The organism is Micromonospora sp. NBRC 110009 (assembly GCF_030518795.1).
Taxonomy (GTDB): domain Bacteria; phylum Actinomycetota; class Actinomycetes; order Mycobacteriales; family Micromonosporaceae; genus Micromonospora.
Genome location: NZ_CP130427.1, coordinates 6777464 through 7006903 on the forward strand (window position 1 = coordinate 6777464; position 229440 = coordinate 7006903).

Below are 229440 nucleotides of genomic sequence, written 5' to 3' on the forward strand. Positions count from 1 at the left end.
GTTGATCGCGGCGCTCGCCGACCTGTTCGCCTGGTCGGAGGAGCTGCCTATGGTTGCGCTGGTCATAGCGATGGTGGTTGCGAGCGTACTTGTCTGGAACAGCGTGTGGAGCGAGGCTTCGCTCGCCGTGAAGGCGGTCGCGATGGCCGCATTCGTCGCCTCCTTCTTCTGGGTGCTCACGATGATGGAGGCCCCTCGGCTCACTGTGCTCGCCCTGCATGGGGAGCCGGTGGTCGCGACAGTCGTGGACCACGACGTCGCCCATTACTCCACCCGCTCAGGCGGATTCGACGTGCACTGCTACAGCCTGCGGCTCAGCGACGGCACACCCTTGTTCGGGGACATCTGCCGGCACTGGGACGATGAGTTCGCCGTAGGTGAGACGCTCACCGTGCTGGTCGATCCGAGCGGCCTGATCGCACCTGAAACCCCGGATGAAGTTGCCGACGCCCGCATCTGGCAGATCCTCGGGCTCGTGGGCCTCGTGGCGACCCTCGCCTTGTGCTGGGTCAGTGGTGGGCCCCCACCGCGGGTGGGTAGCGGCCGCCTCCCTCCGCGACGGCTGCCTCGTCCACCACGTTCCAAACGTCGCAGCAAGTACGAACCCTGATTAACCACTGCTTGCCTAGATCATCTGTCAGGCATGTCCTGGGACGGATTCGTCAAGCATGTGGTGGGGCTAGACATTGGTCCAGCCGACTGTCCGGTCTCAGGACCTGCGTGACAGATCGGTATCAGGACCTGGGTAACACTCCGCCACCTGTAGCAATGGCCGGCCTCTACCGTCGCCCGCCACAGGCGAGGGCATTCGACCCCAGGCTGCGCCGGCACATCCACATCCACCAGCGCTGCCGGGTGGTACGACTGTTTCAGAGGCTGACAGAAGCGGCAGAAACGGGGCGAACCGATGACGGGTGGCGCAGCCCGGCTGCTGCGGGAACGGGAGGAGCATGGGGCGACGTTCCTGGACCTGTTCCTCGACCTGGTATTCGTCTTCGCGCTCTTCCGGCTCTCGCAAGGGCTGCTGGCGCATCTGAACTGGAGCGGCGCCATCCAGACGGTGCTGCTGCTGCTCGCTGTGTGGCGGGTGTGGTCCGGGACGTCGGAGGTAAGCGACAGGTTCGACCCCCGACGGCCGGCGATACATCTGCTGATCATCGGGTGCATGTTCGGCAGCATGGTGCTGGCGGCCGCGGCACCTGAGGCATTCGGCGCACATGGCCCGCTCTTCGCCGGCACGTACGTCGCCGTCCAGGTAGGCCGCGCCCTCGTTCTCGTGATCATTACGCGGGGCGACGAGCGGCAGCCTACCGAGATGCGGCTGCTGTTCTGGTACGGCGTGTCGGCCGTGCCCTGGCTCGCAGGTGCCTTCGTGCAGGGATGGCCGCGGGGGGTGCTGTGGTCGCTGGCGCTGGCCGTTGACTGGACGGTGCCCAGACTCGGCTGGCCCACGCCGAGGATGGGCCGCGCGAGCGCGGCGGAGTTTGCGATCTCGGGCGAGTTCCTGGCGGAGCGGCAGCGGCAGTTCTTCATCATCGCGCTCGGCGAGCTGATCCTGGTCACGGGGCTGGCGTTCACCAGCGACGGCTTCGAGGCGAACCGCAGCGCGGCGGCCGTGGTGGCGTTCGCGACCACGGCGCTGCTCTGGCGGATCTACATCTACCGTGCCGGGGAGGTGCTGGGCGCCGCCGTCGCCGTCGCCCCCGATCCGCTTCGGGTTGCCGTGTCGGCGATATCCGCCCACCCGGTCATGGTCGCCGGCATCGTCGCGATCGCCGTCGGCGACGAGCTCGTCATCGATCACCCGTTCGGGCACACCCCACCGGCGTGGGCCGCCGTCATCCTCGGCGGACCCGCACTGTTCCTCGCCGGACGGGCCATCTTCGAGCACACGGTGTTCGGCCGGGTGTCCAGAGACCGCGTGGCCGGGATCCTCGTGCTCGCCGCCATCTCCCCGGCAACGATCTTCCTGCCGCCAGTGCTGGTCGCCGCCGCCGCTGCCATCGTCCTGGCTGGGATCGCCGTAACCGACGCAGCCCGCGCCCGGGGGCGCCCACCCGAGCCGCCCTCACGACCCGGCTAGTTACTAGCCGGAACGTGTCCCCCGTTCTGTCACGGAGGTCGGTGAACCGGGCTCGGGCGGCGGCTTCGGTCGGCGCGGTGTAGACCGGCCGCAGGGCTTTGGCGACGGCGTCCCAGTGCTGCCGGCCGGCATACCAGAACGAGGCCCGCAGCAGGTGGATCTCACAGGTTTGCACGACCGCTTCCGGCCACACGTCGGCGATCGGATCCGGCAAGCCTTTGAGCCCGTCGCAGACCACCATGCACGCATCCGCGACGCCCCGGTTCTTGAGCTCGGTGAGGACCTGCAGCCAGAACTTGGCGCCTTCGCCACCGTCGCCGGCCCACAGGCCGAGGATGTCCCGGGTGCAGTCCACGGTGACGGCCAAGGCCAGGTAGATAGGCCGGTTGGCGACCTTCCCATCGCGGCCGATCTTCAGAAGATCACCGGATAGACCGGGTCCAGGGCGGACGGTCCGGGGGCTACCCTGCCCTCCGGACGGCAACCGGCCGACCCGTCCGATTTCGGCTCGCACGAGCTGACGCTCAGGCGTCCTCGTCGCCGGTCAGCACGGAAAGCCGTCCCCGCCCCTCCAGCACGGCGAGCCGTACGGCGCGCGGATCGCTCACCCCGTGCTGGCGGAGCAGCGCGTCGAGGTCGCCTCGAGTCATCCCCATGCGGCGCAGCTCGTCGTGCCGGACCTGCCCGCGTGCGATCACCACCACTGGCCCCTGCTCGAGCATCCGCCGCCCGATACGGGTCAGCCGGAGCCGGGTGATCAGCGCGTGGGTGGCCAGGATGACGAGCAAGGTCACCGCGCCGGCGAGGTAGCTGGCGTCGGGTGCGGTCGGCAGCCGCCCGACGATGGCGCCCACGGCGATGGCGGCCACGAAGTCGTACGGGGACAACTCGGCGAGGGTGCGCCGACCGGCGGCGCGCATCCCTACCACGGCAGTGACGTAGAGCAGGAACGCCTTGGCCGCGATCCAGCCCAGTCGGCCCGGCTCGCCGATCAGCTCCGCGAACATGCTCATCGCTCGTCCGCCGGCGGCACCCGGCCGCCGCGGAGATCACCCGGCTGCTGGCGTCGCGGCCGGTGGCCCGGTCGGTCAGGCACGTCGCCGGGACCGGGCCAGGGCGTAGCCGAGCAGCAGGCCCAGGCCTACGGTGGTCACGACCCGGATGGACAGGACGGAACAAACCTTGCCGAAACCCTCCCGGGGATCCACCACAGTGCCGGCGAGGTCGCCGGCCGTACCAACCAGCACGTCACCGAGCCGACTGAGATTTATGACGTTCCCCTTCCCTCTGCCGCCATCTGCCACCAGGCCGGTACCCGCGCTCTGTGCGACGAAACGGCATCACCGCGCCGGGCGCCCGAACACCTCGTCAGCGGTCCGCTCACCCTCGGCCACCAGCACCTCGTCACCGGCGCAGCACGGTCTCCCGGCCGAGCCGGAGCTGTTCGCCGTCGCGGGCCACCGGGCTGACCCACACACCTTCGTCGCGGCTCAGCTCGAAAAGTGGGCGGCGGTCGGGCCCGGGCGCCCTTTCGATCGTGTAGTGCCGCAAGCCCGCCGGTTCGCCCTACACCCGGATGCCGACCGCCCATGGTTCCAGCGGGATGGTGCGCATCGGCACACCAGCGGGCGACCAGCGGGACGAGTCCGCCCTGCACCACGATCGAGAAGGCGACCACGGCGAAGATGATGTCGAAAAGCCGCAGATCCTGCTCCAGGTCGGCGGTAAGGATGAAGGTGCCGAGCAGGATGGGCACCGCCCCTTTAAGCCCGACCAGAATGTTTTCAGGCGGAGCCGACAATACGCAGGTCGCGAGCGTCGGCCGGGCGGCCGAGGGCTGTGGCGGTGCCGTGGGTTGCTGCCTCTTTGCTGAAAGGCGGCCGGGCGGTGACGGGCCCACAGCCGTTGTCTTGCATCGGCGCAGGCGCTTTCATTCGTCCTACGCTTCCAGCGCTCCGAGTGCCTTACGGCGGACTATCGGTGGCGGGCGGCGCGCAGCGACTCGGCAGCTGTCAGGAGAGCGGCACCGAGGAGCACTGTGTCCTTCAACAGGAATTGCCCCAGCTGGGAAAGGCTGAAAATCCCCTGCCCTTTCTGCCGAGCCTCGGGCGTCGTGGCCAGGAAACTGAGCGTGGTGAGGAACATCCCCACCGCCCCGAAACTACCGATCGCCGACGCTCTAGGCGCAAGCGGCTTCGCGGCGATCAGAGAGCCCACGGTGATCTCCGTGACCCCGATGAGTCGGTTGAGCTTTTGGGCGCCCAGCTTCTCGCGGAATCGCGAGAACAGCGGACTCGAGGTGACCAGGGGCTCGTCATTTTCGACCTCGTACTGCTGGAACTTGAGCGCACCGATCCACAAGATGTTCGTGGCCAGTGCGCAGCGCAGGACTGAGAAGCTTACGGAAGCGAGGTCATCGGCCGAGGCGCGTCGTGTGCCCATCGCTCGCTCCTAGTCGCTGTGTCGACGGTCGGCGTGCTGGCGGACCCTTACCCGCTGGCGCCAGCCACACACGCCGCTGCGCGTATGCGGATCACGCTGACCGAGATGCCTCACCGGCCGATGTGCTCTCATGTTTGAGACGGCATCTTGGTCGCCTTCCTCACCTGGTGGCGGAGTTCATCAGATCCGCCGCCACCGGCATTGCATCGGGTGCCCTGGAGTGAACGGAGATGATTGTGCAACCGACGTGGCTCGTGATGCTTTCGTGGGCTGTGCTCTTTGTGGTGTTGGCCAGCACCGCCGTTGTCGTTGTTGACCAATTTGTTTTTGGATATCGCCAGCCGGTCAAGGTCATGGAGATAGTCTGGCCGGCGACCGCCCTCTACCTTGGCCCAGCAGCCGTCCTGGCCTACAGAAAGTGGGGTAGACCCCAGTCTCCCCGGTGGCTGGACCGGCACGGCAACCCGCCCAGGAGGTCGCGACATGCTCCTACGATAATCCAAACTTATCATTGTGCGACGCACTGCACTCTGGGTGTCATCATTGCTACGCCTATCACCTACGGCGTTGGCCTCGAAATATTCGGCAGCGCAGTGTGGCCGGAAGTCGTCGGCGACTATGTAGGCGCAGTGGCCATAGGCGTTGCATTTCGCTACTCTGCTGAGGCTCACACGGGTGGTCGAAGAGCGTGGGCCGCAATGCGGAAATTTTTCAGGGCGGACCTGCTGACCGTGTCCGTCTTCGAGCTCGCCCTATTAGGTTGGCTGGCGCTAATGCATTTTCTTGTTTTCCACGAGACCCTGCGACCTAGTAGTCCGGTGTTTTGGCTCATTATCCAGGTCGGGTTAATCATCGGTTTCTTCGCCGCTTGGCCGCCAACCTCGTTGCTGATCCGCCGCGGCGTCAAAACGGAATTGCTGGGCGCGCCGCAGTAGGTGGTGATGCGCCGGCACCCTGGGGCGGAGTGGTGCACGTTGAGCTTGGTGTCAACGCAGAACGTCGAATGCCAGGCGGGGCGGCCCAGGCAGCAACCACCAGGACAGAGCGATGTCTTTCGCGCTTACGCATGCCGCCAGGACATCCACCCACAAGATCCGAACTACCCAGCAGTGCGCGTCGCATCCCTCCAAAAGGCACCCAACGGCGACCTCCTTTACTCTTTTACGCTGGCACCCGCGAGAAGGCCACTGACGTAGCCCCATATATGAGCCGCCTGTCGGTGGGGTCGAAAACATGGACAGAGCCACGTGTCATCTTCGACGAGCCCGATCAGCCGGACGGCAACGCCGTGCTTTGGGCGGACGATAATGCTACGTACCTGTTCTTTTCCACGATTCGGGGGATGAGTGGACTGAAGTCGACCTACGGCTGATCCGCTCGTACGACAACGGCGCTACCTGGTCGGCGCCCGAACAGATCCGCCTGGAGTGGGGCTGGCTCTTCGGCACACCGCCGTTTCGGATGTCCAACGGCGAGGTAATCGTGCCCATTTACAGCGAAGCGCGCTGGGCGGCCGGGTGGCACATCCCCAGCGACAACTACTCCACCTGGGTGCCTACCCCGTCCGGCAACGACGCAGACTGGCCCCGCTCGCCTAACGGGCGATCCAGCCGGCCACGGTCGAGCTCGACCCTGGACATCTGCTGGCCTATCTGCGTACCCGGGACGGGGCCATCTACCAGACCGAATCGTTCGATTACGGCCGTCATTGGACGCCCGCGGAACCGACGCAGTTGCCGAACAACAACGCGCGCGTTGCGTTGCTCAAGCTCGACAACGGTGACCTCGTCCTGGCCTACAACCCATCACCACTGGTAGGAACATCCTTCGCCTCTCCCTCTCGACCGACCAGGGCAAGACGTGGACGAACCACGTCGACGTCGAATCCGAACCCGGCGCAGATTTCTCCTACCCCTACTTGCGGCAGACAGGCGACGGCATGATCCACCTCGCCTACACCCGCCCGCAATGCGGCTATGGGCGTACGCAGGCACGGTTCGCGCTGCCGGCATGCGACGTGCGGAACTCGCGGTTGTTCCTCACCAGTGGAGGCGTAGTCCTGCGATGAGGAGTCCGACCATCCGGCGCGCGTCGTAGCGCGGGTCGCGGCCCGCGCCGATGCAGAGATTGCCGACGCCGCGCATCAGTTCGTAGGCCTCCACGTCGGGGCGAATCTCGCCCGCCGTGGCGGCGGCGTCGAGCAACCGGGTGCACACGGGGACGAGGCGGTTGAGGAAGTAGGCGTGGAGGGTCTCGAAGGTGGCATCGTCGGACTGCAGCGCCTCGGCGAGGCCGTGCTTGGTGACCAGGAAGTCGACGAAGAGGTCGATCCATCGGGCCAGGGCGGTGTGCGGGGTGCCGCTGGTCCTCAGCAGGGCCGGACCGGCCTCGGCGCAGGCCTCGACCTGATGCCGGTAGACGGCGACGATGAGATCAGCTCGCGTCGGGAAGTGGCGGTAGATCGTGCCGACGCCGACGCCGGCTCTGGCGGCAATGTCGCGTACCGGCACATTGACGCCGGATGCGAGGAAAGCTGCGCCGGCCGCGTCGAGCAGGCTCTGCTCGTTGCGCCGGGCGTCGGCCCGTTTCCGTGATGCTGACGCCCCTGATCCGCTGTCGGTGTCGGGCACTGCGTCGTTACCTCCGTCACATCCCTTGGTAAACGGAACAGTGCTCCGTATCGTCTTAATGGAACACGGTTCCGCTTGTTCATGATGTCACGGCAGGCGACCCATCTCCAAACCGCGCAACACCAACTCGGTTCACCCCTCAAGGAGAAACACCCATGCCCCACCTCGATGAAGGCGCCGGCGGCCCCACCCCGGTCGTCTCGGTCAGTCCAGTGGTGCTGCCCGCTCCAGGCCGTGGCGAGGACCTGCAGGTGCGAGTGTCCGCCCCCACGACCGGGCACGAACTACCCATCATCGTCTTCTCGCACGGCTTCGGCTGGTCGATGAACGGCTACGCCCCGCTGGTCGACTTCTGGGCAGCCCGCGGGTTCGTGGTGGTTCAGCCCACACACCTCGACTCCAGGACGCTGAACATCACGCCTGACGATCCTCGTTACCCCGAGATCTGGCGTTTCCGCGTCGCGGACCTCAGGCGCATACTCGACCAGCTCGACCTCATCGACGCCGCCGTACCCGGGCTCAGCGGCCGCCTCGATCGAAGCCGCATCGCCGCGGCCGGCCACTCCTGGGGCGGCCAGACGGCGAGTATGCTGCTGGGCGCGCGAGTCCTCGATGCCGACGGCGTCCCCGGCGAGGACATGTCCGACTCGCGGGTCAAGGTGGCTGTACTGCTGTCCACGACCGGCACGGGCGGAGCCGACCTGAGCCCGTTCGCCGCCGAGCACTTCCCCTTCATGAGCCCGAGCTTCGCCGACATGACCACGCCAGCCCTCGTGATCGCGGGCGACAAGGACCAGTCCCCCCTGACGGTCCGGGGGCCGGACTGGTTCACCGACTCGTACCACTTGAGCCCCGGTCCCAAGAGCCTGCTCACCCTGTTCGAGGCAGAACACTCCCTTGGCGGAATCCCCGGCTACACCGTCACGGAAACGACCGACGAGAACCCCGAACGCGTCGCCTGGATCCAGCGGCTCACATGGGCCTACCTGCGCAGCGCGCTCTACCCCGGAGACGTCAGTTGGGCCGCGGCGAGCGCCGAGTTGACCAACAGCACCGGTCCACTGGGCCGAATCGAATCCAAGTAAAGCTCTCAGAAGCGCACTGTGCGCGTCCTTCACCGGCTCGACGCCGGTGAGGGGGCGCGCAGTCGATTTCTGACGGGTCTGCTCACCCCGCCGGGCGTCGGCTCGCTTCGGCGGGGCAAGCTCGCCCCGCTCGTTCATCGATCGTGGCGATGCCCCGGGCCTACGCCGTCGAGGAGACCCGCGGCCTGATGAAGTTCGTGATCGACGCCCAAACAGACGAGATTCTCGGCGCCGCCCTGCTGAGCGTCGACGCGCAGGAACTGATCAACACGGTCGCACTCGCCATGCGGCACGGGATCAAGGCAGCCGAACTCCGCGACGCCGTCTACACCCACCCGAGCTCGACCGAAGCGTTCAACGACGTACTCGCCACCATCGTGCGAGTCGACGAACCGTAGGACACACCTGTCGGCTCAGTCTCCAGGTGTTTGAACAACGAGGAGCGGCCTGCACTGCAGCCGCCCCAGTAGGGCTCAGACGGCGACGCGTGGGCCGTCAACGGGCAGGATCGCGCCGGGTATGAGGCTTGCCCGGTGGGTGGCTAGGGAAATGATCAGAGGAGCGGATCAAGGAGGCGGCCGGGTCCGCCGAACTGTCGTACGACGGATCCGTGCCTACCGTGCTCCTAGATAGGGCACACTCCGCGAGTAGCACTCTCGGCGGCGTGGTGCGGTCAGGCGGAGTAGCCGCGGGTGGCGACCCAGTTGGCCATGTCGATCGTGCTCATCCAGTAGGTGTTGGAGCCGTACATGCCGGAGGCGTCGGCGACCTTCACGGCAGGCCCGTCGTCGCTGTAGCCGACGAGGGTGACGTAGTGGCCACCCAAGAAGTCGTGCCGGACGCCGCTGGCGTCGGTCGCGCCGCCGATGATGTTGGCCACCACGGCACGGCCGCTGCTGATCGCATACACGACGTCAGCCTGCAGTTGGTCCATCTGAGCGGGTGTGGCTTCCTGACCCGTGATTTCCGTCGTCTGGTACACGTCGGCGCCGATCGCGCCGTTGAGCATGCGGGTCGTGTCGAAGGCGGAATCCGTGCCGTGGACCGTGGTGCCCAGCCCGCTGGCGGGTTTCTCCTGGCTGACGTCGATGCCGGCGGCAGTCAGGGCGTTGTGCACCGCGGCCGGGCCGCAGTAGTAGAAGTTGATCTGATACTCGAACGAGGTGTCCAGGATCTTCTCGGATGGGGCCGCCGGAGCCGCAGGTGGAGCGGTGGCCGTGTCCGGGTCGGGCGCGGCCGTGGCTGTGGCGGGCGCACTGAGCGGCCCCACTGACGTCGTCGGCGTCGGGTCGGGTGCCGATCTCGTCAGTGGGGCGTCAGCATGACTGCGCTGTTGGCCTATTCCAGGGCGCTCAGGGGCGGACGCGAATGACGGTCTTGCCCTTGCGCCGCTCGGTCGGGTTGAGCGCGGGGATGGCGTCGTCGAGAGTCGCGACTGTTCCGATGTGCGTGCGAAGGCGCCCGTCTCGCACCCGGTCGACGATCTCCACCAGCTGACTCGGAACGGACTCGACGACGAAGTCGACCGCCAAGGCGTCGACAGGGCGAGCCTCAACAGGTCCGACCACCGACACCAGCGTCCCGCCAGGCCGGATGATGCTCGCCGAACGCCTTTGGATATCACCGCCGATGACATCGAAGACCAGGTCGACCCCGCCGATGTCGTCGAGATCCTCGTGGTCGAGGTCGAGGAACTCGTTCGCGCCGAAATCGAGCGCTGCCTGGCGGTCCGCCGCCCGACCGGTACCGATGACGTAGGCGCCGAACTCCCGGGCGAGCTGCGTCACCACTGATCCGACGGCGCCGGCGGCGCCGTGTGCGAGGACGCTCTGCCCCGCCTGAAGACGACCGTGCTGGAACAGGCCCTGCCACGCGGTCAGGCCGGAGATCGGCAGACTCGCACCCACCGTGAAGTCGACGTTCCCCGGCAGCGGCGCAAGGTTGCGTGCCTCCACGGCCGCGTACTCAGCCAGCGTTCCATCGCGGTGCCAGTCCGTGATCCCGAACACCCGCTGTCCCAGCGAGAGTCCCGTGGTGCCGTAGCCGAGGGAGGAGACCACTCCGGCGAACTCGTGGCCGATGATCGCCTGGGCGCGATCGTGACCGGAGCGATCGACCCACGTCGAGGGCCACTCCCACTCCGCGGGGACGAAGCCCGACGCGTGGACTTCAACGACGACGTCGTTGATCGCCGGCGTCGGCTCAGGCCGCTCCGCGAGTGTGATCCCGGCTGCTTCCGCGGCCTGATCCATCGCGACGATTGCCTTCATGGGTGCCTCCGTATGTCTCGTGCTCGTCGGCTCTGTGCGCCGCTTTTTGGGCCTGCTAGCCCTGCAGGTGCCGACAATGATGTCCGCCCTGGTCACGGCCGGTTTGACCACGACGACAAAGATCTTGCCCTCATCAACGTGCCCAGGCAGGCCACGCGGGAAGCCCTGCGGAAGCTCGGCGAGAGCCTCGATCAATCCTGCCAGCGGTAGAGGTCGCGCAGCAGGGAAATCTCGGCGCCGTGATGGATCAGCTCCCTGTTGACGTGCAGGACGATGCCCTCCATGGGAAACCGCTCGGGACCCACCGTGGGCGGATTCTCCAGGTCAGCGTCCGATAGCTCGCGGACCCCCGCGTTCCATCTCCCATACATCTCATCGAGCTGTTTTAGCGCCTCGTCAGGTGTCCCCGCGTAGGCGAATGTCTGGGAGTCGACGTCCTGGCCGCCGAAGTGCCATCCGACCCGATTGCCAGGCAGGAGACGATGATGTGCGCCAGCCGCCAGGCAATCGTGGTCACCGGCGCCGGCACCGGGTCAGGGGACGCGGAGTCCATCGTCCATTCCCCCGAACCTGCCGACATCGGTGCGGCCGACGTGCCACGTGGGCGGATGTTCCAGCAGCCGCGTCGAGGACGTGTGCCTCGATGAGGACGCCGACGGTGAGGTCCTCGTCGTTGCGGCCCGGCCACGCAGGGGCGCCATGCGCCGGTGCGGGCGCTGCTCGGATGAGGGGCAACAGCGCTCTGTGCGCGGTCGGCGTCAGCGTGATCAGTCGGCGGAGGGCGGGACGCGGAACGAAGCGGGATCGACGGGACGGCTCTGCTTCGGCAGGCCGGCGACGACGAGGAGGTACGACTCGGTCACGAGATTGTCGACAAGCGCGGGCTCGACGTCCGCACCCGCCCGCACCGTGATCCAGTGCTTCTTGTTCATGTGGTAGCCGGGCGAGATGCTCGCGTGAGCTGCGCGGAGCGCCTCCGCGTCGGATGGATCCGCTTTCAGGATCACGACGGGCTCGCCGGGCATGGACGTCTGCAGCATGAACACCTTGCCGCCGACTTTCCATACCTCCCAGTCGCCGGTGAACTGGTGTGTGTGCTCGGAGCCGGGAAGCTCGGCGGCGCGGGCCGCGGCTCGATCCTGCACTGCCTTATCAATCTGCATCTTGACCTCCTCGAAGTCCTTAGGGTCGCTTGCCTTGCGTCCGTCGAGGAGGTGCGGACGCCCGGCAACCGAGTCGAAGTGAACGGGGCCGGCACCGCGGTCCGATGGCCGCCCCGTCCGTCACATGTGCGTGAAGATCTTCTCCGCGTCGAACCGCGAGACCGGCTGGCGGGAGACCCGAGCCTCGTCGGGGTAGCCGAGCACCAGAAGCAGCGTGGTCGTGTAGTCGGTGTCGGTCAGGTCGAAGGCCGCGTCCACGGTCGTGCGGTCGAAGCCCTCGAGCGGCGTCGCGTCCACCCCGAGGGATGCCGCGGCCATCATCGTGGCGCCGACGACGAGGTAGGTGTTCTTCTCAAGCCAGTGGAGCACGTCCCCGCCATAGTTCTCCGTCTGGATCTCCACGAAGTTGGAGGCGCCCGCCTCCCATCCCTTCTGGATCTCCGGGTCGGCGAAGCGCCCGTCGGCGCGCTCCTTCTCGAAGATCTCCTGCAGGTGCGTGTCGGGGATGTCCTTGCGCGTTGTGAAGACGATGGCGTGCGACGCGTTGCGCACCTTCTCCGCGTTGTCCGCGAAGCGGCCGACCAGTGCGTCCGCGAGCTTGTCCTTGCCATCCTGCGTCTCCAGCACGTGGAAACGGTTCGGCTGGATGTTGATCGTCGTCGGCGAGGTGCGCAGGTAACGCAGCAGCTGCTGGAACGTCTCCTCCGGGATCCTCTTGCTCGGGTCGAAGTAGCGGGTGAGGTGCTTCGTGATCAGCTTGTCGAGATTCAACGTCGTGCTTTCTTTCGTTTGAACGGCGGGTGGAGAGGAAAGTCAGGCCGACTGGTGGTCGGCGCCGGGGACGTCGACGACGGTGTCGCTGACGTTGTTGAGGTAGTTCGTGAGCAGGGTGACGACCACGATCGTGACGATCGCCTGGATCTCCGGGTCGATATACCCGACCTCGCGGATCGCTGCGAGGTCCTCGTCGCTGACCTGGCCACGCGTCTCGATCACGTGCTGCGCGAACTTCGCGACGGCGGCGCGCTTCGGGTCGCTGGACGTGCCCGTGCGGGCGAGCTCAATCTCCTCCGCCGACATACCGCCGAGGTTCGACGAGATGAAACCGTGGAGTGCCTGGCAGTAGCGGCAGCCGTTCGACTGAGAGACCGCGAGGGCGATCGTGTGGCGCGTCTTCGCGTCCAGGAGCTTCGCGATGCTGCCCTGCAGGCCCATCACGATCTCGAGCACGGTCGGGTTCGCGGCGAGCGTGGTGAACATGCTGGGCGCGAAGCCGAACTGCTTCGCGATGGCGTCGAGGGCGCCCTGCGTCTTCGCGTCGATGTCGGCGGGCGTGGGAGCGGTCAGGCGAGACATGGTGATGAACCTCCGCGTGACGTTACTGGACTATTTCGTCCACTCGCTTGAGTGAACACCATCAAAAATGGGTTGTCAAGCCCAGTTCGTGTTATGTCGATGACATGCAGGTGAGCAGCGGGGGTGTCGGCGGGCGCGGGAGCGGTCAGGCGAGACACGATGATCAACCTCCGCGTGCCGCCGCCGGACTGTGTGGTCCACTCGCTTGAGTGAACACCATCGAAAATGGGTTGCCAAGCCCATTTTGTGTTAGGTTGACTACATGCAGGCGAACAACGGGGCGGATGCAGCCCAGAAGCTCACTCCCAAGGGCCAGGCCACGCGCGAGCGAATACTGGAGCACGCGGCCGCGTTGATCTACGCCAAAGGGGTCCACGCAACCAACAACGAGCTCGTCCGCCGCGCTGCAGGCGTGAGTGGATCGCAGCTGAGTCACTACTTCCCCACCAAGGAGAGCCTCGTCCTGGCGGTCATCGACTGGCATGCCGACAGCGTCCTCGGCTTCCATCGCAGCGAACGGTTTGCCAACTTCGACACCGTCGAGGCGTTCCAGGACTGGACGGACTTCTACGTCCTCTCGGGGCGCCCGTTCGAGGACGGCTGCAGCCTCGGCTCGCTCGCGAGCGAGATCGTCAAGACCGATCTCGACGTGCACGACCGGCTCGCGGAGGTGTTCGCGCAGTGGCGCGAGATCTTCCGCGTCGGGCTCGATCGCATGCGGCAACTCGGCCGCATCGACGCGTCCGCCGACCCCGCGCGGCTCGCCGACATGTTCCTCGCGGCGTATCAAGGCGGCATGCTCCTCGCTCAGGTCGCCCGGGACATCGGCCCCCTACAGGACGCGCTCTCTGCGGCGGTTGACCATCTGCGGACGTTCGTGACGTCTGACGACCAGCACATGGGCTGACGCGGCGCATCCGAGCCTCGGGTGTCGGAGCGCGGAAGAAGGTCTGGCGAGCTGGTAAGACGACCACGTCGGGCGACGCGAAAGGGCGTCCGGGTCAGCACCGTCCTGCCGTCGACCACCAGGGTCGAGGCGCCCCTCGTCGCCCTGCGGGTTCTGCAGGAAGATGTCGGTCAGCACAAAGACCCGACGGGAAGGCACGGTGTACCGGTCGGTGCCGATGGCGCCGGCCCCGGCGGTGACCGACAGCCGCCGGCTGGACGACTGCCCACCGTCGGGGATGGCCGGCACGCCCGGACGGACGGTGGGGGTCGGCGACGGGCTGGCCCCGGGCGCGACCGCGTCGACCGCCTGCTGGGCCTTGTCGTCCGCCTGCTGGGCTCGGGTGTCGGCGGCGCTGGCCTGCCGGGCCACCGGGGCGACCTGCTCCTGGGCAGCCTCCTCGGCCAGGGACTTCACGGTGGGACGCAGCAGCGCGTACCAGAGTCCGACGCCCACCAGCGCCAGCACCAGCAAGACCGAGGAGGCCGACGCTTCCCTGCCGCTGCCGGCCATCTGCGTCACCGCGCTGCGGCGCCGCTACCGCCAACAGGAAGCGGCCAGAGAGAAGGCCCGCGATGCGTGGCACGACACCGGCATGGCCTTCACGACCCGCTACGGGGCTACCGGTCGAGCCGCGGAACTTCAACCGCTCCTACGACAGCCGCATCGCCAGCGCCGGCGCCCCTAAGATCACCGTCCACGACGCCCGACGCATCTGCGGTTCCCTGCTGGTCGACCTGGACGTGCATCCGCGGATCGCGATGGCGATCCTGAGACACGCCGACTTCTCGATCACCATGGAGATCTACAGCCAGGTCTCGTCCAAGGCCACCCGAGAAGCCCCTGCGAGAGCCTCGACCAATGAGCCGTTGCTGTACTTCACTGCTGTACAAGATCAGAAACGGCCATCCGGAAGATCCCGAATGGCCTCTGACCTGCGTCGGGACGGCCGGATTCGAACCGACACCTTGACCCCCAGTAGTCCGGTGGCCCAGCGGCATGCTCACGCACGTTTGCCCAGGTCGCCTGAAGCATAAACCGGCCGAGTAAAGGAGTCGTCGCACCACTCCCCCGCCACCAGCGACTCCCCTGCCCTCAGCAGGCAGACGAGCAGCGCGTGACTTCCGCTGTCGCGGGAGTTCATGTCGGAGGGGCGATGGCGACCCGGTATCCATGACTCGGGGCGGTACCGGCCGACGATCCTGCTACGTGCGGAAAAGAGGTCGAGGCAGCCGGCCTCAGCCCAGCGTGATTGTCGCGGTCGCAGCTCGCGACCCGGAGGCTCGCCTGCTCGCCCTCAACTGGTGGACAGCACAGGGGCAGCATCAGGCTGACGGCTGTCAGGCGCGACCTTCAGTGCGGTGAGCATTGTCGTCTACCTCGCAGCCTCGGTTGGATTGCCATGATCCTGCGGTTGCGGTTGTAGCCGCAGCGTGCTGATAGGCGGCAGCGGTCAGCCAGGCCACCGCCAGGACGGTGGAGTCCTTCTGGTTCAAACGGCCGAACGCGTCGCGGCGACGCCGGTGGCCCGCGCGCCGTAGCTCCCGCAGCACGGACGCGGCTGTCGGCAGCTGGGCGTCCAGCAGCGCCCGCGCGTCCCGATCGACGTCCGGCATCAGGGCACTGCGGCCGGCGGCAACAACTCGTTGTAGGTGGTGGGCGAGGAGATGCAGCGGCGGTTGAGGTTGGTCGGCGCCCGGAGGCTCCGTGGTTGCGGTGCCGGGTAGGTCGGCGCGCTGCAGCTGGTCGATGCCAAGGTCAACATGTCCGCCGAAACGGTCCGGCAGCCAGGTCCCGGCAACGGCGAGACCGTGGACCTGGCGGGGTCCGTGGAAGCGTCCGATCATCCGTACCGGCATCCCGGTGGCGTGGGCGGCGAGCAGGCGCAGGTTCGCGACGTACGGAAGCACCGGATCATCGTGTGGGGCGAGAACGATGACTGGCCCCGGCAGTTGCGCCGTCTGCAGGAGTAGCCCTCGGCGGTCGGCGGTGAGGACACCGTCGAGGAAGGCGAGGTCGTGGCCGGCGGGCCGCTCGTGTTGGGCGAGGTCGAGAGCGTTCAGCCAGCGGGCGGCCTGTTCGGGGACCGGCTGCCGCCAGAGGGCGTCGGCTGGTTCCTCGTGCCAGCTGCGGCCTGTGGTTCGTACGGCCTGCACTGTCCTGCCGTGGCTGAGGTGCCGGTCGACGGACGCATGGGCGTTGACGGCGATGATCCCGGCGCGGCCCAACTCGCGGTGGCTGAGCGTCACGTCGCCGAGGTTGACGCTTGCGTGAGCGGCCTTGCGGGCTGTTTCGCCATCGCCGGGGCGTGCCTGCGCCAGGCTCCAGATGGTCGCATCGCCGTCGGTCAGGTAGCTGATCGCGCCGACGTGGCCGGTGGTGGTGCGCAGCGGCTCGGTGCACAGCCCGTACAGGTGCAGATCGCCGACCGGGCCGTAGCCGCGCCGGCTGGTGCCCCGGGCGGCTCGCTGGTCACCGATGCCTTCGCTCAGGAGGTGACAGACGGTCAGTGCCTCGCGCAGATCCTCGGTGAGGTCGGCCAGCCGGAATTCGGGGGTGCTCCGGCGGGCTGCGCGGAGTTGTTCAACCACTCTGGTCGCGGCTGTCGCCAGTCGGGGCAGTCCGATGGCGCGGGCCTGGTGGATGGCGCGGAGCAGGTCCGCCTGGGTCACCGCGCCGGCGCCTGCCACCCCGTGTTCGAGGATCTGCGCAGCGACGTCGCGTACCTGGGTGGCGGCGGCCTTCTCGTCGGCGGTGGTGGACGGGGCGGTGGGATCGGGCGGGTCGGCTTCGGTGGTCACGACGGCTTCGGTGGTGGCCACGTCCGGTCCGGCTGCGGCCGCGTGGTGTGGGTGCGTGGTCAGGACGGGTGCGGCGCTGAGCACCGCGGCCCGGTGCAGGCAGCGTGGTGCGAGCAGGCAGTTGCAGGCGGCTCGGTCCGCGGTGTCGACCGGCGTGGTGAGGGTGACGGTGACGTGGTCGTCGATGGCGATCGTCGCGCCGGAGTCGGACGTGGTGATTGTCCAGCTCGGCTGCTTCTCGAGAGCCTGGTCGAGCTTGGACCGCAGCCGGGTGGGGAGAGCGGCGACGGCGTCGGCGGTGACGTGTGGTGCGACGGCGGGCAGGCTCATCGGACCTGGTCTCCGATCCAGCGGGCGAGTTCGGTGGGACTCAGCGCGGCGATGGGCATCCCGGCGGCCACGAGTTGCCCGGCGACGGCGGTGCTGTAGCGGGGTTGGCCCCGGTCGTCGAGGCTGGCGCAGCCGAGCAGGGTGACGCCGTCGTCGGCGAGTGCCCGGACGGCGGCGAGTAGTCCGCCGATGGGATGTCCCTCTTCGAAGTCGCTGACGAGCACGACGAGGCTGCGGCTGGGGGTGGTGACGATCTGCCGGGCGTAGCGCAGGGCGGCGGCGATGTGGGTGCCGCCGCCGACGCTGATCTCCATCAGCAGGCTGAGCGGGTCGACGACCCGGTCGGTCAGGTCGACGACCTCGGTGGAGAAGGTGACGAAGTGGGTTCGCAGGGTCGTCACGCCGGCGAGGACGGACGCGGTCAGCGCCGCCCAGATCGTGGACGGTTCCATCGACCCGGATACATCGACGAGGAGGATGACCTGCCAGTCGACGCTGCGTCGACCGCGGCTGCGGAAGACGAACCGTTCGGGGCGGATCTGAGCCGCGCCGCGGGAGTCGATGTGTGCGGTGTGCAGGTTGGCATGGACGGTGGCCCCGAGGTCGAGGCGCCCGGCGGGTCGGCGGCTGCGTCGTGGTGTGGCAAGCCCGCTAAGTGCCGGTCTGATCTGTCTGGCCAACTGCTCGGTCAGCTCGGCGACGAGCCGGGCGACGAGTGGGCGCAGTCGGTGCAGCCGCGCCTCGGGCAGACCGCCGGCCAGGGCCAGGACGGTGTGCAGCAGTTCCACCGAGGGTCGGACGTTTTCGGGCGCGATGGTGAGGAGGGCGTCAGCGCGGCCGCGTTCGGCGGCGCGGGCGAGCACCTCGTCGCGTACTGCCGCGCCGAACAGCGCTTCGAGGTCGTCGGCCCAGTCACGCACTTGGGGATATGCGGGTTGCCGTCCGCCGCCAGGTCGGGCGGTGTGGGAGCCTTCTCCCCTGCCGCTGCCGTACAGCTCATCGAGGGCGGTAGCGAGCCGGCGGGCGTCCGGTGGCAGGTCGTCGGGGCGGCGGCCGAGCAGCAGCCGCCAGCGCTGCGCGGCGGGCAGCGTCTGCGGTCGGGAAGCCGGGCGGGGTTCTGCCGGGGACGGTGGTGGAGCCGACCACTCGGCGGTGTTGTCGCCTCTGCCCGCAGGCAGTCCGAGGGCGGTCAGGGCCTGCCGGCCGGACTGGTCGACGGCGAGCCAGTCGGCGAGCAGGCCCGGTGAGACGCTCACCGTCGTGTCGACGTCACCGATGCGGTGACGGACGGTGTCCAGAAGACGGTCCCGATCGGCGGGGCTCAACGCGTCGAAGCCGCCGCGCAGCGCGGGCAGCCGGCGGATGAAGTGGTCGTCGTCCCAGCCGTCTATGGTGTCCAGCAGCGGGGCCAGTGTGTCCCCGCCGGCCTCGAGCAGGGCGCCGGCGACGCTGAGCGCTCCGCGGAGTCGGTCGGTGCACTCGGCGGCGGACATCTCGGTCCAGGACGCCAGGGCCGCACCGAAGGCGTGGGGGTCGGCGAGGCCGAGTAGCACCTGGACGGCGTGGCCCGCTCCCCGCATCAGCGGTGATCCGTCGCGGGCGAGGCGGCTGACGGCGTCGCCGAGCCGCAGCAGGTGGCCGCTGTCGTCGGCGTGCCGGACGAGGTCGAGCAGGGCGCGGGCGTCCCCCGGGTCGGTGGATCCGGCGAGCCCGTCGACGGCGCGGACTGCTGCGGCGTGCAGGTGGGTCAGGTGCTCGTCGAGGCCGGCCGGTGGTGACGGGGTGGCGGGGATGTGCCCGCGTTGCAGCCGCTGGAGCAGTTGGCTGGCGGTGGCGAGTTCGGCGAGGGTGGCGGTGCCGGTCACGGCGGTGTGCAGGTCGGCGAGGCGGACGTTGACGGCGTCGGGCAGGCCGCAGGCGGCGGCGCGCGCGAGCCCGGTGACAGCTTGTGCGGCGGTGGGGCCGCCGTCGGCCACCTCTCGGCGGCGCCGGGTGTTCAGCATGCCGGCGGCGGCTTGGGCGAGGGTGACGCCGTGTGGGCTGGCGGCGGCGAGGGCGGCCTCGGTGCCGGGCTGCCAGTGCAGCCGCCAGCGGGTGGTGAGGGTGTCGGCCGTGGTGGTCTCGGCGGGCTCGGCGTAGGGCACCTGGCAGGCCCGCAGTCGCTGCAGGGTGGTCTCTCGTCGCCGGCCGAGCGGGGTACGCAGTGGATCAAGGCGAACGGTGCGGGGCGGGTCACCGGGGCCGGGCAGGCGCAACTGCTGCAGCAGAGCCGTGGTCGCGGGCGTCAGCCCGCAGACGGGTGTGTCCGGGCAGGGTTGACCGCGGTTCTGTCCGATCAGGGTGTGCTGCATGGCGGCGGCGACCGCTCGGCCGCGGCCGACCGGCTCGCCTTGGGCGAGGACGGTCTGCAACGCTTCGATGAGTTCACCGCGTCCGGCGGTGGGCAGGTTCCGCAGCCGGGCTAGATCGTGGGCGAGCCGGGTGATTTCGGCGGCCTCCGCCGGTCCCGTGGGGTGTCCCTGGTCCCGCAGGTGCCGGGTGATCTCGACGGTAAAGCCGCGCAGGCGGGCGGCCAGCGCGGTGGGGTCGGCGTGAGCCTCGTGGACAGCCTGCTGCCAGCGAGGATCGCGGATCCCGGCGGGATAGCCCGACCGCGCGTCGAGCAGGTCGAACGAGTAGGGCACCAGCGAGATGACCGGGGCTCGCCGTGGCGGCTCGGCATCGGGTGTCGGTGGTGTGGTGGGCGATGGCTGACCGGGTGTGGTCAGGGCGGGGGCGTGGAAGGCGCCGACGACGACGGCGAGGCGGCCGGGGGTTTCCGTGATGCGCTGTCGCATCCATGCCTCGCGCCGCTGGTCAAGGGCGCCGATTCCGCCGGCGGCGGCATCGGTACGCAGCGCCCAGCCGACCGCCAGCGCCGATCGGCGTACCGCCTCGGGCGGTGAGCCGGGGGCCGCGGCCTCGACCCAGCGGTCCCACAGGTCGTCTCCCGTCCGGCCGGTGAGGGCGGCCCGCACGGTGTCGGCGTAGCCGCTCGCCCGGGGGCCGACGGCCGGGCGTTCCTGCCAGGCCGGGTCGGTCAGCGGCAGGTCGCAGCAGTGGGCCGGCACGCCTCGGTGTTGCGCCCAGCGCAGCGCGGCCAACTCGGGGGAGAAGTCGGCGAACGGGTAGAACGCCAGCGGTCCGCCCTCGTCGCCGTCGGCGGCGGCGAGCGCGACCGGGGCCTGGGTGTCGGGGTGCGCCAGCCAGGTCAGCCACGGCTGCATGTCGGCGGGCAACTCGACCAGCACCGCCTCCGGGGCGGCCGCGTCCAACAGTGCGGGGATTGCGGCGGCGAGCACTGGCGAGTGGTGCCGCACTCCGATCAGGGTGATGCGGCCGGTGTCGGTGAGACGTGTGACGGCGGCGCGCGGGTCGTCAGCCTTGATGTCGTCAGTCACGGAGGACATCGCGCTGTTCCCACAGCTGCCGCCACATCCGGCCGCCGGCCTCGGCGCGGCGGCGCAGGGCGCCGTCCCAGTACGCCAACAGCCGCGCGTGGTCGGCCGGGTCGTCCTTGCGCACGACGCCCACCAGGTGCCCGGGGAGCCGGGACAGCGGGTCCGGGCCGGGCAGATACGCGGTGGACAGGCCGATCGACGCGGCGACGGCGACCGCCTCGGCGGTGCTCATGATCGAGGACGGGCGCTCCACCTCCCAGCCCTCGACGGTGCTGCCGGTGCGCAGGTCACGGAAGGCGGTCACCAGTGTTTCCAGCACCGCCTCGTCCACCGTGTACGCGGCGCCGACCCGTTGGACGGTGGCGCGGGCCTGTCGGGTGACGAGGGCGACCTCGGCGTCGAAGTCGGCGATCGGCGGGACCACCTCGAAGTTGAACCGCCGTTTCAACGCCGCGGACATCTCGGACACGCCGCGGTCCCGCAGGTTCGCCGTGGCGATGACGCAGAAGCCGGGAGCGGCGTAGGCGACGGGGTCGTCGGCGAGTTCGGGCAGGACCAACCGACGGTCGGACAGGATCGACACCAGCGCGTCCTGCACCTCGGGCAGGCAGCGGGTGATCTCCTCGACCCGGGCGACGGCGCCGGTGGTCATGGCGGTGAGCACCGGTGAGGGCACCAGCGCCTCCCGGGATGGCCCCTTGGCCAGCAGGAGGGCGTAGTTCCAGCCGTAGCGCAGCTGTTCCTCGGTGGTGCCGGCCGTACCCTGCACGGCCAAGGCACTTGTGCCGCAGATCGCCGCGGCGAGCAGCTCGGACAGCATCGACTTGGCAGTGCCCGGTTCACCGACGAGCAGCAGGCCCCGCTCACCGGCCAGGGTCACCACACACCGCTCGATTAGGGCCCGCTCCCCCACGAACTTCGGCGCGATGGTGACCTGACGGCCGTCGGGGCCCGGCACGGGGCGGCCGGCGGAGCCGGCGATGAACGTGACCACGGCATGAGGGGTCAGCCGCCAGCCGGGCGGGCGGGAACCACGGTCGGCGGCAGCCAGGAACGCCAGCTCGTCGGCGTACAGGTGCTCCGGCGGGTCGATCTGTCGGGTGTTCACGCCTTCTCCTGCAGGTCGAGGTAGCGGGGGTTGTCGCCGGCGGTCACGCGATCCCAGGCTGCCCGGAAGAGCTCCGGCGTGGTGCGGGTGACGAGGGTCAGTCCGTTGAGGAACAGGTACAGCGGCTGCTTCCAGGTCTCCATGGGCGGGTTGGGGGTCTTCGCCGCGAGCCAGCCGCCGGGCAGGAAGACGCCACGGCCGGCCCGTTCCCGCTTGCCCGCCAGCACCAGGCCGGAGTCGAGAAGAGCCGCCTGGGCCTGCTTGAGGGTGGCGGGCTTCCAGGCGTTCCAGGTCCGCACGTTGACGTCGGTGGGGTTGGGCAGGGCCAGCAGCTGCAGGTAGTAGCTGGCCGAGTCACGGTCGAGGCCGGTGTGAACTGCGACGGCGTCGACCAGCTCGGGTGTGCTGACCCGCGGGTCGCGGTGTTCGCCGCCGGCGCCGTCGGGGGTGGACAGCGCGGCGGTGATGTCCGGTGAGAGCACCAGCCGCAGCGTGTCCGCGACCGGTCCGGAGATGAAGCTGACCGCCGGGTCGTGCGGTCCGCTGAGGCGGGCCGGGGCGAGATGGTGCACGATCGTGTCCCGGAAGGCGTGCCCGGGCACCAGCGCCGGCCCCACCTGGGGTGGCTCGTCCACCTCGTGTCGCCCGGCGCCGATCAGCAGCCGTGGGTTGCGCAACCGTTCCCGCAGCAGCTCCAGAGCCCGAGGCAGAGTGTCGCGCATCGGGACACCCCACGGCAGCTCGTAGGCCAGCCACAGCAGCGCCACCATGCACCCGTAGAGGTGGTTGCCGTCGAACGGCGTTCCGCTGCTGGCGGTGGTCTCCAATCGGCCCCAGTCGCCGGGGTGGCTCTCCCCGTCGGTGGTCAACCAGCTTCCGGGTGCCGGATCGGCGATCGTCTGCAGGATGTCGGCCGCTTGGGTCGTGGGCAGGATGCGGGTGGCGGCGGCGAGCAGTTGCTCGCTGATGACGACGCGGGCGCCGCGCAGTGCCAGCCAGGCGGTCGCGAGGCTGTCGACGTCCAGGCCCCGCCGCCACAGATCGGCCGGGTCACGCGGCATCGCCGCGTCCACCAGCGCGATCCGCTGCCCGTACGACAGGGACTTCAATGCGTCGCGGGCCGCGCGCGCCTGCGTGGTGTTCACCCCGAGGACGCGCCGCTGTTCGGCGGTGAGGAATTTCGCCTGCCACTCGTCTATGCCGGGAAGACCGGCCAGCAGCAGGGCGGCCTCCGCCCGCGTCATGCCGGTGCGCTGCACCAGGTCGTCGACGCGTTCCGCCCGCCAGGGGACCGGGCCGTGCTCGGCGAGCAGCCGGCAGAACGCCGCGATGCGATCTGCGCCGCGCCAGCCCGCCGCGACGGTCTCCGCCTCGACGGTGGCGCCGGAGGGCGGCGCGAACCGCCCGTCCGGGGACAACTGCACGGCCGTACGCCGCCACTGCTTGCCCTGCCAGGCGTACCAGGTGGGGCCGCGCTCCGGCAGCAGCACCGTGACCTGGCCACCGTCGCGCTGGACGGTCCTCTGACCCTCCGGAGGTGCCTCGTCCCAGCTCGCGGTGAGCACCCGCACGGCCTGCGCCGGGTCGGACAGGACGGTACCGGCCAGGGTGGACAGCAACTGCGTCAGAGCGGCCCGCTCCTGCTCGTCGGTGACCGGTGCGGCGGCGCGGACGGCCAGGGCGCCAAGGCCGCCGAGGGCGTCCACCCACGTCGGGCTGGCTTCCGGTACGTCGTCGACCGTCCCGGCCGTGAGAAGGTCGGCGACCGCGGTGACCTGCCGGAGAACATCGCGCCGTGTCTGGGCGTTGCCCGAGTAGTAGGTGAACCTTTCCGCCGGCAGCAGCCCCGACCAGGCGGTGCGCAGCAGGTCATCGGCGACGGTCTCGACCGTGGTCTCCTCGACTCGGTCGGTCGCCAACAGCTGTGGCAGCCCCTCCAGCCGCCGGCGCAGGCGTACCGCGCGAACCACCTTCTCCGCCACGACGGTACGCAGGACCGGGTCGCTCACCTCCGTCAGCACCTCGGTGACGATGGCCAGCGCGACCGCGTTGATCTCGGTGGACTTCGTGACGGAGTCGTCGATCGCCATCAGCCGGGCCGCGTCGGCGGCGTCGAAACGCCGCAGGCGGGCCGAGCCCCGCCCGTCGCGCGGACCCAGCGCGTGCCACCAGGCCAGCGGCGGCAGGTACCGGGATGTCCTGCAACGGTCCACCGGCTCGCGGCCGTCGGCGCTCCACACCGTCAGCTCCAACTCGGCCCGGTGATGAGGCCGCCCGGTCACCGGAAGCACCACGTCGGTGCCCGGCAGCTGGAGCCCCGCCACGAGGGCGTCACCGTGGAACGGGTTGCGGCTGGCCCGGACCGCGGTCGGATGCCAGGACACCCGCCGCCCGTCAACCCCCTCCCCCACCTGCGTGCCGTCCGACAGCCGGGCCACCCGCCACCCGACCAGCCCGTCGCGCCAGCCGAGCGGCGACGAGGCGAACTCTGCCGGTGCCGGCCGCAACTCACACAGGTCAGCGAGGAGGGTAGCGTCGGGGGGCAGGTCGGCGGCGAAGAACGCGGGCAGGCTGTAGCGGCCGCCCTCGCCCGTCGCCGGGTCGTACTCCCGCCAGCGCCGCTCACCGGCCGTCGAGTCGGTGGGCCGTTCGCAGCGCCAGAACGAGACGCCGTCACTCGCGACCGGATACGTCGCGGCCGGGCCGCGGGTGTCCCCGGCGTGCCAGGGCCGACCGCCCGTGGTCATCGCGCCGTCGGGCAGCGGCAACGGCAGGGACCGCCGGCCCCACAGGGCGTGGTCCGTCGGTTGGTCGTGCTCAACCAGCACGTCCGGGTCGGCGGACCAGTAGCCGACAAGCCGGCCACTGGTGCTGTACCAGGTGACCCGGAGCTGCCCGTCGACCAGCCGACAGGTGGTGTCGGCGTAGGAGTTGCGCGCGTGCGGGCTGTCCGAAGGCGGATAACGGAAGAGGTGTTCGCTGGTCGGAGCGTTGACGTCGACGACGTGCGCCGTCCGGTTGTCCTGCACCACCAGCTGCGGCCAACCGTCGCCGAAGCGTCGGCCGAGCTTGTCCTCGGCCACCTGCTCGTAGGCCGGCCAGGACAGCTCCGCGACCAGGCCGGCGCGCAACGACCGGGCGAGCACCGCAGGCACGTCGACCGTCGCCAAGGCCGCGAACGCCTCCGGTGCCAACGCCACACCGGCGGGCGACCACACGGCCGCGAGCTGGGACAGTGCCTCGTCCAAGCCGATCAGGGTACCCTCCGGCACCCGGGCAGCCCGTTCGACGAGCAGCTCGGACAGCACCTCGCGCAGGCCGGCCGCTCCCAGCGTCTCGGTGACCAGCTGCGCCGGCAGTGGCCCCGATCCGTGCCTGCTGTGCAGCCCCGACAGCGCGTCGGCCGCCCCACGCGCCAGCAGCACCCGACATCCGGGGTCGGTGGCCACGGCCCGCAGGTCTCGCCGGCCGGGACCGTCGTCCTGCACCCAGGCGGACACGTTGAACGCACTGCTGTCTGTCTCCACCGCCACCGGCACCCCGCCGGCCAGGCAGACGTCGAGAACGTCCAGGTCGGCCCGGTGGGCGAAGTCGCTCCACAACCTCACCGGCCGGCCCTCCGCCCGCAGCCGCGGCACCAGGTCCGCCATCACACGGATGAGCCGCTCACAACGGCGTCGGCTGCGCCGTTCCCGCAGCGCCATCAGCCGCTCCAGCCATCGCGCCGCGGACACCGTGGCCGCCTCGTCCCGCAGCAGATCGAGCGTGCCGGTCGCCGTCAGTAGCTCCAGCCAGAAGTCGGTGACATCCGCCGACCAGCCCGGCGGCTCGGGGAACATCTCCACCAACCGGGTACGCACCGCCGGGTCCCGCCTGGCCAGCCGCATCAGGGGTTTGCGGTACGCCTTCCACACCGGCTCGCTCGAGCGAGCCATCGCGGGGAACGCCAGCAGCTGCCGGATCACCGCTTCGGCCTGCTCCTCGACGTCCACGCCGGCCGCCTTCGCCAGCCGCCGCAGGTCCTCGGCCATTCCCGCGTACGGCGGCAACCCACCAGCGACGCGACGAATGGCAAGGGTCCGCACCAGCTCGTACGCCTCAAGCGCCGGCCGCCGTGCCGCAACCGCGCGGGAGTACTCGGTCAGCATCTTCGCCGTCAGCGCGCCGGCGAAGGCGAACTCCAGATGCACCTCCCGCAGCCGCTCCTCGTCAACTGCGAGCCCGTGCATCTGTTCGGCCCGCCGGGCCTCGGCGAAGCAGCCGCCGGCCATCCGCGGGTTGTCGGCGGCGAGGAACGCGCGCCCGGCCTGCTCCCAGAACGTCGGCAGGAAATGCGGCGCCGCCGCGCCCAGCCGAGTGGCCAGTTGCTGGTAGCCCTCGCGGGCGTTGCCCGGCTTGGAGACGGCGGTGCGGGCCAGCCGCGCCATGTCCTTCACCATCGCCAACGCGTGCCGGCCGTTCCCCGGATCGTTGATCAACGCCCATGCAGGGAACCCGAGCGACTGCCGCCGGGCGGTGCCCACCCCAGTGGGTTCGGCGGTACGGCTGAAGCCGAGGAACTCCATCGACAGGTCCTCGGCCTCGCCCAGCGTCGCCCCGGCCAGGCGGACCACGGTCCGACCGGTGAGCGCCGGATGGCTGTAGCGGCGGGCGGTCACCACGTCACGTCCGGCCTGCGCCTCACCGCCAGGCAGGATCGCCCCCGCCTCCACCAGTGCCTCACTCACGCTTGCTCACCGTCCTCGTCGACAACCCGGCCGGCGTACAGAGCTGCCGCCATCCGCATTCCTTCCGACCACGCCACCGGCCCCACAGCCGCCAATGCCACCGCCTCCCCCGACGCGTCGGTGAAATAGAGTGGGCCGGTCTCGGTCTCGTACAGCGGATCGCCCTCACCGATCCACACCGACGCGACCATCGGAACGCCGTCCTCCCACATCCGCACCGACGCGGCGCCACCCTGCACGCGGTAGCCCGCCGACGTCGCCCGCGCCTGCACGTGGCGCAACTCCTTGTAGCGACCGCCGGCGTACCGGGACAGCTCCCGTCGCCGTTCGTCGTCTGATTCCGGCCGCGCCCACACCTCCCGGAACAGCTGCAACGTCTCCTGCCGCACCCCGAGGTCCGCGGCGAACTCCCGCAGATCCGCCAAGTCGGGCAGGCGAACCGGGTGCGGCAGCACCACCTGCGCGGCGGTGAGCCGGCCACTTTCGCCGTCCAGGTCCACCACACCCAGGCCCTTCTCCGGGTCCGGGTCACGCAGCAACCCCGCGCGGTCGGTGTCCCATCGCCCCGCGTCGTCGATCGGCACGACGACCACGTCACGCAGCGGTGTCCGCCACGCCTCGTCGGCCCACACCTCGCAGATCACTGTGGTCGGCACGGGCAGGCACCGCACCATCCACTGCTCAACCTCCCGCCTGCAGGAGATGTCGTGCCGCTTCAACCACTCCGAGAGCTGCCGCAAGCCGACCACCACGTCGGCATCACGCAACGCCTTCGGTAGGCTTTTGAGCTGCCTGCCCTGACGGTTACGCGCGATGACCTTCCCGCGGTCCAGGCTCACCTCGTAGTCGGCATCGGCCGCCAGCCAGCCCATGTTGATCTCCTCCCGCCGGGCAGTGAGCGGGATTCTGCCATCCGCGACCGACACTCGAGATCGCCGTCCGCCGGGGTGCGCAGCCGCGATTCGCGTGCGCGCAGGTCACCGTCTCCGATGGCGGTGACGCCACCTTCTACGGATACATGCCTGCAGAGCATCTCGACAGTCTGACGACCAGCCGCTTCTCCCTGGCCGGGTGCTCGATTACGCCCGACGCACTGGCGCGGTGGTGATCTATCGGACTGCCCCACCATGATGACCAAGACGGCGCCGAGGACCCACCGCCCCGCTCCCCGCCCCGACGGCGCGGGCAGGGCGCCGGGGTAGGGCGGGGGTGTGGGCGGAGGCTCACGCCTGCATCGTGTCGCCCCTGTCAAGAGCCGCCGTCAGGCCACCGAATCGATCGGGACGCTCGCCCGGGCACGGAGTTCGCGGAACCCGGCTCGCCCTGAAAGGCGGCATCGACGCCTACTGGCGGCGGATGAAGCCGACCGTGGCCACCGGCGGTGCCGGGCGAAGCAGCTGATGCTCCGCAGCCGGCTCGGGCCGGGCGCGGAGACCGCCCGCCGGGTGGCCCTCGCCTGGGCGACCCTGTCCGCCGCCGCGCACCACCACTGCTACGAGCTAGCCCCGACGGTGGCGGAGCTGCGTCGCCTGCACACCGAGGTGAGCGCACTGCTCACCCGCCTCAACGGAAGAACGGAACCCGGACGATGACCTACCCGCAGCCTGGCCACGACCCCTACCGTCCGCAGCCGCCGGTCTCTGGCGTCCCGGGACCGTACCCCGCCGGCGGCAGGCCTTTCCCGCCCGTACCCGCCGGTCCTACCAGCCCACCGGCTACCCGCAGGCGGCGCAGCAGGTGGTCGGGGCGGCCGCCGCTCACCTCCGGCATGGCGACGGCGTCGATGGTGCTCGGGATCCTCGGCGTGCTCGGCGGTTGGTGCCTGTTCGGGCTGCCGTGCATCCTCGCCGTCGTTCTCGGCCATCTCGCCCTCGCGGAGACTCGGGACGGCAGGAGGTCCGACCACGGCATGGCGGTCGCCGGACTGGTCGTGGGCTACGTGTTCGTCGGCCCGATGATCGCCTTCACGATCATGGTGTTCTTCGGCGGCGCCGTCGGCGCGGCAACCCCGACAACCATGCCCTGATGTCCGCACCGGCTGGGATCACATCAAGGTGGTCGAGTTGTTGAGGCGATACTCCATCCACGCCACCGAGACTTCCACGCCGCCCGGTAGCGCGTATCGGCCCAGTTCCACGCGCCAGGCATCCTCCAGGTTGGTGGATATCCGGGGGCCGATGACGTCGGGTCTGGTGTCCGCGAATTGACGGAGGATACGGCGGGAAAGAGTGATCTTCCCTCGCCCGCGCAGCGTCGACTCGCCGACATCCCGGCACACCAGGTAGTCGAGATTCGGCTGGTCCCCGATCTCCTTCGCTCCCCCGCCGGCGGGAGCTAGGCCCGTCACCGCGAGTGCGTCCATGAAGGCGATCAGGGGTGCGGCAAGACCGTCGTCGGTGCCGGCGGCCCGCCAAGAGAACCAGAGTGGAATGCGGTCATTCCCCTCGTGTCGAACGAGCATGGTCGGCCCGGTGAGGGCCTGATAGTCTCCTGCGCGGTCAGTCAGGCCGGTGAGCTTGTCAAGGCCGGGCTTGCCATTGCCGTTTCCCGTCACCAGCGGCAGGATCTCGGGAAGCAAATCCTGGGGAGCACTGGTCCGGCCCTCCATGTCGTCCCCGCCCGCCGATCGGACACGACGGCGCAGGTCGCTCTCGAACTCCTGGGTTCCTCCGGGTGGGAGCCGGTTGACGGCGAGTTGCAGGTGGATGAAGGCGAGGTCGTCCAGCGAGATGATCGAGCAGGCCAGCACGCCCAGTTCGGGGAACTCGCGAAGGTAGGACATGATTGCGCTGGTCGATCCGACGCGGGCGGGTCCGACGAAGGTGATGGGCAGGGAACACCGCGGTTCCGCGTCGTCCCATCGGGCCCGGGCCGCGTACTGCTCGGCCCTCGACCGGTCGTGCGGGCGGACCAGATACCAGTTGCCTTGCCGGTGGCCCGGCCGGATGTCGGCCCGCCAGAACCCGTAACCGCGTTTGCCGGCGAACTCCGCGAACGCCTCGGAGAGCTTGAGGCGCCGTTCGGCGCCGGCACGTCGGAGCGCCATGGCGAAACGCACCGCGACGACGGACGGTACCGGCCATTCCGCGTCGTCGGGCCGAGCGGGCAGCTGAACCGGGCCCTGCACGGACAGCAGAGGTGCCTTGTGCTCGGCGGCGATCCTCGATACCTCCGCGATCAACTCGGCGATCGCCCGGCTCTGGAAGCTCGACCACCGGGTGGTCTTCTCCTGGATCAGGATGAGGCCCTCGAACTTCTGCCCCGACTCGTAGATGAAGGTCGGGTTGGGCCATGCGGTGCCCTGGAAGACCCACGAGTCGGACGACCGGTCATCGACTCTGAGTGCCACCGGAAGATCGCTGCCCCGGCGCCGACGCTGCATGCCCTGCGGAAGTGCGCCGACGTACGTCCCGATGACCAGCCCGACCCCGTGCGCGGCGGCGGAGAGGGTCTCGCGCGGAGTCTGGCCCGGTGGTGGCGGCGCTTCGCGGCTGCCGTTCGCCACGCCATGGTCGGGTTGCGGTAGCCGAGACCGGCCGGCAGCAACCCGGTCGTCGAACAGGTCACGGAGGTAGCCGCCCCGGTCCAGGACGTGGTGCACCTCGAAGTTCACCTGCATTAGGGACTGCCTCGCCATCAGAAATCCGGCTCGGGCGAGATCGGCCAGCGCGGCGGGGGAGGCTTCTTCTTCGTCACTCATGATGCCATCCAGTCGATTGGAAAACGGCGTCCGTCGGCACTGGCTTGGCGGCCGGCGTAAGAAGCCATCTCGGAGCGGACAGGCGGGCGGGTGCGAGGTCGCGGTGCTTGGCAAGGCGCCGGTGCAGGATTGCCGCCGCCAGAAGCGGAAGCGCCGTCGTCAGGGCGAGCATCCCGCCCAGCGCGGAGCCGTGGACGTCGGTGGCGATGACGGCGGAGGCTCCCACGGCCGACGCGATGGACAGGTGCGCCAAGCGCCGGGACTGTCGCCGAAGGTGCCCGAGAATCGTGTGTCGCATCGGGAGGTCGAGCCTCGTGTAGAGGAATCCGGGCACCAGCAGCAGTACCGCGACCACCGCGTCCGCGTTCGAGGAACCGTTGGCAGAACGGCCGTAGGGCCACGGACTTCCCGCGAGCAGAGCGCCGACCAGGTAGATCGTGGTGGCCACGGCGAGCGCGAAGGCGATGACGCTGCCTGGGCGCACCCCGGTCGCGTCTCGCAGGGTCAGCGTGCAGGTCACGGAGGTGTGTTCGCCGTCGGACGATCGGGGTGAGGTGCGCCGCCAGTAGGCGTGCGCCCGGCTGCTCGCCTGGTCGTTCTCCACCGAGAAGTCGGAACCGAGCTGCTGTGCTTCGATCTCGTCGGCCGCCTGATCGAGATTGTCGGCGGTCAGGGTGGGGTTGGTCAGCAGAGGCGCCTCGATCCTGTCCTGCTCGTTGACCAGCGACTCAGCCGACAGGTAGAGGTCCGCCAACCGGCTGCTGCCCCGAAGCGCACCGTCCGTCATCTCCAGCCCGGCCTGGCTGGCGTCCCATCGCCGGGATCGGAGAAGTTCGGAGAGGCGACCCAGCGCTGACTGCAGTTCGAGTTCCAGCAGGCGGGCCTCGGTCTGCCGCCGCGGCTTGTGCCTGCGTTGCCGGTCGGCGAGGGCGCGCAGATCCGCGGTCAGCTCCGTCGCGTTCGCCTCGTCCACGTCGGTCACGAGAGACATCGCCTCGATATGGACGCCGGGCTCGGTTTCGGCGACCACGTGGTAAGAGCGCAGGCTCGCGGGGATCCGCGCCAGGTACTGGATGCGGTAACGGGCCGAAGTCGAGCGAAACCAGACGCTGGCGCGGTCGGCGGCGCGGCCCTGCTCTCTCAGATGTACCGGCGCGTCGTAGCTCAGCAGGTGGTCGTCCTTGGCCAGGTCGAGGGCGGTGACCAGGAGGTAGTTGTTGAGGGCCACGTCGAGCAGGTCCGCGTACGACTCGAGCTGCGGCCCGTACTGGCGCAGCACGGACACGACGAGTTCTCGGCAGTCGTGGGCTTCGGAGGCGCTGGCTGCCGGGGGCCGAAGGATGCGGTGCTCGTCCTGCTCGACGTCACCCAACGGCCTGCTGCGATCGGTCAAGAGCGCGAGCAGGGCGGCCTGGAGCAGCCATCGGGCCTGTTCCTCGCGGAGCAGCCGGCTCACGTTGGACGGTTGGCGCGACTCCGGCCGGCTGGACAGGATGCCCTTCAACAGTCGGTACAGACCCGACGCGAGCAGTCGGGACGTCTCGTACTGGGTCAGGCGGGGAAGTTTGTTCCCGGCCGCGTCAACGACGTCGATCGGCGAGACGCTCAACCTCGAGATGCGCGTCACCGGTACCCAGATGGTGGGCGTGGCGGATTGCTCCTGTTCCGGGTCCCGGGCGCTGCGGCTGCTGAGGCGCTGGAACAGGTGGCTGGCCTCCCGCTGGCTCGGGTCCAGCAGGCTCAACCGGACGTCCACCTCGGTGGTCCTGCTCGCCACGCCGTGCTCGACGAAGGAAAGCCGTTCGGTGAGCCGGCGAATGTGGTTCTGCCGCAACGCCATGTCGAGGAAGGCGAGACCTACGGCGGCCCCCTCGCGGGACAACGGGGGCGGCGCCCCCGGCACCGGCACGGTCCGGATCGCCTGCTCGAGTGACGGCATACGCGGTGACTGGACCGCCTCGGGACCCACGCCCTCGGTGTCGCCGCGCTGCGCTGGGATACGGGACATCGACCCGGCCGTTGCGACCAGCTCCGATATCTTCCTGGTGCGAATGATCTCCATCCGTCCTCCCTGCTGACGTCCGGGCCACCCCGTGCCAACCAACACCGAATCCATGGCGAAATGACCCCGACTCGACCTGGAGCTTTCACTCGGATATTGGCGGTCCTGGTTGGGCGGCCAGCCAAAGGTACGTTCAGTGTCAGTTCGTGGCCGCGCTGTTACACTCCGCTGAACGGCGTGCAATAAATGCGCTGTGGGTAGCGGGAGTCGACTCACTGGGCGTCGAGGTCGACCGCCCCGCTCACCGCGCCAGACACCCGTCCGACCCGGCTGGCCACCGCACCAGGACCGGGCCGCATGGCTGCTCCGCGTCAACCGGCTGCATGGGCAAGAAGGAGACTGGGCGGCAGCCACCGGGTTCGCGGACGCATTCCAGGGCGGTTGCTGGCAGGAACGCACCAGCGTCTACCGTATTTCCCGCTGGGAAACGGCGGCGGTACGTGTTCCGTTCCTGGCCGTAGGGCGCTACGAGCAGTTGCTCGACCTTCCTGACGGCAGTCTCGTTGCACTTCTTGACACCATTTACCGGCACTTCGCACCGGATGTCAGCGCTTCTCCCCTGCTAGCCAGAGGTGCAAATTCGCACGCCGCCGAAAAGCTGGCGCGCATTGAGCAACTGCTGGAGCTCATCCTCTCCGACAGCATCGTGACCGGGTCGGAATGGGACGAGCTGACCGCACAGCTGGCCGCGGCCCCACGCCAGGTCATCACGCCACATTCGGCCTGGCGCGAGATGGCGCAGCGACTGCTGTCAGAGATGATCATCGCCGACGGGCTGGCATGGATGCAGCGTCACGAAGCGTTCGATCGGCTCCTGGCTCACCCCGTCGGCCAACAGGCCGCCATCGCCGCCTGCGCCGACCTCGCGGCCGACCGGACGGGTCAGGTCTTCGTCGAGACGGTGAGCATCCTCGACGGCAGCTCCCATCCGGACGCGAGCCGGCACCTGCTCGCGCAACTCGCCAACCCCACCAACGACCGGGCTCAGTACGGAGCCCTGCTCGGCTGTGTCCGGAAGCTGCGGTACGGACACTTCACCAGACCGCAGCTACAGCGGCTCCTACCGGTCGTCCAAGACCTGGTGCTCGACCCTGCCACCTACGAGAGGGGCGCAGCCGCTCGCCGCCGAGCTGCTATGGCGGCTGCCAACGGACTCCGCACGGTTCACGACGCAACTCTGCCGGGCGCGGACCCTCGGCCCGGCCCAGCCGGCGCTGGAGGCCGGGCGCCCTGCCGACGAGGACGCAGCCCGGGTACTGGTCACCCGGCTCGTGGGCGCGACGTTGGCTCGGACACCGTTCGCGGTGCCCAATTTCCACGACCGACTGCTCCCGGCGTTGTTGGACGAGATGCTGTTCAGCCCGGTCTTCGACGTCCGGATGTACGCCGCGATGCTGCTCTCCGGCACGCCGTATCGTCAGCCTCTCGCCGCGGCGCTCGCCTCCGAGCTGGCCATCAGCGCCGCCAGCGGCCCGACGGAAGAGGCGCTGACCGTCATCGAGGCGCTCCGGATCGTCGGTACGTCGGAGCAGCGCCCCATGATCGAACGATTGACCACAGCAACCGGGCTCCCTTCGGTCATCGCCCTCGCCGCCACTCAGACGATCGGGCACATCGGTGGCCGCAGCAGCGATCACTACTGGAGACAGGCGATAGAGCACCACACCTACCGGTGGCGACAGAGCCGGAGCAACACCCACGCGACCTGTGCGGCTCGAATATTCGGTTCGGTCGTCTGAAGTGCGGTTCTGTGCGAGCTCAAGTCTGGCGCAGCCGGCATGTTCGTCGGCATGAGCGCGTCGTTGCCGTACCTGCTGCTTCGCCTGATCCTGCAGATGTTGTCCCAGATCGCCTCCGACGGTGAGGCGAAGGATGTGGAGATCCTGGTGCTCCGCCATCAGGTGGCGGTGCTGCGCCGACAGGTGACCCGCCCCGATCTGCAACCGGCCGACCGGGTGGTGCTGGCGGCGCTGTCGCGGCTGCTGCCCCGCCCGCGCTGGTCGGCCTTCTTCGTCACCCCGGCCACGCTGCTGCGGTGGCATCGTGAACTCGTCACCCGGCGGTGGACGTACCCGCATGCCCGGCCGGGCCGGCCGCCGGTCGACAAACAGGTCCGTGACCTGGTGCTGCGGCTTGCGGCGGAGAACCCGACCTGGGGGCACCGCCGGATCCAGGGTGAACTGACCGGCCTGGGCTACCGGGTCGCGGCCAGCACGGTGTGGAAGATCCTGCACAACGCCGGCGTCAACCCGGCACCCCGGCGATCCGGACCCACCTGGGAGCAGTTCCTGACCGCCCAGGCCCACACGATCCTGGCATGTGACTTCTTCACCGTCGACACCGTGGCGCTCAAGCGGATCTACGTGCTGTTCTTCGTCGAGATCGCCACCCGCCAAGTCCACGTGGTTGGGGTGACCGCCCATCCAACTGGTGATTGGGTGGCCCAGCAGGCACGGAATCTACTGATGGACCTCGACCAGCGCGCAGGGGGGCTGCGGTTCCTGCTCCGCGATCGAGACACGAAGTTCACGGCCGTCTTCGACGCGGTGTTCACCGCGGACGGCATCGAGGTGATCAAGACCCCGCCGCAGGCACCCCGCGCAAACGCCTTCGCCGAGCGGTGGGTGGGCACCGTACGCCGGGAGTGCACCGATCGAATGCTCATCGTCAGCGAGCGCCACCTCACTGCCGTGCTCGCTGAGTACACCCGCCACTACAACGGCCATCGACCACACCAAATCGCTGGATCAGCGGCCACCGAAACCTGCGCCGCATGCCGTTGACCTCAACGCCGCTCGGGTCCACCGGCGACCAATCCTCGGCGGGCTGATCAACGAGTATTCGCAGGCAGCGTAGCCGAACCGACTTTACGAGCCCCACAAGTTCCCGGCCCGCAGCGACCGGTCCCAGTCCCGAATGAACCCGGCCCAGGTCCGGGACAGTCCGACGGTGAGCTTCTGAAGATCGAGGAGTGGCATGACAACCTGCCCGAGTCAAGGAGTCCAACAGCGGCGTGCTAGACCGGGCATCCATGCCAAGCAATGAGAAGAGGGTTCCCGCAAGTCGCTGACCTGCGGAAACCCTCTCGCTGTCGGGACGGCCGGATTTGAACCGACGACCCCTTGACCCCCAGGCAACCAACACAGCTCGCCGACCTGCGCTGTCATGGGCATCTACCTGCGGCAACCGTCCACGATCGTCCGTGGGCGTCCGCCGTCGCTCGTACCCGTCGTCACCCAGATAGTCACTCAGGCGTTGCCGGGACTGGAAATCCCTCATTCCTCAAAGGGCGCCGCGACGTCATTGAGGACCCTGACGGCAAGCTCCGGCGCGGGCCGGCAGGCGGCGTCCAGCTCGACGCCCCGGACCCCAATGGCACCATCATCAATCGTCAGGCGTCGGGACCACGACGGACGTATGGATCGTGCTCGCGCCTCGCGGTCTGTTGGTCGTGAGCCTTGTCGTGAGATGCTTAACAGGCGAAGGGGGCGGCAGGTGGATCGACAGAAGTTGCGCCGGGTCGCCGATGGGCTTCCGTTGGTCGGTGTGTCGCTTGGGTTGGGTCGGTACCTCATCGACGAGAGGCTTCTCGGTCATGATGGCGGTGGCCTGGCCGCTGTCGGTGTCGAGTTCGTCGGGTTGCTGGTCATCAGTTGGGTGCTGCGCAAGGTGTCCGGGATGACGTGGCGCGAGGCACTGTGGCTGCGGCGAGAGCCTCCGCCGTGGAGCCGGTTGCCACCGAGTATGGCGTTGGTCAACGAGTTGGCCCAGGCGGGGAAGAAAATCCAGGCCATCAAGATGTACCGCGAGCTGACCGGCGCGAGTCTGGTGGCGGGCAAGGAAGCCGTGGAGGCCATGATCGTCCGCCACAGCCTTCCGTGAGCCGGCACCGCGAATCGAACATGCTCCGCTGATCGCGCTCGTCCACGCCGTTGGCCGTTCGGCGGTAGGCCTCCCCAGTAGGGCAGGGTCCTAGGCGCCCGCGCTCATGATCCGCATCGTGTCAGCTACTGAACGGGCTCCAGAGGGAGCCCTAGCGGGATCACGCTAGCGACACACGGTTTAGGAAGGCAGTAGCGCTTGAGCTGACGCACCCGACCTGACCTGGGGCGGGCCTAGATCGAGGCAGTGTCCGCTGCTTGATCATTCCGTGCATAGTCCGGATCTTGGGAACTGCAGAACCGGAAGGCGTCGCTTGCCCTATACGGGCGTTTCGCCCGCGCACCTGACCGTAATGCGGCAGTCTGGGGCAACGTGCAGGTAGGCAACGCCGAGGTGAAGTAGTTGGGCCGCCGGGTCAATGGATGGTCGGCTGTGGCGTCGGGCGTGGGGGTCTTCGCGCTGGGGGATGCTGCTGACTGGTTCTTTCACGGCATCGGTCGCAGTTCCTCATCACCGACAACGCCAAGCCGATCTTTGGCCCGGCGAACCGGCCGCTGCCGCAGCTGCCGATCGAGGTGGACGCGGAGGGCTTCTTCGTGGCGAAGTCGGACTACATCGAAACCGTCGGCCCCGACTTCTGGGAGCGGCCATGAAGCGCCGAAAGTTTGACATGGCAGCGGTGCCGGGCAAGACCGCCGGGGCGCTGGACGACCGGTTCCAGGCGGCCACGCCGCTGCGCGCGCTGCTGAACAAGGTCTTCCCGGACCACTGGTCCTTCCTGCTGGGCGAGATCGCGCTCTTCTCGTTCATCGTCCTGGTGCTGACCGGTGTCTTCCTGACCTTCTTCTTCGAGCCGGCGATGACCGAGGTGGTCTACGACGGCAGCTACGCCCCGCTGCGGGGCACCCCGATGTCGGCCGCGTACGCCTCCAGCCTGGACCTGTCGTTCGACGTCCGGGGCGGGCTGATCATGCGGCAGATGCACCACTGGGCGGCCCTGCTGTTCATGGCCTCGATTGTGGTGCACATGCTGCGGGTCTTCTTCACCGGCGCGTTCCGCAAGCCGCGGGAGACCAACTGGATCATCGGCTCGCTGCTGTTCTGGGTCGGCTTCCTCGCCGGCTTCACCGGCTACTCCCTGCCGGACGACGGCCTCTCCGGCACCGGTCTGCGGATCGCCTCCGGCATCATCCTGTCGATCCCGGTGATCGGCTCCTGGGTCAGCTCGTCGATCTTCGGTGGCGAGTTCCCGGGCACCATCATCATCAGCCGGTTCTTCATCGTCCACGTGCTGCTGATCCCGGCGCTGCTGGTGGCGCTGATCAGCGTCCACCTGGGCCTGCTCTTCAAGCAGAAGCACACCCAGTGGCCCGGCCCCGGCCGGACCAACGAGAACGTGGTCGGCGAGCGGTTCTTCCCGCGCTACGCGCTCAAGCAGGGCGGCTTCTTCATGGTCGTCTTCGGCGTGATCGCGCTCTTCGGCGGTCTGTTCCAGATCAACCCGATCTGGTTGTTCGGCCCGTACGAGGCGTGGGTGGTCTCGTTCGCCAGCCAACCCGACTGGTACGTCATGTTCCTCGACGGCTCGACAAGACTCATGCCGGCCTGGGAGATCAGCATTCCGATCGGCAACGGGTACGTCATCCCGCCGATCTTCTGGCCGACGGTCGTTCTGCCGGGCATCCTGATCGCGATCTCGCTGTTCTACCCGTTTTTGGAGGCGCGGCACCTCAAGGACTACCGGCACCACAACCTGCTCCAACGGCCCCGGGACGTTCCCGCCCGGACCGCCGCGGGCTCGATGGCCGTGGCGTTCTTCCTCGTGCTGACCCTCTCGGGCGCCAACGACGTCATCGCCGACAAGTTCCACGTCAGCCTGAACGCGATGACCTGGGCGGGCCGGGTCGGTCTGCTGATCGTCCCGCCGCTGGCCTACTACGTCGCGTACCGGATCTGCCTGGGCCTGCAGCAGCACGACCGGGAGGTGCTGGCCCACGGCGTGGAGACCGGCATCATCAAGCGGCTGCCGGACGGCCGGTTCGTGGAGGTTCACCAGCCGCTCACCGCGGCCCACGACGGGCACGGCGAGCTGGACTACGTCGGCTGGGTCGTGCCCAAGAAGATGAACCGGCTCGGTGCCCTCGGCCCGGCCATCCGGGGCTTCTTCTACCCGATCGAGAAGCCGGCCGAGGCACCGGTCTCGCCGGGGCACCCGCCGGTCGAACCCCGCCCAGAGCGGAAGGAGGTCACCAGCGGCGAGAGCCGCCGCTGACCCGCCCGACACATCTGACCGTGGCGCCGTGGTGGCCCGACGGCGCAGCTCCATGCCCGCGGACGTCTTCGTGCCCGCCGGTCCCGCTCCGGCGTCCCGCCGCCCCCCTGACACGGACGCTCCGGCCCGGCGCAGGACCTCGCTCTCGGCGTCGGCCCGCTCGCCGCCGGCATGGGCCGCGGCATCGCCAGCCTCGTCGGCCTCGCCGGACTTGCTGCCGTCCTCGACGACCTACCTCTACTGAGTCCCCGGCCCTCGGCGACCGATGAGGACATCGCGTTGAGTTGAAGCGGAACTTAGGCTGCCTCTCCCCTGACCTGCGGCAACCTGGTCGGCGCACTGGTGATGCCCGCTCCTGGGCTCGCGTCGTTGATGGCTGGTCGCCGACGTTTCACAGTGTCTTGCGCCCCGTTTGTGCCCCGGCACTCAACGGCCCAGCGGCGGCCCGGACGGCCCGTTGGCGGCCTAGTTGATCCCTCGCTTGCAAGGCGGTTCCAGCAGAAGTCGCATCGTCCGCTGACGTCCACTGGGTCCGGACCGGAGGCGAGATCCGTACGAGCATGTCCGGCCACGGCCGTCACCGTTGATGTCAGCCACGGATGTCAAGTCGCTGCTCAAGTCCTCAGCCTGATGGCCCCTTCTGTCCTTTTGCCGACAGCGGGCAGTAGCCTCGAACAGCCGAACGGGTAATGGGCGTCCATTCCTGCGGCCAGTCACACTCGTGCCCGTGAAGCACCGAGCTCCCCCGCCGCCCGGCCTCCTCTCGAAAGCCAAACGCCACCCGGCGAAGGTCATCGCGGCCACCTTCGCGGTGCTGCTGGGACTCTACTTCTGCGGGAACCTCCTCGGCGACGACCAGCGGAAAACCACCCCGTCGGTGAGCGCAAGCGCCGGCCACATCGCCGCCATTCCCTTCAGCTCCGCCCCGACCTCGGCCGGTCCGTCGTCGACGCCGAACACTACGGCGAAGCCCACCCCGAGGCCGACGCGCAGCAGCCCTCAGTCGACGATGAAGCACACCACGCGCCCGTCCAGCCGCAACGGTGTGCACCCGGGGGCATCCTGCAAGGCGGCCGGCGCGATGGGACGCACCAGCACAGGGAAGCTGATGATGTGCAAGCGCTCGGCCGGGGACAATCGGCTGCGGTGGCGGCCTGCCTGACCGCCGGGCCCGGCTCCGGCTGCGGCATCCCAGAAACGTGTCGGTCTCCTCGCCGAGCAGCAGAGGCCCGTCGTACACCGGCAGGCCCAGCCGCGGCCGCACCAACCCTACCAAGGTTTCGACCTGCTCCTTACGAGTCGGTCCCGCAGCGCTGGGCTGAGGCCGTCAGCAGGTTCGCCACGAGCCCTTGGCGGGTGCCGGCCTACCTGGGCACGTCGCCGCCTACCGGCGCCCGCAACCGGAGAGCCAGCCGCCGTCAGTCCTACGTCAACGACCTCGGCGACTCCCGCCCCCCTGATCGCCGTCACCTACAACGTCAGCCATCGCGTGCCGCGGTCCTAAGCCCGGCGGTGACCGACGCATTACGAGTCGGTGGCCGGACGCTGGTCCGCCGGCTGGTCCTCCTACTCGACCTGATACCCCGGTCCGTGATTGTCCGCTGCTGTTCGCCGGTTTGGCTGCTCGCTTGGCTGCTCGGCAAGCCCCGGAGGCTTCCCGGTGACGTGAGTCGGAAAGACCGCGAGCCAGTCGGATCAAACGGTGTGCACCAGCCGGAAACGCTCGGCCAGCACCAGGGTGTCGTCGTTGACGGTGAAGCCGGGATCGCCCAGCTCCGCGCGCACTTCCTCGCTCTGCCAGAACGCCTCGTGCCCGGCCCGCCACTGCGCCACAGACTCATCTCCCTCGCCCTCATCGAGGGCGTGTTGCAGATCGACATCGGCGAGCCGGACCACACGCACCTCGGTCAGCTCGATCACCCCGACGCGCCGGCCCTCCGAGTCCACCACCGCCGATCGCTGGCCGACCTGAGGCAGCGGCTCGTTCGCGCACTCGTATCCGAGCACAAGGCTGGAGGTCGAGGACTTCGCGCCGGACAGGATGGCGGCCACCAGCTTGTCTCGCAGCGGCCCGGGGTACGCGAACTCCGCCAGGGGAAGATCATCGAGATTCATGCGGGGAGGGTAAGTGGACCGGCGAGCCGCCACTGACTGATATCTCGCTTACAAGGCGTCTTCGGCAAGAGTCGTAGGCGTCCGCTGACGTCCACTGGGTTCGGGCCGGAGGGGAGAGCCGTACGCAAGCGTCCGGCCTCGGCCGTCACCGTTGATGTCAAGGACTGATGTCACGTTGCCCCGCGGCCATCGCTCGGCCGACCGAGGGCCGGCCACGGTAGCTCTCACGCCTGGTGATCGGCAGGCCGTAGCCTTCGACCATGCCGCCGTGCCTTGACGTGTATGTATGGGTCCCCGGCTGCGAGCCGGATGTGTTCAGGGCCTTTGTCGACCGGTACGTCGACGTCGATGACCCCGGCGATGAGCGGCTGCATTCGTTCATGCGGACCTACATCACGGGATCGCCCCACAGCGGGGATGCAGAAGCACTCCAGGACCTCGACCGAAGCGCAGACGCTGGTAGCGGCTTCTCGCTGTACATCCGAGCTCGCAACCACTACCAGGCCATCATCACGGTCACCAGGGACGGCGCCAGCGTCTTGGGTCTAAGCCTCGACGACCCCGACAACTCCGCACAGACGCTTGAGCAGGCGACCGATCTCCTCGGCCGTCTCCGGCAGGAGTTCTCGTCCCCTGCCGGTGTCGCGGGCGTCGAACTGCCACCAGCGCAATCCAGAGAGGAGTGGAACGACGACGCCCTGGTGCAGCTGCGCGTCGGGGAGCTGCCCGAGGACATGCGGTAGACCGTGCGACGACCCCCGTAGAGGGGAGCCGGGTACATGTTGTCGACGAATGAGGTTCCGCGCCGAACAGTGGCAGCGAACAGCTCCGGACCGCCGCCTGTTGACGGACCTCGACAGTCGTCGTCGTGGCTTTCGCTGCCTCCTGGCTGCCTCAGCGCCGGTTGCTGGCGGCGCGGGTGAATCATGAACGGGTGGTCAAGGGAACCAGGAAGCGGTCGCGGCCGTCGCGTGCCAGGCGCGGACTGACGCCGGGACCGTCCGGGCTGCCCCTACCGCCGGCAGAGCCCGTGTGGCGGCTCCAGCTAGCGATGTACGGCTGGCTCGCGTTCACGGTGCTCGCCGGGATCGGCTTCTGCATTGGTGCGGGCATCGTCGTCCGCGACGAGGTCGCGCTCGATCTCGATCACCGCCATACGGTCGGACGCGTGATCGACGTGCACACCTCTATCCGAGGGCCAGGCTCGGTGCGGGTCAGCTATCTGGCCGACGGGCGGCAGGTTGAGGCGACAGTCGAGCAGCCCTGGATCGGCCGCGACGCCGACATCGACGATGAGGTGCGCATCGAATACCTGGCGTCGGACCCCATGGTCGCCCGCCGCGCCGGCGCACATGACCTCGTGGGGGTCGTCGTGGCATTTGGCGTCCCGGCTCTCTTTGCAATCGCGTCCACGCTGCTGCGCCGCCGTTATGCGGCCTAGCGCCCGCCTCAACGGATCGCCGACGTCTCGCTTACAAGGCGCTATCGGCAAAGCCGCAACGTCCGCTGACGTCCAATGGGTTCGGCTCAGAGCCGATAGCCGTCCACCCTCGTCCGGCTTCAGCCGCCACCGTCGATGTCAGCCACGGATGTCAAGCCCAGCCCCTCAGGTCCCCAAAAACGGTCCCGGGCACCCCGGTTGGTTGCCGGCCCAACCGATGCCCCCGGGCGGCTGCTTCCACTCGGTGGCACGCCTCTTCGACAGGCCAGGCCATCGCTTACGCGCGGCCTGCCGACTGGCGCCTACCGCCGCGCCAAGCTCGGGATAGCCGGCACCGTGCTGCACCGCTTCCTCAGCACTGGCGGACACGAGGTCAGCGAGAAGGCGACGCATCTGCTCACCTGCCGCCATCCGCGCAAGGTGAGTCCGCATCGTCTCCGCGGAGCTTGGCTCCTGGGCAGCGCCGGCCCGGGCATCCACATCGGAGTTGTGCAGCCGCTGCGCCCAGTCAGCGGCAACCGCACCCAGTTCCCGCCGAAGTTCCCGTCGCTCGTCCGACGTCAGCTCCCGCATGATCGGCTCCCTTGTCAGTGGCCTCCGACTTCAGAGTCCGCTCGACAACCAGGGTTGTCAACCGTCGTAGGCGTGTCAGAATCCGGCGCGCGGTGGCGAGGGGTCGGGACGGTGTCGCCGCTGCGTCCTGTGCCGCTCTCACCTCGACAGTGACCCACGCATTACGAGTCGGTCCCGGACTCCTGTTCCGGCAGTTGCTCCTGCTGATCGGCTGGACGTCTGCGTTCGTAATCGTCCGCTAATGCTCGCTGGCTGGCTGCTCCGTTGGCTGCTCGGCCGACGCCTCGCTCGCAGCCCGTGGGCCCCGTCCGGTGGAAGTCGCCCGGCTGCCGGGCTGTCATGCTGCACTCCTGCCCTGCCACGATCACAGCGTGAGCCAACAGGACTGGGACAACCTAAGCCACGTCGAACAGTGCTTCTTCATCAACGCAATGGAGATGGACATCCTGCCAGGCGTCCACGGCGACCTCGACGAAGCTGCGCAACGGCTGCCACTCGACGAACTCGCCAGGATCCTGCTGTCGCTAGTCGATCGCGGATGGATCGAAGTCCGGCGGTACGAGCGATGGATCTCGGACGAGGGGCTCGCAGGACTCACCCCCGGCGAAGTCGTCCCCCGACCAGAACTCCCGCACGTGCTCGCAGACCCAGCCAACTGGGAGTACCCCGACGACACCAGCTGGATCGGCGCGCTGACACTCGTTCGTACCGACGCCGGCCTGGCAGTCAGCCGCCTCTCCCCGGAAGAGGCTGCGGAACGAGACAAGGCTTGAGCTTTCGCCCAGTGATGGAACAGCTGACATCAGCCGAGTCAGGGCCGGCGTGAGCAGTCCCCGGCACGCTTTCCAAGTCTGCTCGGCCCAATACGCGCTTGATCGGGTGGGTCCGCCACCTGGGCCAACTTGACCGACCGGTCGTTCGCGGTCGCCCCCGCACGCATGCGAACGAGACGACAAGTGAGACGAAGGCAGGACGACGCCCGATCATCCTGATCTAAAGGCGGCCTCCGACGGCCAGCCGTAAATTCACGGCGGGCCGACGCCGGCCAAGGGCACTAACTCGTAGACGCCGGCATGTTGGCATCGGGTAAGTCGCCACCGAACTCCACCCACAGCCAGCTCTGGTCGGAGGCGTCGTAACTACGATCCACTCATGGCCGAGTCTTCCAGATTGCCGGAACTTCCCAACACGCCTGCAGGGACGGCGGCGCTGTCCGTGGCCACCCGTTACTGCTCGCCTGCGCTGCTCAACCACTCCATCCGGTCCTACCTGTGGGGGGTGATGTACGCCCGTGCACATGGAATTGGCTTCGACGACGAGCTGTACTACGTCTCGGCCCTCCTGCACGATGCCGGGCTCACCGAGCCGTTCGACAGTCATTCGCTTCCGTTCGAGGAGGCCGGCGGGGACCTCGCGTGGGTATTCGGAGTCGCCGCCGGCTGGCCCGAGGCCCGCGCGGCCCGCGTGGAACACATCATCGTCACCCACATGCGCGCCGACGTGTCCGCCGCCGAGGACGTCGAGTCCCACCTGCTGCAGGTCGCGACGGCCTGGGACGTGGCAGGACGACGTCCTGAGGAATTCTCCGAGGCCAGCAGGAAAAGCGTGCTCGACCGGTACCCCCGACTCGACTTCGCCACGGAGTTCCTGGCCTCGTTTGAGGACCAGGCGAAACGCAAGCCGTCCGGTGCGGCAGCACAGGCAATCGAAACCGGCGGACGCCTCCGGATCCTCGCGCACCCGCTCGACGCCTGGTCGTCCCGGCTCTGAACGACTATGAGTGCAGCACGCCGGCCTCTGCGGCCACTCCGGCACGATCGTCACCGAGAGCGTCTACCGGCACCAACTGCGGCCGGTGCTCCTGTCCGGCGCGGTGGCCATGGATCGGATCTTCGGCGCTGAGGCGTAGTCACTCAGTTAGACACCCAGCTACGAGAAGAGGGCATATCCATTGATGAGATATGCCCTCTGAACAGTGTCGGGACGGCCGGATTCGAACCGACGACCCCTTGACCCCCAGTCAAGTGCGCTACCAAACTGCGCCACGTCCCGATGCCCCCGCGCGGTCTTCCCCGCGGCAGCCGGTACAGCTTAGCGCAGGATCTTCGCACCGTGCGCACGGGGCTCCTCCCGTTCCGCGCGCGTCCCACGCCACTCCCCCTACAGCGGCCTAGGAGGCTGGGGTGAGGGGGAACGGCGGCGCCGGGTGGGCCGTCCAGGGACGGCGCCACCCGGCGTCGGGCGTACGGGAGGGAAGGTCAGCCGTGGGCCTTGCCGCGGCCGCCGGGGCCGAGCTTCTTGCGGGCGCGTACCGAGATGTCGATCGGGGTGCCCTCGAAGCCGAACTCCTCGCGGAGCTTGCGCTCGACGAAGCGCTGGTAGCCGGCGTCCAGCGGCCCGGTGGTGAACAGCACGAAGCGCGGCGGGGCCACCCCGGCCTGGGTGGCGAACAGGATGCGCGGCGCCCGGCCACCGCGCACCGGGTGCGGGGTGGCCTGGACCAGGGCGGTGAGCCACTGGTTGAGCTGCGCGGTGGGGATGCGGGTCTCCCAGCTCGCTAGGGCCTTGCGCAGCGCCGGGGCGAGCTTGTCGACCGCACGGCCGGTCATCGCGGACAGGTTCAGCCGGATCGCCCAGGGGATGCGGCGCAGCTCCCGGTCGATCTCCTTGTCCAGGTAGTACCGGCGCTCGCTGTCCATCAGGTCCCACTTGTTGAAGGCGATGACCAAGGCCCGGCCCGCCTCCACGACCATGGAGAGGATCCGCTGGTCCTGCTCGCTGATCACCTCGCTGGCGTCGAGCAGCACCACCGCCACCTCGGCCGCCTCGATCGCGGAGGCGGTGCGCAGGCTGGCGTAGTACTCGGTGCCGCTGGCCTTGCCGACCCGCTTGCGCAGGCCGGCGGTGTCGACCAGCTGCCAGGTCTCCCCGCCGATCTCCACCAGGCTGTCCACCGGGTCGACGGTGGTGCCGGCGACCGCGTCGACCACCGCCCGCTCCTCGCCTGAGAAGCGGTTGAGCAGGCTGGACTTGCCGACGTTGGGGCGACCGACCAGGGCGACGCGGCGCGGGCCGCGCGGGCGGTTCTCCACGATCTTCGGCGCCTCGGGCAGCGCCTCCATGATGGCGTCGAGCAGGTCGCCGGAGCCGCGGCCGTGCAGCGCGGAGACCGGGAACGGCTCACCGAGGCCGAGCGACCAGAGCGCGGTCGCCTCCATCTCGATGGTTGCGTTGTCGGCCTTGTTCGCCACCAGGATCACCGGCTTGGCGCTGCGCCGCAGCATCTTCACCGCGGCCTCGTCCACATCGGTCGAGCCGACCATGGCGTCGACCACGAAGAGCACCACGTCGGCGGTGACGACGGCCGCCTCGGCCTGGGCGGCGATGGCCGCGGCCCGGTCCTTGGCGTCCGGCTCCCAGCCGCCGGTGTCCACCACGGTGAACGCCCGGCCGTTCCACTGCGCGTCGTACGGTACCCGGTCCCGGGTCACCCCGGGGATGTCCTCGACGACCGCCTGCCGGCGGCCGATGATCCGGTTGACCAGCGTGGACTTGCCCACGTTGGGACGGCCGACCACGGCCACCACCGGCTGCGGGCCGGTCGGCTCACCGGTCTCGAGCTCCGGCTCGCGCAGCTCGACCCAGCCTCCGAAGTCCTCGCTCATGCCACACCCTGCTCGGTGAGCAGCGCACGCAGCCGGGCGACGACCTCGTCGATGCCCAGCTCGGTGGTGTCCAGCACGACCGCGTCGGCGGCCTGCTGGAGCGGGTTGACCTTGCGGGTCGAGTCGAGCTTGTCCCGGCGGGCCAGGTCGGCGGCGGTCGCCGCGACGTCGGCGGCGTCCTCGGCGCTGCGCCGCTGGGCGCGGGCCGCCTCGGAGGCGGTCAGGTAGACCTTCAGGTCCGCGTCGGGCGCCACCACCGAGCCGATGTCGCGGCCCTCGACCACGATCCGGCCGGCCTCGGCGATCACCTGCCGCTGGCGGGCTACCAGCAGCTCGCGGACGGCGCCCACAGCGGCCACCGCGGAGACCGCGCCGGTCACCTCGGGACCGCGGATCGCCTTGGCCACGTCGACGCCGTCGGCGGTCACGCCGTACCCCTGGGGGTCGGTGCCGATGCGCAGGTCGACCTCGCCGGCGACCTTGGCCACCGACTCGGTGTCGGTCAGGTCGACGCCGGAGCGCAGCACCGCCCAGGTGAGCGCCCGGTACATGGCGCCTGTGTCGAGGTAGTGGGCGCCAAGGCTGACCGCGAGCCGCCGCGACACGGTGGACTTACCCGAACCGGACGGCCCGTCCACAGCGACCACGCAGCGCCCGGCCGGTACGTTTTCCTCCACCGTTGTCCTCCTCAGCCCGTACCTCGCGGGTCGCCGGTGTCCCCGGCGCCGTTGAGCGGTTGTTCCTATCGTCAATCATCCCGCGCCGCGCGGGTCGGCCGCGCGGTACGCCGCCAGGGGGCGACGCACGCCACCCGCCGGCCCGCGGGCCGCGTCGAAGCCTACCGGGAGCGGTACCCCGATCGTCGGGGTCAGTCACCGACCGCCTTGAACAGGGCGGCGACTTCCGCGTTGGTCAGCCGGCGCAGCCGCCCGGTGCGCAGGTCGCCGAGCTTGATCGGACCGATCGAGGTACGGATCAGCCGGGACACCGGGTGTCCCACCTCGGCCATCAGGCGCCGGACGATGTGCTTGCGCCCCTCGTGCAGGGTCAGCTCCACCTGGGCGGTTTTGCCCAGGGTGCCCACCACTTTGAAGGAGTCGACCTTTACCGGCCCGTCCTCCAGCTCGACGCCGGCCGTCAGCCGCTTGCCCAGGTTGCGCGGGATCGGCCCGGCCACCTCGGCGAGGTAGGTCTTGAGCACCTCGTACGACGGGTGCATGAGCTTGTGGGCGAGGGTGCCGTCATTGGTGAGCAGGAGCAGGCCCTCGCTGTCGGCGTCCAGCCGCCCGACGTGGTAGACCCGCTGCTCCAGCCGCGCGCCGATGAAGTCGGCGAGCTCGGTGCGGCCCTTCTCGTCGGCCATGGTGGTGACCACCCCGCGCGGCTTGTTCATCGCCACGTAGACCAGGCGGACGTCGGCCTGGAGCCGCTCGCCGTCGACGTGGATGACGTCGCGCGCCGGGTCCGCCTTGTCGCCGAGCTGGGCCACGCGGCCGTTGACGGTGACCCGGCGCCGGAAGATCAGGTCCTCGCAGGCGCGCCGCGAACCCACCCCGGCGGCGGCGAGCACCTTCTGCAGGCGCTCGGCGCCCTCGTACACGGGGGCGTCGGGCTTCGGGGCACGGTCATCGCGTCGCATCGGCAAGCTCTTCTACGTCGTCGGGGAGGAAGGGGGCCAGGGGCGGCAGGTCGTCCACCGAGTTCAGCCCCAGCTTCTCCAGGAACATCGTGGTGGTCCGGTAGAGGAACGCCCCGCTGTCCGCTTCGGTGCCGCACTCCTCGACCAGCCCCCGGGAGACCAGGGTACGGATCACGCCGTCGCAGTTGACACCCCGGATGGCGGAGATCCGCGACCGGGTCACCGGCTGCTTGTAGGCGATCACCGCGAGGGTCTCCAGCGCGGCCTGGGTCAGTCGGACCGTCTGGCCCTCCAGCACGAACCGCTCGACGTAGGTCGCGTATTCCGGGCGGGTGTAGAGACGCCAGCCACCCGCGGCCCGGCGCAGCTCGAAGCCGTGCCCGGCGGCGGTGTAGCCGGCCGCGATCTCATCGAGCATCGGCCCGATCCGCTCCGGGGACTGCTCCAGCACTTGGGCCAGGGTCAGCTCGCTGACCGGCTGGTCCACCACCAGCAGGATGGCCTCCAGGGCGCCGCGCAGCTCGGCGTCGTCGAGCAGCGGCGCGGGCTCCGGCGCCGGCGCCGCCCGCCGCCCCCGCTTCCCGGGTACGCCACTCGCGCCGCCCGGCGTCGCAGAGCCGACCGGCTCATCGGCACCAGAAGCGTCGGCGCCAACCAACTCGCCGCCGCCCAGAGCCTCAGCGCCAATCGGCTCGCCGGCGCCCGAAGCGTCAGGGCCGACCGGCTCGTCGACGGCCGGGGCGGTCTCGGCCGGCTCCCCCACTCCGCCGGTCACGCTCGGCTCGACGACCGGCGTCTCCGTCGACTCCCCCGGCGCCGCAGCGCCCTCCGCCATCGGATCTTGGACAGTTTCCGTTCCTGGCGAACGGTAGGTGTCCACGATCTCCGGCTCCGCACGCTCGGCGGGCGTCGGCTCGGCGGTGGTGGTGGCCGGCGCTGGCGGCTGCTCCGGGCTCGCGGGTGCCTGCGCGGCCGGCTCGGCCGGCTGCTCGTCGGCGCCCTCGGGCTTGGCTGGGGTGGGGCGTTCCCACGGGGGGATCCAGGCGGCGGCCTGGTCGGCCAGCGAGTCGCGGCGCTCCTCGTCGCTCATCGGGTCACTCCTGCGTCGTGGCCGGTTCGCCGGCGGGCGGGGTGGCCGGCTCCGGGGAGCCGGCGTACTCGTCGATGGTGAGTTCGGTGCCGCCGTCGGCGGAGCCGGTCCAGCGCACGGTCAGCTCCTCCAGCGCCTGCTCCTGGACGAAGGCGACCAGCCCCTGCCGGTAGAGCTCCAGCAGCGCCAGGAAGCGGGCCACCACCTCCAGGGTGATCTCGCAGTCGGCGCAGAGCAGCGAGAAGCTGGCGGTGCCGGCGCGGCGCAGCCGCTCGGAGATGATCTCGGCGTGCTCGCGGACGCTGACCCGGACCATGTGCACGTGCGCGATGGACACCTCGGGAACCGGCTTCGGGGTCATCGCCCTGAGCGCGAGCTTGAGCAGCCGCTCCGGGCCGATGCCGAGCACCAGGTCGGGCAGCGCCTCGGCGTACCGGGGTTCGAGGGTGACCGCCCGGGGATAGCGCCGGCCGCCGACCGACTCCAGCTCGGCGAGGTGCGCCGCCGCCTCCTTGTACGCCTTGTACTGCAACAGTCGGGCGAAGAGCAGGTCCCGGGCCTCCAGGAGGGCCAGGTCCTCCTCGTCCTCCACCTCGGCGGCGGGCAGCAGCCGGGCCGCCTTGAGGTCGAGCAGGGTGGCGGCGACCAGCAGGAACTCGCTGGTCTCGTCCAGGTCCCACTGGTCGCCCATGGCCCGCAGGTACGCGATGAACTCGTCGGTGACCTTGTGCAGGGCCACCTCGGTGACGTCCAGCTTGTGCTTGCTGATGAGCTGGAGCAGCAGGTCGAACGGGCCGGTGAAGTTGTCCAGCCGGACGGTGAAGCCGCTGGTCTCCTCGACGGTGGCCGGGGCGGCCGGCACCACGCCGTCGACCTCGGCGGCCAGCCCGGCGGCGGCCACGGCGTCACCGGCGCCGTGCGGCGCGAGGGGGTCGAGGGGCGGTGCGGTCACCGGAAAACCGTAGTCCACGGCCCGGACACCCGGCGTTCGGCCTACCGCTCCGCCTGGGCCGCGATCACCTCACGGGCGAGCTGCCGGTAGTTGCGCGCGCCGGAGGAGGCCGGGTCGAGGGTGGTGATCGGGGCGCCGGCCACGGTCGACTCGGGGAACTTCACGGTCTTGGTGATCACGGTCTGGTAGACCTTGTCGCCGAACGCCTCCACCACCCGCTGGAGCACCTGGCGGCAGTGGGTGGTGCGGCTGTCGTACATGGTGGCGAGGATGCCCTCGAGCTCGAGGTCGAAGTTGAGCCGCTCGCGCACCTTGTCGATGGTGTCCAGCAGCAGCGCGACCCCGCGCAGGCTGAAGAACTCGCACTCCAGCGGGATGAGCACGCCGTGCGCCACGGTCAGCGCGTTGATCGCCAGCAGCCCCAGCGAGGGCTGGCAGTCGATCAGGATGAAGTCGTACTCCTTGCGGACCGTGCGGAGCACCCGGGCCAGGGCCATCTCCCGGGCCACCTCGTTGACCAACTGGATCTCGGCGGCGGAGAGGTCGATGTTGGCGGGGAGCAGGTGCAGCCCCGCGACGTCGGTCTTGATCAGGACGTCCTCGGCGGTGACGTCGTCCTGCATGAGCAGGTTGTAGACCGACAGGTCGAGGTTGTGCGGGTTGACGCCCAGGCCGACCGAGAGTGCCCCCTGCGGGTCGAAGTCGACCAGCAGCACCTTGCGGCCGTACTCGGCGAGCGCGGCGCCCAGGTTGATGGTGGTCGTGGTCTTGCCGACGCCACCCTTCTGGTTGGCCATCGCGATGATCCGGGCCGGGCCGTGCCGGTCGGTCGGCATCGGCTCCGGGATCGGCTTGCGCATGGTGTAGGCGGCCGGGTCGGCCGGACCGAGGTCGGCGCCGAGCGTCGCCTGCTGCTCACGGAGCTCCGACGTCCAGGTCTCGGCACGGTCCTCGTTGCCTGCCATGTCCTCGTTGCCCCCTCCCGACGACCACCTGGCGTCGGAGCCGTCCGACGTCCCTCGCGGCGCCGCTGCGCACCCCCGGTTCGTCGCCCCTGAGGTCCGCGCCGATGCCGACTGTACGCCACGTGCCAGCAGCGCGTTCGGTACCGGGTCGGCGTGTCGGCCGGCCCGCGGTGGCCGGACGGTCCGAAGAGGTCAGCCGCGGGCCCGCGGGTGGGCGGTCGCGTAGACCTCACGCAGCCGTTCCACGGTGACCAACGTGTACACCTGGGTGGTGGTCACCGACGCGTGGCCGAGCAGTTCCTGCACCACCCGGACGTCGGCACCGCCGTCGAGCAGGTGGGTGGCGAAGGAGTGCCGCAGCGTGTGCGGGGAGACGGCGTCGGGTCCGTCCACCGGCAGGCCGGCCCGGGCGGCCGCGCCGCGCAGGATCGCCCAGGCGCCCTGCCGGCTCAGCGCGCCGCCCCGGGCGTTGACGAAGACCGCCGGGGTGCCCCGGCCGGCGGCGAGCAGGGCCGGGCGGCCCCGGACCAGCCAGGCGCGCACCGCCTCGACGGCGTACCCGCCCATCGGGACCAGCCGGGTGCGGCCGCCCTTGCCGCGCAGCAGCACGGCCCCGTCGGCCAGGTCCAGGTCGTCCACGGCGGCGCCGACCGCCTCGGAGATGCGCGCGCCGGTGCCGTACAGGAACTCCAGCAGCGCCCGGTCGCGCAGTGTGCGGGGCGCCGCGTCGCCGGTGGCGGTGACCGGGCCGGCGGCCTCCAGCAGCCGGATCACGGCATCGACCGGCAGCGCCCGGGGCAGCCGGCGCGCCGGGGTGGGCGGCCGGACGTCGCGGGCGGGATCGGCCCCGGCCATCCCCTCGCGCAGCGCGAAGCGGTGCAGGCCGCGGACGGCGCTGGCGGCGCGGGCGGCGGAGGAGACGGCGAGCGGCGGGTGCGCGGCGTCGCCGGCGCGCAGCCGGGCCAGGTGGCCCTCGACCTCGGCGGCCCCGACGGCGGCCAGGTCGCTCACCCCGGCGGCGGCCAGGGTGGCCAGGTAGCGGTCCAGGTCCCGGCGGTACGAGGCGAGGGTGTTGGCGGAGAGCCCACGTTCGACGGTGAGGTGGTCCAGGTAGCCCCGGACCGCACGGCGCAGGGCCGGCGCGGGTTCCGCGCCGGCCCCTGCCGTGTCGGTGGTCAGGCGGTCGCCCCTCAGGCCAGCACGTCGGCCAGCGGCAGCATGCCCATGCCGTGCGCCTCGGCGACCGGGCCGTAGACGACCTGGCCGGCGTGGGTGTTCAGGCCCAGCGCCAAAGCCGGGTCGCGGCGCAGCGCCTCCTGCCAGCCGCGGTTGGCCAGCTCGAGGGCGTACGGCAGGGTGACGTTGGTCAGCGCGTGGGTGCTGGTGTTCGGCACCGCGCCGGGCATGTTCGCCACGCAGTAGAAGATCGACTCGTGCACCTTGTAGACCGGGTCGGCGTGCGTGGTCGGGCGCGAGTCCTCGAAGCAGCCGCCCTGGTCGATGGCGATGTCGACGAGCACGCTGCCCGGCTTCATCCGGGAGACCAGCTCGTTGGAGATGAGCTTCGGCGCCTTCGCGCCGGGCACCAGCACCGCGCCGATGACCAGGTCCGCGTCCAGCACGGCCCGCTCGATCTCGTACGCGTTGGAGGCGACGGTCTGCAGGTGACCGCGGTAGATGGCGTCGGCCTGGCGCAGCCGGGCGACGTTCTTGTCCAGCAGCAGCACCTCGGACTGCAGGCCGAGCGCGATGGCGGCGGCGTTCATGCCGGAGACGCCGGCGCCGATGACCACGGTCTTGGCGGCGTACACGCCGGAGACGCCGCCGGGCAGCACGCCCCGTCCCCCGCCGGTGCGCATCATGTAGAAGGCGCCGACCTGCGGGGCGAGCCGACCGGCCACCTCGGACATCGGGGCGAGCAGCGGCAGCGAGCGGTCGGGCAGCTCGACGGTCTCGTACGCGATGCCGGTGACCTTGCGGTCGAGCAGCGCGTCGGTGCACTCCTTGGAGGCCGCCAGGTGCAGGTAGGTGAAGAGCACCTGCCCCTCGCGCATCCGGTGGTACTCCTCGGCGATGGGCTCCTTCACCTTGAGCACCAGCTCGGCGGCGTCCCAGACCTCGTCGGCGGTGCCCAGGATCTTCGCGCCGGCGGCGGCGAACTCGTCGTCGGTGATGCTGGAGCCCACGCCCGCGCCGGACTCGACGAAGACCTCATGGCCGTGGCGGGTGAACTCGTTGACGCCCGCGGGCGTGATCGCCACGCGGTACTCGTGGTTCTTGACCTCGCGTGGGATTCCGACCTTCACGATGCAGACACCTTCCTTCGGGGCAGCGCACCCCCGACTGCTCGGCGCCGCGGCGGCCCCATTGCCGACGCGGTCCACCGGTCCCGCCGGCGGCAGTCTAGGCCCGTGCGAACGCGCCGGAGGGCAGCACAGTGACATCCGGTGCCCGGTCGTCCTGACGATGTGTCAGGCATGAACCGGACTGGGCGGTGGAGACCGCCTCAGCCGTCAGGACACTATTGGGTAAACATCGTCCCACCATTGGGTCTGCGGTGCGGACAGGACGCCAGTGGATCACTAAGGTGTCCGCTCATGACCACTCCTCCGTACCAGCAGTACCCGCAGGGCGTTTCGGACAAGAGCAAGACCATCGCGGGTATCCTCGGCATCCTGCTCGGCAGCTTCGGCGCCGGGCGTTTCTACATGGGCGACACCAAGACCGGCGTGCTCCAGCTCGTGGTGAGCATCGTGACCTGCGGTCTCGGCGGCATCTGGGGCCTCATCGACGGCATCCTGATCCTGGTCAACGGCGGCGTCGACGGCCAGGGCCGCCCGCTGCGCGACTGAGCGTCCGACACACGAAGGGGCCGCGCGTGCTGAGCACCGCGCGGCCCCTTCGTCGTGTCCGGTCCCGCTCAGCGGGGCAGCGGCGCCTCCGGGCGGCGCAGCTCCGTGAAGCCGGTCTCCCGGGCCCGGGCGGCGGCGAGCAGCCCGGCCACGCAGGAGGCGTTGGTGATCTCCCCGGCCAGGACCATCCGCACCGCCTCGTCGAGGTCGACCCGGACCACCTGCAGGTCGGCCTCCTCGTCGCGCCGGTCGTGCCGCTGGTCGGGCGGCACATCGGCGAGGTCGCGGGCCAGGAAGACCCGGACCACCTCGTTGGTGAACCCCGGCGAGCTGTGCAGGTCGACCAGGACGTCGACGGTGCCGGCGGTGAGGTCGGCCTCCTCCGCCAGCTCCCGAACGGCGGCGGCGGCCAGGTCCTCGCCGCGGACGTCCATCAGCCCGGCCGGCAGCTCCCAGAGGTGCCGGCCCACCGGGTGCCGGTACTGCCGGATCAGCACCACCTGACCGGCGTCGTCCAGCGCCACCACCGCCACCGCGCCGACGTGCGTGACGTAGTCCCGGGCGGCGGTGCCACCACCGGGCATGGTGACGTCGTCGCTGACCACCGAGAAGATCCGGCCGGACCAGATCTCCCGGTGGCCGGTCACCTCGTACCGGTGCTCGACGGCGCTCACGACGCGGACGCCGCCTTCGCGGCGGCGGCGCCGTTGCGGCTCGCCTTCGCGGCCGCGGCCTCCGGCGGGGCAGTCTCCAGGTCGACCGGGAGCTGGTCCGCCTGGGAGTACGCGACGGCGGCCTTGACGAACGCGGCGAACAGCGGGTGCGGCCGGGTCGGCCGGCTCTTCAGCTCCGGGTGCGCCTGGGTGGCCACGAAGAACGGGTGCAGCTCCCGGTCCAGCTCGATGAACTCGACCAGCCGGCCGTCCGGCGAGGTGCCGGAGAACCGCAGGCCGGCCTTGCTGAGCTGGTCGCGGTAGGCGTTGTTCACCTCGTACCGGTGCCGGTGCCGCTCGCTGACCTCGGTGCTGCCGTACGCCTCGGCGACCAGCGAACCCTCGGTCAGCTTCGCCGGGTACGCCCCGAGCCGCATGGTGCCGCCCAGGTCGCCCTTGCCGGCGACGATGTCCTCCTGGTCGGCCATGGTCGCGATGACCGGGTGCTTGGCCTCCTCGTCGAACTCCAGCGAGTTCGCCCCGTCCAGGCCGGCCAGGTGGCGGGCCACCTCGATCGTCATGCACTGCAGGCCGAGGCAGAGGCCGAGCAGCGGGATGCCGTTCTCCCGGGCGTACCGGGCGGTGCCGATCTTGCCCTCGATGCCCCGGACGCCGAAGCCCCCCGGGATGACGATGCCGTCCACGCCGGCCAGGGCGGCGGCCGCGCCGGCCGGGGTGACGCAGTCGTCGCTGGGCACCCAGCGCAGCTGCACCCGGGCCCGGTGGCCGAAGCCGGCGGCCCGGATCGCCTCGCTCACCGACAGGTACGCGTCGGGCAGGTCGACGTACTTGCCGACCAGCGCCACGGTCACCGTGTGGCGCGGCTGGTGCACCCGCTCCAGCAGGTCGTCCCAGCGGGTCCAGTCGACGTCCCGGAAGGAGAGGCCCAGCCGGCGCACCACGTACGCGTCGAGGCCCTCCCGGTGCAGCACCTTCGGGATGTCGTAGATGCTCGGCGCGTCCGGCGCGGCCGTGACCGCCTCCCGGTCCACGTCGCAGTAGAGGGAGAGCTTCTCCTTGACCTTGTCCGGGATGTCCCGGTCGCAGCGCAGCACCAGGGCGTCCGGCTGGATACCGATGCTGCGCAGCTGCGCCACCGAGTGCTGGGTCGGCTTGGTCTTCAGCTCGCCCGACGGGGCCAGGTAGGGCACCAGCGAGACGTGCAGGTAGAAGCAGTTGTCCCGGCCGAGGTCGTGGCGGACCTGGCGGATCGCCTCCAGGAACGGCAGCGACTCGATGTCGCCGACCGTGCCGCCGACCTCGGTGATCACCACGTCGGGGAGGTGGCCCTCGGCGTCCGGCTCCCCCATGCCGAGGATCCGCGACTTGATCTCGTTGGTGATGTGCGGGATGACCTGGACCGTGTCGCCCAGGTACTCGCCGCGCCGCTCCTTGGCGATCACGTCCGAGTAGATCTGGCCGGTGGTGACGTTCGCCTTGCCGGACAGGTCCCGGTCGAGAAAGCGCTCGTAATGGCCGACGTCGAGGTCGGTCTCCGCGCCGTCCTCGGTGACGAAGACCTCACCGTGCTGGAACGGGTTCATCGTCCCGGGGTCGACGTTGAGGTACGGGTCGAGCTTCTGCATCACCACGCGCAGCCCGCGCGCGGTGAGCAGATTGCCGAGGCTGGAGGCGGTGAGGCCCTTACCCAGCGAGGAGGCGACGCCCCCGGTGACGAAAATGTGCCTGGTCGTCCGTGCTGAAGGGGCCAAGGCCTGCTCCCGTGTCGTCCGTAGCGGTCGTGCGAACCGCCGAGCCGATCAGCCAAGTGATCACGCGATCCACGGGACTCCACGGTAACACCTCTCCGGGCCCGGACCGGCGTCGCACCCGCCGTACGGGCACGTGAAACCGGGTCGGACTCAGGCGGAGGGCACCTCGGTCGATGCCGGGCGGCCCTGGGCCGGCACCCGCGCCGGCTGGTCCACGCCCGCCGTGGGGGTGCCGTCGCCGGCCCCGCCCGGGGCACCGCCCGGACCGCCGTCGGCGTCGGACCGGGCCGGACCGCCCGGCTCGACACCGGCTGAGTCGCCGCCGCCCGGGCGGTCGCCGTCGGTGGGGCCGCCACTGGCCGGGCCACCGGGGCCCTCGTCCCCCGGCCGGCCGGTGCCGGGCTGGGTGCGGTCGGTGGCGTGGTCGAGCACCCGCAGCGCGGCCAGCGCCGCCATCGGCACCACCAGGGCGGCCGCCGCGCCGGCCACGTCCAGCGCCGAGCCGCCGAGCAGCCCGCCGATGCCGGCGGCCACGCCGGTGCCGGCCATGGCGGCCCGGATCGCCGGGTAGATGCCGAACAGCCGCATCAAGCCGCCCCAGGGCTGGAGCAGGGCGAGCCAGACCAGCGCCGCGCCGGCCACGGCCAGCACGGTGAGCGGGCTGTTGAACAGGGCCTCCAGGTTGGCGGTGCTGGCGCGGTGCACGGTCAGCCCGCCGGTGCCGTCGCCGAGGGCGGCGAGGAACCGCCCGACGGTGCCCCGCTCGGCCTCCGGCCGGCGCAGGTCGACGACGGCGAAGCCGATGGTCAGCGCCAGCCCGGCCATGGTGGCCCAGGCCAGCCGGCTCACGGTCAGCCAGCCGCCGGTGCAGATCGCGGCGGCGACGCTCAGCCCGGCGGTGAGTGCGATCGCGCCGATCGAGTCCGCCCCCAGGTAGGGACTGCCGACGACCACCACGGCGATGCCGCCGACGGCCACCATCACCATCGGCCGCCAGGGCCGGCGGACCCGCTGGGCGAGCCAGCCGCCGCAGAGCAGCGACCCGGCGATGAACACGCCCAGGCCGACGGTGCCGAGACCGGCGAACCGGCCGCCCTCCAGCGCGGAGTAGCCGATGACGCCGTTGAGCTGCAACCGGGAGCCGGTGACCACGTCCACCCCGACCACCAGGGTGGCCAGGCCGGCGACCGCGCCGAGCGGGCCGAGGGTGCTCCCGTGCCCGGGGAGGAACCGGACCGCCGCGGTGCCGCCGACGATCAGCAGCGCGGTCACCGTGCCGAACCACCAGCCGGCGTGGTCGCCCCGCCACCAGGGGGCGGCGTCGGCGAGCAGCGCGGCCGGCACGGCCAGCGCGGCGGCGATCAGCAGCAGCTCGACCACCGCCACCACCTGCCGGGACACCGGTTCGGGCCCGTGCGGGCCGGCGTGCCGGCGGGCCCGGCGCAGCAGCGGCAGCACCGCCACCGCGAGGGCCACCTGGGCCGCGGCGAGCAGGACGAAGAACCAGCCGGCCACCCGGCGCTGCGCGGCCGCCTCGCGGTCCGCGTCGGCCGGCTGGTCGATGGCGGTCCGCAGGTCGGCCGGCCGGTCGCCGACGGAGACCGCGGGACGGCCGAGGAAGAGCCGCTCGGGCATCGGGCGGCCCAGCGCGGCGAGGGCGGTGGGCGCCAGGTCGACCAGTTGCAGGTAGCCCTCCCGGGCGGTGGTCGGCGAGGTCAGCCAGCCCCCGTCCCAGCCCGGACCGTCGGCGACCGCCACGTGCAGCCGGGACGGCTCGTCGGTGTCGGAGATCCCGGCGACCATGACCATCGAGCGGGGTGGCCGGGCGGCGAGCACCCGGGCGAGCTGGGCGTCGGCCTGCCGGGCCTGGGCGGTCCGGACCGTCGGGTCGTCGGCGTCGACGGTGCCCAGGTCGACGATGCTGAGCACGCACGAGCCGAGTAGCTTCGCCGGGTCGGCGGGGAGGACCGGCGCGTACCGGTCGACCCGGCCGAACGGTCGGGCGGCGGCCACCGCGGCGCCCGGCCCGACCGCCACCGAGCACCGGACGGACTCGGACAGTGCTCCCGGGGTGGTGCCCCAGGAGAGCTTGTCCTGGTTGTAGGCGACGACGCTCTCCTGGTCGGGCAGGTTGGCGCCGATCCCGTCGGGCTGCTCGATGCTCACCCCGGCGACCGGGCAGCCACCGACCCGGCGGGTGCCGTTCCAGGCGGCGAAGTTGCCCGCGCCGAGGGTGAGCCAGCCGTCGACCGGACAGGTGGGCCGGTGCGCGGAGCGCGCCGACAGAGAGCCGATCGAGCCCTCCTCGGCCATCCGCCACAGCGTCGGCGTGGTCTGCGGGTCGACGTCGTCCCAGCGCAGCCCGGCCACCCCGGCCAGCACGACGAAGTCGGCGCTGCGGCCGGGGCTGCCGTGGTCCGGCCGGGCGGCCAGCGCGGTGATGCCCAGCGCCACCACGAGGAGGGTCAGCAGGACCGGGGTGAGTCTGCGCAGCATCACCGGGCCTCCGTCGACGGCACCGGCGCCAGGTCGGCGTAGAGGGTGGCCAGCGCGGCCACCGTGTCCGCCTCGGTCGGCCAGGTCGCGGCCCGGGCGGCGCCCCGGCGGGCCAGCTCGCCCCGGCGGGTCTCGTCGTCCAGCAGGTCGCGGACCGCCGCGTCGACCGCGTCGACGTCGTCGGCGGGGATCAGCACCGCGGCGTCGCCGACCAGCTCCGGCAGCCCGCCCACGGCGGTCGCCACCAGGGGCACGCCGGCGCGCAGCGCCTCCTGGGCGAAGAGCTGCCGGGCCTCCCAGTCGCTGGTGACCACGGCCAGGTCCGCGCCGGCGAGCAGGTCGGCCACGTCGGTGCGGTGCCCGAGCAGGGTCACCGGGGCCCGGGCCGCCGAGATCCGGGCGGCGAGTTGCAGGTACGCGGGCCCGCTGCCGGCGATCACCACCACCGGCGCGGGCTTGCGGCTGCGCCACCGGGCGGCGGCGTCGACCAGGACGTCGTACCGCTTCTGCGGGTGCAGCCGGCCCACCGAGAGGATCAGCGGACGGTCGGGGGCGACCCCGAACTCGGCGCGGACGGCGCCCCGGCGGCGGCGCGGCGCGGGCAGCGTCGGCGCGGCGACCGGGGCGAGGCGGGCGTCGGCGGCGCCCAGCGCGGCGGCCCGCTCGACCAGGTCTGCGGAGGCGCCCAGGGCGACCCGGACGTTCCGGGCGACGACCCGCTCGACGAGCCGGGACACCTGGCCCCGCAGCCCGCCGGCGAGGACGGCGTTGTGCCAGGTCACCACCAGCGGGGCGGCCGGCCGGGCGAGGACGGCGACGAGGCCGGCCCGCAGCCCGTGCGCGTGGACCACGTCCACCGGGGTGTCGGTGAGCGCCCGGCGCAGCGCGGCGACGGCCCGCGCGTCGGCGGGGGTGGGGCTGGCCGGGATCTCCACCGGTGTGAACCGGGCACCCACCCCGGTGAAGTCGAACTGGTCCTGGGTGGCGGCCGGGCCGCAGACCAGCACGGACGCGCCGGCGGCGGCCAGTCCCCGGGCCACCGAGCGGACGTGCTGCCCCACGCCGCCAGTGCTGGAGGCCAGCACCAGGGCCACCGAGCCGGACCACCGCGGCGCCGACGAGGCGTCCGTCATGAGGAAATGCTCTCCTTCCCGTCACCCCGTCCCGAGGGGTGCTGGTCCTCCCGCGAGCCGTCGGACCCGCCGGGTGGGCGTCGCCGGCCGAGCCGGCGGGCCACGGCGGTGAGCAGCGGGCGCACGTCCCGTTCGTCGGTCAGCCAGGCTACGGCGAGGAACAGCGCGCCGACCACGGCCCCGGACAGCATGCCCTGTACCAGCGCCTCCCCCGTCGTCGGGGTCCCGCCGGCCAGGCCGGCGAGCCACCGGGAGGTGAGCGCTCCGCCGGACCCGGCGACCACCGCGGCCAGCAGGCCGGCGGCCCCGGCCCGGCCGACACCGGCGAGGGCGTCCCGACCGGCGGAACGCACCACGGCGGCGACCAGCAGACCACCGAGCACCAGCATGCCCCCGGAAGTGGCCAGCGTCACGGCTGACACCCGGTCGGCGAGCGGCAACGCATGCCCGAGCAGGATCGCCAGGGCCGGCACGGTCAGCCAGCCCACCGCGGTGGCGACCGTCGCGGCCCGGGTCGCGCCCCGGGCGTAGAGGGCCCGGGTGAGGACGGCGAAGAGGCCGTAGCCGAGCAGCCCGGGGGCGAAACCGGCGATCGCCGCCGCGGCGGTGCGCGCCGGCTCGGGCGCGAAGAAGAAGTGCCCGATCGGCACCGCCGTGCCGACCAGCGCGGCGGCACCGAGCAGGCTGAACAGCACCACGCCGCGCACCGCCGGGGCGAGCGTCTCCCGGTAGGTCCGTTCGTCGCCGGCCGCCCGCGCCGACACCAGGGTCGGGTACGCGGCCACGGCGAGCGGCACCGCGAGCACCGACCAGGGCAGGAAGTAGATCGTCTGGGCGATGTTGTAGATGCCGGGGTTGGCCTGGGCCCCGTAGGAGACCTGGTTGAGCGCCACCATCAGGGCGACCTGCTGGGCCGCGACGGTGACCACCCCGGCGACGGCCAGCCCACCGACCCGGGCGCGGGCGTCGGCGGGGAACCGGTAGCCCGGGCGCAGCGGCAGCCGCAGCCGGCGCAGCGGGATGAGCAGGGAGAGCGAGAGCACGACCACGCCGAGCGTGGTGCCACCGGCGAGGAGCAGCTCGCCGCCCGCGCTGACCCGCCCGACCGTGGCCGATCGCCCCTCGGCGGCGGTGAACCCGAGGTAGACGGCGATGACGGTGATGCTGGACAGCAGCGGGGCGATCACCGGCCAGGCGAACCGCCGGTGCGCCTGGAGCACCCCGGTCAACACGATGCCGACGCCGTAGAGCGGCAGCTGGGGGGCGAACAGCCGCAGCATCCGCGCCCCGGCCTCGCGCTGGACCTCGCTGAGACCGGACCCCTGCAGCGCGACCAGCGGGTCCGCGAGCAGCGCCACCAGCACGGCGAGGGGCACCAGCAGGGCGAGCACCCAGGTGAGCAGGGCACCGGTGGTGGCGGCCACCGCCCGCCGGTCGCCCCGCTCCGCGGCCGCCGCCAGCAGCGGCACGACGAGGCTGGCCAGCGCCCCGCCGGCGACGATCTCGAAGATGAAGTTCGGCAGGTTGTTCGCCACCACGTACGCGCCGCCCAGGTCGGTGGGGGCGAGCGTCCAGGTGAAGACGGCGGTGCGGCCGAAGCCGGCGAGCCGGCTGACCACGGTGAGGACGGCGATGAGGGCGGCCGCTCCGGCCAGGCGGCCGGCGCCGGCGCGGGGTGCCGGTTTCTTCACGTCAGTCGGCGAGCCGGCCCAGCTCGTCGAGTTCCCGCAGCCCCGGGGTCTGCTGGATCACCTGGGTGAAGCTGACCTTCTCGCTGGCGGCGGTGAGCGCGGCGAGCACGGCGAGCACGCCGGCCCGGCCGAGCGGCCCGGTACGCGCGGCCAGGCTCACCCCGAGCAGGGCGCCGAGCGCGTTGGCGCCGCTGTCGCCGAGCATCACCCGCTCGTCGAGGTCCTCCCGGACCAGCCCGGCGGCGGCGCCGACCGCGCCGGCGGCGATGCCGCCGTAGGGACCGCGGGTGAGCGGCGCGCCGAGCAGCATGCCGGACTTGAGCGCCCGGCCGGGCCGCAGGTCGAGCAGGTTGAGCAGGTTGGCGGTGCCGGCCACCACGCCGGCGCCGAGGAGCACGTCCAGGCCACGGCCGAGGGCGCCGGCACGCTGCCGGCGGGGGTGCGCGGCGACCCGCTTGTCGGCGGCGAGCAGCGCGGCCGCGCCGAGGCCCGCCGCGCCCACCCCGGCGATCTTGACCAGGCCGGCGGTGACCCGCCCCTCGCGGAGCGCGGCCAGGTGCCCGGCGAAGCCCTTGGCGGCCTTCTGCTCCGGGCGCGCCCCGACGACGTCGTCGTACAGGCCGACCGTGCCGGCGCCCACCCCGGCGAGCAGCGCGGCGGCGCCGGCCGGGGCGCCGCCCGCACCGACAGCGGCCGCGGTGGCCGCCCCGACGGCCAGGGCGGGACCGGCGGCCAGGGTGACGGTGCGACCGCGGAAGTTGGTGCGCTCCAGCGCCGGCGCGCCCGGCGAGGTGCGCACCTCCCGCAGCACGTAGCGGGCGGCGACCGCCCCCACGCCGACGGCCAGCAGCCGACCCAGTCTCACGCGACTCCTCCGATCCGGTTTCCCAGCGCGACGCGGTGCAGACCGGACAGCCGGCCGCTCACTGGGGCAGTTTAGGCAGTAGCGCCGCGGCGTTGTCACCGACGCCGTACTGGCCGGCCTTCTTCTCGGTCAACTGCTGCACCAGGGCGAGCGTGGTGACGAGCTGACCCTGCACGGTGTTGGCGTTGTCGATGGTCGAGATGGTCTGGGAGAGCACCGGGTCGCCCCGGACCACGGCGACCACGTTGCCGCCGGCCGAGCCCATGCCGCCGACCACGATCGCCCCGGTCCGGTCGAACTGCTCGGCGACCTTCACCACCGACTCGTCCTTCTTCGCCGAGTCCTTGTCCACGTACGGCTGGCCGCTGACCAGCACGACCGCCTCGGCGGCGCCGGAGACCTTGTCCTCCGGGGTGAGGTACCCGGCGGTCGCGTAGGCCTGGAGCACCGCCCGGCGGTCGGCCTCGGTGACGGCCGGGCTGCCCTGCGGCCGGTCCAGCAGCACGCTGGCGAGCAGCGCGCTGGAGGTCTCCACGCCGTGCCCGTTGCCCGGCAGGCCCGAGGTGGGGACGCTGTTCGGGCGGGCGGCCGTGACGGCGAGCTCGAGCAGGTTGTTGTTGCTGTCCGGGTTGATGAACTTGTCCTGGACGTCGATGCGGCCGGTGACGTTGGCCCCGGCGAGCTGGAGCATCTTCACCACGCCCTCGGTGTGGTCCCGCCCGCTGGGCAGGCTGAGCACCAGCACCCGGCGGCCGGTCAGCTTGCCGGGGAGGACGACCTGCGCCATCTCGGCGGCGAAGTCCTCCTCCATGTCCAGTTCCTTCTGGAGGCTGTTGACCGACTGGCGCATTTGCGAGTTGTCCTTGCGCAGCGCGTTGACGTTCTCCTTGAGCGAGTCGGCGACCGGCCCGTTCAGGGCGGCCGTGCCGACCACCAGGCCGATCGCCAACGCCAGGAAGACCGCGGTCAGGGACACCACGTGGTAGCGGAAGTTGATCACGCTGAGAGCCTCTTGATCGTCGGGGAGCTAGAAGAGCTGGCCGAGCTGGAACACGAAATTGTCCCACCATTCGGAGACCACGCCCAAATACGCCTTCCCGACGGTGGAGACGGCCACGGCGGAGGCCATCGCGGCCAGCGCCGCCAGGACGAGCAGCAGCAGCGACGAGCCGGAGATGCTCTGCCGGTAGAGCCGGCTCACGCCCTTGGCGTCGACCAGCTTGCCGCCCACCTTCAACCGGGTCAGGAACGTCGAGGCCATGCCGCCCCGGCCCTTGTCCAGGAACTCCACCAGGGTGGCGTGGGTGCCGACGGCCACCAGCAGCGAGGCGCCCTTCTCGTCGGCCAGCAGCATGGCCAGGTCCTCGCTGGTCGCCGCGGCCGGGAACGTGATCGCCGGCACCCCCAGGCCGTCGACCCGGGCCAGGCCGGGCGCCCGGCCGTCCGGGTAGGCATGCACGATCACCTCCGCGCCGCAGCGCAGCACGTCGTCGGTGACCGAGTCCATGTCGCCGATGATCATGTCGGGCGTATAGCCGGCCTCGACCAGGGCGTCCGCGCCCCCGTCCACGCCGATCAGCACCGGCTTGAACTCCCGGATGTACGGGCGCAGCACATCCAGGTCGGCCTTGTAGTCGTAGCCCCGGACCACGATCAGGCAGTGCCGGCCCTGGATCTGGGTCTCGATCTCCGGCACGCCGACGCCGTCGAGCAGCAGGTCGCGTTCCTGCTTGAGGTAGTCCATGGTGTTGGCGGCGAACGCCTCCAACTGCACCGACAGACCCTCGCGGGCGTCGGCCATCGACTTGGCCACCGTCTCCGCGTCCTGCAGCGCGCCGTGCGCGACCGGCTCCTCCCCGACGAAGACCGTGTTGCCCTCGATCCGGACGACGTCACCCTCGCGGACCTGCTCGAAGATGCCCTCCCCCAGGTCGTCCAGGAGCGGGATGCCGGCGGAGATCAACACCTCGGGGCCGAGGTTCGGGTACCGCCCGGAGACCGACGGCTTGGCGTTGAGCACGGCGGCGACACCGACAGCGACCAGCGAGTCAGCGGCCACCCGGTCCAGGTCGACGTGGTCGATGACCGCGATGTCGCCGGGCCGGAGCCGGCCGACCAGCCGTTTCGTCCGGCGGTCGAGGCGCGCGGTGCCGAGGACAGAGCCCGGTTCCGTGCTCCGGTTCCGGCGCAACGTGGGTAGACGCATCGTGACCATCCTGGCATGTGAGGCAGGGTTTGCTGTCGCGACATGCCTGAGCAGGGCCGCCTACCCAGGGAAGCACACCAGAGCGCACGCCGGTGTGCTTGCGCTCACAAACCCGGGATCACGGACGCCTTTCCTTGGCCGCCACGGCCAGGAGTTCCTCGGCATGCGCGATACCCAGATCGGAATCCGGCAAACCTGCCAGCATCCGGGCGAGCTCCCGGGCCCGCTCCGTGTCCTCCACCACCCGCACCCCGCTGGTGGTCACCGCTCCCCCGGTGTCCTTCGCCACCACCAGGTGCCGATCGGCGAACGCGGCCACCTGCGGCAGGTGGGTGACGACGAGCACCTGGTGGCTGCGGGCCAGTCGGGCCAGCCGCCGGCCGATCTCCACCGCGGCCTGCCCGCCGACGCCCGCGTCGACCTCGTCGAAGACCAGGGTCGGCGGGCCGCCGGACCCGGCGAAGACCACCTCGATGGCGAGCATCACCCGGGACAGCTCACCGCCGGAGGCGCCCCGCTGCAACGGCAGCGCGGGCGCGCCCGGGTGGGCCAGCAGCCGCAGCTCCACCTCGTCGGCGCCGTCCGGGCCGACGCCCGCCTCCACGCCGTTGACCGGCAGGCTCGGCTCGGCCCGGCCCACCGGCCGGGGCAGCACCGCCACCTCGATCCGGGCGTGCGGCATGGCCAGCCCGGCCAGCTCGACGGTGACCTGCTCGGCGAAGCGGACCGCCGCCTCCCGGCGGGAGGTGGAGACCCGCCCGGCCAGCTCGGCCACCTCCCCGGCCAGCCGGGACGACTCCTTCTCCAGCTCGTCCAGCAGCTCGTCCGAGGTGTCCAGGTCGGACAGCCGGGTGCGCGCCCGCTCGGCCCAGGCGATCACCCCGTCCACGTCGTCGGCGTACTTGCGGGTCAGCCCGCGCAGCGCGGCCCGGCGCTCGTAGACGGCCTGCAGCCGGGCCGGGTCGGCGTCCAGCGCGGCGAGGTACGCCGACAGCTCCGCGGAGACGTCGGTGACCAGGGTGGCCGCCTCCTCCAGCCGCAGCGCCAGCTCGCCGAGGGCCGGGTCGGTGCCGGCCTGCGCCTCCAGGGTGCGCCGGGCGGTGCCGAGCAGGGTGCCGGCGTCCGGGGTGTCGTCGGCCGCCTCCACGCCGCCGGCCACGCACTGCTGGGCGAGCTGGGCGGCGGTGCGCAGCCCCTCGGCGTGCTCCAGGCGCTGCGCCTCCGCCTTCAACTCGTCGTCCTCGCCGGGCTGCGGGTCGACCCGGGTGATCTCGTCGAGGCCGAGCCGGAGCAGGTCCGCCTCCTGGTTGCGTTCGCGGGCGTTACGGCGCCGGTCGGCCAGGTCGTCGACCACCGCCCGCCACCGCGTGTACGCCTCACGCAAGGCGTCGAGCAGCTTCTCGTGCTCCGGGCCGGCGAACCGGTCGAGCGACGCCCGCTGCTCGGCCGGGCGCAGCAGCCGCAGCTGGTCGGACTGGCCGTGCACGGCCACCACCTGCTCGCCGACCTCGCCCAGCATCGACACCGGCATGCTGCGGCCGCCCAGATGCGCCCGGGACCGACCCTCCACGGTGACCGTGCGGCTCAGCAGCACCGACCCGTCCTCGTCGGGCTCGCCGCCGGCGTCGGTGATCCGGGCGTGCACCGTCCCGGCCACCCGGCCGTCCAGCCGCAGCCGCCCCTCCACCACCGCGCGGCCCGGTTGCGCCCGCACCCGCCCGGCGTCGGCCCGGCCGCCGAAGAGCAGGCCGAGGCCGGTCACCACCATGGTCTTGCCGGCACCGGTCTCGCCGGTGATCACGTTCATCCCGCCGGTCAGCGGGAGCGTGGTGTCCTCGATGACGCCCAGTCCGGTGATGCGCAACTCCTCCAGCACAGCCCCCGACAGTAGACGCGCCCTGCGACAGTTGACCAGCCGGCGCGGGCGCCGCGCCGGCCGTCCGTACGATGACCGCTCGTGGAGCTGCGGATACTCGGTCTGGACGAGGACGAGGAACTGGTCTACCGGACGCTGCTGGGACTCGCCACCGCCGGCCGTGAGCAGCTGGCCCGGCAGGCGGGACTCGCCGGGGAGCGCGTCGACCGCGCGCTGACCGCGCTGCGGAAGCGGGGGCTGGTCGCCCCGGCCGGCGGCGAGGCGGACGCCCCGCTGCGGCCGCTCCCCCCGGACGTGGCGCTCGGCGACGACCTGCTCCGCCGACAGCGGTCCCTGGACGCCGCCCGCAGCCGGGTCGCCCAGCTCACCGAGGAGTACCGGGCCGGCGTCCGCCGGCACGACGCCGACCACCTGGTGGAGATCGTCACCGGCGCGGACGCGCTGCGCGGCCGGCTGCGCCGGATGCAGGACGACGCGCGGACGGAGGTGCTCTGGTTCTGCCGGGCGAACCCGCTGGCCATGCCCGGGCCGGAGAACGTCGAGGAGTTCGCCGCGCTGACCCGCGGGGTCAGCTACCGGGCGATCTACGAACGCGACCTGCTCGCCGAGCCGGGAGCCCTGGCCGACGTGGAGAAGGCGGTCCGCTGCGGCGAACATGCCCGGGTGACCGACCAGCTCCCGGTGCGGCTGGCCATCGCCGACCGGACCACCGCGATCTGCCCGCTGGTGCCCGACCGGACCGACGGCGAGCCGAGCGCCGCCGTGATCGGCCGCAGCCAGCTGCTCGACGCGCTGCTGGCCCTCTTCGACAGCCACTGGCACGCGGCCACCCCGCTGCTGCCCGGCGCGGGCCCGCGCACCGCGGGCGGTCCCGGGGACGAGGAACAACTGCTGCTGTCGCTGTTCGTGGCCGGGGTGCCGGACAAGTCGATCGCCTCCCAGCTCGGCGTGAGCCGCCGCACCGTCCAGCGGCGCCTCGCCGACCTGATGACCCTGGCCGGAGTCGACACCCGGCCGGGCCTGGCCTACCAGGCCGCCCGCCGCGGCTGGCTCTGACCCGCCCCACACCCCGGCCACCGGCCGCGCCGCCGACGGCCCCGCCACCCGAAGGCGGTGCCGGCGGCGGCCCCGACCGCGGCGCCGTCCGGGCACCCGCCACCCCCTGACGGGCACGACGAACCGATGGGAGGCGTCCGCGCGGGTCGGGGGGGTGCCCCGCGCGGACGCCGGCTCATCCCAGCCCGTACGCGTCGAGCACGGTCTGGTCGACGGTGTTGCCGGCGCGGTCGCCCGCGTGCACCCGCAGCGACACCGTGCCGTCACCGGCCGGCACCGTCGCGGTGAACCGGGCGCCGGACCCGCGCACCGGCACCGACCGCCAGCTCTGCCCGCCGTCGAACGACACCTCGACGCGCACCCCGACGCCGGTCGGTGCCGGCACGCCGGCCGGCTGGCGCAGGGTCAGCCCGAGCTGGTGCGGCCGACCGCCGGGCACGTCGCCTCGCAGGTCCGCCGGGACCTGGTAGTCGACCTGGAGCAGCGGCAGCGGCTGGGTGGCGTCCCCGGCCGGGCGGGCCGAGGTGAACTGCCACGCCGTTTCGGTGCTGGTGGCCCGGCGCCACTCGTCCGAGGACCGCTTCGTGGTCAGGTCCAGCCGGTAGCGGGCCGCACCCGGGGTGGTCGGCACGGGTGCCCAGCCACCGGAGAGGTCGGCGATCTGCTGCCCGTCCCGGCTCACCCGGCGCTCGACGGTGTCCTGCTCCTCGCCCCAGCCGGCCGGGGCGTAGTGGCCCTCGGCGTCGACGAACTCGGCCACCCGCAGGTTCAGGGTGTCGCCGGTACGCGTGGGCGCCGGCGACCCGCCGCCCGCCGGCACGGCCGGACGGACCACCGGGGCGTGCCAGGTCTCGGTGACCCGGTCGTCGGCCGCGTACCGCCGGGGCTGCTCGGTGAGCCCGCCGAGCAGCGGCCCCCAGGACCAGGTGAGTCGGTGCAGCACCCGCTGCTGCCACCAGGAGTCCCCGGCGCTGACGAACTCCTGCCGCGTGGTGCCGGTACGCACCATCCGCTGGTCGTCGTTCCAGGAGTACTCCTGCCACGGGCGCCAGCCGAACCGCTGCTCGCTGGCCCAGTCCAACCCGCCGGTGTCGGCGTAGCGGGCGGTCACCTCGGCGGTGTTGTCCGCGGTCACCGTGTGCACGATCTGGTCCGGGACGCGGCCCTTCGACACCTGCCACACGTCGTACAGGTAGGGGCTGTCCACGGTCAGCGTCAGGTCCAGGGTCGCCCGGCCGCTCTTCGCCGCCCCGATCATCGGCTGCCCGTCGTCGTACGCGACCACCAGCGACGGGATCGGCAGGCGGTCCCCGTCCGGACGCCAGACCGTCCACGCGCTCCGATCCGCCGGGCGGACGATGAGCACCATGGCGGCGCCGGCCGCCGTGGCGTCGGCGATCTGGTCCTCCTCGGCGCGTTCGTAGCTGCCGGCGACCAGCGCGGCCGCACCGCGGACCCCGGCCCGGGCCAGCTCGGCGGCGGTGCCGTCGCCCGCCCAGACCAGCGGCAGCTTCCGCCGGCCGGCCGGCGCCGGCGACTGGCCCAGCAGGTTGATGTCCAGCGGACCGGAGACGTTGCTGACCTTGGCGTCCACCATGGGCGCGACCAGCTGCCAGCGCGAGGCGAACTCGAACTCACCCTGGCGCACCGGCCGGGTCGGCGTGACGTTCACCTGCTGGGTGGTGCTGAAGTTCATCACGCCGTGGTCGACCTGCCGGCCGTTGCCGAAGATCCGGTGCTCGTAGAAGCTGATCGCGGCCCGCTGCTCGGTGGGCTTCGGCGTCTCGATCCGCACCGGGGTGCCCTTGCGCGGGTCGAGCACCACGGTGAGGTCCCGGTCGACCATCAGCTCGGGGTCGGTGACGAGGGTGATCTGCTCGTCCAGTGGGGCGCCGTGCTCGATCAGGCCCTCCAGCAGGTACGGACCCTCCTCGACCTGCACCTGCCACCCGGTGGGGGGAAGCCAGAGCAGCTGGTCCGACTCGGGGTGCTCACCGAAGAGGGTGACCACCGGCGAGAGGCCGGGCTGCCCGGCCATGTCCAGGGCGCGCAGGGTGACGGTGTGGATCGGGCCGCTGAGGGTGAGCCCGACCGCGGTACGCACCGCGACGCCGTCCGCGCCGGTGGCCACCAGCCACCCGCCGTGCGGTCCCCGGTCCAGCTTCGCCGGGTCGGCGCGCAGCGGGACGGCCACACTGCCGCCGGCGGGCACGGTCACCTCGGTGAGGCCGGCCGACACCCCGTCGGTCTCCGCCGCGCCGGTGTCCAGGTTGCGCAGCTCCAGCGCCAGGTGCAGGGTCTGCGCCGCCGCGGTGCCGTTGGTGTACGTCACGGTCCGCGCCTCGGCCGCGCCACCGGTCGCCAGCCGGCCGAAGTCGGCGGTGGCCGAGCCGTACACCCGCTGGCCGAGCGCCCGGGCAACGTCGACCCGGCCGCCACCCTGCTCGAAGACCGTCAGCGCCGGGTTGTTCTTCGCGGTGCTGACCAGGGCGTCCTTGAGCTTCCCGGCGGTCCAGTCGGGGTGTTCCTGGGCGAGGATCGCGGCCGCGCCGGCCACGTGGGGAGTCGCCATCGAGGTGCCGGACGCCCGCGTGTACGCGTCGTCCACGGGCGTACCCATGCTGGTGCCGGCGGCCCGGGCGGCGACGATGCCGACGCCGGGCGCGGTGATCTCCGGCTTCAGGCCGTTGTCGCCCAGCCGCGGGCCGCGGCTGGAGAAATCGGCCAGGTTGTCGCCGCGGTCCACCGCGCCGACGGTGAGCGCCGCGCTGGCCGCGCCCGGCGTCCCGACGGTACGCGCCGCGCCCTCGTTGCCGGCGGCGATCACGAAGAGCGCGCCGGTCTCGGCGGTCAGGTCGTTGACCGCCTGGCTCATCGGGTCGGTGCCGTCGGTCGGGGGGCCGCCCAGGCTCATGCTGATCACCTTCGCGCCGGAGTGGGCGGCCCACTCCATGCCCGCGATGATGGAGGAGTCGTAGCCGGAGCCGTCGTCGCCCAGCACCTTTCCGATCAGCAGCTGCGCGCCGGGCGCGACGCCCTTGCGCAGCCCGTCGGAGGCGGCGCCGCTGCCGGCGATGGTGGCCGCCACGTGGGTGCCGTGGCCGTGGCCGTCCCGGGCGCTGCCGCTGCCGGAGAAGTCCTGCGCCTCGGCGATCCGCCCGGCCAGGTCGGGGTGGGTGGCGTCGACGCCGGTGTCGAGGACCGCGACCCGGACGCCGCTGCCGTCCCGGCCGGCCGCCCAGGCCGCCGGGGCGCCGATCTGCGGCACGCTGTGCTCCAGCGCCGGGTGGACCTGCCCGTCCAGCCAGACGCGGGCGATGCCGGCGCCGAGCCGGGGCGCGCCGGCGGTGGTCCGGGCCTCCGGCGTGCCGCGCAGCGTGGTCCACAGGCCGCGGAGGTCGGCCTTGCCGACCCGCAGCGCCGCGCCGTTGATGCTCTCCAGCGGCCGGGCGGCGGTGGCGCCGGCCAGCGGTCGGACCCGGCCGGCGGCCGGCTGCTGGTAGCGGACGATCAGCGGCAGCGCGCCCTGCGCGGCGTCGCCGTAGCCCTGGGCGACCAGCTCCTGCACGTCGAACAGGTTCGGGTCGAGGACCCCGGCCGAGACGTACGGGACGACGTCGCTGGGCAGCACGCGCAGCCCGCCGTCGGCCTGCACGGTCTGGAAGGTGATCCGCTCCCGGCCGGCGCCGGGGTGGACGGTGGCGGCGACCCGGCCGGGCGCGGCCTGGGCGAGCTCGATCTGGTCGCCGGTGATCAGAGTGACGCGGGCTGGTGCGACGCCCGGGGTGGACGCGCCCCGGCTCGGCTCGGCGGGTCGGGCGGGTGGGTCGGCGGCCGCCGGGACGGCGAGCCCGACCACCAGCGCGCCGACCGCGCCGGCGGCGAGCCAGCGTGGGGACCGGTGCATGCGATGCGCTCCTCTACTCCGATGCCGGCCCTTAAGGAGGTCGGCCGACCGGAGTCTGCGACGGAGATCATCGGTTGGTCACTAGGTAGCGCCCGCCGCACCGGCGACTTGTCGCCAGGTGGACAGCGCGGGACCGCGGGATGTCCGGCTTGTTGCCGCCGGATGCCGGCCGTCGGGTCGGGCCGACGGCCGGGGGTCGATGTCGGGGTGCCGGACGAGTCGCTCGCCGCTCGGCCCGGGAGCCGCCGCTTCCTCCGGCGGCAGCTCGCCGGCCTGACCGACCTGACCGGGGTCGAATCCCGGCCGGGTCCGGCGCACCGGTCCGCCCGCCGCGGCCGGCCGCGACTCCTCCGGCACCCCGACCGTCGTGGTCCCGACCACCCCCTGGCCAGGGCCACGACCGCCGGACCGCGCGTCCGGGCGACACGGGCCTCACCGCTCGCCCGGACTCCACCTCAGCGCAGTCCGTACGCTCCGCTCGCCGTCCGATGACGGCGCTGCCGGCCTCGGCGGCGACCAGCCGGCGGCGGGCGGGGCCCGGCGTCCGGGGACGCGGCGCCGGCACGTCGTCGTCGAGGGAGGCCCCTACCGTAACCCCACGGGGCCGCCGCCCGGGTACCCCGAACCGCCGAGCGGGACCGGCCCGCCGGCCCACGCTGAGCGGTGGCTCAGCGGCGGCTGCCACGCCAGCCCTGCACCGGCAGGTCGAACTTGGCGACCAGCCGGTCGGTGAACGGGCGCGCCTTGAGCCGGACGATGCGCACCGGCAGCGCTCCCCGCCGCACCGTGACCCGCGCGCCCGGCGGCAGGTCGTAGACCCGGCGCCCGTCGCAGCAGAGCACCGCCAGGGTGGTGAACGGGTCCACGGTGATCGAGAAGGTCGAGGTCGGGGCGGTCACCAGCGGCCGGCTGAACAGCGCGTGCGCGCTGATCGGCACCAGCAGCAGCGCCTCCACCTCCGGCCAGACCACCGGCCCGCCGCCTGAGAAGGCGTACGCGGTGGAGCCGGTCGGGGTGGCGCAGACCACCCCGTCGCAGCCGTACCGGGACAGCGGCCGGCCGTCCACGTCGACGAGCAGCTCCAGCATCTGGGCCCGCTCGCCCTTCTCCACGCTGATCTCGTTGAGCGCCCACGACTCGATGGTCGGGCCGCCGTCGAACTCGGCGGTCACGTCGAGGGTGAGCCGTTCGTCCACGGTGTAGTTGCGGCCGACCACGTCGCGTACCGCGCTGTCCAGGTCGTCGATCTCCGCCTCGGCGAGGAAGCCCACCTTGCCGAGATTGATGCCGAGCAGCGGCGCCTTCGCCGGGCGGGCCAGCTCGGCGGCGCGCAGGAAGGTGCCGTCTCCGCCCAGCGCGAAGACGATCTCGGCACCCTCGGCGGCCTCCGGCCCGGTCACCGGCACCACGCCGGGCAGGTCCAGGTCGTCGGCCTCCTCGGCGACCACCCGCACCTCGAAGCCGGCCGCGATGAGGTCGGCCGCCACCGCCCGGGCGTGCTCGGTGCTGCGTCGACGGCCGGTGTGCGTCACCAGCAGAGCGGTCCGGCTCACCCGGACACCTCCTCGTCCGTGGGCTCCGACGGGAACCCCTGCGGCCCGGCGGCCACCACCGCGCGGACCCGGTCGGGGTCCGCGGCGGGCGCGTCCCGGCGTAACCATACGAAGAACTCGACGTTGCCGCTCGGCCCCGGCAGCGGGCTGGCGGCCACGTCGGCCAGCCCCAGGCCGAGCTGGGCCGCGGCGGCGGCCACGTCGAGCACCGCCTCCGCGCGCAGCGCCGGGTCGCGGACCACCCCGCCGGCGCCGACCCGCTCCCTGCCCACCTCGAACTGCGGCTTGACCATCAGCGCGAGGTCGCCGTCGGGCTTCGTGCAGCCGGCCAGGGCCGGCAGCACCAGCCGCAGCGAGATGAACGACAGGTCGGCCACCGTGAGGTCCACCTCGCCGCCGATCGCCTCCGGGGTGAGGGTACGGACGTTGGTGCGCTCGAAGACGCGCACCCGCTCGTCGGTCCGCAGCGACCAGGCGAGCTGGCCGTAGCCGACGTCGACGGCCACCACCTCGGCGGCGTCGGCGCGCAGCAGCACGTCGGTGAAGCCGCCGGTGGAGGCGCCCGCGTCCAGGCAGCGCCGCCCGGCGACGGTCAACCCACCGGGGGCGAACGCGTTGAGCGCGCCGGCCAGCTTGTGCCCGCCCCGGGAGACGTACTCCGAGCCGGGGTCGGCGCCGGTGACCAGCAGCGGGTCGGCGGGGTCGACCATCGCGGCGGGCTTGCGCGCCGGCACCCCGCGCAGCTGGACGCGGCCGGCCTCCACCAGCGCGGCGGCCTGCTCGCGGGAGCGGGCCAGGCCGCGGCGGACGAGTTCGGCATCCAGCCGGGTACGACGTGCCATGGGTGGTTCTTCTCCGCCTCGGTCAGGCCTGGTCGATGCTGGCCAGGGTCTCGCGCAGCGTCTCGTACGCCGCCTCGTACTGGGCGATCTGGTCGGCCGGGGAGAGCGCCTCGGCGTTGACCATGGCGTGCACGGCGGCGTCCACCGCGGGGTGTCGGGCGTCCCCGACGTCCTCGACCGGCGCCGGCCGGACGCCCGGGGGCGGGCCGGGACGGGGGCCGCCGGGCGGTGGGCCGGGACGGTACGGCGCGGTCACGACTCGGCACCGCCGCTCTGCTTGGGGCCGGGCGCCTTCTTCGCCGGGGTGCGGGACACGGTCGCCGGCGGCTTCTTCGCGATCGCCTTCTTGGCCACGGCCTTCTTCGCCACGGCCTTGCTCGGCGCTCCCGCCTCCGCCGCGGGCGCGCCGGAGGTCGGGGCGGGGCCGGTCGGGGCGGCGGAGGGTGCCGCGGCCGGGGCCGCCTTCGCCTCGCGCAGCTGCCGCTCCAGCTCGCGCACCCGGCGGGTCAGCTCGGCGACCTCGTCGGCGGTGGCCAGCCCGACCGCGCCCAACGCCCGGTCGACCTCGAAGCGGACCAGCTTGGTCAGCGCCTCCCGGTTCGCCAGGCCGGTGGAGACCAGCTCCTCGGCGAGGGTCTGGAGCTGGGCGGCGGTCGCGCCGCCCTGGCCGACGACGCGCCGCACCGCGTCCTGGGCCTTCTTCCGGGGCGCCTCCGTCAGGCCCATGGCCAGCTCGAGGTAGGCGCGCCACGCGTCCTGCATGCCTGAGTCCTTCCGCGGTGCGGGGGGTGTGCAGGTGTCACGCTACCGGGCGCCCGGGACGCCCCATTGCGGTACGGTGCCGGGGAACGGCGTGGCGCGTGATGAGGAGACGATGTGGCCAGCGTGGACGAGTGCCGGCAGGCGTTGCAGGAGCTGGCCGCCCGGCTGGACCGTCACGCCGAGGTGCAGGGGCGGATCGACCTGGACCGCACCCTGGCCTGCCGGATCACCGACCTGGACACCGCGTTCCACGGCCGCATCGAGGGCGGGCGGCTGGTCGACCTCACCGACGGCGACGACCCGAAGGCCAAGATCGCGCTCAGCACCAGCAGCGACGACCTGGTCGCCCTGGTGCACGGCAAGCTCGACATCACCCAGGCGGTCACCTCGCGCCGGGTGTCCGTCAAGGCCAACCCGTTCGACCTGTTGAAGCTCCGCAAGCTGCTCTGAACGGCCGGGCCGTCAGGCCACCAGGCCGAGCGCGGCGAGGGCCTCCTCCGCCGCCGGGGAGGCCGCCCGCACCCGCGCGGCGGCGCCCGTCGACCAGGCCGCCGCGCAGAGCGCGGCCAGGGCGTCGAGCGGGCGTCCCGCACCGTCGAGGAGCAGGCCACCGTCGGTCGCCGTCGCCGACCAGCCGCCGCCGTCCGGGGCGCCCGGCAGCGGGACCACCGCCGCCGGGTCGAAGAGTCCCGTCAGGTCGACGGAGACGTACGTGGGCCGGCGCGCGACGGGGGCGGCCAGCAACTCGGGTACGTCGCTGACGCCGGTGAGCACCAGCAGGCTGTCCAGCCCGGCCCGGCCGGCGCCCTCGATGTCGGTGTCCAGGCGGTCTCCGACCACGAGGGTCCGTCCCTGGCCGGCCCGGCGGGCGGCGGTGGCGAACAACGCCGGCTCCGGCTTGCCCACCACCACGTCCGGGTCGCGGCCGAGGGCGGTGCGCAGCACCGCCACCAGCGACCCGTTACCGGGCAGCGGGCCGCGCGGGCTGGGCAGCGTGCGGTCGGTGTTCGTCGCGTACCAGGGGGCGCCGGCCCGGACCGCCAGCGACGCCTCGGCCAGGTCGACCCAGCCGACCTGCGGCCCGTAGCCCTGGGCGACCGCCGCCGGGTTCTCGTCGACCGTCGACACCGGGCGCAGGCCGACCGCCCGCAGCTCGGCGCGGAGCGCCTCCGCCCCGACCACCAGCACCGGCGCGCCGGCGGGCAGCCGGTCCCGGAGCAGTTCGGCGGTGGCGGCGGCGGAGGTGAGCACCTCCTCCGGCCGGGCCGGGACGCCCATCCCGGTCAGCAGGTCGGCCACCTCGCTGGAGCGCCGCGAGGCGTTGTTCGTCGCGTACGCGACCGCCCGGCCCTCGGCGTGCAGCCGGCCGACCGCCTCGACCGCGCCGGGGATCGGCCGGTCGATCAGGTAGATCACCCCGTCCAGGTCGAACACGACCAGGGTGTACCCGTCGACCAGCCGTCCCCCGGCGCTCCCGGTCACCGGCGGTCCGCCTCCGCGTCCCGCCCCGGCTCGTCACCCTGGGCCGCGTCGCGGCTGTCGTCGGCGATCGACCGCGCCTGCGCGTCGGTCAGCTCGTCGTCGCCGAGGTCCGCGGCGTCCCGGTCCCGGTATCCCGCCGCCTCGCCGCGCCGGCCCACGCCGTCGGCGTCCCGGTCGTCGCGCAGGCGCGCGTCGCCGTCCCGGTCGTCGTCGAGGTCGTCGTCCTCGAAGTCCGCGTCCTCGTCGTCCTCGTCGTCCTCGTCGTCCTCGTCGAGGTCGTCGTCCTCGTCGTCGGCCTCGTCCGCGTCGCCGTCCAGGTCGTCGTCCGCGTCGAGGTCGTCGGAGTCGGCGCCGCCGGTCAGGTCGGCATCCGGACGGGCCGGCACGGCCCCGGGCGCACCCGGTCCGGCCGTGAACTCCTCGTCCTCGTCCTCGTCGCCCTCGATGACCACACCGTCGAGCTCCAGCAGCCGCTCGGCCGCGTCGGTCTCGCCCTCGGCGTCCAGGTCGGCCGCCCGGGAGAACCACTCCCGCGCCTCCTCGCGCCGGCCCACGGCCAGCAGCGCGTCCGCGTAGGCGTAGCGCAGCCGCGCCGCCCACGGCTCGGACGAGTCGGCGGTCAGCTCGGGCACCTGGAGCATGGCCACGGCCGCGTCCTTCTGCCCGAGGTCGCCGCGCGCCCCGGCGGCCACGATGAGCAGCTCGATCGCGACAGCCTGGTCGAGCTTGTCCCGGTCCGCGCCGCGGAACAGGTCGATGGCCCGCTCCGGGCGGCCCAGCGCCCGCTCGCAGTCCGCCAGTACCGCCAGGTGGCTCTGCAGCCCCGTCATCCGGTGGTACGTCCGCAGCTCGGCGATGGCCGTCTGCCACTCCCCGGCGTGGTACGCCGCCAGGCCGACGGCCTCCCGCACCGCCGCGATCCGCGAGGCGAGCCGGCGGGCCGCCATGGCGTGCGCCAGCGCCTCCGCCGGGTCGTCGTCGATCAGCAGGCCGGTCGCGACCAGGTGCCGGGCCACGCTCTCCGCCACCGGCTTGGCCAGCGACAGCAGCTCGGCCCGGACGCTCGAGTCGAGGTCACTGGCGACCACCTCATCCGGCAGCGCCGGCGCGGCCGCCCGCTCGCCCTCGCGCCCCTCGCCGCGCTCGCGCCGGTCGTCCCGCCGCTCCCGCTCCGGACCGTAACCGGTCGGCCGGCGGTCGCCGAAGGTCCGGCGCTCCCCGTCCCGCTCGGTACGCGCCGGACCGCCCCGGAAACCACCCTCGCGGTCCTCCCGGCGGAAGCCACCCTCACGGCGCTCGCCGCCGAAACCGCCCTCACGACGCTCGCCGCGGAAGCCGCCTTCACGACGCTCGCCGCCGCGGAAGCCGCCCTCACGACGCTCGCCGCCGCGGAAGCCGCCCTCACGACGCTCGCCGCCGCGGAAGCCGCCCTCACGACGCTCACCGCCGCGGAAGCCGCCCTCACGACGCTCGCCGCCGCGGAAGCCACCCTCGCGACGCTCACCGCCGCGGAAGCCACCCTCACGGTCGCCACCGCGGAAACCGCCTTCGCGCCGGTCGCCGCCGCGGAAGCCGCCCTCGCGACGCTCACCGCCGCGGAAGCCACCCTCACGATCGCCACCACGGAAGCCACCCTCGCGACGCTCACCGCCGCGGAAGCCACCCTCACGATCGCCACCGCGGAAACCGCCCTCACGGCGCTCACCGCCGCGGAAGCCACCCTCACGATCGCCACCACGGAAGCCACCCTCGCGACGCTCACCGCCGCGGAAGCCACCCTCACGGTCACCGCCACGGAAACCGCCTTCGCGCCGGTCACCGCCCCGGAAGCCACCTTCGCGACGCTCACCGCCGCGGAAGCCACCCTCACGATCGCCACCGCGGAAACCGCCCTCACGACGCTCACCGCCCCGGAAGCCACCCTCACGGTCACCGCCACGGAAGCCACCCTCGCGACGCTCACCGCCCCGGAAGCCACCCTCACGGTCACCGCCACGGAAGCCACCCTCACGGTCACCGCCACGGAAGCCACCCTCGCGCCGGTCACCGCCCCGGAAGCCACCTTCGCGACGCTCACCGCCGCGGAAGCCGCCCTCACGGTCGCCACCGCGGAAACCGCCCTCACGGCGGTCGCCACCGCGGAAGCCACCTTCGCGACGCTCGCCGCCCCGGAAGCCGCCCTCACGGTCGCCGCCGCGGAAGCCACCTTCGCGACGCTCGCCGCCCCGGAAGCCACCTTCGCGGTCGCCACCGCGGAAACCGCCCTCGCGACGCTCGCCGCCCCGGAAGCCGCCCTCACGGTCGCCACCGCGGAAACCGCCCTCACGGTCGCCACCGCGGAAACCGCCCTCACGGCGGTCGCCACCGCGGAAGCCGCCCTCACGGTCGCCACCGCGGAAGCCACCTTCGCGCGGGCCGGAGCGGAAGCCCGCGTCACGGTCCCCGCCGCGGAAACCGCCCTCGCGGCGGTCACCGCCGGAGCCACCCCGTGGGCCGCCCGAGCGGTCGTCGCGGCTGCCCCGGTACGACGGACGGTCGTCGCGGCGGGCGTCGTCGCGCCCCGGCCGGCGCTCGGCGCGGTCCTCGTAACGACGGGGGCGATCTTCGCCCTGCGGTCCTGAACTCACAGGTACATCCTTCCTGATTGCGTCTCCAGAGACGCTAACGCAGTCGAGGGCCGACCCTGCTGGGGCGGCCCTCGACTGGAAAGATTGTCCGGCGGTGTCCTACTCTCCCACACCCTCACGAGTGCAGTACCATCGGCGCTGGAGGGCTTAGCTTCCGGGTTCGGAATGTTACCGGGCGTTTCCCCTCCGCCATGACCGCCGTAACTCTATGAACATGTCAAAACAACCAATCGATGGTTGTTCGCTCGTTCAGAGTTGCACAGTGGACGCGTAGCAGCTTGGTAGTCAAGTCCTCGGCCTATTAGTACCGGTCAACTGAACCCGTTACCGGGCTTACATTTCCGGCCTATCAACCCAGTCGTCTAGCTGGGGGCCTTACCCACCCGAAGGTGGTGGGATACCTCATCTTGAAGCGAGCTTCCCGCTTAGATGCTTTCAGCGGTTATCCCTTCCGAACGTAGCTAACCAGCCGTGCCCCTGGCGGGACAACTGGCACACCAGAGGTTCGTCCGTCCCGGTCCTCTCGTACTAGGGACAGCCCTTCTCAAGTATCCTACGCGCACGGCGGATAGGGACCGAACTGTCTCACGACGTTCTAAACCCAGCTCGCGTACCGCTTTAATGGGCGAACAGCCCAACCCTTGGGACCTGCTACAGCCCCAGGATGCGACGAGCCGACATCGAGGTGCCAAACCATCCCGTCGATATGGACTCTTGGGGAAGATCAGCCTGTTATCCCCGGGGTACCTTTTATCCGTTGAGCGACACCGCTTCCACATGCCAGTGCCGGATCACTAGTCCCGACTTTCGTCCCTGCTCGACCTGTCAGTCTCACAGTCAAGCTCCCTTGTGCACTTGCACTCAACACCTGATTGCCAACCAGGCTGAGGGAACCTTTGGGCGCCTCCGTTACCCTTTAGGAGGCAACCGCCCCAGTTAAACTACCCACCAGACACTGTCCCTGAACCGGATAACGGTCCGAAGTTAGATACCCAAATCAACCAGAGTGGTATTTCAAGATTGCCTCCACCCGCACTGGCGTGCGAGCTTCACCGGCTCCCACCTATCCTACACAAGCTAACTCAAGTACCAATGTCAAGCTATAGTAAAGGTCCCGGGGTCTTTCCGTCCTGCCGCGCGTAACGAGCATCTTTACTCGTAATGCAATTTCGCCGGGCCTGTGGTTGAGACAGTGGGGAAGTCGTTACGCCATTCGTGCAGGTCGGAACTTACCCGACAAGGAATTTCGCTACCTTAGGATGGTTATAGTTACCACCGCCGTTTACTGGCGCTTAAGTTCTCCGCTTCGCCCCGAAGAGCTAACAGGTCCCCTTAACGTTCCAGCACCGGGCAGGCGTCAGTCCATATACATCGAATTACTTCTTCGCATGGACCTGTGTTTTTAGTAAACAGTCGCTTCCCCCTGCTCTCTGCGGCCATACAACGCTCCACCCGCGCGGGGCTTCACGTCTCCGGCCCCCCTTCTCCCTAAGTTACGGGGGCAATTTGCCGAGTTCCTTAACCACAGTTCGCCCGATCGCCTCGGTATTCTCTACCTGACCACCTGTGTCGGTTTGGGGTACGGGCCGCTAAGAACTCGCTAGAGGCTTTTCTCGGCAGCATAGGATCACTGACTTCACCTGAATCGGCTCGGCATCACGTCTCAGCCTATGTGTGCTGCGGATTTGCCTACAGCACGGCCTACACGCTTACCCCGGCACAACCACCGGCCGGGATCAGCTACCTTCCTGCGTCACCCCATCGCTTGACTACTACCCGTCAGGTTCCCACGCTCGCCGCTTCAGACCCGAAGGTCATCCACGGTTCGGGTGGTTAGCACAACGAGGTTCGTCAGGGTCGCTCTTTCGCGGGTACGGGAATATCAACCCGTTGTCCATCGACTACGCCTCTCGGCCTCGCCTTAGGTCCCGACTCACCCAGGGCGGATTAGCCTGGCCCTGGAACCCTTGGTCATCCGGCGGAAGGGTTTCTCACCCTTCTTTCGCTACTCATGCCTGCATTCTCACTCGTGCCGCGTCCACAACTAGGTCACCCCGTTGCTTCACCCCCGGCACGACGCTCCCCTACCCATCCACACACCTGCACAAGGAATCAAGTCCAAGCGAGGTTGAAATGTGAATGCCACAGCTTCGGCGGTGTGCTTGAGCCCCGCTACATTGTCGGCGCGGAACCACTTGACCAGTGAGCTATTACGCACTCTTTAAAGGGTGGCTGCTTCTAAGCCAACCTCCTGGTTGTCTATGCGACCCCACATCCTTTTCCACTTAGCACACGCTTAGGGGCCTTAGCTGGTGATCTGGGCTGTTTCCCTCTCGACTACGAAGCTTATCCCCCGCAGTCTCACTGCCGCGCTCTCACTTACCGGCATTCGGAGTTTGGCTGATTTCGGTAAGCTTGTGGGCCCCCTAGACCATCCAGTGCTCTACCTCCGGCAAGAAACACGCGACGCTGCACCTAAATGCATTTCGGGGAGAACCAGCTATCACGGAGTTTGATTGGCCTTTCACCCCTAACCACAGGTCATCCCCCAACTTTTCAACGTTGGTGGGTTCGGCCCTCCACGCGGTCTTACCCGCGCTTCAGCCTGCCCATGGCTAGATCACTCCGCTTCGGGTCTAGAGCATGCGACTGAATACGCCCTATTCAGACTCGCTTTCGCTACGGCTCCCCCACACGGGTTAACCTCGCCACATGCCACTAACTCGCAGGCTCATTCTTCAAAAGGCACGCCGTCACCCCGCAAGGCTCCGACGGATTGTAGGCGAACGGTTTCAGGTACTATTTCACTCCCCTCCCGGGGTACTTTTCACCATTCCCTCACGGTACTCGTCCGCTATCGGTCACCAGGAAGTATTTAGGCTTACCAGGTGGTCCTGGCAGATTCACGGCAGATTTCAGGGGTCCGCCGCTACTCGGGAACACCCACAGGAGACCAGCCACTTTCACCTACCGGACTATCACCGCCTACGGTTGGCTTTTCCACACCATTCGGCTAGCAGCTGGCTTTGTAACTCCTCAAACAAGTGTCAGCTTGTTTCGCAGGGTCCCACAACCCCGACCACGCAACCCCTGACAGGTATCACACGCAGCCGGTTTAGCCTCAATCCGCTTTCGCTCGCCACTACTCACGGAATCACTATTTGTTTTCTCTTCCTACGGGTACTGAGATGTTTCACTTCCCCGCGTTCCCCCCACACACCCTATGTGTTCAGGTGCGGGTGACACCACATGACTGGTGCCGGGTTTCCCCATTCGGACACCCTGGGATCACAGCTTGGTTGACAGCTCCCCCAGGCCTATCGCGGCCTCCCACGTCCTTCATCGGCTCCTGGTGCCAAGGCATCCACCGTTCGCCCTTGACAACTTGACCACAAAGATGCTCGCGTCCACTGTGCAATTCTCAACAAACGACCAACCCACAACCCGAACCGCGTGACACCAAACCCGACAACCGCCGGCGGTATGCCACACCAGGTCATGCCTGGCGCCCGACGAGCTGACCGCTCGTCACAAGGCTCTGAAAGACAACCGATGGTTGTTCCTTCAGGACCCAACAGGGTGCTCTACATCCTCCCCAGCCGCACCAGGACTTCGTTCCACACCACACGAGGTGGCCGTACTAGAAGGAACCCGGCCGTTGCCAGGGAAAGACTCGCCAGTGTCTCCGCCATCGAGCACCCCACCACCACATTCGGGCGGTGCGGGCTCCTGCACCCTTTCGGGTGAAGGTGCTCCTTAGAAAGGAGGTGATCCAGCCGCACCTTCCGGTACGGCTACCTTGTTACGACTTCGTCCCAATCGCCAGCCCCACCTTCGACGGCTCCCTCCCTTACGGGTTGGGCCACCGGCTTCGGGTGTTGCCGACTTTCGTGACGTGACGGGCGGTGTGTACAAGGCCCGGGAACGTATTCACCGCAGCGTTGCTGATCTGCGATTACTAGCGACTCCGACTTCACGGGGTCGAGTTGCAGACCCCGATCCGAACTGAGACCGGCTTTTTGGGATTCGCTCCACCTCACGGTATCGCAGCCCATTGTACCGGCCATTGTAGCATGCGTGAAGCCCTGGACATAAGGGGCATGATGACTTGACGTCATCCCCACCTTCCTCCGAGTTGACCCCGGCAGTCTTCGATGAGTCCCCGCCATAACGCGCTGGCAACATCGAACGAGGGTTGCGCTCGTTGCGGGACTTAACCCAACATCTCACGACACGAGCTGACGACAGCCATGCACCACCTGTGACCGCCCCCGAAGGACCCGACATCTCTGCCGGTTTTGCGGCCATGTCAAACCCAGGTAAGGTTCTTCGCGTTGCATCGAATTAATCCGCATGCTCCGCCGCTTGTGCGGGCCCCCGTCAATTCCTTTGAGTTTTAGCCTTGCGGCCGTACTCCCCAGGCGGGGCGCTTAATGCGTTAGCTGCGGCACAGGGAACCGGAGAGGCCCCCCACACCTAGCGCCCAACGTTTACAGCGTGGACTACCAGGGTATCTAATCCTGTTCGCTCCCCACGCTTTCGCTCCTCAGCGTCAGTATCGGCCCAGAGACCCGCCTTCGCCACCGGTGTTCCTCCTGATATCTGCGCATTTCACCGCTACACCAGGAATTCCAGTCTCCCCTACCGAACTCTAGCCTGCCCGTATCGACTGCAGGCCCGCAGTTGAGCTGCGGGTTTTCACAGTCGACGCGACAAGCCGCCTACGAGCTCTTTACGCCCAATAAATCCGGACAACGCTCGCGCCCTACGTCTTACCGCGGCTGCTGGCACGTAGTTGGCCGGCGCTTCTTCTGCAGGTACCGTCACTTACGCTTCGTCCCTGCTGAAAGAGGTTTACAACCCGAAGGCCGTCATCCCTCACGCGGCGTCGCTGCATCAGGCTTCCGCCCATTGTGCAATATTCCCCACTGCTGCCTCCCGTAGGAGTCTGGGCCGTGTCTCAGTCCCAGTGTGGCCGGTCGCCCTCTCAGGCCGGCTACCCGTCGTCGCCTTGGTAGGCCATCACCCCACCAACAAGCTGATAGGCCGCGAGCCCATCCCAGGCCGAAAAACTTTCCACCACCAGCCATGCGGCCGGTGGTCCTATTCGGTATTAGCCCCGGTTTCCCGGGGTTATCCCAAAGCCTAGGGCAGGTTGCTCACGTGTTACTCACCCGTTCGCCGCTCGAGTACCCCGAAGGGCCTTTCCGCTCGACTTGCATGTGTTAAGCACGCCGCCAGCGTTCGTCCTGAGCCAGGATCAAACTCTCCAACAAAAACTTGTTGAAAACATGTCCTGACAACAAAAGTGTTGCCAAAGGAATCCCAACCAGCCAAACCAAAAGGCTCGACCAGTCCGGGGTAATAAATCAATTTGGCACTGGCTTATCAAGCACCCTGTTGAGTTCTCAAAGAACAACCACACACCATCCGGAAACCCTCCACCAGGAGGACCCCCGTCCGGGGCATTTCGTCCAACCACACCCGCCGCTCTCGCGCCGGGCACCTTTACTACGTTACCCGGTGGTTTCTGCCGTGTCAAACCGGTGTTTCGCGGTTTGTCATTGCTTCCACCCTTTTGCCGGGCACCTCGATTCGACCGGCTCGCGCCGGGCGCTTCGAGGATTTCGGCAGGACGGCCGTTCGCGGTTTCCCGCTCGCTCGTCCGTTTCCCTGCCGGCCGTAAACCTTACCCGGTCGGTTCCGCCTCGCCAAATCCGCCTGCCGGCGAATCCGGGGCACCGCCCGGTCCAGGGCGCGATGGAGTCAACCATCCTCGCCTGGGGGTTTTTCCGCGCTCCGGCCTCCAGGTCTTTCGCCCTGTTTCGTCCGTTCCGCGCTGGCAGAGAGAAAGTTACGCGCCCAGCGGTTTGATCGTCAAATCCGCTGGGCGCGTCCCGCGTCACACTGTCGACGTACCGCTATTTGCGCAGGTCAACGCCAGCGAACGAGCGCTTGCCGCGGCGCAGCACCAGGTATCGGCCGTGCAGCAGGTCTGCCGGGGAGACGGTGGCGTCCACCTCGGCGATGCGGTTGTTGTTGACGTAGGCGCCGCCCTCGGCGATGACCCGCCGGGCCTCCTTCATGCTCGGCACCAGGCCCGACTCCTTGAGCAGGCCGGCGACGTCGGGCAGCTCGGTGAGGTGGATCAGGCCGGCCTCGGTCAGCGCCGCGCGCAGGGTCTCCGGGGTGAGTTCCTCGAGCGACCCCCGACCGAAGAGCGCCTGGCTGGCCGCGACCGCCTGCGCCATCTCCCGCTCGCCGTGCACCAGCGCGGTCAGCTCCTCGGCGAGCGCCCGCTGGGCGAGCCGCGCCTGCGGACGCTCCGCGGTGGCCTTCTCCAGCTCCTCCAGCTCCTCCCGGGAGCGGAAGCTGAAGTAGCGCAGGTAGCGGGTGACGTCACGGTCATCGGCGTTGAGCCAGAACTGATAGAAGGCGTACGGGCTGGTCATCTCGGGGTCGAGCCAGACCGCGCCGGTCTCGCTCTTGCCGAACTTGGTGCCGTCCGACTTGGTGACCAGCGGCGTGGTGAACGCCTGGACCGGGCCGGCGCCGCGGCGCCGGATGTAGTCCACGCCGGCGGTGATGTTGCCCCACTGGTCCGAGCCGCCGTACTGGAGCTGGCAGCCGTGCCGGCGGTGCAGCTCGAAGAAGTCGTTCGCCTGGAGCAGCTGGTAGCTGAACTCGGTGTAGCTGATGCCGCTCTCCAGCCGGGCCTTGACCACCTCGCGGGCCAGCATCTTGTTCACCGGGAAGTGCTTGCCGACGTCCCGGAGGAACTCCACCACGGACATCTCGGCGGTCCAGTCGAGGTTGTTCACCAGCCGGGCGGCGTTCTCCCCCTCGTACGAGACGAAGGGGGCGAGCTGGTCGTGGATGCGCCGGACCCAGCCCTCGACCACCTCGGGCGGGTTCAGCGTCCGCTCGGCGCTCTCCTTCGGGTCGCCGATCTGACCGGTGGCGCCGCCGACCAGCAGCAGCGGCCGGTGGCCGGCCAACTGGAGCCGGCGGGCCATCACGACCTGCATCAGGTTGCCGACGTGCAGGCTGGGCGCGGTCGGGTCGAAGCCCACATAGAAGGTGGTGCTCCCGCCGTCGAGCAGCTCGCGCAGCTCGTCGAGGCCGGTCGAGTCCTGGATCAGGCCCCGCCACAGCAGGTCTTCGGTCAGGGAGTCCCGCCCCTGCGGGAGGTTGCTGTCGGTCACGGTCACCAATTCTCCCCCATCACCGGCCCCGACCCGTACCGGGTTTGCCGACGGGGGCGACGACTAGGCTGGCGACGCCGTCGCGCGAGAGGGAGGGGTCGCCGTGGAGGAGCCGGATCTGACCGGGGGCTTCGTCGCCCTGCTGGGGCTGAAGTTCGACGAGGTGAGCGGGGACCGGGTGGTGATCCGCTGGCAGGTCCGTCCGGAGCTGCACCAGCCGTACGGGATCCAGCACGGCGGGGTCTACTGCTCGGTGGTGGAGACGGCGGCGAGCATCGGCGGCGCGCTGTGGCTGGGCGACAAGGGCAAGGTGGTCGGGGTGTCCAACCAGACCGACTTCCTGCGCGCCGTGCGCGAGGGTGAGCTGACCGCCGTGGGCACCCCGATCCACCGGGGCCGCAGCCAGCAGCTCTGGCTGGTGGAGATCACCGACGACGGCGGCCGGCTGGTGTCGCGCGGCCAGGTGCGACTGCAGAACCTCACCGCCGCCTGACCCGGCCGGATCGGCAGCCTGGCCGATTCGCCCGAAAAGGGGAGCCTGACGCGGATATCGTCGCGTCGATGAGACCGCCCGCTGCCGACCCGACGTGAGGAAGCTCCTCGCTGCCACCCTGGGTGTCCTCTCCGCCATCGGCGGCTTCGTCGACATCGGCGACCTGGTGGCGGCGAGCCAGGCCGGCGCGCGCTTCGGCATGGCCCACGCCTGGGTGCTGCTGGTCGGAGTGCTCGGCATCTGCGCGTACGCCGAGATGGCCGGCCGGATCGCGGCGGTGAGCGGCCGCGCGGTGTTCGACCTGGTCCGGGAGCGGCTCGGGCCGCGGGTCGCGCTGCTCAACCTGGTCGCCTCCTGGCTGGTCACGGTGATCACCCTGGCCGCCGAGCTGGGCGGGGTGGCCCTCGCGCTGCAACTGGCGACCGGCCTGAGCTACCTGCTCTGGGTGCCGGTGGCCGCGGTGGCGGTCTGGCTGGTGCTGTGGCGGATGCGGTTCGAGCTGATGGAGCGGGTCTTCGGGCTGGCCGGGCTGGCCCTGCTGGTCTTCGCCGTCGCGCTGTTCGCGCTGCCCACCGACTGGGCGAAGCTCGGGCACGGCGCGCTGCACGTGAGCTCCGCCGGGGAGAGCGGGTCGGTGTACTGGTTCGTGGCGGTGGCGCTCTTCGCCTCCACGGTCAGCCCGTACGAGGTCTTCTTCTTCTCCTCGGGCGGGGTGGAGGAGCGGTGGAGCAGGGCCGACCTGGCCCACGCCCGCTCGAACGTGCTGATCGGCTTCCCGGTCGGCGGGTTCCTGGCCCTGTCGTTGATCGCCGTGGCGACGGTGGCGTACCACCCGTCGGGGACACCCCTGGGCAGCCTCGACCAGGTGGCCCGGCCGGTGGCGACCGCGCTGGGCGGGGGCGGGCTCGCGGTGGCGGTGCTGGCGTTCTTCGCGGTGACGTTCGGCGCCGCGCTGGAGACCGGGCTGTCGGCCGCGTACGCGGTGGCGCAGTACTTCGGCTGGCAGTGGGGCAAGCGGGTGAGTCCCCGGGAGGCCGCCCGGTTCCACAGCGTGCTGCTGGTCAGCGTGCTGCTCGGGGTGCTGATGTTGATGACGACCGTCGACCCGGTGCGGCTCACCGAGTACATGCTGGTGCTCAGCGCGGTGGTGCTGCCGCTGACGTACCTGCCGATCCTGGTGGTGGCGAACGACCGCAACTACCTGGGCGACCAGGTCAACGGGCGGTGGAACAACCTGGTCGGCGCGCTGTTTCTGCTGCTCATCGTCGCCGCGTCGGTGGCGGCGATCCCGTTGGCGGTGATCACGAGGATGGGACAGTGAGGGTCCAGCTCGCCAAGCAACTGCTCGACCAGCAGATCGTGGACGTCGACGGCCGGCTGGTCGGCCGGGTCGACGACATCGCGTTCGCCGCCGACGCCGAGGGCTTCCCGTACGTGGACTGCCTGCTGACCGGGCAGGCGGCACTCGGGCAGCGGCTCGGCGGCCGGGTCGGGCGGATCCTGGTGGCGGTCGCGAACCGGTTCACCGACCACCGGCCGGTGCGGCCGCTGCGCATCCCGCTCAGCCTGGTCGCGCGGGTGGACAGCGTGGTCCGGCTGCGCTGCCCGGCCGGCGAGCTGCCGCCGCCGCCGGTCGAGGCGTGGCTGCGCCGGCACCTCATCGACCGGATCCCGGGGGCGTACCGTGCGAGCGGGTGAGCTGCTCGGCCGGACCGCGTACGACCTGCGCGGGCAGCGCCTGGGCCGGGTGGTGGACGTGGTGGTCCGGGGCGGCTGGCCGCCGGACCGCCTGCGGATCACCGACTTGATCGTCGCCGGCCACTGGTGGACCCGGGTGACCAGTCGGCTGATCGGCGCGGAACTGCACCCGTCGGGGCCGTGGCTGCTGCGGGCGGCCGCCCGGGTGCTCGGCCGCAGCACCCAGCAGGTCCCCGTCGACCGGGTGCAGCTCCGCCCGCCGGTGCCCGGTTTCCCGTTCGGCCCGCCGGGTGGGGCAGGCTGAGCCGGGTCAGCCGTGCGCCTCGTCGAGGACCGGGGCGTCGACGTCGCCGTGCCGGTCGCGGCGGGCCCGGCGGCGGACCCGGACCTCGGTGATGGCGTGGTGGTCGACGACGCCGACGGCCAGGTCCCAGCCGTCCACGGTCACCCGCTCCCCCGCCACGGTGGGAATGTGGCCCAGGCAGATGAGCACCAGCCCGGCGACGGTGGTGTAGTCGCCGACCGGCCGGTTGGGCAGCTCGACGCTCAGGTCGGTGAGGTCGTGCACGGGGAAGGTGCCGGGCAGGACCAGCGTGCCGTCGTCCTCGGTGCGGACCGAGCTGAGATCCCGGTCGGTCTCGTCGTAGATCTCCCCGACGATCTCCTCGAGGATGTCCTCCAGGGTGACGATCCCGTCGACCGCGCCGCGCTCGTCCACCACCAGGGCGATGTGCTGGCGTTCCGCCTTGAACTGGCGGAGCGCGTCGACCACCGGCAGCGAGTCGGGCAGCAGCATCGGCGGCCGGGCGATCTCGTCGACCGGCCGGTCGTCGGGGACGCCGACCAGGTCGCGCAGGTGGATCACGCCGACCGCGTCGTCCAGGCCGCCGTGCCGGACCACCGGCGCCCGGGAGTGGCCGGTCGCCGCGAGAACCAGTCGGGCGGCCTCCGCGGTCGTCCCGCTGTCCAGCGTGAAGACCTGCAACCGGGGTACGAGCACCGCGCGCAACTGTCGGTCGGCGATCTCCACCGCGCCGGCGATGATGGTCCGCTGCTCCTTGGTGAAGCCGTGGTTGCCGGCCACGATCTCGCGCAGCTCGTCCGGGCCGATCTCGTCCGGCTCGTGTTTCGGGTTCAGGCCGAAGAGGCGCACCACCAGGTCGCTGGTGGCGCCGAGGGCCCAGACGGCCGGCCGGGTGAGGCTCGCCAGCAGGTCGAGTGGCCGGGCCACGACCAGGGCCCACCGCTCGGCGGACTGCATGGCGATCCGCTTCGGCGCCAGCTCCCCGAAGACCAGGGTGACGAAGGTCAGCGCCAGGGTCACCGCCACGATGGCGACCGTCTCGGCGGCGTCGCCGAACACCCCGAGCAGCGGCACGAGGGGCTTGGCCAGGGAGACCGCCGCCGCGGCGGAGGCGAGGAACCCGGCGAGGGTGATGCCGATCTGGATGGTGGCCAGGAACCGGTTCGGGTCCTTGGCGAGCCGGGCCAGGGTCCGGCCGGCGCGGCTGCTCCGCTCCAGCCGCTGGAGTTGGCTGTCGCGCAGCGAGACCAGGGCCATCTCGCTGCCGGCGAAGGCCGCGTTGACGACGACCAGAACCGCGACCAGGGCCAGCTGGCTCCAGTAGCTCTGCACGCCCGGTTCTCTCCCTCGACGGACCCGGGGCGGCCGCCGTGGCCGCTCTCTCGCCGTCCGGGGACCGGCCGGCGTCGGCCCCCTCTGTGCCCCGCGGGAGGGTGGCTGAATCCTCCCCGGCGCGGCGTCGGTCAGGCCGTCGTGGGGAGATCCAGGACGTACGCGTCGCCCTCCGGGCGGAAGCCGAGCCGGTGGTAGTACGGCGCGACCATGCCGGGCGGGCTGACCACCCGGCGGAAGCCGCGATCGGTGAAGAGGCGGCTGCGCCGGTAGACGAACTCGCCGGGGGTGAAGTCACGGAACGGCGGGGTGACGTAGTCCAGGTCGATCTGGGCGATTCCGCCGGCCTCGGCGTGCGACACCACCACGCCGACCACCTCGTCGGCCCGGACCACCAGGAAGGCCGACCGGCCGGCCGCCGGGTCCCAGCGGAAGTCGGGGTTGAACCGGGCGATGTCGGCGGCGTGCACCCGCAGGGTGTGGGCCAGGAACGCGTCGTCGGTGCCCACCTCGACCACCTGGTAGGTCTGCTCGTCGTGCCGGGTGGCGAGCATCTTCCGCAGGTACCAGATGTTGATCACGGCGAGCACCACGTTCAGCCCGACCATGGGCCACACCCGCACGGCGGTGTTGTAGCCGATCAGGATGACGCAGCCGAGCAGGTTGAGCGCGCGCAGCCGAAGGATGCGCGTCTGCAGCAGCGACCAGACCAGCAGCGCGGAGCCGGCCCAGCCGACGAGTTCCAGCCAGTTCACCCGGGCGAGGGTAGCCCCCCGCCGGCCGGGGCCGGTGGGCGGGACGCGTCGACCGGCCAGCTCGGCGACGCCGGCCCGGCCGTCAGGCCGCGGGCAGTTCGGTCAGCCGCCCCTCGTCCTCGCGGTACTCGGCCCCGGTACGCGGGCAGACCCACCGGCCGTCGTCCTTCGCCACGAGCGGCGCGCCCGCCCGGCCCACCCAGCCCACCCGGCGGGCCGGAACTCCGACCATGAGCGCGAAGTCGGGGACCTCCCGGGTGACCACCGCGCCGGCCGCGATCAGGGCCCACCGGCCGATCGAGACCGGCGCCACGCAGACGGCCCGCGCTCCGATCGCCGCCCCCTCGCCGACCACCACGCCGACCGCGGTCCAGTCGTCGCCGCTCTTCAGCCGCCCCTCCGGGGTGACCGACCGCGGGTACTCGTCGTTGGTGAGCACCGCGGCGGGCCCGACGAAGACCCCGTCGGCCAGTTCCGCCGGCTCGTACACCAGGGCATGGTTCTGCAGCTTGACGTTGTCGCCCAGGCGGACGCCCGGCCCGACGTACGCGCCGCGGCCGATGACGCAGTTCCGGCCCACCGAGGCCTGCTCGCGCACCTGGGCCAGGTGCCAGACGCGCGTGCCGGAACCGACGGTGGCCCGTTCGTCCACATCGGCCGTAGCGGCGATCTGCGCACCGTCGTGCGGTGCCCGGTGGGCGTCCGTCATCTCTCGTTCCTTCCGGCGGTGCGGTGATCTTTTGTCGGGCTGGAAACGGTAGACGTTCGGCAACAAGGGCAATGTCAGAAAGCCGACCCAGTGGCCGCAGAACGGGCCATTCGAAGTGGGCGGGCAAACCAAACGGACCGGTTGACCCCGGCGGCACCGCCGGAATTCCCGGTCGGTGCTGGCGCAGGCGAGGACGGCCTCGGTAGCTTGCCGAATGGACGTCGCCACTAACTCTCCCCCAGCGAATGGTCCTGTCCTGACTAGCGAAACGGATATCCGTGAACTCATCGCCCGTTGCCGCCGAGGAACCAATCGGCGTGGCCGTCATCGGCGCCGGTTACTGGGGGCCGAATCTTGTACGCAACTTCCAGACCTCCGCCGAATTCCGGCTGCGCTGGCTCTGCGACCTCGATGTGCGCCGGGCCCGACGCGTGCTCGGTGACTACTCGACCGTCCAGGCAACCGACGACCTGGCCACCGTGCTGGCCGACGACGACGTGCACGCGGTGGCCATCGCCACCCCCGCCGGCACCCACCTCGACGTGGCGATGGCCGCGCTGCGGGCCGGCAAGCACGTGCTCGTCGAGAAGCCGCTGGCGGCCGGCGTCGAACAGGGGCGCGCGCTGGTGGCGGAGGCGGAGGGCCGGGGACTGTCGCTGATGTGCGACCACACCTACTGCTACACGCCGGCCGTGCTGCGCATCCGCGAACTGCTGCACGGCGGGGAACTGGGTGAGCTGCAGTACCTCGACTCCGTACGGATCAACCTCGGGCTGGTCCAGCGCGACATCGACGTGATGTGGGACCTGGCGCCGCACGACCTGTCGATTCTCGACTTCATCCTGCCGTCCGGGGTGGCGCCGGTCTCCGTGGCCGCGCACGGCGCGGACCGGATCGGGGCGGGGCGGGCCTGCGTCGCCTACCTGACGCTGCACCTCAACACCGGTGCGATCGCGCACATCCACGTCAACTGGCTCTCCCCGGTGAAGATCCGGACCGCGATCATCGGCGGGTCGAAGCGGACGCTGGTCTGGGACGACCTCAACCCCAGCCAGCGACTCTCGATCTTCGACCGCGGGGTCGACGTGGCGTCGGCGGAGGAGCTCGGCGACGAGCAGCGCCGGGACATGCTGGTGTCGTACCGCTCGGGCGACATGGTGGCACCGGCCCTGACGGAGCGGGAGGCGCTGCGGACCATGGTCGAGGAGTTCGCCCGGTCAATCCGCACCGGCGCGCCCGCCCTGACCGACGGCCGGTCCGGCCTGCGGGTGATGGCCATCCTGGAGGCCGCCTCCCGCAGCCTCGCAAACGGCGGAACAGTGGTCGAGCTGAGCGAATGGACGGACGTGAACGGGCAACTCATCGAACCTGGCAGGGCAATGGCTCAGGCCGGCGCGGAGCGAAGCGGAGCAACGGCATGAGCGCGGTGGAGATCACCGGGGCACGGGCCCTGGTCACCGGTGGGGCGGGCACGATCGGTTCCCACGTCGTCGACCAGCTGGTCGCCGGCGGGGCGGCCGAGGTCGTCGTCCTCGACAACTTCGTCCGTGGCCGGCGGGACAACCTCGCCCGGGCCCTGCCGCACGCCGGTGTCCGCCTGGTCGAGGGCGACATCCGCGACGTCGGGCTGGTGCACGAGCTGACCCGCGGCAAGGACCTGGTCTTCCACCTGGCCGCCATTCGGATCACCCAGTGCGCCGAGGAGCCGCGGCTGGCCAACGAGGTGCTGGTCGACGGCACGTTCAACGTGCTGGAGGCGGCGGCCGCCGCCCGGGTCCGCAAGGTCATCCTGTCCTCGTCCGCCTCCGTGTACGGGCTCGCCGACGAGTTCCCGACCACCGAGCGGCACCACCCCTACCACAACGACACGTTCTACGGCGCCGCCAAGGCGTTCAACGAGGGCATGCTGCGCAGCTTCCACAGCATGTACGGCCTGGACTACGTCGCGCTGCGCTACTTCAACGTCTACGGCCCACGGATGGACATCCACGGCCTCTACACCGAGGTCCTGATCCGCTGGATGGAGCGGATCGAATCGGGCATGCCCCCGCTGATCCTCGGCGACGGCCTGCAGACGATGGACTTCGTGCACGTCGCCGACATCGCCCGGGCCAACATCCTGGCCGCCCGGGCGGACGTCACCGACGAGGTGTTCAACGTCGCCAGCGGCACCGAGACCAGCCTCAAGGAGCTGGCCCAGGCGCTCAGCGACGTGATGAAGTCCGACCTCGCCCCCGAGCACGGTCCGGCCCGCGCGGTCAACGGGGTCACCCGCCGGCTGGCCGACACCACCGCCGCCGCCGAGAAGCTGGGCTTCCGCGCCGAGATCGGCCTGCACGAGGGGCTTCAGGGGCTGGTCGACTGGTGGCGGGCCGAGAAATGACCGGCGCGCGCATCCCCGTGATGATCCCCCGGCTCGGCGAGGAGGAGGCGCAGGCCGCCGCCGACGCCGTACGGTCCGGCTGGGTGGCCCAGGGGCCCCGGGTGGCCCGGTTCGAGCAGGAGTTCGCCGCGCTGGTCGGCGCCGGCCACGGCGTGGCCGTCAGCTCGTGCACGACCGCGCTCCACCTGGCGCTGGTGGTGCTGGAGATCGGCCCGGGCGACGAGGTGATCGTGCCGTCGTTCTCGTTCATCGCCACCGCCAACGCGGTGCGCTACGTCGGCGCCACCCCGGTCTTCGCCGACGTCGACGTCAGCACCGGCAACCTGACGGCGGCCACGATCGACGCGGTGCGCACCGCCCGGACCCGGGCGGTGATCGCGGTGCACCAGGGCGGCGTGCCGTTCGACGTCGCCGCGCTGCGCGACGCTGCCGGCCGTTGGGGGCTGCCGCTGATCGAGGACGCGGCCTGTGCCGCCGGGTCGACGGCGTACGGACGGCCGGTCGGCGCCGGCGCGACGATCTCGGCCTGGTCGTTCCATCCTCGCAAGCTGCTGACCACGGGCGAGGGTGGAATGGTCACCGTGGACGATCCGGAGTGGGCGGCCCGGCTGCGCCGGTTGCGGGAACACGGCATGAACGTTTCCGCGGCCGACCGGCACGCCAGCGCCCAGCCGGTACTCGAGGCCTACCTGGAGACCGCCTTCAACTACCGGATGACCGACATCCAGGCGGCGATCGGTCTCGTGCAGCTCGGCCGTCTCGCGGATCTGGTGGCTCACCGGCGTGCGCTGGCGGCCCGCTACCACGAGCTGCTCGCCGACATCGAGGGGCTGGCTCCGGTCCGAGACCCGGAGTACGGCGAGACCAACTTCCAGTCGTTCTGGCTGCTGATCGACCCGGAGTACGGCACCGGCCGCGACGAGGTGCTCGCCGAGCTGGCCGCCGCCGGGGTGTCGGCCCGACGCGGCATCATGGCCGCCCACCTGGAGCCGGCCTACGCCGACGTGACGCCCGCGCCACTGCCGGTGACCGAGCGGCTGACCCGCGACTCGCTCATCCTGCCGCTGCACCACGCCCTTACCGAGGACGACCAGGACCACATCGTGGCGGTGCTCCGCAAGCTGGCCCGCCGCTAGGTCGGGTCGTCACGGGCTGCCGAACCCGGGGCGGGCGGGTACCTCCCCGCCCGCCCCGGGCCGCCTCAGCGGCGTTCCGGTTCGTCCTCGTCCGGCTTGGTGCTCATCGCGCCGGCCAGCAGCCTCCAGGCCGCATGCCCGGGAAGGAGCCGGTGTCGACTGACGGTCTTGACACTGGCTGCCAACCTGATCGCGACGGGCAGATGGCCCGATGACCAGCGAGGGAGCGTGCACCATGGCCACACCGCGCACCAGACCGTCGGTGGGGTTCCAACCGCGGCGAGTTCTTCCGATCACGGGGGCCGTCCTGGCCGGCGCGGTCGTGCTGATCGTGGCCCTCACCGCGGTCATCGGCGGCTTTGACAAGACGGCCGGCGGCGAGGTCGGGGTGGTCCGCAACGGCGGCTGGTTCGATAACAACCGGGTGCGTCAGGTGATCCCGCCGGCCTCCGGTCTCACCTGGACAGGCACGTACTCCACCACCCACCGCTACCCCGCCCAGCAGCGCTTCTACACGATCACGTCCGACAACAAGCGCGGCGATCGGACCGGCGTTGACGTGGTGAACACACCGTCGAGCGACGGGGTGGAAATGGGCATCGAGGGCACCATCTACTTCACCCTCAACCTCGACCCCGACACCCTCAAGGCGTTCGACACGAAATTCGGCACCCGGCAGTTCCGCGGCGTCGACGGCCAGCTGCGCTACGCCTACGACGGAGACGAGGGCTGGAGCACCTTCCTCGACGCGATCGTCCGCCCCGTGATCGACAACGACCTGCGCATCCAGATCAACAGCTTCCGCTGCGCGGAGCTGGTCTCCAGTTGCGCGCTGGTCCAGAACGGCGCGCAGCGCACCGGAACACCGGCACCCGCCAATCCGGACACCGGAGGTCAGACCAACAACACGAACATCGCCAAGGTGCAGGAAGCCGTGAACAGCAGCCTCCCCAAGGACCTGGCCGAGATGCTGGGCGGGAACTTCTTCGAGGGCATCAAGTTCAACCTGGCCCGAGTCACCCTCCCGCAGACAGTGCAGGATGCGGTGAACAAAGCCCAGGCGGCGTACGCGCAGGTCAGCGAGTCCCAGGCGCGGGTGGCGCAGGCCAAGGCGGAAGCCGAGGCCAACAAGACCCGGCAGCAGGGGTACGACGCCTGCTCCGCGTGCGCCCAGATCGACATCATCAAGGCGCTACCCCCAGGAGTGACGACGTACGCTCCCGGGGCCGGCGCCACCGTACCCCTCAAGTGAGGCGGAGGTCGCCGTGCGGGCCCTCACCCTGCTGCTCGCCGTCGGCGTCACGTTGGTCGTTGCCGTCAGCTGCTACCTCCTGCTGGCGGCCATCGCCGGGCGGCGCAGCCGACGGGCGACCCGCGCGGCGCGCTGGCAGGTCCTGCACTACGGGCGGAACGGACAGACGGTGGTCGCGGTCGGGCTCGTACCGCCGGATGGACGGGTACTCGACGAGCACGTGGTCGATCGCATCGCCGACGGTGACCCGGAATGGAGCGACCGGTTTCTGCGGGCGCGCGAGAGCGCGGAGGAGCGGGCGTACCACCTCAACGGCGGTGGCACGCACCTCCCCGGGCAGTACACCTAGGCGGGTCTGGGTACCAGCTGCGTTGTCGGGGTGCCGTCGATCGTGCCCACGACGTTGTTCGTCCAGTCGGCGAAGGTGACGGCGCATCCCGACCCGCACCGGCTCGTGTAGCCCCAGTGCGTCGGCCCGAACACATTGTCGCGCAGGCGCAGCCCCTCGCCGTCCTGGGCGTACAGGCCGAAGGCCCCGAGCGAGATGAAGCTGTCGTGGACCTGGTAGTTGCGCAGCAGGGAGCCGCCCGCGCTCTGGGTGAAGAGCACGGCGGTGATGGCCTGCCAGTAGTCGGGGATCTCCGCGCCGGTGTAGGCGTTGACGCCCGGCTCGAGCCGGCTGTGGCTGATCTCCAGCGGACCGGTGCCGCCGTAGGGGAAGACGCCCCCGGTGTGGGCCTGGGAGGGATCGGCCAGGTGGGCGATGTAGTTGTCGTGGAGCCAGCTGTACTCGATGGTGGTGTTCGCCCCGCAGAGGCACATGCCGCCGGAGTTCGCCACGTCTACGTGGCTGAGCTGGATCGTGCAGGTGGGGCAGTCGTTGATCGCGTGCTCGGTCAACGGGGCGCTCGTCATGCCGAGGCCCACCGGCTCCGGCCGGATGGTCGTGTTGCTGATGTTGACGCGGAGGCTGGCCGAGGAATCCGCGTTGACCAGGATGGCCCGGTTGGCGGAACCCGGTGGCGGCGCGATGATCGAGTTCGTGATGTTGACGGTGCCGTGACAGTTCGTGCCGATGTAGATGAAGGCATGGAAGTACTTGTGGTCGAGATTCACCGTGCCGTTGCACTCGTACAGGTCCCACTCCTTGCTCCCGGCGTTGTGCGGGAACACCTCCTGGTAGCCGGCCGGCACCGGCAGCCGGGCATCGGACTGGCGGTACCTGCCGACCCCGGGGGCACCCACGGAGAAGCGCTGCGGGTACCTGCCGCCGCCGGTGCTGTCGGGGTTGCCGGTGGCGGTCGGAGTCGGTGCGGGCGGGGTGGCGCTGGGCGTCGGCGCCGCGGTCGGGGTGGGACTCGGCGAGGTGGGGCGGGGGGATGCGGTCGTGGGTAGCGGGGTGGGACTGGACGTGGCCGGAGCGCCCGGCTTGAAGACGACGTCGACCCAGTAGTTGGTGGCCCGGTAGCCCCGGTTCGGGAATCCGCCCGTGCCGTACTGGTACACGCCGTTGGCGCCCTGCGATCCGTCGGCCGGGGCGCGCAACGGGCCCCGGCTGCGGGCCGCGGCGAAGTAACGGTCGTCAGCCGAGTAATGGCCCACGGTGGTGTGGTACGACACCACGTACAGCGCATTGGCCTTGACGGCCACCGGGGCCGAGAAGGCGGCGTACTGCCACCCGGACCGGCTCTCGTCGGTGAACCGGACGGTGGCCAGCCTCGTGCCGCTGCTCGCCCAGAGGTTGCCCGTGTGCACGCCGGTGTTCGTCCTCGACTTGTAGAACCGGACGCCGAGAACGCTGCCGTCCTGGGTGGCGGTGAATTTCAGCCCCAGTTCCACGGCCTGCCGGTCCGGGTCGGTCACCGTGCCCGGCACCGCTGAGCTGCTCCACAGCGAGTACGTTCCGGGGGGTACCGCCGCGGTCTCCACACCGCCCGGGCTGGTCGCTACGCGACCCGCCAGCGCCGTTCCGGAGATCGCCACCGCGCCGGCGACGGCCAGCACGATGACCGCTCGCGATTTCCTGACCATGTGGTTCCCTTCTCCACAAGTGGTGTCACTCGGACCCGGGGCGGGCCAACGCCGGCACGGAAGATGCGGTGTCGCGGGCGTCGACGGCGGGTGCGTCCGACGCCATCAGCCGACGGTCCGGATGAGACACCCGCGCCGTCAGCCCTAGCCGGCGGCGGACGCGCGCGACTCACCCGCCGCACGCTGCACGGGGGCGACGGAGGCGCCGGGCTCGGCACCGGGTTCGCTCGGCGATCGGGGAGGACGCTCGCCCGACAACCTGACCTGTCCTGCACGAGGCACACCAAGACAACGAACGAAATGCCGCTAAGTCACCCGTATCGACGTTGAACCATGGATGACCCCGCGCAGCCGGCGTGCGCGAGCGGCTCCTCCCGGTGTCGGCGCGGAGCGGGTTCCGTGGTCACGGTACGCCGCACGCCGGCGGGCAGGTGGCCTCAGCTGACGGGCTGCGGCGCGGTGGCGACCAGGAGGTTGGTCAGGAAGGCCACCGTGGCCGGGGCGGACTCCCGCCGGCCCGTCAGCAACTCGTCCAGCCATGCGTCCCGGACGATGCCGGTGGTCCGCAGCGGTGCGAGGACGTCCGGCTCGCTGCGCCAGTGCTCGACCACGAGCGCCGCCACCTCGGCCGCGCCCAGCTGCGCCCGGCCGGAACGGCGCAGCCGCTGCCGGACCTTGCCGGAGAGCTTTCGGGCGGTGACCCGGGCCGCCGCCGCGCGGTCGCGGACGCCGCGTTGCCCCAACCGGGCGGGAACCAGCCCGGAATCCAGCGGCACCGCGGCCAGTTCGCGGTCGAGCCGGTGGATGAGCTGCCCGGTCAGCAGGCCGCTCCCCTTCTGCTCCGGCGGCACGGAGTGCGCCAGCTGGATGAAGCGGCGATCGAACATCGGGTTGATGAAGAAGCGGTTGACGGCCGCGACCGACCCGTGGGCTCCCGCCCATCGCTGCATGCGCTGGTAGAGATAGAAGTAGTCGGTGGCCCGCAGCCAGTGTGACGGAGCGCCGTCGAAGGATGCCGTGATCCGGTCGACCGCGTCGGTGCGGGCGGCGGCCACGAAGCCCGGTTCGAGTGCGCGGGCGTCGACGGCCTCGTTCGCGTAGAGGCGCCAGTTCGCCAACTGGCCGACCAGCTGCGGCGAGGTGGTCGCGTTGCGGGGCTGGCCGAAGTAGTAGAAGCCGCGGCAGGCTTCCCCGCCGAGCCCGGAGAGGCGATGGCCCTGCTCGAGGTGGCCCTCGGCGAGGAGCAGCGGGGCCAGGGCCAGCGGGCTGGCCATGCAGTCCAGCGCCGCCGCTGCCTGCAGCGCCGTGCGGTGGGCCGCGGCCGGGGTGACCGGTGGCTGCTCGTCCAGCCAGTGGACATGCAGGTCCAGCCCGCCCAGCGCGCTCAGCTTCTGGGCCAGCGTGGCGTCCGGGCCGCCCCGCACGTCCAGGGTGAGCGCGCGGAGCCCGCGGCGGGTCGCCGGGGACAGCGCCGCGAGCAGGACGCGGGTGTCCTGGCCGCCGGTCAACTGGAGCACCGTGCCGGGATGGTCAGCGACGTATGCCCCGAGGAACTCCCGCAGCATCCCGGCCATCTCGTCGACGGTCTCGGGCAGGGACGGTGCCGGACCGTCCAGGGCGAGCGACTGCTCCACGTAGCGGTGCGTCTCCACCCGGCCCGCGTCCAGCACCGCCAGGCATCCGGCGGGCACCTTTTCGACCTGCGCGAAGACCGTGCCGAGCCCCACCTGCCAGCCGACCAGGCTCTGCAGGCCGAGGGCCCCGTGGTCCAACCCCGCCCCGGCCAGCGCGGCGAGGGCGAGCGCACTCGTCGAGATCGCGGCCACGCCGTCGCCCTGCCAGCAGAAGAGCTGCCGGAAGCCGAGCCAGTCCGTGGCCGCCACGATCGGCTCGCCGGCCCCGGAGCGGTGTGCCGCGGCGAACGGCGGCACGAGCGCGGCGAGCGCGGCGCCGTCCGCCTTCGTGCCCCGGCCCAGCTGCTCGGCCAACTCGGCGGTGGTGACATCGGCGACCCGGGTACGCGCCGCCCGGCCCAGGCGCAGCGTGAAGGCGGTGCCGCTGTCGTCGACCCGATCGCCCGGGTCTGCGCCGTGGCAGGCGAGCCAACCGTCCTCGGTGGGCAGCATCCGCGCGCCGGCGCCGAGGCGGGCGAGGGCCTCGGCCCGGCACGCCTCGTCGGTCGCGGTCAGCCTGCCCGGCGCGTACGAGACGGCGAGGAACGCCTTCATCTCGGCAGCACCGTGGGCGGCGTTGCGGTCTCACCTCGGGCAGACATGGCGGCCAGCGTAATCTTCGCCATCACCCAGGGAAAGCGGTCCCAATACGGCAAAGCGGTTATGGGGTAACAGATTTCCGGCCCGTCGGTGTCGACTTCCCGACCGAGGAAAACAGCTACCCTGCTCCCCCGCCGTGGTTGACTTTCGCCGTGGTGGCGGGAATCCGGGCAAGGCAGAACCTCGCCTCTGCCTTTTCATCGGCGGACAACAGCTTCGGCTTTCTGCGGCTGATGTTCGCCTTCGCCGTACTCGTGTCCCATTCGCTGCCGCTCGGCTTCGGCGCGGACGACCCGGGCGCCGGCCTCACGAACGGCCAGACGGCGCTCGGCGAGATCGGAATCCTGGGCTTCTTCGTCATCTCCGGCTTTCTGATCACCCGCAGCGGCACCCGGGTCCCGGTCCTGCGCTACCTCTGGCACCGTGGCCTGCGGATCCTGCCGGGCCTGTGGGTGTGCCTGGTGGTGACGGCCTTCGTCTTCGCCCCGATCGTGTCCCTGTGGGAGCGTGGCACGCTCCACGGCCTCTTCGGCGCCGCCGACGGACCGTTCCAGTACGTCGTCAGCAACGCCTTCATCGCGATCCGGCAGTACGGCATCTCCGGCCTGCTGCTCGACACCCCGTACGGGCAGCGCACCGGCACGTCGGTCTTCGACGGCTCGCTCTGGAGCCTCCTCTACGAGGTGCTCTGCTACCTCCTGGTCGCCGGGTTGGCGGCCGTCGGGGTGCTGCGCCGGGCCCGGTGGCTCGTGACGATCCTCGCGCTGGCCGGGGCCGCCGTCCTGCTGCACGACCTGCTCCGGGCGCCGGAGATCCCGGGGCCGCAGGGCGTGCACGGCCCGGTCTTCGGGGTGGGCGGGCTGGACAGCTACTCCCTCGTCTACCTGACCTACGTGTTCCTCCTGGGCGCCGTCTGCCAGCTCTACCGGGAGCGGATCGTCCTGCACGACGGCCTCGCCGTCGCCGCCGCCGCCGTCGTGGTCGCCACCACCCAGTTCGGCGCGTTCGCGGTGCTGGGCTATCCGGCCTTCGCCTACCTCGTCCTGTGGCTGGCGGTCCGCCTGCCCCGCTGGACGCGCCGGGTCGGCCGCCGGCACGACTACTCCTACGGCTGCTACATCTACGCCTTCCCGGTCCAGCAGCTCCTGGCCCTGGTGGGCGTGCCACGGCTCGGCCTGATTCCCTACGTCGCGATCTGCACCGTTGCCACGGTCGCGCTCGCCGTCGCGTCCTGGCACGTCGTGGAGCGGCCGGCGATGGCGTTGAAGGGCTGGTCGCCCCGCCGTCGGGACACGACGAAGCTCGCCCGACCAGCGCCGGAGCCGGCGACCGGGAAGGTGCCGGCCGCCGTCGGGGCGGAGGAGGCGACTACCGCACGACCGCCGGCGACCACGCATCGCGGATGAACAATTCGGCGACGCCGCCGCCGTCCGCGCGCACGACCCAGAGGTCGCTCGTCGACGGTCCCTCCCCGCTCCGCGGCAGGCCGTAGATCACCCGGCGGTCGTCGAGCCACTCGATCTGGTCGTCCACGCTGCGCTGCTCGGCCAGGGTGGTCGACCGGCCGCTGGCGAGGTCGTACACCGCGATCCGCCAGTGCCCCGGCGCCTGGCCGGCCCGCGTCTTGACCGCGATCCGGGTGCCGTCCGGCGAGAGGGACGGGCATTCCGCATCCTCCCGAAGCGCGACGAGTCGCTGTTCGCGAAGGCTGCCCCGGACGAGCCAGGTCCGGCCGCCCGACGCCGCCGTCGCGTAGAAGGTGTCCCCGTCGGCGAACGTGACCCCCCAGAGATTGCGGTCCGCGGCCGCCACCCGCCTGCCGTCGACGATCAGCTGGAAGTGCTCGATGTTGCTGGAGTGCCCGTCGGCGACCCTGGTCACGAGGGTCTCCGTGGAGAACTGGCCGGGGGTGGAGTAGCTGTGCCCCGCCACGAAGGTGGTCGTGGCCACGAGCGACCCGTCGCGCGACAGCCGGGTGCGGCTCGGCACGCCGGCGAGCGGCAGCTCGCGGGTCACCGTCCAGTCGGGACCGAGGACCTGCGCGCGGTACGTGGTGACCAGGCCGGGCTTGGCGTACAGGCACACCGCCTCGCCGCGCCGGGCGTAGACCCGGTCGCAGGCGGCCGGGGTGAACGCCCGGGGCCCGGCCGGGTCGCTGAGCGGGACCACCGCCACCCGCCCGTAGTCGTCACCGGCCGCGGTGCTGCGGAACACGACATGGGCGCCGGCGGTCACCGCCGCGACGTCCGGACCGGTGGGCACCGGCGGCGCCGCCGCCACGACCTGGGTCTGCTCCCGGCGGACGGAGTAGATGTAGCCGACCGTGCCGAGCAGGGTGACCAGGACGATGACGGCCAGGGTCCAGACCCGTACCCGCCCGCTCATCGCTGCTCCTCCGCCGCCGCGTCGGCGTCGGGCACCGCCACGGGATCGGGGCGGTCCCGCCCCGACAGCAGCCAAGCGGCCATCACCACTCCCGTCATCAACAGGCCGGCCAGCAGGCAGAGCGCCGCCTGGCGGCCCAACAGCTGCCACAGACTGCCGAAGGCGAGCGCGCCGGCGAACCGGGCGATCACGACGACGGTCTGGGCGGCGGCGATACCGCTCCCCCGCGCGTCGCTGGTCACTCGGCGGCTGACCAGCGCGGCGAGCACGCCGTCGGTCGCGGCGTAGAACGTACCCAGCAGGACCAGGGCCGTGGCCGTCCCTCCCAGGCCGCCCAGCGGTGCGGCGGCGACCAGGTACGCGACGAGCAGCGCCAGGTGGCCCCCGACGAAGACGCGCGCCCGCCCGACCCGGTCGGCGAGCCGGCCCAGCGGGATCGCCAGGGCGAGGTAGGCGACGTTCGTGCCGACGAACAGCAGCGGGAAGTAGCTCGCCGCGAACTGGTCGCGATCCTGCAGGGACAGGTAGACGAAGCCGTCGCCGATCGTGAACAGGCCCAGCACGCCGGCGGCGATCAGCGGACGCCGGAGCCGCGGACCGGTCAGTTCCCGGAGCACCCGCCGTACCGGCAGGGCCGCCGTCGGCCGGCGCCGGTCCGGCACGAAGAGGACCATGACGGCGACGCCCAGCACGGCGAACGCGAACGACGCGACGAAGACCGCCGAGTAGCCCCCGGGCAGGAACCACAGCAGCGAGAACGCCACCAGCGGACCAGCGGCCGCGCCGATGGTGTCCAGGGTCCGGTGGACGCCGAACGAGCGGCCCAGCGTGCGCGGATCCGACGCATCCGCGATCAGCGCGTCCCGTGGCGCGGTACGCAGCCCCTTGCCCAGCCGGTCCGCGGTCACCACCGCGGTGACCGCGCCGAGCCCGTGCGCGGGCAGCATGGCCAGCCGGCTCGCGGCCGAGAGGGCGTAGCCGGCGGTGGCGACCCACTTCGGCCGGTGGGACCGGTCGCCGAGATACCCGCCGAAGATTCTGACCAGCGCGCTGGCGCCCTGGTAGAGCCCGTCGACCAGGCCGTACGCCAGCACACCGAGCCCGAGCTCGGCGGTGAGATAGACCGGCAGCACCGCGGCGACCATCTCCGACGAGACGTCGGTGAGCAGGCTGACGACGCCGAGCAGCACCACGGTGGCGCCGACCCGGGGCAGCCGGCTGCCGCGCTCGCCGGCCGGATCCGCGCCGGGGCGGTCCCGGACCGATACGTACATGGCGGGGGCGCGTCAGGCCACTGACCGCAGCGCGGCCGCGAGCGCGCGCGCGACGGTTGCCTGCTGCTCGGCGGTGATCTGCGGGAACAGCGGCAGGGAGAGAATCTCGGTGGCCGCCCGCTCGGCCTGCGGGAAGCTGCCCGGGCCGTACGGCAGGTCCGCGAACGCCGGCGTCAGGTGGACCGGGTAGGGGTAGTGGATGCCCGCGCCCACACCGGCCTCGTTCAGCCGCCGCAGCACCTCGTCGCGGCGCCCGGCGCCGCCGGGGATCCGCACCACGTAGAGGTGCCACACGTGCTCGTTGCCGGCGAGGACAACCGGACGCGTCACGTCGAGGGGCGCGAGCAGTTCGTCGTAGCGGGCGGCGGCGGCCCGGCGGGCGTCGTTCCAGGCGGCCAGGCGGGTCAGCTTGGCCCGCAGCACCACCGCCTGCAGCGCGTCGAGCCGGCTGTTGACCCCGATCATCTCGTGGACGTACTTCACCAGGCCACCGTGGCTGCCCAGGGTGCGCACCACGGTGGCGAGTCCGGCGTCGTCCGTCAGCACCGCCCCGGCATCGCCGTACGCCCCCAGGTTCTTGCCGGGGTAGAAGCTGGTGGCCGCGACGCCGCCGGTGCCGGCTCCGACGCCGGCGCGGGTGGCGCCCTGGCACTGCGCGGCGTCCTCCACGATCGCGACGCCGCGGCCGGCGAGTCCGGCGCGGAGCCGCTCGACCGGGGCGAGCTGCCCGTAGAGGTGCACGGGGACCACCGCCCGGGTGGCCGGGCCGACGGCGGCCAGGGTGGCGTCGACGTCGAGGAGGTAGGTCGCCGGGTCGATGTCGACGAGCACGACGCGGGCCCCGATCCGGGCCACGGCCTCGGCGGTCGCGACGAACGTGTTCGCCGGCAGCACCACCTCGTCCCCGGCCCGCACGTCGGACGCCCGCAGGGCCAGCTCGACCGCGTCCGTGCCGTTGGCGACACCGACGCAGTGCTGCACGCCGGAGAACCCGGCGAACTCGCGCTCGAACGCCGCGACCTCCGCGCCGCCGACGAACGCCGTGTTCTCGATGACGCGCTTGAAGCCGGTGCTGACGTCCTCGGCCACTTCGGCGTGGGCGGCCCGCAGGTCGACGAGTGGAATCATCTGGCGCTACTCCATCTGCCGCGATCGCGGCGGGCAGGGGTCGATCAGCGACCGGGCGGACCCAACGGTGACCGGACGGCCCGGCGCCTCGGTCGGCAACCGGTCGGTGCGGGTGGCGACCCGGTGCGGACGCCGGTCGCACCGGCCGACCCGGCAGGCAAGCTACCAACTGAGGCGGGCGGCGGAGGGACCGTGACGGGTATCCGGCAGAACCGTTTTCGTCACGCCCCGGGCCGTGCCGACTGGGCTAGTGTGCCAGCGACGGCAGCGCGCCGGAGCCGCCGCACGGCCACGGGCCGTTGTCCATTCAGTCGGATTCCCGAGATCCCCGTCGACACGGGATGGATAAAGGTTTCTCCTGCCGAATGGACGAAGCCCGGTAACGTGGCCGCGGCAGGCCCGGTCAATGCGAACCATGGCACCGAGCGTGCCGTGCGGAAATAGGAAGGCGGACAGTGTCGACGGCAACCACATGGCGCGGCGTGAATCTGGCCGAACCTGATCTCTGGCCGGCGGCTGGTGCTGATCGCACCGCCTCGCCGCACGTTCCGGGTCCTGTTGACGAACGGCTCATCGGATTGCCCGGCGAATCCGACGAGCGCCGGCTCTACCGGCGCATGCGCTTTATCCGCCGCTTCGAGGAAACGCTGCTCTCGCTCTTTGAAGAGGGCGTCCTGAATGGCACGACCCACGCGTGCATCGGTCAGGAGGCCGACGCGGTGGCGGTGATGGAGCACCTGGTCGAGGAGGACCACGTGTTCAGCAACCACCGCTGCCACGGTCACTACCTGGCCCGCACCGGCGACGCGCTGGGGCTGCTCGCCGAGATCATGGGCAAGGACGCCGGGGTGTGTCGGGGCATCGGCGGTAGCCAGCACATCTGCGCGCCCGGCTTCAAGTCCAACGGTGTCCAGGGCGGCATCGTCCCGGCCGCCGCCGGCATCGCGCTCGCCGGCCAGCTCGACGGCAGCCGCCGGGTGAGCGTCGTGTTCATCGGCGACGGCACCCTGGGCGAGGGGCTGCTCTACGAGACGTTGAACATCGCCGCGCTCTGGCGGCTGCCGCTCCTCGTGGTCTGCGAGGACAACCGGTGGGCGCAGAGCACGCCGATCGGGGCCAACCTGGCGGGCAGCATGCCGGGCAGGTTCGAGGCCTTCGGCATCCCGGTACGCGAGGTCGACAGCACCGACGTGCTGGAGTTGCGCGAAGCCGCCGGGGCGGAGGTCGACGCGGTCCGCGCCGGAGCCGGTCCCCGGGTCCTGCTGATCCACACCTACCGGCTGTGCCACCACTCCAAGAGCGACGACGAACGTCCCGCCGAGGAGATCGCCGCCCGATGGGCCGTCGAGCCGTTGCTGGTCCACGGTCGCCGACTGGGCGACGACGAACGACGGATCATCGACGGCGAGGTGGAGACCGCGCTGGCTGAGGTGGTCGCGACGGCGAGGGCGCTGCCGTGATCTTCGCCAAGGAACTGAACGACACGCTGCGCGCCTGCCTCACCGCCGACCCCCGGGTGCTCGTGCTCGGCGAGGACATCGCCGACCCGTACGGCGGAGCGTTCAAGGTGACCCGCGGGCTCTCCACCGCCTTCCCGGACCGGGTCCGCACGACGCCGATCAGCGAGGGGGCGATCGCCGGGATCTCCGCCGGGCTGGCGCTGGCCGGCTACCGGCCCATCGCCGAGATCATGTTCGGCGACTTCCTCACCCTCGTCTTCGATCAGGTCGTCAACCACATCGCCAAGTACCAGGCGATGTACGCCGGCCAGGCGACCTGCCCGGTCATCGTGCGCGCCCCCGCGGGCGGCCACCGGGGATACGGTCCGACGCACAGCCAGAGCCTGGAGAAGCACTTCCTCGGCGTGCCGCATCTGCGGGTGGTCGCCGCCTCGCTGCTGCACGACCCCCGGACGGTCTTCGCCGAGTTCCTCAGCCAGGACAGCCCGGTCCTCTACGTGGAGCACAAGCTGCTCTATCCGCAGCATCTGACCGTGCCCGAGGGCGGTCGGTGGGGCGACCTGCTGGCGACGCAGGATGCCACCCCCGGCATGCTGCCGACGGTCTGCCTCTCCGCGGTGCCCCGCGAGGACTGCGCGGCGACCGTGCTGGCCTACGGATACCAGGCCATGCTCGCCGCGAAGGTGGTCGAACGGCTCGCCGTCGAGGAGGAGATCTTCGTCGAGCTGCTGGTCCCCGCTCAGCTCGCACCGATGGACTGGGCGCCGGTCGAGCGCTCCGTCGGCGTCACCGGACGGCTCGTCACCGTGGAGGAGGGCAGCGGCGGTTGGTCCTGGGGCACCGAGGCGGCCGCGACGATCTCCCGCCGGCTGTTCCGCGAGCTGCGTTCCCCCGTTGACGTCGTGGCCAGCGAGCCCACCGTCATCCCGTCAGCCAAGGCCAAGGAGAGCCGGGTCCTCGTCGGCGAGGGCCGGATCGAGGCGGCGCTGCGCGCCGCGGCCGCCTGAGCCCAGGGCCCGTAGAGGAGAGAGTGTGAAGCCGGTAATCGTTCCGACCAGCGACGTCAACAGTGAGCACGGCGTGCTCGTGGCGTGGTTCGTCGACGACGGCGCCAAGGTGGACGCGGACACCCTGCTCGCCGAGATCGAGACCAGCAAGGCGGTGCTCGAGGTCGTCGCTCCCGAGGCCGGCATCGTGCTGCACCTGGCCGAGCCGCTCCAGGAGGTCCCCCTCGCCGAGCCGATCGCCATGCTCTTCGAGACGTCGGCCGACCTCGCCGAGTACGTGCGCGAGCGGGAGACCCGGGCGGCGGCCGCGGCGGCGGCTCCGGCACCCGCCCGGGCGAGCGCCAAGGCCGTGCAGCGGGCCGCGGAACTGGGCGTCGACCTGGCCACCCTCCAGCTCGGACGGCTGATCACCGTCAAGGACGTCGAGGCGGCCGCCCGGGAGGCCGGTGCCGGGCCGGGCAACCTCCCGACGCCGCTGGCGGCCGAGCCCGGGCTGCAGCGCATCCTGCTGATCGGCGGGGCGCTGGGCGCCACCCAGGTCCTCGACATCCTGGCCGGATCCGCGACGCAGCGGGCCGTCGCCATCGTGGACGACGACCGGCAGCGGTGGGGCGCCGACGTGCACGGCGTGCCGATCGTCGGCGGAACGGACCGGCTCGCCGCGCTCTTCGCCGAGGGCGCCTACGACGCCGCGATCATCGCGATCGGCACCTCGGTGGAGACCCGGCGTCGCTTCCGGGAGGTCTGCGCGGCGGCGGGGATCCCCCTGGCGAACGCCATCGATCCCACCGCCAAGATCGCCACCGACGTGGTCCTCGGGCAGGGGAACATCATCTGCGCCTTCGCGCACCTCGGCACCGGGGTACGGATGGGCGACAACAACTTCCTCTCCGCCTACAACTCCTTCGACCACCACAGTCGGATCGGCTCCGACAACGCCACCGGCCCGTCCTGTGTCTCGTCGGGCAAGGTGACAGTGGGCGACCGGGTGCGCCTCGGGACCGGCATCTTCATCGAGCCGGACGTCGTCCTGGGTGACGGGGTGGTGGTCGCCTCCGGCGCGGTCATCGTCCGATCGGTGCCGGCCGAGCACGCCGTCAAGACGAAGGTCGTCACGACGACGGTGGTGCCGCAGCGACGGCCCGGGCGGTAGCACCGCCCGGGCCGGGGTGGTGGGTCAGATGCCGCGCCGCTTCCACGACTGCCACCAGAGCCACTCTCGGCCCTTGGCGGCGACCGCGGTGAGCACCAGCGGCTGAAGGTACGGCATGACGGCCGGCCCGATCCGCTTCCGCAGGCGCAGGCCGCGGTACTCCGGCAGTGCGCGGTACTCCGGCCAGCACTCCGCGGCGAACGCGATCAGCTCGCCCTCGGGAACGCTCGCGGTGCGCCCCCGGTCGTAGGCCCGCACCGCGCGCCGCAGGGCGTAGCGGGCGAGGCGCCGGCGCACCATCGCGTCGAGCCGGTCCGCGTCGGGCAGCAGATCGCCGCAGCGTTGCACCACCGCGTCGTACGCGGCCTTCCGCTGGCGCAGGTCGTCGAGCTGCCCGGCGTAGTCCGTCTGCGACATGTTCGCGCCGTGCAGGCGGTAGTACGCCTGATCCGCCCCGCGCACGTGACCGACGTCCGCGTGCGCCGCCAGCCGCATCCACATCTCGATGTCGCCGGCGTGCGGCAGCTCGGGATCGTAGCCGCCCACCTTGCGCTGCAGGTCCGTCCGCACCACGACCTCGGGCGAGGTGATGCAGCCGGTGGCCTCGCGGAACCGTCGCTCCAGCCACCACTGCCCGGGCCAGACGCGGTGGCCCAGGTCCCGGGTCCGGGCCGGCGGCGGCGGGCCGGGGTGGGTGAAGTGCACCGGGCGCCCGTAGACGAAGCCGACGTTCGGGTTGGCGTCGAGCACGCGCGCCGCCCGGGTCAGGGCGCCCGGCGTCAGCAGGTCGTCCGCGGAGAGCAGGACGGTGTAGTCGCCGTCCGCCCACTCCAGCAGGCCCTCGTTGTAGGTGGCGATGTGGCCACGGTTGGTCTCGTGGACCCGGACCTCGACCCGGGGGTCCGCCGCCGCGATGGCACGCGCCTTCTCGGCCGAGTCGTCCGGCGAGGCGTCGTCGATGATGAGCACGCGTACGTCGACGCCGGGCTGGTTGTCGAGCACGCTGCGCACGCATGCCTGGAGATAGTCCCCGTACCTGTAGCAGGGGATGACCACGCTGACCGTACTCACTGACACCCTTCCGTTGGCCCGTCCGCGCCGGTGCCGCGGGCCCGCACCGCTCCGGTGCGGGCCCGCGGCCGGTCACGGGGTCGTCGTGAAGACCACATCAACCCAGTAGTTCGCCGAATTCCAGGTGGAGGTCGGGAAGGCGACACCGGAACCGGCCCGGAACAGGCCGTTCCCGCCGTTCGGCGAGTCCGCCACCGCGGTCAGCGGATAGGACACCGTCGGTTGGGTGAACTGGTTGCTGGTGTAGGCGTACCGGCCCACGTCCGTGTGGTACGAGACCACGTACGGTGTGTCGGCCGTGATGGCGACCGGCTGGTCGAAGAGCAGCGTCTGCCAGCCGCTGCTGCTCTCGTTGGTGAAGGTTCCGGTGGCGAGCTGGGTGCCGGTGTTCGACCAGAGGGTGCCGGTGTGCGTCCCGGTGTTGGCGCTGCCCTTGTAGAACCGCACGCCCGTCACGTAGCCGTCCAGCGCCGAGGTGAACCGCATGCCCAGCTCCAGGGAGTTGACCTCGGAGGCGCTGGGGATCGCCGGCACCACGGAGTCGTTCCAGACCGAGCACGGGCAGCTGACCGACGTGCCGGTGGTGAAGGTCCAGGTGTACGGCGCCGGCATGGTGTTGCCCCAGGCGTCGGTCGCCCGCACCGAGGCGGTGTAGGTGGTCGACGGGGTCAGGGCGTTCTGCGGCTGGATGGTGACCTTGCGGGTGGTGTTGTCGTAGTGATAGCCCGCCGCCACGGATCCGCCGCTGGAGGTGAGCGCGTACTCGATGCTCTCCGGGTCGACGTCGTGGCTGAAGGTCGCGCTCAGCGTGGTGTTCAGCGCGACGCCTGAGGCGCCCGCCGCGGGCGTCTTCGCGGTGATCGTCGGTGGCTCGGTCTCCGCCCCGACCGTGTCGACGACGACGTCGACCCAGTAGTTGGTGTTGTTCCAGCTCAGATTCGGGAAGCCGCCGCCCGAGCCGTACCGGTAGACGCCGTTCGCGCCGTCCACCCCCGACTGCAGCAGCCGTACCGCCGACAGCCCCGCGCCCTGGTTGGCGAAGTAGTTGCTGGTGTACGAGTAGTGCCCGGTGGGCGTGTAGTACGACGCCACGTAGGTGGTGTTGGCGGCGACCGGCACGGGGTTGGCGAAGGTCAGCGTCTGCCAGCCGCTCGCGGTCTCGCCGGTGAAGGTGCCGGAGGCGAGCAGCTGGCCCGACGAGGTCCACAGCTTCCCGACGTGCGTGCCGGTGTTGGTGCTGGCCTTGTAGAACTTGACGCCCGTGACCGAGCTCGGCCCGCCGACCCGGAACTTCACGCCGAGCTCGTTGGGCGAGGCGTCGAAGGAGTCGATGTTGCTCGGCACCGCGGTCGGCGGGTAGGCCGTGCAGGGGCACTGCTGCGGTCCGACGGTCACGCTCCGGGTGGTGACCGCCCCGATGTTCAGGCTGTCGTCGGAGGCCCGCACCATGATCTGCGCGGGACCCTGGCTGCTCGGGGTCCAGGTGTAGGACCAGTTCCCCTGCCCGGTGGCCGCCGCCCAGGTGCTGCCGCCGTCCGTGGAGACCTCCACGCGGCCCAGCTGGCCGCCGCCGACCTCCGCCGCGGTTCCGGTGACGGTCACCGGGGTGAGGACCGGCAGGGTGGCGCCGGCCGCGGGCGCGGTCAGGGTCACCGCCGGCCCGGTGGTATCGGTCGACTTGGTGGCGGCGACCAGGTTGGCCTGCCGGGTCAGCGGCTGGGCGTCCATGTCGGCGAGGAGGTTGACGGTCGCCTGCTGCATGCGCTGGTCCTCGGTGCTGGGCAGCATCGTGTGCAGACTGCTGAGACCCCACGACCACTGCACGGTGCCGGCGCCGAAGACCAGCGCCCCGGAGGACTGGTCGCGATAGGCCATCAAGCTGTGCGTGGCTGTGCCGTTCCCGTAGTTGTTCCCTTCGTCCAACAGCAGTGTGCCGTCGGTGATGGCGAGCGTCGTCGAGGAGAAGGCCACCGCGCCCGGCGGGCGGACCGCATTCTCGACGTCGGAATCCCACTCATAGCCGAGCGTGCCGACGGGGAAGGTGGCTACCTGCCCGGATGCCAGGTTGTTGATGGACGGGATGTTCCGCCACAGGCGGAGATTCCGGTACGCGGCCGGGACCGTGATCGCGTCGTTGCGGTAGCCGTTGACGCTGAAGATGGTGCCGGTGAGCTGGTTGGGCGGGGTGGCGCCGCCGGAGCCGGCCCCCACCGAGTCGACCCAGGTGCCGGTCCACTGCCCGCTCGGGTCCGCGATCCCGTTCGGCGGGTTCTGCCGCATCTTGGTCATCTTGTAGCAGACGAGGGTGCGGTTGTCCCCGCCGCCGCTGGCCACCGAGGGCTCCAGGCGGGTGCGCCAGAAGACCTCGTTGCCGCTGAAGAAGGCCAGGTTGACGCCGGCCTCGCGGGCGGCGACCACGTTGTTCCACTGGGCCTGGTTCCAGTACTCGTCATGCCCGGAGGACATGAAGACCCGGTGGTCGAGCAGGCTCGCCGGCTTGGTGCTCACGTCGATGCCCGAGGCGTAGCTGACGTCGTACCCGTTGCGCTCGAGCCAGTAGATCATCGGGTACTCGGCCGAGAGGATGCCGTTGTCGCCGGCGATCCGCATGGGACGGTTGTAGCTCACCTTGTAGGCCCGGCCGTCGTACGCCGGCCCGCCCCCACCGTAGAGGTCCTGGCCGCCCCAGTCGTTGTACGCCTGCCAGGTCTGGTCCGAGGTCTGCACCAGGATGTCGGAGTGGTTCGCCGGATCCACGACGACGAACGGAACGTGCGCGAAGCCGGCGCCGTTCGGCTGGTCGAGCGTCGCAAGGTAGACCCCGGAGACGGCGTCGGACGGCACTGTCCAGGTCACGTTGGTGGTCCAGTTGCCGCAGTCCACCAGGCCGGTGCCCGTGTCGTGCTGGCACGCCGGCTGGGTCCGGGCGGCGAAACTGCTCGTCGGTGAGGTGGGCATCCGCCGCGCGCCGGCGCCGCCGTAGTAGCCGAGTCGGTAGATGTCGACCTGGAAGGTGGTCGGGGACTGCACCTTCAACTGGAGCGTCTCGCCCGGCTGCACACTCATCCGGGTGGCGAATCCCTCGACATCGCCCCAGGCATCTTCGCCGTACCAGTCGTCAAGCGGCGTGCCTGCCTTGGAGTTTTCACAGACAATGGGGTTGGAGCCGGTGCCACACGGATCGGACACGGCTGAACTCGCTGACGCGGGAATCAGCACCAATGCTGCTCCCGTCACCGCCGCTACCGCGGCCCGAAAAACCCGAGACCTCATACGGATCGCCTGCTCCTCGAAGGATGGCCGCCGGACGCTACTGAGAGTACGTAAGCGCCGGGGAGATACCAGATCTGCAGGTGTCGCGCCGCGACGCCATTCGGACAGATTCCCGCCGAGTATCGGCCGACAATCGTTCGCCGCCGCGCAGCCATTCGGCTCACCGCGCGCCACCGACCGGGCGGATTCCCGTCAGGACGGTCGGGGTACGGCCTTACCGCTGGGCGTCCCGTCGATCGAACCCACGACATTGTTGGACCACTCCGCATACGTGACCGAACAGTCCGAACCGCATTGGCTGGTGTGCCCCCAATGGGTGGGTCCGAAGACATTGTCGCGCAGCCGCAGGCCGATCCCGTCCTGGGCGTACAGGCCGAACGCCCCGAGAGAGATGAAACTGTCACGCACCAGGTAATTGCGCAAAGTGGAGCCGCCCTGACTCTGGGTGAACAGGACTGCGGTGATCGCCTTCCAATAGCCCGGCACCTCCTTTCCGGTGAAGGCGTCGACCCCAGGCTCCAGACGGCTGTTGCTGATGGTCACCGGCCCGCTGCCGCCGTACGGAAAGACGCCGCCGGTGTGCGCCTGGGACGGGTCGGCGAGGTGGGCGATGTAGTTGTCGTGCAGCCAGCTCCGCTCGATGGTGACGTGCGCACCGCACAGGCACATGCCGCCGGTGTTCGCCACGTCCACGCCGCTGATCCGGATCGTGCAGGTGGCGCAGTCGTTGAGCGCGTGGTCGGTCAGCGCGGCGTTCTGCTGCCCGCCGCCGACCGGCTCCGGCCGGATGGTCGTGTTCCTGATGTTCAGCGTGAGGCGGCCGGCCGAGTTGGCGTTGACCAGGATCGCCCGGTTGGCCGAGCCCGGCGGCGGGGCGATTATCGAGTTCGTGATGTTGACCGTGCCGTGGCAGTCGGTGCCGATGTAGATGAAGGCACGGAAGTAGATCCGGTCCAGATTGACCGTGCCCTTGCAGTCGTACAGGTCCCACTCCTTGCTGGCCCGGTCGTGCGGTTCGTACACCCGGTAGCCGCGTGGCACCGGCAGCTGGGCGTCCGACTGCCGGTAGCGCCCGACGCCCGGTGCGCCGACCGAGAAGCGGGCCGGATAGCGGCCACCACCGGTGGGATCGGCGGCCCGCGCCGTGGCTGAGGCGGGTGCGGAGCCCGCCGCGGTGGGGGTCGGCGCGGGAGCGACCGGCACGGTGCGGGTCGGGGTGGGCGTCGCCCCGGCGGCGGGGGCCGCCTGGCACCGCGCCGGGGTCGCGCAGCCGGTCGGCTCGGCCGCGCCGCGGTCCAGCGCCACCACCGTGACGGCGGCCCCGACCAGGAGCGCGCCGGCCGCGGCCAGGATCGGCCAACGCCTGGCGGTGCTCCGCCTCTTCCCGGGCATCGACACCCGACCTCCTTCCGGCCGCGCCCGACCTACGTCCGCTCCCAGGCCGTCCAGTAGCTGTTCGGGTTGATCACATAGTCGACCGTCGGCTCGGGGATGTGCTCCACCCGGTGGCGCCGGCTGAACCGGTAGATCAGCTCCCAGTCCTCCTTCGGCGCCACCGTGGAACTGCGGCGCAGCCGGCTGAACACCAGGTCGGACGAGCGTCTCGCCACGAAGGGGTTGGAATCCAGGAAGCACCTTTCCCAGGCGAGCCTGCGGTCGAACGCCACGGAGAGAATGTCGCGTTCGAGCCCGTCCGGCGTCACCCGGCGCATCGCGGTGTAGACCCCGTCCGGCCGTGGGCGCGACGGGTCATCGCCCTGCAACCGGGCGAGCGCGGTCTCCAGGTGGTGCGGATGCCAGGCGTTGTCGTCGTCGAGGAACGCCACGAACCGGGAATCCGTCAGGCCCATCCCGATGTTGCGGCTGATCCCCAGCACGTTGATGTTGCGGCGCAGGCTGACCACGTGCAGGCGCGGGTCGACCGGGAGATCGGGGATCTGGCCGCCGCCGTCGTCGACCACGATGACGACGTTGTCGGTCACGGTCTGGGCCAGCACCGACTCGACCGCCCGCCGCAACCCGTCCGGCCGCTTGTAGGTCAACACGATCGTCGCCACCAGGGCACGGGGCTTGACGCCGCCGGGCAGCGTGGCCAGCAACCGGGCGATCTCGGACCGTTCGAACCGGTAGAGCCCGACCGCGGTGTGCCCGAGCAGCACCTTGTTGCGCAGCTCCTCGAGGGGCAGCCAGCCGTAGGTGGCGCGCAGGCGCCGCTTCACCCAACCCATCTATGAGTCTCCACTCAGCTCTGTGCGACCGCCGCCAACGGCTTCGTACCGTCCGGGTCCGCCTCGCGGGGTTGCGACCGATCCCCCCAGCTGCCGCCCAGCAGCGGCCGGACGAAGGGCAGATAGACCACCAGGGCGGCCAGCCCGATGACCGCCAGCGGGAGGAAACCGCCGCCGAGGAGGAGGTGCATCCCCCAGACCAGGACGCCCACCGTCACCCCGCCGAGCGCCGGCCGGACGCAGGCGCGCAGCATCAGCGCGGGCCGGATGCCCAACCGGGACAGCACCACGACGAAGACCGGCGCGACGAGCAGACCGGCCACCACCACCTGCCCGGCGGCCACGCCCGCGATGCCGCGCCAGTGGGCGGACAGCAGGAGCACCGGCGTCAGGCTGAACAGCCACCAGGCCTGCATCAGCATCAGGGTCTTGCGCACCCGGGTGGCCAGGCAGTCGTACGCCAGGTCGACGGCGACCCGGATCAGTCCCAGCGCCACCAGGAACTGCAGTGCCACCGCCGCTCCGGCCCACTGGTCGCCGTAGACCAGGCGGATGACCGGGTCGGCGAGCACCCCCAGCAGCACGCAGAACGGCACCGCGGCGGCCAGCACCACGGCCAGCGCCCGCTGGAATCCGGCGGCGAACGCCTCCGGCGAATCCGCGAGGCGGGAGAAGCCGGCGTACGACACCCGCCGCACGGTGTCCGAGACGATCCGGACCGGCCAGCTCGACATGTTGAAGGCCATCGCGTACAGGCCGAGCGCGGCCGGACCGAGCACCGAGCTGACGACGACCGAGTCGACGTTGACGATGCCGAGGGTGAGCAGACTCGCGGAGGCCAGGGGAAGCCCGAACCGCAGCAGCCGGACAGCCTGCGTCCGGTCCCAGCCGAACCGCAGCATGTCGGGGGCGCAGAGCGCGAACCCGACCAGCGCCACGATGTTGCCCGCGAGCGAGCCCCACGCGAACGCCATCGCCCCCATGCCGGCGGCGGCCAGGGCGATGGTGACGGCGGTGTTCACGAGGAAGTTGGCGATGTCGACAACGGTGCGCCTGAACTGCTGGAACTCCCGGTTCAGCTTGCCGATCGGCACGCAGGCGATGCCGTCGATGACCACGGTGAGGCAGAGCAGCCGCAGCATCCCCGTCGCCTCGGGCGAGCCCAGCAGGCGCGCCACCGTCGGCGCTGTCACGAAGATCAGGAGATAGAAGGCGCTGCTGGAGACGGTCGACAGCGTCAGGACGGTCGGCGCGAACCGCTTGATGTCGCCGTCCCAGCGCACGAGGGCCAGGCTGACGCCCATCTCGTTCAGGGAGAGCAGCATCGCCAGGACCAGCAACCCGACGGCGTACAGGCCCCACTCGTACGGCCCGAAGAAGAGCCGGGCCAGCACGACGCCGGTCGCGAAGGTGCCAAATCGACGCACGATGGTGTTGATCATGCTCCATCGGGCCGCCGCAGCGACCTTCTGGTTCAAGTCCGTCACGGAGCCGGATCTCCCCTCTGGAGCTCCTCGGAGCGGGCGATGCCGAGGTACGCGCCCGAAAGACCGAGAAACAGGAACGTCGTCCCGGCCACCATCGGAAAGCTAAGCGTGTCGAAGGTGAAGGTCACCACCAGCATCACGAATCCGACAGCTACGAAGGCCTGGCCGGTCTCCCGGCGGCCCGGATCGGTGAACCGCCGCCGGCCGGCGCCGCCGCAGTGCAGCGTGGTGACGTAGACGAGGACGATGCTCGCCACGCCGACGACGCCCATCTCCAACAGGGCGAGCAGATACTGATTGTCGGTGTAGCGGTACATCAGCGGCAGGAAGGTGCCGAAACCCCGGCCCGTCCAGGGCCGCTCGACGATGTAGGCGTTGACGCTCGCGCTCGTCGCGGTGCGGGACTGGGTGCTGTTGTCACCGCCGTTCAACATCGCGGTGAAGAGGCCCATGATCGTCACGAAGAGGCCCGGCAGCACCAGCCTGGCCACGGCCAGCGACGGCAGCACCGTGGCGAACGTCCACCCGATCCGCCGCGCGTTCCAGGTCGGCAGGAGCACGAGCATCGCCACGACCAGTCCCACCACGGACGTCCGGGAGACGGTGGTGATGGCGCCCATCGCGATCAGCACGACCGGCGACCAGCGGCGCATCGCCTTGCGCTCACCGCCGTGGAACGCCTGCTGGAGGGCGAACGGCAGCGCCAGGGCCATGACGGTGGCGAGTTCCAGGGTGTTCGCGGCGGTCGCGGTGGGCCGGACGAAGGCGCCCCGGGTGACCAGTTCCTGGGCCCCGCTCGACATCCCCGGGATCTGGATCCAGGCGGTCAGGCTCGTCCCCAGCACGAACTCGCCCAGGGCGACGACCGCGATGACCGTGCAGCACCGCACGAAGACCCGCAACAGCCGGTCGAGGTGGTCGTAGTTCCGCACCGACGTGGCGAGGAGCACGATGGACGCCCACACCACGAGTTGGATCAGGCCCCGGTCGGCCGCGCTCACCTCCAGCGGCTCCGCGTCCCGCCGCGCGGCGGCGACGTAGCTGAGCAGCACGGCCACCGCGACGCCGAAGAGAGCGAGCCGGGGCGCCCGGGTGAACGGCGCCGGCCGGACCCGCCGCATCAGCCAACTGGCGAGGTACCACACCAGGCCGACGAGGACGAACAGGTTCGCCACCGTCCCGGTCGCCCCGATGCCCGGGAAGACCAACCGGGACGGCACGAGCATCAGGAGAACGACGTAGACGGTCAGCAGCGAGTGCGGCCCCAGGCTGGCGATGCGCTGCTGGGAGAGGTAGATCCGGCTGGCTCGCCGCGGCGCCGGGACCGCGGCGGGACGGCTAGCTTCCGTTAAGCCGGTCGGCATTCCGGCCTCGGTGGTAGGACCTCTCGGAGGACCGGTAGGTGGTGGACGGCGGGGCCGGCGGGGTCTTCCACGCCCCGCCCTCCGGCCTCGGGGCCGGGCTCGTCGGGGGCCGCACGAGGATCACCGTCTCCTCGGCCCCGCCGGGCTTGGCGCGACCCTCGGCCCCGTTCTTCAGCACCGCGGGCCGGACCTGGACGGTGGGCTCGTCCCGCGCCGGGCTCGGCGGCTGCTGTGGTTGCCGGGCCGGCGCCCGTCGGCCGGGCACGCCGGCGGAGCCGGTGCCAACCGTGGTGGGCGCCGCGGCGGTGGCGGGCGCCGGCGCGGCCAACTCCTGGCGTCGGCGGCGGGAACGCGCCACGCTCTCCACCACGAACGTCAGCAGCAGGGCGAGCGCGGTGGTGCCGCCGCCGGCCGCGATCACCACCTTGAGCTTGTCCTTGAGCTGCGGTTCGGGCTTCTGCGGCGGGATGATCTCCGTCATCCGGACCATGTCCTGCGACTTGACACCGTTCTCCGACTGGATCTTCGCCAGCTTGTCCTGGGCGAACCGCGCGATCGTCGCGGTCGAGGCGAGGAGGTGGTCCTGGTCGGTGCCGGTGACGGTGAAGGTCAGGAAGGGTCCCTGCGCTCCCTCGGCCAAACCGACCTCGAAGTCCTCGGTCACCCCCATCTTGAGCAGGTCCGCCTGGGCATCGGTGGACTGGAGGCTGCGACCGAGGAAGTCGGCGGTGGCGACGAGCGAACCGTTGAAGTTGAGGAACGGGTTGTCGTTGTTCTCCCCCGGCGTGGCGGCGTCGGTCGCGGCCGGCGAGCTGAGCAGGCTGACGGTGGTGGTCGACTGGTACGAGGTCGGCACCAGCACGAAGGCGGCCATGCCGAGCCCTACCGCAAGGACGAGCATGGGCAGGAGGATGTACCAGCGGGCGCGAGCCACCGAGATGATCTCGCCTAGGTCCACGACGCCCCTCCAACTTCTCTAGGACGTCAGTCGTCGGTAATTGAATGAGCTTTCCACGACACCGCGGACGGTTCCGCGCCCAAGGTCGAAGTCAAGCTATACGCACCGGAGGCACGACGGCTACCGCCGATCCGGTCGAGTTGCTTGCTGCATTCGTCCATGCCCCGTGGCATCCTCCACGCCTGAGGTGTCCCACAGCATAAGCGGCGAGCGGACCAGAAAGGACCCGAAGGCGTGTATTTGTCTGATGTCTTCGCGACGCTCCGTCGGCGGTGGTATCTGGTCGTCGCCGGCCTGGTGGTCACCGCGCTGGCCGGCCTGGGCGCGACCCAGGTCACGCCGCGTTACCTCGCCTCCGAGGTCGTCGTGATGCAGCCGCCGGTCTCGACGTACGCGCCCAACCCGATGACCGGGCTCTACCCGTCGATCTCGATCACCGGAGCGGCGGTGGCGCAGCGGCTGAGCACGCCCGACGCGAAGGCTCGCCTGCGGACGGCGGGAGTGACCGGACCGTACGCCTTCCAGCCCCGCAACACCGGCACCAACCAGGAGCCCCGGTACGTGATCGGCTCGATGACCATGACCACGGTCGCGTCCGACGAGGAGAGTGGGCTGCGCGCGCTCGCCGTCCTCCGGGAGGCCTTCGACCAGGAGCTCAAGAGCTTGCAGGACCGGTGGAAGGTGGCTCGGCAGTTGCGCATCACCACCGCCGTCCTCGTCCCGCCGAGCGCGACGCTGCAGCCGCACTCGCCGTCGCGGGCGCTGGTCGGCGCCGGGCTGCTCGGCGTCCTCGCGACCCTGGCGGTGACACTCTGGACCGACGAGGTCATCCGCCGCCGCGCCGGTCGCCGCTCGGTTCGCGCCACCCGGTGACCCCGGGTCCGCACCGGGGTCGCCGGCGTCGCCGCAGGCCAGGGCCAACGAGCGAGATCATTCGATGAGCCCTCTGTAAACATCCCGACACGCCGGGCAACCCAACGGTTGATTGTTTCCGTAATCAGCGGCGGGAAGCGTACGCAGGGAATCAGCTCGTACGTGAACCGAGGTGACCCGGACGTGAACAATTCCCGGCCCCATATCACCATCCTCGTGGCCAACCTTCCCGCCGAGCGCGATCGCCGAGTCATCAGGGAATGCCTGAGCCTGGAGGCAAATGGCTTCGACGTCACCGTCATCGCGCCCCGTGGCGACAAAAAACTGCGCACTTTGCCGGGCAGTCGAAACACTCGGCTACGCCCCTATCCGGTTTTTGTCTACGGCCACGGGGTACTTTCGTACGGCGTCGAGTTCGGCTGGTCGTTTCTCTGCATCGCCGTCCGGCTGCTGGCCGAGCTGCTCAGTGGACGGGCGCACGCGGTGCAGGTGTGCAACCCGCCCGATGTCTACTGGCCGCTGGCGCTGCTGCTGCGGTCCCTGGGCCGCCCGTGGGTCTTCGACCACCACGACCTCTGCCCCGAGGTCTACGCGTCCCGCGTCGGCACCCCGAACAAGTGGGCCTTCCGGGTCCTCCGGGCCTTCGAGTGGCTGACCCTGCGGACGGCCACCGAGGTCGTCGCCACCAACGAGTCGTTCAAGGACAACGCCGTACGTCGGGGCGTCGCGCCGGAACGGGTGACGGTGGTCCGCAACGGTCCGACCCGGGGGGAGATCGCCGAGCCGGGCGAAACCACCGAGCCGGCGGATGGTCAGCAGGGCGACCAGAAGGTGGTCTATCTCGGTGTCTTCGGTCCGCAGGACAACGTGGAGGGAGCCGTGCTGGCCGCCGAGCAGCTGGCCCGTCGCCGCGGGCGTGCCGGTTGGCGCCTGGTGCTCGCCGGCGACGGTGAGAGCATGCCGGCGCTGACCAGCCTCGCCACGGACCGGGGCCTGACGGACGTCGTGGAGTTCACCGGCTGGCTCGACGGCGGGGCCGTGGACGACCTGCTGCGCACCGCGACGGTCGCGATCCAGCCCGACCTGCCGACCCGGATGAACCAGCTGTCCACCATGGCCAAGACCGTCGAGTACCTCGGCCGCGGCGTGCCGGTCGTGGCGGTGGACCTCCTCGAGACCCGCCGCAGCGTGGGTGACGCCGGCGCCTACGTCCCCACCGGCGCGCCGGAGGAGTTCGCCGAGGCCATCGACGAACTGCTGGACGATCCTGCCCGCCGGGCGCAGATGCGGGCCGTCGGGCTGGCCCGCTTCCGGGAGACCCTCGCCTGGGAGCACCAGGCCGACGCCTACGTCGCGGTGTGGCGCCGGCTCCTCGCCAAGCGACTGCCCCACGGCGTTGCGGCGCCCGCCTCCCCCGCCGGCGTGGCGGCCGGACCGGCCACGTCGCCGGCGGGCGACGCCGCGCCGGCCGAGCAGCAGCCGTCGGCGGCGACCGAGGCCCGGGTATCGGCGCGGTGACCAGCATCGTCATCGCCGCCCACAACGAGCGCGCCGTCATCGGCCGCTGCCTCGACGCCCTGCTGGCCGAGGCCGCGCCCGGCGAGTTCGAGGTCACCGTCGTCGCCAACGGCTGCACCGACGAGACCGCCGCCCTCGCCGCCGCCCGGCCGGGGGTACGGGTCGTCGAGCTCGCCGAGGCCGGCAAGCCGGCCGCCCTCAACGCGGGAGACGACGCCACGCGCGGATTCCCCCGGATCTATCTCGACGCCGACGTCGTGCTCTCGACGCAGGGGGCACGGGCCGTCGCCGCGGCGCTGGCCGGACCGCACCTGGCCGCGACGGTCCGCCGGGAGCTCGACCTGACCGGCCGGCCGCTGCTGGTCCGCGCCTACTTCAGCATCCACCGCCACCTGCCCGTCTTCCGGGACGGTCTCTTCGGGCGCGGCGTGATCGGACTGTCCGAGGCCGGCCGGCGTCGCTTCGACCGGTTCCCGGCGCTCGTGGCCGACGACCTCTTCCTCGACTCGCTCTTCGCGGCGGACGAGAAGCGGCAGGTCGACACGGTGAGCTCGCGGGTGGCGACCCCGCGCCGCACCCGGGACCTGGTACGCCGGCTGAGCCGGGTCCGCGGCGGCAACTCGGCCATCCGTGCCGCCGCCGACCAGGGCCGGGTCGGGGCCCGCGTCCGCCCCGCGGCCCGCCTCTCCTGGCTCCGGGACGTGGTCCTCCCCCGGCCCTGGCTCGCCCCGGCCGCGCTCTGCTACGTGGCGATCACGGTTTTCGCCGCGCTGTCCGCCCGGGGGCACGGCGAGGGTGCCGCCGGTTGGGCGCGCGACGACTCATCCCGACAGGAAGAGGCGCATGCCCGAGTCCAACGGTAGGCACGTGCCGACCGGCACCACCGTCAACATCTGCTTCCACGGCATCGGCGAGCCGCGCCGGGATCTCGAGCCCGGCGAGGAGCGCTACTGGATCCGGCCGGACCAGTTCCACGCCATCCTGGACGACCTGCTCACCTGGCCGTCGGTGCGGATCAGCTTCGACGACGGCAACCTCTCCGACGTGCGGATCGGCCTGCCCGGGCTCACCGCCCGCGGCCTCTCGGCCGAGTTCTTCGTCCTGGCGGGGCGCCTCGGCACGCCCGGCAGCCTGGACGCGGACGACGTACGGGAACTGCGGGGCCACGGCATGACGATCGGCACGCACGGAATGCACCACCGCTCGTGGCGGGGGATGGACCAGCAGACCACGTACGACGAGCTCGTGGCGGCCCGGGACCGCCTCGCCGAGGTGGTCCAGCGGGACGTCACGACGGCCGCCTGCCCGCGCGGGCAGTACGACCGGCGGGCGCTCGGCGAACTCCGGCGACTGGGCTACACCGCGGTCTTCACCAGTGACCGCCGGCCGGCCCGGCCGGCGGCGTGGCTGCAGCCGAGGTTCAGCGTCCGCCGCGACGACACGCCCGCCACCCTGCGGGCGGCCGTCGGGGCGAGCCGCGACTGGCCCCGACGGATCCGGGGCGAGCTGGTGAGCGTGGCCAAGCGCTGGCGGTAGCCGGCGTCAGCCCGCGGAGTGCACGGTCGCCGGCCCCGGCACCTCCCGGATCTTCGCGGGCCTGAGCAGGTCCCGCGCCGCCGCCCGGCTGGTCTGCCGGCCCAGCAGGGCGCGGCTGGCCTCCCGCGCCAGGAGCACGAACCAGTAGGCGGCGGTGCGCGGCAGGCCGTGCCGGCGACGGTAGAGGCGTACGCGATTGAGGGTGAGCAGCGCCCACAGCCTCGGGGAGTGCCGGGAGTCACCCTCCAGGTGCACGGCGCGGGCCTCGGGTACGAAGCGCGTGACGAGGCCCGCGTCCCGGGCCCGCAGGGCGAAGTCGGTCTCCTCCGAGTAGAGGAAGAAGGATTCGTCCCACGGCCCGCACCGCTGCCAACACTCTCGACTGATCAGCATCGTGGAGCCCTCGGCCCAGTCGGTGACCGTTTCCCGGGCGTACCGGCGGTCGTCGGTCACCACCTCGCCGATGACGGCGTAACGGCCGGCTCTCCGGGCGCCGAGAACGGCGTCGCCGAGGGCGCGGAGGATGGTGGGTTCGCGGCGCAGCGTGGGGATGAGCGCGCCGGCACCGTCCACGATGTGCGGCACCGCGATGCCGGTGCCGGTCGTGGCGAGGGCGGCCAGCAGGGTCTCGACGCAGCCCGGCCGGAGCCGGACGTCGGGGTTGAGCACGAGCACCGCGGCGTGCGGCGGTGCCGCGGCGACCGCCGCGTTGATACCGGCGGCGTAGCCCGCGTTGCGCCCCATCTCGACCACGGTCGCCGCGGGGGCCAGGCGGCGCAGGGTGGCCACGGTGCCGTCGGCGGAGGCGTTGTCGGCGACCGTGAGGTGCCAGGACAACGCGCCCAGCCCCGGGCCCAACGCCGCGAGGAGATCAGGCAGCAGCCGCTCGCTGTTGTAGGTCACCACAACGACGGCAACCCTTACCTCGGAAAGGCTCATCAGGTGCTCCCAGCCATGAAATGCCGCCTGTCACCGCTCGTGCAGGCGGGCGCGGAGACCGCGCAGGAGTCGGCCCGTCCCGCCGCTGCGGAGTCGAGCCCCGACGGCGCCGGTGCGCACGGAGTGCGCCAGCGCGGATTGTGCCCGCCGCGCGCCGGCCACCGCCCACGACCGGCCGACGCGCCCCTCGGCCACCGGCACCTCGTCGTTCGTCAGCCGGTTCTTGTAGAGCGCCTCGGACTTGCCGAGGTCGATCTGCTCGATCCCGTCGGCCGCACCGGCCTCGGCCATCCGGAGGCAGAGCAGGATGCCGGCCGAGTGCCGCGCGAGGTCGACGTCGTACGCGGGGAACCAGTAGGCGAGCACCGACCGGCTCCGCAGCCCGAGATGGGCGGCGACGGGCTGGTCTCCGGCGTAGAGCGTGGAGACCACGGCCCGGCAGTCGGCGGAGGACTGGGACAGCTCCTCCAGCACCGCCTGGATCCACGGCGTCCGGAACCGGTCGTACTGCTGCGTCCGGCGGTACTGGGCCGACTTCCAGCGCCGCAGCGCGAGCAGCGCGTCCTCGCTGCGGTCCGCCCACTCGAACCGCTCCTCGCCGAGCTCGCGCACCATGCGGCGCTGCTTGCGCAGCGCCTGCCGGATCAGGTTCCCGTCGGTCATCCGGTCGTCGACGTAGCTCTGGTAACCCTTGGACAGGTCGATGATGGGTGACCCGGCCACCCGAGCCTGGTACGGCGCGAAGGGCGCCTGTTCGGCCAGCAGATGGTCGAACTCCCACACGGCCAGCCCGCACGCCTTCAACAGCCGGATCGGATCCCAGTCCAGGCCGGGGCGGTGCACCAGGCCCTGACAGTCGGAGATGCCGGCGCCGATCGGCACCCCGATGACCCGATGCCGCACCTCGTGGGGGAAGAAGCCGACGATCTCCGGGCCGTCCTGGAGCACCGCCACCCGGGCGGTGGGCCGGCTACGACCGACCGCGAGGGTGAATTCCGGGGCGAGGAAGGGATTCTGCAGCCTCGGCTGGGACTCCTGCATCTGCCGCCACTCGGCGACCTCGGCCGCGCCGAGCTCACTCGGACGGACAACGGAGATCTGCATCGGTCGCCTTTCCCGGGACAACGCCGTTCTCGCCGCGGTTCATCGTGCCCGCTCCCGGAGGAAAGGTGAACCGCGGCCGGTGTCGGTTAGCCGTCTGCACATGTGGACCCATGGTTGCCCGTCGGCACCGTTCGGACGGCCGGGCCCAGCCGTCGGTACGCTCCGGGGCTTCACGGGCGGCCAAGGGCCCGGTACTCCCAACCCGCCGCGCGCCATCGGGCCGGGTCCAGGGCGTGCCGGCCGTCGACGATCCGCGGCCTGGCCACCACCGTGCCCAGCGCCGCCGGGTCGATCTCCCGGAACTGCGACCACTCGGTCAGCAGCACCACCACGTCCGCGCCGGTCGCCACGTCGAAGGCGCTGTCACCGTACTCGAGCGCCGGATACGCCCGGCGGGCGTTGGCCATGGCGACCGGGTCGAAGACCCGGACCCGCGCCCCCGCCTGGTGCAGGGCGCTCGCGACGTCGAGCGCGGGCGCGTCCCGGATGTCGTCGGAGTTCGGCTTGAACGCCGCGCCCAGGGCCGCCACCCGTACCCCGCGCAGGTCCCCGCCGGCGAGTTCGCGGACCAGGTCCACCATGCGCCCCCGGCGGCGCTGGTTGATCCCGTCCACCTCGCGGAGGAAGGCCACCGCCTGTCCCACGCCCAGCTCCTCGGCCCGGTGCATGAAGGCGCGGATGTCCTTGGGCAGGCACCCGCCACCGAAGCCCAGCCCGGGGCGCAGGAACCGGCTGCCGATCCGCTCGTCGAGCCCCAGCGCGGTGGCCAGGTCGTGGACGTCGGCGCCGCTGGCCTCGCACACCTCGGCCATGGCGTTGATGTACGAGATCTTGGTGGCCAGGAAGCCGTTCGCCGCGACCTTGACCAGCTCCGCGGTCTGCGGATCCGTCACCAGCACCGGGCAGCCCTGGTCGATCACCGGAGCGAAGACCTCGCGCAGGCGTCGCTCGGCCCACCGGGAGGTGACGCCGAACACCAACCGGTCCGGCCGCATGGTGTCGTCGACGGCGAAGCCCTCGCGGAGGAACTCGGGGTTCCAGGCCAGTTCCACGCTGTCGCCGGCCGGCGCGACGGCGTGCATCAGGTCGGTGAGGCGGGCGGCGGTGCCGACCGGAACCGTGGACTTGCCGACGACCAGCGCGCGCCGGTGCAGGCCGCGGGCCAACGTGACCAGCGCCGCCTCGACATGCCGCAGGTCGGCCGCGTACGAGCCGGCCCGCTGCGGGGTGCCCACGCAGAGGAAGTGGACGTCGCCGAAGTCGGCCGCCTCCGCCAGCGAGGTGGTGAAGCGCAGCCGACCCGAGTCCAGCGCCTTGACCAGCAACTCGGGCAGCCCGGGTTCGAAGAAGGGCACCTCGCCGCCGGCCAGCCGCTCGATCTTGCTCGCGTCGACGTCGACGCCGAGCACCTGGTAGCCGAGGGCGGCCATGCACACCGCGTGGGTGGCCCCCAGGTAGCCGGTGCCGATGACGGTGAGCTTGGGCCCAGTGGTATCCACCGGTTCGGTGAACCCGGTGTCCATGCGTTCCTCCAGACGGATCGGGACGCGACCGGCAGCGCGTCCGCCGGTCGTGCGACGACAGGGTGCGGCGCGGTCAGTAGGCTCCGGAGCTGCGGACGACGGCGCTCAGCGTGCGGACCAGGATCGCCAGGTCCATGGTCAGCGACCAGTTCTCCACGTACGACAGGTCGAGCCGGATGGACTCCTCCCAGGACAGATCGGACCGGCCGGAGACCTGCCACAGCCCGGTCAGGCCCGGCTTGACCACCAGCCGCCGGCGCATGTCGGACGGATAGTTGGCCACCTCACGGGGCAGCGGCGGCCGTGGTCCGACCAGCGACATGTCGCCCTTGAGCACGTTGACGAGCTGCGGGACCTCGTCCAGCGACAGCCGGCGCAGCCAGCGCCCGACCGGGGTCACCCGGGGGTCCTGGCGCATCTTGAACAGCTCGCCGTCGGTCTCGTTGCGGTCGAGCAGTTCCGCCAGGCGTTCCTCGGCGTCCACGTACATCGTCCGGAACTTGTAGATGCGGAACGGCCGGCCGTTCTTGCCCACCCGCACCTGGCGGAAGATGGCGGGACCACCGGCACCCGGACTCACCCGGACCAGCCCGGCGATCGCGAGCAGCACGGGCGCGGCGAGGATCAGCAGCAGGAGCGCCGACACCCGGTCGAAGACCGACTTGACGACCCGCCGGCCGCCCTTCAACCGGGGGTGCTCGACGTGCAGCATCGGCAGGCCGTCGACGGGTCGGACGGTGGTGCGGTCGCCGGCCACGTCCACGAGGTTGCTGGCGACGATCAGGTCGACGTCGTCGCGTTCGAGTTGCCATCCCAACCGGCGCAGGGCGGCTCCCGCCATCTCGGGACAGGAGAGCACGACGACCGTGTCCGCGCCCGCGCCCGTGACGGCCGCCGGAACGTCTGCGAAGGTGCCGAGAATCGGCGGCAGTCCGCCGTCGCGCGGCTCCGCGTTCCCCGCCGGCGGGTGCGGGAGGCAGACGCCCACCACGCCGAGCCCGTGGTAGCACTCGCGGCGCAGCCGCCTGGTCATCTCGGCGACGGCGAGCTCGTGCCCGACCAGGATCACCCGGTGCAGCCGCTCACCGCGGGCCCACGACCGGTGCAGCTGCTGGCGGACCAGGTAGCGCATCGCGACGCCGGCGACGGTGATCAGTGGCATCGCGATGATCACGTAGCCTCTGGCGAGTCGGAAATCGAACGCGAGGGAGACGACCGCCAACGTGGCGGTAACGGCGAGACCGGTTTGGAAGACCCGGGCGTACTCATCATTTCCCACGAATAAATGTCGCGATTCATACGCTCGGTTGAGGGTGAGCGCCAGCACCCAGGCGAACGGCAGGGCAAGAGTGAGCCAGAGATAGCCACGGTTGTACGGCTCCGCCGTCGCCGGGCCGAATCGAAGGCTCAGCGCCACCACGGCCGACCCGGCACTGACCATGAGGTCGACCAGGCACAGGGTGGCCACGTAACGGGACTGCCAACCAGTCCGCGGTGAAGTGACCGGCGGGCCGGTCGGCGCCCGCTCACCCTGCCGCCTGGCCGTGTCGTCAATGACCTGCGCGACTTCTACCAATGCACACCGCCCCACGTACACAGGCCGACCAGCCACGCCCCTGCGGCTTGTCGGCCGGCTCAAGTTGGTGCGGTACCCGCGAAGACTGCGCGTCCGGAAGCCCCTTCCCGGAGGCGTAGACGGGACCGACTGAGGTACGAGCATGCTGACCATGGAGTCACTGCGCCAGCATCGTTTTCGGTATTTCTGAGCTAAAGTCGAATTGCCGACAACGCACCGGCTGACCGGCGCGGAACGGTATACCGGACCGGCGTTTCACAATGGCCCGTCCAGTTGTTCCGGCCACCCGAACGAGGCCGCGGTGAGAGACTTTTGGACGTTGTCAGAATCGTTCGGTTGCCGGCCCCCGGGTGACGCTTCCCGGCCGGTAACCTCCCGCCATGCGCGGAATTCTTCTCGCCGGCGGCACCGGAACGCGGCTGTGGCCGATCACCCGTGCGGTGTCCAAACAACTCATGCCGATCTTCGACAAGCCGATGATCTACTACCCGCTGTCCACATTGATCATGGCGGGCGTCCGGGAAATCCTGATGATCACCACGCCCGAGGATCAGGTCCAGTTCCGCCGCGTGTTCGGTGACGGCACCCAACTGGGGCTGCGGCTGGAGTACGCCGTGCAGCCACGCCCGGAGGGAATCGCACAGGCATTCCTCGTCGGCGCCGACTTCATCGGGGCCGAGTCCGTGGCCCTGGTGCTCGGCGACAACATCTTCCACGGCGTCGGTCTGGGCCGGCAGCTCGCCGGTCACGGCGAGCTGGTCGGCGGCCGGATCTTCGCGTACCAGGTGGCGAACCCCGAGGCGTACGGGGTGGTCGACTTCGACGCCGACGGCAGGGTGCTCTCGATCGAGGAGAAGCCGGCGCGGCCGAAGTCCCGCTACGCCGTGCCCGGGTTGTACTTCTACGACAACCGCGTGGTCGACTTCGCCCGCAAGCTCACCCCCAGCGCCCGGGGCGAGCTGGAGATCACCGCGGTGAACGAGATCTATCGGGAGCTGGGCGAGTTGTCCGTGACGGTGCTGGACCGGGGCACCGCCTGGCTGGACACCGGTACCTTCACCTCGATGATGCAGGCCGCCGAGTTCGTCCGGGTCATCGAGGAGCGCCAGGGCATGAAGATCGGGTGCGTCGAGGAGGTCGTCTGGCGGGCCGGCCTGATCGACGACGACCAGCTGCGCACGTTGGCCGCGCCACTGACCAGGAGCGGATACGGCGACTACCTGCTCGGCCTGCTGGACCAGCCGCACGGCCGGGAGGTGCGCCGATGAAGATCCGGCCGTTGAGCATCGACGGGGCCTGGGAGATCAGCCCGCAGCAGCACGGCGATCCGCGCGGGCTGTTCCTGGAGTGGTACCGCTTCGACCGGCTCGCCGCCGCGGTCGGCCATCCGCTGCACCTCGCCCAGGCCAACCTCTCGATCTCCGCGCGCGGCGTCGTCCGTGGCATCCACTTCGCCGACGTGCCCCCCGGCCAGGCCAAGTACGTGACGTGCGTCCGGGGGGCGGTCATCGACGTGGTGGTGGACGTCCGGGTGGGCTCGCCCACCTTCGGGCAGTGGGAGGCGGTCCGCCTCGACGACGACGACCGCCGCGCGGTCTACCTGAGCGAGGGCCTGGGGCACGGCTTCTGCGCGCTGACCGACGACGCCACCCTCAGCTACCTCTGCTCCACCACCTACAACCCCGCCGCCGAGCACGCCGTGCACCCGCTCGACCCGGAGCTGGCGATCAGCTGGCCGACCGGGGCACCACTGCTGTCGGCGCGGGACGCCGCGGCGCCGACCCTGGCCGAGGCGCGGGCGGCGGGACAGCTTCCGGACCACCCGACCTGCCGATCCCTGTCGGCCGGCCGGAACTCCGCGACGACCCCCGCCTCGACGGAAGGCAGCCACCCATGAGGATCCTGGTCACCGGCGGCGCCGGCTTCATCGGGTCGGAGTACGTGCGCATGCTGCTGGGCGCGCCGGGCAGCACCGACCCGACGGACCCGCAGGTCGAGCCGACCGCCGTCACGGTGCTGGACAAGCTGACCTACTCCGGCAACCCGCAGAACCTGGCGCCGGCGCGGGACGACCGACGGCTGCGGTTCGTGCCGGGCGACATCTGCGACGCCGCCCTCGTCGACGAGGTCGTCGCCGACCAGGACGTGATCGTCCACTTCGCCGCGGAGTCCCACGTGGACCGCTCCATCGCGGGTGCCGCACCGTTCGTCGTCACCAACGTGCTCGGCACCCAGACCCTCCTCGACGCCGCCCTGCGGCACGGCACGCAGCGGTTCGTGCACGTCTCCACCGACGAGGTGTACGGCTCGATCGAGGAGGGCTCCTGGACGGAGAGCTGGCCGCTGTCGCCGAACTCGCCGTACTCGGCCTCGAAGGCCGGCTCCGACCTGCTGGCGCTGGCGTACCACCGCACGCACGGCATGGACCTGGTGGTCACCCGCTGCTCGAACAACTACGGGCCGTACCAGTTTCCGGAGAAGGTCATCCCGCTGTTCGTCACCAACCTGCTCGACGGCGGCACCGTGCCGCTCTACGGCGATGGCGGCAACATCCGGGACTGGCTGCACGTGCACGACCACTGCGTCGGGATCGCCCTCGTCCAGGAGAAGGGCCGCGCCGGGGAGGTCTACCACATCGGCGGCGGCACGGAGCTGACCAACCGGGAGCTCACCGCCCGGCTGCTGGCGGCCTGCGGCGCCGGATGGGACCGGGTGGTGCCGGTCGCCGACCGCAAGGGCCACGACCGCCGCTACTCGCTGGACATCAGCAAGATCGCCGAGGAGCTGGGCTACGCGCCGAGCATCGACCTGGAGCGCGGCCTGGCGCAGACCGTGCAGTGGTACCGGGAGAACCGGGCCTGGTGGGAGCCGTTGAAGGCGGGCGCCGCGCCGGTGGGGGCATGACCCGCCTGCTGGTCACCGGCGCGGGCGGCATGCTCGGGCGGGACCTGTCGGCCGTGCTGCGCGCCCGGGGCGACCTGTCGGTCCGGGCCACCACGCGCGCCGACCTCGACATCACCGACCCGGACGCGGTGCAGGCCGCCGTCGCCGGGCACGACCTGGTGCTCAACACCGCGGCATGGACCGACGTGGACGGGGCCGAGGCGGACGAGGAGGGGGCCACCGCCGTGAACGGCGACGCGGTCGCCCAGCTGGCCCGGGCCTGCGCCGCCACGGGCGCCCGGATGATCCAGGTCTCCACCGACTACGTCTTCGCCGGCGACGCCACCGAACCGTACCCGGAGGACGCCATCACCTCCCCGGTGAACGCGTACGGGCGCAGCAAGCTCGCCGGGGAGCTCGCCGTCCGCAAGCTGCTGCCCGACACGGGCTACGTCGTGCGCACGGCGTGGCTCTACGGCGAGCACGGACCCAACTTCGTCGCGACCATGCTGCGGCTGGCCGAGGAACGCGAGTCGCTCGACGTGGTGGACGACCAGCGGGGGCAACCCACCTGGTCGTACCGGCTGGCGGAGCAGCTCGTCGCGCTGGCCGACGCGGCGCTGGCCGGCCACGCCGCCCCCGGCGTCTACCACGGCACCGCCTCGGGCGAGACGACCTGGTACGGCCTGGCCCGCGCCGTGTTCGCCCTGCGCGGCCTCGACCCGGACCGCGTCCGGCCGACCACCAGCGACCGCTACCGGCGGCCCGCGCCCCGTCCGGCGTACAGCGTCCTGGGGCACGACCGCTGGCGCGCGGCGAACCTGCGGCCGCTGGCGGACTGGCGCTCGGCCCTGGCCGACGCGCTGGCCGCCGGTCGGACCCGTTAGGCGGCCAGCTCCAGCACGTACTCCTCGACCTCGGCGCCGCGGCCGTTGGCGTACCCGGAGTCCTCGCCGACCACGACGAAGCCGCACTTGCGGAGCACGGCGAGGGAGGCGGCGTTGTCCTTGGCGGCCCGGGCGTGCACCGGCCGCTGCGGCAGCTCGCGCAGCAGCGCGGCGAGCGCGGCGGTCGCGTGCCCCCGGCCCCAGCGGCGCGGGTCGATCCAGTAGCTCACCTCGGTGCGCTCCCCCACCGGGAACGCGGCCACGCGCCCGACCACCTCGCCGTCGACCGTCACGGTGCGGGAGACGATCCGCGGGTCGGCCCGGATCCGGGTCCAGTGGTCGTCGAAGGCGGCCCGGTCGGTCGGGTCCTTCGGGCCGAACGCGGCCATCCAGTTGGCCTGCGGGTCCTGCTCGTGGGCGAAGAACGCGGGCAGGTCGTCGTCGCGCACCGGGCGGAGCCGCACCTTACTGGTCACCGCCGGAGGATACGCGGACCCGCCGACAAACTCGGGACCGCTGGCCCCGCGTCCGTCCCGCCGAGCGCTGGACCGCCCGCGGCCGGGCGTCACCGTCGTTGCGGTGGCGCCTGGCGGGTGCCGCGCTGGGCGGGCCCCGAGCGGGAACGGGCCACGTCACTCGGGCGGTGGACCGGTGCCCGGACCGGCCCCGGACGGACCGGGTGGAATCGGAGGATCGTCGGATGAACACGATGCGTCAGCGCTGGCGGAGCCCGGCACCCCCGGTGCGTACCTCCGTCATCGGCCCGAGGGTGGCCGGCCCGCGCGCGTTGGGCCCGACGGCGGCCGCGCCGCTGGCGCTCGCCGCGGCGGCGCTCGGCGCGGTGGCTGTCGGCAGGCTGCTGATCGGCCGCCTGGCCATCCGGCGGGCGGTCATCAAGGACCTGCGCATCGGTCGGCTGGAGGTCGACGAGCTGGTCGTGCGGCGGACCGACGGCAATCAGCCGGTGGGCGGCAGCGCGCTCGACTAGCCGTACCGGTCGCGCAGGCGGACCCGGGCGGCCTGGAGCCGGTCCACCACGCTCACCTCCTTGTCGATCGTCCCAACTCGACCTCGCGCGGGCCCGGACCGTCAGGGCCGTTGGTCCCGGGTGGCGCGGGTGCAACGCCTCTGCCGGCCGACCGGCGGCCGGCGAAGGCTGGAGGTGGACGAAGGAGGACGTGATGACCGACAGATCCGGTGCCCCCGTCGTGGTGGGCGTGGACGGCTCCCCCTCAGCCCTGGACGCGGTCCGGGTGGCCGCTCGGGAGGCGGCGGCCCGGCACCGGCCGCTGCGGGTGGTGCACGCGTTCCGGTGGCCGCTGCTCGGCACCCCGCTCGGCCCGGTCGCGGCCGCGCTGCCCGACGCCGAGCTGCGGCAGGAGGCCGAGCGACTGGTCGAGGAGGCCGTCGGCGAGGCCCGCAAGATCGACAGCGAACTCCCGGTGACCGGGGCGGTGCTCGACGGCGGCGCCGTCGCCGCGCTGCTCCGGGAGAGCCGCGACGCCGCGCTGCTGGTGCTCGGCCACCGTGGCCTGGGCGGGTTCGCCGAGCTGCTGGTCGGCTCGGCGGCCGTGCAGCTCTCCGCCCGGGCCGGCTGCCCGGTGCTGGTGGTCCGCGGTGAGCCGCGCGCCGACGGCCCGGTCGTGGTCGGGGTGGACGGCTCCGCACTGTCCCGGGAGGCGACCGGTTTCGCCTTCGCCGAGGCGGCGCAGCGCGGCACCGACCTCGTGGCCGTGCACGCCTGGCTCTACCCGGCCCCCGTCGGCCCGGGCGACATCGTGCCGCTGGCGTACGACCCGGCGGAGTTGCGCGCCGAGGAGGAGCGGGTGCTCGCCGAAGCGGTGGCCGGCTGGGCCGAGCGCTACCCGGACGTCCCGGTCCGGCAGCGGCTGGTGGCCGGCGCCCCGGCCCGGACCCTGGTCGAGGAGTCCACCGACGCGCAGCTGACCGTGGTCGGCGCGCACGGCCGGGGCAGCCTCGGCGGGCTGCTGCTCGGCTCGGTCAGCCACACGGTGCTGCACCACGCGCGCAGCCCGCTGGCCATCGTCCGGCACCGCCGGGGGCGGGACGCCGACTGAACCCCCGGGGACAGCGCCGCGCCGGGCCCTCCCCGGCCGGCGCGGACGGCGGTCCGGTTCGCCCTGCCTGCGGCGGCATCGGGACGGCAGCGCGGGCCCACCGAGGTGTCGGAGCCGGAGGGTCGGGGCAAATGCGGTCCGAGTGGGGCGTCGCCGTCGAGAATGGCCTGAGTCGACCGGAGAGGATACCGATGTACCGACCTGTCGTGGCGGGCGTCGACGGATCGCCGTCCAGCCTGACCGCCGCCGAGCACGCCGCGCGGGCCGCCGTCGCCCGGTCCCGGCCGCTGCACCTGGTGCACGGCTACCTGCACCCGCTCGGCTACGGCGTGCCGCTCAACCCGTACGACCTGGGGGTGCCGGCGCCCACCGAGGAGGCGCAGAAGATGCTCGAACAGGTGGCCGCCGACCTGACCGACCGGCACCCGTCCCTGCGGGTGGAGGTCCGCCAGGTGGCCGGCGGCCCGGGCGCCGCCCTGGTCGAGGAGTCCCGCCGGTCCGACCTCGTGGTGGTGGGCAGTCGCGGGGTGGGCGGCTTCGCCGGGCTGCTGCTCGGCTCGGTCAGCGGGCAGGTGGCCCAGCACGGGCACTGCCCCGTCCTGGTGGTGCGCCCCGCCGAGCAGCCGATCCCGGTGGACGGGCCGGTGCTGGCCGGGGTGGACGGCTCCGAGTCGGCCGCGCACGCCGTCCGGCTCGCCGCCGACGAGGCGGCACGCCGCGACACCGACCTGGTGCTGCTGCACGTCCGGACGCCGGAGCGGGGCGCGGTGGCGCCGGACGCGGCGGCCGAAGCCACCGCCGCCGGGCAGGCCGAATCGGCCGAGCTGCTGGCCGCGGCCGCCGCCGCGATCCGGTCGGACCACCCGCTGCTGACCGTGGTCGAGCGGCCGGTCCGGGGCGAGTCCCCGGAGCAGGCGCTCGTCGCGGCGAGCGGGGAGGCGGCCCTGGTGGTGGTCGGCTCGCGCGGTCGGGGCGGGTTCGCCGGGCTGCTGCTCGGCTCGGTCAGCCAGGCCCTGGTCCAGCACGCCCACTGCCCGGTGCTGGTGGCCCACCCGTACGAGCCGGCCGACTGACCCGCCGCCGGGGTCAGGCGGGGTCGCGGCCGGCGAGCAGGTCCTCGAAGCTGGTGGTGAGGGCGAAGGGATCGGCCGGGCCGGCGGCGGGCGGCCGGCGGTCGATCTGCTCGGCCAGCTCGGCGCCGGCCCGCCGGATCCGGTTGCGCAGGCCGCTCTCGGCGCCGTCGCCGGCCCAGTCCTCCGGTGCGGCGAAGACGGCAGTCGGCAGGACCACCGCCCGCAGGTGGGCGAACATCGGCCGGACCGCGTGCTCCAGGGCCAGCGAGTGCCGGGCGGTGCCGCCGGTCGCGCCGATGAGCACCGGGCGGTCGGTGAGGGCGTCCCGGTCGACCACGTCGAAGAACGACTTGAACAGGCCGTTGTAGGAGGCGTTGAAGATCGGGGTGACGGCCACCAGGCCGTCCGCACCGGCAACCGTGTCCAGCGCCTCCCGCAGGGCCGCCGACGGGAAGCCGGTGAGCAGGTGGTTCACCACGTCGTGGGCGTGCTCGCGCAGCTCCACCGGGCGGACCTCCACCTCGGCGCCGCGCCGGACCAGCTCGTCGCGGGTGGCCGCGGCGAGCTGGTCGGCGAGGAGCCGGGTCGAGGAGGGCTGGCCGAGGCCGGCCGAGACCACGGCCAGGGTGCGCCGGGTCATCGGGCCTCCTCGGCGCCGCTCGCGGCCTCCCGGGCCGCCTTGAGGCTGGCGTGCGTCGGCGCCTCGGGCACGTGCGCCGGCCGCAGCGAGTCGAACTCCTTGCGGAGCACCGGGACGACCTCCTCGCCGAGCAGGTCGAGCTGTTCCAGGACGCTCTTCAGCGGCAGCCCGGCGTGGTCGATCAGGAAGAGCTGGCGCTGGTAGTCGCCGACGTACTCACGGAAGCCCAGGGTGCGGTCGATGACCTGCTGCGGGCTGCCCACGGTGAGCGGCGTCTCCCGGGTGAACTCCTCCAGCGACGGCCCGTGCCCGTAGACCGGGGCGTTGTCGAAGTACGGCCGGAACTCGCGGACCGCGTCCTGGGAGTTCTTCCGCATGAAGACCTGCCCGCCGAGCCCGACGATGGCCTGGTCGGCGGAGCCGTGACCGTAGTGCTCGAAGCGCTGCCGGTAGAGGCCGACCATCCGCTGGGTGTGCTCCTTGGGCCAGAAGATGTGGTTGGCGAAGAAGCCGTCGCCGTAGTAAGCGGCCTGCTCGGCGATCTCCGGGCTGCGGATCGAGCCGTGCCAGACGAACGGCGGGACGCCGTCCAGCGGCCGCGGGGTCGAGGTGAACGACTGCAGCGGGGTGCGGAACCGCCCCTTCCAGTCGACCACGTCCTCCCGCCAGAGCCGGCGCAGCAGGTCGTAGTTCTCGATGGCGAGCGGGATGCCGTTGCGGATGTCCTGCCCGAACCACGGGTAGACCGGTCCGGTGTTGCCGCGCCCCATCATGAGGTCGACCCGGCCGTCGGCCAGGTGCTGGAGCATGGCGTAGTCCTCGGCGATCTTCACCGGGTCGTTGGTGGTGATCAGCGTCGTCGAGGTGGAGAGCAGCAGCCGCTCGGTGCGGGCGGCGACGTAGCCCAGCATGGTGGTGGGCGACGACGGCACGAACGGCGGGTTGTGGTGCTCACCGGTGGCGAAGACGTCGAGCCCGACCTCCTCGGCCTTCAGCGCGATGGTCACCATGGCCTTGATCCGCTCACCCTCGGACGGCAGCCGCCCGTTGGTCGGATCGACCGTGACGTCGCCGACGGTGAAGACTCCGAACTGCATGACCGGCTCCTCGGGTGACGTCCGGACCGGGCGGCCCGGATCGCACCAGACAACATATTTGACGAGTCAACTATTCCGGCGCCGGCCCCGGCTCGGGTGGCCCACCTCACCAGGCCGCCGGTGGCCGCAAGCGGGACCGGTCAGCGGCGGGCGCGGGGCACGTGCCGGCGGTACGCGCTGACCGTCGGGTCGCCGGCGACCCAGAACCGCCACGGCACGTCGTGCGCGCCGGTGACGCCGACCCGGGGGCCGGCCGCGACGGACTCCTCCGGCAGCGGTTCGCGCGCCGGTCGCAGCCGGACCGGACCGTCGCCGAGCAGGTCCGCGCCGTAGACCGAGCGGTCGATGCCGAGCGCCGCGCAGAGCCGGGCCGGGCCGCGGGCCAGGTCGACGTCCCGGCGTACGGCGGGGCGGCGGGACCGGGCGAGGTCGAGGCCGTCGACCACCTCGCCGGCCCGGAGCAGCACGGCCGACGCCTCGCCGGCCGGCCCGGTGACGACGTTGACGCACCAGTGCATGCCGTAGGTGAAGTAGACGTAGGCGTGCCCGGCCGGGCCGAACATCACCGCGTTGCGCGGGGTGCGGCCCCGGTGGGCGTGCGACGCCGGATCCCCGGCCGTGCCGGCGTACGCCTCCACCTCGGTGATCCGCACGGTGACGCCATTGCCGGTGAGGTGGCAGCCGAGCATTCCCTGGGCGGCGGACACCACCGGCCCGGCGAGCAGGTCGGCCAGGGTGGCGAGGTCGGTGCCGGTCACGGGAAGCAGCCTATCCGGCGCCGCGAAGGTGAGCACGAATTGCTTTCAACGCAGTGTTGACAAAGCAATGTTCAAAGGCGTCTCATGAAGGACATGGACAAGCTGGACAACGACCCGTTCACCGCTCCGGACGCGGCCCAGGCCCGGGCCCACCGCAACTACGCGGCGCTGCTGCGGATCGCCGAGCGGCACGCGGGCACCGATGCCCGGCGCAGGCGCTACGCCCACCCCGACGTACCGGACGCCTACGAGGCGGCGACGCTGGTGATGGCCCTGGCCGGCGGGGCCGAGCTGGCGGCGGGCGAGGAGCCGGTCGACCAGGCCGATCTGATGGCCGCGCTGACCCTCATCCCGCACGTCCGGGCCGAGGTGGACGCGCTGGAGGCGGGCCTGTTGCAGGCGGCCCGCGGCCGGGGCATGACCTGGCAGGCGATCGCCTTCGGGCTGGGGCTGGGCAGCGCCCAGGCGGCCCGGCAGCGCTACGAGCGGCTGACCGTGCGCACCGGCACCGGCGACTGACGAGCACGGTCACCACGGCGGCGCGCGGGCCACGACCGGCGGTGAACGGCCGGCGGGTCGGCAACCTGTCGGAGGCACCCGCGAGACTGGGCCGGCAACCGACAGCGGAGGACGGGATGACGCGCGAGCAGATGCGGGACTACTGCCTGGCCAAGCCGGGCGCCTGGCTGGACCAGCCGTGGGAGGGCGACGAGGTGGTCAAGGTGGGCAGCAAGATCTTCGCCTTCCTCGGCGCCCCGGACGGCGAGGCGCGGGTGGGCATCAAGTGCGGCCCGTCGCGGGAGGTGGCCGACGAGTGGCTGCACAGGTTCCCCGCCGATGCCCGCCCCTCCCCCTACATCGGCCGGTCCGGCTGGAACACGCTGCGGCTCGACGGCGGCATCCCCGACGACGAGCTGCGCGAGGCGCTCGACGGGTCGTACGACGCGGTGGTGGCGAAGCTGCCCAAGCGCGAGCGGCCGACGGCCTGATCCCCGCGCGGCGCCGGGTGCGCCGCGCGGGGTGTCGGGGTCAGCGGGGCACGACCCGCTCGGCGGCCCAGTCCCGCCAGCCGGTCAGCTTGTCGGCGGCGGTGGCGAGCTGGTCGGCGACCGGCCCGGGGCCGGTGGAGCCGGGGGTGATGCGGGCGGCCAGCGCCGAGCGCACCGAGAGCACGTCGCGCACCGACGGGTCCAGGTGCTCGCTGACCGCGGCGAGGTCGGCGTCGGAGACCTCGTCGAGGGCGCAGTCCCGGGCCACGCAGAGCGCCACCAGCTTGCCGGTGATCTCGTGCGCGTCGCGGAACGGCACGCCCCGGCGGACCAGCCAGTCGGCGACCTCGGTGGCGAGGGAGTAGCCGACCGGCGCGGCGGCGACCAGCCGGTCCACCCGGACGGTCATCGTGGAGATCATCCCGGCCAGGGCGGGCAGCAGCAGCTCCAGGGTGTCCACCGCGTCGAAGGCCGGCTCCTTGTCCTCCTGCATGTCCCGGTCGTAGGTCATCGGCAGGCCCTTGAGCATGGTGAGCACGCTCATCAGCCCGCCGACCAGCCGGCCGGACTTGCCCCGGGCCAGCTCGGCGATGTCCGCGTTCTTCTTCTGCGGCATGATCGACGAGCCGGTGGCGAAGGCGTCGTCCAGCTCGACCCAGCCGAACTCCTGCGATGTCCAGAGCACCACCTCCTCGCCGAGGCGGGACAGGTGCACCCCGATCATCGCGGTGACGAAGAGGAACTCGGCGACGAAGTCCCGGTCGGCCACGGCGTCCATCGAGTTGGCGAAGGACGTGCGGAAGCCGAGCTCCTTGGAGACCGCCACCGGATCCAGCGGCAGCCCGGAGCCGGCGAGCGCACCGGCGCCGAGCGGGCTGATGGCGGCCCGGTGGTCCCAGTCGCGCAGCCGCTCCAGGTCGCGCAGCAGCGGCTGCACGTGGGCGAGCAGCCAGTGCCCGAAGGTGACCGGCTGGGCGTGCTGGAGGTGGGTCATGCCGGGGGCGGCGGTGTCCACGTGCCGCTCGGCCTGCTCCACCAGCGCCTCGGCCAGCTCGACCAGCCGGGCGGCCACGCCACGGGCGTGGTCCCGCAAATAGAGCCGCAGGTCGGTGGCGACCTGGTCGTTGCGGGACCGGCCGGCGCGCAGCTTGCCGCCGAGGCTGCCGAGCCGCTCCAGCAGGCCGCGCTCCAGGGCGGTGTGCACGTCCTCGTCGTCGACGGTCGGCCGGAACGCCCCGGAGGCGCAGGCGGCCTCCAGGTCGTCCAGCGCGGCCAGGATCTGCCCCAGTTCCTCCGGATCGAGCAGGCCGGCGCCGGCCAGCACCCGGGCGTGCGCCCGGGAGCCGGCGATGTCGTAGGGGGCGAGGCGCCAGTCGAACTGGACGCTCACCGACAGCCGGGCGAGCGCCTCGGCTGGTCCGCCGGCGAACCGGCCTCCCCATAGGCTCGTCCGGTTGGCGGCGGCGCTGTTCTCGGTCAGGCTCTTGTCGTCCACCCCACCCATTGTGGTGCTCACGATCAGGCGCCGCCGACCCGAGCGTCCCGCGCCGCCGCCATCCTGCTGGGCAGGCCCCACAGCTGCACGAAGCCCTTGGCCAGGGACTGGTCGAAGGTGTCACCGGTGTCGTAGGTGGCCATGCCGAAGTCGTAGAGGCTGGCCTCGGAGCGCCGGCCGGTGACCACGGCCCGGCCGCCGTGCAGGCTGAGCCGCACCTCGCCGGAGACGTGCCGCTGGGCGTCGTCGATGAACGCGTCCAGGGACTTCTTCAGCGGCGAGAACCAGAGGCCGTCGTAGACCAGCTCGCCCCAGCGCTGGTCGACGCCACGCTTGAACCGGGCCAGGTCCCGCTCGACGGTGACCGCCTCCAGCTCCTGGTGGGCGGTGATCAGCGCGATCGCGCCGGGCGCCTCGTAGACCTCGCGGCTCTTGATGCCGACGAGGCGGTCCTCGACCATGTCGAGCCGGCCCACGCCCTGCGCGCCGGCCCGCCGGTTGAGCTCCAGGATCGCCTGGTACGGGGTGACGGTCTCGCCGTCGACGGCCACCGGCACGCCGTCGTCGAAGGTGATGACCACCTCGTCGGCGTCCCGGGGCTCGGCCGGGTCGGCGGTGTACGAGTAGAGGTCCTCGATCGGGCCGTTCCAGATGTCCTCCAGGAAGCCGGTCTCCACGGCCCGGCCCCACAGGTTCTGGTCGATCGAGTACGGCGACTTGGCCGACACGTCGATCGGCAGGCCCTTCTCCTCTGCGAAGGCGATGGCCTTGTCCCGGGTCCAGGCGAAGTCCCGGGCCGGCGCGATGATCTTCAGATCGGGGGCGAGCGCGCCCAGGCCGACCTCGAACCGGACCTGGTCGTTGCCCTTGCCGGTGCAGCCGTGCGACACGATGGTGCCGCCGTACTTCTTCGCCGCGGCCACCAGGTGCTTGACGATCAGTGGCCGGGACAGCGCGGAGACCAGCGGGTAGCGGTCCATGTAGAGGGCGTTGGCCCGGATTGCCGGCAGGCAGTAGTCGGCGGCGAACTCGTCGCGCGCGTCGATCACCTCGGACTCGACGGCGCCGCAGTCCAGCGCGCGCTGCCGGATGACGGTCAGGTCCTCGCCGCCCTGGCCGAGGTCGACCGCGACCGCGATCACCTCGGCGCCGGTCTGCTCGGCCAGGTATGGAATGGCGACGGAGGTGTCGAGACCCCCGGAGTACGCCAGGACGACCCGCTCGCTCATGGTGCGGTGCTCCCTCCGATGTTCTCTTCCCGGCGGGCCCACGCGGCGAGCTTGTCGCCCAACGCGGCGCCGCCGACGGCCTCGCGGGCCACGACGAGGATGGTGTCGTCGCCGGCGATGGTGCCGACGACCTCGGGCAGGCCCGCTCGGTCCAACGCGCTGGCCAGATAGTGGGCTGCGCCCGGCGGGGTGCGCAGCACGGCGATGTTGCCGCTGGCGTCGACCCCGTTGAGCAGCTCGCGCAGCAGCCGGACGAGCCGGGCCGGGGCGGCCTCGGCCTCGCGCAGCGGCCGCTGGCCGTCCTCGGGGATCAGGTAGACGCCCCGCCCGTCGCCGCCGCGCGCGGTGACCGCCCCGAGCTCCTTGAGATCCCGGGAGAGGGTGGCCTGGGTGACCTGGATGCCGTCACCGGCGAGCAGGTCGGCCAGCTCGGTCTGCGAGTGGATGGCCTTGTCGCGGATCAGCTCGACGATGCGGGCGTGCCGGGCGGCACGGGTCAGCGGGGCGGTCATGCGGATGCCTCCAGGAGATACGTCAGCAGCGCCTTCTGGGCGTGCAGCCGATTCTCCGCCTGGTCGAAGACGGCGCTGTGCGGCCCGTCGAGCACCTCGTCGGTGATCTCCTCGCCCCGGTGGGCGGGCAGGCAGTGCAGCACGATCACGTCCGCCGCGGCGTGGCCGAGCAGCGCGTCGTTGACCTGGTACGGCAGGAACGGGGTGATCCGGTCGAGGCCGTCGGACTCCTGACCCATCGAGGTCCAGGTGTCGGTGGCGACCACGTCGGCGGCGCGCACCGCCTCGACCGGGTCGGTGAGCGCCCGCACCGAGCCACCGGTGCCGGCGGCGATCTTCTCGGCCCGGGCGACGATGTCGGGGTCCGGCTGGAAGCCGACCGGCCCGGCGATCCGGACGTGCATCCCGGCGGTCGCCCCGGCCAGCAGGTAGGAGTGCGCCATGTTGTTCGCCGCGTCCCCGAGGTACGCCAGGGTGCGCCCGGCGGTGGCGCCGCAGCGCTCCCGGACGGTGAGCAGGTCGGCCAGGAGCTGGCACGGGTGGTAGGTGTCGGTGAGCGCGTTGACCACCGGCACGGTGGCGTGCGAGGCGACCTCGGCGATCCGGTCGTCGCCGTGGGTGCGCAGCACGATCGCCGCCACGTAGCGGGACAGCACCCGGCCGGCGTCGGCCAGCGTCTCGCCCCGCCCGAAGTGGGTGACCTGGGTGTCCACCACGAGCGGGTGGCCGCCCAGCTCGGCGATGCCGGCGTCGAAGGAGATGCGGGTGCGCAGGCTCTGCTTGTCGAAGAGCACCGCCACCGACCTCGGCCCGGCCAGGGGTTTCTGGGCGAACCGGTCGGCCTTCATCCGGGCGGCGAGGTCGAGCACGGCGGACTGCTCGGCGGGCGACAGGTCGTCGTCGCGCAGGAAGTGCCGGATCATGCGGTGACCTCCGTCGGGGTGCTGGCGGCGTCGAAGGCGGCGGGCAGGGCGGCGAGGAACGCGTCGACCTGCTCGGCGCCGAGGATCAGCGGCGGGGCGAGCCGGACCACGCCCGGCTGCACCGGGTTGACCAGGAAGCCCGCCTCCCGCAGCGCTCCGGCCACCGCGCCGGCGACCGGCGCGTCGAGCACGATGCCGAGCAGCAGGCCGGCGCCGCGTACCTCGGCGACGAGCGGGTGGCCGAGCGCCTCGATCCCCCGCCGCAGCCGCTCCCCGATCCGCTTGACGTGGTCGAGCAGCCCCTCGTTGGCGATGGTGGCGACCACGGCGAGCGCGGCGGCGCAGCTGACCGGATTTCCCCCGAACGTGGTGCCGTGCGATCCCGGACCGAGCAGGTCGGCGGCCCGGCCGAAGGCCAGGCAGGCCCCGATGGGCAGGCCGCCGCCGAGCCCCTTGGCCAGGGTGACGAGGTCCGGCTCGACGCCCTCGGCCTGGTGGGCGAACCAGTGGCCGGTGCGGCCGACGCCGGTCTGCACCTCGTCGAGCACCAGCAGCGCGCCGTGCGCGGCGGTGATCCGCCGGGCCTCGGCGAGGTAGCCGGGCGGCGGGACGACCACGCCGTTCTCGCCCTGGATCGGCTCCAGGATCACCATGGCGGTGGCGTCGGTGACGGCCGCCGCGAGGGCGGCGGTGTCGCCGTACTCGACGTGGGTGACGTCGCCGGGGAGGGGGCGGAACGGGTCGGCCTTGGCCGGCTGGCCGGTGAGCGCCAGGGCGCCCATGGTGCGGCCGTGGAAGCCGCCCTTCGTGGCGACGACGTGGGTGCGCCCGGTGAGCCGGGAGAGCTTGAACGCCGCCTCGTTCGCCTCGGCGCCGGAGTTGGCGAAGAACACCCGGCCGGGGCGGCCGGCCAGGGCCAGCAGCAGCTCGGCGAGGGCCACCGGCGGCTCGGCCACGAACAGGTTGGAGACGTGCCCCAGGGTGGCGACCTGCTTGGCGACGGCGGCCACCACGGCCGGGTGGGCGTGGCCGAGGGCGTTGACGGCGATGCCGCCGAGCAGGTCGACGTACTCCCGGCCGGCCTCGTCGACCACGACGGCGCCGGAGCCGGAGACGAGCGCGAGCGGCGGGGTGCCGTAGTTGTCCATCATGGACTGGCCCCAGCGTTCGACCAGGGTGCTCATTCCGCCACCACCATCGTGCCGAATCCTTCCGAGGTGAACACTTCGAGGAGCGTGGAGTGGGCGACCCGGCCGTCGACGACGTGCGCGGCGGGCACGCCCCCGCGCACCGCCCGCAGGCAGGCCTCCATCTTGGGGACCATCCCGGATTCCAGGGACGGCAGCAGCTTCGCCAGGTCGTCGGTGGTGATCTCGCTGACCAGGCTGGCGGTGTCGGGCCAGTCGGCGTAGAGGCCGGGCACGTCGGTGAGGACGACCAGCTTGCGTGCCGCCAGGGCCACGGCGAGCGCGGCGGCGGCGGTGTCGGCGTTGAGGTTGTGCAGCACCCCGTCGGCGTCCGGCGCCACGGTGGAGATCACCGGGATCCGGCCGGCCGCGATCAGGTCGGCCACCGCCGAGACGTCCACCGACTCCACGTCGCCGACCTGCCCGACGTCGACCGGCTCGCCGTCCACGTACGCCGGCCGGCGCACGGCGGTGAACAGGCCGGCGTCCTCGCCGGAGAGGCCGACGGCGAACGGGCCGTAGGCGTTGATCAGCCCGACCAGCTCCCGGCCGACCTGCCCGACGAGGACCATCCGGACCACGTCCATCGCCTCGGGGGTGGTGACCCGCAGGCCGCCCTTGAACTCGCTGGCGATGCCGAGCCGGCCGAGCATGGCGGAGATCTGCGGCCCGCCGCCGTGCACGACGACCGGCTTGAGGCCGGCGTACCGGAGGAAGACCATGTCGGCGGCGAAGGCGCGCTGCAGCTCGGGGTCGACCATGGCGTTGCCGCCGTACTTGACCACGACGGTGGCCCCGGAGAAGCGGGCCAGCCAGGGCAGGGCCTCGATCAGCGTCGCGGCCTTGGCCTGGGCCCGGGTGAGATCGGCGGTGAGGCTCATGTCGAGTACGCCGAGTTCTCGTGCACGTACGCGTGCGACAGGTCGTTGGTCCAGACGGTGGCCGCCGCCTCGCCGGCGTGCAGGTCGATCCGGATGGTCACGTCCCGGCCGGTGAGGTCGACCTTGGCCCGGTCCTCGGCGGCGGCGCCGCCCCGGCACACCCAGACCCCGTTGACCGCGACGTCCACCCCGTCCGGCTCGAACGCGGCGGCGGTGGTCCCGACGGCGGCGAGGATCCGCCCCCAGTTGGGGTCGTTGCCGAACAGCGCGGTCTTGACCAGGTTGTTCCGGGCCACCGAGCGGCCCACCTCGACCGCGTCGTCCTCGGTCGCGGCGCCGACCACCTCGATGGCGATCTGCTTGGTGGCGCCCTCGGCGTCGGCGATGAGCTGCTGGGCCAGGTCGTGGCAGGCGGCGGTGACCGCGGCGGCCAGCTCCGCCGCGGTGGGCTCGATGCCGGACGCCCCGCTGGCCAGCAGCAGCACGGTGTCGTTGGTGGACATGCAGCCGTCGGAGTCGATCCGGTCGAAGGTGACCCGGGTGGCGGCTCGCAGCGCGGCGTCCAGGGTCTCCGGCCCGGCCACCGCGTCGGTGGTGAGCACGCAGAGCATGGTGGCCATCGCCGGGGCCAGCATGCCGGCGCCCTTGGCCATGCCGCCGACCGTCCAGCCGCTCCCCGTGGCCACGGCGGTCTTGGGCCGGGTGTCGGTGGTCATGATCGCCTCGGCGGCCGCCTGCCCGCCCGTCCGGGAGAGCCGGCGCACGGCGTTGCCCACGCCGGAGAGCAGGGCGGGCATGGGAAGCCGCTCGCCGATCAGGCCGGTGGAGCAGACCGCCACCTCGCCCGCGCCGACCATCAGCCGGGCGCTGCCGGCGGTGAGCGTGGCGGCGGTGTGCTCGGCGGTGGCGTGGGTGTCCTGGAAGCCGGCCGGGCCGGTGCAGGCGTTCGCCCCGCCGGAGTTGAGCACCACGGCGCGGACCACGCCGCCCCGGACGACCTGCTGGGACCAGAGGACGGGGGCGGCCTTGATCCGGTTGGCGGTGAAGACGCCGGCGATCCCGGCGTCGGGGCCGTCGTTGACGACCAGGGCGACGTCGCCGGCGCCGCTGGCCTTCAGGCCGGCAGCCACGCCGGCCGCGCGGAAGCCCCGAGGGGTGGTGACGGTCACGGTGCGATCCCCCAAACGGAGAGGCCGGTGGTCTCGGGGAGGTCGAACATCAGGTTCGCGTTCTGCACGGCCTGGCCGGCCGCGCCCTTGCCCAGGTTGTCGATGGCGCTGACCACGATCACCCGGCCGGAGTCGACGTCGACGGCGGCCTGGAGGTGGCAGGAGTTGGCGCCGGCGGTGGCCGCGGTGTGCGGCCACGCCCCCTCCGGCAGCACGTGCACGAAGGGCGCGTCCGCGTAGGCGGCGGCGAGCACCTCGCGCGGGTCGGCGTCGCCGGTCGGCACGGCGGTGACGGTGGCCAGGATGCCCCGCGGCATGGGCGCGAGCACCGGGGTGAAGGAGAGGGTGGTCGCCCCGGTGGCCTGCTTGATCTCCGGCACGTGCTGGTGCGCGCCGACCTTGTAGGGCGACAGGTCGCCCATCACCTCGCTGCCCAGCAGGTGGGCCTTGGCGGCCCGGCCGGCGCCGGAGGTGCCGGAGGCGGCGACCACCACCACGTCGGTGGAGCGGACCGCGCCGGCCGCGATCAGCGGGGCGAGCGCCAGGGTGGTGGCGACCGCGTAGCAGCCGGTGTTGGCGACCCGGGTGGCCGCGGCGATCGCGGCCCGCTGGCCGGGCAGCTCGGGCAGGCCGTAGGTCCAGGCGCCGGCGTGCCCGCCGCCGTAGTAGCGGGCCCAGGCGTCCGCGTCGCGCAGCCGGTGGTCGGCGCCGAGGTCGACCACCTTGACGGTGCCGGGGAGGGCCGCGGCGAGGGCCGCCGACTGGCCGTGCGGCAGGGCCAGGAAGACCAGGTCCGCGTCGGCCAGGGCGGCCGGGTCGGTCGCCGCGAACATCAGGTCCAGGCCGGCGAGGTTCCGGTGTACGGCGGTGACGGGCTGGCCGGCGTGGGAGTGGGCGGTGGCGGCGGCGAGGTCGAACTCGGGGTGCCCGGCGAGCAGCCGCAGCAGCTCGCCGCCGGCGTACCCACTCGCCCCGGCGACCGCAACCCGGATACCCATACTCACCTCCGCATGACTATGCAATGAAGGTTAGCAGGGTTGATCGTCGACTGCAAGGTCATGCAGTCGGATGCATAGTTGTGAGGTCTGTCAACGACCGTGATGTACCTCCCGCGCCGCGGGAGCGACGGCGTCGATCCGACCCCACCGGCCGGGCACGTCGAACAGTTCGACCCGGCCGAACCGCTCGGGCACCGCCGGCGCCACGACCAGGTCGTCCCCGTACGGCTCCAAGCCGAGCACGACCCGGAGCAACAGCAGGGACGCCCCGGTGGACCCGGCCGATGGGCTGTTCGCCGTGGGATAGGGAACGGGGTGGCGGGTCAACTCGCGGCCGTAACCGCCGAAGGCCTCCGGCAGTCGGCCCTTGAAGTACCGGGCCACCTCGATGATGCCCTCGGCGATCCGCCCGGCCTCGGCGCGGAAGCCGTACCGATGAAGTCCCCAGGCGATGAAGGAGTTGTCGAAGGGCCAGACGGTGCCGACGTGGTACCCGAGCGGGTTGTACCGCCCCTCCCCCATCGCCAACGTGCGCACCCCCCAGCCGGAGAAGAGTCGCGGGCCGAGCAGGTGCTCGACGATCCGCTGCGCGCGGGACTCCGGCACGATGCCGCTCCAGAGCAGGTGGCCGATGTTGGAGGAGAGCGCGTCCACCTGGTTGCCGTCCGCGTCGAGGGCGAGCGCGTAGTACTCGCCGTCGGAGACCCAGAAGTCCCGGTTGAACCGCTCCTTGAGCTCGGCGGCCTCCCGTTCCAGCCGATCGGCGTACGCCGGGTCGTGCCAGAACTCGCGGGCCAGCCGCGCGCCGCGGATCTTCGCGTCGTACGCGTAGCCCTGGAGTTCGCAGGTGGCTCGGGGCAGCCCGGGCAGCCGGCCGTCGCGATAGGAGATCGAGTTCAGCCCCTCCTTCCAGCACTGGTTCTCCAGTCCGCTCTGCTCATTGCGGCGCTGGTACCAGACGTAGCCGTTGCCCATGATGTCGCCGTACTCGTCGATCCAGTGCAGCGCCGCCCGGGTCTCCGCCTCGAACTCCCGCACCAGGTCGACGTCCCCGGTCCAGCGCTCGTACTCGTCCAGCAGGATCACGTAGAGCGGGGTGAGGTCGGCCGCGCCGTAGTACGGGGACTGCGGCCGCTCCTCGAACGCGGTCCGCTCGCCGTAGCGGAACTCGCGCAGGATCTTCCCGGGCTCCTCGTCGCGGAAGTCATCCAACACCGCACCCTGGTCGATGCCGAGCATGCGCAACGTCGCGACGGCCAGGCTCGGGGTGAAGGGCAGCGACTGCAGGCTGGTGAAGATGCTGTCCCGGCCGAGGAGGCCGGCGGCCCACGGCAGGCCCCCGGAGGGCATCACCTGGTCGGGGAGCGTCAGGGGCGAGAACCGCAACGCGGCGAGATCGACCAGGCTGCGCTGGTACGTCGTGGTCACCACGTCCCAGTCGCAGGTCAGCTTCGGCGCCTCCGCGAGCCACCGGTCGAGGTCGCGTTCCATCTCTGGCCCGGTCCGCTGGCGGCGGCGATGCAGGTGCTCCCGGACGTCCTCCCCGTCCGGGCGCAGCACCAGCCCGTGGACGTGCAGCATCGTGGTCCACGATCCGTGCGGCCCGACCCGGACCTGATAGGTGAATCCTCCTTCGTCGACCTGGGCCGGCTCGGTGGTGGAGATGACCGTCTCGCGCCGGAGCTTCTCCCGCTGGTAGCCGAGGCGCAGGCACTGGTGTTCGACCCGCTGGTAGATCCGGCCGGTCGACGCTCGTTGCTCCCGAACGGTGCCCCGCGGGGAGAAGTCGCTGCCCGCGTCCACCCGGACGGTGAAGTCCGTGGCCTCCTCGCGGTGGTTGAGGATGGTCAGCCGCTCCTCGAAACTGCCCGCCAACGTCCGTTCCCGGATCACCGACACCTCGGCGTCCACGTACTGGGTCGGCTCACCCGGCACCAGGAAGAAGCGAACGCTGAAGTACTGCGGGTCGTCGATGGCCAGCGGGTTCAACCGTTCCCCGTTGACCGTCAACCGCCACAGCGAGAGGAAGCGGGTGTCGAAGGAGAAGTACCCGCGCGGCGTCCCCGGGTCGGCTTCGATGTCCCCGCTGTCGTCGCTCAGCACGAAGATGTTGCCGTCGAGAATTCGGACCGGTTCCGTCATGCCGGCCCCCGGTCGACGCGGGACAGGGTCCGCGGGTGGCGGGCGCCCGGGGGCGCCGGGAAAAGTCGCTCCAGCAGCACGATGAACCGGAACTTGCCCTCGCTCGTGATGTCGTTCCGCAACCACGCGGACAACGGCTTCGCCTCACCGCGCGCCATCCGCTCGAAAAAGGCGAGGTCGGTACGGATGACCGTGTCGGCCTCCCGTTCCTCCCGCGAGACCCGGATCTCACCGTTGGCGACGGTGACGAGCCAGTGGTCCGTCCGGCCCTCGTGTTCGAGGTCGAAGCGGATCGTACCGACAGTCTTCCGCAGCAGGCGTTCTCCTCCGCGGCGCTCGAGTTCCGCGAAGAAATTCTCGGTCGTAGCGGACACCACCACCTCCGGCGAATCGGCGGGCCAAGAGGCAGCGTCACCCGCCGCCCGGTCTGGTGGCATCACCCGAAGCGGGTGAACCTGCCGGCGGAGCACCTGCCCCGAGCGCGGGCCGGCCGAATTTCACCCTCTCGGGGTGATGCGGGCGCGCCGCCCCGGAGGTGATGGTGAGTCGGTCAGCGCGGTTCGAGGGGAGATCAATGTCCGATCCCACGGCCGAGTTCTTCGCCGGACTTGGTCGTCGCGGGCACGAACCCCTGCTCGAGGGGGTGACCGGGACGATCCGCTTCGACCTCGAACACGAGCACGGAATCGACCGGTGGTTCGTGGTCATCAGAGAGGGCGACCTCCAGGTCTCGCGGGAGGAACGCGAGGCCGGCTCCGTGTGGCGCACCACCCGCGCGCTCTTCGACCGCTTCGCCAGCGGAGAGCAGCCCGTGTACGCGGCGTGGGCCCGCAACGCTCTCCGGGTCGAGGGCGACATCGCCCTGGGCTACGTCTTCCTGCGGGTCCTGCCGGGGCCGCCCGGCGCGCACCACCCGCGCGCGTTCGCCGGTGAGGGGAGACCGGTATGACGAACAACCTCGTCCGGCAACTCGACGGCAACACGTTCGTGCTCAGCGAAGCCAGCGGCGACATCGACGCGTCGCCCACCATGCCCACCGGGCTGTTCTCGTTCGACACCCGCTTCCTGTCGAAATGGATCCTGCGCATCGACGGCAACCGGCTCAACTCCCTCACCATCGATGACATCCAGTACTACGAAACCCGGTTCTTCCTCGTCCCGGGCACTCCGACGCCCTTCGTCGACACCGATGTCTCGGTCATCCGCGAACGCACGATCGCCGGCAGCTTCCACGAACGGCTGACGGTCATCAACCACGAACCGGAACCGGTGGACGTGCAGGTCCGGATCGAGGTCGGCAGCGACTTCGCGGACCTGTTCGAGATCAAGGACGTGCAGCGCAAGAAGGGCACCCCGTACGCCCGGGTCGAGGACGGGCAACTCCGTCTCGGCTACCAGCGGGAGGCGTTCCGCCGGGAGACCGTCGTCTCCACCACCGTCCCGGCCCGGGTCGACGAGGACGGACTGACCTACGACGTGCGAATCGAGCCGCATGGCCAGTGGCTGACCGAACTGCACGTGCGGACCCTGGGCGTGGACGGGCGTGATCTGCGGGAGAGCCTGCAGGGCCGGCCCGGCCGGGTCCGGCACGAGATGCAGAACGATCTCGACCGGTGGCTCGCCGACGCGCCGCGGCTCACCTGCGACTCCGCGACACTGACCAGGACGTACCGGCGTAGCCTGGTCGACCTCGCCGCGCTGCGGTTCGCGCCGCTGACCGGCCACGGACGGACCCTGCCGGCGGCCGGCCTGCCGTGGTTCATGGCCATCTTCGGCCGGGACAGCATCTTCACCAGCCTGCAGGCGCTGCCCTTCGCGCCAGTGCTCGCCGCGACGACGCTGCAACTGCTGGCGCTCACGCAGGGCTTCGTCCTCGACGACTTCCGGGAGGAGGAACCCGGCAAGATCATGCATGAGCTGCGCTACGGGGAGACGACCGGGTTCCTGGAGCAGCCGCACTCGCCCTACTACGGCACGGCGGACGCCACGCCCCTGTTCGTGATCCTGCTCGACGAGTACGAGCGCTGGACCGGTGACGTCGGGGCGGTGCGGTCCTACGAGCGCGCCGCGCGCCGCGCCCTGCACTGGATCGACGAGTACGCCGACATCATGGGCAACGGCTACATCTGGTACCGGTGTCGCAATGAGCGCGTCGGCCTGGAGAACCAGTGCTGGAAGGACTCCCCCGATGCCATCTCCTACCGGGACGGTCGGCTGCCCGCCCCGCCCCGGGCGACCTGTGAGCTGCAGGGCTACGCGTACGACGCCAAGCTGCGCGGGGCGCGCCTGGCGCGTGAGTTCTGGGGTGATTCCGCGTACGCCGACCGGCTGGAACGGGAGGCCGCCGAGCTCAAGGAGCGGTTCAACCGGGACTTCTGGGTGGCGGACGGCGAGTACTACGCGCTCGCCCTCGACCGCGACGGCCGGCAGGTCGACGCCCTCGCCTCGAACATCGGTCACCTGCTCTGGAGCGGCATCGTGCCGGAGCCGCGGGCGAAGAAGATCGCCGAGCACCTGCTCGGCCCGCGACTCTTCTCCGGCTGGGGCGTGCGGACCCTCGCCACCGGGCAGGGCCGGTACAACCCGATCGGGTACCACGTCGGCACCGTCTGGCCCTTCGACAACTCGTTCATCGCCTGGGGACTGCGCCGCTACGGCTTCGCGGAGGAGGCCGCCCGCATCGCCGGGGGGATCATTGACGCGGCCGAGTACTTCGACGGCCGGCTGCCGGAGGCCTTCGGGGGATACGACCGGGAGCTGACCCGGTATCCCGTGCAGTATCCGACCGCGTGCAGCCCGCAGGCCTGGTCGACCGGGGCGCCCCTGCTGCTGCTGCGGACCATGCTCGGCATGGAGCCACGCGGCGAGCACCTGGTGAGCAGACCCGCGGTGCCGAGCAGGATGGGCCGGATCGAACTGCTGCACGTCCCCGGGCGGTGGGGCCGGGCCGACGCCTTTGGTCGCGGACGCCTCGGCTGACCGCGTCGTCGCACCGCAACCTGCCCGGCGCCCGGTGTCGGGGAAGGGCCCCTTCCTCGGCGAGAAGAAGGGGCCCTTCCGTCCGGCTCAGGCGCCGCGCAGGGTCGCGCCGAAGCGCTCCGCCGCCCGGGCGACGGCCGCGTCCCGGGCCGCCACCGCCTCCTCGACGGTGAGCGTCCGGTCCGGGGCCCGGAACGTCAGCTTGTACGCCAGCGACTTGCGGCCCGCGCCGAGCTGCTCCGAGGCGTACACGTCGAAGAGCCGGACGCCTTCCAGCAGCTCGCCGGCCCCCTCGGCCAGGGCCCGCTCCACCTCGGCGGCCGGGACCGAGTCGGCCACGACGAGGGCCACGTCGATGAGCGCGGGCGGGAAGGTGGAGATGCCCGGACCGGCCACCAGCGCGGGAGCGGGCAGCGCGTCCAGGTTCAGCTCCATGGCGCTGGTGCGGCGCGGCAGCTCCAGCGTCGCCACCACAGCGGGGTGCAGCTCACCGGCGTACCCGACCGTCGTGTCGTCCACCCGCAGCTCGGCGCAGCGGCCCGGGTGCCAGGGCGCCCGCTCGGCGGCCCGGACGGTGACCCGGTCGGCCGGGATGCCGGCGGCCGTGAGCACGGCCCGGCCGGCCTCGACGGCGTCCGCCCAGCCGGCCGGGCGGCCCCCGCCCCACCAGCCGGCCGGCTCGACCTCGCCGGCGAGCGCCACGGCGACGTGCCGCGGCTGGTCGGGCACCACCGCGTCGGCGGCGGCGAACTCCTCGTCGGTGGGTCGCCGGTCCACGCCCATGGCCGGCGGGGCGCCGACCCCGGGACGCGGGTGGAACACCGCGCCGATCTCGTAGATCGCCAGGTCGCGCAGCCCCCGGCCGACGTTGCGCTTGAGGATGCCGAGCAGCGGGCCGAGCAGGGTGGTCCGCAGCAGCGGCTCCTCCTCGGAGAGCGGATTGGCCACCCGCACCGCCGGCCGGCGCGGGTCGTCGGCCGGCAGGCGGAGCTGGTCGGCGAGCTCGGGGGAGACGAACGGGTGCGCCAGGACCTCGACGTATCCGCGCTCGGCGAGCGACCGGGCCACCGCGCGGCGGCGCAGCTGCTGCCAGGTGAGGCCACGGCCGGGCGGCGCGGTGGGCAGCACCGACGGCAACCGGTCGTACCCGTCCAGGCGGACCACCTCCTCGACCAGGTCGGCCGGGTCGGTGAGATCCGGCCGCCAGGTCGGCGGGGTCACGCTGAGCACCGGGGCCGCACCGGCGGCGGCCACCCCGACCTCGCCCGGGTCCTCGCCGAGCCGGTCGGCGCCGCCCGCGACCGTGCAGCCGACCTGCTCCAGCAGCTCGACCACCCGCTCCGGGGCATACGCCACCCCGACCCGGCGGGACGGCAGGTCCGCCGGCAGGCTGATCGGGGTACGCGGCCGGACGTGGTCGATGTCGAGGACCTCGCCGCCGACCGTGCCCCCGGCGTGCTCGCTCAGCAGCCGCACCGCCTTCTCCAGCGCGACCAGCGGCAGGGCCGGGTCGACGCCCCGCTCCCACCGCTTGGCCGCCTCGCTGAACAGCTTGTGCCGCCGGGCGGTGCGGCCGACGGTCGCCGGGTCCCAGTGCGCCGCCTCGAAGAGCACGTCGGTGGTGGTGGCGATCACCTCACTGGTCTCGCCCCCCATCACCGCGGCCAGCGAGATCGGACCGGTGTCGTCGCAGATCACCAGGTCTTCGGGGGACAGGGTGCGGGTGACGCCGTCCAGGGTGGTCAGCTTCTCCCCCGGCTCGGCCCGGCGGACCACCAGCGGCCCGCTGACCCGGTCGGCGTCGAACGCGTGCATCGGCTGGCCGAGTTCGAGCATCAGGTAGTTGGTGATGTCGACCGCCAGCGAGATGCTGCGGATGCCGGCCACGGTGAGCCGCTGCCGCATCCAGCCGGGCGTCTCCACGGTCGGGTCGATGCCGCGGACCATCCGGGCGGCGAACCGGTCGCAGCCGACCGGGTCCCGCACCTCGACCGGGTACGCCGGCTCGGCGGTGCCGCCCGGCGCCGGGATCGCGGCCGGGTCGCGGAACGGCACGCCGAGGGCGTGCGACAGCTCCCGGGCGAGGCCCCGCACGCTCAGCGCGTAGCCACGGTCGGGAGTGATCTCCAGCTCGACCACGACGTCGTCGAGGCCGACCACCGGGCGGGCGTCGTCGCCGGGCTTGGCCGGGGTGTCCTCGGGCAGCACGATGATGCCCGAGTGGTCGTCGCCCAGGCCCAGCTCCTTCGCCGAGGTGATCATGCCGGCGGAGGTGCGCCCGTACGTCTTGCGCGCGCCGATGGCGAAGTTGCCGGGCAGCACGCCGCCGGGAAGGATCACCACCACCTTGTCGCCCTGGGCGAAGTTGCGCGCCCCGCAGACGATCTCCTGCGGCTCGCCGGTGCCGTTGGCGGCGCCGACGTCGACCCGGCAGAAGCGGATCGGCTTCTTGAAGCCGGTCAGCTCCTCGATCTCCAGGACCTCACCGACCACCAGCGGACCGGTGACGCTCTCGCGCAGGTCCTCGATGGACTCGACCTCGATGCCGAGGTCGACCAGCGCCTGCTCCAGGTCGCCGGCGGGCAGATCGGCGGGGAGGTCGACGTACTCCCGCAGCCAACTGACAGAAACTCGCATGACTGTGAACCACCGTCTCCGTAACTCGTGCCGCGCCGTCTACGCCCCGAACGCGCGGGTGAACCGCACGTCGCCCTCGGCCATGTCCCGCATGTCGCTGACCCCGTGCCGGAACATCACGGTCCGGTCGATGCCCATGCCGAACGCGAATCCGGAGTAGACCTCCGGGTCGATGCCGCAGGCGCGCAGCACCCGCGGGTTGACCATGCCGCAGCCGCCCCACTCGACCCACTGCGGACCGTCCCGGTGCTCCTCGAACCAGATGTCGAACTCGGCCGACGGCTCGGTGAACGGGAAGTAGTGCGGCCGGAACCGGGTCTTCGCGTGCTCGCCGAACATGGCCCGGGCGAAGTGGTCCAGCGTGCCGCGCAGGTGCGCCATGGTGATGCCCTTGTCCACCACCAGGCCCTCCACCTGGTGGAAGACCGGGGCGTGGGTGGCGTCCAGCTCGTCGGTGCGGTAGACCCGGCCGGGCACGACCACGTAGATCGGCGGCTGGCGGGTGAGCATGGTGCGCGCCTGCACCGGCGAGGTGTGCGTGCGCAGCACCAGGCCGGAGCTCTCCGCGCCGGCCGGCGGGGCGATGTGGAAGGTGTCCATCAGGCCGCGCGCCGGGTGGTCGGCGGGGATGTTCAGGGCGTCGAAGTTGGTCCACTCCAGCTCGACCTCGGGCCCCTCGGCGATCTCGTAGCCCATGCCGATGAACAGGTCGCTGATCTGCTCCATCAGGGTGCTCAGCGGGTGGCGGGCGCCGCGCGGCCGGCGGTCGTAGGGCAGGGTCACGTCGACCCGCTCCTCGACCAGGACCCGCTCGGCCCGCTCCCGCTCCAGGGTCTCCTGCCGGGCCGCGTACGCGGTCTCGATGGCGCGGCGGGCCTCGTTGACCCGCTTGCCGGCGTCGGCCTTGGCGGCCGGCGGCAGGGCGCCGATCTCCCGGCGGGCCAGGGCGACCGGGGAGCGGTCCCCGAGGTGCGCGGGGCGCAGGGCGGCCAGCACGTCCGGGTCGGCGGCGGCGGCGAACGCCTTCTCGGCGTCGGCCACGGCCGCGGCCAGGGCGTCCGGGTCGAGCAGGGCGACCTGCTTCGGGTCGTACGGATCGTTGCGGTAGCTCATGGCGTACGGGCACTCCCTCACGGCGGCGCCGGCCCTCGCGGGCGGCTAGGCGAGTCTACGGACGCGCGGCTTCGCCGCAGCCCGCCGGTGGGAGTTCCGCAGGAGGAAGGGTCAGGCCCGCCGCCCGCCGACACCGGCGGGCTGGCTAAACGAACGCCGTGGCGCGTTCATCACGTGGACGACTCCCCTGCTGTGTGTGCCGCGCGACCGGCTGGCGGTCGACGCAGTGCTCTCGCTGAAGCGTACAGGCAGACGGCCGCGGCCGCAGCCAGGTTCAGGCTCTCGGCGCGCCCGTGCAGCGGCACCCGGACCCGGGCGTCGGCCGCGGCGGTCAGCTCCGCGGGCAGCCCGTGCGCCTCCGAGCCGAAGAGCCAGCCGGTGGGGGTGGCGAGCCGGCCGGCGTCGGCCAGCTCGTCGAGGTCGCTGTCGCCGTACCCGGTGGTGGCAAAGACGGACAGCCCGGCGGCCCGCAGTTCCCCGACCGCCGCGAGGGGGTCGGGCGCGCGGACCACGTCGACGTGGAAGAGGCTGCCGGCGGAGGCCCGCACGCACTTGCCGTTGTACGGGTCGACCGCGTCGCCGGCGAAGACCACCGCGCCCGCGCCGGCCGCGTCGGCGGTGCGCAGCACGGTGCCGGCGTTGCCCGGGTCGCGGATCTCGGCGAGCACCGCGACCAGCCGCGGCCCGCGGGCGAGGGCGTCCGCCAGCGGCACGTCGAGGTGCCGGCAGACGGCGACCAGGCCCTGCGGGGCGACGGTCTCGGCGAGCGCGGCCACGGCCTCGTCGGTCACCTCGGAGACGGGGATGTCGGCCCGGGCGGCCTGCGCCGCCAGGTCGCCGTACCGGTCCAGGGCGGCCGGGGTGCCGAACAGCTCGACGACCGTGCCGGCCCGGCCCAGGGCCTCGCGGACGGCCTGCGGCCCCTCGGCCAGGAACCGGCCGGTGGTCTCGCGGTCCCGGCGGCGCTGGAGCCGGCGGGCGGCGACGATCCTGGGGGTACGCGGGGTGAACGGGCCGGAGACAGCGTCGAGGCGCCTCCCGCGCGATGGTGAATGCATGGGAGACGCCTCGATCTGCTGGTACGGGTGGATCAGGCGGCCTGGGCCGCGGCGCCACCGGTGCCCTCGGCCGCCACGGCGGCGCGGGCCAGCTCGACGATCGCGGCGAACGCCGCGGCGTCGTTGACGGCCAGGTCGGCCAGGATCTTGCGGTCGACCTCGATGCCGGCCAGGCGCAGGCCCTGGATCAGCCGGTTGTAGGTCAGGCCGTTGGCCCGGGCGCCGGCGTTGATCCGCTGGATCCAGAGCTGCCGGAAGTCGCCCTTGCGGTCGCGACGGTCCCGGTAGGAGTACTGCATCGAGTGCAGCACCTGCTCCTTGGCCTTGCGGTAGAGCCGGGAGCGCTGACCGCGGTAGCCGCTCGCGGTCTCCAGCAGGGTACGACGCTTCTTCTGGGCGTTCACAGCCCGCTTGACGCGTGCCATCTCAACTCCTTCTTCGGTTCAGGTGGCGCGCGTCAGCGGCCGAGCAGCTTCTTGATTCGCTTGGTGTCGGCCTTGGCCAGCTCGACGGTGCCGGTCAGCCGGCGGGTCTGGGTGGAGGCCTTCTTCTCCAGGTTGTGGCGGAGGCCGGCCTGCTGGGCAACGATCTTGCCCTTGCCGGTCACCTTGACCCGCTTGCCCATACCCGTGTGGCTCTTCATCTTCGGCATGTGGAACGTCTCTCCCCTGTTACTGGCCGCTGGTCTCAGCGGTCGTGCCGGTCTCACCGGCTGCTGCGGTCTCGCCGGCCTCCGGGGCGCCTTCGGCGGCCCGTTCCCGGGGTCCGCCCCGGGTGGCCGTCGCGGCGACCGCGGCGGCCTTGGTGGCGCGGTGCGGCGCGAGCACCATGATCATGTTGCGGCCGTCCTGCTTCGGCGCGGCCTCGACGTACCCCAGCTCCGAGATCTCGGACTCGAGCCGACGCAGGAGCCGGTAACCCAGCTCCGGGCGGCTCTGCTCGCGACCGCGGAACATGATCGTCACCTTGACCTTGTCGCCGGCCTTGAGGAACCGCACCACGTGACCCTTCTTGGTCTCGTAGTCGTGCGGATCGATCTTCGGCCGGAGCTTCATCTCCTTGATGACGGTCTGCTGCTGGTTACGCCGCGCTTCGCGCGCCTTCAGTGCGCTCTCGTACTTGAACTTGCCGAAGTCCATGAGCTTGCACACCGGCGGGCGCGCCATCGGCGCAACCTCGACCAGGTCCAGGTCGACGTCCGCGGCCAGCTGAAGGGCGCGCTCCAGCGGGACGATGCCCACCTGCTCACCTTCAGGGCCGACCAGTCGGACCTCACGTGCCCGGATCTGCTCGTTCACGCGTGGTTCGACGCTGATGGGGCCTCCTCGAGTCGAGTCTCCTACGGTGCCGACTCCGCGGGCTCCCGGGCGGGAGCCGACCCGGAAAGCAGAAGGCCCCGGCGCATGCCAGGGCCCGCTCGACCGGTCGGCACGATCACATGATCGCGCATCCGGAGCCGGGACGTGCCCGGAACCGGAGGACCGGACCCGGCCACCTACAGGGGCGACTCGGGTGGGAGCAGGCGCTCCGCTTCAGGACCACCCGCACGTCAGAGACGGGGGCAGTCTGGTCGACTCCGCAACACTACACCCCCACCCCACCCCTCCCCAAACCGGGCTCCGCACGCCCGCGGGGCCGGCCCCAGCGGCCGGACGCACCCCCGTCGGCCACCGTTCCCGGGAGGGGTGCGATCAGTGGGAGGCGGCCTCGCCCGCGAGGGCGGCCAGGTGGGCCTGGTGCAGGCGGCGCAGGGCGCGGACACCCTCCACCGCATGCTCCTTGTCGGCGGCCTGCAGAGCCACCATCGGCAGCAGGTCGTCGTCGTGCAGCTCCAGGCTGGCCCAGGGGGCGCCCCGGTCGAACCGGACACCCCGGACGACCTCCCACGGCAGCTCGTACGAGCCGATCACGTTGCGGACCCGCACGCCCTTGGCGTCGGCCACCACCCGGGGCCGGGTGAAGAGCAGGATGCCGAGGGCGCCGAAGACGCCCAGCCCGATCATGGCGAGCTGGTCGCCCCGCTGGAACGTGCCGTAGCCGTCGCCGGTGGACCCGGTCAGCGAGGTCGCCACCAGGCTGAACACCACCACCAGCGTGACGGCCGACACCCAGCAGACCAGCCGGATCCGGCGCGGCCGCACGGTCACCACGGAATCGCTCACCCGACCAGTCTGCCATCCGGAGCAGGCTCGTCTTCCGGCGCCACACGGACCGGCGCGCGCCGCCGGACCCCGGCCACCAGCACCGCCACGCCGGTGAGCGCCGCACCGGCCAGCACCGGCAGCCGGACCCCGGCTCCGCCGGGCAGCGCGACGTCCAGCAGCAGGGCACCGCCGAGCTGCCCGGCCACCAGGGCCAGGCCGGTGCGCAGCACCCCGGCGGCCCGGACGCCGACCAGCAGGGCGAGCACGATGCCGACGCCGAACAGGCCGCCGACATAGAGCCACCACTGGGCGGGCCAGGTGGGGCGGGTGGCCAGCACGCCGGCCAGCGCCGCCACCCCGGCGATCGCCGAGGTGCTGACCGCGAAGTTCACCGCCAGCCCGGCGGCCGGGCCGACGGCCGCGGCGACCCGCCCGTTGAGCGCGGACTGGAGGGCCACCGCCAGGCCGCCGACGACCGAGAGCAGCACCAGCCCGACCGCCAGGTCGCCGACCGGCTGGCCGAGCTGGGCGAGGGCCACCGCGGCGATCCCCAGCAGCGCCCCGACGACCCGGGGCCCGGTCAGCGACAGCCGGCCCGTCGCGGCCAGCCCGACCCGGTCCACGGCCAGCCCGCCGAGGCTGCCCCCGGCCACCTGGGCGATGGTGAAGACCGCCACCCCGAGCGCCGGCACGACGAACGGGCCGATCACCACGATCGCCGCCCCGCCCAGCCCGCCCAGGTACGCCCACCAGGGCAGGCCGGAACCGCGCAGCGCGGCCAGCCCGGCGCGCATCGACGGAAGCGCGACCAGCCCGAGCAGCACCAGCAGGCTGCCGCCGAGATTGTTGACCACCGCCCCGAGCACCGGGTCGCCGGCCCGCTCCCCCAGCTCGGCGTTGACCACGCCCTGCGCGGCCGAGCCCAACCCGCCGACCACGACCACGGCCAGGGCGGCCGGCGCCGGCAGCGGCCTCACAGCCGGCAGGCGTGGATGTTGGTGACCAGGATGGCCCGGGCGCCCAGCTCGTAGAGCTCGTCCATGATCCGGTGCGCGTCGTCCCGCAGGACCATCGCCTGCACCGCGACCCAGCCCTCCCGGTGCAGCGGGGAGACCGTCGGCGACTCGATGCCGGGGGTGAGCGAGCTGGCCCGGTCCAGCAGGCCGGCCGGCACGTCGTAGGCGAGCATCACGTAGCGGCGGGCGACCAGCACGCCGTGCAGCCGGCGCAGCAACTGCTCGGACTGGGCGCAGCCGGCCGCGCCGGCCCGGCGGACCAGCACCGCCGAGGAGCGCAGCAGCGGCTCGCCGAAGACCACCAGGCCGGCCTGGCGCAGCGTGGCGCCGGTCTCCACCACGTCGGCGACCACGTCCGCGACGCCGAGGCGGATCGCGTTCTCCACCGCGCCGTCCAGCCGGATCACCTCGGCCTTGACGCCCAGCTCGGCCAGGTGCCGCTCGACCAGGCCCGGGTACGCGGTGGCGATCCGGCGCCCGCCGAGCTCCTGCACCGAGTCGACGTCGTCGGGGCGGGCGGCGAAGCGGAAGGTGGCCCGGCCGAAGTTCAGGTCGACGACCTCCTCGGCCGGCGCGCCGGAATCGACCAGCAGGTCGCGGCCGGTGATGCCGACGTCGAGATCACCCGAGCCGACATAGGTGGCGATGTCCTTGGGGCGGAGGTAGAAGAACTCGATGTCGTTGGGCTCGTCCCGGCAGACCAGGTCCTTCGGGTCGGTGCGCTGGCGGTAGCCCGCCTCGCGCAGCATCTGGGCGGCCGACTCGGCCAGCGCCCCCTTGTTGGGTACGGCGACACGCAGCATGGGTGGAGTGCTCCTTCGGTCGATCAGGTGATCAGCGGGCGGCGGCACTCACAAATGTCGATAGACGTCCTTCAGCTCGAGACCGGTGGCCAGCATCAGCACCTGGGCCTGGTAGAGCAGCTGCGAGATCTCCTCGGCGGCCCGTTCCGGACCCTCGTGCTCGGCGGCCATCCACGACTCGGCCGCCTCCTCGACCACCTTCTTGCCGATGAAGTGCACCCCCTTCTCGAGCGCGGCGACCGTGCCCGAGCCCGGGGTGCCGGCGGCGGCCTTGGCCTGCAGCTCGGCGAACAACTCCTCGAACGTCTTCACGGGATGCGATTCTTCCAGCCGCCCCGGGTGACGATGCGCCCCGGGGCCGACCCGTCACCATCCCCGGGCCACCAAGGCGTCGAGGTGCCCGTGACGGCCGGATCCCGCGGCGGTACGGGCGGAACCCGACGTACCGTGAGATCGTGCCGACGAGAGACGTGATCACCAGCGCCGACCTCGACGAGCTTCGCCGCTCGGCGCTCCGGACGGCCGATCCGCTCGGCGTCGCCGCCGACCTGGCCGACGCGGTGGCGCAGGGCCGGCTGGCGGAGCCGGCGGACGCCGGGGACGCGCTGACCCTGGCCGCGGAGATCGCCGAGATCCGCGGGCGGCTCGACGCCGCGCTGCGGTACGCGGACCGGGCGTTGGCGGCGTACCCGTCGGTCGAGGATGCCCCGGCCGGCTTCGCCCGGGCGCTGCGCGCCCGGATCCTGTTCCGGGCCGGCGGCCGGCAGGACGAGGCAATGGCGGAACTCGCCGCGGTGCGCCAGCTCCTGATCGAACAGCCCGAGGCCCCGGCGTACGTCAGCGCGGCCCTGGACGCCGGCGGTCAATCGGCGATCGCCGAGGAGTGGCTGAGTGAGGCGGTCGACACCGTGCTGGGCCGGCGCGCCACCGCGCCCGGCGCACCCGCGGAGGCCGTACCCGCCGCCGAGGCGGCGGTGGAGGTCGGCCCTCCGGAGGCGCCCGGCGTGCTCTTCTTCCTGCTGCAACAGCGGCACCGGGTACGCCGGGACCTGAACCTGCCGCATGATCGGCAGGACGATCTGGCGGACCGGCTGGAGGTCCAGCTCGTCCGCCGGGCGGAGCAGCGCCAGGGCGCGGAGCCCGACCTGCTCTTCTGGCCCCGGGCCGAGCTCGACCGCCTGCTCGCCGAGCACGCCGAGCTGACCGAGGCGTACGGGCCGGACTGGGACGCGCACCGCGGCCGGCTGGAACGGCACCTCGTCGAGGAGGCCAACACCGGCCGGACCGGACTGACCATGGTCAGCGCATCGGTGGACGGGCTCACCGGCTGGGCCAGCCGGCACAACGGGGATCCGACGGATCCGGAGATCCGCACCCGCTACGCGCGGGAGCTGGCAACCCGCCCCGGCGCCCAGATTTCCTGGCCGCCGGAGCGCAACGACGCCTGCTGGTGCGGCTCCGGCCTCAAGTACAAGAAGTGCTGCCTGCCGCGCTCCCGTGGCTGACCGCCGCAGCGTGGATCAGGCGAAGCCGACCCGGCGGCCGTTGATCGCGTCAAGGCCGCGGATGGCCAGGGCGGCGTCCAGGGCCGCGACGGTCGCCGCCCAGCCCTTGTCCTCCGCCGAGCCGGGCAGCCCGGCCCGGTCCCGGGCCTGCTCGATGGTCTCCACGGTGAGCACCCCGTGCGCCACCGGCTTGCCCTCGTCCAGCGCCACCCGGGTCAGCCCCTCCGTCACCGACTGGCAGACGTAGTCGAAGTGCGCGGTCGCCCCCCGGACCACCACGCCCAGGGCGACCACCACGTCGTACCGGCGGGCCATCGCCTGGGCCACCACCGGCAGCTCGACCGAGCCGGCCACCCGGGCCACCACGGACGCCGCCCCGCACGCCTCGGCGGCGGCCACCGCCCGGTCGACCATGTGGTCGGTGAGGTCGCCGTGCCAGCGCGCCGCCACGATGCCGACGGTCAGCCCGGCGGCGTCCACCGCGGTGACACCCGGTTCCCCGAAACCCGCCATGCCTATGCTCCGATCTCGTCGCCGGCGACCGGGCGGCCCATCGGCGCCTCGGTCACCTCGTCCAGGCCCTCCAGGAGGTGGCCCATCCGGTCTCGCTTGGTGCGCAGGTAGCGCACGTTCTCCGGGTTCGACCGGATGGGCAGCCCCTCGCGGCCGCTCACCGTGAGGCCGTACCCCTCCAGGCCGGCCCGCTTGGCCGGGTTGTTGGTCAGCAGCCGCATCGAGCGGACGCCGAGGTCGTAGAGGATCTGCGCGCCGGTGCCGTAGTCGCGGGCGTCGGCGGGCAGGCCCAGGTCGAGGTTCGCGTCCACGGTGTCCCGGCCCTGGTCCTGAAGCTGGTACGCCTGCAGCTTGTGCAGCAGGCCGATGCCGCGCCCCTCGTGCCCGCGCACGTAGAGCACCACCCCGCGCCCCTCCCGGGCCACCCGGGCCAGGGCGGCCTGCAACTGCGGGCCGCAGTCGCAGCGCAGCGAGCCGAAGACGTCCCCGGTGAGGCACTCGGAGTGCACCCGGACCAGCACGTCCTGCCCGTCGCCGAGGTCGCCCATGACCAGCGCCACATGCTCGGCGCTGTCGAAGTCGCTGCGGTAGCCGAGCGCCCGGAACACCCCGTACGGGGTGGGCATCCGCGCCTCGGCGACCTGCTCCACCTGCTTCTCGGTCCGCCGCCGGTAGGCGATCAGGTCGGCGATGGTGATCAGGGTCAGGCCGTGCTCGGCGCAGAACTTCTCCAGGTCGGGCACGCGCATCATGGTGCCGTCGTCGTTGACCAGCTCGCAGAGCACGCCGGCGGGGCGCAGCCCGGCCGCCCGGGTCAGGTCGACGGCCGCCTCGGTGTGCCCGGGCCGGCGCAGCACCCCGCCCTCGCGGGCGCGCAGCGGCACCACGTGCCCGGGGCGGGCCAGGTCGGTCGGGTCGGTGGTCGAGTCGGCGAGCAGCCGGATGGTGTGCGACCGGTCGGCGGCCGAGATGCCGGTGCTGATCCCCTCCCGGGCGTCCACGGTCACCGTGTAGGCGGTGCCGCGCCGGTCCTGGTTGGTGTGGTGCATGGGCGGCAGGTCCAGCCGGTCGCACTCGCTCTCGGTGAGCGGCACGCAGATGTAGCCGGAGGTGTAGCGGACCATGAACGCGACCAGCTCCGGGGTGGCCAGCTCGGCCGCGAAGATCAGATCGCCCTCGTTCTCCCGGTCCGCGTCGTCGACCACGACGACGGGCCGGCCGGCGGCGATGTCCGCCACCGCCTGCTCGATGCTGCCAAATCTGGTGCTCATGCCACTGCCTCCGAGTACGTCGGCGGAATCGGGGTGCGGGCGGGCGGGGAGGTCCGGGAGGTGCGCCACCAGGCGTACAGGCCGGCGGCGCAGAACCCGCCGTAGACCAGGTACATCGCGGCCGACGGGTAGAAGCCGCCCTGCAGCAGCAGCGGCACGCCGACCGCGTCCACCGCGATCCAGATCAGCCAGAACTCCACCCAGCCACGGGCCATGCCGTACGTGGCGAGCAGGCTGCCGACCAGGATCCAGGCGTCGGGCAGCGGGCCCCAGGAGCCGAGCGCGGCCAGCACCGGGTACGCGGCGGCGGTGCCGACCGCGGCGGCGGCGAGCAGGCCGAGCCGCTCCCGCCAGGTGGCCCAGCGCGGGGTGACGGCCGGCTGTTCCCCGCCGCCGGAGCGGCGGTTGCGCGACCAGCGCCACCAGCCGTAGACGCTGACCGCGAAGAAGAAGACCTGCCGGCCGGCCTGGCCGTAGAGGTCGTGCGCCTGCGGGGTGGCGAAGACGCCGCCGAGGAAGACGGTGAACAGCAGCGCGTTGCCGATCATGCCGACCGGCCAGGCCCAGACCAGCCGGCGCAGCCCGAGCAGCGCGGAGGCGAGGCCGAAGACGTTGCCGACGATCTCCCGGACCAGCACCGGCGAGCCGGCGACCTGGACCTGGGCGTCGAGCAGCCAGCCGAGCGGGCCCATCACCGCTCACCTCCCGCCGGCCGGTCGCCGAGCAGCCGCTCGACGTACTTGGCCAGCACGTCCACCTCGAGGTTGACCGGGTCGCCGACGTCCTTGGCGCCGAGGGAGGTGAGCTTCAGGGTGGTCGGGATCAGCCCGACCGTGAACCAGTCGTCGCCCACCTCGGCGACGGTCAGCGAGACGCCGTCGACGGTGATCGAGCCCTTCTCCACCACGTAGCGGGACAGCGCGGCGGGGAGCCGGAAGCGGACCGTCTCCCACTGTGCGGCCGGCTCCCGGGAGATGATCTCGCCGACCCCGTCGACGTGCCCCTGCACCAGGTGCCCGCCGAGGCGGCTGCCCAGCGCGGCGGCCCGCTCCAGGTTGACCGGGTCGCCCGGGCGCAGCGCGCCGAGCGCGGAGCGGCGCAGGGTCTCCCCCATCACGTCGGCGGTGAACACTCCGCCGTCGACGTCGACCACGGTCAGACAGACCCCGTTGACGGCGATGGAGTCGCCGTGCCGGGCGTCCGAGGTGACCAGCGGGCCGCGGATCGCGACCAGCGCGGAGTCGCCCCCGGTCTCGATGGTCCGGACGATCTCGCCCAGCTCCTCGACGATGCCGGTGAACATTCAGGCCTCCCTCTTCCGGGGCAGCGCGGTGATCCGCAGGTCGGGGCCGACCTGCGTAACGTCGGTGATCTCCAGGTCGATGGCGTCGGCGATGGTCGTCACGCCGGCGTCGAGCAGCGCGGTCGGGCCGGCGCCGAGCAGCTTCGGCGCGACGTACCCGACGATCTTGTCGACCAGGCCGGCGGCGAGGAACGCGCCGGCCAGCCGGGGGCCGCCCTCCAGCAGGGCCGCCCGGACGCCGCGGTGGTGCAGCTCGGCGAGCAGCGCCGGCAGGTCGACCCGGCCGTCCGGCCCGGCCCCGACCTCCGCGGCGGTGGCGACCCAGGTCCGGGCGGCGCCGTCGCGGACCCGGGCGGCGGCCGGGGTACGCCCCGAGCTGTCCACCACCACGCGCAGCGGCTGCCGGATGGCCAGGGTGCCGTCGCGCAGGTTGCGGGCGGTGAGCCGGGGGTCGTCGGCAAGCACGGTGCCCACCCCGGCGAGCACCGCGTCGACGGTGCCGCGCAGGGCGTGCACGTCGATCCGGGCCGCCTCGGAGGTGATCCACATGCTGGTGCCGTCGGCGGCGGCGGAGCGCCCGTCGAGGGTGGCGGCGTACTTCCAGATCACGTACGGCCAGCCGCGGCGCATCGAGGTGAGCCAGGCGATGTTGCCGGCCTCGGCCTCCTCGGCGCGTACCCCCATCTCGACCTCGACCCCGGCGGCGCGCAAAGTGGCCGCGCCGCCCGAGGCGACCGGGTTGGGGTCGCCGACGGCCACCACCACCCGGGCGACGCCGGCCGCGATGAGCGCGTGGCTGCAGGGGCCGGTGCGGCCGGTGTGGTCGCAGGGCTCCAGGGTGACCACCGCGGTGCCGCCGCGCGCCCGCGTGCCGGCCTGGGCGAGGGCGACGATCTCGGCGTGCGGGCCCCCCGCGTAGGCGTGGAAACCCTCCCCGACGAGCTCGCCGGTCGGGTCGAGCAGGACGCAGCCGACCACCGGGTTGGGGCTGGTGGTGCCGAGACCGCGAGCGGCCAGCGTGATCGCGCGACGCATCGCGTCGTCGATGGAGACGCTCGCCATCGCCTTCCCCTGCCCTCTCACTCGCCGGTCGCGCGCGGGCGGGGCTGGGAGGTGGCGGCACGGATGCCGCGGACGAGCGGCGGCGGAGATCCGGGGACGGCACGGCCGACCCCGGGAAGCCCACGCGGCGGCTGAGGGTGTCAGCGGCCGGCAGGGGCCTCCCCGTCCCGCGCGCTGTCTCCCATCCGGACTGTCTGGGGGCGGACGAGCCGCACCCCAACCGTCGGCCCCGGATTCTCACCAGGTCCACCGTCCGGCCGAAGCCGTCCGGGTCGCGGGCTTACCACGGTCGGACCGTGGATCACCGCCGGTTCGGAATTTCACCGAGCCCCGCCAGCGCGTGGTGGGTACACGGGAAGTCTTACACGCCCGGCGGGGGGTCGTGCCACAGAGGCGAGCTACCTCACAGCGACGACCGGATCGTCACGTCACGCCCCGGCGCCGGTCGACCGCGACGTATGACCCGGGTTGGCTCTTGGCGACCGTCTTCATCTCGGAGGCCACCGCGATCGCCTCGAGCGGGTCGGTGAAGCGCTTCCCCGGGTCGGAGAGGGAGACGCCGATGGAGAGGGTGACCAGGGCGGCCCGGCGGATGTTGCCCCGCCGGTCCTTCAGTTCGACGAAGCCGCGCTCCCGGTCGGTGGGGTCGTAGAGGGCGTCGGCGGCCTTCTCGAAGTCCACCACGGCCCGGCTGGTGAGCGGCCGGATCTGGCCGGGCGTGCAGACGATGACGAAGTCGTCGCCGCCGACGTGGCCGAGGAAGGCCGGCGGCAGCCCGAGCGAGACCACCGCCCGGTGCAGGCTGCGGGCCAGGGCGGAGATGAACTCGTCGCCGCGGACGAACCCGTATCGGTCGTTGACGCTCTTGAACCGGTCGATGTCGATGTAGCCGACCGCGTAGTCCGCGCCGTTGCGTACCCGGTCGCTGATCTCCCGGCGGATCCGGCTGTTGCCGGGCAGCCCGGTCAGCGGGGAGACCTCCCGGAACTCCTTGTTGCGGCGCAGCGTGGAGCTGACCCGGGCGATAAGCTCGGCGGTGTCGAAGGGCTTGACCAGGTAGTCGTCGGCGCCGGCGCTGAGCCCGTTGACCTTGTCCACCGTCATGCCCTTGGCGGTCAGCATGATCACCGGCAGGGCCGAGGTCATCGGGTCGGCACGCAGCCGGCGGGTCAGCTCCAGGCCGTCGATGCGGGGCATCATCAGGTCCACCACGGCCAGGTCCGGCCGCTGCCGCTCGATGACCTCCAGGGCCTCCTGGCCGTCGCCGGCGTGCAGCACCTCGAAGCCGTGCAGGCGCAGGTTGAACTCGACGAAGCGGGCGATGTCCGCGTCGTCGTCGACGACGAGGATGACGTCGGGTCGCTCGCCGGCCGGGTCCACGTCAGGCCCCGGTCATCGCGCGTTCCGCCTGGCCGCGCAGCCGGCGTACCGCCTCGGCCGGGTCGTCGGCGCCGTAGACCGCGGTGCCGGCGACGAAGGCGTCGGCGCCCGCCGCGGCGGCCTGCTCGATGCTGTCCGCGGCGATCCCGCCGTCGACCTCGATGCGCAGCTCCAGGTGGCCGGCGGCGACGTGACGCCGGGCGGTGCGCACCTTGTCCAGCAGCTGCGGGATGAACCGCTGCCCGCCGAAGCCGGCCTTGATCGTCATGATCAGCAACGTGTCGAAGCTGGGCAGCAGCTCCAGGTAGGGCTCGATCGGGGTGTCCCGGTCGATGGCCAGCCCCGCCTTCGCGCCCGCCGAGCGCAGGTCCTTGGCCAGCGCCACCGGGTCGTCGCACGCCTCGGCGTGGAAGGTGACGTTGTAGGCGCCGGCGTCGGCGTAGCCGGGGGCCCAGCGCCGCGGGTCCTCGATCATGAGGTGCACGTCGAAGGGCAGCTCGGTCGCCGCGCGCAGGCTCTGCACCACCGGGAGCCCGATGGTCAGGTTCGGCACGAAGTGGTTGTCCATGACGTCGACGTGCAACCAGTCGGCGGCGTGCTCCACGGCGCGGACCTCGTCGGCGAGGCGGGCGAAATCGGCGGCCAGGATGCTGGGCGCGATGATCGGCGGCGGTACGGTCACCGGGCCAGTGTACGAACGCGGCCACCGACCGTTCACGGCACGGCACCGGCGGGGACTCCCTGTGATCCAGACGTGACCGCTGGTGCAGAATTGGCCCGTCCGGAGGAGGATTCCGGAACGGGAAGCCATGCTTCACTGGCCGATCGACCGAAAGACGGCGACACTCCAACAGGGACTGTCACGGTTGCCGCACGCCAGGTGGCGGAGAACGCCGCGGGGACCGTGGCGACCGGCTGTCAGCTCCCGGAAAGGGCGGACGATGCGACGGTGGCTCCTGGCGCTGGCGCTGGCCGGCACGGCGACGGTGGTCCTGGGCGGCTGTGTCGCGCCGCACCGGGCCGACGGCGACCTGACCGACGACTGGCCCGCGCTCCCGGCGCCCCGAATGTTCGTCCCCGCCACGGACGCCTGCCTGCCCCGCATCACCGCCGTCGTGCAGGCCGCCACGTACGAGACGGTCGACTGCGCGCGCAGCCATCTCGCCGAGGTGGTGCACGTCGGCGCCTTCACCGGAGCGGCCGCCGCCGGCGCCCGGCCGAAACCGGGCTCCCCGGCGCTGCGGGTCGCCCGGGCCGAGTGCGACCAGCGGGCCCGGGAGGTGATCGGCGGGGACTGGCACGCCGCCCGGCTCACCATGAACATCGCGCTGCCCACGACGGCCGCGTGGCTGGCCGGGGCGCGCTGGTACCGCTGCGACCTCGCCGAGACCGACAGCATCGACAACACCCGGCCGGTGAACCGCGTCGGCAGCCTGCGCGGCGCGCTGGTCGGCGACAACCAGTTGGCGCACCGCTGCTTCGACCCGAAGCTGATCGGCGAGAACCTCAACTACATGGCCCCGGTGCTCTGCACCGAGGCACACCGCGCCGAGTTCGTCGGCGTCTACGAGGAGCGCGACATGAGCTGGGCGGACTTCCTGCGCGCCGCCCCGGCCGTGCACCGCCGCTGCATGGCGCTCATCGCCGCCTTCGCCGAGGTGCCGAACAACGCCGACCTGCCGTACCGGGCCGGCTCGATCTTCTACCCGCCGTCGCAGCGGGAATGGGAGGAGGGCGATCGGGGGGTGCGCTGTTTCCTGTGGAGCGACGACCGGAAGCTGACCCGGTCGATGCGCGGGGCCGGCCCGGAGGGACTACCCGTCAGCTGAGCCCCGGTGCCGTATGCTGCACCGCCGTGGCGGTCGACCGTTCCGGTCGCGGCGGGGCGTCGGACGCGCCGCGCCGAAATGGTCGAAGTCGGCACTCGGCGCCGGTCGGCGCGACCACGACGACGGGGAGGTCGGTGCGATGCGGCGATGGTGGACGGCGGCCGCCGTGGGCGCGGCGGCGACGCTGGCGCTCGCCGGGTGCGGCGCGCCGGCCGGGGTGGACCGGGACCTGGCCGACGACTGGCCCGCCCTGCCACGGGCGGTGGCGTTCGTGCCGGAGGCCGGGACCTGCCACGTCACGGTCCAGGACGTCGGCTACCTGAGCGGCTACAACCCGGTCGCCTGCACCACCTTGCACCGCGCCGAGACGCTGCACGTGGGCACCCTGACCGGCTCGGACGCCGACCGGAGCGCGCCCCCGCGCGCCGGGTCCAGCGGGATGCGCACCGCCCGCGCCGAGTGCGACACGCAGGTCAGCAAGACCGTCGGGGCGGACTGGCGCGGCGGCCGCCTGGTGGTTTCCGTCGTTTTCCCCTCCGCGCCGGCCTGGACCGGCGGGGCGCGCTGGTTCCGCTGCGACGCCTCCGAGGTGAACAGCCTCGACGACGGCAGCGTCGTCCCGCGCGCCGCCACCCTGCGGGGGGCGCTCGCCGCGGGCTCCCCGCTGGCCTTCGGTTGCTTCAACCCGAAGCTGGTCAAGGACGACATCGAGGAGATGCGACCGGTCTCCTGCACCGCGAAGCACCACGCCGAGTTCGTCGGGGTCTACCAGTTCCCGGACATCTCCTACGCCGAGTTCGAGCGCACCTCGCTGCGGGCGCACAAGGCCTGCCGGGGGCTGGCCGCGAAGTACGTGAAGGTGCCGAACGACAGCGACCTGCAGTACCGGGCCGGCACGATCATCTACCACCCCCTCGAGGAGGAGTGGAAGGACGGCGAGCGCGGCGTGCAGTGCTTCCTCTGGGTGTCGGACCGGACGCTGACCCGCTCCCTCAAGGGCGCCGGCAGCAAGGGACTGCCGGTCCGGTGAGCGGGGCGGGTCCGCCGCCCGCCCCGCAATGGCGCACCGGCTAGCCGACCTGCAACGTCACGTCGTCGACGACGAAGCTGGTCTGCAGCGACGCGTCCTCCACGCCGGTCCACTTCAGCGTCACCGTCTGCCCCGCGTAAGCGGCCAGGTTGAACGTGCGCGGCAGGTAGCCGGAGGCGGCGTTGAGGTTCGAGTACGTCGCCAGCGTGGTGCTGCCGACCTGCACGGTCAGCCGGTCGTACGCCGTCGACGTGGTCGTCTCCGACGTGTCGATGTGCAGCCAGAACGCCAGGGTGTAGCTGGCGCACCCGGCCGGGATGTTCACCGACTGCGACAGCGTGTCGGTGTGGCTGCTGCCGTACCCGTCCAGCCACGCCTTGTAGGACCCGGTCCGGGCCGGCTGGCTCGACGAGCTGGTGATCACACCGGCGGTCGCCGTCCACGGCGCCGTCCCCGACTCGAAGCTGCCGTTGCCGATGAGCTGCCCGCCGGTGCAGCCGCCGGTGCCGGTCACGGTGAGGGTGTAGCTGGCGGTGCGGGTGACCGACCCGGTGCCGGTGACCGTGATGGTCCAGGTGCCGGTGGTGGCGGTCGAGGAGGCGCTGACGGTCATGGTCGCCGAGCCGCCCGAGGTCACCGAGGACGGGCTGAACGACACGCTCACCCCGCTCGGCGCGCCGGATGCGGAGAGGCTGACCGGCTGGGCGCTGCCGCTGGTGGTGGCGGTGCTGACGGTCTCCGTGGTGGAGCCGCCCCGGGCCACGGTGCCGGAGGTGGGGCTCACCGAGACGGAGAAGTCGTTGGTCGGGGTGCCGCCGACCGCGAGCTGCCAGATCGTGTACGCGACGCCGTCGGCGCTGCGGTTGAGGATGGTCGCGTTGATGTTGCTGGTGGTGTCGCAGGCCCGGTGGTAGCAGGAGTCGTACGCGGCGCCGGCGGTGCCGCCCCACTTGCTGGCCTGGGCGGACGTCTTGGTGTAGCTGGCCCCCGCCGCGTACCCGGAGGTCTGGATGCCGGCGTTGGCGAAGGAGTAGTCGTCGGAGCGCCCCTGCCCCTCGGTGTTCTCCTCCGGCTGCAGGCCGAACGAGTCCCAGTACGCCTTCAGCGGCGCGGCCGTGGTCGAGCTGACCCGGTTGATGAAGTACCCGCCGTTGGGCGAGCCGACCATGTCGAAGTTGTAGTACGCCTTGATGTACCCCTTCTGGGTGGCGCTGAGCTGGTTGACGTAGAACTTCGAGCCCTGCAGCCCCTGCTCCTCGCCGTTCCACCAGGCGAACCGGACCCGCTTGGTCATGGACGGGTTCTGACTCGCCAGCACCAGCGCGTTCTCCAGCAGGGTGGCGGAGCCGGAGCCGTTGTCGTTGATGCCCGGGCCGGCGGAGACGCTGTCCAGGTGTGCGCCGAACATGATCACCTGGTCGGCGGGGCCCTGCGGCCACTCGGCGATCAGGTTGCTGCCGGGATAGGTGCAGGTGGCGCAGGTCTGCTCGGTGACCGTGTAGCCGGCGGCCTGGAGCTTGGACTTCACGTAGGCCACCGAGGCGGTGTAGCCGGCCGAGCCGGCCCGCCGGGTCCCGCCGTTGTTGGTGGCGATGGTGTTGAGCTGGGTCAGGTGGGCCTGGACGTTGGCCACCGAGATGTCCGGTGCGGCCAGGGCGGGGGCCGCCGGTGCGGAGGCGGCGGAGGCGGCGGTGCCGGTCAGGGCCGCCGCCAGGGTGGCGACGAGGGCGAGCGCGGGGCCCGCGGTCGGGGTGCTGCGTCTCATGGAGACTCCTCGTGGGGTCGGCGGGACGGACGGGCGGGGTGGGCTTGCCCGAGCCGATGATCGGCACAGTTACATGTATCGATATAAGAGTCAACGGGGGTGTCACATCCCGCGTGAACTCTCCTTCCCGCCGCCCGATCCGCACCCACAACCCGACGCCACGCCTGTTGACCAAGGAGTTTGCGTCGCGGAGACGTGGCGTCCCGACGCAAACTCCTTGGTCAAGGTGGCAGGAGTCCGGCGTGCGGCAGGCGGGGCCTGGCCGGTGGTGCGGGGGCGTCAGCCCTTGCGCAGCACCGCCAGGAACATCGCGTCGGTGCCGTGCCGGTGCGGCCAGAGCTGCGCCGTCGGCCCGTCCCCCAGCCCCGGCATGCCGGCCGGCAGCAGCGGCCGGGCGTCGACGAAGTCCACCGGGAACCCGCAGCGGCGGGACGCCTCGGTCACCGTCACGTGCGTCTCCACCGTGTGCGGCGAGCAGGTCACGTACGCGACCAGGCCGCCCGGCCGCGCCGCGCGCAGTGCCGCGGTGAGCAGTTCCCGCTGCAGCCGGGTCAGCGGCGGCAGGTCCGCCGGCTGGCGGCGCCAGCGGGACTCCGGGCGGCGCCGCAGCGAGCCGAGGCCGGTGCACGGCGCGTCGACCAGCACCCGGTCGAAGTGCCCCTCCGGCAGCTTCGGGTCGGCGCCGACCGTCCGCCCGTCGGTGTTCAGCACGGTCACCGGAAGGTCCCGGGTGGCCTGGGCGACCAGCCGGGCCCGGTGCTCGGCCACCTCGACGGCGGTGAGCCGGGCACCGCGCTGCGCGGCGAGCGCGCCGAGCAGGCCGGCCTTGCCCCCCGGACCGGCGCACAGGTCGAGCCAGCGGCCGTCCGGGCCGTCCAGCGGCGCGACGGCGAGGGCGTTCGCCACCAACTGCGAGCCCTCGTCCTGGACGTGCGCCCGCCCCTCGGCCAGCGCCGGCAGCTCACCCGGCGCCCCGCCGGACAGGTAGACCGCGTACGGCGAGAAGGCGCCGGGCGCGCCGCCGACCTCGTCGGCCAGCTCCACCGGGTCGGCCAGGCCCGGCCGGGCGCACAGGTGCACCGGGGGGCGCTCGTTGTCCTCGATCAGCAGCCGGGTGGTCTCGCCGAGGTCGCCGCCGAGCGCCTCGGCGAAGGCCCGCACGATCCACTGCGGGTGGCTGTACGCCAGGGCCAGGTGGCCGATCGGGTCGGTCTCGACCGACGGGGCGAGCTTCGCCACCCAGCCGTCGGCGTCGCGGGTCGCCACCTCGCGGAGCACCGCGTTGGCGAAGCCGGTGGCGCCCGGGCCGACGGCGCGGACCAGGTCGACCGTGGAGGAGACCGCCGCGTGCGCCGGCACCCGGGTGTGCAGGAGCTGGTACGCCCCGAGCCGCAGCGCGTCCCGCACCGGCGGGTCGATCCGTTGCACGTCCCGGCCGGCCGCGTCGGTGATGATCGCGTCCAGGGTGCCGGTGTGGCGCAGCGTGCCGTAGGTCAGCTCGGTGGCGAAGGCGGCGTCCCGGCCGGTCAGCCCCTCGTCCCGCAGCATCGTCGGCAGCACCAGGTTGGCGTACGCATCGTCCCGGTGCACCGCGGCGATCGCCTGGTAGGCCACGTGCCGGGGCAGGTCCACGGTGGGCCGGGCCGGGCGACGGCCGCCGCGCCGGTCGGCGCCGAAGCGCCCCTCGCGGGCCGGCCGGTCGGAACGCTCCCCGCCGCGATCCCGCGACCGCTCGCCACCGCCGGACCGGTCGGGGAAACGGCCGCCACCGGCTCGACCCGCGCCGTCCCGCGGCTCGACGGGCCCCGTCACGCGAGCACCTCGCCCGCGGCGACCCGGGCGCCGCGCGCCCAGTCACTCGCCGACATGGCCTTCTTGCCGGCCGCGCGCACCTCGCCGAGCTGCACCGGGACGGTGGCCGTGCCGGCCAGCACGCGGGACTTCTCGACCAGCAGCTCGCCGGGCTTCAGCTCGGGGCCGTTCGCCACCGGGGTGACCGGGCCGAGCTTGACCCGGTCGCCGCGGAAGGTGGTCCACGGGCCGGGTGCCGGGGTGCAGGCGCGGATCCGGCGGTCGACCGCGAACGCCGGGTCGGTCCAGCGGACCCGGGCGTCCGCCACGGTCAGCTTCGGCGCGAGGGAGACCCCGTCGGCGGGCTGCGCCTCGGCCCGGGCGGTGCCGGCCTCGAGCGCGTCCAGCACCGCCACCAGCAGTCCCGCACCGGAGTGGGCGAGCCGCTCCAGCAGGTCTCCGGAGGTGTCGCCGGGGCGGATCTCGTCGGTCACCGTGCCGTACACCGGGCCGGTGTCCAGCCCCTCCTCCAGCTGGAAGACGCTGGCCCCGGTCAGCTCGTCGCCGTGCAGCACGGCGTGCTGCACGGGCGCCGCGCCGCGCCAGGCGGGCAGCAGCGAGAAGTGCAGGTTGATCCAGCCGTGCCGGGGGATGTCCAGCGCCACCGGCGGCACCAGCGCGCCGTACGCGACCACCGGCACGCAGTCCGGGGCCAGTTCGCGGAGCCGGTCCAGGAACTCGGGCTCGCGCGGCTTCGCCGGGGTCAGCACCTCGACGCCGTGCGCGTCGGCCCACGCCCCGACGGGCGAGCGGACCAGGCCCCGGCCGCGGCCGGCCGGCGCGTCGGGACGGGTGACCACGGCCAGCAGCTCGTGGCCGGACGCGGCGATGGCGTCCAGGGCGGGAACGGCGACGGCCGGCGTGCCGGCGAAGACCAGACGCATCCGCGTCACCGCCCCAGGCCGAACGGGTTGCCGGCGGCGTGCGGGCTGAGCTTGACGGTCGGCGGGGTGGCCGGGTCGTACCACTCGGCCTGGCGGATCGCCTTCATGGCCGCCTTGCGGCCGGCCGGGTCGAGCCGGTCGACGAAGAGCACCCCGTCGAGGTGGTCGGTCTCGTGCTGGACGCACCGGGCCATCAGGCCGGTGCCGACGATCTGCAGCGGGTCACCGTAGCCGGTGAAGCCCTTGGCGATGACGTTCTGCCGGCGCTTCGTGTCGAAGTAGAGCCCGGGGATGGACAGACACCCCTCCGGGCCGTCCTGCTCCTCCTCGTCGGGGAACTCCAGCACCGGATTGACCAGGTGCCCGAGGACGTCGTCCACGTCGAAGGTGAACACCCGCAGGCCCACCCCGAGCTGCGGCGCGGCCAGGCCGGCCCCGCTCTGCTCGCGCATCGTGTCGGTCAGGTCGGCGATCAGCTTGCGCAGCTCGGCGTCGAAGTCGACCACCGGATCGGCCGGCGTGCGCAGCACCGGATCGCCGAACAGACGGATGGGCTGGACGGTCACGCGGGGTGGCTCCTTAACTGGGACGAGTGGTGCCGTACCAGTCTACGGAGTGGCCCCGGTCGCCCCGGCCGGCGTACCGCGATCGACGACCGACGCCTCCCCGTCACCCACGGTGACCGGCAGGGTGGCGTAGCCCCGCAGGGTGAGCCGGATCCGCCGCTCGGGCGGCCCGGCCAGGGCGAGCCCGGGCAGCCGGCGCAGCAGCAGCGGGAAGGCCACCTGCGCCTCCAGCCGGGCCAGGGCGGCGCCCAGGCAGTAGTGCGGGCCGGCGCCGAAGGAGAGCGGGTGGACCTGCGGGCGCCACGGGTCGAAGCGCTGCGGCTCGGGGTAGCGGCGGGGATCCCGATTCGCGGCGCCGAGCATCACGATGAGCCAGCTCTCGGCGGGCAGGTCGACGCCGCCGTGCCGGGCCGGGGCGGTGCTCATCCGGGAGGTGAGCTGCACCGGTGAGTCGTAGCGCAGCAGCTCGTCGACGTAGCCGGGGGCGAACTCGGGGTGGTCGCGCAGCGTGGCCGCCTCGCGGGGATGGTCGAGGAGGACCACCAGGCCGTTGCCGAGCAGATTGGTGGTGGTCTCGAAACCGGCCACCAGCAGCACGATCAGGTTGGCCAGCAGCTCGTCGCCGGAGAGCCGGTCGCCGTCGGAGTCGTGCGCCTGCACCAGCGCAGTGGTCAGGTCGTCGGCCGGTGCCCGGCGGCGGGCCGCGACCAGCGCGGAGAAGTAGTCCCGCAGCTCGCCGGCGCCCCGGTCGGCCACGGCCAGCTCCTCCGGGGTGATCTCTGGTTCCAGGATCCCGGTGAGGTCGGTGGCCCAGCGCCGGAACAGCGGCCGGTCGGCGGCCGGCACCCCGAGCAGCGCGCAGATCACCCCCACCGGCAGGGGGTACGCGAAGTCGGCCAGGAAGTCGACCGGCGCGCGGCCGCGGGCCAACATCCCGTCGATCAGCTCGTCGGCCTGGGCGACGACGACGTCCCGCATGGCGGCGATCCGGCGCGGGGTGAAGGCGCCGGCGGCCAGCCGCCGCATCCGGCTGTGGTCGGGCGGGTTGGTGCGCAGCATCGACCGGGAGATCGACAGGACCGCGGGGCTCTCCCGCCAGCCGGGCAGGAACTGGTCGCGCAAGTTGTCGTCCATCACCCCGAAGCGGGCGTCCCGGAGGATCGCGTCGGCCTCGGCGTAGTCGGTCACCACGTAGAAGACCGGCCCGGCCTGGACCACCGGGCCGTGGCCGCGCAACTGCTCGTAGGTCGGGTACGGGTCCACCCGGCCCGCCGGGGACATCAGCAGCGCGAGGGCGTCGGCAGGATCCACGGTCGGCCTCCCCAGGCGTCGGAGACCCTCATCATGCTCCGGTCCGCCCGATCCGGCGATCCCGCCGCAGGGCCGCCCCCGCTCAGACGCCGGTGCCCGGCTCCCCGGCCAGCACCGCGTCCCCGCCGAGCAGGGCGTGCTCGGGCAGCGGGAGCTGGATGCCGTGCGCGGCCTCCCAGTCGTGGATCAGGCTGGGCCGGGCCTGCGCGGCGAAGTAGTCGACGGCGCTCATCCCGCCGACCACGGGCTCCTCCACCTCGGCGGCGAGCCGGGCCGGGACCAGCGGGAAGCCGCTCTGCAGGGCGGCGCTGAGCCGGCGGTGCCCGTCGACCACGAAGAAGTACTCCCCGGTGTAGCCGATGGTCAGCGGCGCCAGGGCCTCGTCGCCGGCCTCGGCCACGTCGCCGACGAACTCCGAGTCCCAGAGCCCGCGCAGGGTGGCGATGTCCTCGGTCGGGTAGATCCGGCCCGGGTCGAGCAGCAACAGCGGCCGGCCCGCGGCCAGCACCTCGGCGCCGAGCCGCCCCTCGTAGACGTCGATGACGTGCTGGATCACCTGCTCCGGGTTGGCCCGGGTGGTGTCGCAGATCAGGTCGTAGTTGCGCAGCCGCGCCTTGTCGACGCCGTACCGCACGATGAACCGGCCGCGCTCGCTCTCGCTGCGCTCCTGGAGCTTGGCCCGCGCCTCCGCCAGCGAGGTGTAGCTCTCGGCCGGGCCGGACGGCCGGGCGAGCACCCGCCGGGCGGCCTCGGTCGGCTCGGTGATCATGTGCACCTTGAGCGCGTCGGTGAAGAAGTGCCAGGCCAGCCGGGAGTCCATCACCAGGCGCTCACCGGAGGCGGCGATGTCCCGCTGGAGCTGGTCGACGTACCCGTCGACGGCCTGGTCCAGCTCGGCGTGCAGGTTGAGCTGGAGGGCGGTCATCTGCCGCTCCTGGGCCATCTGCCGGTAGAGGTCGCCGACGCTGACCCGGCGCATGTTCAGCCGCTTGGCGATCTCGACGGAGACGGTGCTCTTGCCGCTGCCGAGGTCACCGTTGAAGACGATCGACTGACGAACGGTCACGACTGGTCCACCCCTGAATCAGCGCCTGGTTGACATCATCGAGTTGGCGTCGGCCCGACGCCCTTCCGCCATCTTCGCGCCATCCGTGCACTCCGGCATGACGGGAAACGCTATCACGCGTTGTTCACCGACCGGCCGCACGAGGTGTGCGACAAACCGCTGGTCACGACCGTCAACGACGGCTGAGTGCAGAGGTCACGGCAGGCGAGTCAGAACAGGCTCAGCGGATCGACCTGGAGTCGGACCGGATCGGCGGCCTTGCGGGCGCTGCGCTGCCCGGCGGCGGCGTGCAGCGCCTCGGCGAGCGCGGCGGCCCGGGCCCGCGGCACCCGGACCAGCATCCGTTCCCGCCCCTCGTCGGCCGGCACCGGGCCGAGCACGTCGGCGCCGTCGGGCAGCCGGGCGCCGGCCAGCAGGTCCGCCACCGCGTCCGCCGGGCCCGTCACGCTGGCCATCCGGACCGCCGGCGGGAAGCCCAGCTCGCGCCGCTCGGCCAGCTCGCGCTCGGCGAACCAGGCCGCGTCCCAGCGCAGCAGCGCCTGCACCGGGGCGAGCGCCCCGTCCGCGACCACCACCACCCGACCCCCCGCCGCGCCGGGCCGGGCCAGCGCGGCCGCGGCCAGCCAGCGCCGCAGCGCCTCCTCCCCCGCCCGCAGGTCGGCCCGGGTGAGCAGCGCCCACGAGTCGAGCAGCAGCACGGCGCCGTACCCGCCGTCGGCGACCGGCTCGGCTCCCGGGGTGGCGATCACCAGGCCCGCCCCGCCGGACACCGAACCGAGCACTTCCTCCCGGCCCGAGGTGCGCACCGGGACGCCGGGAAAGGCGCGCCCGAGTTCCTCGGCGGTCCGCCGGGCGCCGGTGACCGCGGCCCGCAGCCGCCGCCCGCCGCACTCCGGGCAGGCGTACGCGGCGACGACCCGGCCGCACCAGCGGCAGGCCGGCGCCCCGTCGGCGGAGGGCAGCGCGAGCGGGCCCGCGCAGTGCGGGCAGCGGGCCGGGGTACGGCAGCCGGCGCAGGCCACCGAGGGCAGGTAGCCACGACGGGGCACCTGCACCAGCACCGGCAGGTCGGCCCGGAGCGTGTCCCGGGCGGTGGTCCAGGCCAGGCTGGGCAGCCGGGCGGAGGCGGCGCCGGGGTCGCGGGCCAACTGCGGGTCGTCCCCGGTCGGCGCGATGGCCGGCACCCGGGCGCGGACGGTCGCCCGGTCGGCCACCACCTCGCGGGCCCAGCGCGTCTCCACCAGCAGCTGCGCCTCGGCGGTGCGGGCGTACCCGCCGACCAGGGCGGCCGCCTCGCCGAGCTTGGCCCGGGTGAGCAGCACCTCCCGGGCGTGCGGGTACGGCGCCCGGGGCTCGGCGTGCAGGTCGTCGCCGTCGTCCCAGATCGCGACGAGGCCGAGCCGGTCGACCGGGGCGAACATGGCCGCGCGGGTGCCGACGACCACCGGCACGTCGCCGCGCCGGGCGGCGAGGAAGGCGCGGTAACGCCGGGCCGGGCCGAGCGCGGCGGAGAGGCAGACGTGCCGTCCCGGCCCGAGGACCACGGTGAGCGCGACGTCGAGGCGGTCCAGGTCGCGGGCGTCGGCCACCACGACGACGGCACCCCGGCCGCCGGCCACGGTGGCGGCGACGGCGTCGGCGTACCGGGCGGCCCAGTCCTCGCCGGGCAGCGCGGACCAGACCGCGCGGGGCGCCCGCCCGTCGGTGAGCGCGCGCAGGAAGGCCGGGCCGGCCGGGTAGTCCCGCCACCCGCGCGGATCCACCGGCGCCGACGTCGGCGAGCCCACGGCCTCGGTGGGACCGTGGGCCGGTGGGCGCCCGGCGGAGTCGGTGGCGAGCGCCCCGGCGGAGTCGGCGGCGGTGGGGCCGGTCGCCGCGGCGTCCGGGTCGGCGGAGTCTGCCGAGGCGGTCGCGGTGACGTCCTTCTCCGCCCGGGCGTGGCGGGGCGGGACGGCCAGCCGGAGCACGTCGGCGAGGCTGCCGGCATACCGGTCGGCGACCGCGCGGGCCAGCCGGGCCACCTCCGGGGCCAGCACCGGCACCGGCGAGACCACTTTCTCCAGGTACGCCAGCCGGGGGTGGTCGGACTCCTCGACCCGCTTCAGCAGCCAGCCGTCGACGAGTTGGCCGGCGAAGCGCACCTTCACCCGCACGCCCGGCTGCGCCGGGCCGTCCAGCTCGGCGGGGACCAGGTAGTCGAACGGGCGGTCGAGGTGGGCCAGGGGCAGGTCCACGCAGACGCGAGCGACCGGCGACCCCGTCGCGGGTCGCCGGTCGCTGCGCCTGGTGCCGGTCAGGCTCCCGCGGCCGACTTGAGGTCGGCGGCCCGGTCGGTGCTCTCCCAGGTCAGGTCCGGCAGCTCGCGGCCGAAGTGGCCGTACGCGGCGGTCTGCTGGTAGATCGGGCGGAGCAGGTTGAGGTCCCGGATGATGGCGGCCGGGCGCAGGTCGAAGACCTCCGCGACGGCCTTCTCGATCGACGCGACCGGCACGGTCTCGGTGCCGAAGGTCTCGATGAAGAGGCTCACCGGGTGCGCCTTGCCGATCGCGTACGCGACCTGCGCCTCGCACCGCTCGGCCAGGCCAGCGGCGACCACGTTCTTGGCGACCCAGCGCATGGCGTACGCGGCGGAGCGGTCGACCTTGGACGGGTCCTTGCCGGAGAAGGCGCCGCCACCGTGGCGGGCGTAGCCGCCGTAGGTGTCGACGATGATCTTGCGGCCGGTGAGGCCGGCGTCGCCCATCGGGCCGCCGATCTCGAACCGCCCGGTCGGGTTGACCAGCAGCCGGTAGCCGTCGATCTCCAGGCCGAGACCCTCCAGCTCGGGAGTGATCACGTGGTCCCGGATGTCCGGGGTGAGCAGCGAGTCGAGCGAGATGTCGGCGGCGTGCTGGCTGGAGACCACGACCGTGTCCAGGCGGACCGGTCGCAGCCCGTCGTACTCGATGGTCACCTGGGTCTTGCCGTCCGGCCGCAGGTAGGGGATCGTGCCGTCCTTGCGCACCGCGGCCAGCCGCCGGGCCAGCCGGTGGGCCAGCGCGATCGGCAGCGGCATCAGCTCGGGCGTCTCCGAGCAGGCGAAGCCGAACATCATGCCCTGGTCGCCGGCGCCCTGCGCGTCCAGCGCGCTCTCCGACGAGCCGGTACGCAGCTCGAACGCGTTGTCCACACCCTGCGCGATGTCGGCCGACTGGGCGCCGATGGAGACGCTGACGCCGCAGGAGGCGCCGTCGAAGCCCTTCTTCGACGAGTCGTACCCGATCCCCAGGATGGTCTCCCGGACGATGGTCGGGATGTCGGCGTAGGCCTTGGTGGTCACCTCGCCGGCGACGTGCACCTGGCCCGTGGTGATCAGGGTCTCGACCGCGACGCGGCTGTGCGGGTCCTGGGCGAGCAGCGCGTCGAGAATGCCGTCACTGATCTGGTCGGCGATCTTGTCCGGGTGGCCCTCCGTGACCGATTCGGACGTGAAGAGACGTGTCACGGCACTCCTAAGCATGTGAAAGCTCTTTGAAAAGGTCGCTCGGCGGCAGTTTAGTCACCGTGCTCCCAGCGTGACCCGGGGAACCCGAGGTGACCAACCGTCAGGATTGCTCGGTCAGCCGGGCGACCACGAGGTCCCAGACGGCGTCGGCCAGGTCCTCCTTGGGCTGCTCGGGCATCCGGTGCACCGCTCCGTCCGCCCCGATCACCGTGGCGGCGTTGGTCTCGGCGCCGAAGACCTTGTCCACACCCACCTCGTTGATCACGATGAGGTCCGCCCGCTTGCGGGCGAGCTTGGCCCGCCCGTTCGCCTCGGCGTCCCCGGTCTCGGCGGCGAAGACCACCAGCACCTGCTCAGGCCGGCGGCGCCGGCCCAGCTCGGCGGCGATGTCCGGGTTGGTGACCAGGTCGATGGTGGGTGCGCTGCCGTCCTCCGCCTTCTTGATCTTACCCGGCGCGTAGCTGGCCGGGCGGAAATCGGCGGGGGCGGCGGCCATCACCACGGCGTCCGCGTCCGCGGCCGCCTCCAGGGTCGCCTTGCGCAGCTCCTCGGTGGTGCCCACTCGGACCAGGTCCGCGCCGGCCGGGTCGGCGAGCGCGACGTTGGCGGAGACCAGGGTGACCCGGGCGCCCCGGGCCACGGCGGCGCGGGCGAACGCGTACCCCTGCTTGCCGGAGGATCGGTTGCCGAGGAAGCGGACCGGGTCGAGCGGTTCGCGGGTGCCGCCGGCGGTGACCACCACGTGCCGGCCGGCCAGGTCGGCCGGGGCGTCGACGCCCCGGGCGAGGGCGCGGCGGGCGACCGCGAAGATCTCCGCCGGGTCGGGCAGCCGGCCCTTGCCGGTGTCCTTGCCGGTGAGCCGGCCGACCGCGGGCTCGATCACCCGGACCCCGCGGGACCGCAGGGTGGCCACATTGGCGACGGTGGCCGGGTGCTCCCACATCTCGGTGTGCATCGCCGGGGCGAGCACCACCGGACAGCGGGCGGTCAGCAGGGTGTTGGTGAGCAGGTCGTCGGCGAGGCCGTGGGCGGCCTTGGCGAGCAGGTCGGCGGTGGCGGGAGCCACCACGACCAGGTCGGCGTGCTGACCGAGGCGGACGTGCGGCACCTCGTGCACGTCGGACCAGACGTCGTCGGCGACCGGCTGGCCGGAGAGCGCGGCCCAGGTCGGCGCCCCGACGAAGCGGAGCGCCGACGCGGTCGGCACGACCCGGACCCGGTGGCCCGACTCGGTGAAGAGCCGGAGCAGCTCACACGCCTTGTAGGCGGCGATGCCGCCGCCGACCCCGAGGACGATCTCGGCGGTCATCGGCGCGGGCGGGCCTTACGGCTGGTCGGTCGGCTCGGCGGTGAGCAGACCCGCGTTGATCTCGCGCATGGCGATGGAGAGCGGCTTCTCCTGCGGGGTGGTCTCCACGAGCGGGCCGACGTACTCCAGCAGGCCCTCGCCGAGCTGGCTGTAGTAGGCGTTGATCTGGCGCGCGCGCTTGGCGGCGAAGATCACCAGCGCGTACTTCGAGGTCGTCTTCTCGAGGAGCTCGTCGATCGGCGGGTTGGTGATGCCCTCGGGGTTGGTGGCGATGGATCCCACGAATACCTCTGCGTCTTGTGCACCGCCCGGCGGCGGTGGCCGCTCAACCGCTCAGGCGCGGTTGGGCCGGAGCCAGGAAGGATGAACCGAGCCAGCCTACCAGTTCCTCCACCACCCGCTCGGTCCGGTCGTGCCGGACGGCGTGTGCGAAGGCGGCCGCCACGGCCGGGTCCGGGCGGTAGGACGCCGGAGCGAGCAGCACCAGCTGCGCGTCCGGCACGACGGCCCGGACGGCGAGCGCGCCCGGCAGGTCCAGCGGGAGCAGCACCGGCCGGCCCTCGGCGAGCCGGGCCCGGATCCCGGCGCGCGGCACGCCGCGCCGGAACGGCCCGATCCGGCTCCACTCCACCAGCTCGTCGTCCGCGACCATCCGGTCGAACGTGGCCTCGTCGACGAAGAGCCGGTCCACCCCGGGCACCTCGCCGGGACGGCCGGGCCGGGTGGTTACGGGCACCGGCCGCCACACCGACGGAAAGCGCGCCCGGACCTGCTCGACGACACCCTCCCGGCCGGCACCCGAAGGTCCGGCCAGGACAGTGAGCCGAGCCGCCGGGCGCGCCTCGTCATCCGTGCTCACCGCTTGTTTCTACACGCCTGGGGCGCTCAGTTGGCGGCGAACTCTCCAAGCAGAGCCTTGCGCTGCTGCTCGCCCAGGCCGCGCAGGCGCCGGCTGTCGGCGATCTTGAGCTTCTCCATGATCTGGGTGGCCCGGATCTTGCCGATGCCCGGCATCGCCTGCAGCACGGCCGACACCTTCAGCTTGCCGACGACGTCGTCGGACTCGGCCTGCTCAAGGACGGTGGCGAGGCTGGTCTTGCCCTGCTTGAGGTCCTCCTTCAGCTTGGCACGGGCCTTGCGGATCTCCGCGGCCTTCTCCAGCGCGGCAGCGCGCTGCTCAGGGGTCAGTGACGGGAGCGGCACCAGTTCTCCTCAGGTCCCTCATGCGGCGGGCGGGGCGCACCGCCGCTTCTGTGAAACGTGGTGACGCTGGCAACCAAAGGGGTCCGTGGTTCCCAGCGCGGGGAAAACTAGCGGTCAACGGAGTTTTCGGCAACGTGGACGCGCGAGATCAACGGAAAGTGACCGAGTCGTCAGCCGGTCACGCGCCGGCCAGCGCGGCCGCGCACTCCCCCCGGACCCGGTCGGCGGCGGCCCGCAACGCGGCCACGTCCGGGCCGGCGTGCAGCACCTCGCGGGAGTACGACGGGAGCACCGACGACAGGCCGGAACCGAAGACGGTGCGCAGGTCGGCGGCCGAGGCGCCCTGCGCGCCGAGGCCCGGAGCGAGCAGCGGACCGTGCACCGCGGACAGATCGTGACCGGTCTCGCCGATCGTCGCGCCGACCACCAGCCCGAAGCTGCCGAGCGGCTCGGCACCCCGGTTGAGCTGGGAAATCTCGTCGATGACGGTCTGCGCCACGGTCCGTCCGTCGGCGGTCACGGCCCGCTGCACCGCGGCGCCCTCCGGGTTGGAGGTGAGCGCCAGGACGAAGACTCCGCCGCCGTGCGCGGCGGCCAGCTCGAACATCGGCGCGAGCGAGCCGACCCCCAGGTAGGGGCTCGCGGTCACCGCGTCGACATACAGCGGGCTGGATGGATCGAGGTACGCCGAAGCGTAGGCACTGACCGTCGAGCCGATGTCGCCCCGCTTGACGTCGAGGAGAACGAGCGAGCCACAATTTCGCAACTGTCGGATAGTTGACTCAAGGATTCCGACACCCCGCGAGCCGAACCGCTCGAAGAAGGCCGACTGGGGCTTGACCACCGCGACCCGGTCGCCGAGCGCCTCCACCACCGTCCGGCAGAACCGGTCCAGGCCCTCGACGTCGTCGGACAGCCCCCAGCGGGCCAGCAGCCCGGGGTGCGGGTCGATGCCCACGCAGAGCGGTCCCCGCTCGGCCACGGCCCGGTGCAGGCGGGCGCCGAAGCTCTCCATGCGACTCTCCCTCTCCCCTCGCCCGGCGTCGCGCCGGGCGTGTCCGCGACGGGCACCCGTCGCCCGTCCCTCCTGTCCCCGGCCGCCGTCCGCGGCCGAGGCCGTGCTGCCGCCGCCCGCAACGGCGGCCGGTCGACCGGCTCAGCCCGCCTTGACCGCCGCCTCGATGCCGGCCGCGATCCGGGCCACGTCCGCCTCGTCCGTCACGTACGGCGGCATGGTGTAGACGAGGTCGCGGAACGGCCGCAGCCAGACGCCCTGCCCGACCGCGGCGGCGGTGGCCCGGGGGACGTCCACCTCGTGGTCGAGCTGGACCACGCCGATCGCGCCGAGGACCCGCACGTCGGCCACTCCGGGGACCTCCCGCAACGGCGCCAGGCCGGCCCGCAGGCCGGCGGAGATCCTCGCCACCTGCCCGGACCAGTCCCCGGCTCGCAGCAGGCCCAGGGAGGCGTTGGCTACGGCGCAGGCCAGCGGGTTGCCCATGAAGGTCGGGCCGTGCGCCAGCACCCCGTCCGCGGAGATCCCGCGGGCGACCTCGGCGGTACACAGGGCGGCGGCCAGGGTGAGGTAGCCGCCGGTGAGCGCCTTGCCGACGCAGAGCACGTCCGGGGCCACCCCGGCGTGCTCCGCGGCGAACATGGTCCCGGCGCGGCCGAAGCCGGTGGCGATCTCGTCGAAGACCAGCAGGATGCCGTGCGCCCGGGTGACCTCGCGCAGCACCCGCAGGTAGTGCGGGTGGTGGAAGCGCATCCCGCCGGCCCCCTGGACCACCGGCTCCACGATCACCGCGGCCAGCTCGTCGGCGTGCCGCTCCACCGCGTCCACCAGGGCCGCCTCGTACGCCGGGTCCGGCGGGGTGTCGAAGCCGCCCGGCGGCACCGGGGCGAACACCTGCCGGGGCAGCACGTCCCCCCAGAGGTGGTGCATGCCGCCCTCCGGGTCGCAGACGCTCATCGGGTGGAAGGTGTCGCCGTGGTAGCCGCCCCGCCAGGTGCCCAGCCGGCGGCGCTGCGGCCGCCCGGTGGCCCGCTGGTACTGCAGGCACATCTTCACCGCCACCTCGACGCTCACCGAGCCGGAGTCGGCCAGGAAGACGTGTTCCAGGCCGTCCGGGGCCAGCTCGACCAGGGTCCGCGCCAGGCACACCGCGGGCTCGTGGGTGAGCCCGCCGAACATCACGTGACTCATCCGGCCGAGCTGGTCGGTCACGGCGGCGTCCAGCACCGGATGCCGGTAGCCGTGGATGGCCGCCCACCAGGACGACATCCCGTCGACCAGCTCCCGACCGTCGGCCAGCCGCAGCCGCACGCCCGCCGCGCTCTCCACGACGTAGGGCGGGCTGGCCGGCGGCAGCGCCGCGTACGGGTGCCAGACGTGCGCCCGGTCGGCGGCGAGGATCTCCTCAGGCGTCACGGACTCGTCTCCTTCCTCCCTGCTCCCCCGCGATCTTGCAGTTTCGGCCCCCACGCCGTCCGATCTGGGCGGTATGCCGGGGCAGGAACTGCAAGATCGCGGAAGCTGGGGTCAGCGGGGTGGTGAGGTGGAGCGGGCGGCGGCGCGGACCAGGGGCGGGCCGCGGTAGATGAATCCGGTGTAGAGCTGCACCAGGCTGGCGCCGGCGTCGAACATCCGGGCCGCGTCGTCCGGGTCGAGGATGCCGCCGACGCCGATCACCGGCAGCCGGCCGCCGGTCTCCCGGTGCACGAAGGCGACCACCTCGCGGGCGCGACCGGCCAGCGGACGCCCGGACAGGCCGCCGGTCTCCGCGCCGCGCGCCCGGTCGGCCGGGGCGAGCCCGTCCCGGGCCAGGGTGGTGTTGGTGGCGATCACCCCGGCCGCCCCCCGGTCGAGGCAGACCTCCAGCAGCTCGGCGATGGCCGGCTCGGTCAGGTCCGGGGCGATCTTCACCAGCACCGGCTTCTCCCCCACCAGCGCCGCGAGCAGCGCGTCCAGGTGGGACCGGTCCTGGAGGGACCGCAGGCCCGGAGTGTTCGGTGAGGACACGTTGACGGCGAAGTAGTGACCGTGCCCCCGCAACGCCCGGTAGGAGGCCAGGTAGTCCTCGACCGCCTCCTCCAGCGGGGTCACCTTGGACTTGCCGAGCGAGATGCCCAGCGGTACGCCGAGCGGGCGCGGCAACGCCGCCAGCCGGGCCGCGAGGGCCGCCGCCCCGGCGTTGTTGAAGCCCATCCGGTTGACCACGGCCTCGCTGTCCCGCAGCCGGAACAGCCGGGGCCGGGGATTGCCCGGCTGGGCGTGCGCGGTGACCGTGCCGACCTCGACGAAGCCGAAACCCAGTGCCGGCCAGGCGGGCAGCGCGACGCCGTTCTTGTCCATGCCGGCGGCCAGCCCGACCGGGTTCGGGAAGTCCACCCCGAACACGGTGCGCGGCGCCGGCCGGAAGTAGCGCGCCCGCAGCGCGGCCAGGGCGGCCGGCCGGCGGGACAGGCCCGCCAGCCGGCGCAGGGTCCACTCGTGCGCGGCCTCCGCGTCCCCGCCCCCGATCCGGAACAGCTGCGGGCGAACCACCCGCTCGAAGATCACTGCTGGGCCCGCAGGGCCGCGTGCAACTCCTGGAGGGGCCGGACCCGCATGTCGCCCCGGATCCGGGCCTCGATGCCCATCACCGCGGCCGCCGCGCCGGGCACCGTGGTGATGCACGGGATGTCCGCGGTCACCGCCGCGCTGCGGATCTCGTACCCGTCGGAGCGGGCGCTCGCACCGGAGCCCTGCGGGGTGTTGACCACCAGGGCCACGTCGCCGCCGAGGATCAGCGACACCGCGTCCTCGCCCTCGCCCGACTCGTAGTGCTTGCGGATCTGCTCGCAGGCGATGCCGTGCCGGCGCAGCACCTCCGCCGTGCCGGTGGTGGCGACGATGTCGAAGCCCAGGTCGGCGAGGCGCTTGATCGGGAAGATCATGCCGCGCTTGTCCCGGTTGGCGACCGAGACGAAGATCTTCCCGGCGGTGGGCAGCGAGCCGTACGCCGCCGCCTGCGACTTGGCGAAGGCCTGGCCGAAGCCGGTGTCGATGCCCATCACCTCGCCGGTGGACTTCATCTCCGGGCCGAGCAGCACGTCGATGCCCTTGCCCGAGGGGGTGCGGAACCGCTTGAACGGCAGCACCGCCTCCTTGACCGCGATCGGGGCGTCGGCCGGCATGGTGCCGCCGTCCCCGGTGGGCGGCAGCATCCCCTCGGCGCGCAGCTCGGCGATGGTGGCGCCGAGCGCGATCCGGGCCGCCGCCTTGGCCAGCGGCACCGCGGTGGCCTTGGAGACGAACGGGACGGTCCGGGAGGCGCGCGGGTTGGCCTCCAGCACGTAGAGCATGTCGCCCTGAAGCGCGTACTGGACGTTGAGCAGGCCCTTCACCCCGACCCCGCGGGCGATCGCCTCGGTGTAGCGGCGGACCTGGGCCAGGTGGGAGCCGGCCAGGGTGATCGGCGGCAGCGCACAGGACGAGTCGCCGGAGTGGATGCCGGCCTCCTCGATGTGCTCCATCACCCCGCCGAGGTAGACGTCGCCGTCGGCGTCGACCAGCGCGTCCACGTCGATCTCGATGGCGTCGTCGAGGAAGCGGTCCACCAGCACCGGGTGGTCGGGCGAGATGTCGGTGGCCCGGCCGATGTAGTCGCGCAGGGTGGCGTCGTCGTAGACGATCTCCATGCCCCGCCCGCCGAGCACGTACGACGGCCGGACCAGCACCGGGTAGCCGATCTCGTCGGCGATCGCCTTGGCCTCCTCGTACGAGGTGGCCATGCCGTGCGCCGGGGCGCGCAGCCCGGCCCGGGCCAGCACCGCCCCGAACGCGCCGCGCTCCTCGGCCAGGTGGATCGACTCCGGGGAGGTGCCGACCACCGGCACGCCGGCGTTCTTGAGCCGCTGGGCCAGGCCGAGCGGCGTCTGCCCGCCGAGCTGCACGATCACCCCGACCACGCCCGGGCCGCCGGCCGCCTTGCCGGAGGAGTCCTCGGCGTGCCACACCTCGAGGACGTCCTCGAAGGTCAGCGGCTCGAAGTAGAGCCGGTCGGCGGTGTCGTAGTCGGTGGAGACGGTCTCCGGGTTGCAGTTGACCATGACGGTCTCGAAGCCGACCTCGCGCAGCGCCATGACGGCGTGCACACAGGAGTAGTCGAACTCGATGCCCTGCCCGATCCGGTTCGGCCCGGAGCCCAGGATGATCACCTTGGGCCGGGGCGAGGCCTCGACCTCGGTCTCCTCGTCGTAGGTGGAGTAGTGGTAGGGCGTGGTCGCCGCGAACTCGGCGGCGCAGGTGTCCACCGTCTTGTAGACCGGGCGGACGTCGAGCCGGTGGCGCAGGGTGCGGACGCCGTCCTCGGCGGCCAGCTCGGGGCGGAGCGCGGCGAGCTGCCCGTCGGAGAGGCCGGCCCGCTTGGCCCGGCGCAGCAGGTCGGCGTCGAGCACCGGGGCGTCGGCGACCTCGGTCCGCAGTTCGACGAGGGCGGCGATCTGGTCCAGGAACCACGGGTCCATCCCGCCGGACGCCTCGGCGACCTCGGCGATGGACGCGCCGAGGCGCAGCGCCCGTTCCACGGTGTAGAGCCGGCCGTCGTGCGGCATCCGCAGCGCCGCGAGGGTGTTCTCCTTCGTGGCGCCGACCGGATCCGGTTGGGTCCAGAACCCGCCCCGCTTGGTCTCCATCGAGCGCATCGCCTTGTTCAGCGCCTCGGTGAAGTTGCGGCCGAGGCTCATCGCCTCACCGACCGACTTCATGGTGGTGGTCAGCTCCGGGTCCGCGCCGGGGAACTTCTCGAACGCGAACCGGGGGATCTTCACCACCACGTAGTCCAGGGTGGGCTCGAACGCCGCCGGGGTCTTGAGGGTGATGTCGTTGGGAATCTCGTCCAGGGTGTAGCCGATGGCCAGCTTCGCGGCGATCTTGGCGATCGGGAAGCCGGTGGCCTTCGACGCGAGGGCCGAGGAGCGGGAGACCCGCGGGTTCATCTCGATCACGACGATCCGGCCGTCGGCCGGGTTCACCGCGAACTGGATGTTGCAGCCGCCGGTGTCCACCCCGACCTCGCGGAGCACCGCGATGCCCAGGTCGCGCAGCCGCTGGTACTCCCGGTCGGTGAGGGTCATGGCCGGGGCCACGGTGACGCTGTCCCCGGTGTGCACGCCCATCGGGTCGACGTTCTCGATCGAGCAGACCACCACCACGTTGTCGTGCCGGTCCCGCATGAGTTCGAGCTCGTACTCCTTCCAGCCGAGCACGCTCTCCTCGATGAGCACCTCGTGCACCGGGCTGGCGGCCAGGCCGGCGCCGGCGATGCGCGCCAGGTCCTCGTCGGTGTGCGCCATGCCGGAGCCGAGGCCGCCCATGGTGAACGACGGCCGGATCACCACCGGCAGGCCCAGCTCGGCGACGGTCTGCTGGACCTCGTCCATCGAGTGGCAGACCCGGGACCGCGGCACCAGCGCGGACGGGTCGTCCAGGCCGAGTCGTACGCCGGCCTTGGCCACGATGTCCTTGAACAGCTGCCGGTCCTCGCCCCGGTTGATCGCCTCGATGTTCGCGCCGATCAGCTCGACGCCGTACTTCTCCAGGACGCCGGCCTCGTGCAGGGCGACCGCGGTGTTCAGCGCGGTCTGCCCGCCCAGGGTGGGCAGCAGCGCGTCGGGCCGCTCCTTGGCGATGACCAGCTCGACGAACTCCGGGGTGATCGGCTCGACGTAGGTGGCGTCGGCGAACTCCGGGTCCGTCATGATCGTGGCCGGGTTGGAGTTGACCAGGCTGACCCGGATGCCCTCGTTGCGCAGCACCCGGCAGGCCTGGGTGCCGGAGTAGTCGAACTCGCAGGCCTGCCCGATCACGATCGGCCCGGAGCCGATCACCAGGACGTGCTTGAGGTCGGTCCGCTTAGGCATCCTTGCGCCCTTCGATGAGCTCGGCGAAGCGGTCGAACAGGTAGTCCGCGTCGTGCGGGCCGGCCGCCGCCTCCGGGTGGTACTGGACGGTGAAGGCGGGCACGTCCTTGGCCCGCAGCCCCTCGACCACGTTGTCATTGAGGCAGACGTGGGACACCTGGACGCCGCCGAACTCGGTGTCGATCACCTGGTCGGGGACGACCGCCCCGGCCTGCGTGCCCGGCACTTCCACGGCGAAGCCGTGGTTGTGGCTGGTCACCTCGACCTTGCCGGTGGCCCGGTCGAGCACCGGCTGGTTGATGCCGCGGTGGCCGTAGCCGAGCTTGTAGGTGCCGAAGCCGAGCGCCCGGCCGAGGATCTGGCTGCCGAAGCAGATGCCGAAGAGCGGGATCCGCCGGGTCAGCACCGCCCGGGCCAGCGCGACCGGGCCGTCCGCGGTGGCCGGGTCGCCCGGGCCGGGCGAGAAGAACACGGCGTCCGCCCCGGTGGCGAGCAGGTCCTCGATGGTCGAGGTGGCGGGCAGCACGTGGGTGGTGACGCCGCGGGTGGCGAGCCGGCGCGGCACGTTGCGCTTGATGCCCAGGTCCAGCGCCGCGACGGTGAACCGGTGCGCGCCCTGCGCCTCGACCACGTACGGCTTCGCGGTGGTCACCTCGGCGGAGAGGTCCGCGCCGACCATCTGCGGCGACCGGCGGACCCGGTCGAGGAGGGCGCGCGGGTCGTCGTCGACGCTGGAGATGCCGACCCGCATGGCGCCCCGCTCGCGCAGGTGGCGGGTGAGCGCCCGGGTGTCGACACCGCTGATGCCGACCACACCCTCGGCGGCGAGCCGGTCCTCCAGGCCGCCGGTGGCCCGCCAGTTGGAGCCGATCCGGGCCGGGTCGCGCACCACGTACCCGGCGACCCAGATCCGGCCGGACTCGTCGTCCTCGGTGTTGACGCCGGTGTTGCCGATGTGCGGCGCGGTCTGCACCACCACCTGGCGGTGATAGGAGGGGTCGGTCAGGGTCTCCTGGTAGCCGGTCATGCCGGTGTTGAAGACCGCCTCGCCGAAGGTTTCCCCGACGCTGCCGTACGCCTCGCCGTGGAAGGTGCGCCCGTCCTCGAGGACGAGGATCGCGGGCCTACGCTTCACCATTTACTTGACAGCCTTTCCGTCCAGGACCGTCGGCTCGCCGCGCAGGAAGGTCGCCACGATGCGACCCGGCAGCGTCATGCGGGCGTACGGGGTGTTGCGACTGCGACTGGCCAGCTCCGCCGGTTCGATGACGCGACGGGCGGCCGGGTCGATCAGGGTCAGGTTGGCCGGCACCCCGGGAGCGGGGTCGACGCCGTGCCCGTCCAGCCCGGCGATCCGGGCCGGGGCGCGGGACATCCGCTCGGCGATCAGGTCCCACTGGGGGCCGAGCACGTCGAGGGCGATGGAGAGCGCCGTCTCCAGGCCGAGCATGCCCGGCCGGGCGTACGCCCACTCGCACTCCTTGTCCTCCACGGCGTGCGGGGCGTGGTCGGTGGCGATGATGTCGAGCACGCCGTCGGCCAGCGCGGCCCGGAGCACAGCGACGTCGCCCGCGGTCCGCAGCGGCGGGTTGACCTTGTAGACCGGGTCGTAGGTGGCCGCCTTCTCGTCGGTGAGCAGCAGGTGGTGCGGGGTCACCTCGGCGGTCACCTTCACTCCGCGCGCCTTGGCGTGGCGCAGCACCGCGACGCTGCCGGCGGTGGAGACGTGGCAGATGTGCAGCCGGCTGCCGACGTGCTCGGCCAGCAGCACGTCCCGGGCGATGATCGCCTCCTCGGCGACCGCCGGCCAGCCGGTCAGCCCGAGCCGCGTGGAGACCTCACCCTCGTGCATCTGCGCGCCCTCGGTGAGCCGGGGCTCCTCGGCGTGCTGGGCGATCACCCCGTCGAACGCCTTGACGTACTCCAGGGCCCGGCGCATCAGCTTCGGGTCGGCGACGCAGTGCCCGTCGTCGGAGAAGACCCGCACCCGGGCCGCCGAGTCGGCCATCGCGCCCAGCTCGGCCAGGCGCTCGCCGGCCAGCCCGGCGGTGACCCCGCCGATCGGCTGCACGTCGACCAGGCCGGCCTCCCGACCGAGCCGCCAGACCTGCTCGACCACCCCGGCGGTGTCGGCCACCGGCGAGGTGTTCGCCATGGCGCAGACCGCGGTGTAGCCGCCGAGGGCGGCCGCCCGCGAGCCGGACTCGACGGTCTCGGCGTCCTCCCGGCCGGGCTCGCGCAGGTGCGTGTGCAGGTCGACCAGGCCGGGCAGGGCGACCAGCCCGGTGGCGTCGAGCACCGTGGCGTCCGCCGCGGTCAGGCCCGCGCCGGTCTCGGCCACGACACCGTCGCGGATCAGCAGGTCGGTCGGCGCGCCGCCGACCACACTCACGTTCCTGATCAGGTACGCGGTCACCGGTTGTTCCCTCCGAGCAGCAGGTAGAGGACGGCCATCCGCACGGAGACCCCGTTGGCGACCTGTTCGACGATGGTGGAGCGGGGCGAGTCGGCGACCTCGGGTGTGATCTCCATGCCCCGGTTCATCGGACCGGGGTGCATGACGATCGCGTGCTCGGGCAGCCGGCGCATGCGCGGCCCGTCGAGGCCGTAGCGGCGGGCGTACTCGCGGGCCGAGGGGAAGTAGGAGTCGTTCATCCGCTCCCGCTGCACCCGCAGCATCATCACCACGTCCACACCCGGAAGAACGGCGTCGAGGTCGTAGGAGACGTCGGTGCCGGGGGCGAGCGCGTGGGGGAGGTCCACCGGGATGAGGGTGGGCGGGCCGACCAGGGTGACCTTGGCGCCGAGGGTGGAGAGCAGCAGCACGTTGGAGCGGGCCACCCGGGAGTGCAGCACGTCCCCGACGATCGCCACGTGCAGGCCGGCGAGCCGGCCCAGCCGGGAGCGCATCGTGTACGCGTCGAGCAGCGCCTGGGTGGGATGTTCGTGGGTGCCGTCGCCGGCGTTGACCACCGACCCGTCCACCCAGTCGGCCAGCCGGTGCGGGGCTCCGGAGGCGGGATGCCGGACGACCACCGCGTCGGCACCCATGGCCTGGAGGGTGAGCGCGGTGTCCTTCAGGCTCTCGCCCTTGGCCACGCTGGAGCCCTTGGCCGAGAAGTTGATCACGTCGGCGCTGAGCCGCTTGGCGGCCGCCTCGAACGAGATGCGGGTCCGGGTGGAGTCCTCGTAGAAGAGGTTCACCACGGTCCGGCCGCGCAGCGCGGGCAGCTTCTTCACCTCGCGGCCGGCGACGGTGGCCATCTCGGCGGCGGTGTCCAGGATCTGGGTGGCGGTGGCGGCGTCCAGGTCGGCCCCGGAGAGCAGGTGACGGATCATGCCGGCGTACCCCCGTAGAGCTTGACCTCGTCGCCCCCGTCGGTCTCGGCGAGGGTGACCTTGACGCTCTCGGCCAGCGCGGTCGGGATGTTCTTGCCGACGTAGTCGGCGCGGATCGGCAGCTGGCGGTGGCCGCGGTCGACCAGGACGGCGAGCTGCACGGAGGCCGGGCGGCCGACGTCGCTGAGCGCGTCCAGGGCGGCCCGCACGGTGCGGCCGGAGAAGAGCACGTCGTCGACGAGGATGACCCGCCTGCCGTCGATGCCACCGGCGGGCAGCTCGGTCGGGCCGACCGCGCGGGTGGCGTGCCGGCGCAGGTCGTCGCGGTAGAGGGTGATGTCGAGCACGCCGACCGGGACGGTCACGTCCTCGAAGGTGCTGATCCGGGCGGCGAGGCGCCGGGCCAGGGGCACGCCCCGGGTGGGGATGCCGAGCAGCACGGTGTCGGCGGCGCCCTGGGTCTTCTCCAGGATCTGATGGGCGATGCGGTCGACCACTCGCGACACGTCGGCGGCGGCGAGGATCACCTTCACCGAGGGTTGTCGCGGCGGCGACGACTGGGCAGCCGGTGGGTAGGCCACGGCGGACCTCCTTCCCCGCCTCACGGGACGGGTCGTTAAAGGACGTCTGGTCTTCCGGGCGGGCCGCGCGGGCCCGGACCGGGGCTTCACGCCACGTTACCAGCGGTCACCGGGCCGGCCGCGGCCGGTACTGACCCCCGGCTCAGGGCGGAGAAATGCGGACAAGCCGTACCCGCTCTCCGGACCGGCTCCTCTCGAACACTTGACCGCGTGTCGCAATCCCCGTACCGTCACGCTCCGTAGCGATAGCTGGGAGAACCCCGAGCAGCACTGGGAGTGTCCGAATGCCCTCTGAATACGCCAAGTCGCTGGGCGCCCGCCTGCGCTCCATCCGCCAGCAGCAGGGCCTGTCCCTGCAGGGGGTGGAGGAGAAGTCGAACGGGCGGTGGAAGGCCGTGGTGGTCGGCTCGTACGAGCGTGGCGACCGGGCCGTCACCGTGTCCCGCCTGGCGGAGCTGGCCGACTTCTACCGCGTTCCCGTCTCGGAGCTGCTGCCCGACGGCAGCGGGGTGCGCCACGAGCCCACCAGCAAGATCGTCCTGGACCTGGAGCGGCTCTACGACGAGGCCTCCGAGGACCTCGCCTACGTCGCCCGGTACGCCCGCGCCATCCAGCAGCAGCGCGGCGACTACAACGGCCGGGTGCTCTCCATCCGCGCCGACGACCTGCGCGCCCTCGCCATCGTCTACGACGCCTCGCCGTCGGGCCTGATCGAGCGGCTCACCGAGCACGGTGTGCTGGTCGCCGACCCGCGCGCCTTCTTCGCGTCCTGACGCCAGCTGTCGCCACGCGAAGGGCCCGTGCCAGCTGGCACGGGCCCTTCGTCGTGTGCGGGGGAGGCGGCCGACGCCTCAGCGGGTGGCGTACTCGGCGATCCGGCCGAGCAGGCCGTTGAGGAAGCGCGGCGAGTCGTCGGTCGACATCTGCCGAGCCAGCTCGACGGCCTCGCTGATCGCCACCGCGTCGTCGATCTCGTCGACGTAGAGCAGCTCGTAGACCGCGATCCGGGCGAGGTTACGGTCGACCACCGGCATCCGGTCCAGCGTCCAGCCCTCGGCGTAGCTGGCGATCACCTCGTCGATCCGGTCCAGGTGCGCCGCGACGCCCTCGACCAGGCCGACCGCGTATCCCAGGTGCTCCGGGCGGGGCTTCTCGATCCGCTCGAGATAGCCGGCGAGCACCTCCACCGGCGGCCGGTCCCGCAGGTCGGCCTCGAAGAGCACGTCCAGCGCCCGCTTGCGCGCCTTGCGGCGCGCCGGCATCTGCTGCTTGGGACCCTCTGCCATCAGGCGCGGCCGAGGTAACGGCCGTCGCGGGTGTCGACCTTGATCTTCTCGCCGGTGGTGATGAAGAGCGGCACCTGCACGGTCGCGCCGGTCTCGACGGTGGCCGGCTTGTTGCCGCCGGTCGACCGGTCGCCCTGCAGACCCGGCTCGGTGTACGTGATCTCGAGCACGACCGAGGTCGGCAGCTCGATGTAGAGCGGCACGCCCTCGTGGGTGGCGACGGTCGCCTCGGCCTCGGGGAGGAGGTAGTTGGCGGCCTCGCCGACGGTCCCGCCCGGGACGGTGATCTGGTCGAACGTCTCCAGGTCCATGAAGACGTAGTCCTCGCCGTCGGCGTAGAGGTACTGCATGGTGCGCTTGTCGACGGTCGCGGTCTCGACCTTGGTGCCCGCGTTGAAGGTCTTGTCGACGACCTTGCCGGACAGCACGTTCTTCAGCGTGGTGCGCACGAAGGCGCCACCCTTACCGGGCTTGACGTGCTGGAACTCGACGACGGCCCAGAGCTCCCCGTCGAGGTTGAGAACCAGACCGTTCTTGAGGTCGTTGGTGGTGGCCATTTCCTGCCTTGATCATCAATTGGCGGACAGACCCAACAAGTCTACTAGCTGTGTCGAACCGGGTCCCCCCTCGCTGCGCGCCGGGGCAGCCCGGCGGCCCGGTCCGCTCACCCGGACGTGCCGAACGTCACGCTGAGCGACCAAACCAGCGACCTCTGGACGCACTCCCGCCCGCCTTTGCTCTGCAGCCACGGACGCAACAGTCACTGTCCGTTGTCATCGCCGACTGCCGGTCCCGCCGGCACGAATCGCATCGCCGCTGGTCAGTCAGGTGATGCGTATGCGGCTGCAGAGCAAAGGCAGAAAAGGATATCTGGCGCACCGCGCCAACGAGGTCACCGTGCGTAACCTAGGCGACGGCCACGGAGAGCTACGACAGCCGCCGGGGCAGCCTGCGCCGGCCGAGAACGGGCGGCGGGCCGACCCGTCAGGCGTCGCCGGTCAGCCGGGTGGCCAGGTGGTGCAGGGCCAGGCGGTAGCCGTCCACGCCCAGGCCGCAGATCATCCCGGTGGCCACCGCGGAGACCACCGAGTGGTGCCGGAACTCCTCCCGGGCGTGGATGTTGGAGATGTGCACCTCGACCAGCGGCCCACGCAGCATCGCGCAGGCGTCCCGGACGGCGATCGAGTAGTGCGACCAGGCGGCCGGGTTGAGCACCACCGCCGCCCCCTCGTCGGCCGCCGCGTGCAGCCAGTCCAGCAACTCGTGCTCGGCGTCGGTCTGCCGGACCACCACGTCCAGCCCCAGCTCCCGCCCGGTGTCCACGCACATGGTCACCAGATCGGCGTAGCTGGTCACCCCGTAGACGTCGACCTGGCGGGTGCCGAGCCGGCCCAGGTTCGGCCCGTTGAGCACGTACACCTTCACGAGCTGATCTCCCGGTACGCCTCGGCCAGCAGCTCGTCCGACGGACCCTCCAGGATCGTCGGGCGGGCCAGCCCGTCCAGCACCACGAAGCGCAGCCGGCTCCCCCGCGCCTTCTTGTCCACCCGCATCGCGGCGAGCAGCTCCGGCCAGGCGTCCGCCCGGTAACTCGTCGGCAGGTCGAGGGCGGCCACCACGGCCCGGTGCCGCTCGGCGGTGGCCGCGTCGAGCCGCCCGGCGAGCCGGGCCAGGGTCGCCGCGTAGACCAGCCCCACCGCGACGGCGTGGCCGTGCCGCCAGCGGTAGCCCTCGACCTTCTCGATCGCGTGGGCCAGGGTGTGCCCGTAGTTGAGCACCTCGCGCACCCCGGACTCGCGCAGGTCGCCGGAGACCACGTTCGCCTTGACCCGCACGGCCCGCTCGATCAGCTCGCGGGCCACTGGCCCGGTCGGGTCCAGCGCCGCGGCCGGGTCCCGCTCCACCAGGTCGAGGATCACCGGGTCGGCGATGAACCCGCACTTGACCACCTCGGCCATCCCGGCGGCCAGGTCGGAAGGGGGCAGGCTGTCCAGCGTCGCCAGGTCGCAGATCACCCCGGCCGGCGGGTGGAAGGCGCCGACCAGGTTCTTGCCGGCGGCGATGTTGATCCCGGTCTTCCCACCGACGGCGGCGTCGACCATGCCGAGCAGGGAGGTCGCCACCGGCACCCAGCGCACCCCGCGCAGCCAGCAGGCGGCGACGAAGCCAGCCAGGTCGGTGACCGCGCCGCCGCCCACGCCCACCACGGCGTCGCTACGGGTGAAGCCCGCCTCGCCGAGCCGGTCCCAGCAGGCCGCCGCCACGTCGACGTGCTTGCCCGCCTCCGCGTCCGGCACCTCGATGAGCAGCGGCGCCACCCCGGCGGCGCGGACCCGCTCGGCCAGCTCCTCGGCGAGGCCCTTGAGCGGGGGCGCGTGCAGGAAGGCCACCCGCTCCGCGCCGGGCAGCAGTCGGGGCGGCGGGTCCAGCAGGTCGCGTCCCACCAGCACGTCGTACGGCCGCTCGCCGCCGACCGGGATCCGGGTCACCTCGTCCATGTCCACTCCTGGCGGTCAGGGTTTGAGCAGTGCGGCGATCTCGGTGGCGATCTCCTCCGGGGTGCGCCCGTCGGTGATCACGGTCGCGGTGGCCACCTCCGCGTAGAGCGGGCGGCGCTGCTCCATCAGGTGCTTGAGGGTGGCGCGCGGGTTCAGCGCCAGCAGCGGCCGTCCGGCGCCCAGGCCGACCCGCCGCACCGCGTCGGGCAGCTCCACCGACAGGTGCACGACGGTGTGCCCGATCAGTGCGGCGCGGTTCTCCTCGGCGAGGACCGCGCCGCCGCCGAGGGCGAGCACCCCGCCGTGCGAGGCCAGCGCCGCGGCCACCGCCGCCCGTTCGAGGGTACGGAAGTGCTCCTCCCCCTCGTCGACGAAGATCTCCGGGATGGGCTTGCCGGCGAGCTGCTCGATGTCGGTGTCGGTGTCCCGGAACGCGACGCCGAACGCGTCGGCGAGCGCCAACCCCACGGTCGTCTTCCCGGAGCCGGGCGCCCCGACCAGCACGCAGACCGGCCGGGTGCTCATCGGATCACCATGGTGTCGAGGTAGCCGGCGAGGTTGCGGCGGATCTCGGCGACCGAGTCGCCGCCGAACTTCTCCACCGTCGCCTCGGCCAGCACCAGGGCCACCATCGCCTCGGCCACCACGGCCGCGGCCGGCACCGCACAGACGTCCGACCGCTGGTTGATCGCGGTGGCCGGCTCGCCGGTGGTGACGTCGATGGTGGACAGTGCCCGGTTCAGCGAGGAGATCGGCTTCATCGCGGCCTTCACCCGCAGCGGCTCGCCGGTGGTGATGCCGCCCTCCAGGCCGCCGGCCCGGTCGGTCACCCGGCGGACCCCGGTCGCGGTCGGGATGATCTCGTCGTGCGCCGCCGAGCCCCGGGAGCGCGCCTGCTGCCAGCCGTCGCCGATCTCCACCCCCTTGATCGCCTGGATCGACATCAGCGCGGTGGCGAGCCGGGCGTCGAGCTTGCGGTCCCACTGCACGTGGCTGCCCAGGCCCGGCGGCACCCCGTAGGCCAGCACCTCGACCACGCCGCCGAGGGTGTCGGCGTCCTTCTTCGCGGCGTCGACCTCGGCGACCATCCGGGCGCTGGCCTCCGGGTCGAGGCAGCGCAGCGGGTCGGCGTCGATCCGGGCGGCGTCCTCCGGGGTGGGCCGCAGGCCGGGCTTCACGGCGACCGGGCCCAACTCCACCACGTGGGAGACGATCTCGATGCCGAGGGCCTGCTTGACCAGGGCCTTGGCCACCGTGCCCACGGCCACCCGGGCGGCGGTCTCCCGGGCGCTGGCCCGTTCCAGGATCGGCCGGGCGTCGGCGTGCCCGTACTTCTGCATGCCGGCCAGGTCCGCGTGCCCCGGGCGGGGACGGGTGAGCGGCGCGTTGCGGGCCTGCCCGGCCAGCTCCGCCGGGTCGACCGGGTCGGCGGCCATCACGGTGCGCCACTTGGGCCACTCGGAGTTGCCCACCCGGATCGCCACCGGGCTGCCGATCGTCACGCCGTGCCGGAGGCCGCCGATGACCTCGACCTCGTCCTGCTCGAACGACATCCGCGCGCCCCGGCCGTAGCCGAGCCGGCGCCGGGCCAGCTCACCGGAGATCTCCGCGGTGGTCACCGCGACTCCGGCGGGCACCCCCTCCAGCAGCGCGACGAGGGCGGGTCCGTGCGATTCACCTGCAGTCAGCCAGCGCAACACAGCGGTCAGTCTGTCACGCCGGGTGGCCGCCCCGATGCGCCGCCCGCCCCGTCCCGCCCTGCGGACGTGGACGTCCGCGGGGCGGGGCGCGCCGGTCAGTCCGCCCAGTCGAAGGTCATCCCCAGCCGGGCGGCGAGGGCCCGGTTGTACGGCGCGTAGTACCGGGTCAGCTCGTCGCGCACCGCCTCGTCCATGGCACTGCTGCGCCGGTCGTTGAAGACCTCGTACCGGTCGAGCTGGAAGGGCGGCAGGCCGAGGAAGTCCAGCACCCGCGCGTACGTGGCGGCGGGTTCCCGGTAGAGCGTCTCGCTGGGCAGGATCAGCAACTGCTCCCGGTCGAACCGGTCCAGCCACGGCTCCAGGTGCTCCAGGTAGCGGCCCCGGGCGCGGTAGCTGTACCAGTCGTAGGCGTTGCTGACGTACGTCGGGTCGGCGATCAGCTTCTCCCGCTCCCCCGCGGTGCGCTCCTCCTCGGCGGCGAGGGCCTCGGCGAAGCCGAGCGGCTCCACCCCCTCGGTGCGCCGCTCCTTCCAGTGCGAGTACGCCCGCTCCACCGGGTCGCGCAGCAGCACGATGAGCTTCACCGCCGGGATCAGCTCGGCCACCCGGGCCGGGGCCAGGGGGTGGAACATGTACAGCGGCGCCGCCTCCCCCACCCGGGTCGGTCCGCCGTGCCGGCGCTCCAGCGCCCGCCGCTGCCGCCCCGTCGGGAAGTGCGAGCGGTACCAGGCCTCGCCCCGGGCGTGGGTGTCCTCGAAATAGTGTGAGGTCTTGGTGTTCCACGCCGGGAAGAGCCGCGGCACCAGCGGGTGCTCCAGCAGGTAGCGCCAGAGCGAGGTGGTCCCGCCCCGCTTGGTGCCGATGACCAGGAAGTCCGGCAGCGGACGCCGGTCGCTGGTCCGTTCCCCGTAGCGCACCAGGGAGCTGCGCACCCCGCTCACCATCGGGGTGGGCACCAGCGTCTTGACCCGGTCCCGCAGCGTCGTCATCTCGTCCTCCTCGTCATCTCGGTGCCCGGCCGAGCAGGGTGGGCACGGCGGCGCGCACCCGTCGGCGTACCCCGGGGTGCAGCAGCAGCGCGACGGCGATCAGCGCCACCACCCCGAGGGTGAGAATGAGTCCGGCCACGCCGCGCCCGGCGACCGCCGCCCCGGCGCCGGCCAGCAGGGCGGTGGCCGCGGCGGCGGCGCCGGCGGCGCGCAGCACCCCGCGGGTGAGCAGCGGTTCGCCGACCACCCGGCGGGCGGCCACCGCGGCGATCACGTTCTCCACCACGATGCCGGCGGTCCAGGCCGCCGCCGCGCCGAGCGCCCCGTACGGCGGGATGAGCGCCAGGGCCAGCGCGACGTTGAGCACCAGCCCGGTCGCGGCGGCGAACAGGTGCCGGCCGCTGCTGCCGCTCATCAGCAGCAGCGTCTGCACGATCCCGGTGCCGGAGTTGACCATCATGCCGCCGGCGAGGACCGCCAGGGCGGCCGCGCCGGTGGTGAACTCCGCCCCGAACAGCCGCAGGAAGCCCGGCGCGAAGATCGCCAGCAGCAGGTATCCCGGCCAGGACAGCGCGATGATCACGCTGGTGATCCGCCGGTAGACCAGCGCGGCCTCGGCGGTGCGTCCCGCGCCGAGCAACCGGGACAGCTGCGGGGCGACGGCCACCCGCAGGCCCTGCATGACGAGCAGCCCGGCGAGCGCGTACCGGCCGACCGCGCCGATGACGCCCGCCTCGGCCTGGTCGGCGAGGGCGGCCGTGAGCAGCACGGTCAGCCACATGCTGCTGGCGTCGATGGCCGCCGACGCGGCCCGGGGCAGGGCGAAGCCCCAGAGGGTGCGCCAGTCCCGCCCGACGGGGCGCAGCGGTGCGCCGGCCGCGAGGCCGAGCGGGCGGATCAGCAGGGCGGCGGCGACCAGCCCGGCCAGCACCACCGGGGCGAGCCAGCCGGCGAAGGCGGCGGTCACTCCGGCGCCGGCGGCGACCGCGGCGAACACCAGCGTCGGCCGGGCCGCGGGCACCAGCACGTACTGCACGGCGACCAGGGCCGCGACCGGCCGGACCGCGCGGACGGCGGCGAGCAGCACGGTCATCGCCACCACGAACGGCAGCCCGGCGAAGGCCAGCCGGAGCAGGTCGCCACCGCGGGTCGTGCCGGGGTCGAAGAAGACCGGCGCGAGCACGCCGGACAGGGCGCTGCCGCCAGCCGCCACGGCGACGGTGAACAGCAGCGCCGGCAGCAGCGCGACCGGCAGCAGCCGGGCGGCGTCGCCGTCCCGGCCCGCGGTACGCCGCGGCAGGGCCCAGACCAGCGCGGTGTCCGCGCCGGCGCAGCAGAGCCCACCCAGGACGGTGACGACGCCGATCGCGGTGAACATGGCGCCGGAGCCGGCGGGCCCCAGCCCGCGCACGATCACCACGGTCAGCACGAACCCGAGCAGGCCGTTGACCGCCGCGCCGAGGAGCCCGACCGCGCCGCTGCGGGTGCTGCGCCGGACCTCCCGCTCGCCGGCGGCGGTGCTGGCGGCGACAGTCGTCGTCCCGGTCACGGCGTCCTCCCCTGCTCCGGCGTGTGCTCCGGCGTGTCGGTCGTCGGCCGGTCCGGACCGGTTCCGGCCGCCGTGGGCGCCGACGGGTCGGCCGCCGGCCGGGGCCCGGGAACGTCCGGCGCCGGGGCGGGCACCGTGCGCAGCGGCACGGCCGCCACCCCGGCCTTCGCCGACGGTCGCCGCCGGCCCGGCACCGCGGCCCGGCCGAAGCCCCGGGTCCGCCACGGCGTCAACGGTGCCGGCTGGGACAGCGCGGACGGCCCGACGGCGGCCCGGTTGACCGGTCCGGCGACGGCGGCCAGTCCGGCGCCCACGCCGAAGAAGATCAGCGAGAGGTTCGGGTCGATGTACGCGTACACCGGGATGACCACCAGCGCGATCACCGGGACGGTGCTGAGCCAGTACCCGGCCGGCGACACCGCGGCGGTCAGCCGGCGGGCGACCAGCACCAGCCAGGACAGGAAGACGACCAGCGCCGGGATGCCGTGGCTGTAGAGGATCTGCCAGATCAGCCCCTGGGTGCCGAGCGGCTCCTCGGCCAGCGTGGTGTCCACGCTCTTGGGTGCTCCGTAGCCGAGCAGCGGGGACTGCTCCACCGCCTGCCAGGTCCGCACGTACAGGTCCATCCGGTCGACGTTGGTGTCGGTGGTGCTGACCCGCGCGTTGATCATGTCCTGGACCGGGACCACCAGGCTGACGATCCAGACCAGCAGCACCAGCGCGGCGATCGAGACGATGAGCCGGGCGTTGCCCCGGAGCAGGGCGCGCAGGCCCAGGTAGAGCAGGCCGGCGCCGAGACCGACGAACATGCCCCGGTTGAGCGTCAGGAACGCCGGGACGACCGACAACGGCAGCGAGACCCAGAGCACGGTGCGGAACCGGCCGGTGCGCACCGACGTCAGGTAGGCCAGCACGCAGGGCACCAGCAGGGCGTACGCGGTCCCCCAGTTGTTCGTGTACGGGTAGGGCGCGGCGGTGCGGTAGATCGGCGTCCGGGACACCGGGTTGAACTCGTTGACCCGCACGTGGGTGAGCGCCTGGATGTACCGCTGCGCGCTGATGCCGTGCGGCAGCGCCAGCTCCACCGGGGTGGTGAGGCTGAGCGTGGGCGCCAGCACGGCCAGCCAGCCCAGCGCGACCAGGCCGAGCCAGTACCAGCCGAGCGGGCGCAGCACCCGGTCCCAGGGGGCGCCCTCGCGCACCAGGGTGTGCGCGTACACGCCGACGACCAGGGCGGTCGCCAGGAAGCCGTAGCGCAGGCCGAAGGTGAGGTAGGCGGTGGCCCGGTCCAGCCGGGTGGCGCTGAGCAGCACCAGGGCGAGGAAGAGCAGCCAGCAGGCGGTCCCGGCGGGCAGCGGGACGCGCCCGCGGGCGACGAGCAGGGCGAGCAGCACCGCGCCGAAAACGGACCAGCCGAGGTAGAACGCGCCGAGCGCCCACCACAGGGGCATCAGCGCGAACATCACGGTCAGCGGCCAGACCGGCAGCGGCGGGACGACCGCCGGCCGCGACCCCGAGGCGGCGCTGCCCGCCGCCGGTCGCCGGCCGGTCAGCGGCGGGGCCGTGGCGGCCGCCCGGTCAGACACCCCGTCCCGTCCGCTGGGCCAGTCGGAGCACCCGCTCCCCGGAGAGCAGGCCGAGCACCACGGGCACGGTGACCAGGACCCGCTTCTCCCGCGGGTTGAGCCGGAGCACCCGGCCCAGCTCCCGGACCGCCTCCCGGCGCCGCCGCCCGGAGGCGAGGGCGAAGGCGATCTGCCCGTGCAGCCGGGCCAGGCCGGTCCGGCTGCCGGCCAGCTCGGGGTGCTTGTCGATCAGGTAGCGGGTCGCCTCGACGATCACCGCCCAGCGGCCGAAGAAGAACGAGCCGCCGTGCCAGTCCACCACCACCAGCACCTCGGGCACGATGACCACGGGCCCGTGCGCGGCGATCCGCAGCAGCCATTCGTAGTCCTCGCCGTAGCCGCCGGGCAGCTCCTCGTCGACCGGGCCGACCGCGTCCCAGGTGGTGCGCCGCAGCAGGATCGTGCTGGAGTGCACCTCCATGATCCGGTCCTCGACGAAGTCGGGCAGGGTCACCTCGGCGGCGTCGAGGCGGCGCTCCTTGGCGATGCCGGGACCCTCCAGCCGGATGCCGCAGCTGGCCGCGGCGGCGTCCGGGCGGGCCGCGAGCAGCTCGACCTGGCGGCGCAGCTTGGCGGGCAGCCAGCGGTCGTCGTCGTCGCAGAAGGCCAGCAGGTCATGGGACGCCTGGTCCGCGCCGGTGTTGCGGCCGCCGGGCAGGCCCCGGGAGTGGGTGTTGTTGACGTAGCGCAGCGTCCGGTCGGCCGGCACCGGCAGGTCCAGCGGGCGGATGTCGGTGTGGTCGTAGACGACCAGGCACTCCACCGGCCCGGGATAGTCCTGGTCGAGCACCGCGCCCACGGCCCGCTCCAGCAGCCCCGGCCGGTCCCGGGTGGCCACCACCACGGTCACCGGCGGGTACGTCTGCCCCGGGGCGGCCGCCTGGTCGTGGTCAGTCACGTCCCTCTCCCGTCAGTACGAATCCGAACGGCTCCACGCCGACCGCGCGCAGCCGCTCCACCAGCCGGACCAGCCGGGCGGAGCGGGTCCGGTCCCGGGCGGCCACCAGCACGGCCCGGCCCTCCCGGGCGGCCCGTACGCCCCGCTCGTCGTGCAACGCGGGCGGCGCGTCGAGCAGGGTGAGGCCGTCGGCGGGCGGGGCGTCGATCCCGACCAGCCGGACGGTGCCCGAGCCGATCCGCAGTTCCTGGCCGTCGGTCCGGGTGGTCGGGGCGGAGGCCGCGGGTCGGGCGGCCGGGATGACCTGGGTGTTGTCCTCGGTGGTCGTGGACCGGTACACCCCGCCGTTCTTGGCGTCCGGGGTCGGGAACGGGCGGGGTTTGCGCACGGCGGGAATGACCGCCGTCTCCTCCGGGTCGCCGCCTCCGGCGGAGGCCCCGGCGGCCGTCGCGGGGGCCTGCCGGGGCAGCTTGGCCGGCGCGGGCTCCACCGGCGGGTTGCGTCGCTGCGCGTCCAGCATGAGCGGGCGAATCCGGTCCAGGCTCTCCGGCGTGACGCCGAGCCGCACCTCGTGACCGGCGCCGGCGAGCACCGCGGCGAGCCCCGCGGTCACCTGCTCGCGCCCCTCGTCGGAGCCGGCGGAGAGCAGCACCAGCGGGCCGCGCTGCGGGCCGTCCACCCAGCGGGCCAGCGCGAGCGACAGGTACCGCAGGTCGGACTCGTCGGGCTGCCTGCCCCCGGACCAGCGGACCGTGCCCAGCAGCGGCGCGCCGATCGTGGCGACCGCCTCGGCGGTGCTGCGCAGCCGCTTGTCCAGGGACTCCCGGACGAAGGCCGCCAGCGCGCCGAGCAGCACGCCGCCGAGCAGGCCCGCGGCGAGGAGCAGCGGGGCGGCGTCCCGGCTGGACGGGACGGGGCTGCGGGCGGCGCTGGTGACCGAGCCGGGGCTCAGGTCCGCGGAGGCGATCTTCGACCGCTGCTCGGCCAGCGTGGCGAGCTGGTCGTTGAGCGCCCGCAGCTGGTCCAGCAGGGCGCTGGTCCGCGGCGACGGGGTCTCCGCCGACTGGTTGGCCGGCAGGGACCGCTGGGTGGTCGTCCGCTGGGCGGTCACCACGGCGATGGTGTCGTCGTACGACTTCAGCACCGCCGCGCGCTGGTTCTCGTAGATGCCCCGGCGCAGGTCAAGGTAGGCCTGCGCCGCCCCGTTCGCGCCGTCGACCGCCTCCTGCTCGCGGTGCGCCGCGTAGTCGAACCGCATCACCTGGCCGCCGACCGGGGTCTCCACCTCCAGCGCGTCGGCGACCTCCTTGGTGTCCCGCCCGGTGATGGCGGCGACCTTGTCGATGACGTCGTTGCTGGTGGCGATGCCGCTCTCGGCGGTCATGTTCACCGCGCGGTCGGCGCCACCGGAGGGGACCGAGAACGGGTCGGTGACCACCGGGCGGACCACCACGGCGGTGGTCGCGGTGTACGACGCCGGCAGCACGAACAGGTAGACCAGCACGGCCACCAGCACCGACGCCGCCGTGCCGAGCACGAGCCGCCACCGGCGGAGCGGGATGCGGGCCAGCTCGACGAGTCCGACCGGGCTCTGCCGGGCGACGTCGGTCACGTCCATCAGTCAGGTCCTTGCGCAGTGAGGGAGGGGTGACCGCCTCGGGCCGGAGCGGGGTGGCCGGGGCGGTGACCGTCTCATTGTGGCCGACGGCGGGGCCCGCTCGGCAGTGCGGTGCGGGCCCTTCCGGGCGGCCCGGCGGCGCCACGGGGACGCCGGCGGACCGCCCGGTCGGGCCCGACCATCAGGAGGTGGCGAAGAACAGTGTCCGGCTCGACCAGTTCACCGCGCCGCCGGGCGCCGCCAGTTCGACCGAGGCGGCGCCGTCGACGGCCGCCCCGTCGAACGGCACCGCATGCAGCGAGCCGTCCTGGTCGCCGTACACGACCTTGCCGTTGACCCAGGCCAGGCCACGGACGGTGCCCCAGGGCACACCGACGCTGGGCAGGGTGAACTCGGTGCAGCCGAGGATGTAGCCGTCCGGCTCCAGGTACCGGTAGAACAGGCTGTTCGACCCGGCCTTGGTGTAGTACATCCGGCCGTCCAGGGCGAACGCCCCGGTCATCGAGCCCGCCTTGAACCAGTCGTTGTAGCCGCTGCTGACCCAGGGCGCACCCACGGCGCCGCCGGAGAAGATCGACACGTCCAGGTAGCTGCCGTTCGGCGCGGCCGCGTCGGTCTTCGACCAGTAGAGCTTGTTGCCGAGCGAGAACGACGCCCCGGCGGCGGTGAGGTTCGGCTGGCTGGCGTTGACCGGGGTGCCGAGGGTGCTGCCGTTGAACGGCACCTTCGTCGCCTGCCCGTCGGCCGAGGAGACGTAGAGGTAGCCCGACGCCGCGTTCGGCGCGTTGACGGCCGGCACGGTACGGCCGCCGGAGAGCGGGAACAGGCCCATCCGGCCGTGGTACTCGTTGCCCACCCCGTCGGAGTCGAAGCCGGCGTACAGGCCGGTGCTGCCGCGCCACAGCTCCCAGATGATCGGGCCCCAGGTGGTGGTGCCCGACGGGGCGCCCGAGCGGGTCGGGTTCCAGACCAGCGGCAGGCCGTTGATCGGGTCCAGGGCGCCCAGGCCGAACCGGTTGATCGCGCCGCTGCCGGCCGAGTCGTTGCCGTTGGCGTTGTTCAGCCAGCGGAAGTGCCCGCCCACGTAGACCACGTTGTCGGCGACCTCGACCGAGGTCACCGAGTCGCTGCCGGTGTAGTTGACCCAGGTGGCGTCGATGCCGGCGCCCCGGTCGGCGGTCTCGAAGCGGGCGGTCGCGTCGCAGTACGCCCCGGCGTCGGCCCGGCCGCCGTCGGCGACGATGACGAAGTACCGGCTGTCGTCGGAGAAGTCGACGTCCCGGGCGTAGAAGGGGAACGCCGCGCTGGAGCAGGGCGCCACGTAGTGCTGGGTGCTCCAGTTCGCCACCGCCGGGGTGCCGGCGAGGTCGACCAGCACCACCTGGTTGCGGGCCTGGCCGTTCACCTGGGTGAAGTTGCCGACCGCGACCAGGGTCCTGCTGTCCGGCGAGACCGCCAGGCCCCAGACCAGCTCGCTGCTGGTGCGGGCGACGCTGGCGTCGATCTGGAAGCTGGCGTCGATCGCGCCGGTGGTGGCGTCCAGCCGGGCGAGCAGGGAGTGCTGGGTGCCGTTGACCCAGTGGAACGCGCCGGCGAGGTAGAGGCTGTTGCCGACCACCAGGGTGCGCCGGACCAGGCCGCCGTCGCTGCGCCCGACCCAGCTGGTCACGGTCGCGCCGGTGGTGGGGTCGAGCTCGACCAGGTTCTTCCGGCTGACCCCGTTCACGGTGAGGAAGGCGCCGCCGACGATGAGCTTGCCGTCCGGGCTGACCGCGAGGGCGTGCACCGCGCCGTCCAGCACCGGGTTGAAGCCGGTCTTCAGCGCGCCGGTGGCCCGGTCGTACGCGAAGAGGTAGTTGCGGGTGGTCCAGCTCGCGTCACCCGCCGCCTTCACGGAGGTGAACGACCCGCCGACGTAGACGGTGTTGCCGATCTCGGCGAACGCCTTGGTGTCGCCGTTCTGGGCGTGCGGGGTGGTGTCCACCGGGTTCGCCGACGTGAGTGTGCTGGTGACCGGCGTGGGGTTCGCCGCGCGGGCCGGCGCGGCGAGCAGCCCGACGGCGAGCACCGGCGCGGCGATCGCGGCGCACCACCGCCGCCACACCGGTCGAGACGTTCTGTGCAGCACTGGCGCCCCCAAAGCGGTAGAGAGATCACGGGTAGCTTGCTCGGAACGGACATTCGGCACCATCAACCGACCGGTCCGCTCGGTCACCGGCTCGGCCCGGTCCGGCCGTACGGGTCGCGGCGCGCCGCCGCGCGCGGGCCTCACGCCGCCTCCGTCCACTGGAACGGCGTGACGCTGCCGGTGGCCGCGACGGTCCAGGACGCCGCCTCGGCCAGGTCCTCGACCGTCACGGCGTCCGCCTCCCGGTGCAGGACCAGGCGGCGCCGGTCCAGCTGCTCGGCCAGCTCGACCTGGTGGTCGTCGACGTGCTCGTCGTGGCTGCGCCGGCGCGGCACGTAGATGGCCCGGTGGCCGGCCCGCATCGCGGCGAGTGCCGAGCCCACCCCGGCGTGCGTCACCACGACGTCGGCCTCCCGGATCGCCTGCTGCATCTCCGCGTACGGGACCTGCGCGCGGGCGCCGGCCGGCATCCGGGGGATCCGGGTGGAGCCGACCTGCCAGAGCACCTCGGCCTCGGGCGGCAGCACCTCGACCAGCCGGGTCAGCAGCCGGGGGAAGCCGAACCGCTCGTGGGTGCCGAGGGCGACGACGATCCGGGACACCGGCCGCGTGGTGGGGCGGCGGCTGGCCTGGTATCCGTCGAAGACGGTGCCGCCGTACCGCCAGCGCTCGTCCGCCCAGCCCGGGTACTGGGTGTAGAGCCGGGCCCGCGGCACCCGGGCGACCAGCCGGCCGGTGAGCGAGGGCCCCTCGGTGCGGGTCGCGCTCTCGATGTAGTGGCAGTCCAGCCCCCGCCGGCTGGCGGGTACGAAGAACGACATGGCCACGCTGGCACCGGTGCTCACCACCCGGTTGAACCGGCCGCCGCGCAGCACCCGGCGGGCGGCCAGCAGGTCGCGCATCGCGCCCAGCGCGTCCCGGGTGGTCGCGGGCGGCACGTGGATGACCTCCTGACCGTCCAGCAGGGACCGGCTCTGCGGCGAGTCGAAGGTGGCCCAGACGCAGTCGTCCGGCAGGCCGAGCCGGGGCTTCAGGTCGTAGAGCTCGGCGAGGTGCCCTCCGGTGGAGGCGATGAGAAGGGTGGTCAACGCGGTTGCCCAACTTCCGTTCGAGGGGTGGCCCAGGGCAGGGTCAGGGTCCGAACGGCGCCGCGGGGAGGGGTGGCGGCGGCCCGGACGTCGGGTCAGGTGCTGATCGGGACGCGTTCGCGGCGGTCTGCGGCGGTGGCCGGCGCGGCCGGCGGTCGCACCCGCCCGGCGGCGACCACGACGGCGAACGCCATCACGCCGGTGAGCAGGATGCCGAAGGTCCAGCCGCCGAGCACGTCGGTGAGCCAGTGTTTCTCGGCGTAGACGCGGGTGTAGCCCTCGACCGTGGCGAGCACCCCCAGCCCGGTGAGCAGGCCGACCCGGACCCGGCGGGGGATCCGCCAGATGAGCGCGGCGAGCACCAGGAGGGTGCCGAAGGTCATCAGCACCCGCGCGCAGCCACCGGACGGGTAGCTGCCCAGGTCGGTCGGGGGGTGACCGCGGTCGACCACCAGCTTGAGGATCTCCTGGGCGTACTGCTCGACGACGAACTGCAGCGGCAGCGCGAGCAGCGGGAGCCACCAGCGCCCGCGGCGCCAGGCCACGGCGAGGACCAGCGCCCCGACCACGGTGACCCACTTGAGCGGGTACCGGTCGCCGATCGCGGTGATGAACGAGTTCAGTTCGGCCCATCCGGCGACCTGCCGCGCGTGCACGTACTCGAAGACCGGGTGGTCGACGTGGGGTTCGAGCCGGGACAGCGCCTCGCCCAGGGGCCAGCAGACCGTGACGACGGCGGCCGAGCCGGCGAGCAGCACGACCAGGGCGGCGCCGAGCCGGCCGAAGGCGGCGGTGAGCCCGGCGACGGCGACGCGCAGCCGCTCGGCCGTCCGGCTCGCCGCCACGGCCGGCGCCCAGCGGCTCGCCAGCCACGGGACGACGATCGCCGGCACGAGCACGGCGAGCACCCCGCACACGTAGATCAGGATCACCGTCGGTCACCGCCCGTCCCGGGCCGCGCGCCGCGCGACGGTCGCACCGAGTCCACTGCCATGCCAGCCACCGGCCGGACCTCCCCATGCCACACGGTCCTGGGAATGCCCCACGCCACCTGGACCGGATCGAACCCGCCACCGACCGAGGGTTGGTGAACGAGTGGTGACACCTTATTGGAGCCCGGGTGGCAAGCGGTAGCGGGGGCTCACCCGCGGGGCAGCCCCAGCCGGTCGGCGAGCAGATGCAGCAGCGCGGGGTGCAGCTTGTCGCTCCAGCCTCCGCCCCCCGCCGCGAGTTCCGCGGTCCGCAACCACAGCTCGATGAGATAGGCGTCGGCGACGAGGCGACGGCGCGCGGGATCGAGGCCGAACGCCGCGCCGTGTCGCGCCAGCACCGCCGTCATCTCGCGGGTCGCCTCCGCCGCCGGCCTCCCCCGCAACGACAGGGCACTCTGGAATCCCTGGTGGGCGAGGTCGAAACCGACCGGCCGCCCGGTGCCGCTGTTCTCCCAGTCCCACGCGTACAGCCGGCCCCGGTGGCTGCCGAGGTTCCACGGCACCCAGTCGCCGTGCCAGTGGCCGAACTCCAGCGTGGTGGGCCCGTCCCGGTCGGCCAGGGCCGCCAGCGCCGCGACGACCGGCCCGCCGGCCCGTTCCGCCCGGGCGGTGAGCTCGGCCAGGAACGGCGAGCCGGCGAGCGGTCGGGGCGCGGCCGGCGGCCCGCCGCGCCGGGCGACCGCCAGCATCGCGGCCACCTCCGGCCGGTCCGGCCGGGGCAGCCGGCGCACCCCGGCGGGCATCGGCTCGACCAGGGTCACCGCCAGGTCGCCCCAGGTGAGCTCGCGCAGCAGGCGGGGCACGTCCGGGAGGTCACCGCCGTCGCGCGGCAGCTCCCGCAGCGCGTCGGCCTCCGCGCGGACCATCGCCCGGGTCGCCCCGTTCCAGCCGACCTTCGCGTACGCCCACGGGCCACCCCGGTCGTCGAAGAGTTGCAGCGTCGGCTTGTGGTGCGGGTCGGGTGGGCGGATGCCGATCGCGGCGTGCAACGGTCGGCCCTCGATCCGGGCCAGGTGGGCGGTGAGCAGCAGCTCGGCGGGGTCGGCGGCGGCCGGGGCGGCGACGGTCAGCACCGGCATCCGGGCCAGCCGGGTGGCGCCGAGACCGGCGAGCAGGCCGACGGCGAGCCGGTTGGCGCGGACCCGGGGCGGCCGCAGCGCGTTGTAGGCCAGCGTCGACGCCGCGCCGACCCGGCGGGACGCCAGCGGCAGCAGGAACTTCGCCCGGGCCACGGAGGGCACCACGGCGTACCGGGTGACGATCCGGTGCCCGGGGGGCGGCGCGGCGTGGTCCGGTCCGACGTCGAGCCACAACCGCGCGTCCCCGAAGATCGCCCGGCTCACCCAGCCGAGGCCGTCCTGGCGGATCCGTGGGTCCTCCACCCTGTCCTACCCTCCCCTGTGCCCGCCCTGCGCCCCGGCACGCTGGCGGCCACGATATTGCCCGGGTTCCCCGGCCCGGCCGCCGGGCGTCCGGCCGGGCTCAGCGCTGCCAGACGCGGACGTAGTCGACCCGGAAGTCGGCCGGGAAGCGGGTGGCCGCGTCGGGGGTGCCGAGCCAGCCGCCCACCTGGAAGTTCAGCCGCAGGTTGTAGGGCTTGTCGAAGGCCTCGTCGAACCACGGCGTGGTGGCCCGGTCCCGCTGCCAGACCTGCCGGCCGTCGATGAACCAGCGGATCAGCCCGGGCTCCCACTCGGTCGTGTAGGTGTGGAAGCCGTCGCCGGGGTGGCCGGCCGGGAACTCCCAGCGCTGGTCCTGCTTGACGGGCGTGTAGTCGTAGAAGATGGCCTGGGTGGCGGCCCGGCGGTGGTCCGCCCCGCCGGGCAGCTCGACGACGTCGATCTCGCCGTTGCCGCCGTCGTCGGGCCGGAGCCAGAACGCCGGCCACAGCCCCTGCGAGTCGCCCGGCCCGTTCGGCGGCTGGGCCCGCACCTCGAAGCGGCCGTACCGGAACGAGGCCCGGCCGATGGTGTCCAGGTAGCTCTCGGTGTACTGCCGCAGCTGCGCGCCGCACACGGTGACCGTCCGCTGTGCCCGCAGGGTCAGCACGCCGCCGGAGACGACGAGGTTCTCCGGGTCGTCGACGTTGCACCCGAGGTCCACGTCGCGGCCCTCGTCGTGCCGCACGTTCCACCGGGACCGGTCGACCGCCGTGCCGTCGAACTCGTCCGCCCAGACCAGCCGCCAGCCCGGCACCCGGGCGCCCGGGCGGTCGGTCGGCAGCGGCGCGGGCGGGGCGGTGGTGGGCGGGACGGTGGTCGGCGGGCCGGTGCCGGGCGGCCGGGCGGCGATCGACGCGACCCCGGCGGCGGGCCGCGTCGGTTTGGCGGCGGGCCGGGGCAGCGCCACCGCCGCGAGGGCGGCGACCAGGCCGGCGCCGAGGACGCCGAGCAGCACGACCCGGCGACCTGCCAGCGTGGCCGGATGGTCCTGCGGGGGCGGGTGGCCGGTCAACGGAACGCTCCCTGTTGTCGGCGACGCTTCCGGCAGCAGCGTAACGACCGCTCCACCACCTGGGCCGGTCGGCGTCGACCGGGTCAGCGGCGCGCCGCGGCCAGCGCCGCGCGCATCGCGTCGACCGGCGCGGGCACGCCGGTGAACTGCGCGAACTGGCCGCCCGCCTGGGCCAGCAGCAGGTCCAGCCCGGACACCACGCGGCAGCCGGCGGCGAGCGCCGCCGCGGCGAGCGGGGTGGGCCAGGGATCGTAGAGCGCGTCGAAGAAGACGGACTCCGGCCGCCAGTCGAAGTGCCCGGCGAGCGGGTCGGCCACCCCCTTCGGCACGGCGGAGATCACGAGGTCGGCGCGGGCGTGTGCCGGCGCGCCGTCCCAGTCGGCGCCGGCGAGCGGCACACCGACCGCGCGGGCCACCGGGCGCAGCTCGTCGACCGCCTCCGGCCGCCGGGCCACCACCGTCACGTCGGCCGCGCCGATCCGGGCCGCCGCCGCGATCGCCGCCCGGGCGGTGCCGCCCGCGCCGAGCACGGTCACCGTGGCGCCGGCCGCGCAGCCGATGGCGGTGAGCACGTCGACCATGCCGGTGACGTCGGTGTTGTCGGCGTACCAGGTGCCGTCGGGCCGGCGTACCAGGGTGTTGGCCGCACCGACCGCGGCGGCGACCGGCGAGACCTCGCCGGCCACCGCGAGCGCGGCCTCCTTGCCCGGCATGGTCACCGACAGCCCGGCCCACTCCGGGCCGAGGCCCGCGACCAGGCCGGCCAGTTCGTCGGCCGCGCACTCGATCCGGGTGTACGACCAGCCGGTCAGGCCGACCGCCGCGTACCCGGCCTCGTGCAGCACCGGGGAGAGCGAATGAGCGATCGGCTTGCCGACGACGGCGGCCCTCACGCGCAGTTGCTTCCCGTCAGCACCTTGTTGTTGCACATGGTCCGGATCAGGTTCCGGTATTCGGCGTCGTTGGAGCCGTAGCCCATCGTGCCCTTCTTGTCGATGGTCATGAAGTAGATCCAGTCGCCCACCGGCGGATTCAGCGCGCCCTTGAGCGCCGCCTCGCCCGGATTGCTGATCGGAGTGATCGTCAGGCCGTCCACGCCATGGGTACGGTACGGATTCTTCGGGTCTCTGAGCTCCGACTGCTTGAGGACGTCGGAGTCCTTCGGGTCCTTGCCCTGCAGCCGCAGCCAGTAGTTGATCGCACTGTCGATCTCCAGGCACTTGCAGTGGTACTTGTCGGTGTAGACCCGGTTGTAGATCACCCGGGCCACCTTCGGCATGTCCACCTCGTTCACCGACTCGGCCTGGGCGATGGAGGCGGTGATCAGCGCCTCGTACGGCGAGATCTTCCGCTCCTTCTGCGCCCGGTTGACGAAGTCGAGCTGCTGGGTGACCCGGAGGAACTCGTCCACCATCATCGACAGGATCTGCGCGGCGGTGGCCTTCGGCGGGATCTCGTAGGTCGACGGGTAGAGGAAGCCCTCGATGCTCTTCGGGCCCTTCTTGCCGTCCTGCCGGTTGAACCAGAAGGCCGGCACGCCCAGCTTGACCGGATCCTTCGCGGCCGCCTTGAACTCCGCGACCGGGATCTTGGTCTGCTTGGAGAGGATGTCGTAGATCACCAGGCTCATGGCGCCCTCGGGGATGGTCACCCCGTTGACCACCCGGCTCTTCGGGTCCAGCAGCAGGACGACCGCGTCGGCGGCCTTCATCTGCTTGTGCACCTTGTACCGGCCGACCTGGATGTTCTTGCTGCGCGAGTTCGCGTCGGCGGCCTCGATGAAGGCCTTTGTGCTCTTCACCACACCGGCGTCGTAGAGGCTGTTCCCGATGTCGGTGAGGGTGTCCCCCGCCTTCACCTCGACCAGCACCTCACCCGAGCCGGGCCCGTCGTAGTCGGGGGTGACGAAGTGGTTGCGGATCCGGTCGAAGCCGATGTACGCACCGCCGCCGATCCCGCCCAGCAGCACGAGGGCCATCAGGAGGGCGAAGATGGTCTTGCCCCGACCGCCCGACTTGCCGTTGCGCTTGCGTACCGCGCCGCGCCGGTGCCGGCCCTTCTCCCCCCTTTCCGACTCGTCGAACACCAGGTCCAGATCGTCGATCATTGCGTCCGCCTCCGCTGTGCGTCCAGCCAGCTCTGCAGAATCTCCACCGCGGCGGCCTGGTCGACCACCGCTCGTTGGCGCTTTCCCCGGACGCCCCGTTCGGCCAGCCTACGACTCGCGACCACGGTCGACATCCTCTCGTCCGTCAGCGTCACCGGAATCGACCCCATTACATCGGCCAACCGGGCAGCGTACGCCGAGACGTTCAGCGCGGCCGGGCCGTGCTTTCCGGCGAGATTGACCGGCAGGCCGACCACCACCTCCACCGCCTCGTGCTCGGCGGCCAGCCGGACCAGCTCGGCCATGTCGCTGGGCACCGCGTCCGGCGCCGCGGTCAGATCGCGGGCGAGGGTGACCAGCGGGGTGGCCAGGATGCCGTGCGGATCGGACCGCGCCACCCCGACCCGGACCTGCCCGACATCGACCCCGAGACGCACCCCGCGGGACGGTTCAGCCATCTACCGGACACCTCCCCTCCGGTACGGGCCAGGGCGGACCGGATGGTCCGCCCTGGCGTCGATCGGTAACCTCCATCACGCGTCGGCGATGGCCTTCTCCACGGTGGCCAGCAGGTTCGGCGCCTCCGCGGCCGGCAGGCCGCCGCCCTGGGCCAGGTCGTCGCTGCCGCCGCCGCGGCCGGAGAAGGCGGCCTTCACCAGGTCCTTCGCGGCCAGGCCCCGGCCCCGGGCGGCCTGGTTGACGGCCACCACGAGGGAGGCCTTGCCGCCCGACCGGGCGGCCACGGCGACCACCGCCGGCCGGGCCGGGTCGATCCGGCCCCGGATCTCCTGGGCCAGGGTCCGCACGTCGTTGCCGGCCGCGCCCTCGGGCGCCTCGGTGCCGACGTACGCGACCCCGCGCACGTCCTTGGCCTGCGCCGCGAGGGTCGCCGCGCCGCCCAGCACCAGCTGCGCGCGGAGCTTCTCCAGCTCCTTCTCGGCGTCGCGGAGCTGGGTCACCGTCTGCTCCACCCGGTCGGCGACCTGCTCGCCGGGGACCCGGAACAGCTCGGCCAGCCGGGAGACCAGCAGGTGCTCCCGGGCCAGGAAGCCGAACGCGTCCATGCCGACCAGGGCCTCGATCCGGCGGACGCCGGAACCGACCGACGCCTCGGAGAGGATCTTGACCAGGCCGAGCTGGGCCGAGCGGGCCACGTGCGTGCCGCCGCACAGCTCGCGGGCGTAGTCGCCGACCTCGACGACCCGGACCCGCTCGCCGTACTTCTCGCCGAAGAGCGCCATCGCGCCGATCCGGCGGGCCTCCTCCTGGCTGGTGATGAAGGCGTGCACCTCCAGGTCGGCCAGGAGCACCTCGTTGACCTGCTGCTCGACGTCGTGCAGCACGCTCGGCGCCACCCCGGTCGGAGTGTTGAAGTCGAACCGCAGCCGGCCCGGCGCGTTCAGCGAACCCGCCTGGGTCGCCGACTCGCCGAGGAAGTTGCGCATCGTCTGGTGCACCAGGTGCGTCGCCGTGTGCGAGCGGGAGATCGCCCGGCGCCGCGACACGTCGATCTCGGCGTACCCGGTCTCTCCGGCGCGCACCTCGCCGCGGACCACCTTGGCCCGGTGCACGACCAGGCCGGGCACCGGCTGCTGCACGTCGAAGACCTCGAGCTGGCCGCCGCCCACCGTGATCAGACCCTGGTCGGGCTGCTGGCCACCGCCCTCGGCGTAGAACGGCGTGCTGTCCAGCACCAGCTCGACGGTGTCCCCCTCCACCGCCGCGGCCACCTGCGCGCCGCCGGCGAGCAGGGCCCGCACCCGGGACTCCCGGTTCAGCTCGGTGTAGCCGGTGAACTCCACCGGCCCGCCGGCGTCCAGCGCCGACCGGTACGCCGACACGTCGGTGTGGCCGGTCTTGCGCGCCTGGGCGTCCGCCTTGGCCCGGCTGCGCTGGTCGGCCATCAGCCGGCGGAAGCCCTCGGCGTCGACCTGCAGGCCCTGCTCGGCCGCGATCTCCAGGGTCAGGTCGATCGGGAAGCCGTACGTGTCGTGCAGCTGGAACGCCTTGTCGCCGGGGATCGACGACTTCCCCGCCGACTTGGTCTCGGCGATCGCGGTGTCCAGGATCGTGGTGCCGGCGCGCAGCGTGGCGAGGAAGGCGTCCTCCTCGGCGTACGCGTACTGGGAGATGCGGCCGAAGTCCTCGGCCAGCTCCGGGTACGACGGGGCCATGCAGTCGCGGGCCACCGGCAGCAGCTCGGGCAGCGCCCGGTCCTGGTAGCCGAGGAGGCGCACGGCGCGGATGGCCCGGCGCATGATCCGGCGCAGCACGTAGCCGCGGCCCTCGTTCGACGGGGTCACCCCGTCGCCGATCAGCATCAGGGCGGTCCGCACGTGGTCGGCGATCACCCGCAGCCGCACGTCGTCCGGGTGCGACTCGCTGGCCACGTGGCCGGAGTGCGCGCCGTAGCGCTTGCCGGTCAGCTCGGCGGCCTTGTCCAGGATCGGCCGGACCTCGTCGATCTCGTAGAGGTTGTCGACGCCCTGGAGGATGGAGGCCATCCGCTCCAGGCCCATACCCGTGTCGATGTTCTTCGCCGGCAGCTCGCCGAGGATCGGGTAATCCTCCTTGCCGGTGCCGGGCCCTCGCTCGAACTGCATGAAGACGAGGTTCCAGAACTCCAGGTAGCGATCCTCGTCGACCTCGGGGCCGCCCTCGCGGCCGTACTCGGGGCCGCGGTCGTAGAACAGCTCGGAGCAGGGGCCGCACGGGCCGGGGATGCCCATCGACCAGAAGTTGTCGGCCTTGCCCCGGCGGACGATCCGCTCGGCGGGCACGCCGACCGAACGCCAGATCTGGTACGCCTCGTCGTCGTCCAGGTAGACCGTCGGCCAGATCCGCTCCGGGTCCAGCCCGAAGCCGCCCGCGTCGACCGGCTTGGTGACCAGGTCCCAGGCCAGCGGGATGGCACCGTCCTTGAAGTAGTCGCCGAAGGAGAAGTTGCCGTTCATCTGGAAGAACGTGCCGTGCCGGCTGGTCTTACCGACCTCGTCGATGTCCGGCGTCCGGATGCACTTCTGCACGCTGACCGCGCGCCGGTACGGCGGGGTCTGCTGGCCCAGGAAGTAGGGGACGAACTGCACCATGCCGGCGTTGACGAACAGCAGGTTCGGGTCGCTGATGGCGGGCAACGGAGCGGACGGCACCACGGCGTGGCCGTTGGCCTCGAAGTGGGCGAGGTACCGCCGCTTGATCTCCGCCGTCTTCATCGCTGGTGCTCCTCCGGGAAAATCTCTCGGTCGCCGATGCGCGGGTCCTCCCGCAGCTCGGCGAACTGGTCGTCGTACGCCTCGCCGCGGGCGAAGGCCTCGTGGATCTCCTGCTCACGCTCGGCCATGCCGGCCCGGACGTCGTCCACGAAGCCCCGGACCGACTCGACGAGACCGCCCGCGGACTCGGACAGGCCGCTCGCGATGCCCGCCGGCGTGTACGCCTGCGCGGTGCGGGTGGCCTTGCGCACCACCAGCACACCCACGGCCAGCCCGATGCCCAGCCAGAACAACCGCCTCATGTCCGCATCCTTCCGCTCGGCCGGGTCACCGGTTGGTGCGCTTCGCAGCGCGGCGCCGCTGCTTGATGATGTCGCGAGCCTCGCGCTCGTCCTCCGCGTGCCGGCGGGCGGCCGCGGCCTTGCGCACGCCGTAGCCGAAGGCGGCCACCTTCACCAGCGGGTTCGCCGCGGCGGCGGAGACCACGGCGGCGAGGTTCGCCACGTTGGCGGTCACGTTCTGCGCGTGGGTGGTCATGGTGTCCACCTTGGCGAGCTGGAGGTTGACCCCGTCGAGGGAGGTCTGCACCTGCTCCAGGGCGGTGTTGACGTTCTTCACCGTGGTGTTGACGTCACCGAGCAGGGGGGTGGTGCGGTCGTTGAGGTCGTTGATCATGCGGGTGGCGGCGTCCACGGTGTGCCGCAGCCGCAGGATGGGCAGCGTCAGGATCAACACGAGCATCGCGAACGCGATCGCCGCGATCAGCGCCGCGACCTCTCCATAACTCACGCCTGTCCTCCTCGAGCAGTGTCCCGGGACCCGACGCCCCGGAAACGCGCGACCGTCCTACCCACTTCGCCCCACGCCGACTCGTCGGGGTCAACGGGCGCACGCGGGCCCGCCAGCCCCAGACCCTACCGTCCGTGATGGAAGGCGGCTCACGACGGTGAGCGTGTCAGCTCGCCGAGCGGATCGTCGGTGAGGGTCGGGTACGGGTCCTCACCGGTGAGTGACGGGTCGGTGCTCGGCTGCGGCCCGGTCCGCTCGTCGTCGATCGCGTTGCGAACCTTCACCGACACCAACGACCCGGTGCACTTTCCCGCAGCGGGCGAGGGCGCCGGAGAAGGCGCCGGTTCCCCGTCCACCGGCGGCGGCACGCAGGTGGGATCGCGTACCCACAGGTCCAGGGTGAGCTCGTCCCGGCGCCAGCAGGTGTAGCTGCCCTTGACCGGCTGCTCCGGGCAGCGGCTCACCTTCCACCGCCGCCAGCCGTCGCGGGTCAGCGCCTGCTGGTAGACCTGGGCGGTCTCCTTCCACGCCTGCTGGGACTCCACGGTCCGCTCCCGCAGCCGGCAGTCCTCCAGGCACCAGCGGCTGCCGCTGACATTGTCGACGGTCTTCGCCGCGGCCCAGGAGGGCACGGCGAGCTGGTCGAGGGTGTCGAAGACCGGGTCACGGCTCAGCGTGCGCAGCCCGAAGTAGAGCGGGACCGCGCCGAGGAGCACCAGGCTGACCAGGGCGAGGATGCCCATCCGCAACCGTCGCCGCTGGCGCATCTGGCGCCGCAGCTCGGAGCGGGCGCCCCGCAGGCCGCCAGCCGGCGTCGCCGCCCCGTCGTCCGCGGGCTCGGCCTCGGCCCGCCGCAGCGCCGGCCCGGGTCCGTCGGCCGGTCCCGGTCGCGGCCCGGCCGGCTCCATCGACGGCACCACCGCAGCCGCCCGGGCCACCGCCGGCCCGCCGGGCCCCGCCGGGGGTACGGCCCCCGGCCCGCCCGGACCGGGCCGGTTCGGCTCCGGCGCGTGCGGGGTCGCCCGTCCGGCCGGCCGCTCGTCAGGCCCGCCGGGGCGGGTCACGGCGGCGGCCGCCCGGGCCACCCCCGGTCCACCCGTGCCGGCCCGCGGACCCGGCTCGCCGCCGGGCTGACCGGAGCGCCCCTCGGTGCCGGGCGTCCGCCCGGGACCGTCCGGGCCGGGTCGGGCCGCTCCCCGAGCCGGCGCGGCGCCGCGCGGGTCACCGCCGGCCGGCCCCGAACGACCGGAGGGCGTGGGGGCCGGTCCGGGCCGGCCGGCCGGCAGGCCGCCGGTGCGGGCGGGATCGCCGCCGGACGGCAGGCCGCCCGTACGGTCCACGTCGGGACCGGCGATCCGACCGGTCGCGGCGGATCCGGCGGGTCGGCCGGTCGGACCGGGACGCGCGGCGCCCCGGGCGGAGCCGGACGGGTCGGGCGGCATCGGCGGCCCGGCGGGCGCGCCGGCCCGTCCGGACGGGGCCCGGTCGGGGTCGGCCGGCGTGCCGCGGCGGCCGGTGGTCGGCTCCCCCACCGGGGAACCGGTGGGCCGTCCGATCACCGGCATGGCGGGATCGGTGTGCGTCGTGCGCCCGGCCTGCCGGAGCCAGTCCGCCGGCCGCTCGGGACGCTGCGGCCGCGGCTCGTCGGTTTCCTCCCGGCCCGCCCGACGCGGTCCCGGGGCGGCCGCCGCGGCCGACCGACGTCCGTCCGACGGCTCCGGGGCGGCCCGGCGACCGGCCGGCTCCTCGCCCGCCGCGCGCCGACCGGCCCGGGTCGCCGGGTCCTCGGCAGCGGCCCGCCGACCTGCGGGCGGCAGGGTTTCATCCGGTGAACGCCCCCGGCCGGCCGGCGTCGCCGGACCGTCGGGCGCCACCCGCCGACCGGTACGCGTCGCCGGATCCTCGGCGGCCGCGCGTCGACCGGTACGGGTCGTGGGGTCCTCGGGAGCGCCCGGGCGACCGGGCATCGCCGGGCCGTCGGGCGTGGCCCGGCGACCGGCCGGGGCGTCGGGCGCGGCGCGCCGACCGGTGGACGTCGCCGGACCGTCGGCCGGGACGCCCGGCACCGGCGGGGCGTTCCCGCTGTGCGGCACCACCACGGGCTGGTCGGGTTCGTCGGCACGACGGCGACCGCCCGCGCGGCCACCGACCGGACCGTCCACCCGGGACCCGCCCGCCGCGGCCGGGTCGGGCTGGGCCCGGCGGCGCCGGGGCTCGGGGTCATCCGGGCGGGCAACCCCGGTCACCGGGTCGCCGACGGGGTAGCCGGGGCCGGGGGTCGCGGCGCGCGCCGAGGGCACCCCGGCGCGACCCGTCCCAGGCTCGGCCGCCCGCCGACCATTGCCGGAGACCGGACGGACACCCGGGTCGGCATCGTCGGGAAGCGAGCGCCGACCGGCGCCGGAGACCGGACGGACCCCGGCTTCGACGCCGTCGGGAACCGAGCGCCGACCGGCGCCGGAGACGGGCCGGGCGGCCGGGTCGCCGCCGCCCGGCTGCGGGCCGGAGGCCGGGCCGTCGGGGCCGTCGGATCCGTGGCGACCACGTGGCGAGGGCGGGACCGCGACGCGCGGGCCGGGCGGGGGCACGTTCGGGCCGGGCGGTGGCCAGCCGGCGCCCGAGCCCTGGCCGGGCCGCTCGGGACCACCACGACCGCGGTCCGGGTTCGGTGGCGCGGCCCTCCCGGCGCGGTCCGGGCCGGACCCGGGCGGCGGGCCGCCACGGCCGGGATCCGGGGCGGGACCGGCGGGCGGCAGCGGGGCGCCTCGACCCACGCCGGGGCCGGCGGGCGGTGCCACCCGGCCGGGCTGACCGGCCGGGCCGCTCATCCGGCCGGCGGCCGGCGAAGCGGGCGGGTGCTGGTTGGTCGGCCCGTCCCCGGTGCGCCGGGGCGGCTCGGCGGGGTGCCGGCCAGGCTCGGCCGGGCCGGGCCGGGGACCGTCGGCCGGGCGGCGCCGGGCGGCGGCCGGCTCGGGACCGCCGGGGCGTACCGGAGGCGTGGCCGGTCCGGTGTCCGCCGGCCCGCGACGGACCGGTGACCCGTCCGGGCCCGGCCGGCCGGCGGCCGGGGGCGGCACCGCACCGGGGCGGGCGCCGCGCGGCGGCTCGGGCGTGGGCGGGACGGGGCGGGGTCTCGGGCCGGTGGGCGGCGTCCCGCCGCGCGGGGGCGGCACCGCGCCGGGCGGCGGCGCGGACGGGTCGCCGTCCGGGCCGAGCTCGCCACGCTGCTGCTTCGCCGTGCGCAGGTCGTCGATCCAGCCGAACTCCTCGCCGGCGGTCGCCTCGTCCGGCTCGGCGTCGGCCCTGCCCCGCCCCCACCGGCGGCCCTTGGCACGCGGGTCGCGCCGCTCCTCCGGGCCGTCCTCGGGCCCCTCCGGACCACGCGCCATCACTGCTGACCCTCCTCGACGGCGTCGCTGCCGCCCTCGTTCGCCCCGTCGACCTGCTCCGGACCCGCCGGGCGACCACCGTTGGCGGCCGCCGGTGCCGGCAGCCCGCGCACGATCCGGCGCAGCAGCGGCAGCCGGGTGGCCACCGCGCGCTCCGCGCCGTGGCCGCTGGGCCGGTAGTAGTCGGTCCCGACGAGATCGTCCGGAGCGTACTGCTGGGTGACCACCCCACGCTGGTCGTCGTGCGGGTAGCGATAACCGGCGCCGTGGCCCAGCCCGCGGGCGCCGGCGTAGTGCGCGTCCCGCAGCCCGCGCGGCACCTGCCCGCCCCGGCCGGCGCGCACGTCGGCGATGGCCGCGCCGATCGCCGTGGTCGCCGAGTTGGACTTCGGCGCGGTGGCCAGGTGGATCACCGCCTGGGCGAGGTTGAGCTGCGCCTCGGGCAGCCCGACGTACTCCACGGCGTGCGCGGCGGCGGTGGCCACGGTGAGCGCGGTGGGGTCGGCCATGCCGACGTCCTCGCTGGCGAAGATGACCATGCGCCGGGCGATGAACCGGGCGTCCTCGCCGGCCACCAGCATCCGGGCCAGCCAGTGCAGCGCCGCGTCCACGTCCGAACCGCGCATGCTCTTGATGAACGCGCTGGTCACGTCGTAGTGGGCGTCGCCGTCGCGGTCGTACCGTACGGCGGCGACGTCGACGGCCTGCTCGGCGGTGGCCAGGTCGATCCGGCCGGCGCCGCGCGCGGTCGCGGTGGCGGCCGCCGCCTCCAGGGCGGTCAGCGCCTTGCGGACGTCACCGCCGGCGAGGCGGACGAGGTGGTCCTCCGCCTCGGCCGCCAGGGTGAGCGCGCCGGCCAGCCCGCGCTCGTCGGCGACCGCGCGGCGCAGCAGGCCGCGCACGGCGTCGTCGTCCAGTGGCTGGAGGGTGAGCAGCACGCAGCGGGACAGCAGCGGCGAGATGACCGAGAAGTACGGATTTTCGGTGGTCGCCGCGAGCAGGGTCACCGTCCGGTCCTCGACCGCGGCGAGGAGCGAATCCTGCTGGGTCTTGCTGAACCGGTGCACCTCGTCGATGAAGAGCACGGTCGGCGGCCCGCCGGCGCGGCGCTGCCGCCGGGCGGTGTCGATCACGGCCCGGACGTCCTTCACCCCGGCCGTCAGCGCGGACATGGCGACGAAGCGGCGGTCGGTGGCGCCGGCCACCAGGTGGGCGATGGTGGTCTTGCCGCTGCCGGGCGGCCCCCAGAGGATCACCGACATCGGCGCGGCGCCCTCGACGAGCTGGCGCAGCGGGGCGCCCGGAGCGAGCAGGTGGTCCTGCCCGACCAGCTCGTCGATGCTGGCCGGCCGCATCCGGACGGGCAGCGGCGAGTCCGCCCGGGTGGCGGAGAACGCGTCGACGCCACCGGAACCCGTGGGGGCGCCGGGCGGCGCTCCGGCGGGTTCGCCGAGGGTGAAAAGGGCGTCGGACTCCATCCCGAGAACAGTACCGGGCCCGGCCGACGACGCTGGAATCGCGCCGTGGGCCGGGCCCGGGTGATCGGTTCCGGTCAGCCGCGACCCGGCCGCCGGCCCCGGTACCAGCGGCCGCCGCCGGCGCCGCGCGGACCGGCGCCGACCCCGGCCAGGTAGAGGGCGAGCAGCAAGAAACCGATCAGGCTGAGGGTCTGGTAGTTGAACAGGTCGGGGGCGCCGAGGTTGGTGTTCAGGAAGTCGAGCAACAGCGCGAGGCCGAACACGATGGCCGCGAGAATGGCGAGCATTGTCGTTCCTCCGGTGGGGGGTCCCAGTAGGTCGGCGTGGGATGTACCCGATCGGTCTGTTCGTCAATCTCCACCCTGGACCGATCCGGCCCGCCGGCCGGGCGCCGCGTCACCGGTCGGTGGCGAGGATCGCGTAGCGCACCGAGTCCCACCAGCATCTCGGTGCCGAGACCCCGGCCCCAGTGGTCGGCGTGCACCACGTAGCCGATCTCCCCGCGCCGGTGCTGCGGGCTCTCCACGGTCAGGGTGCCCATCCCGACCAGCCGGTCCCCCTCGACAGCGGCCAGCCGGTACACCGGCCGCGGCTCGGCGTCGGCCTCGGCCCGCCACGCCGGCACGGCGTCCCGGACCTCATCGGGCGAGGGCGGCTGCTCGTCCAGCACCCGGTCGAACACGCGCGGCTCGGTCATCAGCGCGTACAGCGGCGCGACGTCGGCGTCGTCCAGTTCACGCAGCGCGCAGCGGGGGCCGGCGAGTCGTACCGGTCGAACGGAGCGGACGGGGTCACGAATTCTCCTCTCGTAGGCTGGCGGCATGATCACTGCCGACCAGGTCCTGGTGGGTCGGGACGCCCTGCTCGCCGCCGCCGGCCACCACCCGTACGCCCGGCACGCGCTCTGGCGCGAACACGAGCCGCAGGGGTGGCGACGCGACGGCGCGGTGGGCTGGCTGCTCCCGCCGGAGCAGGGGCCGGCCGGCGGGGCGCTGGGGCCGGCCGGGGCGGCGCTGGAGGTCTTCGGCGATCTGGTCGCGGACGGGACCCTGCACGCCGGCCAGTGGCTGCACCTGCCCCGGACCTCGGCGGACGAGGTGGCCGGGCGGTTCTCCGTCGCCCGGCTCGACGAGTGGGACTTCCTCTGGACCACGACGGCCCCGCCACCGCAGGACGGGGAGGAGCGGGTGGTCCGGCTTACCGAGGCCGACCACCCGGCCCTCGACGCCCTGATCGAAGGCTCCTTCCCCACCACGACCTCCCGCCCGGGCGACCCGCGCATCGTCGACTGGTACGGCATCCGGGACGGCGACCGCCTGGTCGCCTGCGGGGCGGACCGCAGCCGGGGCGACGTCGGCTTCCTCGCCGGCCTCACCGTGGCGCCCGACCAACGGGGCGGGGGCCTCGGCGCGGCGCTGACCGCCGGGATGACCCGAACCCTGCTCGGCCGGTACGACCACGTGGCGCTCGGCGTCTACACCGACAATGTCGGCGCCATCCGCCTCTACCACCGCCTCGGCTACACCGGCACCGAGCCCCGCACCTCCGTCCACCTGGGCTGACGCTCTCTCCCGGCCGCCACCGTCAGGCGGGCCGGGTGCCGGCACCGGCTGCGGGCGCCGGCTGCGAGGTCGGGACGGCCACCGGCGCGGGGCCGGCAAGGCTGCCGTCGGGGCCGGTCGCCGCGAGACTCGCCCCGGACGGGACCCCTTCGGCCGCCGCTGGCGCCTGCTCCCCCGGCGTGGCCGGCTCGCCGGCGCCGGACGCGGCGGCCCGGCTCGCCCGCCAGGCCGGCAGGTAGAGCGGCGCGCCCAGGGCGAGCACCACCCCGCCGACCAGCATGGCGAGGCTGACGCTGGTGCGGTCGGCGAGGGCGGTCAGGACGACCCCGCCGAGCGCCCCGGCCGGCATGCCCATCATCGAGTTCAGCGAGAGCACGCTGGTCCGGTTCGGGCCGTCGACCTGCCGGTGCAGCAGCCCCATGTGCAGTGGGTTCGACGCGCCGTGCACGGTGTAGCAGGCCAGATAGGCGACGATCACCCCGACCGGGCCGGCGAGCAGGCCCATGCCGACCACCGTCGCGCCCTGGAGGATCCGCATCAGCGCGGCGGCGGGCGCGGCGCCCAGTCGGCGCAGCAGGAACGGAGTGAGCGCGGCGCCGGCGGCGTTGGCCAGCCAGGCCGCCGAGCCGGCCGGCCCGAGCAGGGCGGCGGCGCGATCCGCGCTGCCGACCACTTCGGAGAGCCGGACCGGCAGCAACGACTCGAACGTGACCATGCCGAAGCCCCAGAAGAGCTCGACCGCGACGAGCGCGAGCAGCACCCGGGAGCGGCGGAGCAGGCCGACCGCCTGGCCGACCATCCGGGGCGCCTCGGCCACCGAGGCGCGCAGCGCGCCGACGCCCTTGGCCGGCCGGTGCTCGACCAGCATCACCAGCAACGCCACGACCGAGACCGCCTGCAGGGCGATGGCGACCAGCAGCGGCAGGGCCAGCGCGCTGATCGGGCCGACCGGGCCGAGCGCGACCAGCCCGCCGCTGAGCAGCGCGCCGGCGCCGATGGCGAGGCCGATGACGGTGCCGGCCCAGCCCAGGCCGCGCTCGTACTCGGCGTCCGGATCGGCGGCGAGGGTGGCGTCGACGTACCAGGACTCCAGGGGACCGCTGTCCAGCGCCCGGTAGACGCCCTGCAACGCCCAGGACAGGAAGAAGAGCCAGAACGAGTCGGCCAGGGCGAAGATGGCGAGGGATACCAGGCCGACCAGCCAGGCGACGGCGAGCACCGGCTTGCGACCGAGGGCGTCGGCGAGGCCGCCGGTGGGCAACTCCAGCGCGAGGATGACCAGGCCCTGGGCGGTGCCGATCAGACCGATCTCTGACAGCGACAAGCCACGCTCCTGCATCAGCAGGATCATCACCGGGATCATCAGGCCGCCGGGCAGCCAGCGCAGGGCGTACAGGGTGAGGTAGCGGAACCGGACCTGGCGTACGGACAGGGTGCTCACGGCTTCTCCTCTGCGGTCGGTGGGGTGGCGGGCCGCAGGTCCGCCGGGAGCGGCAGGGCGGCGAGGTAGATCTGCACCTGCTCGGCGCCGGGCTCGGTGGGGTCGGCCTCCTCGCGGTAGCGATCGAGGATCTGCCACAGGTCGGCCTTCAGCGCCTCGAGCCGGGCGTGCGGGATCGTCATGAAGATGTCGCCCATGCCGAAGGCGTCGCGCCAGGCGGGCGACCACTCGTGGCGGACGGCGAACCACCGCTCGGCGATCTCGGCGAACTGCCGCACCTGTTCCCCCTCGATCCACTCGATGGCGGCGCGGGCGTCCGGGTCGTCGTCGAAGTCGGTCGGCTCCCAGTTGGTCACGTCGTGTGCGGCCCGCCAGAACCGCTGCCGGCCGGTGCCGAGATCCGGGTCCTCCGCGACCAGGCCGACCTCGGCGAGCTGGCGCAGGTGGTAGCTGGTGGCTCCGGTGTTGGTGCCGAGCAGCTCGGCCAGCTTCGTGGCGGTCGCCGGGCCCCGGACCCGCAGCGCGCCGAGCAGTCGCGTGCGCAGGGGGTGCGCCAGGACGCGCACCTGCTGGTGAGAGAGCCGCACGGCGCGCGGCGCCGGAAGCCTGTCGTCGTTCCCCATGTCTTGCACAATATCTGTGCACACTTCCTATGCACAAGACTTGTGCATAGGAAGTGTGCAAGATCTGACAGGTGACCGGACGAGGGTCAGGTGAGCAGTTCCGTGACCCCGCGCAGCCGGGTCCGGAGCAGGCCCGCGGCCCGCGAGGAGTCGAGCCGTACCTCGCTGGGGCGGTGCACGCCGACCGCGGCGCCGGTGGTGGTCCTCAGCCCGGCCGGATCGACGCCGAGCTGCCGGGCGACGAGGAGTCCCAGCTCGGCGCGGCTGACCGCGTCCGGGCCGGCCACGTTGAGCGGGCCGGCGTAGTCGCCGGCCACCAACTCCAGCACGGCGGCGGCGAGGTCGGTCACGTCGACCGGGCAGCGGAGTTCGTCGGTGAAGAGGGCGGCCCGGCCGGCCAGGGCGTCGCGGCAGAGCTGGATCTGCTTGCTCCCCTCCCCCACGATCAGCGAGGTCCGCACCAGCACCGCCCCCGGGTCGACCGCTCGCACGGCGGTCTCCGCCGCCGCCTTCGCCGCCCCGTACGCGAACACCGGGGACGGCACGTCGTCGTCGCGGTACGGCTCCGGACGCCCGCCGTGCAGGGCGTCGCTGGACAGGTGCACCAGCCGGGCCCCCACCTCGGCGGACGCGTACGCGACGTGGGCCGCCCCGTCCGCCGTGACCGTCCAGTCGTCGTACCGGTAGGGGGTGCTGACGACGGCCTCAGGGCGTACCTCGGTCAGCAGCGCGCGCACGGCGGCGCGGTCGGTGACGTCGAGCCGGCGGGTCGCGACGCCCGGCACCCCGACGGCGGCCGAGTGGAAGGTGCCGACCACCCGGTGCCCGGCCGCGACGGCCTGCCGGCACACCTCGGCGCCGAGGAAGCCGCTGGCCCCCACCACGAGCAGGTTCATCCGTCCCCCAGACGTCGAAGGGCCCGCGTCATCATGACGCGGGCCCTTCGCCAACGCCAGGATCAGGTGGGGTCGGCCACCGGGGCGGCCGGGCCGGCCGTGCCGGCGTGCGGGCCGGTCGGCGCCTTCGGCTTGGCGTCGATGCCCGCCTCGGCGCGCTGCTGGGCGGTGATCGGCGTCGGCGCGCCGGTCAGCGGGTCGAAGCCGCCCCGGGTCTTCGGGAAGGCGATGACCTCGCGGATCGAGTCGGCACCGGCGAGCAGCATGCAGACCCGGTCCCAGCCGAACGCGATGCCGCCGTGCGGCGGGGCGCCGTACTTGAACGCCTCCA

201 protein-coding genes, 1 tRNA gene, 3 rRNA genes, 7 pseudogenes and 1 riboswitch (1 of these 213 running past the window's edge) are annotated in these 229440 nt (G+C 72.4%); of the genes and pseudogenes, 60 read left to right on the forward strand and 152 right to left on the reverse strand.

Annotated elements, in window-relative coordinates:
• The first annotated feature begins 1 nt into the window (after window position 1).
• Entirely contained in the window at window positions 2-610 is a 609-nt protein-coding gene (locus Q2K19_RS31970) for a hypothetical protein (RefSeq protein ID WP_302766068.1), read from the forward strand.
• 297 nt (window positions 611-907) lie between these two features.
• The gene (locus Q2K19_RS31975; protein WP_302766070.1) at window positions 908-2083 is read left to right on the forward strand and encodes a low temperature requirement protein A; all 1176 of its coding nucleotides are present in this window, start codon (window positions 908-910) and stop codon (window positions 2081-2083) included.
• Between the two features lie 10 nt (window positions 2084-2093).
• On the opposite strand, the pseudogene Q2K19_RS31980 reads toward Q2K19_RS31975, so the two are convergent.
• The 5 genes and pseudogenes from Q2K19_RS31980 to Q2K19_RS32000 form a co-directional block, all read right to left on the reverse strand.
• Window positions 2094-2489: pseudogene (locus Q2K19_RS31980) on the reverse strand (transposase); the annotation flags it as partial.
• Window positions 2490-2607: 118 nt separating this feature from the next.
• Window positions 2608-3096: a DUF421 domain-containing protein gene (locus tag Q2K19_RS31985; RefSeq protein ID WP_302766071.1), complete on the reverse strand. Its 489-nt coding sequence runs from the start codon at window positions 3094-3096 to the stop codon at window positions 2608-2610.
• A 75-nt stretch (window positions 3097-3171) separates the two neighbouring features.
• A complete protein-coding gene (locus tag Q2K19_RS31990; RefSeq protein ID WP_302766073.1) occupies window positions 3172-3330 on the reverse strand; it encodes a hypothetical protein in 159 nt (52 codons plus the stop codon).
• A 727-nt stretch (window positions 3331-4057) separates the two neighbouring features.
• Entirely contained in the window at window positions 4058-4525 is a 468-nt protein-coding gene (locus Q2K19_RS31995) for a YkgB family protein (RefSeq protein WP_302766074.1), read from the reverse strand.
• Between the two features lie 160 nt (window positions 4526-4685).
• On the reverse strand, window positions 4686-4880 hold the full coding sequence (locus tag Q2K19_RS32000; RefSeq protein WP_302772921.1) for a hypothetical protein: 195 nt from the start codon (window positions 4878-4880) through the stop codon (window positions 4686-4688).
• On the opposite strand from Q2K19_RS32000, the gene Q2K19_RS32005 reads away from it, so the two are divergent.
• From Q2K19_RS32005 to Q2K19_RS33480, 4 genes and pseudogenes are all read left to right on the forward strand, one after another.
• Window positions 4879-5460, forward strand: a complete 582-nt coding sequence (locus tag Q2K19_RS32005; RefSeq protein WP_302772866.1) for a DUF4396 domain-containing protein — start codon at window positions 4879-4881, stop codon at window positions 5458-5460. The genes Q2K19_RS32000 and Q2K19_RS32005 overlap by 2 nt on opposite strands.
• A gap of 436 nt (window positions 5461-5896) precedes the next feature.
• A pseudogene (locus Q2K19_RS33470) lies at window positions 5897-6019 on the forward strand (hypothetical protein); the annotation flags it as partial.
• 158 nt (window positions 6020-6177) lie between these two features.
• A pseudogene (locus Q2K19_RS33475) lies at window positions 6178-6273 on the forward strand (hypothetical protein); the annotation flags it as partial.
• Window positions 6274-6347: 74 nt separating this feature from the next.
• Window positions 6348-6593 (forward strand): exo-alpha-sialidase, encoded by a 246-nt coding sequence (locus tag Q2K19_RS33480; RefSeq protein WP_368046164.1) that lies wholly within the window; start codon window positions 6348-6350, stop codon window positions 6591-6593.
• On the opposite strand, the gene Q2K19_RS32010 is transcribed toward Q2K19_RS33480, so the two are convergent.
• Window positions 6565-7155: a TetR/AcrR family transcriptional regulator gene (locus Q2K19_RS32010; protein ID WP_302766075.1), complete on the reverse strand. Its 591-nt coding sequence runs from the start codon at window positions 7153-7155 to the stop codon at window positions 6565-6567. The genes Q2K19_RS33480 and Q2K19_RS32010 overlap by 29 nt on opposite strands.
• Window positions 7156-7310: 155 nt before the next feature.
• Between Q2K19_RS32010 and Q2K19_RS32015 the strand changes: the two genes are divergently transcribed.
• Together Q2K19_RS32015 and Q2K19_RS32020 are read left to right on the forward strand one after the other, a co-directional pair.
• The gene (locus Q2K19_RS32015; protein ID WP_302766077.1) at window positions 7311-8240 is read left to right on the forward strand and encodes an alpha/beta hydrolase family protein; all 930 of its coding nucleotides are present in this window, start codon (window positions 7311-7313) and stop codon (window positions 8238-8240) included.
• Window positions 8241-8389: 149 nt separating this feature from the next.
• A complete protein-coding gene (locus Q2K19_RS32020; RefSeq protein ID WP_302766079.1) occupies window positions 8390-8638 on the forward strand; it encodes a hypothetical protein in 249 nt (82 codons plus the stop codon).
• Between the two features lie 275 nt (window positions 8639-8913).
• Here Q2K19_RS32020 and Q2K19_RS32025 read toward each other — a convergent pair whose 3' ends face one another.
• The 6 genes and pseudogenes from Q2K19_RS32025 to Q2K19_RS32050 form a co-directional block, all read right to left on the reverse strand.
• Window positions 8914-9357 carry a C39 family peptidase gene (locus Q2K19_RS32025; RefSeq protein ID WP_302766081.1) on the reverse strand — a complete coding sequence of 148 codons (444 nt, stop codon included), beginning with the start codon at window positions 9355-9357 and terminating at the stop codon, window positions 8914-8916.
• A gap of 235 nt (window positions 9358-9592) precedes the next feature.
• Window positions 9593-10510, reverse strand: a complete 918-nt coding sequence (locus tag Q2K19_RS32030; protein ID WP_302766083.1) for an NADP-dependent oxidoreductase — start codon at window positions 10508-10510, stop codon at window positions 9593-9595.
• A gap of 191 nt (window positions 10511-10701) precedes the next feature.
• Window positions 10702-11141: pseudogene (locus Q2K19_RS32035) on the reverse strand (DinB family protein); the annotation flags it as partial.
• 136 nt (window positions 11142-11277) lie between these two features.
• Complete coding sequence (locus Q2K19_RS32040) at window positions 11278-11673, reverse strand: MmcQ/YjbR family DNA-binding protein (protein WP_302766085.1); 396 nt, start codon at window positions 11671-11673, stop codon at window positions 11278-11280.
• Between the two features lie 120 nt (window positions 11674-11793).
• Window positions 11794-12444 carry a nitroreductase family protein gene (locus tag Q2K19_RS32045; RefSeq protein ID WP_302766087.1) on the reverse strand — a complete coding sequence of 217 codons (651 nt, stop codon included), beginning with the start codon at window positions 12442-12444 and terminating at the stop codon, window positions 11794-11796.
• Between the two features lie 42 nt (window positions 12445-12486).
• The gene (locus Q2K19_RS32050) at window positions 12487-13029 is read right to left on the reverse strand and encodes a carboxymuconolactone decarboxylase family protein (RefSeq protein ID WP_302766090.1); all 543 of its coding nucleotides are present in this window, start codon (window positions 13027-13029) and stop codon (window positions 12487-12489) included.
• Between the two features lie 262 nt (window positions 13030-13291).
• On the opposite strand from Q2K19_RS32050, the gene Q2K19_RS32055 reads away from it, so the two are divergent.
• Window positions 13292-13936 carry a TetR/AcrR family transcriptional regulator gene (locus tag Q2K19_RS32055; RefSeq protein ID WP_302766092.1) on the forward strand — a complete coding sequence of 215 codons (645 nt, stop codon included), beginning with the start codon at window positions 13292-13294 and terminating at the stop codon, window positions 13934-13936.
• On the opposite strand, the gene Q2K19_RS32060 is transcribed toward Q2K19_RS32055, so the two are convergent.
• Entirely contained in the window at window positions 13862-14488 is a 627-nt protein-coding gene (locus tag Q2K19_RS32060; protein ID WP_302766094.1) for a hypothetical protein, read from the reverse strand. The genes Q2K19_RS32055 and Q2K19_RS32060 overlap by 75 nt on opposite strands.
• Between Q2K19_RS32060 and Q2K19_RS33485 the strand changes: the two are divergent.
• Window positions 14445-14817: pseudogene (locus Q2K19_RS33485) on the forward strand (site-specific integrase); the annotation flags it as partial. The gene Q2K19_RS32060 and the pseudogene Q2K19_RS33485 overlap by 44 nt on opposite strands.
• A 498-nt stretch (window positions 14818-15315) precedes the next feature.
• Here Q2K19_RS33485 and Q2K19_RS32065 read toward each other — a convergent pair.
• The 5 genes from Q2K19_RS32065 to Q2K19_RS32085 form a co-directional block, all read right to left on the reverse strand.
• Window positions 15316-16797 (reverse strand): hypothetical protein, encoded by a 1482-nt coding sequence (locus tag Q2K19_RS32065; protein ID WP_302766096.1) that lies wholly within the window; start codon window positions 16795-16797, stop codon window positions 15316-15318.
• Window positions 16798-17102: 305 nt separating this feature from the next.
• Window positions 17103-20555 (reverse strand): DUF5682 family protein, encoded by a 3453-nt coding sequence (locus Q2K19_RS32070; RefSeq protein WP_302766098.1) that lies wholly within the window; start codon window positions 20553-20555, stop codon window positions 17103-17105.
• Window positions 20539-21654, reverse strand: coding sequence for an ATP-binding protein (locus Q2K19_RS32075; protein ID WP_302766099.1), 1116 nt, complete (start codon window positions 21652-21654; stop codon window positions 20539-20541). The genes Q2K19_RS32070 and Q2K19_RS32075 overlap by 17 nt, the downstream gene beginning before the upstream one ends.
• Window positions 21651-26381 carry a hypothetical protein gene (locus Q2K19_RS32080; protein ID WP_302766100.1) on the reverse strand — a complete coding sequence of 1577 codons (4731 nt, stop codon included), beginning with the start codon at window positions 26379-26381 and terminating at the stop codon, window positions 21651-21653. Before Q2K19_RS32080 ends, Q2K19_RS32075 begins: the two co-directional genes overlap by 4 nt.
• Complete coding sequence (locus Q2K19_RS32085; RefSeq protein WP_302766102.1) at window positions 26378-27253, reverse strand: DUF4132 domain-containing protein; 876 nt, start codon at window positions 27251-27253, stop codon at window positions 26378-26380. The genes Q2K19_RS32080 and Q2K19_RS32085 overlap by 4 nt, the downstream gene beginning before the upstream one ends.
• A gap of 528 nt (window positions 27254-27781) precedes the next feature.
• Here Q2K19_RS32085 and Q2K19_RS32090 point away from each other — a divergent pair.
• Entirely contained in the window at window positions 27782-27973 is a 192-nt protein-coding gene (locus Q2K19_RS32090; protein WP_302766104.1) for a hypothetical protein, read from the forward strand.
• A gap of 176 nt (window positions 27974-28149) precedes the next feature.
• Complete coding sequence (locus Q2K19_RS32095) at window positions 28150-28407, forward strand: DUF4190 domain-containing protein (RefSeq protein ID WP_302766106.1); 258 nt, start codon at window positions 28150-28152, stop codon at window positions 28405-28407.
• Between the two features lie 18 nt (window positions 28408-28425).
• On the opposite strand, the gene Q2K19_RS32100 is transcribed toward Q2K19_RS32095, so the two are convergent.
• The 3 genes from Q2K19_RS32100 to Q2K19_RS32110 form a co-directional block, all read right to left on the reverse strand.
• Window positions 28426-30081, reverse strand: coding sequence for a hypothetical protein (locus tag Q2K19_RS32100; RefSeq protein WP_302766107.1), 1656 nt, complete (start codon window positions 30079-30081; stop codon window positions 28426-28428).
• Window positions 30074-32143: a hypothetical protein gene (locus tag Q2K19_RS32105; RefSeq protein WP_302766109.1), complete on the reverse strand. Its 2070-nt coding sequence runs from the start codon at window positions 32141-32143 to the stop codon at window positions 30074-30076. The genes Q2K19_RS32100 and Q2K19_RS32105 overlap by 8 nt, the downstream gene beginning before the upstream one ends.
• Before the next feature lie 751 nt (window positions 32144-32894).
• The gene (locus tag Q2K19_RS32110; RefSeq protein ID WP_302766110.1) at window positions 32895-33101 is read right to left on the reverse strand and encodes a hypothetical protein; all 207 of its coding nucleotides are present in this window, start codon (window positions 33099-33101) and stop codon (window positions 32895-32897) included.
• Between the two features lie 313 nt (window positions 33102-33414).
• Between Q2K19_RS32110 and Q2K19_RS32115 the strand changes: the two genes are divergently transcribed.
• The 6 genes and pseudogenes from Q2K19_RS32115 (at window position 33415) to Q2K19_RS32140 (ending at window position 39459) form a co-directional block, all read left to right on the forward strand.
• On the forward strand, window positions 33415-33882 hold the full coding sequence (locus Q2K19_RS32115; protein ID WP_302766111.1) for a hypothetical protein: 468 nt from the start codon (window positions 33415-33417) through the stop codon (window positions 33880-33882).
• A gap of 51 nt (window positions 33883-33933) precedes the next feature.
• Complete coding sequence (locus tag Q2K19_RS32120; protein WP_302766113.1) at window positions 33934-34926, forward strand: integrase core domain-containing protein; 993 nt, start codon at window positions 33934-33936, stop codon at window positions 34924-34926.
• A 712-nt stretch (window positions 34927-35638) separates the two neighbouring features.
• Window positions 35639-36025, forward strand: a complete 387-nt coding sequence (locus Q2K19_RS32125; protein WP_302766114.1) for a hypothetical protein — start codon at window positions 35639-35641, stop codon at window positions 36023-36025.
• A 491-nt stretch (window positions 36026-36516) separates the two neighbouring features.
• Window positions 36517-36678 (forward strand): annotated as a pseudogene (locus Q2K19_RS32130) ((2Fe-2S)-binding protein); the annotation flags it as partial.
• Window positions 36675-38297, forward strand: coding sequence for a cytochrome bc1 complex cytochrome b subunit (gene qcrB / locus Q2K19_RS32135; RefSeq protein WP_302766115.1), 1623 nt, complete (start codon window positions 36675-36677; stop codon window positions 38295-38297). The pseudogene Q2K19_RS32130 and the gene qcrB, both read left to right, overlap by 4 nt.
• A gap of 727 nt (window positions 38298-39024) precedes the next feature.
• Window positions 39025-39459: a hypothetical protein gene (locus Q2K19_RS32140; RefSeq protein WP_302766118.1), complete on the forward strand. Its 435-nt coding sequence runs from the start codon at window positions 39025-39027 to the stop codon at window positions 39457-39459.
• A 533-nt stretch (window positions 39460-39992) separates the two neighbouring features.
• On the opposite strand, the gene Q2K19_RS32145 is transcribed toward Q2K19_RS32140, so the two are convergent.
• A complete protein-coding gene (locus tag Q2K19_RS32145) occupies window positions 39993-40412 on the reverse strand; it encodes an ASCH domain-containing protein (protein ID WP_302766119.1) in 420 nt (139 codons plus the stop codon).
• A gap of 260 nt (window positions 40413-40672) precedes the next feature.
• Here Q2K19_RS32145 and Q2K19_RS32150 point away from each other — a divergent pair, with 260 nt between their 5' ends.
• Window positions 40673-41155 (forward strand): hypothetical protein, encoded by a 483-nt coding sequence (locus tag Q2K19_RS32150; RefSeq protein ID WP_302766121.1) that lies wholly within the window; start codon window positions 40673-40675, stop codon window positions 41153-41155.
• Window positions 41156-41280: 125 nt separating this feature from the next.
• Window positions 41281-41853 (forward strand): hypothetical protein, encoded by a 573-nt coding sequence (locus Q2K19_RS32155; protein ID WP_302766123.1) that lies wholly within the window; start codon window positions 41281-41283, stop codon window positions 41851-41853.
• Between the two features lie 165 nt (window positions 41854-42018).
• On the opposite strand, the gene Q2K19_RS32160 is transcribed toward Q2K19_RS32155, so the two are convergent.
• The gene (locus Q2K19_RS32160) at window positions 42019-42426 is read right to left on the reverse strand and encodes a hypothetical protein (protein ID WP_302766125.1); all 408 of its coding nucleotides are present in this window, start codon (window positions 42424-42426) and stop codon (window positions 42019-42021) included.
• 371 nt (window positions 42427-42797) lie between these two features.
• Between Q2K19_RS32160 and Q2K19_RS32165 the strand changes: the two genes are divergently transcribed.
• The 3 genes and pseudogenes from Q2K19_RS32165 to Q2K19_RS32175 form a co-directional block, all read left to right on the forward strand.
• Window positions 42798-43199, forward strand: a complete 402-nt coding sequence (locus tag Q2K19_RS32165) for a hypothetical protein (protein ID WP_302766127.1) — start codon at window positions 42798-42800, stop codon at window positions 43197-43199.
• A 379-nt stretch (window positions 43200-43578) separates the two neighbouring features.
• Window positions 43579-44196 carry an HD domain-containing protein gene (locus Q2K19_RS32170; protein WP_302766128.1) on the forward strand — a complete coding sequence of 206 codons (618 nt, stop codon included), beginning with the start codon at window positions 43579-43581 and terminating at the stop codon, window positions 44194-44196.
• Window positions 44197-44209: 13 nt separating this feature from the next.
• A pseudogene (locus Q2K19_RS32175) lies at window positions 44210-44335 on the forward strand (site-specific integrase); the annotation flags it as partial.
• 69 nt (window positions 44336-44404) lie between these two features.
• Here Q2K19_RS32175 and Q2K19_RS32180 read toward each other — a convergent pair.
• From Q2K19_RS32180 to ald, 9 genes are all read right to left on the reverse strand, one after another.
• Window positions 44405-44478, reverse strand: a tRNA-Pro gene (locus Q2K19_RS32180).
• A 206-nt stretch (window positions 44479-44684) separates the two neighbouring features.
• The gene (der, locus tag Q2K19_RS32185; RefSeq protein WP_302766129.1) at window positions 44685-46091 is read right to left on the reverse strand and encodes a ribosome biogenesis GTPase Der; all 1407 of its coding nucleotides are present in this window, start codon (window positions 46089-46091) and stop codon (window positions 44685-44687) included.
• Window positions 46088-46768: a (d)CMP kinase gene (gene cmk, locus Q2K19_RS32190; protein WP_302766130.1), complete on the reverse strand. Its 681-nt coding sequence runs from the start codon at window positions 46766-46768 to the stop codon at window positions 46088-46090. The genes der and cmk overlap by 4 nt, the downstream gene beginning before the upstream one ends.
• 191 nt (window positions 46769-46959) lie before the next feature.
• Complete coding sequence (locus Q2K19_RS32195; RefSeq protein ID WP_302766131.1) at window positions 46960-47730, reverse strand: pseudouridine synthase; 771 nt, start codon at window positions 47728-47730, stop codon at window positions 46960-46962.
• A complete protein-coding gene (gene scpB / locus Q2K19_RS32200) occupies window positions 47717-48565 on the reverse strand; it encodes an SMC-Scp complex subunit ScpB (protein WP_446839776.1) in 849 nt (282 codons plus the stop codon). The genes Q2K19_RS32195 and scpB overlap by 14 nt, the downstream gene beginning before the upstream one ends.
• Window positions 48566-48824: 259 nt before the next feature.
• On the reverse strand, window positions 48825-49772 hold the full coding sequence (locus Q2K19_RS32205) for a ScpA family protein (protein ID WP_368046121.1): 948 nt from the start codon (window positions 49770-49772) through the stop codon (window positions 48825-48827).
• A 41-nt stretch (window positions 49773-49813) separates the two neighbouring features.
• On the reverse strand, window positions 49814-50737 hold the full coding sequence (locus tag Q2K19_RS32210) for a ParA family protein (protein WP_302766137.1): 924 nt from the start codon (window positions 50735-50737) through the stop codon (window positions 49814-49816).
• 192 nt (window positions 50738-50929) lie between these two features.
• Window positions 50930-51916, reverse strand: a complete 987-nt coding sequence (locus Q2K19_RS32215) for a site-specific tyrosine recombinase XerD (protein ID WP_302772868.1) — start codon at window positions 51914-51916, stop codon at window positions 50930-50932.
• Window positions 51917-51927: 11 nt separating this feature from the next.
• Window positions 51928-53043 (reverse strand): alanine dehydrogenase, encoded by a 1116-nt coding sequence (gene ald, locus Q2K19_RS32220; protein WP_302766138.1) that lies wholly within the window; start codon window positions 53041-53043, stop codon window positions 51928-51930.
• Between the two features lie 291 nt (window positions 53044-53334).
• On the opposite strand from ald, the gene Q2K19_RS32225 reads away from it, so the two are divergent.
• Window positions 53335-53589: a TM2 domain-containing protein gene (locus Q2K19_RS32225; protein WP_302766139.1), complete on the forward strand. Its 255-nt coding sequence runs from the start codon at window positions 53335-53337 to the stop codon at window positions 53587-53589.
• 68 nt (window positions 53590-53657) lie between these two features.
• Here Q2K19_RS32225 and Q2K19_RS32230 read toward each other — a convergent pair whose 3' ends face one another.
• The 9 genes from Q2K19_RS32230 to recN all read right to left on the reverse strand — a co-directional run bounded on the left by Q2K19_RS32230 (window position 53658) and on the right by recN (window position 66281).
• A complete protein-coding gene (locus Q2K19_RS32230) occupies window positions 53658-54263 on the reverse strand; it encodes an NUDIX domain-containing protein (protein WP_302766140.1) in 606 nt (201 codons plus the stop codon).
• Entirely contained in the window at window positions 54260-56014 is a 1755-nt protein-coding gene (locus Q2K19_RS32235) for a CTP synthase (protein WP_302766141.1), read from the reverse strand. Before Q2K19_RS32235 ends, Q2K19_RS32230 begins: the two co-directional genes overlap by 4 nt.
• A gap of 150 nt (window positions 56015-56164) precedes the next feature.
• Complete coding sequence (locus Q2K19_RS32240; RefSeq protein WP_302772870.1) at window positions 56165-58510, reverse strand: hypothetical protein; 2346 nt, start codon at window positions 58508-58510, stop codon at window positions 56165-56167.
• The gene (locus Q2K19_RS32245) at window positions 58510-59643 is read right to left on the reverse strand and encodes a glycosyltransferase family 4 protein (protein ID WP_302766143.1); all 1134 of its coding nucleotides are present in this window, start codon (window positions 59641-59643) and stop codon (window positions 58510-58512) included. The genes Q2K19_RS32240 and Q2K19_RS32245 overlap by 1 nt, the downstream gene beginning before the upstream one ends.
• A complete protein-coding gene (gene murJ / locus Q2K19_RS32250; RefSeq protein WP_302766145.1) occupies window positions 59640-61334 on the reverse strand; it encodes a murein biosynthesis integral membrane protein MurJ in 1695 nt (564 codons plus the stop codon). The genes Q2K19_RS32245 and murJ overlap by 4 nt, the downstream gene beginning before the upstream one ends.
• 1 nt (window position 61335) lies before the next feature.
• Entirely contained in the window at window positions 61336-62199 is an 864-nt protein-coding gene (locus tag Q2K19_RS32255) for a hypothetical protein (protein ID WP_302766147.1), read from the reverse strand.
• A gap of 58 nt (window positions 62200-62257) precedes the next feature.
• Window positions 62258-63199 (reverse strand): copper transporter, encoded by a 942-nt coding sequence (locus tag Q2K19_RS32260; RefSeq protein ID WP_302766149.1) that lies wholly within the window; start codon window positions 63197-63199, stop codon window positions 62258-62260.
• 27 nt (window positions 63200-63226) lie between these two features.
• Window positions 63227-64405: a putative cytokinetic ring protein SteA gene (gene steA / locus Q2K19_RS32265; RefSeq protein ID WP_302766150.1), complete on the reverse strand. Its 1179-nt coding sequence runs from the start codon at window positions 64403-64405 to the stop codon at window positions 63227-63229.
• Between the two features lie 118 nt (window positions 64406-64523).
• Window positions 64524-66281, reverse strand: a complete 1758-nt coding sequence (gene recN / locus Q2K19_RS32270; RefSeq protein ID WP_302766152.1) for a DNA repair protein RecN — start codon at window positions 66279-66281, stop codon at window positions 64524-64526.
• An 81-nt stretch (window positions 66282-66362) separates the two neighbouring features.
• Here recN and Q2K19_RS32275 point away from each other — a divergent pair, with 81 nt between their 5' ends.
• The gene (locus Q2K19_RS32275) at window positions 66363-67337 is read left to right on the forward strand and encodes a helix-turn-helix domain-containing protein (protein WP_302766153.1); all 975 of its coding nucleotides are present in this window, start codon (window positions 66363-66365) and stop codon (window positions 67335-67337) included.
• Between the two features lie 175 nt (window positions 67338-67512).
• On the opposite strand, the gene Q2K19_RS32280 is transcribed toward Q2K19_RS32275, so the two are convergent.
• The 5 genes from Q2K19_RS32280 to Q2K19_RS32300 all read right to left on the reverse strand — a co-directional run bounded on the left by Q2K19_RS32280 (window position 67513) and on the right by Q2K19_RS32300 (window position 74401).
• Window positions 67513-71244, reverse strand: coding sequence for a S8 family serine peptidase (locus Q2K19_RS32280; RefSeq protein ID WP_302766154.1), 3732 nt, complete (start codon window positions 71242-71244; stop codon window positions 67513-67515).
• Window positions 71245-71912: 668 nt separating this feature from the next.
• Window positions 71913-72797 (reverse strand): NAD kinase, encoded by an 885-nt coding sequence (locus Q2K19_RS32285; protein WP_302766155.1) that lies wholly within the window; start codon window positions 72795-72797, stop codon window positions 71913-71915.
• Window positions 72794-73639 (reverse strand): TlyA family RNA methyltransferase, encoded by an 846-nt coding sequence (locus Q2K19_RS32290; RefSeq protein WP_302766156.1) that lies wholly within the window; start codon window positions 73637-73639, stop codon window positions 72794-72796. Before Q2K19_RS32290 ends, Q2K19_RS32285 begins: the two co-directional genes overlap by 4 nt.
• Before the next feature lie 22 nt (window positions 73640-73661).
• Window positions 73662-73895: a hypothetical protein gene (locus Q2K19_RS32295; protein ID WP_302766157.1), complete on the reverse strand. Its 234-nt coding sequence runs from the start codon at window positions 73893-73895 to the stop codon at window positions 73662-73664.
• Window positions 73892-74401 carry a phasin family protein gene (locus Q2K19_RS32300; protein ID WP_302766159.1) on the reverse strand — a complete coding sequence of 170 codons (510 nt, stop codon included), beginning with the start codon at window positions 74399-74401 and terminating at the stop codon, window positions 73892-73894. The genes Q2K19_RS32295 and Q2K19_RS32300 overlap by 4 nt, the downstream gene beginning before the upstream one ends.
• A 114-nt stretch (window positions 74402-74515) precedes the next feature.
• Here Q2K19_RS32300 and Q2K19_RS32305 point away from each other — a divergent pair, with 114 nt between their 5' ends.
• Complete coding sequence (locus Q2K19_RS32305; protein ID WP_302766161.1) at window positions 74516-74851, forward strand: SCP2 sterol-binding domain-containing protein; 336 nt, start codon at window positions 74516-74518, stop codon at window positions 74849-74851.
• 12 nt (window positions 74852-74863) lie between these two features.
• Here the strand turns inward: Q2K19_RS32305 and Q2K19_RS32310 are convergent, their stop codons facing one another.
• On the reverse strand, window positions 74864-75883 hold the full coding sequence (locus Q2K19_RS32310; protein WP_302766162.1) for an HAD-IIA family hydrolase: 1020 nt from the start codon (window positions 75881-75883) through the stop codon (window positions 74864-74866).
• On the reverse strand, window positions 75880-76971 hold the full coding sequence (locus Q2K19_RS32315; RefSeq protein ID WP_446839724.1) for a hypothetical protein: 1092 nt from the start codon (window positions 76969-76971) through the stop codon (window positions 75880-75882). Before Q2K19_RS32315 ends, Q2K19_RS32310 begins: the two co-directional genes overlap by 4 nt.
• Here Q2K19_RS32315 and Q2K19_RS32320 point away from each other — a divergent pair.
• Entirely contained in the window at window positions 76888-78504 is a 1617-nt protein-coding gene (locus Q2K19_RS32320) for a hypothetical protein (RefSeq protein WP_302766164.1), read from the forward strand. The two genes, Q2K19_RS32315 and Q2K19_RS32320, sit on opposite strands and share 84 nt — an antisense overlap.
• A gap of 92 nt (window positions 78505-78596) precedes the next feature.
• On the opposite strand, the gene rrf is transcribed toward Q2K19_RS32320, so the two are convergent.
• The 4 genes from rrf to tyrS all read right to left on the reverse strand — a co-directional run bounded on the left by rrf (window position 78597) and on the right by tyrS (window position 85715).
• Window positions 78597-78713, reverse strand: a 5S ribosomal RNA gene (gene rrf, locus Q2K19_RS32325).
• Between the two features lie 78 nt (window positions 78714-78791).
• A 23S ribosomal RNA gene (locus tag Q2K19_RS32330) occupies window positions 78792-81901 on the reverse strand.
• Window positions 81902-82270: 369 nt separating this feature from the next.
• Window positions 82271-83786: ribosomal RNA gene (locus tag Q2K19_RS32335) — 16S ribosomal RNA — on the reverse strand.
• The 16S, 23S and 5S rRNA genes sit together here, the layout of an rRNA operon.
• Window positions 83787-84431: 645 nt before the next feature.
• A complete protein-coding gene (gene tyrS, locus Q2K19_RS32340; RefSeq protein WP_302772873.1) occupies window positions 84432-85715 on the reverse strand; it encodes a tyrosine--tRNA ligase in 1284 nt (427 codons plus the stop codon).
• A 103-nt stretch (window positions 85716-85818) separates the two neighbouring features.
• Between tyrS and Q2K19_RS32345 the strand changes: the two genes are divergently transcribed.
• The 4 genes from Q2K19_RS32345 to Q2K19_RS32360 all read left to right on the forward strand — a co-directional run bounded on the left by Q2K19_RS32345 (window position 85819) and on the right by Q2K19_RS32360 (window position 88210).
• Window positions 85819-86208, forward strand: coding sequence for a PaaI family thioesterase (locus tag Q2K19_RS32345; protein ID WP_302766165.1), 390 nt, complete (start codon window positions 85819-85821; stop codon window positions 86206-86208).
• 94 nt (window positions 86209-86302) lie between these two features.
• On the forward strand, window positions 86303-87529 hold the full coding sequence (locus Q2K19_RS32350) for an NRAMP family divalent metal transporter (RefSeq protein ID WP_302766167.1): 1227 nt from the start codon (window positions 86303-86305) through the stop codon (window positions 87527-87529).
• Complete coding sequence (locus Q2K19_RS32355; RefSeq protein ID WP_302766168.1) at window positions 87526-87906, forward strand: hypothetical protein; 381 nt, start codon at window positions 87526-87528, stop codon at window positions 87904-87906. The genes Q2K19_RS32350 and Q2K19_RS32355 overlap by 4 nt, the downstream gene beginning before the upstream one ends.
• Window positions 87893-88210, forward strand: a complete 318-nt coding sequence (locus tag Q2K19_RS32360) for a PRC-barrel domain containing protein (RefSeq protein ID WP_302766169.1) — start codon at window positions 87893-87895, stop codon at window positions 88208-88210. The genes Q2K19_RS32355 and Q2K19_RS32360 overlap by 14 nt, the downstream gene beginning before the upstream one ends.
• Before the next feature lie 6 nt (window positions 88211-88216).
• On the opposite strand, the gene Q2K19_RS32365 is transcribed toward Q2K19_RS32360, so the two are convergent.
• From Q2K19_RS32365 to Q2K19_RS32375, 3 genes are all read right to left on the reverse strand, one after another.
• Window positions 88217-89542 carry a hemolysin family protein gene (locus Q2K19_RS32365; RefSeq protein ID WP_302766172.1) on the reverse strand — a complete coding sequence of 442 codons (1326 nt, stop codon included), beginning with the start codon at window positions 89540-89542 and terminating at the stop codon, window positions 88217-88219.
• Between the two features lie 131 nt (window positions 89543-89673).
• Window positions 89674-90297 carry a hypothetical protein gene (locus Q2K19_RS32370; protein WP_302766174.1) on the reverse strand — a complete coding sequence of 208 codons (624 nt, stop codon included), beginning with the start codon at window positions 90295-90297 and terminating at the stop codon, window positions 89674-89676.
• Window positions 90298-90379: 82 nt separating this feature from the next.
• Window positions 90380-91006 carry an acyltransferase gene (locus tag Q2K19_RS32375; protein WP_302766176.1) on the reverse strand — a complete coding sequence of 209 codons (627 nt, stop codon included), beginning with the start codon at window positions 91004-91006 and terminating at the stop codon, window positions 90380-90382.
• Between the two features lie 317 nt (window positions 91007-91323).
• On the opposite strand from Q2K19_RS32375, the gene Q2K19_RS32380 reads away from it, so the two are divergent.
• From Q2K19_RS32380 to Q2K19_RS32400, 5 genes are all read left to right on the forward strand, one after another.
• A complete protein-coding gene (locus Q2K19_RS32380) occupies window positions 91324-92427 on the forward strand; it encodes a Gfo/Idh/MocA family protein (RefSeq protein WP_302766178.1) in 1104 nt (367 codons plus the stop codon).
• Complete coding sequence (locus Q2K19_RS32385; RefSeq protein WP_302766182.1) at window positions 92424-93389, forward strand: NAD-dependent epimerase/dehydratase family protein; 966 nt, start codon at window positions 92424-92426, stop codon at window positions 93387-93389. The genes Q2K19_RS32380 and Q2K19_RS32385 overlap by 4 nt, the downstream gene beginning before the upstream one ends.
• Window positions 93371-94525 (forward strand): DegT/DnrJ/EryC1/StrS family aminotransferase, encoded by a 1155-nt coding sequence (locus tag Q2K19_RS32390; protein ID WP_302766183.1) that lies wholly within the window; start codon window positions 93371-93373, stop codon window positions 94523-94525. The genes Q2K19_RS32385 and Q2K19_RS32390 overlap by 19 nt, the downstream gene beginning before the upstream one ends.
• 235 nt (window positions 94526-94760) lie before the next feature.
• Window positions 94761-95777 carry an SPFH domain-containing protein gene (locus tag Q2K19_RS32395; protein WP_302766184.1) on the forward strand — a complete coding sequence of 339 codons (1017 nt, stop codon included), beginning with the start codon at window positions 94761-94763 and terminating at the stop codon, window positions 95775-95777.
• A 13-nt stretch (window positions 95778-95790) separates the two neighbouring features.
• Window positions 95791-96126 carry a hypothetical protein gene (locus Q2K19_RS32400; protein WP_302766186.1) on the forward strand — a complete coding sequence of 112 codons (336 nt, stop codon included), beginning with the start codon at window positions 95791-95793 and terminating at the stop codon, window positions 96124-96126.
• Here the strand turns inward: Q2K19_RS32400 and Q2K19_RS32405 are convergent.
• Both Q2K19_RS32405 and Q2K19_RS32410 read right to left on the reverse strand, forming a co-directional pair.
• The gene (locus tag Q2K19_RS32405; RefSeq protein ID WP_302766187.1) at window positions 96123-97808 is read right to left on the reverse strand and encodes a DUF4082 domain-containing protein; all 1686 of its coding nucleotides are present in this window, start codon (window positions 97806-97808) and stop codon (window positions 96123-96125) included. The two genes, Q2K19_RS32400 and Q2K19_RS32405, sit on opposite strands and share 4 nt — an antisense overlap.
• A gap of 437 nt (window positions 97809-98245) precedes the next feature.
• Window positions 98246-100036 carry a hypothetical protein gene (locus tag Q2K19_RS32410; RefSeq protein ID WP_302766188.1) on the reverse strand — a complete coding sequence of 597 codons (1791 nt, stop codon included), beginning with the start codon at window positions 100034-100036 and terminating at the stop codon, window positions 98246-98248.
• Between the two features lie 197 nt (window positions 100037-100233).
• Between Q2K19_RS32410 and Q2K19_RS32415 the strand changes: the two genes are divergently transcribed.
• Entirely contained in the window at window positions 100234-101487 is a 1254-nt protein-coding gene (locus Q2K19_RS32415; protein ID WP_302766190.1) for an acyltransferase family protein, read from the forward strand.
• Here the strand turns inward: Q2K19_RS32415 and Q2K19_RS32420 are convergent.
• The 3 genes from Q2K19_RS32420 to Q2K19_RS32430 are packed head-to-tail and all read right to left on the reverse strand — an operon-like array spanning window position 101450 to window position 104868.
• Entirely contained in the window at window positions 101450-102466 is a 1017-nt protein-coding gene (locus Q2K19_RS32420) for a TolB-like translocation protein (RefSeq protein WP_302766192.1), read from the reverse strand. The genes Q2K19_RS32415 and Q2K19_RS32420 overlap by 38 nt on opposite strands.
• Window positions 102463-103740, reverse strand: a complete 1278-nt coding sequence (locus Q2K19_RS32425; RefSeq protein ID WP_302766195.1) for an MFS transporter — start codon at window positions 103738-103740, stop codon at window positions 102463-102465. The genes Q2K19_RS32420 and Q2K19_RS32425 overlap by 4 nt, the downstream gene beginning before the upstream one ends.
• A gap of 12 nt (window positions 103741-103752) precedes the next feature.
• Window positions 103753-104868: a DegT/DnrJ/EryC1/StrS family aminotransferase gene (locus Q2K19_RS32430; RefSeq protein WP_302766197.1), complete on the reverse strand. Its 1116-nt coding sequence runs from the start codon at window positions 104866-104868 to the stop codon at window positions 103753-103755.
• A 578-nt stretch (window positions 104869-105446) separates the two neighbouring features.
• Here Q2K19_RS32430 and Q2K19_RS32435 point away from each other — a divergent pair.
• Genes Q2K19_RS32435 through Q2K19_RS32445 form a run of 3 tightly spaced genes read left to right on the forward strand, consistent with a single transcriptional unit; the run spans window position 105447 to window position 108488 of the window.
• On the forward strand, window positions 105447-106328 hold the full coding sequence (locus tag Q2K19_RS32435) for a thiamine pyrophosphate-dependent dehydrogenase E1 component subunit alpha (protein ID WP_302766199.1): 882 nt from the start codon (window positions 105447-105449) through the stop codon (window positions 106326-106328).
• Window positions 106325-107335 carry an alpha-ketoacid dehydrogenase subunit beta gene (locus Q2K19_RS32440; protein WP_302766201.1) on the forward strand — a complete coding sequence of 337 codons (1011 nt, stop codon included), beginning with the start codon at window positions 106325-106327 and terminating at the stop codon, window positions 107333-107335. Before Q2K19_RS32435 ends, Q2K19_RS32440 begins: the two co-directional genes overlap by 4 nt.
• A 25-nt stretch (window positions 107336-107360) precedes the next feature.
• Window positions 107361-108488, forward strand: coding sequence for a biotin/lipoyl-containing protein (locus Q2K19_RS32445; protein ID WP_302766203.1), 1128 nt, complete (start codon window positions 107361-107363; stop codon window positions 108486-108488).
• A 24-nt stretch (window positions 108489-108512) separates the two neighbouring features.
• On the opposite strand, the gene Q2K19_RS32450 is transcribed toward Q2K19_RS32445, so the two are convergent.
• The 7 genes from Q2K19_RS32450 to Q2K19_RS32480 all read right to left on the reverse strand — a co-directional run bounded on the left by Q2K19_RS32450 (window position 108513) and on the right by Q2K19_RS32480 (window position 118869).
• The gene (locus Q2K19_RS32450; RefSeq protein WP_302766204.1) at window positions 108513-109559 is read right to left on the reverse strand and encodes a glycosyltransferase family 2 protein; all 1047 of its coding nucleotides are present in this window, start codon (window positions 109557-109559) and stop codon (window positions 108513-108515) included.
• Window positions 109560-109631: 72 nt separating this feature from the next.
• A complete protein-coding gene (locus tag Q2K19_RS32455; protein ID WP_302766206.1) occupies window positions 109632-112625 on the reverse strand; it encodes a N,N-dimethylformamidase beta subunit family domain-containing protein in 2994 nt (997 codons plus the stop codon).
• 399 nt (window positions 112626-113024) lie between these two features.
• A complete protein-coding gene (locus Q2K19_RS32460) occupies window positions 113025-114224 on the reverse strand; it encodes a hypothetical protein (protein WP_302766207.1) in 1200 nt (399 codons plus the stop codon).
• Between the two features lie 32 nt (window positions 114225-114256).
• Window positions 114257-115060, reverse strand: a complete 804-nt coding sequence (locus Q2K19_RS32465) for a glycosyltransferase family 2 protein (protein WP_302766209.1) — start codon at window positions 115058-115060, stop codon at window positions 114257-114259.
• Window positions 115061-115074: 14 nt separating this feature from the next.
• The gene (locus Q2K19_RS32470) at window positions 115075-116547 is read right to left on the reverse strand and encodes an oligosaccharide flippase family protein (RefSeq protein WP_302766211.1); all 1473 of its coding nucleotides are present in this window, start codon (window positions 116545-116547) and stop codon (window positions 115075-115077) included.
• Entirely contained in the window at window positions 116544-117911 is a 1368-nt protein-coding gene (locus Q2K19_RS32475) for an O-antigen ligase family protein (protein WP_302766212.1), read from the reverse strand. Before Q2K19_RS32475 ends, Q2K19_RS32470 begins: the two co-directional genes overlap by 4 nt.
• A complete protein-coding gene (locus Q2K19_RS32480) occupies window positions 117886-118869 on the reverse strand; it encodes a YveK family protein (RefSeq protein ID WP_302766214.1) in 984 nt (327 codons plus the stop codon). Before Q2K19_RS32480 ends, Q2K19_RS32475 begins: the two co-directional genes overlap by 26 nt.
• A gap of 234 nt (window positions 118870-119103) precedes the next feature.
• Here Q2K19_RS32480 and Q2K19_RS32485 point away from each other — a divergent pair, with 234 nt between their 5' ends.
• The 4 genes from Q2K19_RS32485 to Q2K19_RS32500 all read left to right on the forward strand — a co-directional run bounded on the left by Q2K19_RS32485 (window position 119104) and on the right by Q2K19_RS32500 (window position 122796).
• Window positions 119104-119742, forward strand: coding sequence for a hypothetical protein (locus Q2K19_RS32485; protein ID WP_302766216.1), 639 nt, complete (start codon window positions 119104-119106; stop codon window positions 119740-119742).
• A 183-nt stretch (window positions 119743-119925) separates the two neighbouring features.
• Complete coding sequence (locus Q2K19_RS32490) at window positions 119926-121260, forward strand: glycosyltransferase family 4 protein (RefSeq protein ID WP_302766218.1); 1335 nt, start codon at window positions 119926-119928, stop codon at window positions 121258-121260.
• Window positions 121257-122123: a glycosyltransferase family 2 protein gene (locus Q2K19_RS32495; RefSeq protein ID WP_302766219.1), complete on the forward strand. Its 867-nt coding sequence runs from the start codon at window positions 121257-121259 to the stop codon at window positions 122121-122123. Before Q2K19_RS32490 ends, Q2K19_RS32495 begins: the two co-directional genes overlap by 4 nt.
• Window positions 122104-122796: a polysaccharide deacetylase family protein gene (locus Q2K19_RS32500; protein ID WP_302766220.1), complete on the forward strand. Its 693-nt coding sequence runs from the start codon at window positions 122104-122106 to the stop codon at window positions 122794-122796. Before Q2K19_RS32495 ends, Q2K19_RS32500 begins: the two co-directional genes overlap by 20 nt.
• 6 nt (window positions 122797-122802) lie before the next feature.
• On the opposite strand, the gene Q2K19_RS32505 is transcribed toward Q2K19_RS32500, so the two are convergent.
• The 4 genes from Q2K19_RS32505 to Q2K19_RS32520 all read right to left on the reverse strand — a co-directional run bounded on the left by Q2K19_RS32505 (window position 122803) and on the right by Q2K19_RS32520 (window position 127830).
• The gene (locus Q2K19_RS32505) at window positions 122803-123735 is read right to left on the reverse strand and encodes a glycosyltransferase (protein ID WP_302766222.1); all 933 of its coding nucleotides are present in this window, start codon (window positions 123733-123735) and stop codon (window positions 122803-122805) included.
• A gap of 30 nt (window positions 123736-123765) precedes the next feature.
• On the reverse strand, window positions 123766-124839 hold the full coding sequence (locus Q2K19_RS32510; protein ID WP_302766225.1) for a GNAT family N-acetyltransferase: 1074 nt from the start codon (window positions 124837-124839) through the stop codon (window positions 123766-123768).
• A gap of 170 nt (window positions 124840-125009) precedes the next feature.
• Window positions 125010-126362, reverse strand: coding sequence for a UDP-glucose dehydrogenase family protein (locus Q2K19_RS32515; RefSeq protein ID WP_302766226.1), 1353 nt, complete (start codon window positions 126360-126362; stop codon window positions 125010-125012).
• 73 nt (window positions 126363-126435) lie between these two features.
• Complete coding sequence (locus Q2K19_RS32520) at window positions 126436-127830, reverse strand: sugar transferase (protein ID WP_368046122.1); 1395 nt, start codon at window positions 127828-127830, stop codon at window positions 126436-126438.
• A gap of 488 nt (window positions 127831-128318) precedes the next feature.
• On the opposite strand from Q2K19_RS32520, the gene rfbA reads away from it, so the two are divergent.
• Genes rfbA through rfbD form a run of 4 tightly spaced genes read left to right on the forward strand, consistent with a single transcriptional unit; the run spans window position 128319 to window position 131708 of the window.
• On the forward strand, window positions 128319-129206 hold the full coding sequence (gene rfbA / locus Q2K19_RS32525) for a glucose-1-phosphate thymidylyltransferase RfbA (RefSeq protein ID WP_302766228.1): 888 nt from the start codon (window positions 128319-128321) through the stop codon (window positions 129204-129206).
• Window positions 129203-129835 (forward strand): dTDP-4-dehydrorhamnose 3,5-epimerase, encoded by a 633-nt coding sequence (gene rfbC, locus Q2K19_RS32530; protein WP_302766230.1) that lies wholly within the window; start codon window positions 129203-129205, stop codon window positions 129833-129835. The genes rfbA and rfbC overlap by 4 nt, the downstream gene beginning before the upstream one ends.
• A complete protein-coding gene (gene rfbB, locus Q2K19_RS32535; protein ID WP_302766233.1) occupies window positions 129832-130842 on the forward strand; it encodes a dTDP-glucose 4,6-dehydratase in 1011 nt (336 codons plus the stop codon). The genes rfbC and rfbB overlap by 4 nt, the downstream gene beginning before the upstream one ends.
• The gene (gene rfbD, locus Q2K19_RS32540) at window positions 130839-131708 is read left to right on the forward strand and encodes a dTDP-4-dehydrorhamnose reductase (RefSeq protein WP_302766234.1); all 870 of its coding nucleotides are present in this window, start codon (window positions 130839-130841) and stop codon (window positions 131706-131708) included. Before rfbB ends, rfbD begins: the two co-directional genes overlap by 4 nt.
• Here rfbD and Q2K19_RS32545 read toward each other — a convergent pair.
• Window positions 131705-132184 carry a GNAT family N-acetyltransferase gene (locus tag Q2K19_RS32545; RefSeq protein WP_302766235.1) on the reverse strand — a complete coding sequence of 160 codons (480 nt, stop codon included), beginning with the start codon at window positions 132182-132184 and terminating at the stop codon, window positions 131705-131707. The genes rfbD and Q2K19_RS32545 overlap by 4 nt on opposite strands.
• 224 nt (window positions 132185-132408) lie before the next feature.
• On the opposite strand from Q2K19_RS32545, the gene Q2K19_RS32550 reads away from it, so the two are divergent.
• From Q2K19_RS32550 to Q2K19_RS32560, 3 genes are all read left to right on the forward strand, one after another.
• Window positions 132409-132696 (forward strand): hypothetical protein, encoded by a 288-nt coding sequence (locus Q2K19_RS32550; RefSeq protein ID WP_302766237.1) that lies wholly within the window; start codon window positions 132409-132411, stop codon window positions 132694-132696.
• Between the two features lie 193 nt (window positions 132697-132889).
• A complete protein-coding gene (locus Q2K19_RS32555) occupies window positions 132890-133786 on the forward strand; it encodes a universal stress protein (RefSeq protein WP_302766239.1) in 897 nt (298 codons plus the stop codon).
• Window positions 133787-133971: 185 nt separating this feature from the next.
• Complete coding sequence (locus Q2K19_RS32560; protein ID WP_302772877.1) at window positions 133972-134859, forward strand: universal stress protein; 888 nt, start codon at window positions 133972-133974, stop codon at window positions 134857-134859.
• A gap of 13 nt (window positions 134860-134872) precedes the next feature.
• Here Q2K19_RS32560 and Q2K19_RS32565 read toward each other — a convergent pair whose 3' ends face one another.
• The 3 genes from Q2K19_RS32565 to Q2K19_RS32575 all read right to left on the reverse strand — a co-directional run bounded on the left by Q2K19_RS32565 (window position 134873) and on the right by Q2K19_RS32575 (window position 137363).
• Window positions 134873-135499, reverse strand: coding sequence for an FMN reductase (locus Q2K19_RS32565; RefSeq protein ID WP_302766241.1), 627 nt, complete (start codon window positions 135497-135499; stop codon window positions 134873-134875).
• Window positions 135496-136596, reverse strand: coding sequence for an LLM class flavin-dependent oxidoreductase (locus tag Q2K19_RS32570; RefSeq protein ID WP_302766243.1), 1101 nt, complete (start codon window positions 136594-136596; stop codon window positions 135496-135498). Before Q2K19_RS32570 ends, Q2K19_RS32565 begins: the two co-directional genes overlap by 4 nt.
• Window positions 136597-136736: 140 nt before the next feature.
• Window positions 136737-137363 carry a DNA-3-methyladenine glycosylase gene (locus Q2K19_RS32575; protein ID WP_446839775.1) on the reverse strand — a complete coding sequence of 209 codons (627 nt, stop codon included), beginning with the start codon at window positions 137361-137363 and terminating at the stop codon, window positions 136737-136739.
• Between the two features lie 75 nt (window positions 137364-137438).
• Between Q2K19_RS32575 and Q2K19_RS32580 the strand changes: the two genes are divergently transcribed.
• Together Q2K19_RS32580 and Q2K19_RS32585 are read left to right on the forward strand one after the other, a co-directional pair.
• Window positions 137439-137873, forward strand: a complete 435-nt coding sequence (locus Q2K19_RS32580; protein ID WP_302766250.1) for a DNA-binding protein — start codon at window positions 137439-137441, stop codon at window positions 137871-137873.
• Between the two features lie 116 nt (window positions 137874-137989).
• On the forward strand, window positions 137990-138343 hold the full coding sequence (locus tag Q2K19_RS32585) for an MmcQ/YjbR family DNA-binding protein (RefSeq protein ID WP_302766252.1): 354 nt from the start codon (window positions 137990-137992) through the stop codon (window positions 138341-138343).
• 40 nt (window positions 138344-138383) lie between these two features.
• On the opposite strand, the gene argH is transcribed toward Q2K19_RS32585, so the two are convergent.
• The 10 genes from argH to Q2K19_RS32635 all read right to left on the reverse strand — a co-directional run bounded on the left by argH (window position 138384) and on the right by Q2K19_RS32635 (window position 149349).
• Complete coding sequence (argH, locus tag Q2K19_RS32590; protein WP_302772880.1) at window positions 138384-139847, reverse strand: argininosuccinate lyase; 1464 nt, start codon at window positions 139845-139847, stop codon at window positions 138384-138386.
• 14 nt (window positions 139848-139861) lie between these two features.
• The gene (locus Q2K19_RS32595; protein ID WP_302766255.1) at window positions 139862-141067 is read right to left on the reverse strand and encodes an argininosuccinate synthase; all 1206 of its coding nucleotides are present in this window, start codon (window positions 141065-141067) and stop codon (window positions 139862-139864) included.
• Entirely contained in the window at window positions 141064-141579 is a 516-nt protein-coding gene (locus tag Q2K19_RS32600) for an arginine repressor (RefSeq protein WP_302766258.1), read from the reverse strand. Before Q2K19_RS32600 ends, Q2K19_RS32595 begins: the two co-directional genes overlap by 4 nt.
• Window positions 141576-142502, reverse strand: a complete 927-nt coding sequence (gene argF, locus Q2K19_RS32605) for an ornithine carbamoyltransferase (RefSeq protein ID WP_302766260.1) — start codon at window positions 142500-142502, stop codon at window positions 141576-141578. The genes Q2K19_RS32600 and argF overlap by 4 nt, the downstream gene beginning before the upstream one ends.
• On the reverse strand, window positions 142499-143686 hold the full coding sequence (locus Q2K19_RS32610; protein ID WP_302766263.1) for an acetylornithine transaminase: 1188 nt from the start codon (window positions 143684-143686) through the stop codon (window positions 142499-142501). The genes argF and Q2K19_RS32610 overlap by 4 nt, the downstream gene beginning before the upstream one ends.
• Window positions 143683-144570, reverse strand: a complete 888-nt coding sequence (gene argB / locus Q2K19_RS32615) for an acetylglutamate kinase (RefSeq protein ID WP_302766266.1) — start codon at window positions 144568-144570, stop codon at window positions 143683-143685. The genes Q2K19_RS32610 and argB overlap by 4 nt, the downstream gene beginning before the upstream one ends.
• Entirely contained in the window at window positions 144567-145739 is a 1173-nt protein-coding gene (gene argJ / locus Q2K19_RS32620; RefSeq protein ID WP_302766268.1) for a bifunctional glutamate N-acetyltransferase/amino-acid acetyltransferase ArgJ, read from the reverse strand. Before argJ ends, argB begins: the two co-directional genes overlap by 4 nt.
• Window positions 145736-146737 (reverse strand): N-acetyl-gamma-glutamyl-phosphate reductase, encoded by a 1002-nt coding sequence (gene argC, locus Q2K19_RS32625; RefSeq protein WP_302766271.1) that lies wholly within the window; start codon window positions 146735-146737, stop codon window positions 145736-145738. Before argC ends, argJ begins: the two co-directional genes overlap by 4 nt.
• A gap of 90 nt (window positions 146738-146827) precedes the next feature.
• Entirely contained in the window at window positions 146828-148879 is a 2052-nt protein-coding gene (locus tag Q2K19_RS32630; RefSeq protein ID WP_302766274.1) for an amylo-alpha-1,6-glucosidase, read from the reverse strand.
• A complete protein-coding gene (locus tag Q2K19_RS32635; RefSeq protein ID WP_302766277.1) occupies window positions 148876-149349 on the reverse strand; it encodes an SCP2 sterol-binding domain-containing protein in 474 nt (157 codons plus the stop codon). The genes Q2K19_RS32630 and Q2K19_RS32635 overlap by 4 nt, the downstream gene beginning before the upstream one ends.
• Window positions 149350-149453: 104 nt before the next feature.
• On the opposite strand from Q2K19_RS32635, the gene Q2K19_RS32640 reads away from it, so the two are divergent.
• Both Q2K19_RS32640 and Q2K19_RS32645 read left to right on the forward strand, forming a co-directional pair.
• Window positions 149454-149828, forward strand: coding sequence for an SCP2 sterol-binding domain-containing protein (locus Q2K19_RS32640; protein ID WP_302766279.1), 375 nt, complete (start codon window positions 149454-149456; stop codon window positions 149826-149828).
• Complete coding sequence (locus Q2K19_RS32645; protein ID WP_302766282.1) at window positions 149825-151858, forward strand: amylo-alpha-1,6-glucosidase; 2034 nt, start codon at window positions 149825-149827, stop codon at window positions 151856-151858. Before Q2K19_RS32640 ends, Q2K19_RS32645 begins: the two co-directional genes overlap by 4 nt.
• Window positions 151859-151945: 87 nt before the next feature.
• Here Q2K19_RS32645 and pheT read toward each other — a convergent pair whose 3' ends face one another.
• The 10 genes from pheT to Q2K19_RS32695 form a co-directional block, all read right to left on the reverse strand.
• A complete protein-coding gene (pheT, locus tag Q2K19_RS32650; protein ID WP_302766285.1) occupies window positions 151946-154495 on the reverse strand; it encodes a phenylalanine--tRNA ligase subunit beta in 2550 nt (849 codons plus the stop codon).
• Window positions 154496-154534: 39 nt separating this feature from the next.
• Window positions 154535-155608 carry a phenylalanine--tRNA ligase subunit alpha gene (pheS, locus tag Q2K19_RS32655; RefSeq protein ID WP_302766287.1) on the reverse strand — a complete coding sequence of 358 codons (1074 nt, stop codon included), beginning with the start codon at window positions 155606-155608 and terminating at the stop codon, window positions 154535-154537.
• A 170-nt stretch (window positions 155609-155778) separates the two neighbouring features.
• A complete protein-coding gene (locus Q2K19_RS32660; protein ID WP_302766290.1) occupies window positions 155779-156666 on the reverse strand; it encodes a TrmH family RNA methyltransferase in 888 nt (295 codons plus the stop codon).
• Window positions 156667-156698: 32 nt separating this feature from the next.
• Entirely contained in the window at window positions 156699-157091 is a 393-nt protein-coding gene (gene rplT, locus Q2K19_RS32665) for a 50S ribosomal protein L20 (protein WP_091263835.1), read from the reverse strand.
• A gap of 32 nt (window positions 157092-157123) precedes the next feature.
• Window positions 157124-157318, reverse strand: a complete 195-nt coding sequence (gene rpmI / locus Q2K19_RS32670; RefSeq protein WP_091309655.1) for a 50S ribosomal protein L35 — start codon at window positions 157316-157318, stop codon at window positions 157124-157126.
• Window positions 157319-157337: 19 nt separating this feature from the next.
• Window positions 157338-157964: a translation initiation factor IF-3 gene (gene infC, locus Q2K19_RS32675; protein WP_302766301.1), complete on the reverse strand. Its 627-nt coding sequence runs from the start codon at window positions 157962-157964 to the stop codon at window positions 157338-157340.
• Between the two features lie 393 nt (window positions 157965-158357).
• A complete protein-coding gene (locus tag Q2K19_RS32680; protein ID WP_302766302.1) occupies window positions 158358-158828 on the reverse strand; it encodes a PH domain-containing protein in 471 nt (156 codons plus the stop codon).
• On the reverse strand, window positions 158825-159787 hold the full coding sequence (locus Q2K19_RS32685) for a DMT family transporter (protein WP_302766303.1): 963 nt from the start codon (window positions 159785-159787) through the stop codon (window positions 158825-158827). Before Q2K19_RS32685 ends, Q2K19_RS32680 begins: the two co-directional genes overlap by 4 nt.
• Window positions 159784-160629, reverse strand: a complete 846-nt coding sequence (hisG, locus tag Q2K19_RS32690; protein ID WP_302766305.1) for an ATP phosphoribosyltransferase — start codon at window positions 160627-160629, stop codon at window positions 159784-159786. Before hisG ends, Q2K19_RS32685 begins: the two co-directional genes overlap by 4 nt.
• 48 nt (window positions 160630-160677) lie before the next feature.
• Entirely contained in the window at window positions 160678-160941 is a 264-nt protein-coding gene (locus Q2K19_RS32695) for a phosphoribosyl-ATP diphosphatase (RefSeq protein ID WP_036375234.1), read from the reverse strand.
• A 143-nt stretch (window positions 160942-161084) separates the two neighbouring features.
• On the opposite strand from Q2K19_RS32695, the gene Q2K19_RS32700 reads away from it, so the two are divergent.
• Complete coding sequence (locus tag Q2K19_RS32700) at window positions 161085-162134, forward strand: SEC-C metal-binding domain-containing protein (RefSeq protein WP_302766311.1); 1050 nt, start codon at window positions 161085-161087, stop codon at window positions 162132-162134.
• Window positions 162135-162149: 15 nt separating this feature from the next.
• Here Q2K19_RS32700 and ribH read toward each other — a convergent pair whose 3' ends face one another.
• From ribH to rpe, 7 genes are all read right to left on the reverse strand, one after another.
• On the reverse strand, window positions 162150-162647 hold the full coding sequence (gene ribH / locus Q2K19_RS32705) for a 6,7-dimethyl-8-ribityllumazine synthase (RefSeq protein WP_302766312.1): 498 nt from the start codon (window positions 162645-162647) through the stop codon (window positions 162150-162152).
• Window positions 162648-162649: 2 nt separating this feature from the next.
• Window positions 162650-163918, reverse strand: a complete 1269-nt coding sequence (locus Q2K19_RS32710; RefSeq protein ID WP_302766314.1) for a bifunctional 3,4-dihydroxy-2-butanone-4-phosphate synthase/GTP cyclohydrolase II — start codon at window positions 163916-163918, stop codon at window positions 162650-162652.
• On the reverse strand, window positions 163915-164610 hold the full coding sequence (pnuC, locus tag Q2K19_RS32715) for a nicotinamide riboside transporter PnuC (RefSeq protein WP_302766316.1): 696 nt from the start codon (window positions 164608-164610) through the stop codon (window positions 163915-163917). The genes Q2K19_RS32710 and pnuC overlap by 4 nt, the downstream gene beginning before the upstream one ends.
• On the reverse strand, window positions 164610-165221 hold the full coding sequence (locus Q2K19_RS32720; RefSeq protein WP_302766319.1) for a riboflavin synthase: 612 nt from the start codon (window positions 165219-165221) through the stop codon (window positions 164610-164612). Before Q2K19_RS32720 ends, pnuC begins: the two co-directional genes overlap by 1 nt.
• Window positions 165222-166283: a bifunctional diaminohydroxyphosphoribosylaminopyrimidine deaminase/5-amino-6-(5-phosphoribosylamino)uracil reductase RibD gene (gene ribD / locus Q2K19_RS32725; protein WP_302766321.1), complete on the reverse strand. Its 1062-nt coding sequence runs from the start codon at window positions 166281-166283 to the stop codon at window positions 165222-165224.
• 169 nt (window positions 166284-166452) lie between these two features.
• Window positions 166453-166625: riboswitch (FMN riboswitch) on the reverse strand.
• Window positions 166626-166706: 81 nt separating this feature from the next.
• Window positions 166707-167663: a GGDEF domain-containing response regulator gene (locus tag Q2K19_RS32730; RefSeq protein ID WP_302766323.1), complete on the reverse strand. Its 957-nt coding sequence runs from the start codon at window positions 167661-167663 to the stop codon at window positions 166707-166709.
• Window position 167664: 1 nt separating this feature from the next.
• Entirely contained in the window at window positions 167665-168345 is a 681-nt protein-coding gene (rpe, locus tag Q2K19_RS32735) for a ribulose-phosphate 3-epimerase (protein WP_302766324.1), read from the reverse strand.
• Between the two features lie 259 nt (window positions 168346-168604).
• Here rpe and Q2K19_RS32740 point away from each other — a divergent pair, with 259 nt between their 5' ends.
• Window positions 168605-169492, forward strand: a complete 888-nt coding sequence (locus Q2K19_RS32740) for a septum formation family protein (RefSeq protein ID WP_302766326.1) — start codon at window positions 168605-168607, stop codon at window positions 169490-169492.
• Window positions 169493-169631: 139 nt separating this feature from the next.
• The gene (locus Q2K19_RS32745; protein WP_302766327.1) at window positions 169632-170522 is read left to right on the forward strand and encodes a septum formation family protein; all 891 of its coding nucleotides are present in this window, start codon (window positions 169632-169634) and stop codon (window positions 170520-170522) included.
• A 40-nt stretch (window positions 170523-170562) separates the two neighbouring features.
• Here the strand turns inward: Q2K19_RS32745 and Q2K19_RS32750 are convergent, their stop codons facing one another.
• From Q2K19_RS32750 to pyrR, 20 genes are all read right to left on the reverse strand, one after another.
• Window positions 170563-172287 (reverse strand): M28 family peptidase, encoded by a 1725-nt coding sequence (locus Q2K19_RS32750; protein ID WP_302766329.1) that lies wholly within the window; start codon window positions 172285-172287, stop codon window positions 170563-170565.
• Between the two features lie 279 nt (window positions 172288-172566).
• Complete coding sequence (locus tag Q2K19_RS32755; RefSeq protein ID WP_302766331.1) at window positions 172567-174099, reverse strand: RsmB/NOP family class I SAM-dependent RNA methyltransferase; 1533 nt, start codon at window positions 174097-174099, stop codon at window positions 172567-172569.
• A complete protein-coding gene (gene fmt, locus Q2K19_RS32760) occupies window positions 174096-175022 on the reverse strand; it encodes a methionyl-tRNA formyltransferase (RefSeq protein WP_302766332.1) in 927 nt (308 codons plus the stop codon). The genes Q2K19_RS32755 and fmt overlap by 4 nt, the downstream gene beginning before the upstream one ends.
• A 5-nt stretch (window positions 175023-175027) precedes the next feature.
• Window positions 175028-175588, reverse strand: coding sequence for a peptide deformylase (gene def / locus Q2K19_RS32765; RefSeq protein WP_302766333.1), 561 nt, complete (start codon window positions 175586-175588; stop codon window positions 175028-175030).
• A 42-nt stretch (window positions 175589-175630) separates the two neighbouring features.
• Complete coding sequence (locus tag Q2K19_RS32770) at window positions 175631-176869, reverse strand: cytochrome P450 (protein WP_446839774.1); 1239 nt, start codon at window positions 176867-176869, stop codon at window positions 175631-175633.
• A gap of 112 nt (window positions 176870-176981) precedes the next feature.
• A complete protein-coding gene (locus Q2K19_RS32775; RefSeq protein WP_302766336.1) occupies window positions 176982-177965 on the reverse strand; it encodes an AAA family ATPase in 984 nt (327 codons plus the stop codon).
• A gap of 209 nt (window positions 177966-178174) precedes the next feature.
• Window positions 178175-180199, reverse strand: coding sequence for a primosomal protein N' (locus Q2K19_RS32780; protein WP_302766337.1), 2025 nt, complete (start codon window positions 180197-180199; stop codon window positions 178175-178177).
• A 59-nt stretch (window positions 180200-180258) separates the two neighbouring features.
• On the reverse strand, window positions 180259-181449 hold the full coding sequence (gene metK / locus Q2K19_RS32785; RefSeq protein ID WP_302766339.1) for a methionine adenosyltransferase: 1191 nt from the start codon (window positions 181447-181449) through the stop codon (window positions 180259-180261).
• Between the two features lie 100 nt (window positions 181450-181549).
• Window positions 181550-182758 carry a bifunctional phosphopantothenoylcysteine decarboxylase/phosphopantothenate--cysteine ligase CoaBC gene (coaBC, locus tag Q2K19_RS32790; protein ID WP_302766342.1) on the reverse strand — a complete coding sequence of 403 codons (1209 nt, stop codon included), beginning with the start codon at window positions 182756-182758 and terminating at the stop codon, window positions 181550-181552.
• 15 nt (window positions 182759-182773) lie between these two features.
• Window positions 182774-183040 carry a DNA-directed RNA polymerase subunit omega gene (rpoZ, locus tag Q2K19_RS32795; RefSeq protein WP_120331255.1) on the reverse strand — a complete coding sequence of 89 codons (267 nt, stop codon included), beginning with the start codon at window positions 183038-183040 and terminating at the stop codon, window positions 182774-182776.
• Window positions 183041-183083: 43 nt separating this feature from the next.
• The gene (locus Q2K19_RS32800; RefSeq protein WP_302766343.1) at window positions 183084-183617 is read right to left on the reverse strand and encodes a nucleoside/nucleotide kinase family protein; all 534 of its coding nucleotides are present in this window, start codon (window positions 183615-183617) and stop codon (window positions 183084-183086) included.
• Window positions 183618-183643: 26 nt separating this feature from the next.
• Window positions 183644-183961, reverse strand: coding sequence for an integration host factor, actinobacterial type (gene mihF, locus Q2K19_RS32805; protein WP_046564635.1), 318 nt, complete (start codon window positions 183959-183961; stop codon window positions 183644-183646).
• 178 nt (window positions 183962-184139) lie between these two features.
• A complete protein-coding gene (gene pyrF / locus Q2K19_RS32810) occupies window positions 184140-184976 on the reverse strand; it encodes an orotidine-5'-phosphate decarboxylase (protein ID WP_302766346.1) in 837 nt (278 codons plus the stop codon).
• Between the two features lie 141 nt (window positions 184977-185117).
• Window positions 185118-186392, reverse strand: coding sequence for an adenosylmethionine--8-amino-7-oxononanoate transaminase (locus Q2K19_RS32815; RefSeq protein WP_302766347.1), 1275 nt, complete (start codon window positions 186390-186392; stop codon window positions 185118-185120).
• Window positions 186393-186503: 111 nt separating this feature from the next.
• The gene (locus Q2K19_RS32820) at window positions 186504-187523 is read right to left on the reverse strand and encodes a quinone-dependent dihydroorotate dehydrogenase (RefSeq protein WP_302766348.1); all 1020 of its coding nucleotides are present in this window, start codon (window positions 187521-187523) and stop codon (window positions 186504-186506) included.
• Window positions 187520-190867 carry a carbamoyl-phosphate synthase large subunit gene (carB, locus tag Q2K19_RS32825; protein ID WP_302766350.1) on the reverse strand — a complete coding sequence of 1116 codons (3348 nt, stop codon included), beginning with the start codon at window positions 190865-190867 and terminating at the stop codon, window positions 187520-187522. Before carB ends, Q2K19_RS32820 begins: the two co-directional genes overlap by 4 nt.
• Window positions 190860-192002, reverse strand: a complete 1143-nt coding sequence (gene carA, locus Q2K19_RS32830) for a glutamine-hydrolyzing carbamoyl-phosphate synthase small subunit (RefSeq protein WP_302772882.1) — start codon at window positions 192000-192002, stop codon at window positions 190860-190862. Before carA ends, carB begins: the two co-directional genes overlap by 8 nt.
• Before the next feature lie 3 nt (window positions 192003-192005).
• On the reverse strand, window positions 192006-193283 hold the full coding sequence (locus tag Q2K19_RS32835; protein ID WP_302766351.1) for a dihydroorotase: 1278 nt from the start codon (window positions 193281-193283) through the stop codon (window positions 192006-192008).
• Window positions 193280-194206 (reverse strand): aspartate carbamoyltransferase catalytic subunit, encoded by a 927-nt coding sequence (locus Q2K19_RS32840; protein ID WP_302766353.1) that lies wholly within the window; start codon window positions 194204-194206, stop codon window positions 193280-193282. The genes Q2K19_RS32835 and Q2K19_RS32840 overlap by 4 nt, the downstream gene beginning before the upstream one ends.
• Window positions 194203-194787, reverse strand: coding sequence for a bifunctional pyr operon transcriptional regulator/uracil phosphoribosyltransferase PyrR (gene pyrR / locus Q2K19_RS32845; protein WP_302766354.1), 585 nt, complete (start codon window positions 194785-194787; stop codon window positions 194203-194205). The genes Q2K19_RS32840 and pyrR overlap by 4 nt, the downstream gene beginning before the upstream one ends.
• A gap of 284 nt (window positions 194788-195071) precedes the next feature.
• Here pyrR and bldD point away from each other — a divergent pair, with 284 nt between their 5' ends.
• Window positions 195072-195560, forward strand: a complete 489-nt coding sequence (gene bldD / locus Q2K19_RS32850; RefSeq protein WP_013285505.1) for a transcriptional regulator BldD — start codon at window positions 195072-195074, stop codon at window positions 195558-195560.
• A gap of 78 nt (window positions 195561-195638) precedes the next feature.
• Here bldD and nusB read toward each other — a convergent pair whose 3' ends face one another.
• The 26 genes from nusB to Q2K19_RS32980 all read right to left on the reverse strand — a co-directional run bounded on the left by nusB (window position 195639) and on the right by Q2K19_RS32980 (window position 225410).
• Window positions 195639-196049 carry a transcription antitermination factor NusB gene (gene nusB, locus Q2K19_RS32855; RefSeq protein ID WP_302772883.1) on the reverse strand — a complete coding sequence of 137 codons (411 nt, stop codon included), beginning with the start codon at window positions 196047-196049 and terminating at the stop codon, window positions 195639-195641.
• A gap of 23 nt (window positions 196050-196072) precedes the next feature.
• Complete coding sequence (gene efp, locus Q2K19_RS32860; RefSeq protein ID WP_007075814.1) at window positions 196073-196630, reverse strand: elongation factor P; 558 nt, start codon at window positions 196628-196630, stop codon at window positions 196073-196075.
• 427 nt (window positions 196631-197057) lie between these two features.
• Complete coding sequence (gene aroQ / locus Q2K19_RS32865) at window positions 197058-197498, reverse strand: type II 3-dehydroquinate dehydratase (protein WP_302766356.1); 441 nt, start codon at window positions 197496-197498, stop codon at window positions 197058-197060.
• Window positions 197495-198571, reverse strand: a complete 1077-nt coding sequence (aroB, locus tag Q2K19_RS32870) for a 3-dehydroquinate synthase (protein WP_302766357.1) — start codon at window positions 198569-198571, stop codon at window positions 197495-197497. The genes aroQ and aroB overlap by 4 nt, the downstream gene beginning before the upstream one ends.
• Window positions 198572-198586: 15 nt before the next feature.
• Entirely contained in the window at window positions 198587-199096 is a 510-nt protein-coding gene (locus tag Q2K19_RS32875; RefSeq protein ID WP_302766359.1) for a shikimate kinase, read from the reverse strand.
• Window positions 199093-200271, reverse strand: coding sequence for a chorismate synthase (gene aroC / locus Q2K19_RS32880; RefSeq protein ID WP_302766361.1), 1179 nt, complete (start codon window positions 200269-200271; stop codon window positions 199093-199095). Before aroC ends, Q2K19_RS32875 begins: the two co-directional genes overlap by 4 nt.
• Before the next feature lie 95 nt (window positions 200272-200366).
• Window positions 200367-201260 carry a sulfotransferase domain-containing protein gene (locus Q2K19_RS32885; RefSeq protein ID WP_302766363.1) on the reverse strand — a complete coding sequence of 298 codons (894 nt, stop codon included), beginning with the start codon at window positions 201258-201260 and terminating at the stop codon, window positions 200367-200369.
• A gap of 13 nt (window positions 201261-201273) precedes the next feature.
• On the reverse strand, window positions 201274-202809 hold the full coding sequence (locus Q2K19_RS32890) for a lipopolysaccharide biosynthesis protein (protein ID WP_302766364.1): 1536 nt from the start codon (window positions 202807-202809) through the stop codon (window positions 201274-201276).
• Window positions 202806-204395: an O-antigen ligase family protein gene (locus Q2K19_RS32895; RefSeq protein WP_302766365.1), complete on the reverse strand. Its 1590-nt coding sequence runs from the start codon at window positions 204393-204395 to the stop codon at window positions 202806-202808. Before Q2K19_RS32895 ends, Q2K19_RS32890 begins: the two co-directional genes overlap by 4 nt.
• The gene (locus Q2K19_RS32900; protein ID WP_302766366.1) at window positions 204388-205332 is read right to left on the reverse strand and encodes a glycosyltransferase family 2 protein; all 945 of its coding nucleotides are present in this window, start codon (window positions 205330-205332) and stop codon (window positions 204388-204390) included. The genes Q2K19_RS32895 and Q2K19_RS32900 overlap by 8 nt, the downstream gene beginning before the upstream one ends.
• On the reverse strand, window positions 205325-206950 hold the full coding sequence (locus Q2K19_RS32905; protein ID WP_302766368.1) for a Wzz/FepE/Etk N-terminal domain-containing protein: 1626 nt from the start codon (window positions 206948-206950) through the stop codon (window positions 205325-205327). Before Q2K19_RS32905 ends, Q2K19_RS32900 begins: the two co-directional genes overlap by 8 nt.
• A gap of 181 nt (window positions 206951-207131) precedes the next feature.
• Window positions 207132-209141 carry a delta-60 repeat domain-containing protein gene (locus Q2K19_RS32910; protein ID WP_446839773.1) on the reverse strand — a complete coding sequence of 670 codons (2010 nt, stop codon included), beginning with the start codon at window positions 209139-209141 and terminating at the stop codon, window positions 207132-207134.
• A 77-nt stretch (window positions 209142-209218) separates the two neighbouring features.
• Entirely contained in the window at window positions 209219-210166 is a 948-nt protein-coding gene (locus Q2K19_RS32915; RefSeq protein WP_302766372.1) for a glycosyltransferase, read from the reverse strand.
• 95 nt (window positions 210167-210261) lie between these two features.
• Window positions 210262-211098 (reverse strand): phosphatase PAP2 family protein, encoded by an 837-nt coding sequence (locus Q2K19_RS32920; protein WP_302766373.1) that lies wholly within the window; start codon window positions 211096-211098, stop codon window positions 210262-210264.
• A 209-nt stretch (window positions 211099-211307) separates the two neighbouring features.
• Window positions 211308-212540 (reverse strand): hypothetical protein, encoded by a 1233-nt coding sequence (locus Q2K19_RS32925; protein ID WP_302766374.1) that lies wholly within the window; start codon window positions 212538-212540, stop codon window positions 211308-211310.
• Between the two features lie 100 nt (window positions 212541-212640).
• Window positions 212641-213612: a glycoside hydrolase family 16 protein gene (locus Q2K19_RS32930; RefSeq protein WP_302766375.1), complete on the reverse strand. Its 972-nt coding sequence runs from the start codon at window positions 213610-213612 to the stop codon at window positions 212641-212643.
• Between the two features lie 83 nt (window positions 213613-213695).
• Window positions 213696-214505 carry a shikimate dehydrogenase gene (locus tag Q2K19_RS32935; RefSeq protein ID WP_302766376.1) on the reverse strand — a complete coding sequence of 270 codons (810 nt, stop codon included), beginning with the start codon at window positions 214503-214505 and terminating at the stop codon, window positions 213696-213698.
• Window positions 214502-215719 carry an endolytic transglycosylase MltG gene (gene mltG, locus Q2K19_RS32940; RefSeq protein ID WP_302766378.1) on the reverse strand — a complete coding sequence of 406 codons (1218 nt, stop codon included), beginning with the start codon at window positions 215717-215719 and terminating at the stop codon, window positions 214502-214504. The genes Q2K19_RS32935 and mltG overlap by 4 nt, the downstream gene beginning before the upstream one ends.
• Entirely contained in the window at window positions 215716-216177 is a 462-nt protein-coding gene (gene ruvX, locus Q2K19_RS32945) for a Holliday junction resolvase RuvX (protein WP_302766379.1), read from the reverse strand. The genes mltG and ruvX overlap by 4 nt, the downstream gene beginning before the upstream one ends.
• A gap of 75 nt (window positions 216178-216252) precedes the next feature.
• Window positions 216253-218931, reverse strand: a complete 2679-nt coding sequence (alaS, locus tag Q2K19_RS32950) for an alanine--tRNA ligase (RefSeq protein WP_302766381.1) — start codon at window positions 218929-218931, stop codon at window positions 216253-216255.
• On the reverse strand, window positions 218928-219233 hold the full coding sequence (locus tag Q2K19_RS32955) for a hypothetical protein (protein ID WP_302766382.1): 306 nt from the start codon (window positions 219231-219233) through the stop codon (window positions 218928-218930). The genes alaS and Q2K19_RS32955 overlap by 4 nt, the downstream gene beginning before the upstream one ends.
• A 25-nt stretch (window positions 219234-219258) precedes the next feature.
• Window positions 219259-219720 (reverse strand): DUF948 domain-containing protein, encoded by a 462-nt coding sequence (locus Q2K19_RS32960; RefSeq protein ID WP_302766383.1) that lies wholly within the window; start codon window positions 219718-219720, stop codon window positions 219259-219261.
• A gap of 149 nt (window positions 219721-219869) precedes the next feature.
• Window positions 219870-220487: a hypothetical protein gene (locus Q2K19_RS32965; protein ID WP_302772885.1), complete on the reverse strand. Its 618-nt coding sequence runs from the start codon at window positions 220485-220487 to the stop codon at window positions 219870-219872.
• A gap of 2621 nt (window positions 220488-223108) precedes the next feature.
• Window positions 223109-224587 (reverse strand): replication-associated recombination protein A, encoded by a 1479-nt coding sequence (locus Q2K19_RS32970; RefSeq protein WP_302766384.1) that lies wholly within the window; start codon window positions 224585-224587, stop codon window positions 223109-223111.
• A 74-nt stretch (window positions 224588-224661) separates the two neighbouring features.
• Window positions 224662-224874 carry a hypothetical protein gene (locus tag Q2K19_RS32975; protein ID WP_302766385.1) on the reverse strand — a complete coding sequence of 71 codons (213 nt, stop codon included), beginning with the start codon at window positions 224872-224874 and terminating at the stop codon, window positions 224662-224664.
• Window positions 224817-225410 (reverse strand): GNAT family N-acetyltransferase, encoded by a 594-nt coding sequence (locus Q2K19_RS32980; RefSeq protein WP_302766386.1) that lies wholly within the window; start codon window positions 225408-225410, stop codon window positions 224817-224819. Before Q2K19_RS32980 ends, Q2K19_RS32975 begins: the two co-directional genes overlap by 58 nt.
• On the opposite strand from Q2K19_RS32980, the gene Q2K19_RS32985 reads away from it, so the two are divergent.
• Window positions 225409-226149, forward strand: a complete 741-nt coding sequence (locus Q2K19_RS32985; protein WP_302766387.1) for a GNAT family N-acetyltransferase — start codon at window positions 225409-225411, stop codon at window positions 226147-226149. The two genes, Q2K19_RS32980 and Q2K19_RS32985, sit on opposite strands and share 2 nt — an antisense overlap.
• A 22-nt stretch (window positions 226150-226171) precedes the next feature.
• On the opposite strand, the gene Q2K19_RS32990 is transcribed toward Q2K19_RS32985, so the two are convergent.
• The 4 genes from Q2K19_RS32990 to aspS all read right to left on the reverse strand — a co-directional run.
• Window positions 226172-227590: an MFS transporter gene (locus Q2K19_RS32990; RefSeq protein WP_302766388.1), complete on the reverse strand. Its 1419-nt coding sequence runs from the start codon at window positions 227588-227590 to the stop codon at window positions 226172-226174.
• Window positions 227587-228213 (reverse strand): ArsR/SmtB family transcription factor, encoded by a 627-nt coding sequence (locus tag Q2K19_RS32995; RefSeq protein ID WP_302766390.1) that lies wholly within the window; start codon window positions 228211-228213, stop codon window positions 227587-227589. Before Q2K19_RS32995 ends, Q2K19_RS32990 begins: the two co-directional genes overlap by 4 nt.
• Window positions 228214-228299: 86 nt before the next feature.
• On the reverse strand, window positions 228300-229109 hold the full coding sequence (locus Q2K19_RS33000) for an SDR family oxidoreductase (protein WP_302766391.1): 810 nt from the start codon (window positions 229107-229109) through the stop codon (window positions 228300-228302).
• Between the two features lie 62 nt (window positions 229110-229171).
• On the reverse strand, window positions 229172-229440 hold the 3' end of the coding sequence (aspS, locus tag Q2K19_RS33005) for an aspartate--tRNA ligase (protein WP_302766393.1). It continues 1537 nt past the right edge of the window; 269 of the gene's 1806 nt are visible here — the last part of the coding sequence; its start codon lies off the right edge, out of view; its stop codon occupies window positions 229172-229174.

Coding starts and splice junctions, on each gene's coding strand:
- Q2K19_RS31975 (WP_302766070.1), top strand. CDS start 908: ATGACGGGTGGCGCAGCCCGGCTGCTGCGGGAACGGGAGGAGCATGGG.
- Q2K19_RS31985 (WP_302766071.1), bottom strand. CDS start 3,096: ATGAGCATGTTCGCGGAGCTGATCGGCGAGCCGGGCCGACTGGGCTGG.
- Q2K19_RS31995 (WP_302766074.1), bottom strand. CDS start 4,525: ATGGGCACACGACGCGCCTCGGCCGATGACCTCGCTTCCGTAAGCTTC.
- Q2K19_RS32005 (WP_302772866.1), top strand. CDS start 4,879: ATGGAGATAGTCTGGCCGGCGACCGCCCTCTACCTTGGCCCAGCAGCC.
- Q2K19_RS32000 (WP_302772921.1), bottom strand. CDS start 4,880: ATGACCTTGACCGGCTGGCGATATCCAAAAACAAATTGGTCAACAACG.
- Q2K19_RS32015 (WP_302766077.1), top strand. CDS start 7,311: ATGCCCCACCTCGATGAAGGCGCCGGCGGCCCCACCCCGGTCGTCTCG.
- Q2K19_RS32020 (WP_302766079.1), top strand. CDS start 8,390: ATGCCCCGGGCCTACGCCGTCGAGGAGACCCGCGGCCTGATGAAGTTC.
- Q2K19_RS32030 (WP_302766083.1), bottom strand. CDS start 10,510: ATGAAGGCAATCGTCGCGATGGATCAGGCCGCGGAAGCAGCCGGGATC.
- Q2K19_RS32040 (WP_302766085.1), bottom strand. CDS start 11,673: ATGCAGATTGATAAGGCAGTGCAGGATCGAGCCGCGGCCCGCGCCGCC.
- Q2K19_RS32050 (WP_302766090.1), bottom strand. CDS start 13,029: ATGTCTCGCCTGACCGCTCCCACGCCCGCCGACATCGACGCGAAGACG.
- Q2K19_RS32055 (WP_302766092.1), top strand. CDS start 13,292: ATGCAGGCGAACAACGGGGCGGATGCAGCCCAGAAGCTCACTCCCAAG.
- Q2K19_RS32060 (WP_302766094.1), bottom strand. CDS start 14,488: ATGGCCGGCAGCGGCAGGGAAGCGTCGGCCTCCTCGGTCTTGCTGGTG.
- Q2K19_RS32070 (WP_302766098.1), bottom strand. CDS start 20,555: ATGTCCTCCGTGACTGACGACATCAAGGCTGACGACCCGCGCGCCGCC.
- Q2K19_RS32085 (WP_302766102.1), bottom strand. CDS start 27,253: ATGGGCTGGCTGGCGGCCGATGCCGACTACGAGGTGAGCCTGGACCGC.
- Q2K19_RS32090 (WP_302766104.1), top strand. CDS start 27,782: ATGCTCCGCAGCCGGCTCGGGCCGGGCGCGGAGACCGCCCGCCGGGTG.
- Q2K19_RS32095 (WP_302766106.1), top strand. CDS start 28,150: ATGGCGACGGCGTCGATGGTGCTCGGGATCCTCGGCGTGCTCGGCGGT.
- Q2K19_RS32100 (WP_302766107.1), bottom strand. CDS start 30,081: ATGAGTGACGAAGAAGAAGCCTCCCCCGCCGCGCTGGCCGATCTCGCC.
- Q2K19_RS32105 (WP_302766109.1), bottom strand. CDS start 32,143: ATGGAGATCATTCGCACCAGGAAGATATCGGAGCTGGTCGCAACGGCC.
- Q2K19_RS32120 (WP_302766113.1), top strand. CDS start 33,934: ATGAGCGCGTCGTTGCCGTACCTGCTGCTTCGCCTGATCCTGCAGATG.
- qcrB (WP_302766115.1), top strand. CDS start 36,675: ATGAAGCGCCGAAAGTTTGACATGGCAGCGGTGCCGGGCAAGACCGCC.
- Q2K19_RS32145 (WP_302766119.1), bottom strand. CDS start 40,412: ATGAATCTCGATGATCTTCCCCTGGCGGAGTTCGCGTACCCCGGGCCG.
- Q2K19_RS32150 (WP_302766121.1), top strand. CDS start 40,673: ATGCCGCCGTGCCTTGACGTGTATGTATGGGTCCCCGGCTGCGAGCCG.
- Q2K19_RS32160 (WP_302766125.1), bottom strand. CDS start 42,426: ATGCGGGAGCTGACGTCGGACGAGCGACGGGAACTTCGGCGGGAACTG.
- Q2K19_RS32170 (WP_302766128.1), top strand. CDS start 43,579: ATGGCCGAGTCTTCCAGATTGCCGGAACTTCCCAACACGCCTGCAGGG.
- der (WP_302766129.1), bottom strand. CDS start 46,091: ATGAGCGAGGACTTCGGAGGCTGGGTCGAGCTGCGCGAGCCGGAGCTC.
- Q2K19_RS32195 (WP_302766131.1), bottom strand. CDS start 47,730: ATGCGACGCGATGACCGTGCCCCGAAGCCCGACGCCCCCGTGTACGAG.
- scpB (WP_446839776.1), bottom strand. CDS start 48,565: ATGGCGGAGGGCGCTGCGGCGCCGGGGGAGTCGACGGAGACGCCGGTC.
- Q2K19_RS32210 (WP_302766137.1), bottom strand. CDS start 50,737: ATGGCAGGCAACGAGGACCGTGCCGAGACCTGGACGTCGGAGCTCCGT.
- Q2K19_RS32225 (WP_302766139.1), top strand. CDS start 53,335: ATGACCACTCCTCCGTACCAGCAGTACCCGCAGGGCGTTTCGGACAAG.
- Q2K19_RS32240 (WP_302772870.1), bottom strand. CDS start 58,510: ATGCTGCGCAGACTCACCCCGGTCCTGCTGACCCTCCTCGTGGTGGCG.
- Q2K19_RS32245 (WP_302766143.1), bottom strand. CDS start 59,643: ATGACGGACGCCTCGTCGGCGCCGCGGTGGTCCGGCTCGGTGGCCCTG.
- steA (WP_302766150.1), bottom strand. CDS start 64,405: ATGCGTCTACCCACGTTGCGCCGGAACCGGAGCACGGAACCGGGCTCT.
- Q2K19_RS32280 (WP_302766154.1), bottom strand. CDS start 71,244: ATGCACCGGTCCCCACGCTGGCTCGCCGCCGGCGCGGTCGGCGCGCTG.
- Q2K19_RS32290 (WP_302766156.1), bottom strand. CDS start 73,639: ATGGCACGTCGTACCCGGCTGGATGCCGAACTCGTCCGCCGCGGCCTG.
- Q2K19_RS32300 (WP_302766159.1), bottom strand. CDS start 74,401: ATGCAGGACGCGTGGCGCGCCTACCTCGAGCTGGCCATGGGCCTGACG.
- Q2K19_RS32375 (WP_302766176.1), bottom strand. CDS start 91,006: ATGACGGACGCCCACCGGGCACCGCACGACGGTGCGCAGATCGCCGCT.
- Q2K19_RS32385 (WP_302766182.1), top strand. CDS start 92,424: ATGAGCGCGGTGGAGATCACCGGGGCACGGGCCCTGGTCACCGGTGGG.
- Q2K19_RS32395 (WP_302766184.1), top strand. CDS start 94,761: ATGGCCACACCGCGCACCAGACCGTCGGTGGGGTTCCAACCGCGGCGA.
- Q2K19_RS32405 (WP_302766187.1), bottom strand. CDS start 97,808: ATGGTCAGGAAATCGCGAGCGGTCATCGTGCTGGCCGTCGCCGGCGCG.
- Q2K19_RS32410 (WP_302766188.1), bottom strand. CDS start 100,036: ATGAAGGCGTTCCTCGCCGTCTCGTACGCGCCGGGCAGGCTGACCGCG.
- Q2K19_RS32420 (WP_302766192.1), bottom strand. CDS start 102,466: ATGAGCGGGCGGGTACGGGTCTGGACCCTGGCCGTCATCGTCCTGGTC.
- Q2K19_RS32425 (WP_302766195.1), bottom strand. CDS start 103,740: ATGTACGTATCGGTCCGGGACCGCCCCGGCGCGGATCCGGCCGGCGAG.
- Q2K19_RS32430 (WP_302766197.1), bottom strand. CDS start 104,868: ATGATTCCACTCGTCGACCTGCGGGCCGCCCACGCCGAAGTGGCCGAG.
- Q2K19_RS32455 (WP_302766206.1), bottom strand. CDS start 112,625: ATGAGTGTGCAGCCGGGCGAGACGCTCCAGTTGAAGGTGCAGTCCCCG.
- Q2K19_RS32460 (WP_302766207.1), bottom strand. CDS start 114,224: ATGCCCGGGAAGAGGCGGAGCACCGCCAGGCGTTGGCCGATCCTGGCC.
- Q2K19_RS32465 (WP_302766209.1), bottom strand. CDS start 115,060: ATGGGTTGGGTGAAGCGGCGCCTGCGCGCCACCTACGGCTGGCTGCCC.
- Q2K19_RS32475 (WP_302766212.1), bottom strand. CDS start 117,911: ATGCCGACCGGCTTAACGGAAGCTAGCCGTCCCGCCGCGGTCCCGGCG.
- Q2K19_RS32500 (WP_302766220.1), top strand. CDS start 122,104: ATGCCCGAGTCCAACGGTAGGCACGTGCCGACCGGCACCACCGTCAAC.
- Q2K19_RS32505 (WP_302766222.1), bottom strand. CDS start 123,735: ATGAGCCTTTCCGAGGTAAGGGTTGCCGTCGTTGTGGTGACCTACAAC.
- Q2K19_RS32510 (WP_302766225.1), bottom strand. CDS start 124,839: ATGCAGATCTCCGTTGTCCGTCCGAGTGAGCTCGGCGCGGCCGAGGTC.
- Q2K19_RS32515 (WP_302766226.1), bottom strand. CDS start 126,362: ATGGACACCGGGTTCACCGAACCGGTGGATACCACTGGGCCCAAGCTC.
- rfbA (WP_302766228.1), top strand. CDS start 128,319: ATGCGCGGAATTCTTCTCGCCGGCGGCACCGGAACGCGGCTGTGGCCG.
- rfbC (WP_302766230.1), top strand. CDS start 129,203: ATGAAGATCCGGCCGTTGAGCATCGACGGGGCCTGGGAGATCAGCCCG.
- rfbB (WP_302766233.1), top strand. CDS start 129,832: ATGAGGATCCTGGTCACCGGCGGCGCCGGCTTCATCGGGTCGGAGTAC.
- rfbD (WP_302766234.1), top strand. CDS start 130,839: ATGACCCGCCTGCTGGTCACCGGCGCGGGCGGCATGCTCGGGCGGGAC.
- Q2K19_RS32550 (WP_302766237.1), top strand. CDS start 132,409: ATGAACACGATGCGTCAGCGCTGGCGGAGCCCGGCACCCCCGGTGCGT.
- Q2K19_RS32555 (WP_302766239.1), top strand. CDS start 132,890: ATGACCGACAGATCCGGTGCCCCCGTCGTGGTGGGCGTGGACGGCTCC.
- Q2K19_RS32565 (WP_302766241.1), bottom strand. CDS start 135,499: ATGACCCGGCGCACCCTGGCCGTGGTCTCGGCCGGCCTCGGCCAGCCC.
- Q2K19_RS32570 (WP_302766243.1), bottom strand. CDS start 136,596: ATGCAGTTCGGAGTCTTCACCGTCGGCGACGTCACGGTCGATCCGACC.
- Q2K19_RS32580 (WP_302766250.1), top strand. CDS start 137,439: ATGAAGGACATGGACAAGCTGGACAACGACCCGTTCACCGCTCCGGAC.
- Q2K19_RS32585 (WP_302766252.1), top strand. CDS start 137,990: ATGACGCGCGAGCAGATGCGGGACTACTGCCTGGCCAAGCCGGGCGCC.
- argH (WP_302772880.1), bottom strand. CDS start 139,847: ATGGGTGGGGTGGACGACAAGAGCCTGACCGAGAACAGCGCCGCCGCC.
- Q2K19_RS32595 (WP_302766255.1), bottom strand. CDS start 141,067: ATGAGCGAGCGGGTCGTCCTGGCGTACTCCGGGGGTCTCGACACCTCC.
- Q2K19_RS32600 (WP_302766258.1), bottom strand. CDS start 141,579: ATGACCGCCCCGCTGACCCGTGCCGCCCGGCACGCCCGCATCGTCGAG.
- argF (WP_302766260.1), bottom strand. CDS start 142,502: ATGATCCGGCACTTCCTGCGCGACGACGACCTGTCGCCCGCCGAGCAG.
- Q2K19_RS32610 (WP_302766263.1), bottom strand. CDS start 143,686: ATGAGCACCCTGGTCGAACGCTGGGGCCAGTCCATGATGGACAACTAC.
- argB (WP_302766266.1), bottom strand. CDS start 144,570: ATGAGCCTCACCGCCGATCTCACCCGGGCCCAGGCCAAGGCCGCGACG.
- argC (WP_302766271.1), bottom strand. CDS start 146,737: ATGGGTATCCGGGTTGCGGTCGCCGGGGCGAGTGGGTACGCCGGCGGC.
- Q2K19_RS32630 (WP_302766274.1), bottom strand. CDS start 148,879: ATGACGGAACCGGTCCGAATTCTCGACGGCAACATCTTCGTGCTGAGC.
- Q2K19_RS32640 (WP_302766279.1), top strand. CDS start 149,454: ATGTCCGATCCCACGGCCGAGTTCTTCGCCGGACTTGGTCGTCGCGGG.
- Q2K19_RS32645 (WP_302766282.1), top strand. CDS start 149,825: ATGACGAACAACCTCGTCCGGCAACTCGACGGCAACACGTTCGTGCTC.
- pheT (WP_302766285.1), bottom strand. CDS start 154,495: ATGCGAGTTTCTGTCAGTTGGCTGCGGGAGTACGTCGACCTCCCCGCC.
- pheS (WP_302766287.1), bottom strand. CDS start 155,608: ATGAGCTACCGCAACGATCCGTACGACCCGAAGCAGGTCGCCCTGCTC.
- Q2K19_RS32660 (WP_302766290.1), bottom strand. CDS start 156,666: ATGCATTCACCATCGCGCGGGAGGCGCCTCGACGCTGTCTCCGGCCCG.
- rplT (WP_091263835.1), bottom strand. CDS start 157,091: ATGGCACGCGTCAAGCGGGCTGTGAACGCCCAGAAGAAGCGTCGTACC.
- rpmI (WP_091309655.1), bottom strand. CDS start 157,318: ATGCCGAAGATGAAGAGCCACACGGGTATGGGCAAGCGGGTCAAGGTG.
- hisG (WP_302766305.1), bottom strand. CDS start 160,629: ATGCTGCGTGTCGCCGTACCCAACAAGGGGGCGCTGGCCGAGTCGGCC.
- ribH (WP_302766312.1), bottom strand. CDS start 162,647: ATGGCGGGTTTCGGGGAACCGGGTGTCACCGCGGTGGACGCCGCCGGG.
- Q2K19_RS32710 (WP_302766314.1), bottom strand. CDS start 163,918: ATGAGCACCAGATTTGGCAGCATCGAGCAGGCGGTGGCGGACATCGCC.
- pnuC (WP_302766316.1), bottom strand. CDS start 164,610: ATGGGCCCGCTCGGCTGGCTGCTCGACGCCCAGGTCCAGGTCGCCGGC.
- Q2K19_RS32720 (WP_302766319.1), bottom strand. CDS start 165,221: ATGTTCACCGGCATCGTCGAGGAGCTGGGCGAGATCGTCCGGACCATC.
- ribD (WP_302766321.1), bottom strand. CDS start 166,283: ATGGCGAGCGTCTCCATCGACGACGCGATGCGTCGCGCGATCACGCTG.
- Q2K19_RS32740 (WP_302766326.1), top strand. CDS start 168,605: ATGCGACGGTGGCTCCTGGCGCTGGCGCTGGCCGGCACGGCGACGGTG.
- Q2K19_RS32745 (WP_302766327.1), top strand. CDS start 169,632: ATGCGGCGATGGTGGACGGCGGCCGCCGTGGGCGCGGCGGCGACGCTG.
- Q2K19_RS32750 (WP_302766329.1), bottom strand. CDS start 172,287: ATGAGACGCAGCACCCCGACCGCGGGCCCCGCGCTCGCCCTCGTCGCC.
- fmt (WP_302766332.1), bottom strand. CDS start 175,022: ATGCGTCTGGTCTTCGCCGGCACGCCGGCCGTCGCCGTTCCCGCCCTG.
- Q2K19_RS32770 (WP_446839774.1), bottom strand. CDS start 176,869: ATGTCCCCGGCGGGCCGGGTGGACCCGTACCCGACCTACGAGCAGTTG.
- coaBC (WP_302766342.1), bottom strand. CDS start 182,758: ATGACCGCCGAGATCGTCCTCGGGGTCGGCGGCGGCATCGCCGCCTAC.
- pyrF (WP_302766346.1), bottom strand. CDS start 184,976: ATGGAGAGCTTCGGCGCCCGCCTGCACCGGGCCGTGGCCGAGCGGGGA.
- carB (WP_302766350.1), bottom strand. CDS start 190,867: ATGCCTAAGCGGACCGACCTCAAGCACGTCCTGGTGATCGGCTCCGGG.
- Q2K19_RS32840 (WP_302766353.1), bottom strand. CDS start 194,206: ATGATCCGTCACCTGCTCTCCGGGGCCGACCTGGACGCCGCCACCGCC.
- bldD (WP_013285505.1), top strand. CDS start 195,072: ATGCCCTCTGAATACGCCAAGTCGCTGGGCGCCCGCCTGCGCTCCATC.
- nusB (WP_302772883.1), bottom strand. CDS start 196,049: ATGCCGGCGCGCCGCAAGGCGCGCAAGCGGGCGCTGGACGTGCTCTTC.
- efp (WP_007075814.1), bottom strand. CDS start 196,630: ATGGCCACCACCAACGACCTCAAGAACGGTCTGGTTCTCAACCTCGAC.
- aroB (WP_302766357.1), bottom strand. CDS start 198,571: ATGGACGAGGTGACCCGGATCCCGGTCGGCGGCGAGCGGCCGTACGAC.
- Q2K19_RS32875 (WP_302766359.1), bottom strand. CDS start 199,096: ATGAGCACCCGGCCGGTCTGCGTGCTGGTCGGGGCGCCCGGCTCCGGG.
- Q2K19_RS32885 (WP_302766363.1), bottom strand. CDS start 201,260: ATGACGACGCTGCGGGACCGGGTCAAGACGCTGGTGCCCACCCCGATG.
- Q2K19_RS32905 (WP_302766368.1), bottom strand. CDS start 206,950: ATGGACGTGACCGACGTCGCCCGGCAGAGCCCGGTCGGACTCGTCGAG.
- Q2K19_RS32910 (WP_446839773.1), bottom strand. CDS start 209,141: ATGGTGCCGAATGTCCGTTCCGAGCAAGCTACCCGTGATCTCTCTACC.
- mltG (WP_302766378.1), bottom strand. CDS start 215,719: ATGATCGACGATCTGGACCTGGTGTTCGACGAGTCGGAAAGGGGGGAG.
- ruvX (WP_302766379.1), bottom strand. CDS start 216,177: ATGGCTGAACCGTCCCGCGGGGTGCGTCTCGGGGTCGATGTCGGGCAG.
- alaS (WP_302766381.1), bottom strand. CDS start 218,931: ATGAAGACGGCGGAGATCAAGCGGCGGTACCTCGCCCACTTCGAGGCC.
- Q2K19_RS32955 (WP_302766382.1), bottom strand. CDS start 219,233: ATGAGGCGGTTGTTCTGGCTGGGCATCGGGCTGGCCGTGGGTGTGCTG.
- Q2K19_RS32965 (WP_302772885.1), bottom strand. CDS start 220,487: ATGCGCCAGCGGCGACGGTTGCGGATGGGCATCCTCGCCCTGGTCAGC.
- Q2K19_RS32970 (WP_302766384.1), bottom strand. CDS start 224,587: ATGGAGTCCGACGCCCTTTTCACCCTCGGCGAACCCGCCGGAGCGCCG.
- Q2K19_RS32975 (WP_302766385.1), bottom strand. CDS start 224,874: ATGCTCGCCATTCTCGCGGCCATCGTGTTCGGCCTCGCGCTGTTGCTC.
- Q2K19_RS32985 (WP_302766387.1), top strand. CDS start 225,409: ATGATCACTGCCGACCAGGTCCTGGTGGGTCGGGACGCCCTGCTCGCC.
- Q2K19_RS32980 (WP_302766386.1), bottom strand. CDS start 225,410: ATGCCGCCAGCCTACGAGAGGAGAATTCGTGACCCCGTCCGCTCCGTT.
- Q2K19_RS32995 (WP_302766390.1), bottom strand. CDS start 228,213: ATGGGGAACGACGACAGGCTTCCGGCGCCGCGCGCCGTGCGGCTCTCT.
- Q2K19_RS33000 (WP_302766391.1), bottom strand. CDS start 229,109: ATGAACCTGCTCGTGGTGGGGGCCAGCGGCTTCCTCGGCGCCGAGGTG.